The sequence below is a fragment of the Halostella litorea genome, from assembly GCF_004785955.1.
GTDB classification, from domain to species: Archaea; Halobacteriota; Halobacteria; order Halobacteriales; family Natronoarchaeaceae; genus Halostella; species Halostella litorea.
Window position 1 is genome coordinate 55786 of sequence record NZ_SJER01000004.1, and the last position, 224864, is coordinate 280649.

214 protein-coding genes (2 of these 214 only partly in view) are annotated in these 224864 nt (G+C 69.1%); 118 read left to right on the top strand and 96 right to left on the bottom strand.

Features of this window, described 5'->3' with window-relative positions:
- The 9 genes from EYW40_RS13215 to EYW40_RS13255 form a co-directional block, all read left to right on the top strand.
- Positions 1-1057, top strand: the 3' portion of a protein-coding gene (locus EYW40_RS13215) for a hydantoinase/oxoprolinase family protein (RefSeq protein WP_202614540.1). Its footprint begins 956 nt before the window's first position; only the last 1057 of its 2013 coding nucleotides appear in the window; its start codon lies off the left edge, out of view; its stop codon occupies positions 1055-1057.
- The gene (locus EYW40_RS13220; RefSeq protein WP_135822126.1) at positions 1054-2736 is read left to right on the top strand and encodes a hydantoinase B/oxoprolinase family protein; all 1683 of its coding nucleotides are present in this window, start codon (positions 1054-1056) and stop codon (positions 2734-2736) included. Before EYW40_RS13215 ends, EYW40_RS13220 begins: the two co-directional genes overlap by 4 nt.
- Before the next feature lie 225 nt (positions 2737-2961).
- Positions 2962-3780 (top strand): ZIP family metal transporter, encoded by an 819-nt coding sequence (locus EYW40_RS13225; RefSeq protein WP_135822127.1) that lies wholly within the window; start codon positions 2962-2964, stop codon positions 3778-3780.
- A gap of 79 nt (positions 3781-3859) precedes the next feature.
- A complete protein-coding gene (locus EYW40_RS13230) occupies positions 3860-4216 on the top strand; it encodes a helix-turn-helix domain-containing protein (protein ID WP_161973212.1) in 357 nt (118 codons plus the stop codon).
- A gap of 41 nt (positions 4217-4257) precedes the next feature.
- Positions 4258-5046 carry an electron transfer flavoprotein subunit beta/FixA family protein gene (locus EYW40_RS13235; RefSeq protein WP_135822129.1) on the top strand — a complete coding sequence of 263 codons (789 nt, stop codon included), beginning with the start codon at positions 4258-4260 and terminating at the stop codon, positions 5044-5046.
- Positions 5047-6063, top strand: a complete 1017-nt coding sequence (locus tag EYW40_RS13240; RefSeq protein ID WP_135822130.1) for an electron transfer flavoprotein subunit alpha/FixB family protein — start codon at positions 5047-5049, stop codon at positions 6061-6063. It begins immediately after the preceding gene.
- Positions 6060-7463 carry an FAD-dependent oxidoreductase gene (locus EYW40_RS13245; protein WP_135822131.1) on the top strand — a complete coding sequence of 468 codons (1404 nt, stop codon included), beginning with the start codon at positions 6060-6062 and terminating at the stop codon, positions 7461-7463. Before EYW40_RS13240 ends, EYW40_RS13245 begins: the two co-directional genes overlap by 4 nt.
- The gene (locus tag EYW40_RS13250) at positions 7460-7777 is read left to right on the top strand and encodes a ferredoxin family protein (protein WP_135822132.1); all 318 of its coding nucleotides are present in this window, start codon (positions 7460-7462) and stop codon (positions 7775-7777) included. Before EYW40_RS13245 ends, EYW40_RS13250 begins: the two co-directional genes overlap by 4 nt.
- Complete coding sequence (locus EYW40_RS13255) at positions 7770-8414, top strand: GNAT family N-acetyltransferase (protein WP_135822133.1); 645 nt, start codon at positions 7770-7772, stop codon at positions 8412-8414. Before EYW40_RS13250 ends, EYW40_RS13255 begins: the two co-directional genes overlap by 8 nt.
- Before the next feature lie 42 nt (positions 8415-8456).
- Here EYW40_RS13255 and EYW40_RS13260 read toward each other — a convergent pair whose 3' ends face one another.
- On the bottom strand, positions 8457-9086 hold the full coding sequence (locus tag EYW40_RS13260; RefSeq protein WP_135822134.1) for a universal stress protein: 630 nt from the start codon (positions 9084-9086) through the stop codon (positions 8457-8459).
- A gap of 225 nt (positions 9087-9311) precedes the next feature.
- Here EYW40_RS13260 and EYW40_RS13265 point away from each other — a divergent pair, with 225 nt between their 5' ends.
- From EYW40_RS13265 to EYW40_RS13285, 5 genes are all read left to right on the top strand, one after another.
- Positions 9312-10403 (top strand): P-loop NTPase, encoded by a 1092-nt coding sequence (locus tag EYW40_RS13265; RefSeq protein WP_161973213.1) that lies wholly within the window; start codon positions 9312-9314, stop codon positions 10401-10403.
- Between the two features lie 130 nt (positions 10404-10533).
- Positions 10534-11058, top strand: a complete 525-nt coding sequence (locus EYW40_RS13270) for a DoxX family protein (RefSeq protein WP_135822136.1) — start codon at positions 10534-10536, stop codon at positions 11056-11058.
- 14 nt (positions 11059-11072) lie between these two features.
- Positions 11073-11369: a hypothetical protein gene (locus EYW40_RS13275; RefSeq protein ID WP_135822137.1), complete on the top strand. Its 297-nt coding sequence runs from the start codon at positions 11073-11075 to the stop codon at positions 11367-11369.
- A gap of 164 nt (positions 11370-11533) precedes the next feature.
- Positions 11534-12160, top strand: coding sequence for a helix-turn-helix domain-containing protein (locus EYW40_RS13280; protein ID WP_135822138.1), 627 nt, complete (start codon positions 11534-11536; stop codon positions 12158-12160).
- A gap of 56 nt (positions 12161-12216) precedes the next feature.
- Positions 12217-13104, top strand: a complete 888-nt coding sequence (locus tag EYW40_RS13285; protein ID WP_135822139.1) for a universal stress protein — start codon at positions 12217-12219, stop codon at positions 13102-13104.
- Positions 13105-13138: 34 nt separating this feature from the next.
- Here the strand turns inward: EYW40_RS13285 and EYW40_RS13290 are convergent, their stop codons facing one another.
- Positions 13139-13510: a hypothetical protein gene (locus EYW40_RS13290; protein WP_135822140.1), complete on the bottom strand. Its 372-nt coding sequence runs from the start codon at positions 13508-13510 to the stop codon at positions 13139-13141.
- Positions 13511-13657: 147 nt separating this feature from the next.
- Here EYW40_RS13290 and EYW40_RS13295 point away from each other — a divergent pair, with 147 nt between their 5' ends.
- Both EYW40_RS13295 and EYW40_RS13300 read left to right on the top strand, forming a co-directional pair.
- Complete coding sequence (locus EYW40_RS13295) at positions 13658-16123, top strand: DUF5059 domain-containing protein (RefSeq protein WP_135822141.1); 2466 nt, start codon at positions 13658-13660, stop codon at positions 16121-16123.
- A gap of 113 nt (positions 16124-16236) precedes the next feature.
- Complete coding sequence (locus EYW40_RS13300; RefSeq protein WP_135822142.1) at positions 16237-17457, top strand: iron-containing alcohol dehydrogenase family protein; 1221 nt, start codon at positions 16237-16239, stop codon at positions 17455-17457.
- A 33-nt stretch (positions 17458-17490) separates the two neighbouring features.
- Here the strand turns inward: EYW40_RS13300 and arcD are convergent, their stop codons facing one another.
- Positions 17491-18939 (bottom strand): arginine/ornithine antiporter ArcD, encoded by a 1449-nt coding sequence (gene arcD / locus EYW40_RS13305; protein ID WP_135822143.1) that lies wholly within the window; start codon positions 18937-18939, stop codon positions 17491-17493.
- A 160-nt stretch (positions 18940-19099) separates the two neighbouring features.
- Here arcD and EYW40_RS13310 point away from each other — a divergent pair, with 160 nt between their 5' ends.
- Complete coding sequence (locus EYW40_RS13310) at positions 19100-19870, top strand: creatininase family protein (RefSeq protein ID WP_135822144.1); 771 nt, start codon at positions 19100-19102, stop codon at positions 19868-19870.
- 324 nt (positions 19871-20194) lie between these two features.
- Here the strand turns inward: EYW40_RS13310 and EYW40_RS13315 are convergent, their stop codons facing one another.
- The gene (locus EYW40_RS13315) at positions 20195-22147 is read right to left on the bottom strand and encodes an archaea-specific SMC-related protein (protein ID WP_135822145.1); all 1953 of its coding nucleotides are present in this window, start codon (positions 22145-22147) and stop codon (positions 20195-20197) included.
- Between the two features lie 298 nt (positions 22148-22445).
- Here EYW40_RS13315 and EYW40_RS13320 point away from each other — a divergent pair, with 298 nt between their 5' ends.
- The gene (locus tag EYW40_RS13320) at positions 22446-23210 is read left to right on the top strand and encodes an IclR family transcriptional regulator (protein ID WP_135822146.1); all 765 of its coding nucleotides are present in this window, start codon (positions 22446-22448) and stop codon (positions 23208-23210) included.
- Between the two features lie 95 nt (positions 23211-23305).
- On the opposite strand, the gene EYW40_RS13325 is transcribed toward EYW40_RS13320, so the two are convergent.
- Positions 23306-24169 (bottom strand): fumarylacetoacetate hydrolase family protein, encoded by an 864-nt coding sequence (locus EYW40_RS13325; RefSeq protein ID WP_135822147.1) that lies wholly within the window; start codon positions 24167-24169, stop codon positions 23306-23308.
- A 113-nt stretch (positions 24170-24282) separates the two neighbouring features.
- Between EYW40_RS13325 and xacF the strand changes: the two genes are divergently transcribed.
- Positions 24283-25722, top strand: coding sequence for a 2,5-dioxovalerate dehydrogenase (gene xacF, locus EYW40_RS13330; RefSeq protein ID WP_135822148.1), 1440 nt, complete (start codon positions 24283-24285; stop codon positions 25720-25722).
- Positions 25723-25786: 64 nt separating this feature from the next.
- Here xacF and EYW40_RS13335 read toward each other — a convergent pair whose 3' ends face one another.
- Together EYW40_RS13335 and EYW40_RS13340 are read right to left on the bottom strand one after the other, a co-directional pair.
- Positions 25787-26764 (bottom strand): substrate-binding domain-containing protein, encoded by a 978-nt coding sequence (locus EYW40_RS13335; protein WP_135822149.1) that lies wholly within the window; start codon positions 26762-26764, stop codon positions 25787-25789.
- A 72-nt stretch (positions 26765-26836) separates the two neighbouring features.
- The gene (locus EYW40_RS13340; RefSeq protein WP_161973214.1) at positions 26837-27820 is read right to left on the bottom strand and encodes an ABC transporter permease; all 984 of its coding nucleotides are present in this window, start codon (positions 27818-27820) and stop codon (positions 26837-26839) included.
- A gap of 99 nt (positions 27821-27919) precedes the next feature.
- Here EYW40_RS13340 and EYW40_RS13345 point away from each other — a divergent pair, with 99 nt between their 5' ends.
- The 4 genes from EYW40_RS13345 (at position 27920) to EYW40_RS13360 (ending at position 32058) form a co-directional block, all read left to right on the top strand.
- Complete coding sequence (locus tag EYW40_RS13345; RefSeq protein WP_135822151.1) at positions 27920-28699, top strand: ATP-binding cassette domain-containing protein; 780 nt, start codon at positions 27920-27922, stop codon at positions 28697-28699.
- A gap of 69 nt (positions 28700-28768) precedes the next feature.
- Positions 28769-29851 carry a D-xylose 1-dehydrogenase Gfo6 gene (gfo6, locus tag EYW40_RS13350; protein ID WP_135822152.1) on the top strand — a complete coding sequence of 361 codons (1083 nt, stop codon included), beginning with the start codon at positions 28769-28771 and terminating at the stop codon, positions 29849-29851.
- Between the two features lie 88 nt (positions 29852-29939).
- Complete coding sequence (locus tag EYW40_RS13355) at positions 29940-30806, top strand: MBL fold metallo-hydrolase (RefSeq protein ID WP_135822153.1); 867 nt, start codon at positions 29940-29942, stop codon at positions 30804-30806.
- 76 nt (positions 30807-30882) lie between these two features.
- Positions 30883-32058, top strand: a complete 1176-nt coding sequence (locus tag EYW40_RS13360; RefSeq protein ID WP_135822154.1) for a mandelate racemase family protein — start codon at positions 30883-30885, stop codon at positions 32056-32058.
- 485 nt (positions 32059-32543) lie between these two features.
- Here EYW40_RS13360 and EYW40_RS13365 read toward each other — a convergent pair whose 3' ends face one another.
- Positions 32544-33515: a D-2-hydroxyacid dehydrogenase gene (locus tag EYW40_RS13365; RefSeq protein ID WP_135822155.1), complete on the bottom strand. Its 972-nt coding sequence runs from the start codon at positions 33513-33515 to the stop codon at positions 32544-32546.
- A gap of 258 nt (positions 33516-33773) precedes the next feature.
- Positions 33774-35123 (bottom strand): nickel pincer cofactor-dependent isomerase, group 22, encoded by a 1350-nt coding sequence (locus tag EYW40_RS13370; RefSeq protein ID WP_135822156.1) that lies wholly within the window; start codon positions 35121-35123, stop codon positions 33774-33776.
- Between the two features lie 246 nt (positions 35124-35369).
- Here EYW40_RS13370 and EYW40_RS13375 point away from each other — a divergent pair, with 246 nt between their 5' ends.
- Positions 35370-36113, top strand: a complete 744-nt coding sequence (locus tag EYW40_RS13375) for an SDR family NAD(P)-dependent oxidoreductase (protein ID WP_135822157.1) — start codon at positions 35370-35372, stop codon at positions 36111-36113.
- A 9-nt stretch (positions 36114-36122) separates the two neighbouring features.
- On the opposite strand, the gene EYW40_RS13380 is transcribed toward EYW40_RS13375, so the two are convergent.
- Both EYW40_RS13380 and EYW40_RS13385 read right to left on the bottom strand, forming a co-directional pair.
- Positions 36123-36896, bottom strand: a complete 774-nt coding sequence (locus EYW40_RS13380) for an IclR family transcriptional regulator (protein ID WP_135822158.1) — start codon at positions 36894-36896, stop codon at positions 36123-36125.
- Positions 36897-37070: 174 nt separating this feature from the next.
- Positions 37071-38030 (bottom strand): mannonate dehydratase, encoded by a 960-nt coding sequence (locus tag EYW40_RS13385; protein WP_135822159.1) that lies wholly within the window; start codon positions 38028-38030, stop codon positions 37071-37073.
- 159 nt (positions 38031-38189) lie between these two features.
- Between EYW40_RS13385 and EYW40_RS13390 the strand changes: the two genes are divergently transcribed.
- The 12 genes from EYW40_RS13390 to EYW40_RS13445 all read left to right on the top strand — a co-directional run bounded on the left by EYW40_RS13390 (position 38190) and on the right by EYW40_RS13445 (position 50514).
- Entirely contained in the window at positions 38190-38978 is a 789-nt protein-coding gene (locus tag EYW40_RS13390; protein ID WP_135822160.1) for an SDR family NAD(P)-dependent oxidoreductase, read from the top strand.
- 93 nt (positions 38979-39071) lie between these two features.
- Entirely contained in the window at positions 39072-40100 is a 1029-nt protein-coding gene (locus tag EYW40_RS13395) for a TRAP transporter substrate-binding protein (RefSeq protein WP_237560612.1), read from the top strand.
- Positions 40101-40153: 53 nt separating this feature from the next.
- On the top strand, positions 40154-40720 hold the full coding sequence (locus EYW40_RS13400) for a TRAP transporter small permease (protein WP_135822161.1): 567 nt from the start codon (positions 40154-40156) through the stop codon (positions 40718-40720).
- Positions 40713-42017 (top strand): TRAP transporter large permease, encoded by a 1305-nt coding sequence (locus tag EYW40_RS13405; protein ID WP_135822162.1) that lies wholly within the window; start codon positions 40713-40715, stop codon positions 42015-42017. The genes EYW40_RS13400 and EYW40_RS13405 overlap by 8 nt, the downstream gene beginning before the upstream one ends.
- Before the next feature lie 155 nt (positions 42018-42172).
- A complete protein-coding gene (locus tag EYW40_RS13410; RefSeq protein WP_135822163.1) occupies positions 42173-43360 on the top strand; it encodes a UxaA family hydrolase in 1188 nt (395 codons plus the stop codon).
- Positions 43357-43671: a UxaA family hydrolase gene (locus tag EYW40_RS13415; RefSeq protein WP_135822164.1), complete on the top strand. Its 315-nt coding sequence runs from the start codon at positions 43357-43359 to the stop codon at positions 43669-43671. The genes EYW40_RS13410 and EYW40_RS13415 overlap by 4 nt, the downstream gene beginning before the upstream one ends.
- Positions 43671-44807, top strand: coding sequence for a UxaA family hydrolase (locus EYW40_RS13420; RefSeq protein WP_135822165.1), 1137 nt, complete (start codon positions 43671-43673; stop codon positions 44805-44807). Before EYW40_RS13415 ends, EYW40_RS13420 begins: the two co-directional genes overlap by 1 nt.
- 168 nt (positions 44808-44975) lie before the next feature.
- Complete coding sequence (locus EYW40_RS13425) at positions 44976-46001, top strand: NAD(P)-dependent alcohol dehydrogenase (protein WP_135822166.1); 1026 nt, start codon at positions 44976-44978, stop codon at positions 45999-46001.
- 60 nt (positions 46002-46061) lie between these two features.
- Positions 46062-46487: a universal stress protein gene (locus EYW40_RS13430; protein ID WP_135822167.1), complete on the top strand. Its 426-nt coding sequence runs from the start codon at positions 46062-46064 to the stop codon at positions 46485-46487.
- A 102-nt stretch (positions 46488-46589) separates the two neighbouring features.
- Positions 46590-47117: an LUD domain-containing protein gene (locus EYW40_RS13435; RefSeq protein WP_135822168.1), complete on the top strand. Its 528-nt coding sequence runs from the start codon at positions 46590-46592 to the stop codon at positions 47115-47117.
- Positions 47110-49323, top strand: a complete 2214-nt coding sequence (locus EYW40_RS13440; RefSeq protein WP_135822169.1) for an LUD domain-containing protein — start codon at positions 47110-47112, stop codon at positions 49321-49323. Before EYW40_RS13435 ends, EYW40_RS13440 begins: the two co-directional genes overlap by 8 nt.
- Before the next feature lie 96 nt (positions 49324-49419).
- The gene (locus EYW40_RS13445) at positions 49420-50514 is read left to right on the top strand and encodes a mandelate racemase/muconate lactonizing enzyme family protein (protein ID WP_135822170.1); all 1095 of its coding nucleotides are present in this window, start codon (positions 49420-49422) and stop codon (positions 50512-50514) included.
- 261 nt (positions 50515-50775) lie between these two features.
- Here EYW40_RS13445 and EYW40_RS13450 read toward each other — a convergent pair whose 3' ends face one another.
- Positions 50776-51804, bottom strand: coding sequence for a zinc-dependent alcohol dehydrogenase (locus EYW40_RS13450; protein ID WP_135822171.1), 1029 nt, complete (start codon positions 51802-51804; stop codon positions 50776-50778).
- A 122-nt stretch (positions 51805-51926) separates the two neighbouring features.
- Here EYW40_RS13450 and EYW40_RS13455 point away from each other — a divergent pair, with 122 nt between their 5' ends.
- Together EYW40_RS13455 and EYW40_RS13460 are read left to right on the top strand one after the other, a co-directional pair.
- Complete coding sequence (locus EYW40_RS13455; RefSeq protein ID WP_135822172.1) at positions 51927-52658, top strand: fumarylacetoacetate hydrolase family protein; 732 nt, start codon at positions 51927-51929, stop codon at positions 52656-52658.
- The gene (locus EYW40_RS13460) at positions 52655-53752 is read left to right on the top strand and encodes a Gfo/Idh/MocA family protein (RefSeq protein ID WP_135822173.1); all 1098 of its coding nucleotides are present in this window, start codon (positions 52655-52657) and stop codon (positions 53750-53752) included. Before EYW40_RS13455 ends, EYW40_RS13460 begins: the two co-directional genes overlap by 4 nt.
- 129 nt (positions 53753-53881) lie before the next feature.
- On the opposite strand, the gene EYW40_RS13465 is transcribed toward EYW40_RS13460, so the two are convergent.
- Complete coding sequence (locus EYW40_RS13465) at positions 53882-55564, bottom strand: bifunctional metallophosphatase/5'-nucleotidase (protein WP_135822174.1); 1683 nt, start codon at positions 55562-55564, stop codon at positions 53882-53884.
- Between the two features lie 317 nt (positions 55565-55881).
- On the opposite strand from EYW40_RS13465, the gene EYW40_RS13470 reads away from it, so the two are divergent.
- Positions 55882-57189 carry a DUF7405 family protein gene (locus EYW40_RS13470; RefSeq protein ID WP_135822175.1) on the top strand — a complete coding sequence of 436 codons (1308 nt, stop codon included), beginning with the start codon at positions 55882-55884 and terminating at the stop codon, positions 57187-57189.
- Between the two features lie 103 nt (positions 57190-57292).
- The gene (locus EYW40_RS13475; RefSeq protein ID WP_237560613.1) at positions 57293-58459 is read left to right on the top strand and encodes an iron transporter; all 1167 of its coding nucleotides are present in this window, start codon (positions 57293-57295) and stop codon (positions 58457-58459) included.
- Between the two features lie 119 nt (positions 58460-58578).
- Here EYW40_RS13475 and EYW40_RS13480 read toward each other — a convergent pair whose 3' ends face one another.
- Positions 58579-60285, bottom strand: a complete 1707-nt coding sequence (locus EYW40_RS13480; protein WP_135822176.1) for an L-lactate permease — start codon at positions 60283-60285, stop codon at positions 58579-58581.
- A gap of 176 nt (positions 60286-60461) precedes the next feature.
- Between EYW40_RS13480 and EYW40_RS13485 the strand changes: the two genes are divergently transcribed.
- Positions 60462-60968 carry a LutC/YkgG family protein gene (locus EYW40_RS13485; RefSeq protein WP_135822177.1) on the top strand — a complete coding sequence of 169 codons (507 nt, stop codon included), beginning with the start codon at positions 60462-60464 and terminating at the stop codon, positions 60966-60968.
- Positions 60965-63151, top strand: coding sequence for an LUD domain-containing protein (locus EYW40_RS13490; RefSeq protein ID WP_135822178.1), 2187 nt, complete (start codon positions 60965-60967; stop codon positions 63149-63151). Before EYW40_RS13485 ends, EYW40_RS13490 begins: the two co-directional genes overlap by 4 nt.
- Positions 63152-63222: 71 nt before the next feature.
- On the opposite strand, the gene EYW40_RS13495 is transcribed toward EYW40_RS13490, so the two are convergent.
- Positions 63223-64890 (bottom strand): aldehyde ferredoxin oxidoreductase family protein, encoded by a 1668-nt coding sequence (locus EYW40_RS13495; RefSeq protein ID WP_135822179.1) that lies wholly within the window; start codon positions 64888-64890, stop codon positions 63223-63225.
- Positions 64891-65079: 189 nt separating this feature from the next.
- Here EYW40_RS13495 and EYW40_RS13500 point away from each other — a divergent pair, with 189 nt between their 5' ends.
- Positions 65080-65454 (top strand): tautomerase family protein, encoded by a 375-nt coding sequence (locus EYW40_RS13500; protein ID WP_135822180.1) that lies wholly within the window; start codon positions 65080-65082, stop codon positions 65452-65454.
- 86 nt (positions 65455-65540) lie between these two features.
- Positions 65541-66737: an MFS transporter gene (locus tag EYW40_RS13505; RefSeq protein ID WP_135822181.1), complete on the top strand. Its 1197-nt coding sequence runs from the start codon at positions 65541-65543 to the stop codon at positions 66735-66737.
- Positions 66738-66756: 19 nt separating this feature from the next.
- Here the strand turns inward: EYW40_RS13505 and EYW40_RS13510 are convergent, their stop codons facing one another.
- Entirely contained in the window at positions 66757-67413 is a 657-nt protein-coding gene (locus tag EYW40_RS13510) for a lactate utilization protein (RefSeq protein ID WP_135822182.1), read from the bottom strand.
- A 152-nt stretch (positions 67414-67565) separates the two neighbouring features.
- On the opposite strand from EYW40_RS13510, the gene EYW40_RS13515 reads away from it, so the two are divergent.
- The 9 genes from EYW40_RS13515 (at position 67566) to EYW40_RS13555 (ending at position 79174) form a co-directional block, all read left to right on the top strand.
- A complete protein-coding gene (locus tag EYW40_RS13515; RefSeq protein WP_135822183.1) occupies positions 67566-68165 on the top strand; it encodes a hypothetical protein in 600 nt (199 codons plus the stop codon).
- A 177-nt stretch (positions 68166-68342) separates the two neighbouring features.
- The gene (locus EYW40_RS13520; RefSeq protein ID WP_135822184.1) at positions 68343-68792 is read left to right on the top strand and encodes a pyridoxamine 5'-phosphate oxidase family protein; all 450 of its coding nucleotides are present in this window, start codon (positions 68343-68345) and stop codon (positions 68790-68792) included.
- Between the two features lie 562 nt (positions 68793-69354).
- The gene (locus tag EYW40_RS13525) at positions 69355-71400 is read left to right on the top strand and encodes a hydantoinase/oxoprolinase family protein (RefSeq protein WP_135822185.1); all 2046 of its coding nucleotides are present in this window, start codon (positions 69355-69357) and stop codon (positions 71398-71400) included.
- Complete coding sequence (locus EYW40_RS13530) at positions 71397-73205, top strand: hydantoinase B/oxoprolinase family protein (protein WP_135822186.1); 1809 nt, start codon at positions 71397-71399, stop codon at positions 73203-73205. The genes EYW40_RS13525 and EYW40_RS13530 overlap by 4 nt, the downstream gene beginning before the upstream one ends.
- A 139-nt stretch (positions 73206-73344) precedes the next feature.
- Positions 73345-74457 (top strand): M24 family metallopeptidase, encoded by a 1113-nt coding sequence (locus EYW40_RS13535; protein ID WP_135822187.1) that lies wholly within the window; start codon positions 73345-73347, stop codon positions 74455-74457.
- A gap of 146 nt (positions 74458-74603) precedes the next feature.
- Positions 74604-76388 carry a hydantoinase B/oxoprolinase family protein gene (locus EYW40_RS13540; protein WP_135822188.1) on the top strand — a complete coding sequence of 595 codons (1785 nt, stop codon included), beginning with the start codon at positions 74604-74606 and terminating at the stop codon, positions 76386-76388.
- Between the two features lie 115 nt (positions 76389-76503).
- The gene (locus EYW40_RS13545) at positions 76504-76920 is read left to right on the top strand and encodes a cupin domain-containing protein (RefSeq protein ID WP_237560614.1); all 417 of its coding nucleotides are present in this window, start codon (positions 76504-76506) and stop codon (positions 76918-76920) included.
- Complete coding sequence (locus tag EYW40_RS13550; RefSeq protein WP_135822189.1) at positions 76917-78713, top strand: hydantoinase B/oxoprolinase family protein; 1797 nt, start codon at positions 76917-76919, stop codon at positions 78711-78713. The genes EYW40_RS13545 and EYW40_RS13550 overlap by 4 nt, the downstream gene beginning before the upstream one ends.
- The gene (locus EYW40_RS13555; RefSeq protein ID WP_135822190.1) at positions 78713-79174 is read left to right on the top strand and encodes a DUF3830 family protein; all 462 of its coding nucleotides are present in this window, start codon (positions 78713-78715) and stop codon (positions 79172-79174) included. The genes EYW40_RS13550 and EYW40_RS13555 overlap by 1 nt, the downstream gene beginning before the upstream one ends.
- A 74-nt stretch (positions 79175-79248) precedes the next feature.
- Here EYW40_RS13555 and EYW40_RS13560 read toward each other — a convergent pair whose 3' ends face one another.
- From EYW40_RS13560 to EYW40_RS13580, 5 genes are all read right to left on the bottom strand, one after another.
- Positions 79249-81039, bottom strand: coding sequence for a hydantoinase B/oxoprolinase family protein (locus tag EYW40_RS13560; RefSeq protein WP_135822191.1), 1791 nt, complete (start codon positions 81037-81039; stop codon positions 79249-79251).
- A 210-nt stretch (positions 81040-81249) separates the two neighbouring features.
- Complete coding sequence (locus EYW40_RS13565) at positions 81250-82365, bottom strand: ABC transporter ATP-binding protein (RefSeq protein ID WP_135822192.1); 1116 nt, start codon at positions 82363-82365, stop codon at positions 81250-81252.
- A complete protein-coding gene (locus EYW40_RS13570; protein WP_135822193.1) occupies positions 82352-83512 on the bottom strand; it encodes an ABC transporter ATP-binding protein in 1161 nt (386 codons plus the stop codon). Before EYW40_RS13570 ends, EYW40_RS13565 begins: the two co-directional genes overlap by 14 nt.
- Complete coding sequence (locus tag EYW40_RS13575; RefSeq protein ID WP_135822194.1) at positions 83513-84430, bottom strand: ABC transporter permease; 918 nt, start codon at positions 84428-84430, stop codon at positions 83513-83515.
- A complete protein-coding gene (locus tag EYW40_RS13580; RefSeq protein WP_135822195.1) occupies positions 84427-85446 on the bottom strand; it encodes an ABC transporter permease in 1020 nt (339 codons plus the stop codon). The genes EYW40_RS13575 and EYW40_RS13580 overlap by 4 nt, the downstream gene beginning before the upstream one ends.
- Positions 85447-85737: 291 nt before the next feature.
- Between EYW40_RS13580 and EYW40_RS13585 the strand changes: the two genes are divergently transcribed.
- From EYW40_RS13585 to EYW40_RS13595, 3 genes are all read left to right on the top strand, one after another.
- Entirely contained in the window at positions 85738-87339 is a 1602-nt protein-coding gene (locus tag EYW40_RS13585) for an ABC transporter substrate-binding protein (RefSeq protein ID WP_161973215.1), read from the top strand.
- Positions 87340-87554: 215 nt separating this feature from the next.
- Entirely contained in the window at positions 87555-88340 is a 786-nt protein-coding gene (locus EYW40_RS13590; protein ID WP_161973216.1) for an IclR family transcriptional regulator, read from the top strand.
- A gap of 266 nt (positions 88341-88606) precedes the next feature.
- A complete protein-coding gene (locus tag EYW40_RS13595; protein ID WP_135822198.1) occupies positions 88607-90679 on the top strand; it encodes a (Fe-S)-binding protein in 2073 nt (690 codons plus the stop codon).
- Positions 90680-90847: 168 nt separating this feature from the next.
- On the opposite strand, the gene EYW40_RS13600 is transcribed toward EYW40_RS13595, so the two are convergent.
- The 3 genes from EYW40_RS13600 to EYW40_RS13610 form a co-directional block, all read right to left on the bottom strand.
- The gene (locus tag EYW40_RS13600) at positions 90848-91639 is read right to left on the bottom strand and encodes an SDR family oxidoreductase (RefSeq protein ID WP_135822199.1); all 792 of its coding nucleotides are present in this window, start codon (positions 91637-91639) and stop codon (positions 90848-90850) included.
- Positions 91640-91814: 175 nt separating this feature from the next.
- Positions 91815-92975: a pyridoxal phosphate-dependent aminotransferase gene (locus EYW40_RS13605; protein ID WP_135822200.1), complete on the bottom strand. Its 1161-nt coding sequence runs from the start codon at positions 92973-92975 to the stop codon at positions 91815-91817.
- A gap of 92 nt (positions 92976-93067) precedes the next feature.
- Positions 93068-93994: a DUF1152 domain-containing protein gene (locus EYW40_RS13610; protein WP_135822201.1), complete on the bottom strand. Its 927-nt coding sequence runs from the start codon at positions 93992-93994 to the stop codon at positions 93068-93070.
- A gap of 209 nt (positions 93995-94203) precedes the next feature.
- On the opposite strand from EYW40_RS13610, the gene EYW40_RS13615 reads away from it, so the two are divergent.
- The 3 genes from EYW40_RS13615 to EYW40_RS19655 all read left to right on the top strand — a co-directional run bounded on the left by EYW40_RS13615 (position 94204) and on the right by EYW40_RS19655 (position 97961).
- Positions 94204-95787 carry an aldehyde dehydrogenase family protein gene (locus EYW40_RS13615; protein ID WP_135822202.1) on the top strand — a complete coding sequence of 528 codons (1584 nt, stop codon included), beginning with the start codon at positions 94204-94206 and terminating at the stop codon, positions 95785-95787.
- A 324-nt stretch (positions 95788-96111) separates the two neighbouring features.
- Complete coding sequence (locus EYW40_RS13620) at positions 96112-97605, top strand: sodium/proline symporter (RefSeq protein ID WP_135822203.1); 1494 nt, start codon at positions 96112-96114, stop codon at positions 97603-97605.
- A 209-nt stretch (positions 97606-97814) separates the two neighbouring features.
- The gene (locus tag EYW40_RS19655) at positions 97815-97961 is read left to right on the top strand and encodes a hypothetical protein (protein WP_161973217.1); all 147 of its coding nucleotides are present in this window, start codon (positions 97815-97817) and stop codon (positions 97959-97961) included.
- A gap of 218 nt (positions 97962-98179) precedes the next feature.
- Here EYW40_RS19655 and EYW40_RS13625 read toward each other — a convergent pair whose 3' ends face one another.
- Positions 98180-99334, bottom strand: coding sequence for an NAD(P)/FAD-dependent oxidoreductase (locus EYW40_RS13625; RefSeq protein ID WP_135822204.1), 1155 nt, complete (start codon positions 99332-99334; stop codon positions 98180-98182).
- A 272-nt stretch (positions 99335-99606) separates the two neighbouring features.
- Between EYW40_RS13625 and EYW40_RS13630 the strand changes: the two genes are divergently transcribed.
- Complete coding sequence (locus tag EYW40_RS13630; RefSeq protein ID WP_135822205.1) at positions 99607-99951, top strand: cupin domain-containing protein; 345 nt, start codon at positions 99607-99609, stop codon at positions 99949-99951.
- Positions 99952-100075: 124 nt separating this feature from the next.
- Here EYW40_RS13630 and EYW40_RS13635 read toward each other — a convergent pair whose 3' ends face one another.
- Complete coding sequence (locus EYW40_RS13635) at positions 100076-100864, bottom strand: 2-amino-3,7-dideoxy-D-threo-hept-6-ulosonate synthase (protein WP_135822206.1); 789 nt, start codon at positions 100862-100864, stop codon at positions 100076-100078.
- Positions 100865-101053: 189 nt separating this feature from the next.
- On the opposite strand from EYW40_RS13635, the gene EYW40_RS13640 reads away from it, so the two are divergent.
- The 5 genes from EYW40_RS13640 to EYW40_RS13660 all read left to right on the top strand — a co-directional run bounded on the left by EYW40_RS13640 (position 101054) and on the right by EYW40_RS13660 (position 106512).
- On the top strand, positions 101054-101854 hold the full coding sequence (locus tag EYW40_RS13640; protein WP_135822207.1) for an electron transfer flavoprotein subunit beta/FixA family protein: 801 nt from the start codon (positions 101054-101056) through the stop codon (positions 101852-101854).
- A complete protein-coding gene (locus EYW40_RS13645; protein ID WP_135822208.1) occupies positions 101851-102825 on the top strand; it encodes an electron transfer flavoprotein subunit alpha/FixB family protein in 975 nt (324 codons plus the stop codon). The genes EYW40_RS13640 and EYW40_RS13645 overlap by 4 nt, the downstream gene beginning before the upstream one ends.
- Before the next feature lie 414 nt (positions 102826-103239).
- Complete coding sequence (locus EYW40_RS13650) at positions 103240-103515, top strand: MarR family transcriptional regulator (RefSeq protein ID WP_135822209.1); 276 nt, start codon at positions 103240-103242, stop codon at positions 103513-103515.
- A gap of 900 nt (positions 103516-104415) precedes the next feature.
- Positions 104416-105384 (top strand): ornithine cyclodeaminase family protein, encoded by a 969-nt coding sequence (locus EYW40_RS13655; protein WP_135822210.1) that lies wholly within the window; start codon positions 104416-104418, stop codon positions 105382-105384.
- Between the two features lie 99 nt (positions 105385-105483).
- A complete protein-coding gene (locus tag EYW40_RS13660; protein WP_135822211.1) occupies positions 105484-106512 on the top strand; it encodes a proline racemase family protein in 1029 nt (342 codons plus the stop codon).
- Between the two features lie 56 nt (positions 106513-106568).
- Here EYW40_RS13660 and EYW40_RS13665 read toward each other — a convergent pair whose 3' ends face one another.
- Both EYW40_RS13665 and EYW40_RS13670 read right to left on the bottom strand, forming a co-directional pair.
- The gene (locus EYW40_RS13665; protein WP_135822212.1) at positions 106569-108065 is read right to left on the bottom strand and encodes a sodium:solute symporter family transporter; all 1497 of its coding nucleotides are present in this window, start codon (positions 108063-108065) and stop codon (positions 106569-106571) included.
- 69 nt (positions 108066-108134) lie between these two features.
- Complete coding sequence (locus EYW40_RS13670) at positions 108135-108887, bottom strand: IclR family transcriptional regulator (RefSeq protein WP_135822213.1); 753 nt, start codon at positions 108885-108887, stop codon at positions 108135-108137.
- A 461-nt stretch (positions 108888-109348) separates the two neighbouring features.
- Here EYW40_RS13670 and EYW40_RS13675 point away from each other — a divergent pair, with 461 nt between their 5' ends.
- From EYW40_RS13675 to EYW40_RS13690, 4 genes are all read left to right on the top strand, one after another.
- Entirely contained in the window at positions 109349-110182 is an 834-nt protein-coding gene (locus tag EYW40_RS13675) for a proline dehydrogenase family protein (RefSeq protein WP_135822214.1), read from the top strand.
- Positions 110183-110335: 153 nt separating this feature from the next.
- Entirely contained in the window at positions 110336-111871 is a 1536-nt protein-coding gene (locus EYW40_RS13680) for an aldehyde dehydrogenase family protein (protein ID WP_135822215.1), read from the top strand.
- Positions 111872-112086: 215 nt separating this feature from the next.
- A complete protein-coding gene (locus EYW40_RS13685) occupies positions 112087-112287 on the top strand; it encodes a hypothetical protein (protein ID WP_135822216.1) in 201 nt (66 codons plus the stop codon).
- A 730-nt stretch (positions 112288-113017) separates the two neighbouring features.
- The gene (locus tag EYW40_RS13690; RefSeq protein ID WP_135822217.1) at positions 113018-114076 is read left to right on the top strand and encodes a DUF2249 domain-containing protein; all 1059 of its coding nucleotides are present in this window, start codon (positions 113018-113020) and stop codon (positions 114074-114076) included.
- 57 nt (positions 114077-114133) lie between these two features.
- Here EYW40_RS13690 and EYW40_RS13695 read toward each other — a convergent pair whose 3' ends face one another.
- A complete protein-coding gene (locus EYW40_RS13695) occupies positions 114134-114904 on the bottom strand; it encodes an MOSC domain-containing protein (RefSeq protein ID WP_135822218.1) in 771 nt (256 codons plus the stop codon).
- A 163-nt stretch (positions 114905-115067) separates the two neighbouring features.
- Here EYW40_RS13695 and EYW40_RS13700 point away from each other — a divergent pair, with 163 nt between their 5' ends.
- The 3 genes from EYW40_RS13700 (at position 115068) to EYW40_RS13710 (ending at position 116996) form a co-directional block, all read left to right on the top strand.
- Positions 115068-115673: a trimeric intracellular cation channel family protein gene (locus EYW40_RS13700; RefSeq protein WP_202614555.1), complete on the top strand. Its 606-nt coding sequence runs from the start codon at positions 115068-115070 to the stop codon at positions 115671-115673.
- A 56-nt stretch (positions 115674-115729) separates the two neighbouring features.
- Positions 115730-116203: a hypothetical protein gene (locus EYW40_RS13705; protein ID WP_135822220.1), complete on the top strand. Its 474-nt coding sequence runs from the start codon at positions 115730-115732 to the stop codon at positions 116201-116203.
- 88 nt (positions 116204-116291) lie between these two features.
- A complete protein-coding gene (locus tag EYW40_RS13710; protein ID WP_135822221.1) occupies positions 116292-116996 on the top strand; it encodes a helix-turn-helix domain-containing protein in 705 nt (234 codons plus the stop codon).
- Between the two features lie 39 nt (positions 116997-117035).
- On the opposite strand, the gene EYW40_RS13715 is transcribed toward EYW40_RS13710, so the two are convergent.
- On the bottom strand, positions 117036-117422 hold the full coding sequence (locus EYW40_RS13715; RefSeq protein ID WP_135822222.1) for an ArsR/SmtB family transcription factor: 387 nt from the start codon (positions 117420-117422) through the stop codon (positions 117036-117038).
- A gap of 416 nt (positions 117423-117838) precedes the next feature.
- Here EYW40_RS13715 and arsD point away from each other — a divergent pair, with 416 nt between their 5' ends.
- From arsD to hcsS, 4 genes are read left to right on the top strand one after another with little or no spacing between them, the layout of a single operon-like run.
- Complete coding sequence (arsD, locus tag EYW40_RS13720; RefSeq protein ID WP_135822223.1) at positions 117839-118168, top strand: arsenite efflux transporter metallochaperone ArsD; 330 nt, start codon at positions 117839-117841, stop codon at positions 118166-118168.
- Positions 118169-120097 (top strand): arsenical pump-driving ATPase, encoded by a 1929-nt coding sequence (gene arsA, locus EYW40_RS13725; RefSeq protein WP_135822224.1) that lies wholly within the window; start codon positions 118169-118171, stop codon positions 120095-120097.
- Positions 120094-120462: a halo-CC-star protein HcsL gene (hcsL, locus tag EYW40_RS13730; RefSeq protein WP_135822225.1), complete on the top strand. Its 369-nt coding sequence runs from the start codon at positions 120094-120096 to the stop codon at positions 120460-120462. Before arsA ends, hcsL begins: the two co-directional genes overlap by 4 nt.
- Entirely contained in the window at positions 120453-120644 is a 192-nt protein-coding gene (hcsS, locus tag EYW40_RS13735) for a halo-CC-star protein HcsS (RefSeq protein WP_202614541.1), read from the top strand. The genes hcsL and hcsS overlap by 10 nt, the downstream gene beginning before the upstream one ends.
- 63 nt (positions 120645-120707) lie before the next feature.
- On the opposite strand, the gene EYW40_RS13740 is transcribed toward hcsS, so the two are convergent.
- The 3 genes from EYW40_RS13740 to EYW40_RS13750 form a co-directional block, all read right to left on the bottom strand.
- On the bottom strand, positions 120708-121787 hold the full coding sequence (locus tag EYW40_RS13740) for a CNNM domain-containing protein (RefSeq protein WP_135822226.1): 1080 nt from the start codon (positions 121785-121787) through the stop codon (positions 120708-120710).
- Positions 121788-121898: 111 nt separating this feature from the next.
- Entirely contained in the window at positions 121899-122774 is an 876-nt protein-coding gene (locus tag EYW40_RS13745; RefSeq protein WP_135822227.1) for a DUF7551 domain-containing protein, read from the bottom strand.
- A gap of 1 nt (position 122775) precedes the next feature.
- Positions 122776-122961, bottom strand: a complete 186-nt coding sequence (locus tag EYW40_RS13750; RefSeq protein WP_135822228.1) for a hypothetical protein — start codon at positions 122959-122961, stop codon at positions 122776-122778.
- A gap of 249 nt (positions 122962-123210) precedes the next feature.
- On the opposite strand from EYW40_RS13750, the gene EYW40_RS13755 reads away from it, so the two are divergent.
- Entirely contained in the window at positions 123211-124314 is a 1104-nt protein-coding gene (locus EYW40_RS13755) for a HEAT repeat domain-containing protein (RefSeq protein WP_135822229.1), read from the top strand.
- A gap of 152 nt (positions 124315-124466) precedes the next feature.
- The gene (locus EYW40_RS13760) at positions 124467-125381 is read left to right on the top strand and encodes an NAD(P)/FAD-dependent oxidoreductase (RefSeq protein WP_135822230.1); all 915 of its coding nucleotides are present in this window, start codon (positions 124467-124469) and stop codon (positions 125379-125381) included.
- Positions 125382-125406: 25 nt separating this feature from the next.
- Here EYW40_RS13760 and EYW40_RS13765 read toward each other — a convergent pair whose 3' ends face one another.
- Positions 125407-125835, bottom strand: a complete 429-nt coding sequence (locus EYW40_RS13765; RefSeq protein ID WP_135822231.1) for a molybdopterin-dependent oxidoreductase — start codon at positions 125833-125835, stop codon at positions 125407-125409.
- Positions 125836-125968: 133 nt separating this feature from the next.
- Between EYW40_RS13765 and EYW40_RS13770 the strand changes: the two genes are divergently transcribed.
- The gene (locus tag EYW40_RS13770) at positions 125969-126571 is read left to right on the top strand and encodes a class I SAM-dependent methyltransferase (RefSeq protein WP_135822232.1); all 603 of its coding nucleotides are present in this window, start codon (positions 125969-125971) and stop codon (positions 126569-126571) included.
- A gap of 25 nt (positions 126572-126596) precedes the next feature.
- On the opposite strand, the gene EYW40_RS13775 is transcribed toward EYW40_RS13770, so the two are convergent.
- Positions 126597-127073 (bottom strand): dihydrofolate reductase, encoded by a 477-nt coding sequence (locus tag EYW40_RS13775; protein WP_135822233.1) that lies wholly within the window; start codon positions 127071-127073, stop codon positions 126597-126599.
- Positions 127074-127288: 215 nt separating this feature from the next.
- Between EYW40_RS13775 and EYW40_RS13780 the strand changes: the two genes are divergently transcribed.
- The 3 genes from EYW40_RS13780 (at position 127289) to EYW40_RS13790 (ending at position 129884) form a co-directional block, all read left to right on the top strand.
- Positions 127289-127858, top strand: a complete 570-nt coding sequence (locus EYW40_RS13780) for a GNAT family N-acetyltransferase (RefSeq protein ID WP_135822234.1) — start codon at positions 127289-127291, stop codon at positions 127856-127858.
- 96 nt (positions 127859-127954) lie between these two features.
- A complete protein-coding gene (locus tag EYW40_RS13785) occupies positions 127955-128722 on the top strand; it encodes an inositol monophosphatase family protein (protein WP_135822235.1) in 768 nt (255 codons plus the stop codon).
- 124 nt (positions 128723-128846) lie between these two features.
- Entirely contained in the window at positions 128847-129884 is a 1038-nt protein-coding gene (locus EYW40_RS13790; protein ID WP_135822236.1) for a sodium:calcium antiporter, read from the top strand.
- Positions 129885-129943: 59 nt separating this feature from the next.
- Here the strand turns inward: EYW40_RS13790 and EYW40_RS13795 are convergent, their stop codons facing one another.
- Positions 129944-130150 carry a hypothetical protein gene (locus EYW40_RS13795; protein WP_135822237.1) on the bottom strand — a complete coding sequence of 69 codons (207 nt, stop codon included), beginning with the start codon at positions 130148-130150 and terminating at the stop codon, positions 129944-129946.
- Positions 130151-130369: 219 nt separating this feature from the next.
- On the opposite strand from EYW40_RS13795, the gene EYW40_RS13800 reads away from it, so the two are divergent.
- The 4 genes from EYW40_RS13800 to EYW40_RS13815 all read left to right on the top strand — a co-directional run bounded on the left by EYW40_RS13800 (position 130370) and on the right by EYW40_RS13815 (position 132930).
- A complete protein-coding gene (locus tag EYW40_RS13800; protein WP_135822238.1) occupies positions 130370-130804 on the top strand; it encodes a universal stress protein in 435 nt (144 codons plus the stop codon).
- Between the two features lie 162 nt (positions 130805-130966).
- Positions 130967-131359, top strand: a complete 393-nt coding sequence (locus EYW40_RS13805) for a hypothetical protein (RefSeq protein ID WP_135822239.1) — start codon at positions 130967-130969, stop codon at positions 131357-131359.
- Positions 131356-131616, top strand: coding sequence for a HalOD1 output domain-containing protein (locus tag EYW40_RS13810; RefSeq protein WP_161973218.1), 261 nt, complete (start codon positions 131356-131358; stop codon positions 131614-131616). Before EYW40_RS13805 ends, EYW40_RS13810 begins: the two co-directional genes overlap by 4 nt.
- 81 nt (positions 131617-131697) lie before the next feature.
- Entirely contained in the window at positions 131698-132930 is a 1233-nt protein-coding gene (locus EYW40_RS13815) for an MFS transporter (protein WP_237560616.1), read from the top strand.
- A gap of 319 nt (positions 132931-133249) precedes the next feature.
- On the opposite strand, the gene EYW40_RS13820 is transcribed toward EYW40_RS13815, so the two are convergent.
- The gene (locus EYW40_RS13820) at positions 133250-133846 is read right to left on the bottom strand and encodes a GNAT family N-acetyltransferase (protein ID WP_135822241.1); all 597 of its coding nucleotides are present in this window, start codon (positions 133844-133846) and stop codon (positions 133250-133252) included.
- Positions 133847-133950: 104 nt separating this feature from the next.
- Between EYW40_RS13820 and EYW40_RS13825 the strand changes: the two genes are divergently transcribed.
- From EYW40_RS13825 to EYW40_RS13835, 3 genes are all read left to right on the top strand, one after another.
- Positions 133951-134352 carry a universal stress protein gene (locus EYW40_RS13825; protein WP_135822242.1) on the top strand — a complete coding sequence of 134 codons (402 nt, stop codon included), beginning with the start codon at positions 133951-133953 and terminating at the stop codon, positions 134350-134352.
- 116 nt (positions 134353-134468) lie between these two features.
- The gene (locus EYW40_RS13830; RefSeq protein WP_135822243.1) at positions 134469-135356 is read left to right on the top strand and encodes a 3-hydroxyacyl-CoA dehydrogenase family protein; all 888 of its coding nucleotides are present in this window, start codon (positions 134469-134471) and stop codon (positions 135354-135356) included.
- A complete protein-coding gene (locus EYW40_RS13835) occupies positions 135353-136168 on the top strand; it encodes an enoyl-CoA hydratase/isomerase family protein (RefSeq protein ID WP_135822244.1) in 816 nt (271 codons plus the stop codon). The genes EYW40_RS13830 and EYW40_RS13835 overlap by 4 nt, the downstream gene beginning before the upstream one ends.
- Position 136169: 1 nt before the next feature.
- Here the strand turns inward: EYW40_RS13835 and EYW40_RS13840 are convergent, their stop codons facing one another.
- The 10 genes from EYW40_RS13840 to EYW40_RS13885 form a co-directional block, all read right to left on the bottom strand.
- Positions 136170-136634 carry a MaoC family dehydratase gene (locus EYW40_RS13840; protein WP_135822245.1) on the bottom strand — a complete coding sequence of 155 codons (465 nt, stop codon included), beginning with the start codon at positions 136632-136634 and terminating at the stop codon, positions 136170-136172.
- 43 nt (positions 136635-136677) lie between these two features.
- On the bottom strand, positions 136678-137121 hold the full coding sequence (locus tag EYW40_RS13845; protein WP_202614542.1) for a MaoC family dehydratase: 444 nt from the start codon (positions 137119-137121) through the stop codon (positions 136678-136680).
- A gap of 75 nt (positions 137122-137196) precedes the next feature.
- A complete protein-coding gene (locus EYW40_RS13850) occupies positions 137197-137982 on the bottom strand; it encodes an enoyl-CoA hydratase/isomerase family protein (RefSeq protein ID WP_135822246.1) in 786 nt (261 codons plus the stop codon).
- Positions 137975-138790, bottom strand: a complete 816-nt coding sequence (locus EYW40_RS13855; RefSeq protein WP_135822247.1) for an enoyl-CoA hydratase/isomerase family protein — start codon at positions 138788-138790, stop codon at positions 137975-137977. Before EYW40_RS13855 ends, EYW40_RS13850 begins: the two co-directional genes overlap by 8 nt.
- The gene (locus EYW40_RS13860) at positions 138787-139260 is read right to left on the bottom strand and encodes a gamma carbonic anhydrase family protein (protein ID WP_135822417.1); all 474 of its coding nucleotides are present in this window, start codon (positions 139258-139260) and stop codon (positions 138787-138789) included. Before EYW40_RS13860 ends, EYW40_RS13855 begins: the two co-directional genes overlap by 4 nt.
- A 68-nt stretch (positions 139261-139328) precedes the next feature.
- Complete coding sequence (locus EYW40_RS13865; protein ID WP_135822248.1) at positions 139329-140036, bottom strand: ABC transporter ATP-binding protein; 708 nt, start codon at positions 140034-140036, stop codon at positions 139329-139331.
- Between the two features lies 1 nt (position 140037).
- Positions 140038-140790 carry an ABC transporter ATP-binding protein gene (locus EYW40_RS13870; protein WP_135822249.1) on the bottom strand — a complete coding sequence of 251 codons (753 nt, stop codon included), beginning with the start codon at positions 140788-140790 and terminating at the stop codon, positions 140038-140040.
- 61 nt (positions 140791-140851) lie between these two features.
- Positions 140852-141937, bottom strand: coding sequence for a branched-chain amino acid ABC transporter permease (locus EYW40_RS13875; RefSeq protein ID WP_135822250.1), 1086 nt, complete (start codon positions 141935-141937; stop codon positions 140852-140854).
- Positions 141938-142813, bottom strand: a complete 876-nt coding sequence (locus EYW40_RS13880; RefSeq protein ID WP_135822251.1) for a branched-chain amino acid ABC transporter permease — start codon at positions 142811-142813, stop codon at positions 141938-141940.
- Between the two features lie 39 nt (positions 142814-142852).
- Complete coding sequence (locus tag EYW40_RS13885) at positions 142853-144115, bottom strand: ABC transporter substrate-binding protein (RefSeq protein WP_135822252.1); 1263 nt, start codon at positions 144113-144115, stop codon at positions 142853-142855.
- A 114-nt stretch (positions 144116-144229) separates the two neighbouring features.
- Here EYW40_RS13885 and EYW40_RS13890 point away from each other — a divergent pair, with 114 nt between their 5' ends.
- From EYW40_RS13890 to EYW40_RS13900, 3 genes are all read left to right on the top strand, one after another.
- The gene (locus EYW40_RS13890; RefSeq protein WP_135822253.1) at positions 144230-145126 is read left to right on the top strand and encodes a CoA transferase subunit A; all 897 of its coding nucleotides are present in this window, start codon (positions 144230-144232) and stop codon (positions 145124-145126) included.
- Complete coding sequence (locus EYW40_RS13895) at positions 145116-145886, top strand: CoA-transferase subunit beta (RefSeq protein ID WP_135822254.1); 771 nt, start codon at positions 145116-145118, stop codon at positions 145884-145886. Before EYW40_RS13890 ends, EYW40_RS13895 begins: the two co-directional genes overlap by 11 nt.
- Positions 145887-145997: 111 nt before the next feature.
- Entirely contained in the window at positions 145998-147632 is a 1635-nt protein-coding gene (locus EYW40_RS13900; RefSeq protein WP_202614544.1) for an acetate--CoA ligase, read from the top strand.
- 346 nt (positions 147633-147978) lie between these two features.
- Here EYW40_RS13900 and EYW40_RS13905 read toward each other — a convergent pair whose 3' ends face one another.
- The 11 genes from EYW40_RS13905 to EYW40_RS13955 all read right to left on the bottom strand — a co-directional run bounded on the left by EYW40_RS13905 (position 147979) and on the right by EYW40_RS13955 (position 160104).
- A complete protein-coding gene (locus tag EYW40_RS13905) occupies positions 147979-148884 on the bottom strand; it encodes an ABC transporter permease (protein WP_135822256.1) in 906 nt (301 codons plus the stop codon).
- Positions 148881-149867, bottom strand: a complete 987-nt coding sequence (locus EYW40_RS13910) for an ABC transporter permease (RefSeq protein ID WP_135822257.1) — start codon at positions 149865-149867, stop codon at positions 148881-148883. The genes EYW40_RS13905 and EYW40_RS13910 overlap by 4 nt, the downstream gene beginning before the upstream one ends.
- 23 nt (positions 149868-149890) lie before the next feature.
- Positions 149891-151537: an ABC transporter substrate-binding protein gene (locus EYW40_RS13915; protein ID WP_135822258.1), complete on the bottom strand. Its 1647-nt coding sequence runs from the start codon at positions 151535-151537 to the stop codon at positions 149891-149893.
- 96 nt (positions 151538-151633) lie between these two features.
- Complete coding sequence (locus tag EYW40_RS13920; protein ID WP_135822259.1) at positions 151634-152710, bottom strand: magnesium chelatase ATPase subunit I; 1077 nt, start codon at positions 152708-152710, stop codon at positions 151634-151636.
- 30 nt (positions 152711-152740) lie between these two features.
- Positions 152741-154735 carry a VWA domain-containing protein gene (locus EYW40_RS13925; protein WP_202614545.1) on the bottom strand — a complete coding sequence of 665 codons (1995 nt, stop codon included), beginning with the start codon at positions 154733-154735 and terminating at the stop codon, positions 152741-152743.
- Positions 154732-155832, bottom strand: coding sequence for an oligopeptide/dipeptide ABC transporter ATP-binding protein (locus EYW40_RS13930; protein WP_135822260.1), 1101 nt, complete (start codon positions 155830-155832; stop codon positions 154732-154734). The genes EYW40_RS13925 and EYW40_RS13930 overlap by 4 nt, the downstream gene beginning before the upstream one ends.
- Positions 155822-156829, bottom strand: coding sequence for an ABC transporter ATP-binding protein (locus tag EYW40_RS13935; RefSeq protein WP_135822261.1), 1008 nt, complete (start codon positions 156827-156829; stop codon positions 155822-155824). The genes EYW40_RS13930 and EYW40_RS13935 overlap by 11 nt, the downstream gene beginning before the upstream one ends.
- Before the next feature lies 1 nt (position 156830).
- Positions 156831-157232 carry a hypothetical protein gene (locus tag EYW40_RS13940; RefSeq protein ID WP_135822262.1) on the bottom strand — a complete coding sequence of 134 codons (402 nt, stop codon included), beginning with the start codon at positions 157230-157232 and terminating at the stop codon, positions 156831-156833.
- A 6-nt stretch (positions 157233-157238) separates the two neighbouring features.
- Positions 157239-158312 (bottom strand): 2,5-dihydroxypyridine 5,6-dioxygenase NicX family protein, encoded by a 1074-nt coding sequence (locus EYW40_RS13945; RefSeq protein ID WP_161973219.1) that lies wholly within the window; start codon positions 158310-158312, stop codon positions 157239-157241.
- Between the two features lie 101 nt (positions 158313-158413).
- Entirely contained in the window at positions 158414-159547 is a 1134-nt protein-coding gene (locus EYW40_RS13950) for a mandelate racemase/muconate lactonizing enzyme family protein (RefSeq protein ID WP_135822264.1), read from the bottom strand.
- A gap of 11 nt (positions 159548-159558) precedes the next feature.
- A complete protein-coding gene (locus EYW40_RS13955; protein WP_135822265.1) occupies positions 159559-160104 on the bottom strand; it encodes a cupin domain-containing protein in 546 nt (181 codons plus the stop codon).
- Between the two features lie 128 nt (positions 160105-160232).
- On the opposite strand from EYW40_RS13955, the gene EYW40_RS13960 reads away from it, so the two are divergent.
- The gene (locus EYW40_RS13960; RefSeq protein WP_135822266.1) at positions 160233-161000 is read left to right on the top strand and encodes an IclR family transcriptional regulator; all 768 of its coding nucleotides are present in this window, start codon (positions 160233-160235) and stop codon (positions 160998-161000) included.
- Positions 161001-161525: 525 nt separating this feature from the next.
- On the opposite strand, the gene EYW40_RS13965 is transcribed toward EYW40_RS13960, so the two are convergent.
- The 3 genes from EYW40_RS13965 to EYW40_RS13975 all read right to left on the bottom strand — a co-directional run bounded on the left by EYW40_RS13965 (position 161526) and on the right by EYW40_RS13975 (position 163264).
- Entirely contained in the window at positions 161526-161810 is a 285-nt protein-coding gene (locus EYW40_RS13965; protein ID WP_135822267.1) for a 2Fe-2S iron-sulfur cluster-binding protein, read from the bottom strand.
- A 6-nt stretch (positions 161811-161816) separates the two neighbouring features.
- Positions 161817-162311: a GNAT family N-acetyltransferase gene (locus tag EYW40_RS13970; RefSeq protein WP_135822268.1), complete on the bottom strand. Its 495-nt coding sequence runs from the start codon at positions 162309-162311 to the stop codon at positions 161817-161819.
- Between the two features lie 74 nt (positions 162312-162385).
- Positions 162386-163264, bottom strand: a complete 879-nt coding sequence (locus EYW40_RS13975; RefSeq protein WP_135822269.1) for an amidohydrolase family protein — start codon at positions 163262-163264, stop codon at positions 162386-162388.
- A 127-nt stretch (positions 163265-163391) separates the two neighbouring features.
- Between EYW40_RS13975 and EYW40_RS13980 the strand changes: the two genes are divergently transcribed.
- From EYW40_RS13980 to EYW40_RS14000, 6 genes are all read left to right on the top strand, one after another.
- On the top strand, positions 163392-164312 hold the full coding sequence (locus EYW40_RS13980) for a 1,2-phenylacetyl-CoA epoxidase subunit PaaC (protein ID WP_135822270.1): 921 nt from the start codon (positions 163392-163394) through the stop codon (positions 164310-164312).
- A 3-nt stretch (positions 164313-164315) separates the two neighbouring features.
- Positions 164316-164708 carry a metal-sulfur cluster assembly factor gene (locus EYW40_RS13985; RefSeq protein WP_135822271.1) on the top strand — a complete coding sequence of 131 codons (393 nt, stop codon included), beginning with the start codon at positions 164316-164318 and terminating at the stop codon, positions 164706-164708.
- Positions 164705-164926: a phenylacetic acid degradation PaaB family protein gene (locus EYW40_RS13990; RefSeq protein ID WP_135822272.1), complete on the top strand. Its 222-nt coding sequence runs from the start codon at positions 164705-164707 to the stop codon at positions 164924-164926. Before EYW40_RS13985 ends, EYW40_RS13990 begins: the two co-directional genes overlap by 4 nt.
- Positions 164919-165680: a Phenylacetic acid catabolic protein gene (locus EYW40_RS13995; RefSeq protein ID WP_135822273.1), complete on the top strand. Its 762-nt coding sequence runs from the start codon at positions 164919-164921 to the stop codon at positions 165678-165680. The genes EYW40_RS13990 and EYW40_RS13995 overlap by 8 nt, the downstream gene beginning before the upstream one ends.
- Positions 165680-165847, top strand: coding sequence for a PaaD-like zinc ribbon domain-containing protein (locus tag EYW40_RS20035; protein ID WP_202614559.1), 168 nt, complete (start codon positions 165680-165682; stop codon positions 165845-165847). Before EYW40_RS13995 ends, EYW40_RS20035 begins: the two co-directional genes overlap by 1 nt.
- A gap of 117 nt (positions 165848-165964) precedes the next feature.
- On the top strand, positions 165965-166807 hold the full coding sequence (locus tag EYW40_RS14000; RefSeq protein ID WP_135822274.1) for an enoyl-CoA hydratase/isomerase family protein: 843 nt from the start codon (positions 165965-165967) through the stop codon (positions 166805-166807).
- 15 nt (positions 166808-166822) lie between these two features.
- Here EYW40_RS14000 and EYW40_RS14005 read toward each other — a convergent pair whose 3' ends face one another.
- Positions 166823-167977 (bottom strand): acyl-CoA dehydrogenase family protein, encoded by a 1155-nt coding sequence (locus EYW40_RS14005; protein WP_135822275.1) that lies wholly within the window; start codon positions 167975-167977, stop codon positions 166823-166825.
- A 95-nt stretch (positions 167978-168072) separates the two neighbouring features.
- Complete coding sequence (locus EYW40_RS14010) at positions 168073-169524, bottom strand: aldehyde dehydrogenase family protein (RefSeq protein WP_135822276.1); 1452 nt, start codon at positions 169522-169524, stop codon at positions 168073-168075.
- 112 nt (positions 169525-169636) lie between these two features.
- On the opposite strand from EYW40_RS14010, the gene EYW40_RS14015 reads away from it, so the two are divergent.
- Together EYW40_RS14015 and EYW40_RS14020 are read left to right on the top strand one after the other, a co-directional pair.
- The gene (locus EYW40_RS14015) at positions 169637-170806 is read left to right on the top strand and encodes a thiolase domain-containing protein (RefSeq protein WP_135822277.1); all 1170 of its coding nucleotides are present in this window, start codon (positions 169637-169639) and stop codon (positions 170804-170806) included.
- On the top strand, positions 170803-172212 hold the full coding sequence (locus tag EYW40_RS14020; protein WP_135822278.1) for a zinc ribbon domain-containing protein: 1410 nt from the start codon (positions 170803-170805) through the stop codon (positions 172210-172212). Before EYW40_RS14015 ends, EYW40_RS14020 begins: the two co-directional genes overlap by 4 nt.
- Here the strand turns inward: EYW40_RS14020 and EYW40_RS14025 are convergent.
- The 5 genes from EYW40_RS14025 to EYW40_RS14045 form a co-directional block, all read right to left on the bottom strand.
- Positions 172182-173132: an MBL fold metallo-hydrolase gene (locus tag EYW40_RS14025; protein ID WP_135822279.1), complete on the bottom strand. Its 951-nt coding sequence runs from the start codon at positions 173130-173132 to the stop codon at positions 172182-172184. The genes EYW40_RS14020 and EYW40_RS14025 overlap by 31 nt on opposite strands.
- Positions 173129-174514, bottom strand: a complete 1386-nt coding sequence (locus tag EYW40_RS14030) for a UbiD family decarboxylase (protein WP_135822280.1) — start codon at positions 174512-174514, stop codon at positions 173129-173131. The genes EYW40_RS14025 and EYW40_RS14030 overlap by 4 nt, the downstream gene beginning before the upstream one ends.
- Positions 174511-176022 carry a UbiD family decarboxylase gene (locus EYW40_RS14035; RefSeq protein WP_135822281.1) on the bottom strand — a complete coding sequence of 504 codons (1512 nt, stop codon included), beginning with the start codon at positions 176020-176022 and terminating at the stop codon, positions 174511-174513. Before EYW40_RS14035 ends, EYW40_RS14030 begins: the two co-directional genes overlap by 4 nt.
- Positions 176019-176516: a hypothetical protein gene (locus tag EYW40_RS14040; protein ID WP_135822282.1), complete on the bottom strand. Its 498-nt coding sequence runs from the start codon at positions 176514-176516 to the stop codon at positions 176019-176021. Before EYW40_RS14040 ends, EYW40_RS14035 begins: the two co-directional genes overlap by 4 nt.
- A gap of 128 nt (positions 176517-176644) precedes the next feature.
- Entirely contained in the window at positions 176645-178426 is a 1782-nt protein-coding gene (locus EYW40_RS14045; protein ID WP_135822283.1) for an archaea-specific SMC-related protein, read from the bottom strand.
- Positions 178427-178572: 146 nt separating this feature from the next.
- On the opposite strand from EYW40_RS14045, the gene rdfA reads away from it, so the two are divergent.
- Positions 178573-179217: a rod-determining factor RdfA gene (gene rdfA, locus EYW40_RS14050; RefSeq protein WP_135822284.1), complete on the top strand. Its 645-nt coding sequence runs from the start codon at positions 178573-178575 to the stop codon at positions 179215-179217.
- Here the strand turns inward: rdfA and EYW40_RS14055 are convergent.
- From EYW40_RS14055 to EYW40_RS14065, 3 genes are all read right to left on the bottom strand, one after another.
- Entirely contained in the window at positions 179214-179978 is a 765-nt protein-coding gene (locus EYW40_RS14055) for an enoyl-CoA hydratase/isomerase family protein (RefSeq protein WP_135822285.1), read from the bottom strand. The two genes, rdfA and EYW40_RS14055, sit on opposite strands and share 4 nt — an antisense overlap.
- Positions 179979-180406: 428 nt before the next feature.
- Entirely contained in the window at positions 180407-181249 is an 843-nt protein-coding gene (locus tag EYW40_RS14060) for a beta-keto acid cleavage family enzyme (protein ID WP_135822286.1), read from the bottom strand.
- Entirely contained in the window at positions 181246-181452 is a 207-nt protein-coding gene (locus EYW40_RS14065) for a hypothetical protein (protein WP_135822287.1), read from the bottom strand. The genes EYW40_RS14060 and EYW40_RS14065 overlap by 4 nt, the downstream gene beginning before the upstream one ends.
- 79 nt (positions 181453-181531) lie before the next feature.
- On the opposite strand from EYW40_RS14065, the gene EYW40_RS14070 reads away from it, so the two are divergent.
- Both EYW40_RS14070 and EYW40_RS14075 read left to right on the top strand, forming a co-directional pair.
- Complete coding sequence (locus EYW40_RS14070) at positions 181532-182290, top strand: MBL fold metallo-hydrolase (protein WP_135822288.1); 759 nt, start codon at positions 181532-181534, stop codon at positions 182288-182290.
- A gap of 56 nt (positions 182291-182346) precedes the next feature.
- A complete protein-coding gene (locus EYW40_RS14075; RefSeq protein ID WP_135822289.1) occupies positions 182347-183111 on the top strand; it encodes a ThuA domain-containing protein in 765 nt (254 codons plus the stop codon).
- A gap of 104 nt (positions 183112-183215) precedes the next feature.
- On the opposite strand, the gene EYW40_RS14080 is transcribed toward EYW40_RS14075, so the two are convergent.
- Entirely contained in the window at positions 183216-183977 is a 762-nt protein-coding gene (locus tag EYW40_RS14080) for a DICT sensory domain-containing protein (RefSeq protein ID WP_135822290.1), read from the bottom strand.
- A 118-nt stretch (positions 183978-184095) separates the two neighbouring features.
- On the opposite strand from EYW40_RS14080, the gene EYW40_RS14085 reads away from it, so the two are divergent.
- On the top strand, positions 184096-185577 hold the full coding sequence (locus EYW40_RS14085) for an NADH-ubiquinone oxidoreductase-F iron-sulfur binding region domain-containing protein (protein WP_135822291.1): 1482 nt from the start codon (positions 184096-184098) through the stop codon (positions 185575-185577).
- A 105-nt stretch (positions 185578-185682) separates the two neighbouring features.
- On the opposite strand, the gene EYW40_RS14090 is transcribed toward EYW40_RS14085, so the two are convergent.
- The 4 genes from EYW40_RS14090 to EYW40_RS14105 form a co-directional block, all read right to left on the bottom strand.
- Entirely contained in the window at positions 185683-186741 is a 1059-nt protein-coding gene (locus tag EYW40_RS14090; protein WP_135822292.1) for a S66 family peptidase, read from the bottom strand.
- 573 nt (positions 186742-187314) lie between these two features.
- Positions 187315-188631, bottom strand: coding sequence for an orc1/cdc6 family replication initiation protein (locus tag EYW40_RS14095; protein WP_135822293.1), 1317 nt, complete (start codon positions 188629-188631; stop codon positions 187315-187317).
- Between the two features lie 819 nt (positions 188632-189450).
- The gene (locus EYW40_RS14100; protein ID WP_135822294.1) at positions 189451-190155 is read right to left on the bottom strand and encodes a DUF2238 domain-containing protein; all 705 of its coding nucleotides are present in this window, start codon (positions 190153-190155) and stop codon (positions 189451-189453) included.
- A gap of 97 nt (positions 190156-190252) precedes the next feature.
- On the bottom strand, positions 190253-190867 hold the full coding sequence (locus tag EYW40_RS14105; protein ID WP_135822419.1) for a metal-dependent hydrolase: 615 nt from the start codon (positions 190865-190867) through the stop codon (positions 190253-190255).
- A gap of 212 nt (positions 190868-191079) precedes the next feature.
- On the opposite strand from EYW40_RS14105, the gene EYW40_RS14110 reads away from it, so the two are divergent.
- From EYW40_RS14110 to EYW40_RS14125, 4 genes are all read left to right on the top strand, one after another.
- Positions 191080-191499, top strand: a complete 420-nt coding sequence (locus tag EYW40_RS14110; protein ID WP_135822295.1) for a VOC family protein — start codon at positions 191080-191082, stop codon at positions 191497-191499.
- Positions 191500-191607: 108 nt separating this feature from the next.
- The gene (locus tag EYW40_RS14115) at positions 191608-192882 is read left to right on the top strand and encodes a M24 family metallopeptidase (protein WP_202614547.1); all 1275 of its coding nucleotides are present in this window, start codon (positions 191608-191610) and stop codon (positions 192880-192882) included.
- Between the two features lie 147 nt (positions 192883-193029).
- Complete coding sequence (locus EYW40_RS14120) at positions 193030-193773, top strand: EthD domain-containing protein (protein WP_135822296.1); 744 nt, start codon at positions 193030-193032, stop codon at positions 193771-193773.
- 1 nt (position 193774) lies between these two features.
- A complete protein-coding gene (locus tag EYW40_RS14125) occupies positions 193775-194359 on the top strand; it encodes an HD domain-containing protein (protein ID WP_135822297.1) in 585 nt (194 codons plus the stop codon).
- 68 nt (positions 194360-194427) lie between these two features.
- Here EYW40_RS14125 and EYW40_RS14130 read toward each other — a convergent pair whose 3' ends face one another.
- The 3 genes from EYW40_RS14130 to EYW40_RS14140 form a co-directional block, all read right to left on the bottom strand.
- Positions 194428-195213, bottom strand: a complete 786-nt coding sequence (locus EYW40_RS14130) for a class I SAM-dependent methyltransferase (RefSeq protein ID WP_237560617.1) — start codon at positions 195211-195213, stop codon at positions 194428-194430.
- A gap of 94 nt (positions 195214-195307) precedes the next feature.
- Positions 195308-196270 (bottom strand): NAD-dependent epimerase/dehydratase family protein, encoded by a 963-nt coding sequence (locus EYW40_RS14135; protein WP_135822298.1) that lies wholly within the window; start codon positions 196268-196270, stop codon positions 195308-195310.
- Positions 196271-196357: 87 nt separating this feature from the next.
- Positions 196358-198043 carry a thiamine pyrophosphate-binding protein gene (locus tag EYW40_RS14140; RefSeq protein ID WP_135822299.1) on the bottom strand — a complete coding sequence of 562 codons (1686 nt, stop codon included), beginning with the start codon at positions 198041-198043 and terminating at the stop codon, positions 196358-196360.
- A gap of 113 nt (positions 198044-198156) precedes the next feature.
- Between EYW40_RS14140 and EYW40_RS14145 the strand changes: the two genes are divergently transcribed.
- Positions 198157-199161, top strand: a complete 1005-nt coding sequence (locus EYW40_RS14145) for an LLM class flavin-dependent oxidoreductase (protein WP_135822300.1) — start codon at positions 198157-198159, stop codon at positions 199159-199161.
- A 411-nt stretch (positions 199162-199572) separates the two neighbouring features.
- Here the strand turns inward: EYW40_RS14145 and dgoD are convergent, their stop codons facing one another.
- From dgoD to EYW40_RS14165, 4 genes are all read right to left on the bottom strand, one after another.
- Positions 199573-200724, bottom strand: a complete 1152-nt coding sequence (gene dgoD / locus EYW40_RS14150; protein ID WP_135822301.1) for a galactonate dehydratase — start codon at positions 200722-200724, stop codon at positions 199573-199575.
- Positions 200725-200968: 244 nt separating this feature from the next.
- Positions 200969-201727, bottom strand: a complete 759-nt coding sequence (locus EYW40_RS14155) for an IclR family transcriptional regulator (RefSeq protein ID WP_135822302.1) — start codon at positions 201725-201727, stop codon at positions 200969-200971.
- 182 nt (positions 201728-201909) lie between these two features.
- Positions 201910-202878 (bottom strand): alpha-ketoacid dehydrogenase subunit beta, encoded by a 969-nt coding sequence (locus EYW40_RS14160; protein WP_135822303.1) that lies wholly within the window; start codon positions 202876-202878, stop codon positions 201910-201912.
- Between the two features lie 2 nt (positions 202879-202880).
- Positions 202881-204038, bottom strand: coding sequence for a thiamine pyrophosphate-dependent dehydrogenase E1 component subunit alpha (locus EYW40_RS14165; RefSeq protein ID WP_135822304.1), 1158 nt, complete (start codon positions 204036-204038; stop codon positions 202881-202883).
- 204 nt (positions 204039-204242) lie between these two features.
- Here EYW40_RS14165 and EYW40_RS14170 point away from each other — a divergent pair, with 204 nt between their 5' ends.
- Genes EYW40_RS14170 through EYW40_RS14190 form a run of 5 tightly spaced genes read left to right on the top strand, consistent with a single transcriptional unit; the run spans position 204243 to position 210310 of the window.
- A complete protein-coding gene (locus EYW40_RS14170) occupies positions 204243-205493 on the top strand; it encodes an ABC transporter substrate-binding protein (RefSeq protein WP_135822305.1) in 1251 nt (416 codons plus the stop codon).
- Between the two features lie 6 nt (positions 205494-205499).
- Positions 205500-207452, top strand: coding sequence for an ABC transporter permease (locus tag EYW40_RS14175; protein WP_135822306.1), 1953 nt, complete (start codon positions 205500-205502; stop codon positions 207450-207452).
- Complete coding sequence (locus EYW40_RS14180; protein ID WP_135822307.1) at positions 207449-208201, top strand: ABC transporter ATP-binding protein; 753 nt, start codon at positions 207449-207451, stop codon at positions 208199-208201. Before EYW40_RS14175 ends, EYW40_RS14180 begins: the two co-directional genes overlap by 4 nt.
- Positions 208198-208923, top strand: coding sequence for an ABC transporter ATP-binding protein (locus EYW40_RS14185; protein ID WP_135822308.1), 726 nt, complete (start codon positions 208198-208200; stop codon positions 208921-208923). Before EYW40_RS14180 ends, EYW40_RS14185 begins: the two co-directional genes overlap by 4 nt.
- Positions 208924-208927: 4 nt before the next feature.
- On the top strand, positions 208928-210310 hold the full coding sequence (locus tag EYW40_RS14190) for an FAD-binding oxidoreductase (protein ID WP_135822309.1): 1383 nt from the start codon (positions 208928-208930) through the stop codon (positions 210308-210310).
- A 25-nt stretch (positions 210311-210335) separates the two neighbouring features.
- Here EYW40_RS14190 and EYW40_RS14195 read toward each other — a convergent pair whose 3' ends face one another.
- Complete coding sequence (locus EYW40_RS14195) at positions 210336-210974, bottom strand: helix-turn-helix domain-containing protein (protein WP_135822310.1); 639 nt, start codon at positions 210972-210974, stop codon at positions 210336-210338.
- Between the two features lie 159 nt (positions 210975-211133).
- Here EYW40_RS14195 and EYW40_RS14200 point away from each other — a divergent pair, with 159 nt between their 5' ends.
- The gene (locus tag EYW40_RS14200) at positions 211134-211592 is read left to right on the top strand and encodes a MaoC/PaaZ C-terminal domain-containing protein (RefSeq protein WP_135822311.1); all 459 of its coding nucleotides are present in this window, start codon (positions 211134-211136) and stop codon (positions 211590-211592) included.
- Positions 211593-211647: 55 nt separating this feature from the next.
- Here the strand turns inward: EYW40_RS14200 and paaE are convergent, their stop codons facing one another.
- From paaE to paaA, 5 genes are read right to left on the bottom strand one after another with little or no spacing between them, the layout of a single operon-like run.
- Positions 211648-211818, bottom strand: coding sequence for a 1,2-phenylacetyl-CoA epoxidase subunit PaaE (gene paaE / locus EYW40_RS20040; RefSeq protein ID WP_202614548.1), 171 nt, complete (start codon positions 211816-211818; stop codon positions 211648-211650).
- The gene (gene paaD / locus EYW40_RS14205; protein WP_135822312.1) at positions 211815-212249 is read right to left on the bottom strand and encodes a 1,2-phenylacetyl-CoA epoxidase subunit PaaD; all 435 of its coding nucleotides are present in this window, start codon (positions 212247-212249) and stop codon (positions 211815-211817) included. The genes paaE and paaD overlap by 4 nt, the downstream gene beginning before the upstream one ends.
- A 1-nt stretch (position 212250) precedes the next feature.
- Positions 212251-213084 (bottom strand): 1,2-phenylacetyl-CoA epoxidase subunit PaaC, encoded by an 834-nt coding sequence (paaC, locus tag EYW40_RS14210; protein WP_135822313.1) that lies wholly within the window; start codon positions 213082-213084, stop codon positions 212251-212253.
- Entirely contained in the window at positions 213084-213398 is a 315-nt protein-coding gene (paaB, locus tag EYW40_RS14215; protein ID WP_135822314.1) for a 1,2-phenylacetyl-CoA epoxidase subunit PaaB, read from the bottom strand. The genes paaC and paaB overlap by 1 nt, the downstream gene beginning before the upstream one ends.
- Positions 213399-213401: 3 nt before the next feature.
- Entirely contained in the window at positions 213402-214343 is a 942-nt protein-coding gene (gene paaA, locus EYW40_RS14220) for a 1,2-phenylacetyl-CoA epoxidase subunit PaaA (RefSeq protein WP_135822315.1), read from the bottom strand.
- Positions 214344-214498: 155 nt separating this feature from the next.
- Here paaA and EYW40_RS14225 point away from each other — a divergent pair, with 155 nt between their 5' ends.
- The gene (locus tag EYW40_RS14225; RefSeq protein WP_135822316.1) at positions 214499-214897 is read left to right on the top strand and encodes a PaaI family thioesterase; all 399 of its coding nucleotides are present in this window, start codon (positions 214499-214501) and stop codon (positions 214895-214897) included.
- Positions 214898-214939: 42 nt separating this feature from the next.
- Here the strand turns inward: EYW40_RS14225 and paaK are convergent, their stop codons facing one another.
- The 5 genes from paaK to EYW40_RS14250 all read right to left on the bottom strand — a co-directional run bounded on the left by paaK (position 214940) and on the right by EYW40_RS14250 (position 223389).
- A complete protein-coding gene (paaK, locus tag EYW40_RS14230; protein WP_135822317.1) occupies positions 214940-216226 on the bottom strand; it encodes a phenylacetate--CoA ligase PaaK in 1287 nt (428 codons plus the stop codon).
- A gap of 130 nt (positions 216227-216356) precedes the next feature.
- Positions 216357-218891, bottom strand: a complete 2535-nt coding sequence (locus tag EYW40_RS14235; protein ID WP_135822318.1) for an efflux RND transporter permease subunit — start codon at positions 218889-218891, stop codon at positions 216357-216359.
- Between the two features lie 121 nt (positions 218892-219012).
- Entirely contained in the window at positions 219013-220542 is a 1530-nt protein-coding gene (locus tag EYW40_RS14240; protein WP_135822319.1) for a bacterio-opsin activator domain-containing protein, read from the bottom strand.
- Positions 220543-220567: 25 nt separating this feature from the next.
- Entirely contained in the window at positions 220568-221626 is a 1059-nt protein-coding gene (locus tag EYW40_RS14245) for a sensor histidine kinase (protein WP_135822320.1), read from the bottom strand.
- Positions 221627-221769: 143 nt separating this feature from the next.
- Positions 221770-223389 carry an ATP-binding protein gene (locus EYW40_RS14250; protein WP_135822321.1) on the bottom strand — a complete coding sequence of 540 codons (1620 nt, stop codon included), beginning with the start codon at positions 223387-223389 and terminating at the stop codon, positions 221770-221772.
- Between the two features lie 180 nt (positions 223390-223569).
- On the opposite strand from EYW40_RS14250, the gene EYW40_RS14255 reads away from it, so the two are divergent.
- Positions 223570-223983: an ArsR/SmtB family transcription factor gene (locus EYW40_RS14255; protein ID WP_135822322.1), complete on the top strand. Its 414-nt coding sequence runs from the start codon at positions 223570-223572 to the stop codon at positions 223981-223983.
- A gap of 16 nt (positions 223984-223999) precedes the next feature.
- Here the strand turns inward: EYW40_RS14255 and EYW40_RS14260 are convergent, their stop codons facing one another.
- Positions 224000-224581 (bottom strand): response regulator, encoded by a 582-nt coding sequence (locus tag EYW40_RS14260; protein ID WP_135822323.1) that lies wholly within the window; start codon positions 224579-224581, stop codon positions 224000-224002.
- Positions 224582-224658: 77 nt separating this feature from the next.
- Positions 224659-224864: the 3' portion of an ABC transporter substrate-binding protein gene (locus EYW40_RS14265; protein ID WP_135822324.1), read on the bottom strand. Its footprint extends 1153 nt past the window's final position; only the last 206 of its 1359 coding nucleotides appear in the window; the start codon falls outside the window, past its right edge; the stop codon is at positions 224659-224661.

Here is a 224864-nt window from a genome sequence, read left to right on the forward strand (position 1 = left end):
GATGGTCGACGTGCACACGGTCGGCTCCGGCGGCGGGAGCGTCGCGTGGGTCGATTCGGGCGAGGCGCTCCGCGTGGGGCCGGAGTCCGCCGGTGCCGACCCCGGGCCGGCCTGCTACGGCCGGGGCGGCGAGCGCGCCACCGTCACGGACGCCGCCGTCGCCCTCGGCTACGTCGACGAGTCGGCGGCGCTGGGCGGCGAACTCGAACTCGACGCCGCGGCGGCCCACGACGCGCTCGCCGACCTCGCGGACGACACGGGCCTGGACGGCGCGCTGGCGGCCGCACGCGGGGTCTACCGCGTGGCGAACGCGACGATGACGCGGGCGATCCGCGAGGTGACGGTCGAGCGCGGGGTCGACCCCCGCGAGTTCGGGCTGGTCGCCTTCGGCGGTGCAGGGCCGATGCACGCCGCGGCGCTCGCGGCCGAACTCGGCCTCGACCCGGTCGTCGTCCCGCTGCCGAGCGGCGTCCTCTCGGCGTACGGCTTGCTCGACGCCGACGAGGAGCACGACGCGGTCCGCACCCGGCTGGTCCGCCTCGACGACGCCGACCCGGCCGCCGTGGACGAGGTATTCGCGGAGTTGGCCGACGAGGCGCTGGCGGACGTGACGGAGCCGGACGCGGCGGCCGTCGAGCGGACCGCCGACTGCCGCTACGCGGGCCAGAGCTTCGAACTCCCGGTCCGGGTCGACGGCGACTTCGACGCCGCGGCGGTCCGCGAGCGCTTCCGCGCCGCCCACGAACGGGCGTACGGCTACAGCGTCGACGAACCGGTCGAGGCCGTCACGCTCCGGGCGACCGCGCGGGTCGAGCGCGGGGTCGCCGACACCGTCCACGACCCCGAGGACGACGCCCGCCGGGGCACCCGCGAGGCGTGGTTCGACGGCGAGGCCCGTGAAGCCGCCGTCTACGACCGGCGGTCGCTGTCGCCCGGGTCGCGGGTCGACGGCCCCGCGGTCCTCGACGGCCGGGAGAGCACGACGGTCGTGCCGCCGGCGTGGGCCGGCACCGTCCGGCGCGACGGGGCGGTGGTCCTCACGGAGGGGTCACAGTGACCGACCGCGGTCCCGGGGACGACCCGGACGGGGTCGCGGGCGGCGAAGTGGACCCCGTGACGCTGGAGGTGCTGCGGAACCGGCTGGAGGGGATCGCCGAGGAGATGGGGACGGTGCTGGTCCGGGGCGCGTACTCGCCGAACATCAAGGAGCGCAAGGACTGCTCGGCGGCGCTGTTCGACGCGGACGGCCGCATGGTCGCCCAGGCCGAGCACATCCCGGTCCACCTCGGCGCGATGCCGGCGGCCGTCGACGCGGTGCGGGAGCGCGACCCCGCGCCGGGCGACGCGTACGTCCTGAACGACCCCTTCGCCGGCGGCACGCACCTGCCGGACGTGACCATCGTCTCGCCGGTCGCGCCCGAGGGCCGGATCGTCGGCTTCGCGGCGACCCGCGCCCACCACGCGGACGTCGGCGGCTCCGCCCCCGGGAGCATGCCGGCCGGGGCGACGGAGGTGTACCAGGAGGGGATCCGGCTCCCGCCGGTCGCACTCCGGGCGGCCGGCGAGGTGGTCGAGGACGTGCGCGACCTGTTCCTGACGAACGTGCGGAACCCCGAGGAGCGCCGCGCCGACCTCCGGGCCCAGTTGGCGGCCAACGACCGCGGCGAGGAGCGCGTCGGCGAACTGCTGGCCGAACGGGGCCGCGACCGGCTTTCGACCGCGTTCGACGCCGTGATCGACTACTCCCGGGAGCGGGTCGAACGCGAACTGGCCGCGGTCCCGGACGGCACCTACCGCGCCAGCGACGCGATGGAGGGCGACGGCGTGACGGACGGCCCCGCCGGGGACGCCGACGTCCCGGTCGCGGTCGAACTGACCGTCGACGGCTCCGCGGTGACGGTCGACTTCGCGGGCACGGCCGACCAGGTGCCGGGCAACGTCAACGCGCCGCTGGCCGTGACGAAAAGCGCCGTCTACTTCGTCGTCCGGGCGGTGACGGACCCGGAGATACCGCCGAATCACGGCTGTTACGAGCCGATCACCGTCCACGCGCCCGAGGGGTCGCTGCTGAACCCGCGCCCGCCGGCGGCCGTGGTCGGCGGCAACGTCGAGACGAGCCAGCGCGTCGCCGACGTGACGCTGTCGGCGTTCCGCGAGGCGCTGCCCGGCGAACTGCCCGCGGACGGGCAGGGGACGATGAACAACCTCGTCGTCGGGGGCCGCGGCGCGGACGGCTACACCTACTACGAGACGGTCGGCGGCGGCTTCGGCGGGCGGCCCGGCCGCGACGGGATGGACGGCGTGCAGGTCGGGATGACGAACACGCTCAACACGCCCGTCGAATCGATCGAGACGGAGTACCCGCTCCGCGTGGAGCGGTACGCGCTCCGCCCCGACAGCGGCGGCGACGGCGAACACCGCGGCGGCCTCGGGCTGGAACGCGCGGTGACGGTCGAGACGGACGCCGTCGTCTCCCTGCTGACCGAGCGCCGTCGCCGCGCGCCCGCCGGCGTCGCGGACGGCGCGGACGGGGCGACCGGCGAGAACCGCATCGACGGCGACGCGGTCCCGCCGAAGTGCACCCGGGAGGTGTCCGCCGGCACGACCGTCGCGGTGCTGACGCCGGGTGGCGGGGGGTACGGCGACCCCGCGGCCCGCGACCCCGAGGCGCGCCGGCGGGACTGGGCCGACGGCAAGGCGGGCGACGGCCCGGACGCGAACCCGGACGACGGCTAACGGATCGCCGCGACCGCAACCACTTGGGGTCCGGCGGCGCGGCTGACCGGCCGCTCGGGGCTCCGCCGTCCCGACGGGCGAGTGCTGGTCGTTGTCCGCCACGTCGGCGAGCGACGCCATCCGTAGAGCCGGACGGCGGCCGAGACGGCCTGCGCGTGGACAGTTTCAAGGGGGCGGGGTTCGACGGCGGGCGTAACGAATGAACGAGCACGGTCGGTGGGACGGATGGTGATCGAGTCGCTGTTCGGCTCGGACCCGATCGTCAACGGCCTGGTCGGCGGCCTCTTCATCGCGACGCTCAACCTGATCGGGGCGTCGCTGGTGTTCGTCTGGCGGGACCCGTCCGAGCGCGCGCTCGACGGGACGCTCGGCTTCGCCGCGGGCGTAATGCTGGCGGCCAGTTTCACGAGCCTCATCATCCCCGGCATCGAGACGTACTCGGGCGGCGACCCGATACCCACGCTGGTCGGCGTGGCGCTGGGCGCGGTGGTGCTGGACCGGTCCGACGTGCTCGTCCCCCACGCCCACTACCTGCTGTCCGGCCGTCGCCGGCCGGACGCGGCGAACCCGAGCGACTCGCTGCCGGTGGCGGACGAGCGCCTCGCCGGCGTGGTGCTGTTCGTGCTGGCGATCACGATCCACAACATGCCCGAGGGGCTGGCCGTCGGCGTCGGCTTCGGCAGCGGCGACCTCGGCACCGCGATCCCGCTGATGCTTGCGATCGGGATCCAGAACGTGCCCGAGGGGCTTGCGGTGTCGGTCGCCGCGATCAACGCCGGCCTCGACCGGCGCGACTACGCGGTGTTTACCGGGATCCGCGCCGGCGTCGTGGAGATCCCGCTGGCCGTGCTCGGCGCGTACGCGGTCGGGGCCGTCTCGGCCCTGCTGCCCTACGCGATGGGCTTCGCGGCGGGTGCCATGCTGTTCGTCATCAGCGACGAGATAGTGCCCGAGACTCACGCCCGCGGCCACGAGCGCGTCGCCACCGCCGGGACGATAGCGGGCGTGATCGTGATGCTGTACCTCGATATCGCGCTCGGATAGGCCGCCGGCGAGGGGTCGCTTAAAAACGACTGCATTTTGGAGCGGACGGCCCTTCCGAGGTTCCCGCGTACCTGTAACCGTGTCGGCGAGCACCACGCGCGAGGACCGCGCCTCGCGCAACGGCGACGGGCGATCCGACAGCGGGCTTCCGGACCCGGCGACAGTCGTCGAGCTACTGGCCGACGACGACGCCGTGCGGCTCTTCCGGGCGGCGACGAAGCCGAAGCCGGTGTCGACGCTCGCCGAGGAGAGCGAGCTCCCGCTGTCGACGACGTACAGGAAAGTCGAGAAGCTCGAAGCCGCGGGGCTGTTGCGACGGGTGACGCCGTACTCGTCGGGCGGGACGCCCCCCGCGCAGTACGAGCGCTCCGTCGAGGCGGTGTCCGTCACGCTCGACGGCGACCTGACCGTGCGCGTCAGACGGACCGAGGCGTAACGTTCCGATGACCACGCGACCGACATCACCGTGCCACAACGATGCCTGATAGATGGACGGTCGTCGTCGGCGTCAAGCAGGTACCCGACGAGGACGACGTGTCGATAAACCCCGACACGGGCACCCTCGACCGGGCCGACGCCGCGGCGATCCTGAACCGACCGGACCGCAACGCGCTGGAGGCGGCGCTCGAACTGAAAGACGAGGTCGACGCCCGCGTCGTCGCGATGACGATGGGGCCGCCGATGGCGTCGCCGGTGCTGGAGACGGCGGTGGCGATGGGCTGTGACGACGCCGTGCTGGTGACCGACCGGGCGTTCGGCGGCAGCGACACCTGGCCGACGAGCCTCGCGCTCGCGGAGACGGCGAACTACCTCGACGCCGACGTCGTGGTCTGTGGCGAGGAGACGACCGACTCCTCGACGGGGCAGGTGCCGCCCGGGATCGCCGCCCACAACGGCTGGGCGCAACTGACCTACGCCGAGGGGGTCGAGGCGCTGCCCGAGGAGGACCAACTGGCCGCCCGGCGCGACGTCGAGGGCGGCTACGAGCGCGTCGTCGCGGACCTGCCGGTCGTCGTCGCCGTCGCCTACGGGGAGAACGAACCCCGGCCCGCCGGCCTCCACCGGAAGATCTACGCCGAGACGGAGTTCGAACCCGCACAGGTGGACGCCGACGACCTCGGGATCGACGAGGACGCGGTCGGACTCGCCGCCTCGCCGACGCAGGTCGGCGGGATGGAGACGGTCGAGCCGGTCGACCGCGAGCGCGAGCGCGTCGACACGGCGGCCGAACTGACCGAGCGCCTCGCCGAGGAGGGGGTGGTGTAGATGGCGACCGTCGACGTCTCCGAACACGCCGACGTCTGGGTGTTCGTCGAGGAACACGACGGCGACGTGGCGGGCGTCTCCTGGGAACTGCTCGCACAGGGGCGCACCCTCGCAGACGAACTGGGCGAGGACCTGGTCGCGCTGGTGATCGGCGAGGACGTCGCGGACGTCGGGCGCGAGGCCGTCGAGCGCGGGGCCGACCGGGCGCTCGTCGCGGACGACCCCGTCTTCGAGCCGTACCGCGCCGACCCGTACGGCGAGCAGTTCCGCCACCTCGTCGAGCAGCGCAAGCCCGACGTGGTCCTCATCGGCGGGACCCACACCGGCCGGGACTTCGCGGGGCGGGTCGCCGTCCCCGCCCACGCCGGCCTCACCGCCGACTGCACGGAGCTTGGGATCGACGAGGACGGCCACCTGGAGGCGCGCCGCCCGGCGTTCGGCGGGAACGTGCTCGCGACGATCAAGTGCGAGCGCCACCGGCCGCAGATGGCGACCGTCCGGGCCGGCGTGTTCGAGCCCGCCGCCCCCGACCCCGAGCGTGACGGCGAGGTCGAGCGCGTCGACGTCGTCGTCAACGAGGCCGACACGCTGACCGCCGTGCTTGAGCGGTCCGTCGGCGAGACGGTCGACATCACGGCGGCCGACCGGGTCGTCGCCGCGGGCGGCGGCACGGACGGGGAACTGGACCCAGTGCTCGACCTGGCTGACGCGCTCGACGCCGAACTCGCGGCGAGTCGGAAGGCCGTCGACGAGGGCTGGGTCGGCCACGACCGGCAGGTCGGGCAGACCGGCAAGACGGTCCGGCCGGAGCTGTACGTCGCGGTCGGCATCTCCGGGGCGGTCCAGCACGTCGAGGGGATGAACGACAGCGACGTGGTGGTGGCGATAAACGACGACCCGAACGCGCCGATCTTCGACCACGCGGACTACGGCATCGTCGGCGACCTGTTCGAGGTGTGTCCGGCGCTGGCCGACCGGCTCCGGGACGCCGACGACCCACAGGAGGTGATCGCATGACTACTGCTACGGACGACGGGGCGGAAGCGACGGAACCGGACGACGCCGGCCTCGGGACCGACCGGGTCCCGGCGGCCCCGAACTACGACGGCGCGTTCGACGCCGTCGTCGTGGGTGCGGGGTTGGCCGGCAGCGCCGCGGCGATCACGATGGCCCGCGAGGGGCTGGACGTGGCGATGATAGAGCGGGGCACCTCGCCGGGCGCGAAGAACGTGTTCGGCGGCGTGCTGTACACGCCGACGGTCCGGGAACTCGTCGACCTCGACGACGCGCCGCTCGAACGCTACGTCGGCGAGAAGCGCTTCGGGATGCTCTCGCCCGACGACGAGACGGCCGTCACGCTCCGGCCCGGCGAGTGGCGCGAGGAGCCCCACAACGACTCCTACACCGTGCTCCGCGGGGAGTTCGACGAGTGGTTCGCCGAACAGGCCGTCGAGGCCGGGGCGACGCTGGTCACCGAGACGACAGTGACGGACCTGCTCCGGGACGGGACGGGGACCGTCGTCGGCGTCGACACGGACCGCCCGGACGGCGAACTGCGCGCGCCGATGGTCGTCCTCGCGGAGGGCGGGAACTCGCTGGTCGGCGAGCGCGCCGGCCTGAAGGAGACGGCCGACCGCGAGAACGTCGCCGTCGCGGTCAAGGAGGTCCTGGAGTTCCCGGACCGCGAGGACGCGATCCCCGAGCGCTTCCGGCTGGCCGACGACGCCGGCGCGGCCTACCACTACTTCGGGGAGGGGGCGGTCGGCGACGCCTTCGGCGGCGCGTTCATCTACACCAACGACGACACGCTGAGCGTCGGGCTGGCCTACCGGATCGAGGACGCGGTGACGGGCCAGCCGAAGCCCGAGCGGACGCTGAACCGGTTCAAGTCCCACCCCGCCGTCGCGCCGCTGGTCCGGGGCGGGCGCACCGTGGAGTACGCCGCCAAGACGATCCCGGAGGGCGGCGCGGAGGCGATGCCCGACCTCGTCCACGACGGCGCGGTCGTCGTCGGCGACGCCGCCGGCCTCGTGCTCAACAACGGCGTCCACCTCGAGGGGACGAACATGGCCGTCGAGAGCGGCTACCACGCCGGCCGGACGGTCGCGTCGGCGCTGGAGAGCGATCGGACGGACGCCGGGGCGCTGCGGTCCTACCCGCGGAAGCTCGACGAGTCGTTCGTCGTCCGGAACCTGGAGCACTACGAGTGGCTGATGGCGGCGGCCCGCGAGGACAAGGACCTGCTGTTCGGCGAGCTCCCGGAGGCGATCGCCGACGCCGGCGAGGAGTACTTCAGCATCGACCGCAGACCGAAAGCGGACCACGCGGCCGACGCGAAGGAGCGGCTGCTCGGCACCGTCGGCGGCTGGCGCGGTGCCGCGAAGCTGGCCTGGCGCTACCGAAAGGTGATAGCATGAGCACGCAACCCAAGACGCCGGACGTCGACAACTCGACGCTGGAGGACCGCCTGTACACCGTCAAGTACGAGGATCCGGGGGAGTCCCACCTCGACGTGAAGGTCCCGGGGTTCTGTGCGGACCGGTGTGACACCGACGACTGCGTCGAGGTCTGCCCGGCCGACGTCTGGCGGATCGAGGACGGCGACGACGTGCCGACGATCGCCTACGAGAACTGCCTGGAGTGTGGGAGCTGCCGGTTCGCCTGCCCGTACAACAACGTCGACTGGGAGTACCCCGACAACGGGGCCGGCGTCACCTACCACTATGGGTGAGATAGCGCCGCAGGGCGGGACCGAACCCGTCGCGGACGGGGCATCGTGTGACCGCTGGCACCCCACCGACTGCGAGGGGACGGCCCACTGCCCGCCGCGGTGTCCCCGGTTCGTCGACCGGCAGGACGTCGCCTGGCTCGTGCGGCCGTTCGAGCCGGCCGACCGGGAGCCGCTGCTCGACATGTACCGGGAGTTCGATTCGATGGAGCGGGCACAGGGGATCCCCCCGGTCGACGAGGGACGGCTCGAACGCTGGGTCGACCGCCTCGTGGCGGAGGGCTGTAACTTCGTCGCGGTCCGGGACGGCCGGATCGCCGGTCACTCGGTGTACACGCCGACCGAGGAGGACGAACCCGAACTCGCCGTGTTCGTCCACCAGGAGTACCAGGGCCGGGGGCTCGGGACGGAGCTGTGTCGCCACGTCGTCGCCGCCGCCGCGGCCGCCGGCCGCGACGCCCTGGTGCTGGAAGTGCTGCCGAGCAACCGGACGGCGGTCGGCATCTACGAGCGCCTCGGCTTCGAACCGGTCGAGCGGCGCGGCGGCGCGGGCCGGCGCTCCCACGCGATGCGGATGCGCCTGCCGTTCGAGGCGGACGGCCCACACGGGAGCCAGTTCCCGCCAGCGGTCAGGGGCTGAGGGCCGCTGAGTCGCTATTTTTCCGCCGTGGGTCGACCGCCCTCAGTCGACCCGTGCGATCCTGGAGGAGCCGGTCGTGGCGTCGATGTGTACCCGGAAGTCGCCCGACTCGGCGGCGTAGGGGACGATCCAGGCGCTGGTGCCGCGGTACGGCTCGTCGCGGGGTTCGACGGGGTCGTGGCCGGCGTCGGCGATCGCGGCCGCCGCCCGGTCGGTCGCCGCCTCGGGCGTGTCGACCAGCGGCGACTCGTCGACCATCCGGACCGTGATCACCGGGACCGTCGCCTCCCGGACGACGCGCTCGGTCACGCTGCCGAGCAGGATCCGGTCAATGCCCGTGCGGCCGTGCGTGCCCATGACGATGGCATCCGCGTCGGCCTCGACCGCGGCGGCGAGTATCTCGTCGTTCGGCGTCCCGTAGCGCAGTTCCGTCTCGACGTCGACGTCGGCCCGGTCGGCCACCTCGCGCACGGAGTCCAGGGCCCGGTTGCCGCTCGTCTCGACCGCCTCGACGGCCGTGGCGGTTCCCTCGACGGCCTGGTACTCCGCCGTGTCGACGACGAACAGCGCGTGGATCGTCGCGCCGACCTCGTCGGCGACCGCGACCGCGTGCTCGATCGCCCGGTGGCTTCCGTCGCTACCGTCGGTCGGGAGCAGGATTCGGTCGTACATGGGGGTCCACGTTTGGACATACCCGACCCGTCCCCAAAAACGCGGTGTGGATTCCCGCGGGTCGGGAACGTCGCGGCTCCCGCGCCTTCTCACCGGGACCGGGGATCCCCACAATAAAAGGCTGTATTTCCCAGCCACACCATGGAGGCCGTGGCGGAACGATACTCCATACGGAGGACCACCGACCGCACCGGCGCGCTCGACGCCGGACCCACCCCAAGGACCATGACGATACCCGAATCCACCGTCTACGAACGGCTCGACCGGATCGAGGACCCGTCGCTCGACGGATCGATCGTCGACCTCGGGCTCGTGACGGACGTCCGCACCGACCCCACGACTGTCCACGTCCGGACCGCGTTCCGGGCGCCGTACGCCCCGGAGGAGCGGCTGCTGGAGGACCGCATCCGCACCGCGCTCGCCGACCTCGACGCGGAGGTCCGGCTCTACGCCGACGACGCGGGACGGGGCCCGAGCGACCAGCACGCGGCGGCCGTCGGCAACCTCGTCGCAGTGACGGCCGACCGGCGTGGCGTCGGGACGGCCACCGCGACCGGCAACCTCGCGGTGGCGCTGGCCGACCGGGGCGCCCGCGTCGGCATCCTCGACGCCGACGTGGTCGGCCCGAGCGCGGCGCGTGCGGTCGGGGTCCCGGACGCCCCGGTCCACGACGCCGCCGGGACGCTCGTGCCGGCCGAGACGGACGGCGTGAAGGCGCTGAGCGTCGACCGCCTCCACGACGGCGAGCACCCGGTCGGTCGGCGGCCGGCGAGCGGGCGGCTCCTGACGACCCTCGTCCGCGACGTGGAGTGGCGGCCCCTCGACTACCTGTTCGTGTGCCTCCCGCCGGGCGACGTGCCGGCGTCGCTGGCCGCCACGGTCGGCGTCTCGGGCGGCGTCGTGGTGACGGACGGGGCGGACGGCGGCGACGCGGCGCGGGCCGCCTCGGCGTTCGCGGAGCGGGGCGTGCCGACGCTCGGCGTCGTGGAGACGGTCCGGGCCTTCCAGGGGGCCGAGGACGGCCCGGAGGGGCCGGACGACGAGCCGACGGTCGCGACCGACCTGCCGGTTCTGGGGACGGTCCCCGTCGACAGCGGGCTCCGGCCGTCCGAGGGCCCCGCCGCGGCGGGTGACGACGCGGCCGAGACGCGGGCGGCGTTCGCCGCGCTGGCCGACGCGGTCACGGACGCGGTCGGCCGGCGGCAGCGCCGGGAAGTTTTCATGCGGGGCGGGCCGAGCCCGGGGCCCTCCCCGAGTGAGTTCGCCCGGGCGGTCGAGGACGCCGGCCGTCGCTCCGGGCCGACCGGCGTCCGGTGACCGGGCGGTCCGGCGTCCTCGGCGTTCCGTCGGCGGTCGCCCGCCGCCGCGGGTACTTAAAACCCTGTAAACTGGTGGGACGGTGATTCGGGGGTTCGGGCCGTACCTCTAGGTGTGAGGTGAGACAACCATGTCATATCAAGCGGCCAACCCGCTGTCCGAGGAGTTCGAGTTCGAGCTATCGGGGCCGCTCGCGGGATACTGGCTGGCGTTCCTGCGGGTGGTCACCGGGTGGTGGTTCTTCCATTCGGGCGTGACGAAGCTGATAGAGGACGGCCTGGCCTACAGCTACGGCCCGGCGTACCTGCAGGGGATGGAGGGGACGGCGCTCGGTCCCATCCCCGTCTGGATGGGGAACAACCTCGCCTGGTTCATCGAGCCGATGGTGCCGCTCGGCGAGACGCTCATCGGACTCGGGCTGATGGCCGGGGTGCTCGTCCGGCTGGCCTCCATGTTCGGGGTCTTCTTCATGACCCTGTTCTGGGTCGGCAACGCCGAGTTCGGCCACGGGCTGGTCAACAGCGACCTCATGGGCCTGCTGCTGTTCGTGACGATGGCGGTGCTGGCGGCCGGGCGGTACTACGGCCTGGACGCGATCATCGAGCGGCTGAGCCTCGTCGAACGCCATCCGAAACTCAAGTACCTGCTCGGCTAAGGAGGGACACAACAATGAAATCACAGTTCGACACCGTCGACAGGGCGGCGATGGCACTGAGCGGCGGCCTCATGCTGCTCGGCATCGTCGTCCTCGGTATCGTGGAGATACTCGCCGGCGAGCCCTACGGGGCCGCGCCGGTCACCAACGACGCGGGCGAAGTCGTGGCGTCGCCGGCCGTGGACCCGACGCTGCGGACCGGGCTCGTCATCGCCGGCCTCGTGGTCATGCTGCTGTGGGGCGTCTACCGGGTCGCGACGCCGGAGGCCGGCGCCGACGACTCCCGCAGCGTCGAGATGGCGACCGACTGACCGACTGACCGCGCCCGACAGCGGGCGAGTCGCCGCCGAAGCGGCACGGCGGCACGCGACTGATTCCTGATTTTCCGCGCCGTTACCGCCTGTTCGCGCCGATTCCCACGAACGGAGAACAGCAACCGCGTATATTGGATGGGGAGGTTCAACTACTCGATGTGATGATCCAGCACGCCACTGACGCGAGCGAAACCGCGCGGGGGGTCGGGCCGCTGGACGTACAGTTGGCGGTCGACGTCGAGTCCACGTCGGGGTGTCCGCTCCGCGGGCGCGACACCGACGGGGTCAGGCAGTCGATGAACCGGTCGGCCGCCGAGGAGCCCGAGACGTGTCAGGTCGTCGTCGAGGACGGCGGTGGAACGGACTACGAACGCACCGACATCGGCGACACCTGTCCCTGTTCCGTGATGGAGGGCCACGACTGCGTCGCCGAGATCGAGGCGGTGCGGGACGGTCGCCTGCTGTACTCGGTCGTCGTCCCCGACCGCGAGGAACTCCGGGCGGTCGTCGCCGACCTCCGGGAGGACGGCGCGTCGGTCTCGCTGGAGCGGATCCGGACCGACCCGGCCGCCGGGGGACCGAGGGCCGACGGCGTGGCGCTGACCGCGAAACAGCGCGAGGTGCTCTCGCTGGCCATCGAGGCCGGCTACTACGAGCAGCCGCGGGAGGCGTCGCTCTCCGACCTCGCCGACGAACTCGACGTGACGCCCTCCGCGGTGTCCCAGCGGCTGAACGCGGTCGAGCGCAAACTGGTCTGTGAGCGTGCCCGGGACTTCGACCTCCAGTGAGCCGGACGACCCCGATTTAAGGGCAGACGGCGCGAACCGCCATGCACGGTCGACCAATGTACGACACCATTCTCCTCCCGACGGACGGCAGCGACCACGCGGTGCGCGCGGCCGAGCACGGCCTCGCCCTCGCGCGGTGGTTCGACGCGACGGTACACGTCGTAAACGTCATCGACCTGGCACGGGCCGGCGGCCTCTTCAACGCCGGCGGCGTGGGCGAGGAGTTCGTCTCGGAACTCGAAGCGGAGGCGAAGGAGCGGATCGGGACCGTCGAGGCCGTCACCGAGGGGGTCGACGCGGTCGAGACGGCGGTGGTCAGGGGGGCGCCGGCCGAGGCGATCCTCGACTACGCCGACGAGCACGGCGTCGACCTGGTCGCGATGGGCACGCACGGCCGGACGGGCGTGGAGCGGTACGTCGCCGGCAGCGTGACCGAGCGCGTCGTGCGGCTCTCGGACGTGCCCGTGCTGACCGCTCAGGCGCTCGACGGCGGCGGGTTCGAGGGGTACGACGACGTCCTCGTGCCGACCGACGGCAGCCCCCACGCGGAGCGCGCGGCCGAACACGGGATCGCGATAGCGCAGGCGGCGGATGCCCGCGTCCACGCCCTGAACGTCGTCGACTTCGGCAAGGTCGCGGCGACGTCGAACCTCGAAGCCCCCGCCGAACTCCTCGACAGGCTCCGAGATGAAGGGGAGGAGGAAGCCGAGGCGGTCGCACAGCGGGCGCGCGATGCCGGCGTCGACGCCGTCACCGCCGTCGTCGAGGGGACCCCCTCGCGGGACGTGCTGGAGTACGCCGAGGACCGCGGGGTCGACCTGATCGCGATGGGGACGGCCGGGCGAACCGGGCTGAACCGGATCCTGCTCGGCAGCACGGCCGAGCGAACCGTGCGGCGGGCGGCGGTGCCGGTGCTGACCGTCAGCGACCGGTCGGCGGACTGACCGCGCACCCGCTCCGATACGCTCGGCCGGCCCGCTACGGCGTCGCCGCCTCGCGCCGCCGGATCCGCGTCGCGACGGCGGCCCCCGCGAGCCAGCACACCAGAAGCGCCGCGTACAGGACGAAATGCACCGGACTATCGGGCGTCACGAGCGTCTCGATCAGCGCCATGCCGACCACGTACGCGATGCCGCCGCCGAGGGCGAGGCTAGCGGGCGCCGCCCCGGTGCTGGCCGCGACCGCGCCCCCGACTGCGCCCGCGAGCAAGGCGACTGCGGCGAGCGTGGCCGGTTCGCCGACCGCGTCCGCCACCTCGGTCCAGTACACGTGCCCCGGCGGCCACAGGACGTAGCCGGCGGCGAGGGCGACGAGCACGGCGGTGACCACCTCGTTGCCCGTCCGTTCCATGCGGCACCCATCGACCGCCGGACAGTTGTCAGTACCGCCGCGACGTCCCCATGCGGGGGAGGCCGACCCGGGCAGTGAACATCTTCGGTGTTTTAGGTCCGCCGAAAATCCGAAACGCATTTAGTGGTTTAGGCGAGCCTAAATCACATGGAGCGCACGAGACGAACCTGGCTGAAGGGTAGCGGAGCCGTCCTGGCGGGCCTCGCGCTGGCCGGCTGTTCCAGTTCCGACGACGGCTCGGAGTCGACGACGACTGACGGGACGGGGACGTCCGAGTCCGACGACGACGGAACCGAAAGCGAGGGCGTTACCGCCGTCGACGCGGCCGTCGGTGCCGAGTGGAACGCGATGCGGGCGCGGGTGTGGGACGCGCTCGCCCTGGGCCGTGGCGGATACGCCGGGGCGGGCGCAACGGTCGCAGAGGACGTGTTCGCGCGCTTCGAGAACGCCGCCGGCGAGAACAACGCCCACGAGGCGCTCGAAGCCGAAAGCGAGGACGCGTACCACGAGTTCGAGGAGGCGCTCGGCGAACTGCGGACGGAGGGCCTCGAAGCGGGCGACGTCGGGCGCGCAAGCGAGGAAGCCGCCATCGCGACCACGCAACTGGCCGAGGCACAGGGCAGCCGCCTTGACGAGGGGACGGCGCGGGCGTTCGACCTCCAGACGTTCGGCGCGGCGCTCGAGGACGCCGCGGTGCTGGCCGCGACCGGCGCGTTCGACGCCGCCGCGACGGTCGCCGAGGGCGCGGTCGGCCGGTTCGAGGACTCGGCGGCCCACGACGCGCTCGAAAGCGCCGACGGGGACGCCTACGAGCGGTTCGAGAGCGCCGCGTCGGACGCCGTCGCGGCGGCCGGGGACGGCGACGCCGGGGCCGTGCGGTCGAGCGCGGCCGACGCGCGGGCGGCGGCCGTCGACGGGTCGTACGCGCTCGCCTCGTCCGAGGCCGCCGCGGGGGCGGGCCACGTCGCCAGCTTCCAGGCCCGCGGGTGGAACGCCGCGGCGCTAGCCGGGATCGGCGGGCCGTCGACGGCGTTCGCGCACGCGTCGGTGCTGTCGGGCTACCGCGCCCGGGTCCACGACGCCGCCTGGCTGTTCGACCGAGGCCAGCCCGACGCCGCGGCCCGCGTCGTCGAGAACGTGTTCGCGCACTTCGAGGGGGCACGCGCCCACGAGGCGCTCGAATCGGCCGACGAGGAGGCGTATCACGCCTTCGAGGACGAGGGGCTCGACGCCTTCCTCACGGCCGTCGAGAACGGCGACGCCGAGGGGGTCGCGTCCGCCGTGGAGACGGTCGACGGGGCGCTTGTGTCGGGGATCGAGGCGCTCGGGTCCGGCGTCGAGCCGGCGCTGCTCGAGGCGGGCTTTTTCCGGGCCCGGATCGCCGACGCGGTCCAGCGCTACCACCTCGGCGAGGGCGGCGTCGCCGCGGACGTCGCGAGCGGGCTGTTAGAGGCGTTCGAGGCCAACGAGGCGGACTTCCACGAGACCCTCGAAAGTACGGACGAGTCGCTGTACCACGCGTTCGAGGACGAGCACCTGACGGCGCTGATCGACGCGTTCGAACAGGGTGAAGACGCGGCGGTCGAGGAACACGCCGCGGGCGTCGACGAGGCGTTGCTCTCGTTCGAGACGATGGCGGGATCGCAAGCGCAGGTCAGCGGCGTCGAGAGCACCTACGTGGCCGCCCGGGCGTTCGACGCGGACGTGCTGGCGGTCCTCGGCGCGGACGAACGCGCCGAGTCGGCCGTCAGCGGGGCGTTCAGTCACTTCGAGGGCGGCGCGGGCGGCTTCCACGAGGCCCTCGAAGCCGCCGACCGCGACCGCTACGAGTCGTTCGAGGGCGCGCTCTCGTCCGTCGGCGGGGCGACCGCGGCCGACGGCGAGTCGGTCGCGGAGGCGGCCCGAGCGTTCCACAAGGAGGCCGTCGGCGCGACGTACGCCGTGGTGGCCGCGGCCGGCGGTTCGTACGCCGACGCCGCCGCGACGGTCGCACAGGACGCGTTCGCCGACTTCGAGTCCGCGCGGGTCCACGAACTCCTGGAGTCGGCCGACGGGGACGCGTACGAGGGGTTCGAGGCGGCGCTGGAGGAGTATGTCGCCGCGCTGGAGTCCGGGTCGGGCGTCGACGCGGCAGCCGCCGCGTTCGCGGACGCCGCCCTCCGTGCGCAGTTCGCCGTGGCCGGCGCGCCCGACGCCGCGCCGGTGGACGGCTCCGGCGAGGGCGGTGGCGGGACCGAGACGGACCTCAGCGGCGGGCCGAACGTCGTCGAGGGCGTCCCCGACGACGCCGACCACGTCGTCGACATGACCGCCGTCGCCTTCGAGCCGACCGAACTGACGGTCGCGGCGGGCGACACCGTCGCCTGGACCCACGCGGGCGGTGAACCCCACTCGGTGACGGCGGTCGAGGACGACATCCCGGACGACGCAACGTACTGGGCCTCGGGCGGGTTCGAGGGCGAGTCGGCCGCCCGCGACGGCTGGGAGAGCGGCGAGGGCGCGGTGCAGTCCGGCCAGTCGTACGTCCACACGTTCGAGACGACGGGGGAACACGCGTACGTCTGTATCCCGCACGAGGCGGCAGGGATGACCGGAACGGTCGTCGTCGAGTGACTGCGTACGCGACTGACCCAGTAGGAGAGGTCAACCACGCCGGCCGGCGCGCCCGGAGCCGCGGGAGAGGGAGAACCCCGGACGTTACGTAGGCCCCGGCCGAGTGGGAACACATGACGTCGAGACGCCCGAACGGGACCGAGCGCTTCGCGTACGACCCGCCCGCGATACGCTTCGGCCGGGGGAGCGTCGCGGAACTGGCCGACGAACTGGCGGCGCAGGGCGTCGAGCGCGCGCTCGTCGTCTGCGGCGAGACGGTCGGGGACACGCCCGCGGTGATGGACCCGGTGCTGGACGGCCTGGGCGACCGCCTCGGGAGCGTCTTCGCGGAGACGACGCCCGAGAAGCGCCTGCGGACGGCCGTCGACGGCGCGGCGGCGATGCGCGCGGCCGACGCGGACGCCGTGGTGAGCCTCGGCGGCGGGAGCAGCCTCGACACCGCGAAGGCCGTCGCCGTCCTCGCGGCCTCGGACCGCTCGCCCGAGGACGCCGGCCGGGAGTTCGCTGAGCGGGGGACGCTCACGGTGCCCGACGGCGTCCCGCCGGTCGTCGCCGTCCCGACGACGCTCGCGGGCGCGGACCTCTCGCAGGTCGCCGGCCTCACCGCCGCGCCCGCCGGCGGGCTGGTCGACGAGCCGGTCGGTGGCGGCCTCGACGACCCCCAGCTCATGCCCGCCGCGGCGTTCTACGACCCGGAGCTGTTCGCGACGACGCCGTGGTCGGTGCTGTCGGGGTCCGCGATGAACGGCTTCGACAAGGGGATCGAGACGCTGTACGCGCGCAGCGCCGCGGCCGTGACCGACGCGACGGCCGCACGCGGGCTCTCGCTGCTCGCCGACGGGCTGCCGGCGCTCGGTCGGGACCGCGACGACGCCGACGCGCTCGACCGCGTCGTCGAGGGGACGATGCTGGTCCAGTACGGCATCTCGCGGCCCGACGGAACGACGCTGTCGCTGATCCACGCGTTCGGGCACGGGTTGACGGCCCACTCGTCCGTCCAGCAGGGCGCGGCCCACGCCATCGTCGCGCCCCACGCGCTGCGCTACCTGTTCGAGCGCGTCGACGGCCGCCGGCGGCTGCTCGCCGAGGCGCTAGGGGTGGCCCACGAGGATCTGTCCGACCACGCGGTCGCCGAAGCCGTCGTCGACGAGGTGCGGACGGTCCGTGACGCGCTGGACCTGCCGACCCGGCTTCGGTCGGTCGACGACCTCCCGCGGGAGGCGTTCCCGGCGGTCGCGGACGACGTGGTGACGGACGGCTTCGTCGGAAACGCGCCGCCGGGGCTGGACCTGACGCGGGCGGACGTCGAGGCGGTGCTCGACGACGCCTGGTGAAAGCGGTTCCGCGCCGCCGTCGGCCCGGGCGGATCAGTCGTCAGCCGGCGTCGGGTCGCCCTCGCCTGCCGCCCCCTCCTGGAGGACGAAGCCGCGGCCGGCTGCCGCCGAGACGAAAAGCACCAGCGGCGAGAGGAACGCGAAGAAGTAGTACGGCGCGTACTCCAGCGTGGCGACGCCGAAGACGCCGGCCATGTACACCCCGCCCGCGTGCCACGGGATGAGCGCGCCGGTCGGCGTCCCGACGGACTCGATGGCCTTCGAGAGCGACGCGGAGTCGAGGCCGTACTCGTCGTACAGTTCCCGGAGCGTCATCCCGGGGACGACGATGCTCATGTACTGCTGGGCCGAGAAGAGGTTCACCGCGAACGCCGAGACGCCCGTCCCGGCGACAAGCGACCCGCGGCCGCGGACGGCGCCGGCGAGGCGCGCGGCGAGCGTGGCGATGACGCCCGTCGATTCGAGCAGCCCGCCCAGCGCGAGCGCCGCCACGACGACCGAGATGGTCCACGCCGACCCCTCCAGCCCGCCGCTCGCGAGCAGGTCGTCGACGAGTTTCAGCCCCGTCGTCGGCTCGGTGCCGCTCAGGAACACCTGCCAGGCAGCCGTGAACGACCGGCCCTGGACCGCCACGGTCGTCGCGACGCCGGCGAACACGCCCGCGACCAGCGTCGGGAGCGCTGGGTAGCCCGCAAGCGCCAGCCCGAACGTGACGACCAGCGGGAGAAAGACGAGCGCCGAGAGGCCGTACGTGCCCGACAGCGCCGCCCGGATCGACTCGACCTGGCCGGCGGGGATCGCGCCGCCGGCCTGCAGGCCGAGCGCCGCGTACAGCGCGATCGAGAGGCCGAGCGCGACCGCCGTCCCGTTCCGCATCGCGCGGATGTGGTCGTAGAGGTCGGTGTCGGTCACCGCCGCGGCGAGGTTCGTCGTGTCCGAGAGCGGCGACTGCTTGTCGCCGGCGTACGCCCCCGAGAGGATCGCCCCGGCGGTCATCGGCTCGGGGATGCCGAGCCCCGAGCCGATGCCGATGAAGGCCACGCCGAGCGTGCCGGCTGTCGTCCACGACGACCCGATGGAGAAGGCGACGACCGCCGCCAGCAGGGCGGTGACGGGGAGGAACACCTCGGGCGTCAGCGTCCCCAGCCCGTAGTACATCAGCCCGGGGATGGTGCCGGCGCTGATCCACGTCGCGATCAGCGCGTAGATGACGAAGAGGATGAGGATGGCCTCCAGCCCCATCAGCAGGCTCTTCGCGATCCCGTCGTAGAGGTCGTCCCACGTATAGCCCATCCAGTAGCGCCCGACCAGCCCGGTCAGGGCGACGCTCCACAGCAGCGGCCCGTGCGGTGCGAGCTTCAACACGCCCGATCCGATCCCCAGGAAGACCATGACGCCGAGCACCGGCACGATCGCCTGCCGGAGCGGCGGTCGCCGGTCCGCGTCGAAGGCGAACCGCGCCTCGTCGTTCGGTGAGTCCATGGCCCCGGATAATAACCTGAGAGAATTAAACGGCTCGGTTTAATTCGTGTGGTGTATTGCCACACCACGGTAGCCGGGGGCTCGTGACCCGGGATCACCCGCCGCCCCGGTCGCGCCCGACCGCACCCTTCAAGCGGCGGGCGTCCCTGGTGCCGGTAGGATGTACCTCGCCGACGAGGCCTGGCCGGACCTGGAATCGTACTTCGAGTCGGAGTCGCTCGCGCTGGTGCCGCTGGGGTCGACCGAACAGCACGGCCCGCACCTGCCGGAGGGGACCGACCACCTGATCGCCGAGGCGTACGCCCGCGAGGCGGCCGAGCGCACCGGCTACCTCTGTACCCCGACCATCAACGTCGGCGTCAGCCCCCATCACCGCCAGTTCCACGGCACGATGTGGGCCGACGCGCCGGCGTTCCGGGCCTACGTCGAGTCCGTCGCGCGGAACCTCACGTACCACGGGATAGACCGGATCGTGTTCGTCAACGCCCACGGCGGCAACGTCGACCACCTCCGCGAGGTCGGCCGCCGCCTCCGCGACGACGGGACCGCCTACGCCGTCGAGTGGATGTGGGACGAGAGCATCCCGGACCTCGTCGACGAGGCGTTCGACCAGAACGGCCCCCACGGCGGGCCGAAGGAGACGGCGATGATCCAGCACCTCCACCCGGAACTCGTCCACGACGACCGCCTCGCCGACGCGCGGGACGGCGGTATCGCAAGCGTCGAGGACGCCGAGACGGTCAAACACGGCGCGCGGACGTTCTACGACGCCATCGACAACACCAACAACGGCGTCCTCGGCGACCAGACCGACGCCACCGCCGAGAAGGGCGAACAACTGTTCGAGGCCGCCTCGGAACAGCTCGTCGCGCTGGCCGACTGGCTCGCCGACCAGCGGTTCGAGGACCTGCTCCCGCGCGACCACGTCTGACCTCGGGGTTGCGTCGTCGCAGTAGATAATCGTTCTGAGAGCTCTAACCTCCCATAATTGATCTGTCTACTACCATCAGTTCTTACGGGGAACCCGCGTTAACCACCATATTTCACCGGATGAGAGGTTTCAGTCGTTTGTAGTCGGTTTCAGTCGATCGCCAAGTCAATTTGATGAGCATCAAAGATCGCTGTCTGATACTTGGAAATGCGTTGTTTTTAGCCCGTTGAAACGCGCCAAACCAAGAATCTAACTTCGAAACCGCGATCTGAGTACCTCATCGCGAAGTCGGAAAATATCAAAGTCCGATCTATTCTCCGAATTTTATGCTTCCTGTGCGCCGACCTCGGCCACGCGGTGGTGGTCCACGTCCAGCGCCTCGGCGTCCTCGGGCAGGAGCGCGACCACGAAGTAGTCGACGTACGAGGAGAAGTAGTCGACGAGCGCGGCGATCCGGTCCGAGTCGATCGGCTCCAGCGCGTCCATGATCATGAACGGCACCGACTGGTGCATGTCGTGGACGAGGTAGCCCGCGAGGGCGAACACCAGCCCCGTCACCTCGCGCTCGCTCTCGCTGAGGTGGTCGACCGTGTCCTCGTAGGCGACGCCGCTCTCGCTGCTGCGGACGACGTGGAGTTCGAACGCGTTCCGGGACGTCTTCCGGCGACCCTGCCGCACCTCGCGCTCGACGATTTCGATCCAGATGCGCTCGATGTTCTCGTAGTCGAGTATCGACAGCACCTGTTCGATGTGCTCGTTGAACTCCTCGACGGCCTCGGACTCGATCCGGTCGATCCGCGTCCGGAGGTCGACCAGTTCCTCCTGGAGTTCCTCCCGGCGCTCCGCTATCTCGCCCTCCCGTTCGAGTTCGCTTTCGATCTCGACTATCTCCGCCTCGACCTCGTCGCGTTCGTTCTCGAGTTTGCCGAGTTCGTACTCCAGTTCGTTCGCCCGCCGGTGGTGGTCGAGCACCTCCTCGTACGTGTCGGTTTCGAGCTCCTCGACCTCGGCCTCCAGCGCCTCAACCTCGTCCCGGAGCTCCTCCTTGCGGTCGGAGAGCATCTCGAGGGTGTCCTCGGCCGAATCGATCTCGGCCTCGGTGCGCGCGAGGCGGTTGCGGATCTGCTTGCGGTTCTCCCGCCGGCGTTCGTACTCGCGTTTGCGCTCCGTGTACTCGTCCAGTTCCGACTCGACCTCGTCTTTGGCGTCCATCTTCTCCATCCGCAGCGACCGGAGGTCCTCGAGGGTCTCCTCGATCCGGTCGACCGCGACCTCGGAGCCGCAGGTCCAGCAGACGGTGCGTTGCTCGTCCCCGACCAGCTGGTCGGTGAGCGCGCCGGGGGCACCTCCGTCGGTCTCCGTCTCGATGGCCGGATGTGAGCCCTGCCGGGCGTCCTCGGCCATCTTCTCGTTGAAGCGGATCGTGTTCTGGAGCTCGCTGACCTCCGTGTTCAGCGACTGCCGGTCGCGTCGGAGCTCGTCGATGCGGTCCTCGATGGCCTCCAGCTCCGCGTCGGGCACCGCTTCGAGGGAGTCCTCGCGGTCGGCGAGTTCGCTGCGCTCCTCCCGGAGCGACTCCAGGCTCTCGCGTTTCGTCTCGATGTCGAACCGGACCTCCTCGAGCTCCGACCGCACGTCGCTCAGCTCCGACAGCTTCTCCTCGAGCTCGTTTTGCTCCTCGCGGCGGTCCTCGACGGAGGCGTCGACCTCCTCTAAGTCCGCCTTCGCTGTTTCGAGCTCCGAGCGCGTCTCCTCGATGTCCTCCTCGAGGGACTGCTTTCGGCGTTCGAGTTCCGGCAGGCGCTGTTTGAGCTGGTCGAGTTCGTCGAGTTCGTCGTCGAGCCGCGCGCGCTCGTCCTGCACACGATCGATCTCCGCCTGGATCGCCTCGGTGTCGACGGGCCGCATGATCAGTTCGCGCAGGTCCGCGCCGGTCTCGACGGCGCGTCGCGGCTCGTTTGACTTCAGCAGGAACGCGAACAGGTCCGCGAGCGCCGGGTCGTCGAGGTAGCTGTCGCCGTCGGCCACGACGTCGGAGCCGGCCCGGCTGAACGTCCGTTCGTACGTCTCGCCGTCGATGGCGAGTTCCACGGAGCCGGCTTCCGCGTCGCCTTTCAGCGAGACGCTGTCGCTCCCGAGGCCGCCCATGATCGCCTGCAGGAACGAGGTCTTGTTCGAAGCGTTCGGGCCCGCAAGCACCGTCACGCCCGGCGGAATCTCGGCCTCCACGGACTCGATCCCGCCGATGTTCTCGATGTCTATTCGAGCAGGTTCCATACGAGGGCATTGGGATGTTTGGCATTAATACATTTTGGTTCGGGCGACGCACGGGCGATATCTACGGTGGTTTACAGACATATACCTGTAATTCGACGGCTCGCAGTTCCGTTCAGTAGAGACGAACACAGGCGTCGGCACTGGGGGCCGATCCACGGCCGAACCGGGGACGGTTCTGACCGTTCGACGGCGAATCTCGATTCTTCCGGTATCGGTCAGTCCCGATCGCAACCAACCCCAAGGCGTTCAGTAAAGGCGAACGGATAGATACTTGTGACAAACGGCACAGGGTGAGCGTATGGGCTCCGAAGCCGCAAACCCGGTGCGCTCCGTTGAGACGGCGTTCACGGTGCTGGAGACGCTACGCCGCCTCGACGGAGCGGGCGTCACCGCCGTCGCGGAGGAACTGGACATGCCGAAAAGCAGCGTCTACAACCACCTCGAAACGCTCGAACAGGAGGAGTACGTGGTCAAGGAGGGGTCCGAGTACTACGTCGGCCTGCGGTTCCTCGACCTGGGGCGGTACGCCCGCCAGCGCGACGACCTCTACGGGACGGCCCGGCCGGAACTCGGCGCGCTCGCCGACGAGACGGACGAACTCGTCAACCTGCTCGTCGAGGAGCACGGGCAGGGCGTCTACCTCTGTCGGGTGCGGGGCGACCGGGCGGTCAACGTCGCGGCGAGCGCCGGGAACCGCGTCTACCTGCACAGCACCGCCCTCGGGAAGGCCGTGCTGGCGTACATGCCCGAGCGCCGCGTCGACGAGATCATCGCGAACCACGGGATGCCGGCCGAAACCGAGCGGACGACGACCGACCCCGAGGAACTGAAGGCCCAGCTCGCGGAGGTCCGGGAACTGGGCGTCGCGTTCGACCGGGAGGAGCGGATCGACGGCCTCTGCTGTGTCGCGGTGCCTGTCCTCGACGACAAAGACCGACCGATCGCCGCGATCAGCGTCTCCGGCCCCAGGAGCCGCATGAAGGGCGAGCGACTGGTGTCGGAGATCCCGGAACTGCTGGAGAGCGCCGCCAACGTCGTCGAACTGAACCTCACCTACTCCTGACCGCTCCGGAGCGCAGGGGGCGATTTCGTTCGGCAAGAATGAACGCCGGGTCCGGTTCGCGGACCGTTCCTGACGTCGAAAGCGACGTGACCGCGTCAGACCTCGACGACCGGGTTCGAGAGGTCGCCGACACCCTCGATGGTGATGTCCACCTCGTCGTCGGGGCGGAGGGTGAACCCCTCCTCGGGGACGAGCGACGTGCCGGTGAGCAGGACGCCGAGCTCCGGCACGGCGTTGTGGGCGTTCCAGTAGTCGACCAGTTCCTCGCAGGACCGGGCCATCTCGCCGGTCGACGTCTCGTCCTCGTACATCGTCTCGCCGTCGCGGACGATGGACATCGACATCGTCAGGTCGTGGGGGTCGCCCACGGACTCCGCGGAGGCAACGCAGGGGCCGAGCGAGCAACAGCGGTCGTACACCTTCGCCTGCGGGAGGTACAGCGGGTTCTCCCCCTCGATGGAGCGGCTGCTCACGTCGTTGCCGACCGTGTAGCCGACCGTCTCGCCGTCGTAGAGGACGATCCCCAGTTCCGGTTCGGGGACGTTCCACGAGGAGTCGCTGCGGACGCCGATGGCCTCCCCGGGGCCGACCGTCCGGCTCGGGGTCGCCTTGAAGAATATCTCCGGGCGCTCGGCGCCATACACGTCTAGGTACATCTCGGGCATGCCGCTCTCGGCCTCGCGGGCCTCCTCGCTGATCTCGTAGGTGACGCCCGCGGCCCACACCTCCTCGGGCACGACCGGGAGGGCGGCGTCGTCGGGCGCGAACTCGACCGTCGGCGCGTCGGCGGCCAGGTCGGCGGCCAGCGCGTCGACGCCCGCGTCCGCGACGTTCGCGGCCGCTGCGAGGTCGGCGAAGCCGTCCAGGCGCGGTTTCACGGCCGTCAGGTCGTAGGCGTCGTCACCGTCGACGGCGATCAGTCGCTGGTCGTCACCGGGGGCGAGGCGATAGTATCGCATGGGCGAACCGAACACCTTGTCCGCAATAAAACTCCCGTCGCCGGCGACGCGGCCGGGGGTCGGGACGGCCGCGAGGGTAAAGCGTTATGGGCGAACGCGCACAACGTCCGTGTATGCCAACGGAGTACGCGAACTACGTGGACGGCGAGTGGACCGACGCGGAGAGCGGCGAGACGTTCGAGACGTACGACCCGGCGAACCCGGACGAGGTCGTCGCGACGTACCCGCAGTCCGACGCCGAGGACACCGACGCGGCCGTCGCGGCCGCCGTCGCCGCCAGCGAGGAGTGGGGGTCGACGCCCGGTCCCGAGCGCGGCCGGATCCTCTCCCGGACGAGCGCGCTGCTGGCCGACCGCAAGGACGAACTGACGGAACTCCTCGTCCGCGAGGAGGGCAAGACGCGCGCCGAGGCCGGCGGCGAGGTCCAGCGCGCCATCGACATCTTCGACTACTACGGCGCGAAGGCCAGCGACCTGGGCGGCACGGTGAAAAGCTCCAGCGCCCGGAACACCAACCTCTACACGAAAAACGAGCCGCTGGGCGTCGCGGGCCTGATCACGCCGTGGAACTACCCCATCGCCATCCCGGCCTGGAAGATCGCCCCCGCGCTGGCGGCCGGCAACGCGGCGGTCATCAAGCCCGCGACGCTCGCGCCCGGCGTGGTCCACGAGATGGCCACGGCGCTCGACGAGGCGGGGCTGCCCGACGGCGTCCTCAACGTCGTCACCGGCCCCGGGAGCGAGGTCGGCGACGCCATCGCCAGCCACTCTGACGTCGACGCGGTCTCCTTCACCGGCAGCACGGCGGTCGGCAACGGCGTGTACGACACCGCGACCGACGACGGCAAGCGCGTCCAGCTGGAGATGGGCGGCAAGAACCCGACGATCGTCTCCGACAGCGCGGACGTCGAGGAGGCCGCCGACATCGTCGCGTCGGGCGCCTTCGGCGTCACCGGGCAGGCCTGTACCGCCTGCTCCCGCGCCATCGTCTACGAGGACGTGTACGACGAGTTCGTCGAGGCGGTCGTCGAGCGCGCCGAGGCCATCGAGCCCGGCCACGGCCTCGATGAGTCGGACATGGGGCCCCACGTCAGCGAGTCCGAACTTGAGAGCACGCTCGACTACGTCGAGGTCGGCCAGGACGAGGGCGCGACCCTCGAAACCGGCGGCGCGGCGCTCGACCGCGAGGGCTACTTCGTGGAGCCGGCCGTGTTCTCCGACGTGGAGCCGGACTACAGGATCGCACAGGAGGAAGTGTTCGGCCCCCTGCTGTCGGTCATCCCGGTGAGCGGCTACGAGGAGGCAATCGACGTGTCGAACGGCGTCGACTACGGCCTCTCGGCCAGCATCGTCACGGACGACCACACCGAGGCCAACCGCTTCCTCGACGAGGCTGAGGCCGGCGTCGTGAAGGTCAACGAGAAGACGACCGGGCTGGAACTGCACGTCCCCTTCGGCGGGATGAAGGCGTCCTCCAGCGAGACGTACCGCGAGCAGGGCGACGCGGGGCTCGACTTCTACACCATCAGCAAGACGGTGTACGACAACTACTGAAGTAGCGTCCGCTGCCGGCCGTTTTTCGCGGTTTTCGGGAACGATACGGGTAGCGGAGGGACGGTTAGAAGTAGTCGTCGAGGTACTGGCCCGCGTTCTCGGACGTGACCTCGAGCCCCTCTATCTGGTAGTAGTCGTCCAGGTCCTCGCCGTCGGCGGCCTGCAGCCCGTAGTCGACGCTCTTCCGGACCATCTCCTCGGGCAACTGCGCGAGGGTGCCGTAGTGGTCGACGTCCTGTATCTCCTGGACCCAGGCCTCGCTCCCGTCGATCCCCGTGATCGCGATGTCGCCGACGTCCGCGCTCTGGACCGCCTGATGTGCGCCGAGCGCCATCAGGTCGTTGTGCGCGTACACGCCGTCGATGTCGTCGCCGTGGCTGGTGATGAAGTCCTCCATCACGCTCACGGCCTCCTCCGTCGAGAAGTCCGCGCCCTGGCTGTCGAGAAGGTTCAGGTCGTCCGCGGAGTCGACGGCGTTGGACCCGCCTTCGGCCCGGTCGTTAGTGGTGCTGGCCCCCTGGGTACCCTGGAGTTCGACGACGTTGTACTGGTCCTTGTCCGCCAGGTCCGTCATGAACCCGCGACAGAGCTCCATCGAACGCCGGCCGAGCGCCACGTTGTCGGAGGCGACGTAGGTCGCGATGTCGCCCTCGGAGATGTTCCGGTCGATGGTGACGATCGGGATGTCGGCGTCGTTGGCCTGCTGGACGACCGGACTGATCCCCTCCGCGGTGATCGGCGCGACCATGATGAAGTCGACCCCCTGCGAGATCGGCGTTTCGAGGTCGGACACCTGCTGTTCCTGCGAGTTCCCGGCGTCGTAGAACGAGCCGCCGAGGTCGTCGCGCTCGTCGGTGACGGCCTCGAAGGCGTTCTGCATCCGGGCGAAGAACGTGAACTCGAGGGTCGGCACGGAGAGCGCCGTCTGATTCTCGGCGTCGCTGTCGCCGCCGCTGCCGAGGTTGAGACAGCCCGCAACGCCGACGACGCCCGCCGTCGTGGCTCCTTTCAACACAGCCCGCCTGCTGGTGTGGGATGGCATGCGAACAGTAGTTTACGTGGATCTTTTATAATTATGTCGGAAGACCATCCGGGTCCGTCAGAGGGACGGCGGTCAGTCGTCTCCGAGGACGTTTGCGAGGACCGCGACCATCAGCACGACGCCCTGGGCGACGAGTTGCCCCGCGGGGTCGACGCCCATCAGGTTGAGCCCGTTCGACAGCGAGCCGAGGATGAGCACGCCGATGAGCGTCCCGATCATGTTCCCCTTGCCGCCGAACAGGTCGGTGCCGCCGAGGATGACCGCGGCGATCGGCGGCAACAGGAGGTTCGACCCCATGTTCGGCGTCGCGCTCCCGATGCGGCCCATCATCACGATCCCGGCGATGACGGTGAACGTGGCCGACAGCACCAGCACGCCCATCCGGACCATCTTCACGTTGATCCCCATCAGTTCGGCGGCGTCCGCGTCGCCGCCGACCGCGTAGAGGTAGAGTCCGAACCGCGTGTACGAGAGGACGAACTGCGACAGCGCGAGCAGGACGAAGAAGGCGATCACGATGTTCGGGAAGCCGAAGGTGCTACCGCTCCCGAGCCACAGCAGCGCGTCGGGGAGGCCGATGATCGGGCGGTTCGATGAGACAATCTGTCCGAACCCGTCGGCCAGGAACAACATCGCCAGCGTCGTCATGAACGACGGAACGCCGAACCGGCTCGTCACGAAGCCGGAGAGGCCGCCGAGGACGATCGCCGCGGCGAAGGCGGCGAGTATCGCGACCGGGATCGGGACCGCACTTGAGAGCAGCCCGCCGGTTGCGAGCGAGGCGATGAGCAGCCCGGTGAACTCCATCATCTCCGCGATGCTCAGGTCGATCTCCGCACAGAGGATGACGAACGTGCTCCCGATGGCGAGGATGCCGATGATGGACACCTGCCGGAGGAGGTTCAACTGGTTCGGGTACGTGAAGAAGTTCGCCGTGTTGAGCGCGAAAAACAGGTACAGGCCGACGAGGCCGAGTACCGGCCCGTATCGGCCGAGCGTCTGTACCGAGATGTAGTCGGAGATCGAGTTAGGGGTCGACGTAGACTCCGTTGCCATGGTCACCCATGTTAACCAATCGTTCATATATATTCGGGTTACGGCGGCGAAAGTCGGACGACCGTAAGGGTTTACTCGGTCCGTACGAACCGTACGCCCATGTCAACTGACGGCACGGCCGTGGAGATGCGGGACATCCACAAGCAGTTCGGCGAAATAATCGCGCTCGACGGCGTGGACCTCACCCTCCGTGACGGGGAGGTGCTGGGCCTCGTCGGCGACAACGGCGCGGGCAAGTCGACGCTCATCAAGTGCCTCGCGGGTGCCCACGAGCCCACGAGCGGCACGATCCGTATCCGCGGCGAGGAGGTCACCATCGACAGCCCCCGGGCGGCGAAAGACCACGGGATCGAGACGACGTTTCAGGACCTGGCGCTCGCGCCGAACCTCACCGTCGCACAGAACATCTTCCTCGGCCGCGAGAAGATGATCGGCCCGGACCGCGTGTTCGGCCTGCTGAACAAGTCGGCGATGCGCGAACGGGCCGGCGAACTCCTGGAGGACCTGAACATCGACGTCTCCCCCGACCAGACCGTCGGCGGGCTCTCCGGCGGCCAGCGCCAGCTCGTCGCGGTGTCGCGAATGCTGCTCTCCGACCCCGACATCGTCATCATGGACGAGCCGACGAGCGCGCTCTCCGTGGAGGGCGCCGACCGCGTGCTGGAGCTCATCGAGCGTATGCGCGACCGCGGCATCTCCGTGTTGCTCATCTCGCACAACCTGGAGTACCTCCAGCGCGTCGCCGACCGGATCAAGGTGCTCCACCAGGGCCACGACGCGGGCGTGCTCGACGCCGACACCGTCACGCGCGACGAAGTCGTCTCGCGGATGGTCAGCGGCCGGTCCGGCGTCGAGGAGACCGAACAGCAGCCCGCCTGACCCGACGGCCGGCCGTGCCCGTCCCCCGGTAACGCAACGCATATTACGGCCGCCCGAGAGGATCGGCGCATGGAGCTAGAGGCACTCGCCGACGACTTCGACCGACGGGACTGGCAGGAGATCACCGAGACGGACGACCCGGTCCGGTTCGCCATGGTCGGCGTCGGCTGGTGGACCCGCGAGCAGGCGATGCCGGCCGTCGCGAACGCCGACCTCTGCGAGACGACGGTGCTGGTCAGCGGCGACCGCGAGAAGGCCGCCGACGTCGCCGAGGAGTCGCCGACCGTCGAGCACGCGATCACCTACGACGAGTTCCACGACGGCGCGGCGAGCGACGCCTACGACGCCGTCTACGTCGTCACGCCGAACGCGCTCCACCTCCCGTTCGTCGAGACGGCCGCCGAACTCGACAAGGCGATCCTCTGTGAGAAGCCGATGGAGGCGACCATCGAGCGCGCCGAGCGGATGGTCGAGGTCTGCGACGAGCACGACGCGACGCTGATGATCGCCTACCGGATGCACACCGAACCCGCGGTGCGGCGCGCGAAGGACATGATCGACGAGGGGGTCATCGGCGACCCGATATTCGTCAACGGGAACATGACCGAGCCGATCCTCGACCTGGTGCCCGACCCCGACCAGTGGCGGCTCGACGGCGAGCTATCCGGCGGCTGTGCGGTCATGGACATCGGCCTTTACCCGCTGAACACGAGCCGGTTCCTGCTCGGCGAGGACCCCGAGCGCGTCCGCGGGACGGTGGCGTCGGTCCAGGAGGAGTTCGCGGACGTGCCCGACGAGCACGGCGCGTTCCAGCTGGACTTCCCGGGCCACGTGTACGCGGTGTGTACCGCCAGCCAGAACGCCTACATGGCGAGCCACATCTCCGTCATCGGGACCGAGGGCCGCGTCCGGGTCGAACCCGCGTTCTACCCGTGGGACGACCGCGCGCTCACCGTCTCCCGGGGCGGGACGACGTTCGACGTGGACTTCGAGGGGGCCGACCAGATGGAGGAGGAGTTCGAGTACTTCTCCCACTGCCTGCTGGCCGGCGAGGAGCCCTACCCCGACGGCGAGCACGGGCTGGTCGACATCGAGGCGATAAAGGCGGTGTACGAGGCCTCCGAGTCGGGCGAAACCGTCGAACTGGACTGAGCGACGGGACGAACGGCCGGCGCGCCGTCGCGAGCCAGCCGCTCCGCGGCATCAACGTTTTTGGTCCGTCCCGACGAACCGCCGCGACATGATACGTTCAAACTGGGGCGACTGGTTCGTCGACGAGGAAGTCGAAGCGACCGACCCCGGCGACGGCGTGACCGTCTGGTATCTGGGCTGTAACGGCTTCGTCCTCCGGTCGGCGTCGACGACGCTGTACGTCGACCCGTACTTCGGGAACGGCGACCCGCCGAACATCGTCCGGATGATCCCGGTGCCGATGGACCCGGCCGACGCCACCGACTGCGACGGCGTGCTCGTCACCCACGAGCACATCGACCACATGCACCCGCCGTCGTACGGCCCGCTCGTAAACGACTGCGGCGCGGACCTGTACGCGCCCGCCGCCTCCTACGAGTCCCCGGACTACGAGGGCGGCCTCGACGCGCCCGGCGAGCGGCGCAACACCGTCGCCGCGGGTGACGACTTCGAGGTCGGCGACTTCACCGTCCACGTCCGCGGCGCGAACGACCCGGACGCCATCGAGCCGGTGAGCTACGTCGTCGAGCACGACGCCGGGACGTTCTTCCACGGCGGCGACAGCCGGCCGGCCGACGCGTTCGCCGACGTCGCCGCGGAGTTCGACCTCGACGTGGGCGCGCTCGCGTTCGGCTCCGTCGGCGAGATATACAAGTACGACCTCGGCCACGGCGAGCGCACGCGGTGGTACATGGACGAAAACCAGATCATCGAGGCGGCCAACCAGCTCGAACTGGACCGGCTCGTCCCCTCCCACCACGACATGTGGCAGGGCGTCGGCGCGGATCCGAAGGTGCTCCACGAACACGCCGCCTCGTTCGAGTATCCGCGGGTCATCGAGCCGCCCCACATCGGCTGCTCGTTCCGCCTCGGCGAGCACGGTATCCGCCGCATCGGCGCGCTCGACGGCGAGTGAGCCGGCGGCCGGGCGGTCCGCGGCCCCGCCGAAGCGGGTGGATAGCTTTATTAGTCGCTCGGCGGAAGTGGGCGGCATGGCACCGACGATAACGAAGATAGAGAGCCGCGAGTTCGAGTACCCCCTGGAGGACGTGGGGACGGACGAACACGGCTTCAACCTGGTGTACGAGCCCGGGGAGACGACGTACCGAAAGCTGTTCGGCGTGAAGGTCCACACCGACGAGGGGATCACCGGCGAGTACGTGGGCGGGAACTCGCCCGCGGCGGCCCAGTACAACATCATCGCGAAGTACCTGATCGGCAAGAACCCGCTCAAGCGCGAGAAACACTGGTCGGAGATAAAGCGCGCGCTCCGGAAGTACGACCGGATGGGGATCGGCCCGATGGACATCGCGCTGTGGGACTTCGCGGGCAAGTACTACGCCGCGCCGATCCACGAACTGCTGGGCACCTACCGCGAGCGCATCCCGGCGTACGCCTCGACGTACCACGGCGACGAGGTCGGCGGCCTCGACTCGCCGGAAGCGTTCGCCGACTTCGCCGAGGACTGCCGCGACGAGGGGTTCGGCGGGTTCAAGATCCACGGATGGGGCGGCGGCGACGAGTCCCGCGACCTCACCCGCGAGGTGGACGCCGTCCACGCCGTCGGCGAGCGCGTCGGCGACGAGATGGACCTGATGCACGACCCGGCCTGCGAACTGGAGACGTTCGCGGACGCGCTCGAACTCGGCCGCGCGCTCGACGAGCAGGACTTCTTCTGGTACGAGGACCCGTTCCGCGACGGCGGCATCTCCCAGCACGCCCACCGGAAACTGGCGCGGAAGCTCGACACCCCTATCCTCCAGACCGAGCACGTCCGCGGGCTTGAGATCAAGTCGGACTTCGCGGCCAACGAGGCCACCGACTTCCTGCGGGCCGACCCCGAGTACGACGCCGGCATCACCGGCGCGATGAAGGTCGCACACATGGCGGAGGCCTACGGCCTGGACGTGGAGTTCCACGCACCCGGCCCCGCGCAGCGCCACTGCATCGCGGCCTGCCGCAACTCCAACTACTACGAGATGGCGCTGGTCCACCCCCACTGCCAGAACACCCAGCCGCCGGTGTACGAGGGCGGCTACTCCGACATGATGGACGCCGTCGACGACGACGGGACGGTCGAAGTGCCCGACGGCCCCGGCCTCGGCGTCGAGTACGACTGGGACTACATCGAGGACAACACCACCGGGAGCGTCCACACGTACGAATAAGGCGATAACGCGGCACGGCGCGACCGGCGGCGGTCGGCGGTCCGTCGCCGCTCCCCACGACGCCGAACGCTCCGTTCGCGGGGAACCCACAGCCGACGGACCTGTACGGTCGAACTGTATTATCAAATCACGTTACTACGCCTCGAAGGGGTGACTCCGGTCCGTAGTCGCGACACGGTCCCGTGGAGCGGGAATTTCCTCATTTACGGTGGTACAGGCCCAGTTCATGCTGATTACGACGGACCACGCTTCGACCGCCTTTGAGGACGGAATGAGAACTGCGGGCAGCGAACCGCGGTTTCGCTGCCTCGTTTCCTGGCATTGGGGCGCTTAGCAGCATATTCAGGTCGATTTCTGCAGCGGGCGCGGTTCCGGCGTTCAGTCTCCGCGGCCCGACACCTTGGCTGCGACCACACGTTCGGAACCGAACTAGTTCCAACACTCACCAGTTTTTCGATAGTTCTGTTGGCCGCCACGAACGCGATTCACTCCGGCGACCTGACCAGGTTCTCCAGGTCGGACGGCTCCGCACCGTCGTCGAGTCGCCGGACGTTCCCGGCGACGATGTCCGCGAGGCGGTCCCAGTGGGCCGGGCTGTGTCCGGCGTTGTGGGGCGTGATGGTCACGTTCTCGAACCGCCAGAGGGGGTGGTCGTGGGGGAGCGGTTCGGGGTCCGTGACGTCCAGCCCCGCGCCGCCGATGGCGTTCTTCCGGAGGGCCGTCAGGAGCGCGTCCGTGTCGACGATCGGCCCGCGGCCGACGTTGACGAGGTACGCGTCCGGCGGCAGCGTCTCGAACTCCGCCTCGCCGACGAGGCCGCGGGTTGTCTCCGTCAGCGGCGCGGCGACGACCAAGTAGTCGGTGTCGGCCAGCGCGTCGTGGAAGTCGGCGTCGTCGAACCCGATCACCCGGTCGGTCGGGCCGCCCTTCTCGGGCGTGTACCGGACGCCGACCGTGTGGGCGTCGAAGGCGGCGACCCGGTCCGCGACGGCTTTACCGATCGCCCCGAGGCCGACGATGGTGACGGTGCTCCCCTTGATCTCGCGGGCCCGGTAGTGTCGCCACTCGCGGCGCTCCTGTCGCCGTTTGGCCTCTTCAAGCCGTCGGGCGTCCATGAGGACGTAACCGAGCACCTGCTCGGCGATGTTCGGCGCGTGGATCCCCGAGGCGTTCGTCACGGCGGCCCCGTGCCCGGCCAGCGCGTCGAGCGGCAGGTGGTCGTACCCCGCCGCGACGCCGGCGAACAGATCCAGGTTCGGCGCGTCGTCGAGCAGGTCCGCGTCGAAGTGGGTCGAGGTGATGACCCTGGCTTCGGCCGCGAGCGACCGCTCCTCCTGTGGCGTCCTCGCTACCTCGATCCGGTGGTCCGGGAGTCGCTCACGGAGTTCGGCCGCGTAGTCCGCCGCCGGCATCCCGTGGGTCCCCGCTCGAAGGACCAGTACGTCGATGGTGCTCATGCGCGTCCTGATGCTGGACGAGCGGCCACAAATTCCTTTCCCCGCCGGGGATCGACGGGTTCTCACCCCCGGAGTGTCCAACTATCTTGTCCACCGATCGGCCCCTATCTTACAACGCTATGGGTGTAATACAACGTTCGGCGGGCCGAATACTTCGGTATCCGGACCGGAAACCGCCGTTCAGGGACGTTTCGGCGACGGATTCGCGTGACGGAACCGCGCCGACGCCGGCGTCCACGGCGGTCCCGCGCCGTCGGCCTAATCGAGCAGCGGCGGCGCGGCGAACTGCCCGTCGTCGAACTCGATCGGCGACGGCTCCTCGACGACGCGCAGGTCGTCCCGGTCGCGGGCGGCCTCGACCAGCGCGGCCGAGGCGTAGAGCCGGTGGAGGTGCATCGTGTCGGCCGCGCGAAGCACCCGGACGGTGTCCGGGTCGACGACGCCTATCGTCGAAAGCGCGGCGACGAGGCCGGCGCGGTCCGTCTCGACGACCGGCGGGAGCCGCACGCCCCGGATCGTACTCGCCGTGAGCGCGTTGATCAGCGTGGTCGGCGCGTCGAGTTCGGCGGCGATGGACTCGTGGATCACGTCGGCGGAGCCGACGCCCATCGCGTTGCCGTGGGTCGTCTCGGTCAGCCCGCGGGTGTAGATGCGTTTGATGTCGGGCGACTCCGGTGCAGGCTCGTTGATCGCGAACGGCCGCCGCCCGATGACGTTCGTGTCGATGCCCTGCCCGCTGATGTCCTTGCCCTGCCGGTCGAAGACGACGACGTCGAGTTCGTCGAACGGGAGCGTCGGCATGCGGTCGTACGCGTCCTCCAGCAGTTCCGCCTCGCGGTCGAGGAACCCGCTGGGCGGGACGCCCTCGACGACGGCGGTGTCGTCGTGCTGGTCCTCGACGATGGCGACGCCGCCGACGACCGGGAGCGAGTCGAGCAACTGGTCGGTGATCTCGGGGATCATCCGGCGGAACGACCAGTCGACGGCCCACTCGTGGGCGATCTTCGCGCCGCGTTGCTTCCCCATCCCGATGACGAGCATCTTCGAGAGGCCGCTCTCGACGGCCCCGTCGAAGTCCGTGTGGGGCTTGACGCGGTTGATCGGGACGATGGCGTCCGCGGCGGCGGCGTTGGCGTCGGCGACGACCGGGACGTCGCGGTCCGGGGTCCGGCCGACCTCCACGACGTCCATGCTCGACTGGATCTCACAGCCGATGGCGTCCTCGGTCACGCCGAGTTCGTTCAGCATCTCCCGTTGCCCCTCGCCGGTCGCACCGCCGTGGCTGCCCATCGCGGGAAAGACGAAGGGTTCGTAGCCGGCCGCCGAGACGGCGTCGACGACGCCCGAGACGATGGTGGCCAGGTTCGCGATACCGCGGCTCCCGACGCCGAGCGCGACTTCGCCGCCGTCGGGGACGCCCTCGAACGACAGGTCGCGAACCGCCCGGCCCGCCGCCTCCGCCGTCTCCTCAGGCGGGATCGGGTCCGTCTCCCACACCTGTTCGACGACGCCCATCTCCGGCAGGGCGGGGTCGCCGCACGCTTCGAGTATCGTCTCCTCCGGCACCGACAGGTGGCTCGCCGCGCGCTCCGCGTCCTCGGAATCCATACGGGAAGCATCGTCCGGCCGAGTCATAAACGTATCCGTCGGGGCGACCGCTCCGTCGGAGTCACGAGGGTATCAACACGCCGCCTCCGACGCTGGCCGGGAGGGCAGTCACCGGCGACGGCCCGCACGAGCGCAATCGCGCGTCGTTCCGCCGTCCGCCGTTCACTACTGTTGGACGCAGTCGCAGGCGGCCCGACGCCGACGCCACCCGAGGAATTATTCCGTCGGGGGACGCACGGACAGCCGATGTCGGAAGACCTGCACGACAAGACGGCACTCGTCGTCGGAGCGAGCCGCGGGATAGGGAAGGCGATCGCAGAGGAGTACGCCGAGCGCGGGGCAAAGGTTGCGGCGCTGGCCCGGTCAGCCGGGGACCTGGAAGCCCTCGTCGCGTCGCTGCCGACCGATTCGATCGCAGTCGAGTGCGACGTTCAGGACGACGAGAGCGTCGCGGAGGCCGTGTCGACGGCCGAAGACGCACTGGGCCCGGTCGACGTGGCCGTCAACAGCGCGGGGACGATCGCCCGCGGGCGACTCCACGAGGCCGACGAGGCGGACCTGACGCGGGTCGTGGACGTGAACCTCCTCGGCGCGTTGCGCGTCAGCAAACACGTCCTCCCCTCGCTGATGGAGACGGAAGGGACGCTGATCCACGTCTCGTCCGAGGCGGGGTCGGTCGGCGTCCCCGAACTGCCGGCGTACTGTGCGAGCAAGGGCGGCCTCGACGCCGCGATCCGACAGCTAGCGGTCGATTACGGGCCGGACGGGGTGTCGGTGGTCGGTATCGCGCCGGGGACGACGAAGACGTCGATGAACGAGGCCGTGAGGGAGCGGGACCCGTCGTGGGTCGAGGAGCGGGCGGAGGGGATCCCGTCCGGCCGCCTCGGGACGCCGGAGGACATCAGCGCCCTCGCGGCGTTTCTCGCGGCCGACCGGTCGGAGTACCTGACCGGCGAGGTGGTCCACGTCGACGGCGGATCGACCGCGTGAGCGGCCGGTTCAGTAGTGTTTCGTCTTGAGTTCGATCACGTTCGCCGTGTTCTGTAGCTCCGGGACGAACTCGTTTTCGATGCGGTCCTCGTCGAAGTCGTGTTTCGGCCCGGCGACGGAGATGGCGGCGTCGGCGGTCACCCCCTCGCTGCTGACCGGCACGGCGACCGACTTGACGCCGTTGACGCGTTCCTCGTCCTCGGTGGCGTACCCCTGCTCCCGGACGGTCTCTATCTCCGCCTGGAGCGCGTCGCGGTCGACGATGGTGTGTTCCGTCGCCCGCGGGAGGCCGTGCTCGTCGACGATCTCGGTGATCCGCTCGTCGGACTGCTGGGACAGCATCGCCTTGCCGAGCGCGGTCCAGTGCATCCGGGTGTACTCGCCGGTCGGCGCGTTGTTGAAGATGGCACCCATCGGCTCCGTCCGGTACAGCATCACCCGGTAGCCACACTCCTCACAGCCGATGGTCGCGACCTCACCCGTCTTCTGGGCCAGTTCATCGATCTCGGTACGGCCGACCTGGTAGAGACCGTTGTCGTGCCGGACCCGGCCGCCGACCTGCAGGAACCGGAGTCCGAGCCGGTACTCGCCGTCCCGCCGCACGACGTACCCGGCGTCCTCCAGCGACTTGAGGTAGACGTGGACCGTGCTCTTCGGCAGGTCCATGTGGTCGGCCAGTTCGCGGACCCCACAGCCGCCGAGTTCCTTCATCCCCTCGACCACCTCGAAGAGGTTCTCGACCGCCCCGATTCGGTTCGGATCGTTTCCCGGATTCCCGCCCATGCGTATATATCACGTACTCCCCCACAATATCACTTTCTAAAGCCGTCCAACAATAATGGACTAGAAACGACCCGAACAATCATTATGGACTTCCGGCGAGTGCGCTGGTCGGCGCTGGACGGGGAGGTTCGACTCAAGAAGTGAGTCCGTGGAACCGGCGTAGTCGCTGCCGCGCTACGCGGTCTGTTCGAGCAGGCCGCGCATGTATCCGACCGCAAAGAGGCGTCCCTTGGTGTGGTAGCCGGGGTTCGAGTTGTCCTCGCCGACCATCGTCGGGACGTGGTCGGGCCGCATCACCACGTCGTCGTCGACGGCGTCCTGGTAGGCCTCCATCGCCGCGAGCATGTCCGTCGGGCCGTCGTCGTGCCACGTCTCGACGAAGTCGTCGGCGTCGCCGTCCACGTCGCGGAAGTGGACGAAGTTGATCCGGTCGCCGAACCGGCGGATCGTCGCCGGCACGTCGACGCCCATCGCCGCGAAGTTGCCCTGGCAGAACGTGATGCCGTTGTGCTCGCTGTCGTAGGCGTCGAGCACGCGCTGGTACGCCTCGGGGCTGTTGACGATCCGGGGCACGCCACCCAGCGACTCGCGGGGCGGGTCGTCGGGGTGGAGGCCGAGTTTCACGCCGGCCTCCTCCGCGACGGGGGTGACCTCCTGCAGGAAGTACTCCAGGGCCTCCCAGATCTGCTCCCGGGTCGCGTCGATGGCCTGTTCGCCCCCGTTCCGGTGCATCCGGTCGTCGGAGTAGGCGGTCACGAGCGACCCGCCGCGGTCCTCGACGTGGGCCTCGGTCCGCGCCCACCGGATGCCGACCATCCAGTCGTAACAGACCACGGGGATGTCGAGGCGGCCGCAGTCCCGGAGGAACTGCTTGAACTCGGCGATGTCCTCGTCGCGGCCGTCGAGCCCGAGCCTGACGCGGTCCGTCAGGGGGACGCTCCCCTCGATGACGCTGATTTCGAGGCCCGCGTCCTCGTACCAGTTCTTCAGATGCAGCAGGTCGTGATAGCTCCAGTCGGTCTTGTCGTCGCCGATCTCGAGCGTGTGCACCACGGCGCTGTCCACGCCCATCTGCTTGGCGAGCTTCCATCGATCGTCCGGTTGCGGCGGTAGGACTACCGCTAGGTCGACCATAGAGTCACGAATTAGAACCACGAATAAATACCTTTCTTTTGGGCGGATTGCTGCCGGGTCGCCCGACGATACCCGACGACTTAGGGTAGCGTGGAGGCGTACCGCGGGGACAGGGGAAGATAGAAATACCGCGCCGTGCGAGCCCTTGACGGACCACGCATGAGCGACACGTTCGAGGGAGAGGCGGCTATCGTCACGGGCGCATCGAGAGGCATCGGCAGCGGGATCGCGACCGAACTCGCAGAGCGGGGCGCGTCGGTGGTGGTCAACTACCGCTCCTCCGAGGACCGGGCGGAGGCGGTCGTCGACGAGATCAGGGACGACGGCGGCGAGGCCGTCGCCGTGCAGGCCGACGTGAGCGACGAGGACGACGTGGCGGCGATGGTCGAGGCGACCGTCGACCGCTACGGGTCGCTGGACGTGATGGTGAACAACGCGGGCATGACGACGCTCGGCCCGGCCGAGGAGATCGACCTCGACGACTGGCGGCGGGTGATAGACGTCGACCTGACCGGCGTGTTCATCGGCTGCCAGGCCGCGGGACGACAGATGCTGTCCCAGCCCGACGGCGGGTCGATCGTCAACGTCGCGTCGATGATGGGCGAGATGGGCTTTCACATGCGAGCGCCGTACTGCGCGGCGAAGGCCGGCGTCATCAACCTCACCCGGACGCTCGCCGTCGAGTGGGCGACGGAGGACGTCACCGTGAACGCGCTGGCCCCCGGCTTCATCAAGACGGACATCACGGACCAGACCCAGGGGTCGGCGGGCTACACCGACGACGACATCCGCCGGCGCACGCCGATGGCCCGGTACGGCACCGTCCAGGAGATGGCGAACTGCGTCGGCTTCCTCGCGCGGGGCGACACGTACGTCACCGGCGAGGTGCTTCGCGCCGACGGCGGCTGGACCTCCGACGCCTGGCGGTATCACGAGAACCGCGCGTAGACCAGCGAACGACCCGATACCGGTGTCGCGGGCGGAGACATTCGCCCCAGGGGAAAGTTTTTTATCATTAACGCTGAACCAGTATGATGAACCATGTCAGATGGGAATCCGCGGGTCAGTAGACGCTCGTTAGTCAAGGGACTCGGTACAGGCGCGATCGCGGCGACGGCCGGCTGCTCGATGCTCGGCGACCTCGGCGGGGGCGGCGGGGGCGACGGCGTCGAGATGACGATCGCAAGCACCTTCGAACCCGGCCACATCCTCGTGCAGGCCGCGGAGACGTTCAAGGAGGAGATCGAGTCGGAGTCCGACGGCGACGTCTCCGTCGAGATCAGCCCCGGCGGGTCGTACGGCTCCGAGGACGAGATCGGCGAGGTCGTCGCGCAGGGCGGCGTCGAGGCCCACTCCGCGGGCAGCTTCCCGTACTTCCAGTTCGCGCCGGAGTACTGGTTCTTCGGGTGCCCGTTCGTCCTCTCGGGCTACGACCAGTTGCTGTCGGTGCTGGAGAGCGACGAGATGCAGGAGGCCCACGACGCACTCGTCGAGAACGGCGACCAGCGCCCGATCGGCCAGCAGATCTACCGCGGCGCGCGGAACTTCACATCCAACACGCCGATCCAGGGGCCGAGCGACGTCGACGGGCTCAACCTCCGCCTGCCGGAGCTGGACCCGTGGGTGGCCATCTGGGAGGAAGTGGGCGCGTCACCAACGCCGGTCGCGCTGGACGAGCTGTACAGCGCGCTCGAACAGGGGACCGCGGACGCCTCCGAGGGCGGCGCGGAGCAGATCAGCTCGTTCAACCTCTACGAGGTCCAGAGCCACCTGAGCCTCACGGAGCACCTGATCGCCAACGGGAACATCTACATCAACGACACGTTCTACCAGGGCCTCGACGAGACCTACCAGGACATGATCATGGAGGTCGGCCAGTCGGCGACGTCCTCCGCGGCGGAGCAGTCCCAGTCCCGCGAGGAGGAACTCATCCAGGGCCTCGCCGACGAGGGCATGGAGATAGTCGAGGACGTGGACGTCGAGGCGTTCCAGGAGCAGGCGGCACCGGCGGTCGAACAGCTGTTCGAGAACACGTGGGCGTTCGACTGGGAAACCGTCCAGAACATGTGAGCCGGCGGCAGTCGTAAAGGTAACCACCCGAGACACCCACCGTTTCATTTACAATGGAAATCGACCAATCACTCGACCTGAAGCGCGACCGGCTTTTCGATAGGGTCGTCCTGTACAGCGCGACGGCGCTGTTTACGATCACGATCGTTTTGACCACGCTCCAGGTCTTCATTCGGCTGTTGAACCTCCCCACGTTCGGCTTCCTGCACTGGACCGAACCGGCGGCGCGGTTCGTGCTCATCATCGCGACCTACCTGGGTGCCGCCGTCGCCGTCCGGAACAACGAACACATCGCGATCCGGTTCCTGCTCGAACGGCTCACGAACTGGAAACCGTGGCTCGGCTACCTGGTTCAGGTGGTCGGGAAGCTGATCGTCATCGGCTTCCTCTGGATCGCCCTGGAGGGGACGATCATCACGACCGTCGACGACTGGGCGACGTCGATCGGCGGGATCGGCTTCGTCACGTCGGGCCACCTCTACCTCGGGATCGGGATCGGCATCGGGCTGATGCTCATCTACGCGGTGATCGACTTGGTGGGGCTGGCCCGCGAACTCCTGGCGATGCGGACGGCGGACACCGCCAGCGGCCAGATCGAGGAGGGGATGGCCGATGAGTGAACTGCTCATCATCGGGACCCTGTTCCTCGGGACGCTGCTGGTGCTGTACGCGCTCGGCGTCCCGGTCGGGATCGCCATGGGCGCGACCTGCGTCCTGATGATGGTCTCGCCGTACGGGCGCGGCCTCAACTACGGCCTGATCGCCCAGCAGTTGCTGTACGGGCTCAACAGCTTCACGCTGCTTGCGATCCCGTTTTACCTCCTGTTGGGACGGCTGATGAACCGCATCGGGATGACACAGCGGATCTTCGCCCTGGCGAACGCCTTCGTCGGGCAGTTCCGCGGCGGCATCGCCCACGTCAACATCGTCGCCAGCATGATCTTCTCGGGCATGTCCGGCCTCGCCGTCGCCGACGCCGCGGGACTGGGCCGCGTCGAGTACACCGCGATGCGCGACCAGGGGTACGACAAGGACATCTCGCTGGGCGTCACCGGCTCCTCGGCGATCATCGGGCCGATCATCCCGCCGAGCGTGCCGATCATCATCTACGCCGTGCTGGCCGAGGAGTCGATCGGCCAGCTGTTCCTCGGGGGGATCCTCCCGGGGATCCTCATCGGCGTGTTCCTGATGGCGCTCGTCTTCCTGTTCGTCCACCTGCGCGGCTACGAGACGGAGGACTCCTTCGACCTCGGGGAGGCGTGGCGGTGCTTGAAGGAAGCGGTGTTCCCCTTGCTTGCCCCGATCCTCATCATCGGCGGGATCCTCACCGGGACGTTCACCGCGACCGAGGCGGGCGCGATCGCCGTCGTCTACACCGTCCTCCTCGGGATGTTCGTCTACAACGAACTCTCGCTGCGGGGGCTGTTCGAGGAGCTCCAGTACGGGATGGTCGAGACGTTCTCGCTGACGTTCATCGTCGGCGTCGCGTCGCTGTACGGGCTGGTCGCGCTCCAGCTCCAGCTTCCGATCCTGATGGCGGAGTCGATCACGAACTTCTCCAGCGACCCGACGGTCGTGATCTTCCTGCTCGTCGGGCTCCTGCTGGTGGTCGGGACGTTCATGGAGACGATCGCGGCGATCACCATCCTCGTCCCGATCTTCATGCCGATCCTCGACATCGCGGGGATCGACCCGCTCCACTTCGGCATCGTGATGATCCTGACGCTGATGCTGGGCCTGCTGACGCCGCCGTTCGGGGTCATCCTCTTCGTGCTGGAGAAGGTGACCGACGCGAGCTTGGAGGAGGCGATGAAGGCCGTGTTGCCCTACTACGTGCCGATCCTCCTGGTGTTGCTGCTCACCATCCTCGTCCCGGAGATCGTCACGTACCCGGCGACCGAACTGCTGGGCGCCTGACCGGGTAATCGGGTTCCGGTCGCGCCCGTTTTCGCGGCGGTCGTCGTGACCGCCGCCGTCGTCCGACCGCCTAGCCGTTCGGCCCCCGAAACCGACGCGGACGGGACGTTGCGGCGACGGAAACGCTTTTCCCCCGGCGACGTGGAGAGTCGCCCATGCCAACGTTCGAGGGCTACCCGCGGGACAGCGGCCCCGCCGGGGTCCGGAACTACGTCGCAGTGATACCCACGTCGGTCGCCGCGTCCGCGGTCGCCAAAGCGGTCGCGGACCGCGCCGGGGAGCACGTCCGGGCGACGCCCCACCAGATGGGGATCGACCCGCCGGCCGGCGCGCGCGAGCAGATAGAGCGGACGCTGACGGGCGTGGGGCGAAACCCCAACGTCGGCGCGGCGGTCGTCGTCGGCCTCGGTCCCGAGTCCGTCGACGCCGAGTCGATCGCCGACGGGATCGCGGCGGCCGGCCGCCGCGTCGAGACGCTCTCGATCCGCGAGGCCGGCGGGACCGAGGCGGCGCTCGACGCGGGCGTCGACCTGGCCAAGGAGTGCTGGGAGGGGATCGCGGACGCCCGCCGGGAGGAGTGCGACGCGAGCGAACTCGTGTTCGGCGTCGAGTGTGGCGGCTCGGACGCGACCAGCGGGATCGCGGCCAACCCCGCCGTCGGCGCGGCCTGCGACCGGCTGGTGGAAGACGGCGGCACGGCCACGTTCTCCGAGACGCCGGAGTTCATCGGCGCCGAACACATCCTCGCGGAGCGCTGTGCCGACGCGGAGGTCCGCGAGCGGCTCCTAAACCGCGTCGAGCGCCGGGAGTCGATGGCGGAGCTGATGGGCGTCGACCTGCGGGGCGCACAGCCCAGCCCCGGCAACCAGGAGGGCGGGTTGACGACGATAGAGGAGAAGAGCCTCGGAGCCATCTCCAAGGGCGGGACGACGCCGATCCGCGGGATCGTCGACTACGCCGAGCGCCTCCCGGTCGGCGGCGGGCTGGTGCTGATGGACACGCCGGGGTACGACATCGAGAGCGTCGTCGGCAAGGTGGCCGGCGGGGCGCAGGTCGTCGCCTTCACGACCGGCCGCGGGTCGACGACGGGGAACCCGCTCGCGCCGGTGATCAAGGTGACGGGGAACCCGAAGACCGCGGACCGGCTGGCGTCGAACATGGACGTGGACGCCAGCACCGTCATCGACGGCGAGCCGGTCGAGTCGGTCGGCGACCGCGTGTACGACACCCTGCTGCGCGTCGCCAGCGGCGAGCGGACCGCCGCCGAGCAGCGCCGGCTGGAGGAGTTCGCGGTCAACGAGTTGCAGCCGAACGAACTGGCGGAACTGCGGGGGGACGCATGAAAGGCACCGTCCTCGGCGACGTCGGCCTGCACATGGCGGACGCGGACAACGTCGTGACGGCCATCGACGACCTGGAGGCCGGCGCGGAACTGCCGTACGACGGCGAGACGGTCGAAGTCGCGGAGGCCGTCCCGTTCGGCCACAAGATCGCGCTGGTGCCTCTGGAACCGGGCGACGCCGTCGTGAAGTACGGCGAGACGATCGGGGAGGCGGTCGAGCCGATCGCCCCCGGCGAGTGGGTCCACACGCACAACTGCGAGAGCACGCGCGGGCGGGGCGACCGCGCCGCGGAGGACGGGGAGGTGGCCTGATGTCGGCACCCACCGGGCGAGAGGCGGCCGCGCCCCTCGGCGAGCGGTTCGACGCCTACCGGCGCGACGACGGCGGCCTCGGCGTGCGGAACCGCGTGCTGGTCGTCCCGTCGGTGATCTGCTCGCACATCGTCGCCGAGCGGGTCGCCGAGGCGAGCGACCGCGCCGTCTGCGCCCCGCACGACCACGGCTGCGGGCAGGTCGGGGCCGACCACGCACAGACCGAGCGGACGCTGCTGAACCTGGCCCGCAACCCGAACGTCGCGGGGGCGACCGTCGTCGGACTGGGCTGTGAGCACCTCCAGAGCGGGCCGTTCGCCGAGCGAGTCGGCGAGCACGGCGTGCCGGTCCGCGAGACGGCCATCCAGGACGCCGGCGGCACCGACGCGGCGCTCGACGCCGGCGTCGAGGCGACCGAGGAACTGGCCGACGCGGCGGCCGCGGCGGACCGGACGGAGGCGGCGCTCGCGGACCTGACCGTCGGCGTCGTGAGTTCGGACCTGGACCCGACGACCCGCGACGTCGCGGACCCGGTCGTGGGCGAGGCCGTCGACGCGCTGGTCGACGCCGGCGCGCGCGTCGTCGTCGCCGGGACCGAGCGGCTCGCACCGCACCGGGACGCGGCCGCCGGACGTGCGGCGCACGGGGAGGTCGCCGAGGCGATGCGGGCGGCCGGCGACCGCGACGCCGGGCGACCGGGCAACGCCGAGCGGATCGCCCGCCGCGCCGCGGCCGCCGAGTTCGACGAGGTGGTCGGGACGTGGGGGCACAGCGCGGTCGACGAGTTCGTGCCGTACGGCGGGCGGGCGACCGTCGAGGAGGGGCTGGCGCTGGTCGACTCCCCCTCGCGCTTCGAGGAGGCCGCGACGGCGCTCGCGGCGGCCGGCGCGTCCGTCGTCGTCCACGTCACCGCCGACGGGATCACGACGGGCCACCCGGTCGTCCCGGTCGTGAAGGTGACCGGCGACGGGACGACGGCGGAGGCGCTCGGGGGCGACATCGACCTCGACGCCCGCGCCGACGGCCCCGACGAACTGCTGGCGGAGCTTTCGCGCGTCGCCGCGGGCGGCCGGACGGCGAGCGAGGGCCACGGGCTGACGGCGTTCGCGATAAACCGCGTCGGCCCGTCGCTGTGAGGTCGGCGGGTCCCAAAGCATAATACCCGGCCCCGACGAGTGTGCCACGACGATGAACGAGGGACCGAAGCGTTCGGGAGAGCGACGGCAGCCAGAGGACCGGCCCGCCGGCGACGGGCGGTCGGATCGAAGCGACGACCGGAGGCGGGCGCGGCCGGGGTGGGCAGCGTGAGGGCGGCCGAACTCGTCGGTGCGAAGGAGTTCGAACTGCGCGAGCGGGAGCGCCCGACGCCGGGCGAGTCGGAGGTGCTCGTCGAGGTGAGCGACGTGGGCATCTGTGGCTCGGACGTGCACTGGTACGAGCACGGCCGCATGGGCGACCGCGTCGTCGACGAGCCACTGGTGCTGGGCCATGAGAGCGCGGGCACCGTCGTCGAGACGGGGGCGGCCGTCGACGGCCTCGCCGTCGGCGACGCGGTCACCGTCGAACCCGGAGTCCCCTGCGGGGAGTGCGAACACTGCCGCCGCGGCGCGTACAACCTCTGCCCGGACGTGTCGTTCATGGCGACGCCCGGCACGGACGGCGCGTTCCGGGAGTACGTCGCCTGGCCGGCGGAGTACGTGTACGCCCTCCCCGACGCGGTGTCGACCCGGGAGGGCGCACTGTGCGAGCCGCTGAGCGTCGGCATCCACGCCGTCCGCCGCGGGGAGGTCGGCGTTGGCGACGCGGTGCTGGTCATGGGCGCGGGGCCGATAGGGCTGCTCGCGGCCGACGCGGCGCGGGCGGCCGGCGCGACGGACGTCGCGGTGGTCGACGCGGTCGAGTCGAAGCTCGACCGGGCCGTCGAGCGGGGGGCCGACCTCGCGGTCGACAGCCGCGAGACGGAGCCGGCCGCGGCGGTCCGCGAGGCGTTCGGCGCGGGGGCCGACGTCGCCATCGAGGCGACCGGCGCGCCGCCCGCCATCGAGGCGACACTCGACGTGCCGCGGGCCGGCGGCACCGCGGTGCTGGTCGGCCTCGCGCCCGACGCCGAGGTGCCGGTCGACACGTTCGAACTGGTCCGGGGGCAACACGACGTCCGCGGGAGCTACCGCTTCGCGAACACGTATCCGACCGCCGTCTCCCTGCTCGAACGCGGCGCCGTCGACGCCGCGGGGCTCGTGGACTTCGAGGCCCCGCTCGACCGGATCGGCGAGGCGTTCGACCGGGCCGCCGAGCCCGACGCCGTCAAGGGCGTCATCGGCGTCGACTGACCGCCGGCGTCGACCCCCGGAGGGAGAACATTTATATTCGAACGGACACCCCCAATGCATATGGTTATCGTGGCAGCCATCAGCGGCTCCGACGGGTCGAAAGACGTCGCGGCGCAGGCGGACGAGCTCGCGAGGGCGTACGGCGACGAGCTCCACCTCGTCCACGTCATCGAGGAGACCGAGTACACACGCCGGGTCGAGAAGGAGTCCAGCACGCGGGAGACGGACTCCGGCTCCATCGAGGCGACGGCCGCGGCCGAGGCGACCGCGGGGCTCGACGAGGTCATCGGGGACCACGAGGTCGTCGGCCGGGTCGGGAACCCGAGCAAGTCCGTCGTCGGGTACGCCGACGAGGTCGACGCCCGCTACCTCGTCCTCGGCGGGCGGTCGCGGTCGCCCGCCGGGAAGGCGCTGTTCGGCAGCGTCACGCAGTCGATCCTCCTGAACACGGAGCGGCCGGTCGTCACGGTCACGGGAGGGGAGTGACCATTCCCCACCCCACCATGACGGCGCCGCCGCACTCGGCCGGGGCGAACCGTCGCCCGCCGACCGGTCACACCGCGACCGACGAACGACTCCGGAGGAACGATGTCTGAGGGACGAGCGGCCACCGATCCGGTCGCGGAGTTCCGGCAGTCGCTGTCGGACCTCGACACGCCGTCGACGGTCGTCGCCCCCGACGAACTGGGGGCGGCGCTCGAGGACGTGGTCGAGACGCCCGCAGTCGGCGCGGAACTCCCCTTCGACGACCTCTCCCTCGCGGACGCGCCGGTAACGCTCGACCCGTCCCCCGCCCAGTTGCGGGCGGCGGCGTCGGGCGTGACGGGGTCGCGCATGGGGATCGCGTCGCTCGGCACGGTCGCCGTCGAGTCGCGGGCCGAGGGCGACGAGGTCGTCGGGCTGTACCCGTCACAGCACGTGGCCGTGATCAAGGCGAGCGACATCAGGGCGGACCTCGCGGACGCCTTCGACTGGCTCCGGGCCGAGTTCGAGGCCGGCCGGCGGTCGTTCGTCCTCGCGACCGGGCCGAGTTCGACCGGGGACATGGGCGCGCTCGTGCAGGGCGTCCACGGCCCCGAAGCGGTTCACATCGTCATCGTCAGGGACAATGAGTGACTCACAACGACCGGATGCCGACCGCATCCGCACGCTGCTGGCATCGGAGGGCGACGAGATAAAGGAGAACACCCGGCTGTTCAACGCCGGGCGGTACGACGCCGTGAAGGACGTCGGGGAGGACGTCCACGAGCGGAACCGGACCCGGGCGCGGGAGATAAAGGAGGACGCCATCGAGCGCCTCCCGGAGCTCATCCATCAAACGCGAAACGCCGTCGAGGCAAACGGCGGGACGGTGTACGTCGCGGACGACGCCGCCGACGCGAACCGGTACATCGCCGAGGTGGCGGAGGCGAAGGACGCCGGCTCAGTCGTGAAATCGAAGTCGATGACGACCGAGGAGATAGACCTCAACGAGGCCCTCGAGGACGGCGGGCTGGAGGTCTGGGAGACCGACCTCGGGGAGTTCGTCGTCCAGGTCGCCGAGGAGTCGCCGTCCCACATCGTCGGCCCCTCGCTGCACAAGTCCCGCGAGGAGATAACGGAGTTGTTCGAGCGGGAGTTCGACCCCGACGAACCGCTCGACTCCGCCCAGAAGCTGACCGCGTTCGCCCGGGAGTTCCTCGGCGAGCGCATCGACGACGCGGAGGTCGGCATCACGGGCGCGAACTTCGTCATGGCCGAGAGCGGGTCCATCGCGCTCGTGACCAACGAGGGGAACGCCCGCAAGTGCGCGTCGATCCCCGACACGCACGTCGCCGTCGCGGGGATCGAGAAGATCATCCCCTCGGTCGCCGAACTGGAGCCGTTCGCGGAGCTCATCTCGCGGTCGGCCACCGGGCAGGAGATCCCCCAGTACCTGTCGCTGCTGACGCCGCCGGTCGACACGCCGACGGTCGACTTCGACCGGCCGGACGAGCCCGGCTTCGGGGGCGGAGACGGGGAGCGGGACTTCCACCTCGTGCTCATCGACAACGGCCGGCGGGCGATGCGCCAGGACGAAGACCTCCGGGAGACGCTGTACTGCATCCGGTGTGGCGCGTGTGCGAACTCCTGTGCGAACTTCCAGTCGGTCGGCGGCCACGCCTTCGGCGGCGAGACGTACACGGGCGGCATCGCCACCGGTTGGGAGGCCGGGATCGAGGGCAACGACGTCGCCGAGGAGTTCAACGACCTCTGTACCGGCTGTTCGCGCTGCGTGAACGCCTGTCCGGTGAAGATCGACATCCCGTGGATCAACACGGTCGTCCGCGACCGCATCAACCGCGGGAAGGACCCGGGGTTCGACGACCTGCTCGTCGACGGGCTCGTGCCCGACGAGGAGGAGAGCGGCACGCCGCTGCGCAAGCGGTTCTTCGGGAACTTCGAGACCGTCGCCAAACTCGGGAGCGCGACGGCCCCCCTCTCCAACGCCGTCGCCTCGACCGGCATCGCCCGGAAGGCGATGGAGTCGGTACTGGGCGTCGACGCCCGGCGCGACCTGCCGGAGTTCGAGCGCACGACGCTCAAGGACTGGGCCGCGGAGCGCGAGAGCCGCGTCGCGGACCCCGACCGGCGCGTCGCGCTGTACCCGGACGTGTACACGAACTACGTCCAGACCGAGCGCGGCAAGGCCGCCGTCCGCGTGCTGGAGGCGCTGGGCTGTGAGGTGGTCGTCCCCGACGTCGGCGGGTCCGGCCGCGCACCGCTGTCGCAGGGGATGATCGCGACGGCCGAGTCGAAGGCCGAGGACGCCGCGGCGTCGCTGCTCCCGTACGTTGAGGAGGGGTACGACGTGGTCGTCGTCGAGCCGAGCGACCTGGCGATGTTCCGCCGGGAGTACGAGAAGCTGCTCGACGCCGGGACCCAGGAGCGCCTCGACGAGGGGAGCTACGAGGTGCTGGAGTACGTGTTCGGGCTGCTGGAGAACGGCGCGGACGCCGACGCGCTGCCGGCCGGCGACGGGCACGGCGTCGCGTACCACAGCCACTGCCAGCAGCGGACGCTCGGGCTGGAGACGTACACCGAGACGGTGCTCGACCGGCTCGGCTACGACGTGTTGACCTCCGACGTGGAGTGTTGCGGCATGGCCGGCAGCTTCGGCTACAAGTCGGAGTACTACGAGCTGAGCATGGACGTCGGCGAGACGCTCGCCGAGCAGTTCGAGCCGGAGGCCGACGAGCGTACGGTCGTCGCCAGCGGCACCTCCTGCATGGAGCAACTCGACGCGCTCCTGTCGCCGGGGACGCGCCACCCGGTCGAACTCCTCGACCCCGTCCGCCGCTGACGGACGCCGGGCGCTCCTTCCGCCCGCGGACGACGACTGCGACGGCGGCCGGCCGCGTGGGCAAACTGTTTGTACCGGGGCCGCGACAGGCCGTTCATGCACGATGCAGCAACGGCCACCGTGCGGAGCGTCGACACCAGCCTCTACCGCGTGCCGAACGAGGAGGTGCTGGAGGACGCGACCCAGTCGTTCGACACGCTGGAGATAGTGGCGCTGACCGCGAGGTCCGACGCCGGCCACGCCGGCCTCGGGTTCACCTACACCATCGGCCGCGGCGGGGCGGCGACGAAGCGCTTCCTCGACGACGTGCTCGCGCCGCGACTGGAGGGCCAGCCGGTCGCCCCGAAGACCGTGCGGGCGAACCTCCGGGGCGAGACCACGTTCATCGGCCGCGAGGGGATAAGCGAGTTCGCCGTCGCCGCCGCGGACATCGCGCTGTGGGACCTCCTCGGGAAGACCGCGGGGCTGCCGCTGTGCGAACTGCTCGGCGGCGCGCGGGAGCCGGTGCGGATGTACGAGACGGACGGCGGCTGGCTGCAGTACGACGCCGACGCGCTGGTCGAGAACGCCGAGGGGATCGCCGACGCCGGGTTCGCCGGCATGAAGATGAAGGTCGGGTCGTCGCTCGACCGCGACGTCGAGCGCGTCCGGGCCGTCCGGGAGACTCTCCCGGCCGACCTTGACCTGATGCTGGACGCGAACTGCTCGTACTCGGTGCCGGAGGCCCGCGCGCTGGCCGGGCGACTCGACGACGTGGCGATCACCTGGCTGGAGGAGCCGCTGCCAAAGGGCGACTACGCGTCGTACGCCGACCTGCGCAGCCGCGTCGACGTGCCGATAGCCACCGGGGAGAACTTCTACAACGAGACGCAGTTCCGGCAGGTTCTCCGGCGGGACGCCGTCGACTACGTCCAGCCCGACGTCTGCCGCGTCGGCGGGATTACGCCGTGGGTGAACGTCGCCGAGCAGGCGGCCGCGACGGGCGTCCCCGTGTCGCCCCACTACATCGAACCGCTCCACGCGCACCTCGCGTGTGCCTTCGACAACGTGCCCTACATCGAACACCACTCGACGGTGTTGGACGAACTGCTGGCCGACCCCGTCCCGGTCGAGGGCGGGGAGATAACGCCCCCGGACCGGCCCGGCCACGGGATGACCTTCGAGGGCGTCGAGACGTACCGGGCCGACTGACGGCCGCCTGCTTCGGTTGCTCGTCCGTCGGAACCGCTCGTCCATCGATGGTGGACAGTGCGTGTGAAGAAACGTTAGGAACCACTCCGTGAGAAATTACAGTATTAGGATTGTAAACCGAACGCCGTTTCGTCGGTTATACATAAAAGATAGATACATATAGAGCACCCGTGAGGCCGCGAACGGTGGCTTCCGCGGAACAGCACTCGTTCAGTATCGTTGGACACGCTTTCGGACCCGGCGAGCGTGGGCGACGGTCCGTCAGTCGAACGAGAACACCGGTTTACACGTCTCGGAGGCGAGGAACGCCTCGAACGCCGCCGTCGGTTCGTCGGCGTCGAACGACCGGTCGGCCATCGCGGTCGGGTCTATCGACCCGTTGTCCATCAGCCGTATCGCCTGCTCGAAGTTCCGCCAGCGGGACCCGTACGACGTCTCGACCCGGATCTCGCCGCGCACGACCGGCGTCACGTACATCTCGCTGGGTTCCCCGGGGAGGCCGACGACGACCACTTCGCCGCCCTTCCGGACGTGCTCGACGGCCTCCTCCAGGCCGGTGTGGTGGCCGGTCGTGTCGAAGACGACGTCGAACCCGCGGCCGTCGGTGAACGCGTCCATCCGGTCCCCGGCACCCTCCGCGGCAGCGTTGACGGTCGGGAGCCCCAGGTCCTCGACGAGCGGGAGCCGGTACGCCGTGTCCCGCCCGACGCCCGAGACCAGCACGTTCGCGCCCAGCGAGTCCGCGACCATCGCCACGAGCACGCCGATCGGTCCCGGCCCCTCGACGAGGACGTCGTCGCCGGGCGTGACGGAGGACTGCGTGAGCACCGCCCGCGTCGCGACGCTCGTCGGCTCCGTGAGCGCCGCCGCCCGCAGGGGGACGGAGTCGGGCACCCGGTGGACGAACTCCTCGTCGACCGTCGTGTACTCCGCGTACGCCCCGTCCCGGTGCATCCCGGTGATCGAGAAGTCGGCGCACACGTTCGGCTGCCCGTTCCGGCACTGGAAGCAGTCGCCGCAGTCGTGGACCGGTTCCTCGACCACGTGGTCGCCGACCGAGAACCGGGAGACGCCGTCGCCAACCGCGGCGACCGTCCCGGCGTACTCGTGGCCCATGATCCGGGGGATGGCGATCCACTCGTACCCGCCCTCGTAGCCGTAGGCGTGGGCGTCGCTCCCGCAGAGGCCGGCACTGTGGACGTCGATGAGCACCTCGGTTTCGCCCGGCTCCGGCGTCTCGCGTCGCTGTACCTCGACCTCCTTCGGTCCCGTCTGTACGATCGCCTTCATGGTCACTGGTCTCGTCCGTCCCCCGGTTCGGGACCCGGTGCCATGAAGCTACTGCCGGCCGCCGCGGGCGCGACCACCGGGGCATCAGAATGTTTTTCACGGTTGGGAGTGACACCGCACGTATGCGAAAAGTCCGATTCGAAGACCCCGCGGGGAGCGTTCGCAACGGCACCTGGACCGACGACGGGATCGAGTTCGGCGGGCGGACGTACGACCCGGAGGAGGTCGACGTGTTGCCCCCGACCGAGCCGAGCAAGATCGTCTGTGTCGGCCTCAACTACGCCGACCACGCCGAGGAGGAGGGCATGGAACTGCCCGACCGGCCGCTGCTGTTCCTGAAGCCGCCGAACACGGTGTCCGGCCACGGGGACACGATCCCGCTCCCAGAGGGCAAGGAGACCGTCGAGTGGGAGGCCGAACTGGGCGTCGTGATCGGCGAGCAGTGCCGGAACGTCCCCGAGAGCGAGGCGATGGACGTCGTCGAGGGGTTCACCTGCCTCAACGACGTGTCGAACCGCGACGACCAGCGCGTCGAGCAGAACTGGGTCCGCGGGAAGGCGTTCGACAACGCCGCCCCGGTCGGCCCGGTCGTGGCGACGCCCGACGAGGTGCCCGACGACGCCGGCATCGAACTGCGCGTCAACGGCGAGGTCCAGCAGGACTCCGGGCGCGACCAGTTCATCTTCGGCGTCGAGGAACTGATCGCCGAGATCACGACGTACATGACCCTGGAAGCGGGCGACGTGATCTCCACCGGGACGCCGGCGGGCGTCGGCCCGCTCTCCGACGGCGACGTCGTCGAGGTCGAGGTCGAGGGCGTCGGCACCCTCGAAAACGAGTTCGTCCGCCGATGACGTATCGCGCGGGCATCATCGGCACCGGCGGGATCGCCGGCATGGGCATCCTCGGCATGCACGACGAGGAGGCCATCGGGAAGGAGAAGATCCGCGCCAGCCACGCCGGCGGCTACGACGAGGCCGAGGGCGTCGAACTCGTCGCCGTCGCCGACGTCGACGAGGAGAAACTCGACACGTTCGGCGAGGCCTGGGACATCCCGCCCGAAGGCCGGTACGTCGGCCACGAGGCGATGCTGGAGGCGGAGGACCTGGATGTCGTCTCGGTGTGTACGCCGTCGTTCCTGCACCGCGACCACGTGGTCGACACGGTGCGGGCCGCGGCCGACCCGGACGTGGTCTGGTGCGAGAAGCCGATCGCCTCCTCGGTGACCGACGCCGAGGAGATGATCGACGCCTGTGACGACGCCGACGCGGAACTGCTGGTGAACCACTCGTTCCGCTTTACCGACAAGCTCCGCCGGCTCCACGACCTGATGCAGGAGGAGGACCTGCTGGGCGAGGTCCACTCGGTGTCGAGCCAGTTCCGGATGGAACTGCTCCGGAACTCGACGCATCTGCTCGACACGCTCGTCTACCTGCTGGACGCCCGCGCGGACCGGGTGTCCGGCTACATCTCCGGGGAGAACGAGGCGGTCGACTCGCTCGACGCCGACCGGGACGTCGACGACGCCGCCGGCGGCGGCTACGCCCTCATGGACGACGGGACGTTCGCGACGATAGACTGTACCATCCCGCGGGACGACTCGTCGATGACGCTCTCGTTCGTCGGGAGCGAGGGGAAACTGTACATGAACAACGACGACGGCGAGTGGCGCTACTGGTCGCTGGAGGACGGCGAGCACGTCGAGGAGCCGCTGCCCGGCATCGAGGGCGCGTGGACCTGGGACGACGACTACGAGTCGGCGTTCGCCAACGCGGCCGACCACGTCGTCGAACTCCTCGACGGCGATGCGACGAACCGCTCGCCCGGACGGGAGGCCGCCCGATCGCTGGAGATCATCGCCGGGTTCTACATCTCCCACTACACGGGCGGCGACGTGTCGGTCCCGCTGGACCGGCCGCTCCGCGACGTGACGATCACCTCCTGGTAGGTCGGGGAAATCCGCAGTCCTGCGGTCTTCGGGGAAGTGATTTCGCTGTTCTCGCTCGGTCTCGACTGTCGCCGATGAGCCTCAACCGCCTCGAAACGGTGTCTGACCGAGCGCCGCCCGCGACCGTCGCTACTCCGTCGTGATACGGCCCTCGACCTCGGGCGAGATGGTCCCCTCGGCCTCGACCGAGTTCGCGACGATGACCGACAGCAGTTCACCCTCGTTGGCGTCGATGATCCGGGTCGCGTCCTGCAGCATGGTGTACCCGTCGCCGCCCGTCGCGGTGAAGTTGTTCGTCGCCATGGTGTAGGTCGCCTCGGGGTCGAGCGCTTCGCCGCCGACCTGCGCCTCGACGATGCGGTCGCCCTGGTCCGCCTCGGGGTCGTACGTGTAGCTCATCCCGCTGATCTGGAGGAACCCGCCGCCGCTCATCGAGCCCAGTTCGAGGACCTCCAGCAGCGTCTCGCCCGACACCTCGACGGTGACGAGGTTGTTCCCGAACGGGAGGAGGCTGTACACCAGCCGCTTCGTGACGTCGCCCTCGGGGTACCGCGTGTCGGTCCGGATGCCGCCGCCGTTCTGGATCGCGACGTCCGTGTCGCCGCGGGCGCGGAGCGCGTCGGTGATGTAGTTCCCGATGTTGGCCTCCTCCTCGCGGACGACCGACTCCCGCGCGTCGAGCGGGACGGTCGTCTCCCCGATCACGGTGTCCAACTGCTCGCTGAGCTGTTCCTCGTACCCCTGTGCGACCTCCTGGACCTCCGGGTGCGGTTCGACGTCGCCGCTCTCGACCGCTGAGGCGGTCTCGTGTGCCGTCAGGCTGTGGTCGGTCCGCTCGCCGTCCTCGACGGTGAGGGTGAGTTCGCCGACGTACTCGTACTCGTCGCCGACGAACGAAAGCACCGTGTCGTTGACGACCTCGGCCTCCTCGGAGAACGTCGCTGCGTGGTCGCCGACGATGGCGTCGATCCCGTCGACGTTCTCCGCCAGTTCCCGCGCGTTCTCGGCGGCCACGTGGGACATGACGACGACGAGGTCGGCCCCGTCGTCCTGCATGTCGCTCACCGTCTCCGACACCGGGTCGTCGAGGCCCGGAACCTCGGTGGTCTCGCCCATCGACGTGATCGTCGGGGCCGCGACGTTGATGATCCCCGTGAGCCCGACGGTCACGCCGCCGAGTTCGACGAGTTCGTACCGGCTCGCGCCCTGCTCCGCGCCGAACACATCGCCCGCCTCCGTGTCCCGGACGTTCGCGCTGACCCACTGGAACTCGCTGTCCGCGATGCGGTCGCGCGTGACGTCAGGCCCCATGTCGAAGTCGTGGTTCCCGAACGTGTCGAACGCCAGGCCGCCCGCGTTGAACGCGTCGGTGATGTGCTTCCCGTCGAACTGGGCCGACAGGACGGACGAGGCCAGGTCGTCGCCGCTTCCAACTTTGATGGAGTTTTCCGCGCCGTCGGCGATCTGATTCATGAGCTGGAAGTACGTCGCCACGTTGACCTGGCCCTCCAGGTCGCCGTAGCTCCCGTGGACGTGCGTGTCGTGAACGATGGTCACCTCGCCGGAGACGGAGGGCTCCGACGTCGTCTCCTCCTCGGTCATCTCCGTCTCGGTGGAGTCGTCGGTGTCGTCGCCGCTCGGCTCAGTCGTCTCCTCTTCGTCGCCGTCCGACGAGTTACAGCCCGCGACCCCGGCGACGCCCACCGCCGCGGTGGTCGCGATGAACTTCCGCCGGTCGATACTGGGCGACCTCCCGGAGTCGTCGACGTCCTCGGTCCGCCCGTTTTCGTCGTTCGCACCACTATCTGACATGCGAAAACCTATTCGAACATAGGTAATAAAGTCTCGCCTGCAATTCCCGGAAGAACGTTTAAAAATATGTGCGAACGATCGGAATACGTCCCGATGCCGGATTCGCTTCAGGTGCTCAGTTCGATGTTTAAAACACGATTCCTACGGGAGGGAGACGACTCGAGGACGGTCGATCGGCCGGACGCCAGCGGCCAGCGACCGCCGCTCTGCTTAAAAGTAAACTCCCAAGAGTTTATTCCGTCGGCGGGGAAGCCCCCGAACCTGCACTCGAACGGCGACCGGGAACTTATCCCGGATCCGACCGTAAGAGGGCACGAATGACGAACGGCAACGGGGACCTGACCCGGCGGGAGGCGATCCGGATCGCCGTCGCCGTCGGCGGGTCGGCGGGGCTCTCCGCGTGTCTCGGCCTCGAAGACCGGTCCGAAGGCCCGACCGAGGCCGACCGAACCACCGGCCGGCCGACGGACGCCGAACCGGACCCCGAGCCGCCGGCCCGACAGCACGCCTGGCACGAGTTCTCGCCGACCGACGAGCACGGCAACCCGGTGCTGGCCCGCCACCACGTGTTGCTGCTGGCCGACTACGCGGGCGACGGGCCGGTCGACGACGCCGACCGGACGCGGGCGGCGGACGCGTTCCGCGAACTGGAGCGGGCGTACGGCTGGGGGTCGGACGGACTCCTGTTCACCGTCGGCTACTCCCCGGCGTACTTCGACCGGTACGACGCGTCGCTGCACGAGTCGGTGGACCTGCCGCCGCCGGAGGCGCTGGCACCGTTCGAGGACCCGGCGCTCGACACGCCGGACGTCCTCATCCACCTGGCGAGCGATCAGGGTTCGACTGTGATCGAGGCCGAGCAGGCGCTGTTCGGCGAGTCCGTGACGGCGAACGGGACCGAGATGGGCGAAACCGTCGACGGACTGCTCGAACGGGTCGACCGGCGGACGGGGTTCATCGGTGCGGGACTGCCGGCGGCACACGACGACGCCGACGGCGTCCCCGAGGGCGCGGTCCCGGAGGACGCGCCGCTGTTCATGGGGTTCAAATCCGGCTTCGCGAAGAACCAGGCGACGGAGGACGCCGTCACGATATCCGACGGCCCGTTCGCCGGCGGGACGACCCAGCACCTCTCGCTGATTCGCACCGAACTGGACCAGTGGTACACCCAGGACTCCCGGGAGCAACGCGTCGCGAAGATGTTCTCCCCGACGCACGCGGCGGAGGACCTGGTGGAGGGCGTCGGCGAGAACCTCGGCGACTCGTCGCTGGTCGAGGAGACCGGCATCGCCGACCGGGTCGAGGACGACGCGTTCGAGCAGGGTGTCGTCGGGCACACGCAGAAGACGGCGCGGGCCCGGGACGGGGACGGCAACCCGCGGATCCTCCGCCGGGACTTCGCGACGGTCGACGGCGGGCGGACCGGCGTCCACTTCCTCAGCCTCCAGGCGTCCATCGCGGACTTCGTGGAGACGCGGGAGGCGATGAACGGCGAGGACGTCGCGAACGTCGGGGGCGTCGGCACGAGGAACAACAACGGGATCCTGCAGTACATCACGACGACGCGCCGGGGCAACTACCTGGTTCCGCCCCGCGCGAAGCGGGCGTTCCCCGAACCCCGGTGACCACCGCGTAGAACGATCCCGCGTGCGGCGTCCGTCGGCCGGCGGCGGAGTATCGCGCTCCCAACAGTTTATGGTCGCCAGCGCCTAGTACCGACCCACACGAATGCGCAAGGAGTCCACGCGCCGGTCGTTTCTCGCCGCGGGCGGGGTCGCGCTCGCGACGGCCATCGCCGGCTGTGCGTCGGAGGACGACGCCGACCCCGGGACGAACCGGACGACCGAACCCACGTCGTCGACGGCGACGAGCACCCGCACGACGACGGAGACGACCGAGGAGGCGCCGGGGCGTGACCTCCCGAACGTCGCGCGGGACGACCGGGTCGTGTACGTGCCGGCCCACCGGGACGGGATGCGGATGGCCGGCACGGCCGACGCCGGGCCGTACAGGGTGATGATGTCCTACACCCTGCTCCACGACTTCTGGGTGTTGACGGGCCAGGAGGTGAGCTACGTCCGCATCGAGAACGGCCGGGGGATGCATCTCATGGCGAGCGTCTGGGACCCGGAGTACGGGCAGGTGATCCCGCTCGGGAGCCCGCCGGTCGAGGTCCGGGACGCCGCGAGCGGCGACGTCGTGACCGAGAAGTCGCTGTGGCCGATGCTGTCCCAGCAGATGGGGCCGCACTTCGGCGACAACGTCGCGTTCCCGGGCGAGGGCGAGTACGCGGTGCGGCTCACGCTGGACCCCGTCTCGGCGCGCCAGTTGGGCGACTACAGCGGGCGGTTCACCGAGTCCGTCACCGCCGAGTTCGATCTGCCGTTCCGGTACGACATCATGAACAACATCCGCGAGCAGTTCCTGGAGGAGTCCGGACAGCAGGGCGCGCTCGAACCGATGGAGACGATGGGGCGGCCGACCGGAGCGCTGCCCGAACCGGCGGCGCTGCCGGGCCGCCACGGCGGCGTCGTCAGGAGCGGCGACGCGACGTTCGCGGTGCAGGTGCTCGAACCGTCGCCGGCCGGGGTCGACAGTGCCGCCCCGTATCTGGCGGTGTCGGCCCGGACGCCGTACAACCGGTATCCGCTGCCGTTCATGGGCCTCCGCGCGACGGTCACCGACGGGAGCGAGACGCGGTTCCGCGACACCCTCCCCGCCGGCATCCACCCGGAACTGGGCTACCACTACGGCGCGGCGGTTCCCGACATCGCGATGGGCGACGACGTCACCCTGGAGGTCGGCGCGCCGCCGCAGGTCGCCCGGCACCGCGGCTACCAGACGGCGTTCATGGAGTTCGAGGCGATGACGCTCACGCTCGGCGACGGGAAGTGAACCCCTGCTCGGCTCACCTCCCCCTCGCCGGGGACCACGCCTCTGGTGGCAAATACGCCGAAACGACCGCACAAGAGGGCAGTTAGCGGCGGATCGTGAAGCGGGCCGCCGGCCGGGCCTCAGAACAGCCCGGGAACCAGAACGTACGTCAGTAGCATCCCGAACAGCCCGGCGAACACCGCGTAAACCGCCATCGGGACGACAGCCTTTCGCAGCAGGTCGCCCTCGTTTCCGGTGATCCCGACGACGCCGCAGATGGCGGCGACGTTGAGCACGGACACCATGTTCCCGAGGCCGCCGCCGACGTTCTGGAGGCTCACGACGACCACCCGGGAGAGCCCGACCGTCTCGGCGGCGTTGTACTGCAGGACGCTGAAGAGGATGTTCGAGGACGTGTTGCTCCCGGTCATGAACGAGCCGATGGCGCCGATCCACGGGGAGGCGAGGGGCAGTAGCCCGCCGGCGCCCCTCGCGAGCGCCCGGCTGAGCGCTTCCATCATCCCGAGGAGGTCCGCGGTGTTCGTCTGCGACTGGATCATTATCTGCGTCATCGACACGGCGATGACGAGCGTGAGTGCGGCCGGAGCGACCTGCTGGATCGAGCGCCGCCACGCCGCGCCCATCTCCGACGTGTCCATCCGGTGGAGGAAGCCGGTGAGGATGGCGATGGGGATGAACGGCATCGTCCCCGGGAGGTAGAGGTACTGGAGGGTGTAGCCGAGTTCGGTGCCGAGGATCGAGTCGAGGCTGACCGAGAAGCTCTGGATCCAGTCGAGGACGGCGACGCCCGCGACGGTGAGGTCCGGCCACCGCGTGACGAGCAGGGCGAGCGCGACGAGCAGGTACGGCGTCCACGCCATGAGGACGGACATCTCCTTCTGGGGCTCATCGCGGGACACCTCGTCGGGGTCGAGGCCGCCGAGCCACGTGTCGCTCCACGTCGACTCGTCGGGGAAGTCCCACTCGCGCTCGGGGACGAGCACGTCGTTGTTCGCGAGCAGGAGGCCGACCGCGAGCACGACGAACCCGGCGGCGATGTCGGGGAGCGCGGGCCCGACGAACCACGCGATCACAAGCTGGGTGCCGCCCGTCACCGCGCCGAGGAGGAGCGCGAACGGCGCGATGGGGAGCGTGCTACGGACGGCGCCCCCGACGCTACGGTCGCCGTCCCCGAACCAGTAGGTCATGAAGAACACGCCGAGCAGCCCCCAGAAGACGTACGTGAGCCCCGTGACGATGCCGGACCACGCGGAGACCATCGAGAGGAACTCGCCGACGGACATCGACCCGGAAAGCGCGGGTTCGATGACGGCGCCCGTGCCGCCGATGACCGGCGTCCCGGCCGCGCCGAACGGCGGGTTCGGCGCGTTGAAGTAGAGCCCGAACACCGCGGCGGCCAGCGGCGGGAACCCGAGGCCGATGAACAGCGGGGCGGCGAGCGCGCCCGGGGTACCGAAGCCCGCCGCGCCCTCGATGATGGTCATGAAGCCGAGACCGATAAGGAGCACCTGAATCCGCCGGTCCTCCTCGATCTGGCCGAAGTACCACCTGATGGTGGCGATGGCGCCGCTCCCTTCCAAGTAGTTCATCAGGAGGATGGCGCCGAAGACGATGAGGATGATGTCGACGGCCTGCAACGCGCCGTAGACGGCCGATGCCACCAGCCAGTCGGGCTCCATGCTCCAGTACGTGAGTCCGATAGCGGTCGCGAGCAGCCAGCCGACGCCCATCGCGCGGGCCGCCGACCACCGTAGTCCGGCGAGCAACACGAACGCGACGCCGATCGGAACGATACCGACGAACGCAAGTGTAAGTACATCGGCCATATTTCGGCTATGTCTCGACCTGGGTCAACCAGGCATATGTAACTTACTTTTTGGTTGAAATGAACCGTCAAATACCATCCGGGGCGGGGAGCGGTGTCAGTCGGTTCGGGCGGTAATTTTTGGCCCGGAGCAGTAGAGGAAAACACCCATTAGGCCGTGCGGTCAACGTCCACTAAATGTCAACCGAACCACTCGCGTCGTTCGAGTCGTCGCTCGACGAGGTCGGCGTGGAACTCGTTCGGACGACGGCGGACCGGTTCGAATCGGCGCTCGCCCCGCTCGTCAGCACCCCCGCGGTCGGCGCGTCGCTGCCCTTCGAGGACGTCTCGCTGCCGGACGCCGTCGAGACGGACCCCACGGTCGCGGAACTCGACGCAGCGGACACCGGCGTCACCGCCGCCGGCTACGGCATCGCGGACTACGGCTCCGTCGTAATCCAGGGCGGGGCCGACGGCGAGGAGCCGGTGAGCCTCTACGCCGACGAACACGTCGCGGTCGTCGCCGCAAGCGACGTCCTGCCGGACATGGACGCGGCGTTCGACCGACTCGCCGAGGACATCCGTGGCGGGACCGGACAGGCCATCATCGCGACCGGGCCGAGCGCGACGGCGGACATGGGTGCGCTCGTCAAGGGAGCCCACGGTCCGATGGACGTGACCGTCGTACTCGTGGAGGACAGATGAGCGTCGACGACCGCCGGCGGAAGGCCGAACGGATCCGTCACCTCCTCGACACCGAGGGCGACAGCGTTCAGGGGAACACGCAGGTCTTCAACGAGGGCCGGTACGAGTCCACCGCTGACCTGGAGGACTACGAGGCCCTCAAGGACGAGGCCCGCGCGATCAAGGAGGACGCCATCGAACGGCTCCCCGAACTCGTCGACCGGGTCACCGAGGCCGTCGAGGCCAACGGCGGCACCGTGTACGTCGCGGACGACGCCGCCGACGCGAACCGGTACGTCACGGAGGTTGTCGACGGCCGCGACGTCGTGAAATCGAAGTCGATGACCAGCGAGGAGATCGAGGTCAACGGGGCCCTCGAAGCCAGCGGCGCGGACGTCTGGGAGACGGACCTCGCCGAGTTCGTCCTGCAGGTCGCCGACGAGGCCCCCTCACACATCGTCGCCCCGGCCATCCACAAGTCCCGCGAGGAGATCGCTTCACTGTTCAACGAGGTGTTCGATCCCGACGAGCCCCTCGAAACCGCCGAGGAGCTGACGCGGTTCGCCCGCGAGCATCTCGGCGAGCGGATCCTGGACGCCGAGGTCGGCATGACGGGGGCGAACTTCGTCACGGCGGACACCGGCACGCTCGCGCTGGTCACCAGCGAGGGCAACGCCCGCAAGTGCGTGCAGGCGACGGACACCCACGTCGCGGTCGCGGGCGTCGAAAAGCTGGTCCCGAGCGTCGAGGACCTCCAGCCGTTCGTCGAACTCATCGGCCGGTCGGGGACCGGACAGGACATCACCTCCTACGTCTCGCTTTTCACGCCGCCCGGCGACTCGCCGACCTTCGGCGGGGACGGCGACCTCGGCTCCGGCGACGACCGCGAGTTCCACCTCGTGCTCATCGACAACGGCCGGATGGAGATGCGGGAGGACGACGACCTCCGGGAGACGCTGTACTGCATCCGGTGTTCGGCGTGCGCGAACTCGTGTGCGAACTTCCAGCACGTCGGCGGCCACGCCTTCGGCGGCGAGACGTACTCCGGCGGCATCGCCACCGGCTGGGAGGCCGGGGTCCACGGCGAGGACAGCGCCGCGGAGTTCAACGACCTCTGTACGGGGTGCAGTCGGTGCGTGAACCAGTGTCCGGTCAAGATCGACATCCCGTGGATCAACACGGTCGTCCGCGACCGCATCAACCGCGGGAAAAACGGGAACCTCGACTTCCTTGTGGAGGGGCTCACCCCCGACGAGGAACCGGGCGGCCTCGACCTGCAGAAACGCCTGTTCGGGAACTTCGATACGCTCGCGAAGCTCGGGTCGGCGTTCGCGCCGCTCTCGAACTGGGTGGCGCGCTCGTCGGTCGGTCGCACGGTCATGGAGCGAACCGTCGGCGTCGACAGCCGCCGCGAGCTTCCGTCGTTCGAGCGGGAGTCACTCGTCGAGTGGTTCGAGGACCGCGGGCCGCGGGTAAGCCCCGACGAGGCACGCCGTCAGGTCGCGCTGTATCCCGACGCGTACACGAACTACGTGCGCACCGAGCGCGGGAAGGCCGCGGTCCGCGTCCTCGAAGCGCTCGACGTCCGGGTCGACGTGCCGGCCGCCGGCGAGAGCGGCCGCGCACCGTTCTCACAGGGGATGGTGGCAACCGCCCGGTCCAACGCCGAATCCGTCTACGACGCGCTCGCACCCGCCGTCGCGGCGGGCCACGACATCGTCGTCATCGAACCCTCGGATCTGGCGATGTTCCGCCGGGAGTACGAACGGCTCCTCCCCGAGGACGACTACGTCGCGCTACGGGACCACAGCTACGAACTCATGGAGTACGTCTACGGCCTGCTGGAGAACGGCGCGGACGCCGACGCGCTCCCGGACGGCGACGGCCAGGGGGTCGCCTACCACAGTCACTGCCAGCAGCGCACGCTCGGCCTCGAACCCCAGACGGTGGCGGTGCTCGAAGCCCGCGGGTTCGACGTGACGACCTCTGACGTGGAGTGTTGCGGCATGGCCGGCAGCTTCGGCTACAAGTCCGAGTACTACGAGCTCAGCGTGGACGTCGGCGAGTCCCTCGCCGACCAGTTCACGACCGACGAAACCGCGGACCGGACCGTCGTCGCCAGCGGCACGTCGTGTCTCGAACAGCTCGACGCACTGCTCTCGCGTCGGCCCGCACACCCGGTTCGGCTGCTCGACACGCGGTAGCCGGGGTCGGTGCTCACGCGCGGCCGGCCGGGGCGGGGCGGGGCGATGCCGTCGGCCCGACCCGTCGCCCCCTATGCCGACGCCGGCCGCTGGTCCTCGGGGACGACGCCGTCGTCCGTCCAGCCGCGGTGCTCGTAGTATTCGTCGAGCGCGGCCTCTAGCCCCTCTATCTCGTAGGGGAGCGCGTCCTCGCCGCGGTCGTAGCCGCGCTCGTTGTTGAACGCGCGTTCGAGGTCGACGATCCGCCCGCCGACGGCCAGCAGGTCCTCGTAGTCCGCGCCGAACAGCATCTCGTAGCGCTCGGGCGTCATGAAGTCCCGCGAGAACTTGCAGACGACGCCGCTGTCGTTCAGCGCCATCTGGTTTTCCTTCTCGACCAGCGCGGGCGGCTTGCCCTCCAGCCCCGCCGGGTCCATCGCCTGGTCCTTGCCGACGAGGGGGTACTCGTAGGAGTAGAACACGGCGTACATGTGGTCGGCCCCGCGGTTCGCGACCGCGTAGCTCAGCCCCTGGCCGTTGAGCTTCCGGCCGTCGTGGGCGGGGAACTCCATCCCCTTGACCGTCCAGTCCTCGACGCCGAGGTCGTCGTGGACGCGGGCGACCCCCTCCGCGAGGTCGTCGCCGATGCCCTCGCGGTGGGCGATCTTCTCGACCGTCTCGTGGACCAGGTCGGCGTTGCCCCACTCGTCCTCGGCCGCGACGTACGCCGACACCACGTCGCCACAGGAGATGGTGTCGAGGCCGTACTCGTCACAGAGTTCGTTGGACTGCATCACGTCGACGATGTCGTCGACCATCGGGTTGCTGCCGAACGACATCACCGTCTCGAACTCCGGACCCTCGGTCTCGACCCCGCGCTCCTCGTCTTTCGTCGGGAGCTTGCAGGCGAACGCGCAGGCCGAGCAGGTCCCCTTCTTGTACTTCTTCTCCTCGACGCGGTCGCCGTTTATCTTGTCCGCGTCCTCGTAGGACTGGCGCTCGAAGTACTTCGTCGGGAGCGCGTCCATCGCGTTCGCGAGGTCGGTGACGCTGGTCGTCCCCTGCCGCTTCATGATGTGGTCGTCGGTCGCGGCCTCGCGGTGGATGTCCATCGCGGAGGACGGGATGTCGTACTCGTGTGCGGAGTCGCCGTCGAAGCTGACCGCCTTGACGTTTTTCGCGCCGAGGACCGCGCCGAGGCCGCCGCGGCCGAACGCGCGGTTCTCGCTGGTCATGATCGACGCGAATCGGACCCGGTTCTCGCCCGCCGGCCCGACGACGGCGAGGTTGTCGGTGCCGATGTCTCGGTCCGCGGTCAGCGCCTCGTTGGTCTCGCTGACGGTCGCGCCTGCCAGCTCCGGCACCTCCTCGAACTCGACGCCCTCGTCGGTGACGTGGACGGCGAGGAGTTCGTCGCTCTCGCCGGTGATCTCGACGGCCCCGTAGCCCGCATCGGCGAAGTTCCGCGACATGAACCCGCCGGCGTTCGAGGAGATCAGCCGGTCGGTCAGCGGCGAGATCCCCGTGCAGTTCATCCGCCCGGTGAAGCTCATCGTCGACGCCTGCATCGGTCCGGTCGAGAAGTAGAGGGCGTTCTCCGCCCCGAACGGGTCGGCGTTGAACGACAGCCGGTCGTAGGCGAGTTTCGTCCCGACGCCGCGACCGCCGACGAACGACTCCAGCACCCCGTCGATCGATTCCGTTTCGGTCTCCCGCCGACCGACGTCCACCGAGAGCAGCGGCCCTTTCGCGTGTAGCATTGTCACGATCGTTTACCGGCGGGGACCAAAGCGGTTACGGTACGTGTACTCGATTATCGTACACAGTATTTTCAAATCTTGTAGAGCTGTGCGAGCGACGGTGACCGCGGTCAGCGGCGCACACGCGGCGGCCGACGGCATCGACGCGACATCGCCGAACACTATACCGTTCCGCCGGGACGTCGAGGCATGCCGCTGCTTCAGTTCGACACGACCCTCTCGCCGTCGGACGAGGCGAAACGGGCGCTGGCGGATAGCGTGACCGACAGCTACACCGCCGAGATGGCGACTTCGGCCGGCCACGTCGCGGTGACGATCCGCGAGCGGGAACCGGCCGACATGCACCTCGGGCGGGCGGTCGATGGGCCGCTGCTCTTCCTCGACGCCCAGATACGGCGGGGGCGGTCGTTCGACCGCAAGCGCGCGTTCGCGCTCGACGTCTTCGCGTTCGTCGGGGAGCGGTTCGACGTGCCCGACGAGAACATGAAAGCCGTGTTCACCGAACACCCCGGCGAGTCGATGATGGGGGTCGACCGGGTCGGCGGCGAGTGGGACGGGGAGTGACCGGCGGACGGGCGACCGACCGCCCCGGCACGTGTCTCCGACTCCGGGAGAGTAAAGCGGCCGTCGGAGAAACGTCGGGGTAGCCGATGGGTCGGACGTACTGGCGTACGGTCTCGCTCGTGACGCTGTGGCAGGTCGCGGCGAGCGTCTGTTACTACACCGTGTTTGCCGCCACCCCGTTCTTCCGGGACGCCTTCGACCTCTCGCGGTTCACCGTCGGCTTCGTCGTGACCGCGCTCACGCTTGGCTACGCGGTCTGGCTGCTGCCCGTCGGCGCGCTGGTCGACCGGTTCGGTGAGTGGCGTACGCTCGTGGTCGGTCTCGTCGGCCTCTCGGCCGGTGCTCTGATGGTCGCCGGCGCACCCACGTACGCTCTCCTGCTCGCGGCGGCGTTTTTCCTCGGGTCGACGTACGCGACGGCCATCCCCGGGACGAACAAGGCCGTCTACGACAACATCCCCGCGGGACGACAGAACCTCGCGATGGGGATCAAGCAGGTGGGCGTCACGGCCGGCAGCGGGGTCAGTTCGCTGCTCGTGACCGGCCTCGCGGCCGTCCTGTTCTGGCAGGCCGGCTTCCTCGTCGCCGCCGGCCTCGGCCTCGTCGTCGCCGTCGTCTTCGCGCTCGCCTACCGCGGCGTCGGCGACGGCGGCGCCGCGGAGTACCCCGACTTCCGGGCCCTGGCCCGGAACCGGCCGTACCGTGTGCTCGTCGCCGCGGGCTTTTTCCTCGGCGCGGCGCTGTTCACGACGACGGGGTACACCGTCCTCTACGTCTCCGAGTCGGTCGGTACTTCGGTCGCGTTCGGCGGCGTCGTCCTCGCGCTCGTACAGCTATCAGGCAGCGTCGGCCGCCTCGTCGGCGGGTGGCTGAGCGACAACCTGCCGGGCGAGCCTCGGACCAGGATCGGCGCGGTCCTGGTCGTCCAGGCCGTCGCCGGCGCAGCGCTGTTCGCCGTCGTGGGGCGCGCGGGGAGCCCGTGGAGCGCCGCCGTCGCGTTCGCCGCGCTGGGCTTCTTCGTCCTCGGGAACACCGGAGTGTACTACTCCTACATGGCGACGCTGGTGACGGCGGAGGAGATGGGCGGCGCGACCGCCGGCGGCCAGCTAGCGCTGGTCGGCGGCTCCGTCGTCGCCCCGCCGGCCTTCGGTTACCTCGCGGACGCCGTCGGCTACCGGGCGTCGTGGTGGCTGCTCGGGGCCGGCACCGCCGTCGCCGCCGGGCTGCTCGTCTACGGGGTCAGGATCGAACCGCCGGTCGACGAGCCCGCGATGCAGGAGTGAGCCGAAACGCGTCGACCGGTCAGTAGCCGAGTTGCTCGCGGACCAGCACGACGGTCGTGCGGTCGTCCTCGAGTTCCTGCCGGAAGATGAGCTGCTTTGCGATCGCCGACTCCACGCCGTAGGCCTCCTTCGCCCGCTCGTTTTCGAGCGGGTACGCGACGGATTCGAGGCGGTCGAGCGCGTCGGAAAGCGTCGGCACGACCTTGTTCACGCCGCTGACGATGACGACGTTGCTCGCGGCGAACGGGTACGCGCCGATCCGGCTGCCCGAGCGGTCGGCCGCGACGAGTTCGCCCGTCCGAGCGATCGCGTTGATGCCGCCCAGGAAGTAGTCGGCCGTCTGGGACTCGCGACGGGCGGCCTGGCGCTTTGCGTCGTCGTCGATGGACCAGATCTCGTCGGCGAGGCTCTCCCACTCGTGGTCGCCCTCGCTCAGGTACTCGGCGAAGCCGATCTCCTCAAGGGTCGTCGAGTGGCCGTTCATCACCGACGCGCCGGACGGGATCTGCGACTGTACCGCCTCCAGGGCCTCCTCGGCCGAGTCGACGACGACGACGTCGAACCCGTTGTCCCGGAGGTTTTCGGCGGTCGCCTCGACCGTCTCGTCGTCGGGCAGTTCGTCGAGCGATTCGTCGATGTCGGTGTCGGCCGCGTAGTCGGATTTCTGCTGTGACATAGGTGATGTGTCGTACCCAAGTGTTGTCGCGGGACGGGCTTAAGCGCTCCCGGACATCGGTATCAGGTGGTTACACCGGTGTTACTTTGCCCCCGCATCGGCGCAACCACTTTTTTGTGTGACAACTACGATCGGGGCGACGTGAAGACAATATGTCACTAGCTGACGTGCAACGTCCGACGAATCGACGCGAGCGGTACCGGTTCATGACGACGGCAGCGAGCCGACCGTTCGCGGTCGGGGCCGTCGTCGTCCCCTTGATGCTTCCCGTCCTGGGCTATCTCTCGGGCGACATACGGCTCATGTTCACCGTCCACCTCTTCCTCGGCGCGTTCTGGTTCGGAACCGCGGTGCTCGGGGCGGTCGTGCTCGGCCCGGTAATGGGCAGTCTCTCCGAGGAGGCGAACGCGGAGTTCGCCGGGGGGTTCGTCCCGAAGATGAACCTGCTCATGGAACCGGTGTCGGTCGGCGCTATCGGGTCCGGGGTCGGCCTCGCGAGCATGATGCGGCTCTGGGCGAACCCGTCGCCGTCGCTGTGGGCGGCGCTCGCGCTCGCCGTCGCCTTGCTTGTCCTCGGATTCGGCCCTCTCCACGTGTTCACGGCCGGCATGTTCGACGAGATAGCGGCCGACGAGACCGACCACAAGCGACTCGCCTCGTTGAACAAGAAGTACGGAATGTTGAGCCTGGTGGAACTCGTCCTCATGGTCGCCATCGTCGCCACGATGTCCGGCCTCCGCTGGGGGTTCTGAACGGGCCGACGGGCCCGGCGATTTCCCTGCCGGGAGCGTTAGAGCGTTTGCTCTCACTGGTCGCCGAAGACGCCCCCACCGCCCCTGGCCGCCCCGGGTAATTGCCGAGGGAGGACACTATGAAAACATTCTCCCTCGGTGAAGTATTTAAGACCGGTCGGTCCGCAGTCACGGAGTGTGAGAGAACTCTCAGCCGACGAGATAGACGGAGTACTGACTCGGAACGGCGTCGGCGTGCTCGCGCTCATCGACGACGGACAGCCCTACGCCGTCCCGATGTCCTTTGGCTACGACGGGTCCGAGATGATGTTCCCGATGCAGTGGGGGACGGGATACGGCGGCCGAAAGGAGCAGTGCGTCGAGTCGAACTCGAACGTCTGTTTCACGGTTTACGAGCAGGACCCCGACGATCCGGGGGTCTGGCGCAGCGTCGTCATCACCGGCGAACTCCACGAGATAGACGAGGAGAAGACCCAGCAGGCCTACGCCAGTCTCGCGGCGAACGCCGAGTTCGCGCCGGAACTGGGCGTGTGGGGCGTCCCCTTCGACGAAGTCGAACTCCGCCTGTTCGGCCTCTCGCTCGGTGACTGCGTGGGCCGAGAGTTCCCGACTCAAACGTCCACGTAACCCGTCGACCACGGCGAATCCATCGCGCCGAGTGCCGCCGTCACGCCGAATCGTCCGCGCGCTTCCGGACCCCATATATTGCTGGTTCAGTACAATACACACATATCACCGGAATGGGGTTGGAGTGTATAGATATTCGAAATATGTACACAAATACTCCGTGTCGAATAGTAATACACATACTAAATCCCCTTAGTGCACATCTTTGCGCCAGTTCCAGATACATTCCTCGGTGTAATATTGCTATATTAGTTGCAGACTAGATCGAGTTCCAGATCTAAAGGATCACGGTGTCGAAATCGCCTATAACATGCGTAAATCGCCGTTATTTTCAGAATCAACCGTCTTTTCGAATACCCACCCTGCAATATAGTATTGCTTTATATTTACACAATTGGCTGACTTTCGAGCGTCGGCCTCGACTGTCAGACGGTTGGACCTTCAGCGTCGTTCCGACGACGGAAACTGCACCGCACCGAAAGCCGGTCCGCAGACGCGTCCGGCCGAACGCGGTGATTGTTAGGACCCCAATCTATTTGAGCCGAGTTTGTAATTCATACACATGGAGTCGAGAGACCGCCTAGCAGTAGACATCGGTGGAACGTTCGTCGACTCGATCAAGTTCGATCGGGACACGGGCGAGATCGACGTGGAGAAGGCGTCGACGACGCCCGACCGGCCACAGGACGGCGTGCTCAACGCCATCGACAAGGTCGACGCCGACCTGAGCGGGACCGAGGCGTTCGTCCACGGGACGACGCTGGGGCTCAACGCGTTCCTCGAACGGGAGGGCGCACGGACAGGCATCATCACGAACGAGGGCTTCCGCGACGTCTTCGAGATCGGTCGGACGAACGTCGAACGCGAGTCGATGTACGACATCCGCTACGAGAAACCGGAACTCATCGTCCCCCGCCGGCGGCGGATCGGCGTCCCCGGCCGGATCGACGCCGACGGCGAGGTGTCGGAACCGCTCGACGAGGCGGCCCTCCGGGAGGCCGCACGCGAACTGGTCGACGAGCACGACGTCGAATCCATCGCGGTCTGTTTCCTGCACTCGTACCGGAACGGCGAACACGAACGCGAGGCCGGGGAGATCATCAGGGACGAGGTGCCGGAAGTCAGCCTGTCGCTGTCGAGCGAGATCACCGGCGAGTACCGCGAGTACGAGCGCACCAGCACCGCGGTGCTCGACGCCTACATCAACCCGATCTTCGAGTCCTACGTCGACCGGCTGGACGGCGCGCTGCGCGACGACGGCTTCGACGGCTCCTTCTTCATCACGCGCTCGGGCGGGGGGACGCTGACCGCAGAGAACGCCACGACGGCACCGGTCCATACGATCCTCTCAGGGCCGGCCGGCGGCCTCATCGGCGCCTCGCAGGTCGGCTCCGTCACCGACCGCGACAACCTGATCGCGGTCGACATGGGCGGGACCAGCCTCGACACCTGCGTCATCGAGGACGGCGCGCCGGCGGTCGAGTACGACTCCACGCTCGGCCACATGCCGATGATGATCCCGGTGTACGACATCCGGACGATCGGCGCGGGCGGCGGGTCGATCGCCTGGCACGACGGCGAGTTCCTGAAGGTCGGCCCGAAGAGCGCAGGGGCCGACCCGGGGCCGATCTGCTACGGCAACGGCGGCACCGAGCCGACCGTGACCGACGCCGCCGTCGCGCTGGGGTACATGGACCCGTCCCAGTTCCTGGGCGGCGACATGGACCTCAACCAAACGGGCGCGGTCGACGGCATCCGCGAGAAGCTTGCCGACCCCCTCGACATGTCCGTCGACGAGGCGTCCCGCGGCGTCTTCGACGTCACGCTCGCTAACACCGTCGGCGCGATCCGCGAGATCACCGTCGAGAAGGGGCTTGACCCGCGGGACTTCACGATGGTCTCCTACGGCGGCGCGGGGCCGCTGTTCGTCCCGCTGCTGGCCCGCGAGATCGGTGCCAAGGAGGTGCTGATCCCGCACGCCCCGTCGGTGTTCTCCGCCTGGGGCATGCTGATGGCCGACGTCGTCTACGACATGGCCCAGACGTCGATCACCGTCCTCGACGAACTCGACTTCGCCGAGTTCGACGAGGAGTTCGCCGACCTCGAAACCGAGGGGGCCGAGAAGCTCGGCGAGGAAGGGTTCGGCTCCGACGAGCGCACCCTCGAACGCTTCGTGGAGATGCGCTATCTCGGTCAGGAACACACCGTCGAGGTAGACGCGAACGACATCGACGACCTCTCGGAGCTCGGCGAGCGCTTCGAGGAGCGCCACGAGACGCGGTACGGCCACACGATGGACGACCCGCCGGAAGTCGTCCACCTCCGCGTCCGCGCCATCGGCGAGAACGACAAGCCGGCGATCGAGCCCCGGGAGCCGGCCGACGACCCCGCGGTCGAACCGGTCGGCACGCGCGAGGCGTACTGCTTCGCGGAGCGAGAGACGATACCGTTCGACGTGTACGACCGCGAGCAGCTACGCCCCGGCCACGAACTCGACGGCCCGGCGATCATCCAGGAGCCGACGACGACCATCGTCTACCACTCCGACCAGACCGCGGAGATAGACGAGTACGGCCACATCCTCATCAGCGAGAAGGGATCAGAATGAGCAAAACCAGCACGCCCGGCACCGGGGACGCGGTCGACGGCGCGACGGTCGAGGTGATCCGCAACTACCTCACCTCGGCGGCGACCGAGATGCAACGCACCCTCATCCGGACGGCGTACAACACGATCATCTACGAGATCCTCGATTTCGGGATCTCGATGTACGACGCCGACCAGCGGCTGATCGCCGACTCGCCCGGCCTCTCGATGTTCCTCGGGGCGAACGACTACGGCCTCCGCCGGACCATCGAACATCTCGGGGAGGAGAACCTCGACCCGGGCGACGTGGTCCTCTGTAACTACCCCTACTGGAGTTCGACGCACACCCTCGACGTGCTCGTGTTCATGCCGGTGTTCCTCGACGAGGAACTCATCGGCTACACGGCGAGTCGCGCTCACTGGCTGGACCTGGGTGCGAAAGACGAGGGGTACGTCCTCGACTCGACGGACATGCACCAGGAGGGCGTCATCTTCCCCGGAACCAAGGTGTACAAGGGTGGCGAACCCGACGAGGAGATACTCGACATCATCCGGTTCAACTCCCGCATCCCCGACAAGGTACTGGGTGACCTCAACGCCCAGATCGCCGCGTTGCGGACCGGGGCGGACCGGATGCGCGGGCTCCACGAGAAGTACGGAACCGACACCGTCGAGAGCAGCATCGACTCGGTCATCGACCACGGCGAGGAGACGGCCCGCGAGGCCGTCGCTGACCTGCCAGACGGCACCTGGAGCGCGGTCGGCCACGCCGACGGGATCACCTCCGACAAGGACGACCTGATCCGCGTCGAGGCCGAGGTGACGATAGACGGCGAGGAGTTCACGGTCGACCTCTCGGGGTCCTCGGACCAGGTCGACGCGCCGCTGAACGTCCCGCTGGGGATGAGCCAGACGCTGGCGAAACTCGCGTTCAAGAGCATCACGACGCCGAAGGAGGACTCGAACGAGGGGCAGTACGAGCCGCTCACCCTGGAGGTGCCGAAGGGCAACCTGTTCAACCCCGAGTACCCCGCCCCGACGTTCACGCTCTGGACGGCGTTCCTGGCCGTCGACGTCATCTACGAGGCGCTGGCGAAGGCCGTCCCCGAGCGCGTCTCGGCGAGTTCGGGGGGCGACCTCTGTGACATCATGCTCTTCGGCGAGGACCCCGAGACGGGACGCCAGTTCGTCGAGGCGCTCAACGAGGGTGTCGGCTGGGGCGGCAACGACGCCCGCGACGGCCCGAACGCCCTGATGCACATCGCCGAGTCGATGGTGCGGAACATCCCGGTCGAGGTCTTCGAGAACAAGGCCCCCATCGAGTTCGACGAACTGTCCCTGCGGCAGGACTCGGGCGGCCCGGGGAAACACCGCGGCGGCCTCGGCATCCAGCGCGACTACCGCTTCACCCATCCGACCGGCGGCCTCTCGATCGTCCAGAAGACCCAGACGGAGGGCTGGGGGATGGACGGCGGCGAACCCGGCGCGAAGAACGTCGTCGTCCTCGACCTCGACGACGGCTGGGAGGACCGCGTGCAGGTCCTCGTGGACAACGACGAGCTCTACGACGCGGCCGACGACGACCTGAAGTACGCCGGCATGTTTCGGGGCTCGTTCGAACCGGGCGAGACCATCTCGAACCGCTCGGGCGGCGGGGGCGGCTACGGGACCCCGCTGGAGCGCGACCCCGAGGCGGTCCGCGAGGACGTCCTCGACGGCTACGTCTCGCCCGAGGGCGCCCGCGCGGACTACGGCGTCGTCGTCTCCGAGGACGGCGAGATAGACCGCGAGGCGACGGCCGCGCTCCGCGAGGACCGCCGGAGCTGATCCCGCCGACAGGGCACAGTCGGGGCCGGCCACGCGGGCGGCCCGGCCGCACCGACGACTGGACCGACCCGCTGTCGAGGCGAACCGCACGACGACCGACTCACCACCGACGCTCACACCGACACCAACGACACCCATTATGACGACCACGACATTCAAAGACCGACTGCACCGTTGCCAGAACGCGCTCGCGGAGGAGGACGTCGACGCGCTCGTCCTCTTTCCCAGCCCGAACCTCCTCTATCTCACCGGGTTCGACGAGGAGCCCGGCGAGCGCCACCTGCTGGCGTTCGTGACCCCCGACGACTTCGCCATCGTCGCCCCGCAGATGTACGCCGAGCAGATCATCGAGGAGACGTACATCGACGACGTCGACGCCTGGAGCGACGGCGACGACCCGATGGTCGCCGTCCGGACCGTCCTCGACCGCCTCGGCGTCGGCGGCGGGGAGGTCCTCCTCGACGACCGGATGTTCGCGCTCTTCAGCCTCGACGTCCAGAACGCGCTGCCGGACGCGTCGTTCGGGCTGGCGAGCGAGGTGCTCGACGACCTGCGCGTCCGCAAGGAGGAAGTCGAACTCGACGCGCTCCGCGAGGCCGCCCGGATATCCGACGAGGCCTCGGAGGCCGTCCGCGCGATGGGGGCCGAGGCGGTCGGGATGACCGAGGCGGAACTCGCCGAGGAGATCCGGGCCGAGGTCGACGCCCTCGGCGGCGAGGGCCTCCCGTTCGAACCCATCGTCGGGTCGGGACCGAAGGGCGCACAGCCCCACTACCGACACGGCGACCGGACGATCCGGGCGGGCGAGCCGGTCATCCTCGACTTCGGGACGCAGTTCGACGGCTATCCCGGCGACCAGACCCGAACCGTCGTCTTCGACGGCGATCCGCCCGAGGAGTTCGAGGAGATCCACGCCGTCGTCCACGACGCGCTCGACGCCGCGGTCGACGCGGTCGAACCCGGCGTCGCTGCCGAGGAGGTGGACGCCGCGGCGCGCTCCGTCATCGAGGACGCCGGCTACGGCGACCGGTTCCTCCACCGCACGGGCCACGGCATCGGGCTGGAGGTCCACGAGGAGCCCTACATCGTGGCGGGCAACGAGACCCCCCTCGAACCGGGGATGGTCCACAGCATCGAGCCGGGCATCTACCTCGAGGGGAAGTACGGCGCGCGCATCGAGGACATCGTCGTCGTCACGGAGGACGACTGCGAGCGCCTGAACCACAGCCCGCGCACCTGGGAGCCGCTGTAACGGCCCCGACCCGCCATGCAGACAGCCACGCTCGAACCACGCGCGAGCCATCACGTATCGACCCGGACAGCCACGACGCCGTCGACCACGCCGCCCCGGTCGCCGGCGGGCGCTCGCCGGCCGACAGCCGCGAGGGGGCGGTGACGATGGCGGGCGCAGACGAGGTGGACCCGGCGACGGTCGCCGTCATCCGCAACTACCTGAACTCGGCGGCGACGGAGATGCAGCGGACGCTGACGCGGACGGCGTACAACACGATCGTCTACGAGATATTCGACTTCGGGCTCTCGATGTACGACGCCGACCTCCGCCTGCTGGCGGACTCGCCGGGGATATCGCTGTTCCTCGGCGCGAACGACTTCAGCGTGCGCAAGGGCGTCGAGCACGTCGGGCGGGAGAACCTCGACCCCGGCGACGTCGTCGTCCTCAACTACCCCTACTGGAACTCCTCGCACACGCTCGACGTCTGCCTGTTCGCCCCCGTGTTCCGCGACGGGGAACTCATCGGCTACACGGCGAGTCGCGCCCACTGGCTGGACCTGGGCGCGAAAGACGAGGGGTACGTCCTCGACTCGACGGACATGCACCAGGAGGGAATCATCTTCCCAGGGACGAAGGTGTACAAGGGCGGCGAACCCGACGAGGAGATACACGACATCATTCGCTTCAACTCCCGCATCCCGGACAAGGTCATCGGCGACCTCAACGCCCAGATCGCCGCGCTTCGGACCGGGGCGGACCGCCTGTCCGAACTCCACGGGAAGTACGGCTCCGACACCGTCGACGCCGCCCTCGATCGGATCGTCGACCACGGCGAGCGACAGGCGCGGGCGGGGATCGCCGACCTGCCCGACGGCACCTGGAGCGCGGTCGACTACGTCGACAACGACGGCGTCTCCGACGACCCCGTCCGGATCGGCGTCGAGGTGACGGTCGACGGCGACGAGTTCACGGTCGACTTCTCGGACTCATCGGACGCGGTGGCGGGGCCGATCAACGTGCCGCTCGGGCGGACCGAGGCGGTCTGCAAGTTCTGTCTGAAGACGCTGACGACGCCCGAGGAGACGTCGAACGACGGCCACTACCGGCCGGTCGACGTCGTCGCGCCCGAGGGGAACCTGTTCAACGCCCAGTACCCCTCGCCGACGTACACGCTCTGGGCGTCGATCCTCGCGGTCGACGTCGTGTTCAAGGCGCTGGCGAAGGGGATGCCCGAGCGCATCCCGGCCAGCACCGGCGGCGACATCGCCAGCGTCATGCTCTACGGGACGGACCCGGAGACCGGCAACCGGTTCGTGGAGGCGAACAACGAGGGCGTCGGGTGGGGCGCGACGAATGAGCGCGACGGCCCGAACGCCCTGATGCACTACGTCCAGACGATGGTGCGGAACATCCCGGTCGAGGTCTTCGAGAACAAGGCCCCCGTGGAGTTCGACGAACTGTCCCTGCGCCAGGACTCGGGCGGGGCCGGCGAACACCGGGGCGGCCTCGGCATCCGCCGGGATTACCGCCTCACCCACCCGACGGACGTCCTGGCGATCATCAAGAAGACCCGGACCGAGGGCTGGGGGCTGGCGGGCGGCGACCCCGGCGCGAAGAACGTCGTCGTCCTCGACCTCGACGGGAGCGACCCCGACGCCCGCGACCGGGTCCAGGTGATCACCGACAACGGCGACGACTACCCCGACGACGGGAAGGAGTGGGTCGGCATGATGCGCGGCTCGTTCGAGCCGGGCGAGGTGGTGTCGAACCGTTCGGGCGGCGGGGGCGGGTACGGCGACCCGTACGACCGTGACCCCGAAGCTGTCCGCGAGGACGTCCTCGACGGCTACGTCTCCCCCGGGGCCGCCCGCGAGGAATACGGCGTCGTCGTCTCCGAGGACGGCGAGATAGACCGCGAGGCCACCGCGGAGCTACGCGCGGGGCGCTGACTCGGAACGCCATCCGGGCAGCGCCGCTCGACCCCGCAGAAACCTTGATTATCCCGCCGTGTGACTGACTGCACAGCGACGACCCGCACAGCCTCCGGTCGAGTGTCAGCACGGCGTGTCGACGGCGACCGTCGCCGGCGCGGCGACCCGCCTCGACCGCGGCACCGTTCGACCGCGCACCGACGGACCAGACGACACGACCATGACGGACATTCAGCTACACGACCTCGACGCGAACTGGAGCGAGAGCACCGACGACCCACTCACCCTGCACGAGAGCGACGACCCGACCGCCGAGACCGGGACGTTCGTCATCGAACCCGGCGAGCGCGTGCCCGCCGAGGGGACGACGAGCCACGCGGGCGACGAGGTCTCGGTCATCCTCTCGGGGGAACTGGAGGTGGTCACCGAGGAGTCCCGGACGGTCGGGGCGAACACGCTCTCGGTGATCCCGGCGGGGGTGGAACACTACTCGGTGAACCACGGCCCGGAGCCGGTGAGACTGGTCTACACGATCCTCGGGGAGCTATGAGCGGGGCGGGCGACGTCGACCCGGCGACCGTCGAGGTGATCCGCAACTACCTCACGTCGGCGGCGACGGAGATGCAGCGCACGCTCGTCCGGACGGCGTACAACACGATCGTCTACGAGATCCTCGATTTCGGGATCTCGCTGTACGACGCCGACCTGCGGCTGGTCGCGGACTCGCCGGGGCTGGCTATCTTCCTCGGGTCGAACGACGAGGGCATCGAGGCTGGCGTCGAGCACGTCGGGAAGGAGAACCTCAACCCCGGCGACGTGGTCCTCTGTAACTACCCCTACTGGAGTCAGGCCCACACGCTCGACGTCCTCATGTTCTCGCCCATCTTCGTCGACGACGAACTGGAGGGCTTTGCGGCCTGTCGCGCCCACTGGCTGGACCTGGGGGCGAAAGACGAGGGGTACGTCCTCGACTCGACCGATGTCTACCAGGAGGGCGTCGTCTTCCCCGGGACGAAGGTGTACAAGGGCGGCGAACCCGACGAGGAGATCCTCGACATCATCCGCTTCAACTCGCGGATCCCCGACAAGGTGCTGGGCGACCTCAACGCCCAGATCGCCGCGCTGCGGACCGGGACGCGCCGGCTGCAGGAGCTCCACGAGAAGTACGGGAGCGAAACCGTCGACGCGGCCATCGAGGGGCTGTTCGACCACGGTGCGAAGACGGCAAGGGAGGCGGTGGCGGACCTCCCCGACGGCACCTGGTCGGCGACGGGGTACGCCGACGGGATCGACGCGGGCGACGACCTCGTCGAGATCGTCGCGACCGTCACGGTCGACGGCGACGAGTTCACGATCGACCTGACCGACTCGGCGGACCAGCTCGACACGCCGTACAACGACACCGGCGGCGACGCGCTGGGGAAGCTCTGCTTCAAGACGGTGACGACGCCCCACGAGGACTCCAACTACGGCCTTTACGAGCCGCTGTCGGTCGAGACGCGGCCGGGGAGCATCTTCGAGCCGACCGAGCCCGCGCCGACGTTCGTCGGCTGGACGGGCATCCTCGCGGTCGACGTCGTCTACGAGGCGCTGGCGAAAGGGATGCCCGACCGCATCCCGGCGAGTTCCGGCGGGGACCTCTGTAGCATCATGCTGTACGGCGACGACCCCGACACCGGCCGGTCGTTCGTCGAGGCGAACAACGAGGGCGTCGGCTGGGGGGCGACCGACGAGCGGGACGGCCCCAACGCCCTGATGCACGTCACCGAGACGATGGTCCAGAACCTGCCGGTCGAGGTGCTCGAACAGAAGGCCCCGGTCGAGATAGACCGGCTGGCGCTGCGTCAGGACTCCGGCGGCCCCGGAAAGCGCCGCGGCGGCCTCGGCATCCGCCGGGACTACCGCTTTACCCATCCGGCCGGCGCGCTGTCTATCGTCCAGAAGACCCGGACCGAGGGCTGGGGGCTGGCGGGCGGCGAGCCCGGTGCGACGAACGTCGTCGCGCTGGCGACGGACGACGCCGCGGACCGCGTGCAGGTCCTCGTCGACAACGACGACCGATACGACGCGAGCGCGGACGACCTCGGGGGGCCGGACGCGTCGGTGGCCTACGCCGGCATGTTCCGCGGCTCCTTCGAGCCGGGGGAGATGGTGTCGAACCGCTCGGGCGGCGGCGGTGGCTACGGCGACCCGTACGACCGTGATCCCGAAGCTGTCCGCGAGGACATCCTCGACGGCTACGTCTCCGCCGAACAGGCGGCCGACCGCTACGGCGTCGTCGTCACCGACGACGGGGAACTCGACGAGGCGGCGACCGCCGCCCGGCGGTCGGGGGGCGACTGATGGTGACGCCGCCGCCCGACGACGCCCCGAGGCTCGTCCTCACGGTCGCGGGGGGCGAACGCGTCCCGGTGATCCTCCGAGAGGAGCGCGCGCCGCGGACGTGCGAGGCGGTCCGTCAGGTCCTGCCCGTCGAGGAGACGGCCGTCAACTCGCGGTGGTCCGGACGCGAGGTCAACGTCTCCCCCGACATCGACCCGACCGTGCCGCCGGAGAGGCGGGCCGCCCACGTCAGCGTCGGCGACGTCGTCTACTGGCGCGACTGGGCGCTCCCGTCCGACGACGCGCCCGAGGCCATCGGCGTCTACTACGGCCCGGAGACCGCACGCGGGCCGCAGGGGCCGCTGTCGGTCACGCCGTTCGGGCACGTCCCGCCGGCCCACTGGGGGACGCTGGAGGCGGTCGGCGAACGCATCTGGCGGGAGGGCGGCGAGGCGCTGACCCTCCGGTCCGACGGAACGTAGCGGCGCGGTGAAAAGCGGGTTTCGACGGGCGTTTCGCCGGGCCAACCGCGAGTTCGTTCCTTCTGTCGCCCCGCCTACGAGCGGCGGGCCTCGGTCGCGTCCCAGTCTATCTCGCCGTCGTCGGTGACGACGACGCCGTACTCCTCGCGAGCCACGTCCCGGGAGACGTAGCCGTCGACCACGTCCTCGCGGACGGCCCCGGGGTCGCGGTCCGTCGGGTCGCCGACCCCGCCGCCGCCGCCGGTGCGCACCGAGAGCGTCTCGCCGGGTTCGAAGTCGCCGCGCATCATCCCGGCGTACCGCTTGCCGTCGTCCGCGTCGTAGAGGTAGTCGTTGTCGACGAGGACCGAGATGCGCTCCTCGTCCGGGTCGTCGGCGTCGACGACGACGACGTTGCGGGCCCCGGGGCCGCCGCCCTCGTGACCCCAGCCAGGGGAGCGCGAGCGCTGCAGGATCGACAGCGCGCCGGTCGGTTCGGTGAACTCGTAGTCGCGGCGGGTGCCGAGGCCGCCGCGGTGGGTCCCCGTCCCGCCGGAGTCCTCGCGGAGTTCGAGGCGCTGGAGCCTGACGGGGGCCTTGTTCTCAAAGACCTCGACCGGGACGTTCCGCACCATCGTCTCGGAGATGTGCATCAGGGCGTTCTCGCCGTCCTGGGTCCGCGTCGCGCCCCAGCCGACGGCGTCGTTGTTCGCCTCGACGAACATCTCGCCGGTGTCGGGGTGCTCGCCGTAGATCTGAACGCCGACCGGTTCGCCGCCGGACGCGGCCGGCACGCGGTCGGGCATCGCCTTCGCCAGCGCCTTGTAGATGACGTCGATGCCGGTGATGGCCGTCCAGACGGTGAACGTGGGGGCGGGGTACTGGGCGTTGAAGACGTTCCCCTCGGGGGCGATGACCTCCAGCGGCCGGTACTGCCCGCCGTTGGAGTCCTCCTCGGGCGTGGTGACCGTCTTGAAGCAGAGCTTGCAGATCGTCTCGGTCATCCCGCGCGGGATGTTCAGCGGCTCCTCGACCTCGTCGGCCGACCCCGAGAGGTCGACCGTGAACTCGTCGCCGTCGATGGTGACGTCGGCCTGGACCCGGATGCCGTCGTCCGGGTCGCGGCCGACGCCGTCGGCGTAGTCGACGCCCGTCCAGGTGCCGTCCGGGAGGTCGGCGACGGCCTCGCGGGCCGTCTCCTCGCCGTGGTCGATCACGGTGTCTATCGCCTCCTCGACGGCCCCCTCGCCGTACTTCCCGTACAGTTCGCGCAGGCGCTTGTTGCCGGTCTGGAGCGACGAGACCTGCGCGTGGAGGTCGCCGACGACCTTGTCGGGGATGCGGGAGTTGAAGCGGATGATGTCGAGTATCTCCTCGTCGGGGTCGCCGCCCTTGTACACCTTCGTCCCGGGGAAGATGACGCCCTCCTGGTGCATGTCCGTCGAGTCGAGCACGTAGCCGGGGTCTTTCGCGCCCAGGTCCAGCCAGTGCGCGCGGCAGGTGGTGTACCCCACGATCTCGTCCTCGTAGAACACGGGGGACATCAGGCACATGTCGAGGACGTGCGTGCCGCTCCAGTACGGGTAGTTGAGCATGAGGACGTCGCCCGGGTCGAGGTTCTCCTTCCCGACGTAGTCGACCGCCTTCTCGATCGCGCCGTCGTTCGCGCCGAGGAACAGCGCCAGCCCCGGCGAGTCGGCGATGAGGTTGAGGTCGGCGTCGTACATCGAGATCCCGAAATCGAGGATCTCGTAGACGACGGTGTTGTACGCCGTCCGGACGAGGGTGCGTTGCATCTCGGCCGCCGCCGAGGTGAGGTAGTTGCGGATCACTTCGATCGTCGCTGCGTCGAGGTCCGACGACGCCTGTGTGGTGTCGGGTGTCATGGATAGTCGGTCAGCAGCCCACGTCGTCACGCCCGCGGCTGACGCGACGCGCCGGCTGGTGATCCTTGGCAGATACTCGCACTCGCGGATAATCAAATCACTGGTAGTGGCTACTCGTCGGGATACCTCGGGTCCGTACGGGTCGGCCAGTACGTAGAGCGTGAAGAATCGGTCGGCGGGGGCGGTGGATACCGGTCCCGCTCCGGTCGGTCAGTCGTCGACGCCGATGTCGGCCCGCATCCGCTCGCGCTCGGCCTCGTCGGCGTACTCGTCCACCTCCGCCGCCCGCTCGCCGGGGTAGAGCAGGCACTTGACCTGGTGGCCGTCCTCGCGCTCGGTGAGACACGGTTCGACGGCCGAGCAGGCGTCGAACGACTTGTGGCACCGCGGGTGGAACGAACAGCCCGACGGCGGGTCGATCGGGTCCGGCGGCTCCCCCGTCGCTTTCACCGACGTGGGTTTCATCGCGCGCTCCTCGCCCTCGACGACGGGGATCGCGGAGAGCAACTGTTCCGTGTAGGGGTTGAGCGGGTTCCGGAACAGTTGCCGGCTCGAACCGACCTCCATGAACTTCCCGAGGTACATCACGGCGATGCGGTCGGCGATGTTTTTCACCAGGCTCAGGTCGTGGCTGATGACCACGTACGTCAGGTCGAGCCGTTCCTGCAGGTCCTCCAGCAGCGAGATGACCTTCGCCTGCACGCTGACGTCGAGCGCGCTCGTCGGCTCGTCGAGGACGACAAGCTTCGGATTGAGGATGAGCGCGCGGGCGATGGCGACGCGCTGTTTCTGCCCGCCGGAGAGTTCCGTGGGGTAGCGGTGGATGAACTCGGCCGGCAGGTCGACCAGTTCCATCATCTCGACGACGCGCTCCCGGCGCTCGGCCTTGGTGCCGATGTCGTGGACGACCAGGGGGTCCGCGACGATGTTTTTGACGCGCCGCCGCGGGTTCAGCGAGGACGTCGGGTCCTGGTACACGACCTGCAGGTTGCGCCGGATCGGCCGCAGCTTCCGGTTGCTCAGCGAGGAGATGTCCGTCCCGTCGAAGACGATCTGTCCCTCGGTCGGCTTCTGCAGCCGGCTGATGACCTTGCCGAGCGTCGTCTTGCCACAGCCGCTCTCGCCGACGACCGCGAGCGTCTCGCCGGCCGCCACGTCGAAGCTGACGCCGTCGACGGCGCGGACGGGCTCGCTCGACCGGCTCAGGAGGCCGCCGCCGGTGTTGAAGTGCTTCTTGACGCCGGACACCGAGAGCAGGGGCGAGGACCCCTCCGCCCCCGACGCCGGCGTCGCGGCGTCGGTCCCGTCGGTGCTACTCATCGACATCACCTGGCTCGGCCGTCATCGGTTCGGATCCGGTCGCCGTCTCGGGGTCGGTGCTGTCGTCGGCTGGCGTGTCGGTCATCGTCGTGTAGTCGATCTCGTCGCGCGCGATCGCGGTGGCCTCGTCGAGGTCCATCCCCTGCTCGTAGAGGTGGCAGTGGACGTCGTGGCCGTCGATGTCGACCTCCGGGGGCACGTCCTTGTCACACGTGCCCTCGATGGCGGCGGGGCAGCGCGGGTGGAACCGGCACCCCTGGGGCGGTTGCGTGTAGTCGGGGATCGTCCCGGGGATGCCCGAGCGGTCGAAGTCGGTGAGCTTCGGGATGCTCTCGATCAGCCCCCTGGTGTAGGGGTGCAGCGGCGACTCGAACAGCTCCTCCGTCCGGCCGGACTCCACTATCGACCCGGCGTACATCACGTAGATGCGGTCCGCTATCTCGCGGGCGACGCCGAGGTTGTGCGTGATGTACAGCATCGAGAGTTCGCCGTCGAGGAGGCGGTCCTTGAACAGGTCGATGATCTGCTCCTGGACGGTGACGTCGAGCGCCGTCGTCGGCTCGTCGGCGACGAGGAACGACGGCTCGTTGAGCAGCGCCATCGCGATCATCACGCGCTGGCGCATGCCGCCGGACAGCTCCATCGGGTAGCGGTCGAGCACGCCCTCGGGATCCGGGATCTGCAGGCGTTCGAGGAGTTCGCGGCTGCGTTCGCGGATCTCCGCGTCCCCCTCGGCGTCCCGCCCGAGGTAGTTTCTGATGATGTCGAGCCAGGTCGCGTCGCGCTTGCCCTGATAGGTGAGGATGTCGGACATCATGTCGCCGATCGTAAAGACCGGGCTCAGATGCGTCATGGGGTCCTGGAATATCATGCTCATCTCCTCGGCCTGGAGCTCCTCGTGTTCGGCCGGATCCGAGAGCACCTCGGTGCCGCGGAAGCGGACCTCCCCCTCGACGATCTCGCCGGGCGGCCGGGGCAGGGTCCCCATTATCGTGTCGGCGGTGACGCTCTTGCCACAGCCGGTCTCGCCGACGAGCGCGACGGTTTCGCCCTCCTCTATCGTCAGGTCGACGCCGTTCAGGACTCGGTGGCGGCCCTCGTAGGTGTTGAAGTGGACCTGCAGGTCCGAGACGTCGACGATCGGTTCCGTCATCTACTCCACCTCCACGTCGAACATGTCACGTAGCCCGTCCCCGAGGAAGTTAAACCCGAGGACCGACAGGAAGATCGCCAGCCCCGGGAACGTCGAGTACCACCAGCTCGCCGGCAGGTAGATCCGGCCCTGGGCGGTCATCGTGCCCCACTCGGGGGTGGGGGGCTGTGCCCCCAGCCCCAGGAAGCCGAGCCCGGCGCCCACCAGGATGGCGTACCCCATGTCGAGGCTGAACTTCACGCTTATCGGGGCCAGGATGTTGGGGAGGATCTCACGGAAGAGGATGCGGGGGATCGACGCTCCGATGCCGCGTGCCGCCTCGATGTAGGTCTCCTCCTTGACCGACAGCACCTCCCCGTAGGTCAGTCTGGCGTACCACGGCCACCACACCGCCGCGATGGCGATCATGGCGTTCGTGAGCCCCGGTTCGAGCGCGACCACCACCGTCAGCGCCAGCACCAGCGGCGGGACCGCGAGGAAGACGTCGGAGGTCCGCATCGCGATCGTCGCGAACGGCCCCTCCAGATACCCCGCGGCGAGCCCGATCGGCACGCCGATCCCGATGGCGACGCCGGTGACGAACAGGCCCAACTGCAGTGAGAGCCGCGTGCCGAAGATGATCCGTGAGAGGATGTCGCGGCCGGCCTGGTCCGTGCCGAGCAGGTGGTCGGCCGACGGCCCCTCCAGCGAGCGGTCGAAGTTAGTGCTCGCGTCGTCGCCGTGGCCGGCGTGGCCGGGGTACGGCGCGAGCACGGGTGCGAAGATGGCGACGAAGACGAACATGAGGATGATCGACATCCCGACCAGCGACAGCGGGTTCTGCCGGAACCGGTAGGCGATCCGCCGGAGGTCCTCGCCGAGGCGGGCGGCCCTGTCCTGCCAGCCGGCGTCGGCGGCCTCGTCGGTGTCGACGCTCATTGGCCACCCCCGTTGACGCGCACCCGCGGGTCGAGGTAGCCGTAGAGCACGTCGACGACGAAGTTGACGAGCAGGTAGCCCGTGCCGATGACGAGCGTCACGCCGACGATCGCGTTGATGTCGTTACCGAGGATGGCGTCGACGCCGTACCGGGCGAGGCCGGGCCAGCCGAAGACGATCTCGACTAAGAACGCCCCGCCGATGAGGAAGCCGAAGTCGAGGCCGGCGATCGTCAGCGTCGACGTCGACGAGCGCTTGAGGACGTACTTGTAGACCAGCAGCTTCTCCGGGATACTGTGTGTCCTGAGCCCCTCGACGTACTCCTTGTTGTACTCCTCGATGAAGCTCGAACGCGTCATGCGCGTGATGTCAGCCATCGGCCCGAGCGAGAGGGTCAGCGCGGGCAGGAAGAGGTGGTGAAGCGCGCTCGCGAAGGCGGCGGGGTTGAGCGTCACCACCGAGTCGACGAGCAGCAGGCCGGTCACCTCCCTGTAGGGGATGTCCGCGATGCGACCGGTCGCCGGGAACAGGTCGAGCCAGAACGCGAAGACCAGTTGCAACAGGATCGCCGCCCAGAACTGCGGGAGCGAGACGCCGACGAACGAGAGCGTCCGGCTGGCGTTGTCCTGGAACTTGTCCTTGTTCCGGGCCGAGATGATCCCGAGCGGGACGCCGACGAGCATGGCGATCGCCATCGCGGCCACGACGAGTTCGAGCGTCGCGGGGAGGTAGTAGGCGATGTCCGCGGCGACGTCCCGGTTCGTCGTCAGCGAGACCCCCATGTCGCCCCGAAACAGCCCGCTGATGTAGTTGCCGTACTGGACCCAGATGGGTTCGTGCAGCCCCATCTCGCGACGGAGTTGCCTGACGGCTTCCTCGGACGCCCGTGGCCCGAGCGACTGCCGGGCCGGGTTTCCCGGAAGCACCCGCGCCAGGGTGAAGATGAGGACCGACAGCCCGAAGAACACGGGAATGACCGAGAGGAGCCGCTTCAACAGGTAGGTTCTGTACGACATTATCTGCTCGGCTGGGCGTGGAATCGGTGGTCGACGTGCTGTGCTTCGGACAGTGCTACGTCCATGTGAATGGGGAACCCACTTCACATTGTTAAGGGTTTCCCTTCCGGAAGTGTCGTGGTCGGCGTCGACGCCGACGGAAAGTGACGTTCATTTCTCCACCACTAGTATCATAATGTATACGTAGATTTGCGGAGGCATTTACTCCCCATACGATCAATCCCTGCTTCCCCCGTCTACCGAGTGAAATTATGGAGTACAGTTATGTACGATGGTTCATGTTACCATACCATGGCAGATCGCGATGCCAGCCTCAGCCGAAGAGACGTATTAGCCGCGGGTAGTGCCAGCGTGGGAGCCGTCCTCGCCGGATGCATGGGCGGGAGCGCCCCGGGCGACGGTGGGTCGGGCGAGGAGTTCGTCTACCTCACCACGCAACAGCCCAGTTCCATCGACCCCGCCCGTTCGCTCGACGAACTGGAGGCGATATACAACAGCAACGTGTACGAACCGCTCGTCCGGTACAACACCGAGTTCCCGCCGAGCGTCACGGCCGGCGTCGCCGCCGACTGGGAGGTGGCCGACGACGACGTCACGTACACGTTCGACCTCCACGAGGACCTCACGTTCCACAACGGGGACTCCCTCACCGCCGAGGACGTGGTGTACACGGTCGAGCGCCTCCTGTCGATCAACGCGGGGCCGACCTGGATGTGGAGCGGCGTTCTCACGGAGGGCAGCGCGACGGCCGTCGACGAGACGACCGTCGAGATCCAGCTGGAACAGCCGTACGCGCCGTTCCTCAAGACCCTGCCGTGGCTCTGTGTCGTCAACAAGCAGCAGGTCGAGAGCAACGGGGACGGCGAGTACGGCGGCGACTACCTCGAAAACAACGAAGCCGGCAGCGGGCCGTGGATGCTCGAGGAGTACGCCCGCGGGGAGGAGATCAGGCTCTCGCGAAACGACGACTGGTGGGGGGAGTTCGCCGACAACGTCGCCGACACGGTCGTCATAAACACCGGGATGGAGGTTTCGACGATCGTCGGCTCGCTCACCAACGGCGACGGCCACATCACCGACCGGTGGCTCTCCACCGCGAACTACGAGCAGTTCGAGTCGAACGACAACACCAAGCTGAGTTCGACCCAGACGTACAACACGTACTACGTCTACATGAACATGCTCAAGCCCCCGCTCGATGACATCCACGTCAGGCGGGCGATCTCGTACGCGTTCGACTACGGGACGGCGATGGACATCCTCGGGACGGACGACGAGCTTCACGGCCCGATGCCGAGTTCGATGCAGTACTCGACCACCGACGGCGTCACCCAGTACACGCAGGACCTGGACGCCGCCCGGGAGGAACTCGAACAGTCCGAGTACTCCAGCGACGAACTCGAGGTGACCTACGTCTCCCAGCCGGCGATCAGCGCCAACCAGGACATCGGCCTGATGATGGAGGACCAGTTCAGCGACGTCGGGATCACGGTCAACCTCGAGGACGCGCCGTGGACCCGCATCGTCGAGATGGCGTCGGACCCCGAAACCTCGCCGCAGATGTTCCCGCTGTGGGGGCTCGTCAGCTACGACGACCCCAACGCCTACCTCTGGAGCATGTGGCACAGCAGTTCGGTCAACAACTACCTCAACGGGTCGAACTACCAGAAAGACGAGATGGACGCGCTGCTCGAGGAGGGCCGCCGGACGCTCGACGAGGACGCCCGCGCCGAGATCTACAAGCAGGTCCAGCAGATGATCATGGACGACGCGCCGGCGCTCATGGTCGCCAACGACACGACCGAGTTCGGCCTCCACCAGGACACCACCGGGTTCTCCGACAACGGCATCATGGGGTACACCCACCAGTTCCAGAACCTGGGCGTCGAGTAACGACCGCCGCCGTTTGCTCCCCGTTTCACAGTCCCGAACAGTCAGTCCCCAGCGTCGCATAGGGTCGGACGCTCGTTCGCGCTCGAACGCCGGGAGTGGCGACGCCGGAAGCGTGTCGGTCACGCCCCCACCCCCGGCACCGCGGGGGAGACGGCGTTCCAACAATGTACGGGATAACAACGTTTTTAAGACATTGGGGCTTGGAAGACGGTATCATGGCAACGAACGACGCGGGAAACGTGCACAAAACAACCGAACAGGCTATCCACGTTCTCGACGCCATCAGGCGCGGGAACGGCGCGACGATCTCCGACCTTCGCTCCGAGTTCGACCTATCAAGGAGCACGCTATACACACATTTAAATACGCTCACGGACGCCGGCCTCGTCGTCCGGGAGAACGGCCGGTACTGGGTGGGGACGCGGTTCAAGGAGTTCAGCGTCGCGGCGGAGAACCGGAAACCGAGCTACCAGTTGGTGAAAAACGAGATACAGTACCTGGAGGAGGAGTTCGAGGCCGAGACCGAGTTCCTCGTCGAGGAGGCCGGCAGGGTCAACGTCATCTACCACTCGGAGAACATCGACCACAGCCGCGTCCGGCTTCACGCACACAACACGGCGGCGGGGAAGGCCATCCTCGCGGACCTCCCCGACCAGCGCGTCGAGGAGATACTCGACCGCCACGGCCTCCCACAGCAGACGGCGAACACGATCACCGACAGGGACGAACTGTACGACGAACTGGCGACCGTCGCGGAGCGGGGCTACGCGTACAACAACAGCGAATGCTTCGACGGCTACCACGGCATCGGGGCGACCGTAAACGGGATCGACGGCTCCATCCTGGGTGCGATCACGCTCGGCGGCCCGATATACCGGATCCCGGAGAAACGGCTGAAAAACGAACTGGTCGACGCCCTCCGGAACACGATCGACGAGATAGAGGACTCCATCGAGTCGAACCGCGCCATCATCACCTCCGAGCTAGCGAGCGAGAAGTAGCGGCCGCACCCGGATTACAACCATAGCGCTGTAATATTCTTTCCCGCACCCGTCGCCGACACACGGCCGTCCGTACCGCGTTCGATTACGATCATATGAGTGTAATCGGGGGTCCGGCGATCCCCCTGAAGTACGTGTCGTGGTCACACGGATCACCTACATGAAGGTCCGTATATCGAACATGTATATAAGTAATCCGGGGGCAGGCCGCCGAGGCCACCCCGCGAGTCAAAAAGTTTAACAGGTATGTCCGAAGGTAATCAGGCATGAGATATGTGGCCCAAGCGGAGGGTACGGTCACGCGGGAGACGTTCTGGACCATCAGCGGGGTCGGGGAGGTGCTGTTTTACTACCTCGCTGCGGTGGCGGTCCTGGTGTTCCTCTACGGCGTCTACGACCGCGTCGCCCGCTACACCCGCGGCGCGGACGACCCGTTCGACCGACTCGACGACCTGCCCGGAAGAGTGCTGTCGGCGACGAGAACCGTCTTCTCGAACGTCAACCAGTTCGACCGCGACCTCTACGGCGGCCTCATGCACGCGTTCATCTTCTGGGGCTTCCTGACGCTGCTCATCGGCACGACGATTCTGGGCATCGACATGGACATCGCCCGCAAGGTCGGCGAGTCGTTCTGGACCGGCGACTTCTATCTCGCCTACTCCCTGACGATGGACGCCATGGGCCTGCTCTTTGTCGTCGGCATCGGCATGGCCCTCTACCGGCGCTACTGGGTCCGCAACGAACGCCTCTGGGGGAAACACACCGGCCCCGAGGACCATCTGTTCGTCTGGGCGCTGTTCGTCCTCGGCGTCGGCGGCTACCTCACCGAGGGCCTCCGCATCCTCGGCACCGGCTTCCCCGACTTCGAGACGGTGAGTTTCGTCGGCTGGTTCGTCGCCGACGTGTTCGCCCTCGCCGGCATGAGCGAATCGCTGGCCGTCGACCTCTACTGGTGGGCCTGGTGGTCCCATGCCTTGGTCGCGCTGGCCTTCGTCGCCGCCATCCCCTACGCCAAACCCTTCCACATGCTCTCCTCGTACGCCAACGTCGTCGCCCGCGACGACCGGGCCGGCAAGCGCCTGCCCGGCGTCCCCGACGACGCCAGCCCCGAGGAGATCGGCTACACGGGCGTCGAGGACTTCACCTGGAAGGATCGCCTCGACCAGGACGCCTGCACGAAATGCGGCCGCTGCTCGTCGGTCTGTCCTGCGAAAGCTTCGGGCCGCCCGCTCGACCCTCGCGACGTCATCCTCGACCTCAAAGCCTACCGCGAGGCTCTAGGAGCCGGCGACGCCGAAGAGCAACCCATCATCGCCGACGGCGGGACGAGCGTCATCAACAGCGAGACGATGGAGTCCTGCATGGCCTGTATGGCCTGCATGGACGCCTGCCCGGTGGATATCGAACACCTCAAGCAGTTCACGGAGATGAACCGGCGGCTGACCGAGTCCGGCCAGATGGACGCCAACGTCCAGGACGCGATGATGAACGTGTTCCAGAACGGCAACACGTTCGGCGACCCCGAGCGCAAGCGCCCCGACTGGACCGACGACCTCGACTTCGAGGTGCCCGACGCTCGCGACCAGCCCGTCGAGTACGTCTGGTACGTCGGCGACTACCCCAGTTACGACGAGCGCAACCGCCGGATCGCCCGGGCGCTGGCGACCGTCTTCGAACGCGCCGGCGTCGACTACGGCATCCTCTACGAGGACGAACAGACCGCCGGCAACGACGTGCGCCGGGTCGGCGAGGAAGGCCTCTACGAGATGCTCGTCGAGGACAACGCGGCCGCCATTCAGGACTGCGAGTTCGACAGCATCGTCTGTACGGACCCCCACGCGTACAACACGTTCGCGAACGAGTACCCCGAGTTCGACGCCTGTGAGTGGAGCGGCGACGACGTGTTCCACTACACCCAGGTCGTCGCTGACCTGGCCGAACAAGGCGTGCTCGGCCTCGACGGGACGGAACTGGACTACACGGTCACCTACCACGACCCGTGTCACCTCGGGCGGTACAACGACGTGTTCGAGGCACCGCGCGAGTTGGTGCGGGCGACCGGCGCGGACCTGTTCGAGATGCCGCGGAATCGGTCGGACTCGTTCTGTTGCGGCGGTGGCGGGGGCGGCCTCTGGATGGAGGTCGAGGAGGAGACGAAACCGAGCGAGGAGCGCCTGCGCGAGGCCCTGGAGGACACGGACGCGGGCGAGGCGGTTGAGAAGTTCGTGGTGGCGTGTCCGATGTGTGCGACGATGTACGAGGACGGGCGCAAGACCGGCGGCTACGAGGACGACATCGAGGTCATCGGCCTGACCGAACTCCTCGCCGAGGCGCTGTGAGCTAACAGTTCCACTCGTTCGGCGGGGGCCCGTCCGGCGAGTGGGTACGTCGGGTCCGCCGGTTGCGACGGCAGGATCCGCCTGTGGGGCGGAGAAAGCGTGACGCCGTTCCGTCGGGACGGCGAGCCGTCGGCGAAGTGGAGTGTGGGGTTCGGGATCGAAACCGCGTTAGAGGTTCGAACTGCCGTCGCCGCCGTCGATGGGGATCGCCGTGCCGTTCACGTAACTGGAGCGCGGCGAGGAGAGGAACGCCACGACTTCGCCGAGTTCCTGCGGCTGGCCGATCCGACCCATCGGGTTGGCCGAGCCGCGGGCCTCCAGCCCGGACTCGACCGACTCGTACTCGCCGCGTTCGACGCCCTGCTCGACGAGGTTCCGGATGCGGGCTGTCTCGTGGGGGGCCGGCAGGACGGCGTTGGCGCGCACGTCCGGCGCGAGCTCCTTGGACAGGGTCTTCTCCAGGCCGATGACGCTCATCCGCACGGAGTTCGACAGCACGAGCGAGTCGATGGCCTCCTTCACGCTCCGGGAGGTGATGTTGACGATGGTGCCGTAGTCGCTCTCCTGCAGCGGTTCGACCGCCTCGTTGACGAGCCGGACGACGCTCATGACCAGCAGGTCGAACGCCTCGTACCAGTCCTCCTCGGTCGTGTCGAGGAACGGGCCGCTCGGCGGGCCGCCGGCGTTCGTCACCAGGTGGTCCAGCCGGCCGAACTCCTCGAGTGTCCGCTCGACGAGCGTCTCGATGTCGTCGCGTTCGGTCAGGTCGCCGGGGACGCCGACGACCCGCCCGTCGCCGAGTTCGTCCAGTTCCTCGACGGCCTCGTCGAGTCGGTCGGCGTCCCGCCCGTTGACGACGACGTTCGCGTCCTCCCGGGCGAAGACTTCCGCCGACGCCTTGCCGAGTCCGCTGCTTGAGGCCGTGACCAGAGCTACGTTGTCCGCTAGTTCGAGTCCCATTGCACCCGAAACCCTGTCGGCGAGATACATAGTATTAACGTCATGGGGAGGCCGGCCGCGGCGCGGCAAGGGCCGGTGGCAGTCGGCGGGTGGAAGGACGGGACAGGCTACCGACGGGAACCGCGTGGGCCACACGTGACAGCGTCGGGCCGGACGGACCCCAGGCCGGGAGCGGTCACAGCCACTGCTCGATCCGGTCGAAGGCCTCGTCGATCCGCTCGACGGAGTTCGAGTACGCGATCCGCAAGCGGCCCTCGCCGGCGTCGCCGAAGACGCTCCCGGGGACGAGCGCGACGCCGCTCTCGCGGAGCAGGGAGAACACGAACTCGCGGTCGTCGGCGTACCCCTCCGGGAGGGTCGGGAACGCGTAGAACGCGCCGCCCGGGGTCGGGGAGGACATCCCGGGGATCCGGTCGATGCGCTCGCAGACGCGGTCCTTCCGGCGCTCGAACGCCTCGACCATCGGCTCGTGGAGGTCGCTGCCGACGGCCCGCACGCCTGCGTGCTGGGAGATCGACGACGCGCAGGTCGACGTGTACTGCCGGGCGCGGATGATTGGGTCGACGAGGTCGGCCGGGGCCGCGAGGTAGCCGAGCCGCCAGCCGGTCATCGAGTACGCCTTCGAGAACCCGTTTACCGTCACCGTCCGCTCCCGCATCGCGTCCAGCGCGGCGAGGCTGTGGTGTGACTCGTCGCCGTAGAGGATCTTCTCGTATATCTCGTCGGACATGACGAGGAGGTCGTTGTCGACGGCGAAGTCGCGGATCGCCTTCGCCCCGGACTCGTCGAGCACGCCGCCGGTCGGGTTGTTCGGGCTGTTGACGATCAGCAGCTTCGACCGCGGCGATGCGGCCTCCCGGAGCGAGTCGAGGTCGGGCTGGAACCCGGTCGCGGGGTCGAGTTCGTAGGCCACCGGTTCGGCGCCGGCCAGCCGGACGCCGGCGGGGTAGGTCCAGCTCGGGTCCGGGACGAGCACCTCGTCGCCCGCCCCGACGAGCCCCATCAGGGTGACGAACACCGCCTCGGTCGCGCCACAGGTGACCACGATCTCGTCGTCCGCGTCGTAGCGGACGCCGTTTTCCTCCGCGAGCTTCGTTGCCAGCCGGTCCCGGAGCGGCTGGATGCCGTAGTTCGAGGTGTAGTGGACGTCCCCGCGGTCCAGCGCGTCGATCGCGCCCTGCTTGATCGGGGACGGCGTGTCGAAGTCGGGCCGTCCGATCTCGAGGTGGACGATGTCCTGGCCCTGGTCTTCGAGACGGTCGCACTCCTCGAACACTTCCCTGATGCCTGAGAACGGCACGTTCGCCATTCGGTCGGCTCCTGGCTGGTCGAGCATGCGACAGTGGTGTCTCACTCGAACGTTATAAGACTACCCTGTACGGGTCGGCCGCGGGGGATCCGACCGAGCGACGGCGGGGCGCTTCGCGGTCAGTCCCCGTCGGCGACCGACCGTTCGTACGCGAGTTCCGTATCGTACCCCTCCGAACGGAGACGCTCGTCGGCCGCCTCGATGCTGTCGGTGCCCGCGACGACGGACGCCGGGTCCGAGTGGGCCGCGACTGCGGCCGTATCGAGGTAGAACGTCACCGTGCTGGCCGGCGTGAGTTCGACGGTCCGCTTCCCGTCCCGGATCGGGTGGGTGCCGACCTCGCCGCGGCTGACGCGGAGCGGGAGGCGGCTCGCGTCCGTGGGGACCACCTCGACGATCCGTTCGAGTTCGTCGGCCACCGCCGGGGTCACGCCCCACGCGCCCAGGAGCCCGCCGTCGGCGGCGACCGCGCCGACGTTCCGGTGCAGTTCGGGGAGCGTGAGTTCCCCGTCGCTCCCGTAGCCGAACATCCCGACGCAGGTGGGCACGGAGAGCCCGGAGAGGGCCGCCAGCGATACCCCGTCCGCGAGGGGGCTCACCACCCCGGGTTCGGACCCCGACGCGAGGACGTCGCCGCCCGCGTCGACGCCGACGACCAGGTCGACGTTCAGTCGCTCGCAGGCGGCCGCCAGCCCCGCGCGGAACCCCTCCGCGCCGCCGGTCACGTCGAGCAGGGCGACGTCGCGCTCCAGACAGGACGCGACCGACGCCTCCGCGAACGTGACCCCGTCGTGCGTGCGCGTGTCGCCCGACCCGAGGGCAAGCGCCTCGCTCACCCGGTCGACCCCGACCAGTTCGTCGAGCGACCGCGGTCCGGGCTGTGGGTCGACGACCGACCGTTCCCACGCCAGGCCGCCGAGGACCGTCTCGACGCCGTGCCGTTCCAGCAGCCTGACCGTCGGCAGCGTTCCGACCACGTCCCCGCCGCCGCCGATCCCGAAGACGAGCGCCCGCGAGCAGTCCAGGGCCTCCTCGAACGAGTTCATGTCCGGACGCTCGGGCGGGCGGATGTTAAGTGTCCCGTCGCGGCGGCCGACGTTTAAACGCCTGGAATATGCAAACGTACAACACACCGTGGCCCCAGGTGCGGTGTCGGGCGGCGGGGACCGGGCGAACGGACGCGTACGGTCGGCGGACGGGTGCCACGTTTCGGGGAACCCCAATCTATAATACCTCTCCTATACACCGCCAACACGTGCAGCCAAGAGAGTATGATAACGAGCTGACGTACCTCACACATCAACAGTCCGACGATGTAGAGGGCTTCCATCAGGCGTACGAGGAGGCCGTCGAGTCGGTCGAGGCGAGCCTCGGCGAGTCGCACCCGCTCCGGATCGACGGGGAAGCCGTCGAGACGGGCGACAGCTTCACCGTGACGGACCCCGGCGACCAGACCGTCGAGATCGGGGAGTTCGCGGCGGGAGGCGAGCAGGAAGTCGAGGCCGCGGTGAGCGCCGCGAAGGCGGCGTCCCCCGACTGGGAGGCCCTCGACGTCGAGTCGCGCGTCGAGATCTTCCAGGACGCCGCTGACATCATGCGCGACCGGAAGTACGAACTCGCGGCGGCGCTCTCGCTGGAGAACGGGAAGAACCGCACCGAGGCGATGGCCGACGTCGACGAGGCCATCGACTTCCTCGACTTCTACAGCAGCGAGTTCGAGCGGTCGAACGGCTACGAGTTCGACACCGGCGAGCCGACGCCCGGCCAGCACACGACGAACCTGCTGCGCCCGTACGGCGTGTTCGCGGTCATCTCGCCGTTCAACTTCCCGATGGCGCTGTTCGTCGGGATGAGCGCCGGCGCGATGGTGACCGGCAACACCGTCGTCGCAAAGCCGGCGAGCACCACGCCGCTGGTGGCACAGAAGTACGCGTCCATCCTCGAGGAGGCGGGCCTCCCCGACGGCGTCCTCAACGTCGTCATGGGCGGGGGCAGCGACGTCGGCCAGCCGCTCGTTGAACACGAGGACGTCAGCGGGGTCGCGTTCACCGGCTCCCGCGAGGTCGGCCTGCACATCCAGGAGACGTTCATGGAACTGGGCAAACGGGGCCCGGTCATCGCCGAACTCGGCGGCAAGAACCCCGTCATCGTCAGCGACACGGCCGACATCGACGAGGCCGTCGAGGGCGTGAAAAACGGCGCGTTCTCCTTCAGCGGACAGAAGTGTTCGGCCACCTCCCGCGTCTACGTCTACGAGGACGTCATCGACGAGTTCACGGACAAGCTCGTCGCGGAGACGGAGGAACTCACCGCCGGGCCCGCGACGGACCGCGACACGTTCATCTCGCCGCTGATCAACGACAGCGCGCTCGAACACTACCAGGAGATCACCGAGCAGGCCCGGGCCGACGGGTCCGTGCTCACCGGCGGCGAGGTCATCACGGAGGGCGACCTCGCCGACGGCCGGTTCGTCGAGCCGACCGTCGTCACCGACATCCCCCACGAGCACGACCTGGCCCGCGAGGAGCATTTCCTCCCGTTCGTGACGATCCACCCGGTCTCGGACCTGGAAGAGGGGATCGAGAAGTCGAACGACAGCGAGTACGGCCTCTGTGCGGGGCTGTTCTCCACCGACGAGGACGAGATCGACCAGTGGTTCGACGAGGTGGAGTCCGGGATGTGCTACGTCAACCGGAACCAGAGCGCGACCACGGGTGCGCTGGTGCAGGCCCAGCCGTTCGGCGGCTGGAAGTTCTCCGGGACCACCGGCAAGTTCGCCGGCGGCTACTGGTACCTGCAGCAGTTCATGCGCGAGCAGAGCCGTACCCGCGTGGAGTAAGCACCCCCACGCACGGGGCGTACGGCTGACGACCCATAGCGATCGACGGAACCCTCTTTTCGCGGTTCGACCGGTCCATCGACGGCGTCCTCACGGTCGGTTCGGACCGCAGTTACGGCGACTGACGCGCTCCCGGATCCGGAAGTGGATCGGCGGTTCGCTGAAACTTCGCACAGTCGTCGTTCGGGAACGCGGATGGACGTCCGATATTTCCGCGAATAGATTCGACTGTCCCGACACATATGAATACAGACGAGACATGCACATTATTTACCGTTAATTATAATAAATGCCAATCGGAACGGAAGGTCGTGGTTAACACACATGGCAAGCTTTGACAGTGTAGCCGTCGGTCTGGTCGGCTACTTGATACTGGTCGCTGGAATCGGTTATTGGGGGTCGAAACGGGTCGAAAACGAGTCGGACTTCTTCCTCGGCGGGGAGAAGCTCCCGGGCTGGGCGCTGGCGCTCTCGGAGCGGAGTTCCGACATGTCCGGGTGGCTCCTGCTCGGCCTCCCGGGGCTCGCCTGGGCCACCGGCCTCTCCTCGGTCTGGGTGATCGTCGGCGCGGCCGGCGGGGCCATCTTCCAGTGGGTCGTTTACTCGCGCCCGTTCATGGAGGGCCGGAAGGAGACGGGCGCGGTGACGCCGGTCGGCCTGCTAGCCGAGAAGATCCCGGGCGACTCGCCGGTCATCAGAGCGCTGCCGGCGCTGGTCACCTTCGTGTTCTTCATGGGCTACGTCGGGTCGCAGTTCATCGCCGGCGGGACGATATTCCAGGACGTGTTCGGCGTCAGCGCGACGGTCGGCCTGCTGGTCGTCGCCGCCCTCATCATCCTCTACTCGTTCGCCGGCGGCTTCCTGGCGGTCGTCTGGACCGACGCGATGCAGGCGTTGCTGATGGTGTTTACCCTCATCCTCCTGCCGGGCATGCTCCTGGTCCAGGTGCTGACCGACCCCTCCCTCTCGATCATGGGGTCGCTCGAAGCCGCCGGCGACGGGCGCGCATCCTGGTTCGGCGGCGCGACCGGGTCCGCGGCGCTCCTGATCCTGGGGACGAACCTCAGTTGGTTCTTCGCGACGCTCGGGGGCTATCCCCACCTCGACGCGCGGTTGATGGCGGTCCGGAGCGAGTCCGACCGCCGGACGGCGATCGTCGTGTCCACCGTCTGGGGCGTCCTCACCGCCATCGGCGCGGTGCTCCTCGGGCTCCTGGCCCGGACCCTCCACGGTGCGCCGAGCACGCTGGAAGGGAACCGCGAGATGGTCCTCTCGTTCATGGTCACCGAGCACACGCCCGGCTTCCTCAGCGGGATCCTGCTTGCGGGCGCGCTGGCCGCGATGATGTCGACGGCGGACTCGCAGCTGGTCGTCGCGAGTTCGGCGGCCGCACACGACGTCTACAGCAAGATCCTCAACGAGGGCAAGGAGTTCAGCGAGAAGGTCCAGCTCCGGATCTCCCGCATCGGCACGCTCGTCGTCGGGACGGTCGGGCTCGCGGTCGCGTACTTCTCCGAGAGCCTCGTGTACACGCTGGTGAGCTACTCGGCGACTGGCCTGTTCTCCGCGTTCGGCCCGGCGTTTACCCTCCTGTTCTTCTGGGGGGACAACCTCTCCAAACACGGGCTCGTCGCCGCGTTCCTCGCGGGGCCGGCTGTGACGGTCGCGTGGATCACGCTCGGGCTGACGGACATGGTGACCGTGCGTCTGGTCGCCCCGCCCGCCGGCTTCGCCGCCGCGATCATCGCCTCGCTCGTCTGGCCGCGGTCGGAGCAGCCGTCGTCGGAGCCGGACGGGGTGGCCGCGGCGCAGGACTGACCCTCCCTCCCGAGCAGGGCATCCGAGCCGACCCGTTCCCCTGAGCACTGCGGTCTACGGAGGCACCTCCCGTTACGCCCCGTTCCCGGGGTCGCCGAATCGGGCACAGCCGGGCAGCCGTGCGCGTAGCGACGTCCCGGGAGCCGTAGAGATACAGCCCGTACCACCGGTAGCTTTTTGTAATCTAATTGCTTCTTGCCGGGTGTACGATGGAGTTAGATCGACTCGGGGCGAACAGCCCTGCCAGCAAGGAGCCGCTGTTCGACTGTCCGGACTGTGAGACGAAACTCGACCGGGAGAATGGGTTCTTGGCCTGTCCGGAGTGTGGATGGGTGCCAAAGCACGGGTCGGACTGAACCGCACGGAGCGGCCGGACGAGGAGTACAGCGGATACACTGAACGCGGCGAGCACCGCGACGCTAAGCGGTAGCCGGTCGGCACGTGCAGGACCCGCTCGGCCGAACCGATAGCGGCACCGTTCCTCTATTCACAGCGAGCGGAGAGCCATCGGTCGCCGCAAAGCACGCGGTCGCCGACCGGCCTACAGGGAGAGATGGAGTTCGCGACCGCCGTCTCAGTCAATGACCGTCCCCTCTTCGAGCCGTGTTCCCCGTTCGAAGCGGTCGGACGTCAGCGACGAGATGTCGACGAGCGAGGGGGAGCCGTCGACGATGATCTCGGAGACGAGCTGGCCGGCCGCCGGCGACTGCATGAACCCGTGGCCGGAGAACCCGGCGGCGACGACGAAGCCGGGGATCGTCTCCTCGATTATCGGGTGGTGGTCGGGCGTCATCGAGTACAGGCCGGCCCAGCCCTCCTTCACGGCCGTCTCCGGGCCGAAGTTCCCCGCGACGTCCGACAGCCCCTCGATCACCTGCGCGGACCAGTCGAGCGACACCTGCTTCGGGAACCCGTCCGGGCTCATGTCCGGGTCCGCCTCGTCGAAGTGGCCGCCACAGACGACCGCGCCGTTGCGCTCCGGGCGGAAGTGGACGCCGCGGTCCTGGTCGATCGTGAACGGGACGGAGCTGTCGACCGGCGTGTCCGGGTCGGCCACCATCAGCTGTCGGCGCTTCGGCGAGATGGGGAGGTCGACGCCGGCCAGTTTCGCGACCTTCGCCGCCCAGGGCCCCGCGGCGTTGACCATGTAGTCCGCGTCGAGCGTCTCCTCGGCCGTCTCGACGCCGGTGACGCGACCGGTCGCGTCCTTGCGGACGTCGACCGCCTCGGTCTTCGTCCGGATGTCGACGCCCGCCGCGTCCGCCGCCGTCGAGAACCCCTGCAGCGCGAGGTGGGGGTCGGCGAACCCGTCGGCCGGCGAGTACGAGGCCGCCACGAAGTTCTCCGCGTACAGTTCCGGGCAGAGCTCCGCCGCCTCGTCCGGGTCCAGCATCTCGCTGTCGACGCCGACCTCGTTCTGTTTCCTGACGTTCTCCTCGAACCGTTCGGCGGTCTCCTCCTCCCGCGCCAGGAACATGTACCCCGGCCGGCGGTACGCGATGTCGGTGTCGAACTCCTCCTCGAACGTCTCCCAGACCTCCATGCTCTCCATCGAGAGCCTGGCGCTGACGGGCGAGGAGAACTGCGCACGTATCCCGCCGTTGGCGCGGTCGGTGCTTCCGTTACCGAGGTTCCCCTTCTCCAAGAGGGTGACCTCCGCCCCGCTCCGGCCGAGGTAGTACGCGGATGCAATACCTATGATGCCGCCACCAATCACTACGACTTGCACAACCTATATCTAAAACCGTGGGATTAAAAATATTTGCTAGATACCAGCGCTTGCGACGGCCTGATCGGTCGGACCGGCGCCGCGGCCGGCGGAAGCGCTCGCTTAGACGGCCACCGACGGGACCGCCACACGGGGGCGGGATCGGCCGCATAGTGAACAGGGGCCGAACGGGGAGAGGGGGACCGGCGGTGTCGCTCGCCCCGACGTGCCTCCCTGCCCCCGGCGTGCCAAAAGTATTATAGTCGTCGTGGGGCACCCTACAACCGTCGACGATGAAAGCCACTACCATAGAGGACGCGGAAACGTACGAACCGGAGGAGGGCTGGCAGCGGAAGTCGCTGGCGGAGAGCGACCGGTTCTCCTTCGAGTGGTTCGAGAAGCCCCCGGGCCACTCCTCGCCGATGCACGACCACGAGAACGAGCAGGTCTGTGTCGTGCTGAAGGGCGAACTGACCATCTACACGGAGGACGACGAGGTGACGCTCACGGAACACGACGCCGCCCATCTGGAGTCGTGGGAGGAACACCGCGTGGAAAACACCGGCGACGAACTGGCGATCGGGCTCGACGTGTTCGCGCCCGGGCGGAGCTTCGACTTCTGGACCGACAGGGAGTAACCCGTCGTCGGTTCGCCGTGCCCTCGGGGTTACGGGGAGCCGGGTCCAACCGCACTGTGCGGTCGCTGTTCGGGTCCGAGCGACGCGTGTCCGAAACTGAGACGTTCGATTCCCGCCGGGGCCGTTACTCGGCCAGGCCGGCGAGGTCCATGGCTTCCGGGACGTCCGCGTCGTCGTGGACGATGGTGGAGACGCCGCGGGCCATCGCCTCAGGGTCGTCGTGCTGGAACACCGACCGGCCCATGGAGACGCCCGCCGCGCCGGCGTCGACCGCCCCGCGCACGTTCCGGAGCATCTGGCGGTCGGTCTGCGGGTCGCCGCCCGCCATGATGACGGGGATGCCGACCGCGTCCGCGACGGTCCCGTACGACTCCGCGTCGCCCGAGTAGGCGGTCTTCGCGACGTCCGCGCCCATCTCCTCGGCGATCCGCACGGCGTGTGCCAGGTTCTCCGCGTCGTGTTCGTCGACGCCGGGGCCCCGGGCGTACGTCATCGCGAGCACGGGCATCCCGTACTCGTGGGCCGTCTCCGTGACCGACGCCAGGTCCTCCAGTTGGCGGGGCTCGTGGTTGCTCCCGATGTTCAGGTGCATCGAGACGGCGTCCGCGCCGGCGCGGATGGCCTCGCGGACCGTGCCGGTCATCCGCTTGTCGTTCGCGTCCGGCCCCATCGTCGTCGACGCGTTCAGGTGGACGACGTACCCCTTCCCGTTCTTGTTCGAGTGTACGCGGCCGGCCAGTCCTTTCTGTGTCAGTACGCTGTCGGCCCCGCCCCGTGTCACCGCGTCGATCGTCGATTCGATGTCCCTGAGGCCTTTCGTCGCCCCGATCGTGATCCCGTGGTCCATCGGAACGTTGACCATCTTCCCGTCCGTCGAAATGCGCTCCAGTCGTGCGGTCAGACCTGCTGTCATGGATCAATAGCGGTCCAACGGGAACTTAACTCATTTGACTTCGGTAGCCATTACCAACTCGTTCACCGCGAGCGATAGGTTGCCCGGGTTCGCCGGGAGCGCGGGCCGGGGCGTTCGGTCGCCGGCTTCCGATTGTGACGACCGCACGATTCAAGTTGCTATACGAGAGTGGGTGTGATGGAGTAACAGATGAAGGTTCTTGTCACGGTCAAAGAGGTGGCTATCGTCGAGGACGGCTTCGAGATCGCCGGCACGGAAGTCGACGACACCTACCTCGGCTACGACCTCAACGAGTGGGACGACTACGCCGTCGAGGAGGCCGTTCAACTGGCCGAGGCCGGGGACGACGTGGAGGTCGTCGCGGTCACCATCGGCCCCGAGCGCAGCGAGGAGACGATCCGGATGGCGCTGGCGAAGGGCGCGGACCGCGCGGTCCGGGTCTGGGACGACGCCATCGCGGACGTGGAACTGTTAGACGTGGAGACGAAAGCCCGGCTGCTGGGGGCCGTCGTCGAGCAGGAGGAGCCCGACCTCGTGCTGTCGGGCGTCCAGGCCAACGACGACAGCTTCGGCGCGACCGGGGTCGCGCTCGCCGAGACGGTCGGCTTCCAGTGGGCGGCGGTCGTGAACGCGCTCGACACCGGGACGGTCCTGGAGGAGGGCGTCGCCTCGGTTCGCCGCGAACTCGAGGGCGGCGTCGAGGAACTGACCGACGTCGACCTCCCGGCGGTGCTGACGATCCAGACGGGGATCAACGAGCCGCGCTACGCCAGCCTGCGGGGCATTCGACAGGCCCAGTCCAAGGAGATCGACACGCGGACGGTCGCGGACCTGGGGCTGGACGCGAGCGTCGCCGAGTCCAGCCTCGACGTCACCGCGATGTACGAGCCCGAGAGCGAGAGCGACGCGGAGTACTTCGACGGCGACCCCGACGAGCAGGCCGCACAGTTGGCCGACGTCCTCGTCGAGAAAGGGGTGGTCTCAGAATGACCGTCCTCGTCGTCGCCGACCACCGGCGCGGCGAACTCCGGGACGTGTCGTTCGAGCTCCTGACGGCGGGGCGCGAACTCGCTGACGCCGCCGGGGCCGAACTGCACGCGGCCGTCATCTCCGGGGACACGGACGCGTTCGCGGACGAACTGAACCGGGAGGGCGTCGACGCGGTCCACGCCGTCGACCACGGCGAGGAGTTCAACCACGACGTGTACGCGCAGGCAGCGACCGCGCTCGCCGACGACCTGGCGGCGGAGTTCCTCGTCGTGCCCAACAGCGTCAACGGGCTGGACTACGCGCCCGCCGTGGCGACCCGGCTCGACCGGCCGTACGTCTCCGACGCGGTCGGCCTCGACTACGCGGACGGCACGCTCGAAGTCACGCGGGAGATGTACGGCTCGAAGGTCGAGACGACCGTCGCGGTCGACGACGGGCCGTTCGTGGTCTCCGTCCGCGGCGCGGAGTGGCCGCCCGCCGAGGGCACCGGCGACGCCGCCGTCCGCGCGTTCGACGCCGACGTCGACGAGGCCGCCGTCGGCTCGACGGTGCGGGGCTTCGAGGAGGTCGGCGGCGGCGGCGACGTCGACATCGGCGAGGCGGAGTTCCTGGTCTCGATCGGCCGGGGCATCGAGGAGGAGGAGAACCTCGAACTCGTCGAGGAACTCGTCGACGCCACGGACGCGATGCTGTCGTCGTCCCGGCCGATCGTCGACAACGGCTGGCTGCCGAAGAACCGCCAGGTCGGCCAGTCGGGCAAGCAGGTGTCCCCGGACGTCTACCTCGCGATCGGCATCTCCGGTGCCGTCCAGCACGTCGCCGGCATGAAAACCAGCGACACGATCGTCGCCATCAACACCGACCCCAACGCCCCGATCTTCGACATCGCCGACTACGGCATCGTCGGCGACCTCTTCGACGTCGTGCCCGAACTCGTCGAACAGTTCGGCGGCGATCCGCCCGACGTCTGACCGGGCGCTGGCGGTGTGCAGGCGGGATTTTCCGGAGGCCGAGACGGACATTTCAGTCCACAGATCAACGGGACGGGCTCGCCACGCCACGCTCGGCGACGGTCGACGCGTTTTGCACTTACTCACTCGCGATCAGGCGGGTGTGCCGGACCGCGTGCAGCCGCTTGGATCCCCAGCCAAACGGCCTATTAAGGCGTGTAGATATTCCGTTCGTTTAAATAGGTGTCGGGTGTTAGCATGGGGTATCCCGCGGCCGCGAGTCGGAAGTTCTCAGGGACGGTCGCTGGGCCACCGGGCAGTACCGCCCGAGTGGCCCCATGGGCCGGGCGGGATCCGGCCGAGACGACGCCGGATAGGGGCGAATATCGACCCCGGGGAAACCTATTTATGGGATATCGAACATTCCAATGAACGATGGTCGGAGCCCAAAAGCAGTCGATCCAGAGTCCCTTTTCCACGAGGACCGAGTCCACGCTCAGGGACGAAGCGCCCAGCACGAAGTTAGTAGCGTACGCGCTCAAACAGCGGGACGACCTCACGATAGACGGGCTCAGCGAGTGCACCCTGCTCCCGCCCCGAACGATCCGGTACGCGTTACAGAACCTCGAGGAGGCCGAACTCATCGACACCGAACAGTGCCTGACCGACGCCAGGCGGAAGAGCTACCGCTGGAGCGGCACGAACGAGTGAGCCCCGGACGCCGGAGTCGTACGTCTCGCGAGGAACCGCTGAGCCGACGGGTCGGCCACGCTGTGAAAGTCCAGTCGGGGAGCCGCCGCGCACGGTCGTCCTCGGGCACAGCGGCGTTCCCCTCGATCCCGCACCCCATATAAACGTCTGTATATTCAAGACTATGATACACAATGGCACATCCGGGTCGCGGGCCGCGAACTCCCCTGTCCGCCCGCCGAACCGCGCGGCCGGGCGACAGTATGGTGGGTTTAACACGGGCCCGTGCCGCGGATCCGCCTTGGTCCCGCCGCATCGCTGCCCGCGCCTGCGGGAGTGCCGCCGACGGCGTCCATCAACCAAATTACAATCATACTATTGTAAACCCATGTTGTGCGGCCGCTCTTATAGGTTTCAAATATCACGGGACACACGAGGTACTGGTCGCCGTTCTGACGGGTCCTCGACAGGCAGTCGGGTCGTTCTACGCGTCCAATGATGTGCGATCCACACATTACAGACGGACCTTCGGATCCGTGTGTCATGCTCCCGTGTCTTGACATCGCCGGGTCGAGGAGGGAGACTGGCGCTCTGAGGTCCCACCGGTCGCGTCGTCCGTTCTGAACCCACCGCATTCGGTCACTCAGAAGGGATCTTTGCGGACGCAACGGCACCGGGGATCAACTCCATCCAAGTGAGCGGCCAGGCAGTTTCAGTCATCGGTTCACTCGCCATTGGAACGCCGTTACGACGGGTAGAACAGTATAGAAGTGGGGCCTCTTCACTAATCTATCGGCGTTCGATCCGCGACGTTCCTCTCCCGTCACCGTCGACCGCACGCCTCGGAGGACCGCCGCCGAGGAGACGAGTCAGGGACGGCCGCGTAGTAAGCTCTAAGGGAGGGAACGCTGACGTAGCAGTATGGTTCTGGTGCTATCAGGCGAGGACGTCGCCTCCCTCGTCAGTCTCCCCGACGTGGCGGCCGAGGTCGAACGCGCCCAGATCAAACAGGACGCGGGGGCGGCGGAGCGACCGAACCGCCCGCACTACCCGATCGGGCGGGGGCTCGACGGAAACGAACCGCTCGGAACGGGGCTGGCGATGCCCGCCTATATCCACGGGAGCGACCACTTCGCCACGAAACTGGTGAGCGTCCACGAGGGGAACCCGGAAGGGGTGCCGACGCTCCACTCACAGCTTCTCCTGGCCGACGCGCGCACCGGGCTGCCGGTGTCGATCATGGACGCCAACGGCGTCACGAACGCGCGGACGGGCTGTATCGGCGGGCTGGCCGCCCGGTCGCTGGCCGTCAGTCCGGTGGATCTGGCCGTCATCGGCGCGGGCGTCCAGGCGCGGTGGCAGACCCGGGCGGTCGACGCGCTGTGTGACCTGCGGAGCGTCGCCATCTACGCCCCGAGCGAGTCGAAACACGCCGCCGCGGACGACCTCGCGTCGGAGGGGATCCCGGCCAGCGCGGCCGAGTCCGCGGAGTCGGCCGTCCGGGACGCGAACGTGGTGATAACGGCGACGACGAGCACCGAGCCGGTGTTCCCCGCCGAGGCCGTCCGGGAGGGGACGCTGGTCGTCGGTATCGGAGCCTTCCGGCCGGAGATGCAGGAGATCGAACCGGCCGTGTTCGACGCGGCCGCCCGGGTGTTCGCGGACGTTCCGAGCGAGGCGATCGAGACGGGCGACCTCGCCGCGACGTCGCTGACGGCGGACCGGCTCGTTCCGCTGGGCGAGGCGTTCACCGGCGAGACGGGCCGGCGGGCGGACGACGAGGTGCTCGTCGTCGAGAGCGTCGGGAGCGCGGTGTTCGACGCGGCGACCGCCGAACACGTCTACGGCCTGGCCCGTGACCGGGGCGTCGGGACGACGGTCGAACTGTGACGCGCCCGGCGCGGTCGTCCGGGCTCGCGGCCGCGGGACGGTCCCCGACGCGCCGCGTCGGCAAAGGAATATATATCGTCGACCGGAAACCACCGGTCCATGCTGGACCAGCCGCGGATACCCGAGGAGTGGCACCGGATCGAAACGATCGAATCGCACACGGGCGGGGAGCCGCTCCGGATCGTCGTCGATGGCTTTCCGGACCTGGAGGGCGAAACGATCCTCGAACGGCGGCGTCAGCTGCGGGAGTCCCACGACGACCTCCGGACCGCGCTATTGTGGGAGCCGCGCGGGCACGCCGACATGTACGGCGCGGTCCTCACGGAGCCGGTCACCGACGAGGCCGACGTCGGCGTCCTGTTCACGACGAACGAGGGCTACAGTTCGATGTGTGGCCACGGGATCATCGCGCTCGGGACGGCCCTCGTCGAGACCGGGATGCTCCCGGCGAGCCCGCCGACGGCCAACGTCGCCTTCGACACCCCGGCGGGGCTCGTGAGGTCGACGGCCCGACTCGACGGGGAGAGGGTGACGTCGGTCTCCTTCGAGAACGTCCCGTCGTTCGCCCCGCTCCTAGACGCGACCGTCGACGTCCCCGGCCACGGCGCGGTCGAGTTCGACCTCGGGTACGGGGGCGCGTTCTACGCCTACTGCGACGCCGACCAGTTCGGACTGAACCTCTCGCCGGACAACGCCGACGAGATACGCCGGACCGGGATGGCGGTAAAGCGGGCCGTCGCGGACGCGTTCGCCGTCGAACACCCGGTCGAGGACGACCTGAGCTTCCTGTACGGGACCATCTTTCGCGGGCCGGCCGCGGCCCAGGACCGTGACAGCCGGAACGTCTGCGTGTTCGCGGACGGCCAGATCGACCGCTCGCCGACGGGCACCGGCGTGAGCGGCCGGCTCGCCATCCGGCACGAACGCGGCGACCTCGACGCAGGCGACGAGTTCGTCGTCGAAAGCGTCGTCGGGACGGCCTTCCGCGGGACGGTCGCGCGGGAGACGACGTACGGCGGCTACGACGCCGTGGTTCCCGAGATCGCCGGGAGCGCACACGTCACCGGGCGCAGCGAGTTCGTGATCGACCCCGACGACCCCCTCCGGGACGGCTTCTTCCTCAGCTAAGCGGCGGCCGAACACGCGCCGACGCCCCGGTCGGGCCGGGGATGGCCGTGTCCGCGTCAGTCCTGACCCGGAGTGCCCACCGCCGACGGCCGATCGGTCGGCTCCCGGTCCGGCCACAGCAGGGAGGCACCGATCGCGGCGGCGAACCCGATCGGCGGCGCGATGAGCCGGACCGTGATGACCGCGTCCAGCCCGAGGCCGACCCAGAGGATGGTCGCCCCGGGTCCGGCGACGAACGCGGCGACGAGGCCGGCCACGGAAAGGTCCCGCCGCCAGAAGAACACGAGGGTAAACGCCGGGCCGAAGGCGGAGAACAGCCCGGTGCCGGAGTAGCTCACGAGCGTGTACACCAGGTCCGACGTCAGCAACGCGATGGCGAGCCCGATCACGCCGACCGCGAACGTCGCCGCACGTGAGACGCGGAGCTGGGACGCCTCGCTGAACTCCTCGCCTTTCGTCAGGATCTCGTTGTAGACGTCCTGTGCGACCGCGGAGCTGGCGACGACGATCTGCGAGGACGCCGTCGACATCATCGCCGCGAGCGCGCCGGCGAGGAGGACGCCCCCGAGCAGCCCCGGGAGGTGTTCCAGCACCATGAACGGGAGCACCATCTCGCGGTCCGCCTGCACGGCCGCCGGGGCCCCGTTGATGACGCGCGCGAGCAGCCCCAGCAGCACCGCACCGGAGGAGGTGAGGATCCCCCAGACGGTCGCCACGAGGATGGCCGAGCGGCGGTCGGCGTCGTTGCGGACCGCCATGAACCGGGCGTCGAGGTGGGGGTAGCCGCCCAGATACAGGAAGAACCAGCTCAGGCTGGCCCCGAGGAACACGAGGGCGGCGGCGTCGGTCCGGCCGCCGAACCACGTCGCCCGGCTCCCGCCGGACGCGGCGAGGCCGCCCACGAGCGAGGTGGATGGGTCGAGGAAGACGGAGACGAGGAGATACCCCGGGAGCACGACGAGCGTGAACAGCATCAAAAGCGCCTGCATCACGTCGGTCCACACGACCGAGGGGAACCCGCCGGCAAGCGAGTACGCCGTGACGACGACGCCGACGACGACGATACCGACGACGGGGTCGATCCCGAAGGCGTTCTGGAAGATGTTGCCGCCGGCAAGGAACTGCGCCCCGACGTAGCCCATGTAGAACACGAAGGTGACCAGCGCCGGCAGCGCGCGGACGGCCGACGAATCGCCGGGGATCTTCTCCGCGAGGAGCCCGATCGGGGTGATCGCACCGGTCTCCTTCCGGCCCTCCATGAACGGCCGCGCGTAGACGATCCACTGGAAGATGGCCCCGCCGGTCGTGCCGACGAGCACCCAGACGGCGGAGAGGCCGACCGACCACGCCAGCCCCGGCACGCCCAGCAGGAGCCAGCCGGACATCCCGGAGCTTCGCTCCGAGAGCGCCAGCGCCCAGCCCGGAAGCTGGTCGCCGCCGAGGAAGAAGTCCTCGCCGGAGGAGACCAGCTTCGACCCCCAGTGGCCGATCGCGACCACGACGATCAGATAGCCTACCAGCCCGACCACGGTGTTTACGCCTGCTTCTACCACGCTCCGAAAATAAATATAGCAATATAAAAGCGCTGTGATCCGCCGTAACCACCGGAGGCGCGACGCCGGTCAGCCGAGTTCGGCCTCTATCTCGTCGATCGTGTCGAACAGCCGCCCGACGGTGCTTTGCTCGATCTGCTCGTCGGTCAGCCGGTAGGTCGGCCCGTCGACCGCGAGGCCGCCCAGCACGCTCCCGTCGGGCTTCGTTATCTTCGCGCCCACGCTCCGGAGCCCCTCGCGCTGTTCCTCGTCGTTGACCGCGTACCCCTGCTCGGCGATGCGGTCGAGTTCCGCCCGCAGTTCGTCCCGGTCCGTGATCGTCTGCTCCGTCAGCGCCGGGAGCCCCCAGCGGTCGATGATCTCGTCGATGCGCTCGTCCGACATCTCGGCGAGCAACACCTTCCCGTTGGCCGTCGCGTGCATGTGGAGGTACTGGCCGATCTTGAAGTCGGTCATCGCGGAGCCGCCGATGTTGTGGTACACCACGACGAGCCGGCCGTTCTCCTCGGTGGAGAAGGTGATCTCCTCCGGGATTTCGTCGGCGAGGTCGCGGGCCTTCGAGCGCACGACGTCGAACGCGGGCTCCTTGCGCCGCGCGCGCTCGGCGTGGGAGAGAAAGCGCAGGCCGAGCTGGTAGGTCCCGTCCTCCTTCACCACGTAGCCGAGCTTCTCGAGGGTGGCCAGGTGGTAGTACAGCGAGCTTTTCGAGAGGTCGAGCCGCGACCTGAGCTCCGCGAACGTCGCCCCGCCCGCGTCCTCGATGACGTGGACGACTGCAAAGGACGTCTCAGTCGTCGAGAACGTCCGGGTTTCGTCGGTCATTGTCCCACGGCACGCGCCCCGCCCACAAAAGAGTTCGCATCATGTGAACCATGGGCTCCGGCCGTTCATACGTTCCCTACAGCGGCGATATCGTACCTGTTAGCAGGACGAACACGGGATCGCTGGCGTCCGCGGAGACTGCGACCGCGACGGCTACGGCGGCGATCAGCCCGATCTATCCTCGTTTCACAATATACGAACTCGTTCGTCGGACGGCTCCGAATAGCGGACAATAATTACATTCCTAGTTGTGTAATACCACGCCCCGCCCGGGCGCGTCGTGGAGTCTGGCCCGGCGTGGATCCGTCACGGCTACCGGTTCACGGGGCGCAATAGTTCACAATGCTCGAAACGACGGGTTCACGGGTTCTGCGGCCGCAGTACGACGATCGCGTGCGGCTGTCGTTCCCTTATTTGATTGGATAGGATCTTTTTTGTCGATCGAACCGACACTGGCTATCGTGATTCCGCCGATCGCGAACAACTTCGTGGCTGCCGAATCGACGGAGGGGGCGCTGGAGTACGCCGCCGACCTCAACGGCCGGGGCGTCAGTGCCATCCTCAACCTCCTCGGCGAGCACTACGACGAGCGCGGCCCCGCGGCCGAGGACGCCGAGGAGTACCGCCGCCTGACCGCCGAGATAGCCGAGCGCGGGCTCGACGCGTCGATCAGCGTCAAACCCAGCCAGGTCGGACTCGACGTCGGCGACGACGCCTTCGCCGAGAACCTCACCGACATCGTCGGCAACGCCATCGACCACGACGTCTTCGTCTGGGTCGACATGGAGGACCACACGACGACGGACGCGACGCTCGATGCCGTCGTCGAGAACGCCGAACGCGACGGGGCCGAGGTCGGCGTCGCCATCCAGGCGAACCTCAAGCGGACCGGCGACGACCTCGAACGCCTCGCCGCGACCGACGCGACCGTCCGCCTCGTCAAGGGGGCGTACGACGAACCCGCGTCGGTCGCCCACACGGACAAATCGCGGGTGAACGAGGCCTACGAGGAACACCTCGACTACCTCTTCAGCGAGTTCGACCGCGTCGCCGTCGGGAGCCACGACCCACAGATGATCTCGCGCGCCCGACGCCTCCACGAGGAGTACGGCACGCCCTACGAGATACAGATGCTCATGGGGGTGCGCGAGGACGCCCAGTTCGACCTCGCGGCCGAGGACGTGTGCGTCGTCCAGTACGTCCCCTACGGGTCGAAGTGGGCGCAGTACTTCTACCGCCGCGTCATGGAGCGCAAGGAGAACCTCCTCTTTGCCGCCCGCGCGATCCTGCCGTGACGCCGCCGTCCGGCACCGACACTCCTTCCGTCCCCGACAATCGCCCGGGAAACGGCCACGGAACCCGACAACCCCCGCTCAAGTAGTGGAACATCACCCGACCCCGACCATGGAAGGGACGGGGTTCTACTACGTCGGGCGAGACGAGCGCGTATGAGTCAGGGAAGCGGTTCCGAGACGCACCAGCACTACATCGCCGGCAAGTGGACCGACGGCGAGGGCACGGAGACGTTCGAGAGCACTAATCCCGCGACCGGCGAATCCTTGGGCGAGTTCCGCCGGGGCACAGAGGCCGACGTCGACCGGGCGATGGCCGCCGCAGACGACGCCTTCGAGGAGTGGCGCGAACTCTCCCGCATCGACCGCGCCGAGTACCTCTGGGACATCTACCACGAACTCCGCGACCGACACGACGAACTCGGCCAAATCGTCACCAAGGAGTGCGGCAAGGAGATCAGCGAGGGCAAAGCCGACGTCACCGAGGCCTGGCACATGGTCGAGTGGGCCGCCGGCGACGCCCGCCACCCCAAGGGCGACGTCGTCCCCAGCGAGATCCCCGAAAAAGACGCCTACATGCGCCGCAAGCCCCGCGGCGTCGTCGGCTGTATCACCCCCTGGAACTTCCCCGTCGCCATCCCCTTCTGGCACATGGCCGTCTCGCTGGTCGAGGGCAACACCGTCGTCTGGAAGCCCGCCGAGCAAACCCCCTGGTGTGGCCAGGTCATCGCCGAAATGTTCGAGGACGCCGGCATCCCCGACGGCGTGTTCAACATGGTCCAGGGCTTCGGCGACGCCGGCAACGCCATCGTCCAGGACGACCGCACCGACACCGTCCTCTTTACCGGCTCCGCGGAAGTCGGCCACCAGATCGCCGACACCGTCGGCGGCACCCCCGGCAAACTCGCCGCCTGCGAAATGGGCGGCAAAAACGGCATCGTCGTCACCGAACAGGCTGACCTCGACATCGCCGTCCATTCGGCCGTCATGTCCAGCTTCAAAACCACTGGCCAGCGCTGTGTCTCTTCGGAGCGCCTCATCGTCCACACGGACGTCTACGACGAGTTCAAGGAGCGCTTCGTCGAGATCGCCGAACAGGTCGCCGTCGGCGATCCCCTCGACGACGAGACGTTCATGGGACCGGCCATCGAACCCGACCACGTCGAGAAAATTCAGAAGTACAACGACCTCGCACAGCAGGAGGGCGCGAACGTGCTCGTCGACCGCGCGGAACTCGACGACGATGAAATCCCCGAGGGCCACGCCGAGGGCAACTGGGTTGGCCCGTTCGTTTACGAGGTCGACTACGACGAGGACCTGCGCTGCCTGAAGGAGGAGGTGTTCGGCCCCCACGTCGCCCTGGTCGAGTACGAGGGCGACATCGAGCGCGCGGTGGAGATCCACAACGACACGCCGTACGGGCTGGCCGGCGCGGTCATCAGCGAGGACTACCGCCAGATCAACTACTACCGCGACCACGCGGAAGTGGGCCTGGCGTACGGTAACCTGCCCTGTATCGGCGCTGAAGTGCAGCTACCGTTCGGCGGCGTCAAGAAGTCCGGCAACGGCTACCCGAGCGCCCGTGAAGTGATCGAGGCCGTCACCGAGCGCACCGCCTGGACGCTCAACAACTCCACCGACATCGAGATGGCACAGGGTCTCTCTGCTGACATCACTACCCAGGACGACTGAGCGCGACGACCCGACGAGCGGCCGCCGGGGCACCCCTCCCATGGTCGGGTCGGTGTATACTGGCTACCGGGGGTTCGTACTAGGCACGATGGAAGCCGACAGGAACTGTCCGGTCTGCGAGGCGCTGACGCGGGACGTCGCCGGCATCGAACGCTGTACCGAGTGCCACTGGCTGTACCCTCAGGGTGCTGACTGACCGAACCCAGTGGACACCGATGGAGAGACGCGTCCTCGGCCAACTGTACAGGCTCGAACCTCTGGGAATGGAGCAACTCATCGACCGGACCGAAGGGCATCCCTTTCTGGTCGAGGAGTGCTGTATGCGGTTGTTCAGGGACGGCCTCGTCACCACCGACAGCCCCGGCGTCTACCGTCTGACCGCGGAGGGACACCGGCGGTACAGGGACGTCGAGTGACCACAGCGCGGTGTGAAACGACGGACGACGCCTCGGATTGTGGCCGGGATGACAGGACCAACGAGGCTCGGCGTCGAACGCGTTTCGAGAGATAGATAAAATAAAAATAATACATCAATTTCTTATAGCTACGATTCATGACGTGTCGTGTGTCGTATGAAAACGGGTGCAAAAGCCCAACTGACAGCATGCGGACGGATTCGGTCGGTGGGACGAGTAACGGTGATACACTCCGTCGTTCGAAGCGTCCGGAAGCGATCGAACGTCGCCTCCGAACGGATACGAACGTATTAAGCGCTCTCAAGCGCAAATACTATCGTTACACTGGTCATCAGATCCCCGCAACGATGTCGGCGCATCAAGGACCGTCGACGTGGCATCGGGAGAGCGGACCGCCGGCGACGAATCGAGTCCCGGGAGCCAGATCGTGTGAACGAATACATGAAGTACTTGGATACATAACTAGACAGTAGAGATAGCAAATAACACGGATTCTCGATAGGTAAATACGGCGGCCGAACACCGCAAGGGGACATCGCAACAGCCCCTCACGGAAGGAGCGGCGACGTGAGCGCTGTCGGAGGAAAAAGGCGTCACTGCGTCTATCGGGGGAGGGCCTCAAACGACGGCGGGACGAAACCGAGGTCACCGGGTCGTGGCGGGCCGGTTCCGACGACGCCGAAGGCATTCGCAACGGAGTACATATGCCTGCTGGAGAGAGGTACGAACGATGACGGAACTCAGCCTCCTCGGTCGGTCCGCGGACGAGTCCCGACGGGAACTGTACGACGCGCTGACGGACGCGGAGCCCGGCGACGAACTCGCCGTCGAGGCCGACCGGGACGTCGACGCGCACCTGGTCAGATACCAGATCGACCGGGGCCGCGCGCTCGACTGGGAGTACGCGCACCCGGACGCGGAGCCGAGGGAACTCCGGGTGACCAAGGGCGAACCGCTGGCCGAGGGCGAACTCGGAACGATCGACGTGCGGGACCTGAAGCCACAGCGGCGACACGAGGCCCTCCTCGACATCTTCGACGAACTGGAGCCGGACGAGGGGTTCGTCCTCGTCAACGACCACGACCCCAAGCCGCTGTATCACGAACTGAAGTCGATGCACGGCGACGTGGTCGAGTGGGAGTACCGGAACCGCGGGTCGGACGGATGGCGGGTCGCGGTTGTCAAGACCGGCGAGTCCGACGCCGACGACGACGACGTCGTCACGCGGTACGACGTCCGGGAAATCCCCAAGCAGGAGCGGCACCCGACGATCCATCACCGGTACGGGATGATCCCGGAGGGCGGGACGATGGAACTGATCGCCCCGCACGAGCCGAAACCGCTCCGCCGCGAGTTCCGCCAGCAGTACGGCGGCTCGTTCGCCTGGAACGTCGTCGAGAAGGAGCCGGGCCGCTGCCGCGTCCGGATCACGAAGGCGCGCGAGGCGGACGACGGGGCCGCCGACGAACCGGAGCGCGACGCGTCCGACGCACCGTCGGGCGACGGGTCGCTCGAAATCCGCGAGGAACTGGACGTCCGGGACCGTCCCCCGGCACAGCGCCACGAACTGATCTTCGAGTCCTACGCCGACCTCGACGACGGCGAGGGGTTCGTCCTCGTCAACGACCACGACCCCAAGCCGCTGTACCACCAGTTCGAAGCCGAGGCCGGGCCGGAGTTCCGCTGGGAGTACCGACAGAAGGAGCCCGGGGAGTTCAGGGTCGTCATCGGAAAGGCCGAACGCGTGGGGAGCGCGACGTCCGACGAGGGACCGACGACGCCGTTCTGATCGGGTACGGTCGCCCGACACTCCAAGACCGGAGTGGCCGCCGGTCAACGGGAACTATCAGTCGTCGACCGCGACGTCGTCGTCGACGCGCAGGGTTCGCCCGCGGTCGGACTCGGGCACGCGGGCGATTATCATCAGCGAGTAGTGGTGGTCGAACGCGTCGTCGTCGGCCCACTCGGGGAACGTCTCGCGGCGCTTCGCCACGAACCGCTCGCGGAACTCGGGGGTCGGGTCGCCGGTGTCCGGGTCCCGCTGGGGAACGACACAGCGCCCGCACGGCGTGACGCCCTCGAAGCGGACGTCGCCGACCGCGAACCCGGGTGCCGCTTCGCCGACGAACCGGTCCTCCCAGAACGCCGGGACGCCCGAAACCTCGACGTTCGCCCGGAGCCGTCGCCGAGCGCCGTCGACGGTCATGTCCTCGAACCACGACGCGACGGTTTCGAGCGTCGCCGTGCTGACGACCGAGGGTCCCATCCCCCGCCGGTCGACGTACCCGAGCGACGCGTCGCGCCGGAGCGTCAGGTCGGCATCGAAGAAGTCGCCGAACCACTCGGCGGCGCGCTCGCGCTCCGATTCGAGGTCGAACCGGCGGGTCTCGCCGGCCCCCGTTTCGACGCGCAGCGACGCGGACGCCGGGTCGAATTCGGTCGAGAGGTCGTGGACCCGGTCGGTCCGTTTGCCGTTGAGGACGTCCCCCTCGGCGTCGAACAGCGCGAACTCGCGGTCGTGTTCCAGCGTGCCGCCGTCGAGCACTTCGGCCGCGTCGAGGTCGATCCCGTCGAGTCCCTTCACCGGAAAGATCCTGAGTCGCTCCAGGCGGGCCATCGGGTGTATCGACAGGGCGCTCCCCTATAGAGGTTCGTTCGAACGTCGTTCCGGCTCCGGGCAAGCGTTTCCGGCGAACGCGTCCTCAAGACGCCCGCCCGCGTAGGTGGGGGCAGTGCTTCGAGACGTCGTCACGGTGCTTTTCGGCGACCCGTTCGCAGTGATGAACACGGTCGGGCTGGTCGCCTTCGCTCTCGTCGGGTCGGCGAAGGCGATCCGCGAGGAGTTCGACCTGTTCGGCATCGCGGTCGTCGGGCTGGCGATGGCGTTCGCCGGCGGGGCGACGCGGGACCTCCTGGTGAACCGGGTCCCGCTGGCGCTGGAGTCGCCGGTCGAGGTCGGCCTGGGGCTGGTCGGCGTCGGGCTGGCGGTCGCGCTGAGCGCGGCCCTCTCGTCGCCGGACAGCCATCCGATCACGCTCGTCTCGGACGCGGTCGGGCTCGGGGCGTTCGCGACGACCGGCGCTATCGTCGCAACGGGGGCGGGCGTGTCGGCGTTCGGCGTCGTCGCCATCGCCACCATCAACGCGGTCGGCGGCGGTGCCGTCGCGGACATCCTCCTCGACCGCGCCCCGTTCATCCTCTTCGACGACTTCTACGCGAGCTGTGCGGTGTTGGGCGGGTGCGCGTACTGGGCGGCGTTGAGCGTCGGCGCGGCCGGACCGACCGCGGCCGCGGCCTGTGCGGTCGTGACCGTCGGAACGCGGCTGGCGGCGGTGACGTACGGCTGGGACCTCCCCTCGGTGCAGCGCCTCGGGATCGATACCTGAGCGCCCGGAAGCGACCGGCCGAAAGCTTATCCCACCGTTCGAGAAAGGTAGCGACGATGCCCTCCGGGACGGACGAAACCCTCGTCGCAGCCGCTCGGCTCCTCCTCGTCGGGGCCGGCGTCGCGGTCGCCGCCCTGACCGTCGAAGCCCTCGTCACGATGCCGCCGCCACCGCCCGACAGCGATGGGTTCGCGCACGGCATGGCGGCGATCTTCGGCAGCGTGGTCATCGTGCTGTCGCTCGGGGTCGCGGCGGTCGGCGTGGTCCTCCCGACGGTCCTCGGGCGGGACGACAGGCTCGGCTTCGGTCGCCGGCAACGCCTCGCGCTGAAAGGCGCTGCCGTCCTCATCGGCGGCGGCCTCGTCGCGGCGCTGGCCGTCGGTGCCGTCGGCGGGCTGCAGTACGGGATCCTCCTGTGGCTCGGGCTCGTCGTCCTGGCGGTGCTCGTCGTCGGGGCGACGCTGGTCTGGCGGGCGGTCGAGGCCGTGGTCCGGTTCGTCTCTCGCCGGGTCACAGCCGACGCGCCGTGACGAGCGCCCCCATCCCGCGACCGCCGGCGGGCCGGACGCCGGCACGCGAGATCGTTCCTTTATACGGTTCGAGTCGGTACGGCGTCACATGAGTCAGGCAGACGTAGAGACGTGCAACCGCGCGCTGTTACAGGTCTGGCACGGGGACTGCTGGGGGATAGACGCCGCGTCGGAGACGGGCGCGGAGATGCTCATGCACCGCGTCCACCGCGTTTCGGACGGGACCGCGAAGGGGCATTTCACGGTGTTCGACGGCGAGGGCGAGGATATCGAGTCGTTCATAGACGCCGTACGGGGGTCGGAGTACACGGAGTCGGTGAACGTCCTGCCGAGTCAACAGTTGGAGTACGAGTCGCTGTTCGGCGTCCCGTCGGCGGACCTCATCGTCGACTACGACGCCGGCCACAGCGTCGGGGACGCGCTGATCTCGGAGGGGTTCATCAACCACAGCCCGGTCCACGTCCGGGGGACCGGCGAGCGCTGGCCGGTGTTCATCCAGGAGTCCCGGGCGGAGATGGAGACCCGTCTCGACCGGATCCGGGAGCGGGTCGACGCCGAAATCGACGTCGAGCAGGTCATCTCCGGCGACCGACAGCTGAGTCACGGCCCCCTGCCGATCCAGTACAGCCTCTCGCCGAAGCAAAAGGAGGTCGTCGGCTTCGCACGGCAGGCCGGCTACTACGAGTGGCCCCGGGAGACCTCGGTCCGGGAGATGAGTTCGGAGTTCTCCGTGTCGAAGACGACGTTTCTGGAGCACCTCCGCAAGGCCGAGGCCAAGATCATGGACCCGTGAGGCCCGGCGGCTTCGCGGCCCGGCCCGGGGACCCCCGGATCAGAGTTCGCGCGAGCCGTCTAGCGCGACGATGACGGCGCTTGCCCGCGGCGTCGCGCGATATTTGCGCCACTTCCCGTCCTTGCGGCGGGTGACGAGGCCCGCCTCGGTGAGCTTGGACAGCGCGTGGCTGATGGCGCTGTCGCTGACGTCGACGAGCGGGGCGAACTCGCAGACGCACAGTTCCTCGTTGGCGACGTGCAGGAGCCGGAGGATCCTGTAGCGCGTCTCGTTCGCGAACGCGGAGAGGACGTCGACGTCGGATTCGATCGCGGATTCGCCCGCGTCGAGCGATTCGAGTTCCGCGAGCCGCTCCTCGACGTCGGCCTCGCAGCAACTCCCCTGCTCGTCGGTGAGGTAGCGTCGGAGCCGGTCGGTAGATGACATGCGGAACATTTGAACACGTATCTGATTAAACGTTGTGGGACGGGAGCGATGCCGGGTTCAGGACCCGATAGTCGTTTCAACTAGCGCTGTACCATTCATTCGAAGCGGACTTATAGATGAACGCAGCGTAAACTGAGGTTGGCGCTTCCGCCGGGGCGGCGTCCATCAAACAGTCCAGGTAGAACCGGAATATAGCCCATTTTGGCCCGTAAGACGCACTCAGTACACTGCGTCGAATCCACCACGAGGTGTCGCGAAGCCATTCGAGTTGAAGACGTCCGAAATCGTCCTCGGCTGGATCGGTGGGTTTATGGACCTGATTGAAAGAACGTTTAATCGTAATCCGGTAGACGAGCTGCATACGTCGCTGCGGCGGCACCGAGCGATTGAACGATCCGAAAACCAAACCGACCACCATGACTGAACTCACGCTGTACGAGGAAGCGATGTGCTGTTCGACCGGCGTCTGCGGCCCGGACCCCGACGACGAACTCGTCCGGGTCAGCGCCGCGCTCGACCAACTGGAGGAGGAGTTGGACGACGTCGAGATCACCCGCGCGAACATGCAACACGACATCGAGCGGTTCCTGGAGACGGAGCGGGTCTACGACCTCGTCGACGAGGAGGGCCCCTCCGTGCTCCCGATCACCGTCGTCGACGGCGAGATAGTCGCCACCGGGGCGTACCTCTCGTACGACGAACTCGAAGCGACAGTCGCCGGCGACGCCCGGCCACAGGAGGCCTGAATGGCGGGAGCAGCAACCCCCGCCCGCGAGGTCGTCGAACCGACCGGGGAGGAGACGGAGTTCGTCTTCTTCAGCGGCAAGGGCGGGGTCGGCAAGAGCACCGTCAGCTGTGCGACCGCCGCGTGGCTCGCCGACAACGGGTACGAGACGCTGCTGGTGACGACCGACCCCGCGCCGAACCTCTCGGACATCTTCGAGCAGGAGATCGGCCACGAGGTGACCGGGATCCGGAACGTCGAGAACCTCTCGGCGATCGAGATCGACCCGGACGTGGCCGCCGAGGAGTACCGCCGGGAGACGCTCGAACCGATGCGGGAGCTGCTGGACGACGAGCAGCTCGAAACCGTCGAGGAGCAGCTCAACAGCCCCTGCGTCGAGGAGATCGCCGCCTTCGACAACTTCGTCGACTTCATGGACAGTCCGGAGTACGACGTGGTCGTCTTCGACACCGCGCCGACGGGGCACACGATCCGCCTGATGGAGCTGCCGAGCGACTGGAACGCCGAACTCGAGAAGGGCGGCTCGACCTGTATCGGGCCGGCGGCGTCGATGGGCGACAAGAAGGCGGCCTACGAGCGCGCTATCGACACGCTGCAGGACGGGGAGCGGACCGCGTTCGCCTTCGTGGGGAAGCCCGAGGACTCGTCGATAGACGAGATCGAGCGGAGCGCCGCCGACCTGCGCGAGCTCGGCATCGAGCCGCAGCTGCTGGTCGTCAACGGCTACCTGCCGGAGTCGGTGTGTGACGACCCGTTCTTCGGCGGGAAACGCGAGGACGAACGGGCCGTCATCGACCGCGCGAGATCGGCGTTTTCCGACCGGGCGGTCGCGACGTACCCGTTACAGCCCGGCGAGATCGCCGGACTGGACCTCCTCTCGGACGTGAGCGGCGTCATCTACGACGGCGACGAGCCCGCGGTCGACGTCGACGACGGGGCGGCCGCACCGAGCGCGGACGCGACACCCGACGTCGACTCGCTCGCCGACGCCGACGCGGTCGCCGACCAGCTTCGCCCGGCGGACGGGACGCGCTACCTGTTTTTCACCGGGAAGGGCGGCGTCGGCAAGAGCACGGTCGCGTCGACGACGGCGACCGCGCTCGCCGAGCAGGGGTACGAGACGCTGGTCGTCACCACCGACCCGGCCGCCCACCTCGAGGACATCTTCGGCGAGCCGGTCGGACACGAGCCCACGTCCGTCGGGCAACCCGGCCTCGATGCGGCGCGGATCGACCAGGAGCGCGCGCTCGAGGAGTACCGCGAGCAGGTCCTCGACCACGTCACCGAGATGTACGAGGACGGCGACGGGGACGTCGACGTCGACGCCGCGGTCGCCAACGTCGAGGAGGAACTGGAGTCGCCCTGCGCCGAGGAGATGGCCGCGCTCGAGAAGTTCGTGAGCTACTTCGACGAGGACGGGTACGACGTGGTCGTCTTCGACACCGCCCCGACGGGCCACACGCTGCGACTGCTGGAGTTGCCGAGCGACTGGAAGGGCTTCATGGATCTGGGGTCGCTGACGAGGGGCGCGGCGCCAGAGAGCGCCGACAGGTACGACGACGTGATCGAGACGATGCAGGACCCCGCCCGGAGCACGTTCGCCTTCGTGATGTCGCCCGAGTACACGCCGATGATGGAGGCGTATCGGGCCGCCGAGGACCTCCGCGACCAGGTCGGCATCGAGACCTCGCTCGTCGTGGCGAACTACCTCCTGCCGGAGGAGTACGGCGACAACGCCTTCTTCGAGAGCCGGCGCGCACAGCAGCGCCGCTACATAGACGAGATCGCCGACCGGTTCGACGCGCCGATGATGCTCGCGCCGCTCCGGGGCGACGAGCCGGTGGGCCTCGACGACCTCCGGTCGTTCGCCGAGGCGATCGCCGGGCTGGAGTCCCTAGACGAGGAGGCCCCGGAGGTGACCGCGTCGTGAGCGACGCGCAGTCGGTCGACCCGGCCGTCGAGGACGCGCTCGACGCGTTCACCGAGACCCTCAGGGAGTCCGAGACGTACCGGGAGTTCGTCGCCGCCGAGGAGGCCCTCGCGGACGACGCGGAGGCGCTGGCGCTCCTCCGGGAGTACCGGGAGAAACAGCAGCGCGTCCGCCGGTCCGACTTCGACGGCGACCTGATGAGCGAACTCAAGGCCCTCAGGTCGGAGGTCGCGGACAACGAGACGATCCAGCGCCACCAAGCCGCACAGGAGGCGCTCGTCGACCTGCTCCGGCGGACGGACGACGCGGTCAGCGAGCGGATCGGCGAGGACTTCGCCCGGTCGCTCGGGGGTGGGTGCTGTTGAGCGCCGACGCCGACGACGTGCTGGCCGCCGCCGAGTCGCTCGGCGACGCGCTTCGGGCAGCCAAGGCGGAGGAGAGCGCGGAGGCGTTCGAATCGACGGTCCGCGAGTGTAACGAGGCGATCACCGAGGCGACGGGCGTCGAGTACGGCGAGGCCTGCGATGCGGGGAGCGACTGCTGTTAGGCGACGGAGAGACGGTCCGTCCGGGGGCCTCGCGTTTCGCGGCCGAGACGGACGCGTCCCGACTCAGGGGGACGCGCCCGACGGCGTCCCCAGTTCCACGTCGAGGGGGTCCTCGATCTCGCCCATCACGGCTTCGAGCGCGTCGGTCGCGGTGACCAGCCCCACGACCTCGTCGGCGTCGTCGACCACGAGCGCGAGTTCCTGGTGTTCCGCCTGGAAGCGGTCGACGGCGTCGCTGATGGGCGTGTCCTGCCGGACCGTCATCGGCGGGGCCGCCACGTCCTCGAAGGTGGCGTCGCCGCGGCGGAGGTCGTCGATCCGGTTGACGACCGCCGGGACGTAGACGATGCCGCGGAAGTCTTTGAGGCCGTCGCCGACGAGCGGGAACCGCGTATGGGGGCTTTTGCCGATCCGGTCGACGTTCTCCCGGACGGACGCCGTCGTCGAGAGGGAGAGGACGTCCCCGCGGGCGGTCATCACCTCCCGGACGGGCGTGTCGCCGACGGTGAAGGCGTTGAGTATCTCCTCCTTGCGTTCCTCGGTGATGTCCCCGCGGTCGAGCAGGGTGCCGAGCCGGTGGCGGAGGTCGGCGCGCGATTCGACCCGGTCGGTCTCGGTCTCCAGCCACGCGCCGGTCATCTCGATGCCGAAGAGGCGGAGCGTCCACTTCGCGACGCCGTCGCCGAGTACGATCACCGGGTACAGCAGCTTCGCGAACCAGTACAGCGGCGTCGCGCCGTACCGGGCGACGAGCTTCGTCCGTTCGACGCCGAGGTACGTCGGCGTCTGCTCGCCGTGTGTCAGGTGGAGCAGGTTGATGATGACGAACCCGAGGACGCCGCCCGCCCCGACCGACGCGAGGAACGTGTTCCCGAAGAACGGCTCGATCAGCGACGCCACCGCCGGCTCCGCGACGATGCCGACGGCGATGCTCGTCGCGGAGATGCCCACCTGACAGCTCGTGAGGTAGATCTCGAGGTCCTGGGTCATCCCCCAGGCGCGTCGCAGGCCGGGCACGTCGAACTCGGACTCCGGGAACTGACGCACGCGGGTGAGCGCGAACTCGATCGCGACGAAGAAGCCGTTCGCCAGGATGAGCGCCGCCCCGGCGAGCAGCCGAACCGTCAGTTCGATCGTGTCCATATCGGGGGTTCGATCGGGAGCGGTAAAGATGTTGTAAACGAGCCGGTAGGACCGGCCCGGCGGCAGCGGTCCCCGTCGGCGGCCGGCCACGCGTGTCGCGCCGCCCGCCGGTCACTGACGGCCGGCGACGGGGGCGGTCGACAGCCCGACCGGCGTCTCGGGGGCGGTCGCAAGCGTCAGTTCCCAGGTCTCGTCGTCGACCCGAACGGCGTCGGGGACGGCCGGGATCGCCTCCGGCCGCCGCCGCAACAGGTCCACGGTGATCGGCAGCGTCGGGAGGGCGGCGTCGGTCGACGACAGCGCGTAGTCGGTCAGCGACACACACACCGCGTCCCCGTCGGCGTCCGACAGCGAGTAGCTCTCGAAGAACTCGAGGGCCCCGAGCCGGTCGAACGCGGCCGCGACCGGAGTGGCGTCGGCCGGGGACCCCGGGAGCTGTGTCGCCGCCTCGCGGAGGATCTCCGCCTGCGTCGCCGGGGGGAACCGGCCGGCCAGCGTCGCCGCCATCCCCTCGAGGAGGTGGAGACAGAGCCGGTCCCGGCTCGTGACCGCTTCGGCGGCCTCGAAGTACGCGTCCATGACGGCGCGCTCGGCCGCGTCGTGGCCGCCCGCCGACAGCGTCTCGAACACCGCGCCCGCGACGCGGTGGCAGAACTCGATGCGCCCAGAACCGGGCGTGGAGGCCGGCGGGGTCGGCGGAAACGCCCAGTCGCGGCCCGGGTCGGCGGTCGGCGTCCGGGTCACCGCCGGCAGTTCGCAGACGACCGGGTCGTGACACGGGAGTTCGGGGTCGTACCGCCGGAGCGCGGCGCGGTACTGCTCTGCCAGCTGGGCGGCCTCGGCCGCCGTCTCCCGGTCCGGGAACCGCAGGTCGCCGAGGGGGACGATCCGCTCGTTCGTGCGGCCACAGACCACGCCGAAGGGGCCGTCCGCGACGGCCCGGGTTTCGATCCGCGACCGGAGCGCGGTCAGCGTCTGGCCCACCATGTCACCGATCCCGCCTCTCGTCGTTCCCCGGCGGCCGGTTCGCCCCGCCGCGCGGGCCGGAAGGCGGCGCGTCGTCCCCCGCTCCACCGGCGTCGCTCGCGTCCGCGTCGAACAGCCGGAGGTAGACGGCCGCCCAGAGTTCGCCCCGCTTTCGCCGCGACGAGGCGGGGAGGCGGTCGCGGGGCATCTCAGATCGCCCCCGGACGCGCGGGTCGTGGCGTCCCTGGCGCGGCTCCGGCGGGCGACTGTCCCGGTCGGTGGAGGTCGCTGGGCGTCATCAGTTTTTAGGCTAGCCTAAATAAATATAAAGCTTCCCCTGCCCGCCGGGTCCGTGAGGCGATGGAGGACACGGGACCCGACGAATACGCATGTGAGCGTCCGGGGCGCCGCCGCGGGCGACCAACACTTTTCACCCAGTCCGCCGAACCGCCCGACCGTGACCGACGGGAGCGAGGCGGGCGACCCGCCGCCGGCGGCAGCCCTCCGCGACGCCATCGACCGGGAGGCGAGCGCGGAGGTGGAATCGCTGGTTCGGCGGCTGCGGGACGGGAGCGACGACGCGTGGAAGGACCGGCTGCGGGTGCTGCAGTCGGCCGCGGACACGGAGCCGTCGACCGTCGCGCCGGCGCTCCCGCTGTTCGACGCGTTTCTGACGGACGGCGACCGGCCGGTTCGGCTGCGGGCGGTCAAGACGGTCGTCGCGGTCGCGGAGTCCCGCCCGACGGCCGTCGAGCCGCTCGTCGAGGTGCTGACCGAGCGCCTGTACGACGACTTCTACTTCGTGCGGGCCCGCGCCGCGGAGGCCCTGGGGCTGCTCGCCCGGGCCGACCCGTCGGCGGTCGACGCGACGACGGCGCGGGCGCGGTTCCTCGACTGCCTGGGGGACGAGAAGCCGGCGGCCCGCGGGAAGGCCGCGAAGGCCTTCGCGCACCTCGCCGCCGGGGACCCCGACGCGTGCCGGTCCGCCGTCGGGAACTTCGCCGCTCGACTCGACGACGAGAGCCCCGTGGTCCGCTTCTGGCTCGCCACGGCCGTCGCGACCGTCGCGCTCGACCACCCGCAAACGGTGGAGCCGATCGGCGACGACGTCGCGGACCTGCTGGCCGACGGGAACCCGTTCGTCCGCGGCCGCGCCCTCGAGTGCCTGGGCGCGCTCCGCCGGGACGGCTGGCGGCCCGACGGGGCCGTCGACTTCGAACCGCACCTGACCGACGGGAACAGCTTCGTGCAGGCCCGGGCGTGCTGGGCGCTCGCGGGCGACGACGGTCGGGTCGAGGCGCACCGTCCGCGTCTCGAAGAACTAGCGCGGGCGGACGACGACGCCGTCCGGCGGGCGGCAACCACGGCGCTCGACGGCCACGCGCACGGGGCGTCCGGGGCCGGGGTCCAACTGGTCGAGGACTTCCGGGACCCCGCGTACTCGTTCGACGCGGACGTCGAACACCCGGAGCCCCGGGAGAACGCATGTCCGAACTGCGGAACGACGTACCCGCCGGCCGGCCCGCCGGTCTGCCCGACGTGTGACACGCCCGGACGATAGTTTTAGGTTCGCCTAAAATTCGTAGCGCTTATGGTGGGATAGCGCGGCCCACATCACATGGACCGCCGAACCCCCGCTCGTCGGACGGACGTGCGACGCGACCGCGTCGCGGAGACAGCCACTGGCCCGCGCTCGCCGGAGGGAGCCGACGGATGACCGAAGCCGCCGACGCGTTCGACCCCGACGAGACGTGCGACGTCGCCGTCGTCGGGGGCGGCCCGGCCGGCTGTTCCGCGGGCGTGTTCACCGCCCGCTACGGCCTCGACACCCTCGTTCTCGACCGGGGGCGGTCGTCCCTCCAGCAGTGTGCCCACCTGGAGAACTACCTCGGCTTCCCGGGCGGCATCGACATCGACACGTTCTACGACCTGATGCACGCCCACGCGGAGGCGGCCGGCTGCCGCCTCGTCGACGACTTCGTCGACGCCGTGACCCGGACTGCCGACGGGTCGGGGTTCGCCGTGGAGACCCAGGACGGGCGCGCCGTCGAAGCCGAGCGCGTCGTCGCCGCGACCAGGTACGACAGCGAGTACCTCGAACCCCTCGACAAGGGGGAGATGTACGAGACGCACAACCACGGCGGCGAGAAGCACCGGCACTTCGACCGGTCGTACGCCGACCCCGACGGGCGAACGCCGATCGACGGGCTCTACGTCGCCTCGCCCGTCGACGACCGGAACCAGCAGGCCATCACCGCGGCCGGACAGGGGGCACGCGTCGGCCGGCACGTCGTCGGCGACGTCCGCGGGGACCGGGGGTACTGGGACGACGCCGCCGAGCGCGTCGACTGGGTGCGCCGGGAGCGGGCGCGCGACCCGGAATGGGGGACCCGCGACCGGTGGCGGGAGGCGTTCGACGAGCGGATGCCCGACGACCTCGACCTCCCGGCGGAGACCGTCGAGGAACTGCGGGAGGCGGAGGTCGACGACCGGCTGGACGCGTACATCTCCGACGAGGAGATCGAGGCCCGCAGGAAGCGGGCCCACGACCGCATCCTCGACCACCTGGACACGGAGCGGATCCGCGCGTACCTCGACCGGGTCGACGCGGAGTCGGCGGACGGTTGAGGGGCCGTCGGCGTCCGGGGACGGCTCACGCCTCCGGAAACGCCTCGAAGTCCGCCGGGTCGGCGCTCGGCGGCAGGGAGACGGGCACAACTGTCGAGACGCCCTTCACCGTCCGCGCCCCGTCGAGGTCGGGCCCGACGAGCCGCGGACCGTCGGCGTCTATCGGCTCCCCGTCCCGGGCGACCGCCAGCACGCATTCGAGCGCGGCCCGGACGTCGAGGCAGGCGCGGTAGCCGTCGCCGCTGGCGACGACGAGGTGGGTCGTCTCCGGCGGGACGTCCCTCGCCTCCACGAGGGCCGCGACGGGGACGCCGCGCCAGGTTGCGGTCGTCCAGTCCCCCGTCGCACAGCGGATCTCGGCGGGGCGCTCGATGGATTCGAGGCCGTCGAGCGCCAGCGACGCGACGTCGATGGGGGGTGCCGTGCGGTCGGCCGCCGCGATCGGTGAATCCATTGGCCCGTTCGGAACTTGCCGGGAGCGCTCCTTAAATCGACGCGCCGGCTCCCACGCGGCGGGAACGTCGGCCGGCGGGAGCCCCACGCCCCGGGTGCGGCAGACCTTTACGGCCCGGCCACCGCGACCAAACGTGGATTCACACGACGTCCGGCGCGCCTGGGCGGACCGCTCCGGCGAGTACTCGCCGAGGTACTACGCCCACTACGGGCCGGACGAGACGAGCGAGCTGATCCGGTCGACCCTGGAGCGCCGCGTCGGCCGCGACGCGCGCGTGCTGGAGGTCGGCTGCAGCGCCGGCCGGCACCTCGCCGCGCTCGCCGACGCGGGGTTTACCGACCTGACCGGCGTCGACGTCAACGGCGACGCGCTGGACGTGCTCGCCGAGACGTATCCGGATCTGGCGGCGACGGGGACGTTCCACGAGAGTACGATAGAGGAGTACGTCGCGGACGTCAACGACGGCGCGTTCGACGCGACGTTCTCGGTCGAGACGCTCCAGCACATCCACCCGGACGCCGAGTGGGTGTTCGACGAACTGGTCCGGATCACGGACGGCGTCCTCGTCGTCGTGGAAAACGAGAGCGGGGAGGCGGGGACGGTGAACTACGTCGACGAGGACGTGCCGCTGTACTACCGCGACTGGAGCACGGTGTTTTCCGAGCGGGGCCTCGTCGAGGTCGACGCGACCGCGCTCGACCGGGACACCGCACGGGTGTTCCGGACGCCCGACTGACGCCGGCGACTCGGGGGGAGCAGGTCTACCGGTCGGCCGGCCGCCACTCTTCCAGGGTGTACCCCTCGTACGGCGTCTCGTCGACGAGTTCCCAGCGGTCGCGGTCGAACGCGGGGAACGACGCGTCTCCTTCGTACTCGCCGTGAACCCGGCTCAACAGCATGCGGTCGTAATGGGGCAGGAACGCCGCGTAGATGGCGCTCCCGCCCAGCACGTACAGCGTCGAGCACCCGCGGTCGCGGGCAACGTCGAGCGCGGCCGCCGGGCTTCCAGCGTGGGTGACCGCCGGGTCCTCGTACGACCGGTCGCTCCGGCTCAGAACGATCCGGTGCTCGCCGGGCGGGTCGTCGAACATCTCGAACGTCCGCCGGCCCAGCACGACCGTCTCGCCGGCGACCCGCTCCCGGTACCGCCGCACCTCCTCGGGCAGGTCCCACGGGAGGGTCGGCCCGTCGCCGATGACGCCGTTTTCGCCCACCGCCGCAACAGCGATGACTTCCATGCCCCGGCGTTCGCGCTGCGACGAGTAAGTCCCGTCGCTCCGTGACGACGCAGGCACCACCAACGTTTATGACACGGCGAGGGCCATGGGCACGTAGAGCCCACCGATGACCTCTCCCTCCCCCTTCTGAGCCGGCCGGCGTCTCGGTCGCCGCGACCGGGGCCCCGCGGCCGGCCCGGCCCCGCATCGCCCGCGAACAGCGACAGGAGACACGCATGCCAGGACCGACGTTCATCGAGTGCGACCGGATCGAGCTCAGACCGCCCGGGGAGGAGGACATCGAGTTCCTCCTGACGGGCGTGAACCATCCCGAGGTGCGCCGGCACATCGGCGTCTTCCGGACGCCGTACTCCGAGGAGACCTACCGCGAGGAGCTGTGGCCGGTCGACACCGACGCCGACGGCGTCACGCTGCTGCCCGTCCCGACCGCCGGCGAGTTCGCGGACGAGCCGGTCGGGTCGGTACAGCTGTATCCGATCCGGGAGGCCGACGGGTACGCGAACTTCGGCGTCTGGTTCCACCCCGACGCCTGGGGCCGGGGGTACGCCCTGGAGGCGAGCGCCCACCTCCTCGACTACGGCTTCAGCGACCTCCGCCTCCACCGGGTGTCGGCGACGGTACGGGCCGGGAACGACGCCTCCTGCCGGCTCTGCGAGCGGCTCGGCTTCGTCCACGAGGGGACCACCCGCGAGACCGAGTTCGCCGACGGCGAGTACGTCGATGTCGAGCGGTACGGGCTGCTCGTCGACGAGTGGGACGGCCCCGACGCGGTGCTCGAGGGCTGACCGCGCTGCGACCCGTCCGACGGCGGCCGACCACACCGCCGCCCGACGACGCGTCGCTGTCGGAGAACTTTACTGTCGGGCCGCGGAGCGACCCCTATGGACGTGCGCGACACCGCGGTCGAGGCGTGCCGTGCGGGCGGCGAGTACCTCCGCGAGCGGTTCGCCGCCGGGACCACGGACGCGGAGTTCGACGAACACGACGTCAAGGCGGTGGCCGACCGCGAGTCCGAAAAGCGCATGCTGTCGGTCATCCGCGACGCGCATCCCGACCACCACGTGTACGCCGAGGAGTCGGGCGACCACGAGGGGGACGGCGAGTGCTCGTGGATCGTCGACCCGCTCGACGGGACGAACAACTTCACCGCCGGGCTGCCGACGTTCGCGACAGCGGCGGCGGTGCGCCGGGACGGGTCGCCGGCCGCGGCGGCGGTCTACCTCCCGGTGCTCGACGACCTGTACGTCGCCGCGGCCGGCGACGGCGTGCGCTTCAACGGGGCGACGGTGACAGCGACCGGGCGCGATGAACCGGTCGCCCACGCGACCGTCGCGTTCGTCATCGGCCACCGCGTGAAGCGGGAGGCGGCGTGGATGGAGACCGCGACCGGGATCGACGCCGCGCTGACCGACCGCTGCAAGCGCCGCATCGAGACGTGGTCGCCGACAGTCCACTGGGGCCTGCTCGCCCGGGGCCGGATCGACGGGTTCGTCTGTTACCGACCGGACCGCGAGGAGCAGGTGGCCGGGGAACTGCTCGCGCGGGAGGCCGGCTGTGTGGCGCGTGCGGACGGCCCGCTATCGGTCTTCGCCACGGACGGGGCGACGGCGGACGCGCTGTGGGACACCGTCGCGCCGGAGCGGCCATGACCGGAGGTCGCCGTTGCGGGCGCGTTCCGGGGGTCTCGACGGGTCGTTCACCGGACGAACGCCGACCCCGCGCCGCGAGCGGGGATCGATCGTTTCTACTCGGTCCGCGGGCCAGGCACGCACGATGATAGCTGGGGGTATCCTGCCGGACTCGCCGGCCGTGAACGTGCTCGTCATCGGCGTCGCGTCGGCGGCGATCTGGGTCGGGAGCGGCTGGCTGGAGGAGTCGGCCGAGCGCCTGTCGGCGTACTACGGGCTGCCGGCGGTCATACAGGGGTCGCTCGTCGTCGCCGTCGGCTCCAGTTTCCCGGAACTGGCGAGCGTGGTGTTCACGGCGCTCGCCGGCGTCTTCGACATGGGCGTCGGTGCGATCGTCGGCTCGGCGATCTTCAACATCCTCGTGATCCCGGCACTCGCGGGGGTGGCCTCGGATGGTGAGCTGGAGACGAGCCGGACGCTCGTGTACAAGGAGGCGCAGTTCTACATGATAGCGGTCGCGACGCTCGTGGTCACGTTCGCCCTCGCCGTCATCTACCTGCCCGTCGACGGCGGGCCGACGCTGGCGGGCCGCGTCACCCGGCCGCTGGCCGCGATCCCGCTGTTGCTGTACGGGCTGTACCTGTTCATCCAGTGGCAGGACGTCAGCGACCACGAGGCCGACGCGCCCGCGACGGAGCCGAACGTCCCGCGGGAGTGGGGTAAGCTCGCCGCCGGCCTGCTCGTCATCCTGGTCGCCGTCGAACAGCTCGTCGGCGGGGTCGAGTCGCTCGGCGCGACGTTCGGCATCCCCGAGTTCCTAGCGGGCGTGGTCATCGTCGCGGCGGCCACGAGCCTCCCGGACACGCTGGTGAGCGTCCGCACGGCGAGGGCCGACAGGGGGCTGACGAGCCTCGGCAACGTGCTCGGCTCGAACACGTTCGACCTGCTCGTCGCCATCCCGCTCGGCGTGCTCATCGTCGGCACCGTCACGGTCGATTTCGCCGTGGCCGTCCCCATGCTGGGCGTGCTCACGCTCGCGACCGTCGTCCTCTTTGCGTTCCTGCGGACGGATCTCTCCCTGACGGACGGGGAGTCGTACGCGCTCCTCCTGCTGTACGGCCTGTTCGTCGCCTGGGTCGCCGCCGAAGCGGTCGGCGCGACTGGGGTCCTCAAGGGCGGATGAGCGCCCGCACCACCGGGGACGCCGGTCGCACGACGTCGGACCGGTCGTCCCCCCGCGGCTCAGACCTTCTCCAGCATCCCCCCGGCACACTGCGAGCACGTGTCGCTCGGAGGTTCGATCAGCACCGCCCGACACGACGAACACTCGTAGAGGTCGGCCGACCGCGTGGCCCGGCCGGACCGGTCGGCGACCGACGGCACCAGGCTGGCCCCCGTCGACAGTACCCCGTTCCACCGCGACCACACCTTGGATACGATTTCGCGCATACCGAATCGAAACGGATACGGGCGGATGAATCCGCGGCCAAAAGAAATAGGTATCACCGCGCTCGGGGGCGCAGCGACGACCGGGACCGCTCCCATGCCGGTGCGGCCGGGTGAGGGGAACGAATAAACCGCCGCGACGTCACTAGCGGCGCGTGATGGCCCGACCACGCCCGACGCGGTCGCGGGGAACCGACGCGCGGCTCATGCCGGTGGTATTGCGTGGCTGAGACGCTGTTCCGGCGCATACTCGTTCCGATAGCGAACGAGGACGACGCCGCGGCGACCGCCGCCGCGCTCGGCCCGTATCTCGACGGCGCGGCCGCCGAGGTGGTCGCGGTCGCGGTCGTCGAGAAAGCCGGCGGCGCGCCGGACAAGGCCTCGGTGGAGCAACGCGAGCGCCACGCCGAGGCGTCGTTCGACCGCTTCCGGACCGGACTCGGGGACGTCGACGTCGAGACGGAGATCCGGTACGGGACCGACGTCGCCGAAACGATCGTCGACGCCGCCCACGACGTCGGCGCGAGCGCCATCGTCTTCACCCCCCGCGGGGGGAGCCGGTGGATCAAACTCCTGACCGGTGACGTGACGACGAACCTCGTCGCCGACAGCGACCTGCCGGTCGTCGTCCTGCCGGACCCCGGGGACGGGGAATGACGGCGGTTTCACTCTAATAGTCTCACCCGTCCCGTTACCGGCGAGAGCGAACGCTCCGGGACGGCCGCCGTTTTCCGTACTATGGTATGTGGTAACAGTCGGGTAGGTTCGGACGAGGAACCGGTCAGCAGAGTCTAAACCCCGCCGCCCTTCCGGATCGGCATGTCCGTCGACGCCAAGCAGGCCGAGAAACGTGTCATCGAACGATGGGACGAGGTGTTCAGGGCGCTGTCCGCGGAGCCCCGTCGGCAGATGGTTGTCGCGCTGCTGGAGGCCCCGCCGGACCGGGAACTGTCGCTGCCGGAGGCCGCGAACCCGCCGTACCGCCTCATGGACCCCGAGGATCTGTACGTCGAACTCAAACACTCGCACCTCCCGCTGCTGGAGTCGGCGGGGTTCGTCGAATACTCGACCGACCCGCTCCGGGTCGCACGGGGGCCGAACTTCGAGGAGGCCGCGGTCGTGTTCGAGGCCCTCCAGCGGAACGCCGACCGGATCCCGGATCCGCTCGTCCACGGCTGTCAGCGGCTCGAAGAGCGGAGGCAGCGCTCGTGAGCGACCGCGGGCGGGCGGCGGTCGACGTCGCCCGGGCGCTGGCGCGCGTCGAGGGCGTCGCGCCGCACGAACTGGGGTACAGCCTCCAGGAGTACGTTGACGCCGACAGCATCGACCGGCTGGCGGCCATGGAGGACGCCGACTGGACGCTGACGTTCGCGGTGCCCGACCACGAGGTGACGGTCCATAGCGACGGCCGCGTGCTGGTCGACGGCGAACGTAGGGAGCCGGAGGAGACCGGCACGCTCGAACGCTGACCGGCCGCCGCCCCCGCTTCGGCGTCGGCAAACCCCGCTCCGAGCCACAGGTTCATGGGCAGGTCCCGAGAAGGGGGCGACGTGACCGATTCGACGGGCGGGACGGAGACGGCGACGAGCGCCGCGCGGCAGCGAAGCGGCCGGACGCGGTGGGCGCTGGTCGCGGGGGCGAGCCTCGTCTCCGTCGCGCTGGGTGCGTACGAGATATCGCCGGCGAGCGTGACGCCGCTGGTCCGCGAGTCGCTGGGGGTCGGGGACGCCGCCGCGGGGCTCGTCGTCAGCGTGATGTTCGGCACCGCCGTCGTGGCGAGCCTGCCGATCGGGGCGATGCTCGACCGGACCGACTCCCGGCGGGCCGTCGCTGTCGCCGTGCTCGTCCTCTTCGTCGCGGGCGTCTGGGGCTGGATCGCCGGCGAGCGCGGGGCGTTCCTTTCCGTGCTCGGCTCGCGGATCCTCGGCGGCGTGGCGTACGTCGTCGTGTGGAACGCCAGCATCGACATCGTCAGCGAGGCCGTCACCGGCGCTCGCCGCGCCACCGCCGTCGGCGTGTTCACCGCCAGCGGCCCGGTCGGGTTCGCGCTCGGGCAAAGCACCGCGCCGGCCATCGCCGCCCGCTTCGGCTGGCCCGCCATCTTCCTCGCGTTCAACGGCCTCGCGCTCGTCGGCCTCGCCGTGTTCTGGCCCACCAGCCGGGGCCTCGGGGCGGTCGGCGGCGACGCGCCGCCCACCCGCGCCGAGTTCGGCGACGTGCTCCGTGACCGCGCGGTGTGGACGGTCGGCGGCCTCGGCTTCCTGGGCTACTCGCTGTACCTGTTCGTCAACAGCTGGGCGCCGTCCTACCTGACCGACGTGGTCGGGCTGTCGCTGGGCGTCAGCGGCCTGCTGGTCGCCGCCTTCCCCGCGGTGGGCGTGCTGGCACGGGTCTCCAGCGGCCTGCTCTCGGACCGCCTGTTCGGCGGGCGGCGGCGGCCGGTGGTGCTCGCCTCGTTCGTCGTGGCCGCCCCGCTGGTGGCTAGCGTCGTCGCCACCCGCTCGGTGGTCGCGCTGCTCGCCGTGTTGCTCGTCGCCGGCTTCGCCGTGCAGTTGACGCTCGGCCTCTCGTTCGCGTACGTCCGCGAACTCGTCGACCCCCGGGTCGCCGCGACGGCCGTCGCGTTCCAGACGGCGGTCGGCCTCGCGGGCGCGTTCGCCGCCCCCATCGTCGGCGGCGCGGTGATAGAACGTGCGGGCTACACAGCGGCGTTTCTCGCCGCCAGCGCGCTGGGCGTCCTGGGCGTCGTGCTGGCGTGGCGCGCGCCGGAACCGGGGCGGTGAGGGGCCGAATTTATACCTAATCCAGACATTGTGTTATTCTTACGTTAGCCGATCTATACTTCGGGGCGAAGACGGATGGCCCGACGTATTCCGGCCCTAGAGCAACGGAAGGCACTGTTCTGAAGAATAGACGTATTCCACTGACAGAAGACGTTATACGCCTCTATCTGTCCGAAAAACCGTTTATATGACCTCTAAGCCCAGAATCACCATCCCACTGGATCTATGATAAAAGAAAATATATGTCGGGCGATTTCTCTGATTTTCAATTCGAGTGAAACGAGCGAGGTCGAAACCCGTAACGCGACCGGCGGCACCCTCACTCCCGCTCGGCCGGCGGGCGCTGGACCCGCTCGGCGACGGGCTTCTCCAGAGAAAGTTCCATCTCCAGGTCCGAGCGCATCCGCTCGACCACCTCGAAGCCGACGTTCTCGTACACCGTGACGGCGCGGCGGTTCCCCTTGGAGACCTCCAGCGTGAGCGCCTCGTGGTCGCGGTCGTCGGCGTACGCGACGACCTGTTTCATCAGTTCGGTGCCGACGCCGCGGTCCTGGTAGTCCTGGTGGACGAACACCACGAACTTCGGGTCGGCCCGGTCGGCCGGAACGACAGCGACGTGGCCGACGACGCGGTCGCCGTCCAGCGCGACGAGATTCCAGCCGTTTTCCCGGAGGCGGTCGAGCCACGACTCGATCTGGGGTACGGTCGCCGGCGGCAGCCCCATCGTCCGGCTGTACGAGTCGATGTCGTCGTACATGTCGACCGTCGCGCCGCGGTCCGACTCGCGGAACGGGCGGATGACGAGCGGGACCTCCTCGCGGTCGTAGAACCGCGGGCACCGCGGCGGACAGTACGGCGTCCCGCTACACTCCGAGTTGTCCCAGGCCGAGCAGGCCGCGTCGGAACGCCAACTCATACCGAGAGGTTCGGCGGGCGGCCGCCTAAAGCCTTTGACGAACGCGTTCGAGACGCGCCGTGGTCGGTGCTAACCATTATTGTCCATGCGGTCGAAGCTGTCGTATGTACGAGATACTGGCAGCGATAGACGACGACGTCGACGGCGCGCACGCGCAGGTCGACGCCGTCGAGAGCATGGTCGACGCCGCCGACGAGGTGGTCGTCCACCTGCTGCACGTGTTCACGGACAACCCCTCGGGCGCGTCGATCATGCAGGTCGAGGCCGCCCGCGAGGCGTCGGAGCGACTGGAGGAACTGGGCGTCGAGGTCCGCGCGGAGGAGACCAGCGGCGACCCGGCGACGCAGATACTGGAACGCGCCGAGACCGAGAACGTCGACCAGATATGCGTCGGCGGCCGCAAGCGGTCACCGACGGGCAAGGCGCTGTTCGGGAGCGTCACGCAGGACGTGATCCTCGGCACCGACCGGCCGGTGCTCGTCTGTGGCCGTCGGTCCGACTCGTAACGCGGCGTCGCGCCTGCGTCCCGGCCGGCGTGGCGGGAGCCCGCCCGGACCGCCGGGTAGCGCCCGTCACGGGCGGAGCGACAGTATAATGTGAATGGTTGTTCACTGTGCGATCGATGCGCGTTACCGTACTCGGAGCCGGAACGATGGGCCACGGGATCGCACAGGTCGCCGCGACGGCGGGCTACGACGTGACGATCCGGGACATCGACGAGTCGATCCTCGAAGACGGGGTGGCGTCGATCGAATCGAACCTGCAGGGCGGGGTCGAGCGGGAAAAGCTAACGGCCGACGAGAAGGCCGCCGCGCTCGACCGGATCGGGACGACCACGTCGCTGGAGGACGCCGTCGGCGACGCGGAGTTCGTCGTCGAGGCGGTGCCCGAGGACATGGACCTGAAGCAGGGAACGTTCGAGGACGTGGCCGCCGCCGCGCCGGCCGACGCGGTGCTCGCCACGAACACCTCGTCGCTGTCGGTGACTGAGATCGCGAGCGTCCTCGACGACCCCGGGCGGGCGATCGGCCTCCACTTCTTCAACCCGGTCCACATCATGGGGTTGGTCGAGATCGTCGTCGCCGAGGGGACCGACGAGGCGACGCTCGAAACCGCCACCGAGTTCGTCGAGGCGATCGACAAGGAGCCGGTGACAGTGCGGGACTCCGCCGGCTTCGCCTCCTCGCGGCTCGGCGTCGCGCTCGGCGTCGAGGCGGTCCGGATGCTGGAGGAGGGCGTCGCCGGCCCGCGGGACATCGACGCGGCGATGGAACTCGGCTACAACCACCCGATGGGGCCGATAGAATTGGGCGACGTGGTCGGGCTGGACGTGCGCCTCGACATCCTTGAGTACCTCCGCGAGGAGCTTGGCGAGCGGTTCCGCCCGCCGCAGCTACTGAAACAGAAGGTCCGGGCCGGGAAGCTCGGGAAGAAGACCGGCGAGGGGTTCTACGTCTGGGAGGACGGCGAGATCGTCGGCGTCAGCGGCGACTGGGGTGACGGGCAGTGACCGCCACCGAGGACGCGGCGGCCGACTGCGACACGGTGTCGGCGACGGTCGGCGAGCGCGTCGACGGCGTCGCGACCGTGACGCTGTCGCGGCCCGACGCCAGGAACGCGCTCGACGCCGAACTGCGGAGCGACCTCACGGCCGTGCTGGACGCCGTCGAGGACGACGACGCGGTCCGCGTGGTCGTCCTGACCGGCAGCGACGAGGGCGGCGCGTTCGTCGCCGGCGCGGACGTGACCGAACTGCGCGAGCGCGACGCCATCGAGCAGCGGGAGGCGAGCAAGCGGCCCCGCGTGTACGAGCGCGTGGCGAACCTCCCCAAGCCCGTCATCGGCCGGATCAACGGCCACGCGCTGGGCGGCGGCTGCGAACTCGCGCAGGCCTGCGACGTGCGGATCGCCTCGGAGAAGGCGAAGCTCGGCCAGCCCGAGATCAACCTCGGGATCATCCCCGGCGGCGGCGGCACCCAGCGGCTCCCCCGGCTCGTCGGCACGGGGCAGGCGATGCGGCTGGTCCTCTCGGGCGAACTGATCGACGCCGAGGAGGCACGCGACATCGGCCTCGTCGAGGAGGTCCACCCCCACGAAGACCTCGACGACGCCGTCTACGACCTCGCGGCGTCGATGGCCGCCAAGAGCCCCGTCGCCCTGGAGTTCGCCAAGGAGGCCGTGGGGGCCAGCGCCGAGATGGACATCGAGGACGGCATCGAGTACGAGGCCGAACTGTTCGCCCAGCTGTTCGCCACTGAGGACAAAAACGAGGGGATCGACGCGTTCTTCGAGGACCGCGAGCCGGAGTGGCAGGGGAAGTGAGTCAGTCCGGCCCGTCCCGCCGGGCCACCAGTTCGTAGTTCTCCAGGGTCAACACCGTCTCGCCGTCGCCGTTCGTTACGGTGATCGACTCGTGGACGACGCCGCTCGTCGGGTCGCTCTCGGAGGGGCGCGTGTCGAGTATCTCGTTTTCCACCGCGAGTTCGTCGCCCGGCCGCACCGGCGCGTGCCAGCGCACGTCGTCGATGCCGAGGCCGCCCACGACGGCCCGCTGGCTCCGGACGGCGTCGACCAGCAGGCGGACCGACAGCGAGAGGGTGTGGTAGCCGCTGGCGATGAGGCCGTCGAAGCGGCTCTCGGCGGCGGCCTCCGGGTCCGTGTGGAACGGGAGCGGGTCGAATTCCGCGGCGAACTCTCGGATCTCCGCCTCGGTGACGGTCGTCGTGCCGCAGTCAGTGACGGTGCCCGGTTCCACGTCCTCGAAGTAGACGGTCGCGTCGTCGCTCATGTCGGGGGGCTCTCACCCCCGAGCCTTCACCGTTTCGCTCGCGTCACTCCCGGGCGATGATGTTGATGCCGGTCCACCGGAGCACCTCGTCGCCGTCGCCGTTGTGCGCCCGCGTCTGATTGCGGACGTAGCCGCGGTCGTCGCGGCTCCCGGAGGCGGTGGTCTCCATGATCTCGTTTTCGACGGTGAGGACGTCGCCCGGCCGCACCGGCGTCTCCCAGCGCAGTTCGTCGACGCCGATCGCGCCCATGCTCGCCGCCTCGCAGAGGAAGCCGTCGGCGAACAGCCGCATGCAGACGCTGGCGGTGTACCAGCCCGAGGCGATCAGGCCGCCGAAGATGGAGTCGCGGGCCACATCGGGGTCGACGTGGATCGGCTGGGGGTCGTAGCGCTCCGCGAACGCGACCATCTCCTCGCGGGGCACCTCGTAGCTCCCCAGTTCGCGCACCGTGCCTTCCTCGACGTCGTCGAAGTGGATCAGGGACATGCGTCGCCAGTCGAAGGCAGTCGGCATAAAATCGATCGGAACGGCGCGGGAAGGGGCGGACAACGCCCCCGGCCGTCACTCGCCGGTGAACTCGGGGTCGCGGTCCTCGCGGAACGCGTCGACGCCCTCGTCGTGGTCCGCCGTCGAAAGCAGCGTGCTCTGGGCGAGCGACTCCAGCAGCCCGGCGGTCCGCAGGTCGGAGTCGCGGGCCTCGTTGACCACCCGTTTCGCCAGCCCGATGGCCTGTGGCGGCCCGTCGAGCAGGTCGGCGGCGTACTCCCGGGCGGCCGCGTCCGGGTCGTCGGCGACGCGCTCGACCAGCCCGATCTCGCGGGCGCGCTCGCCGTCGACGAGGTCGCCGCTGAAGATCATGTCCTTGGCCCGCCCCGGGCCGACGAGGTGGACGAACCGCGAACAGCCGCCCAGCCCCGGGATGAGGCCGATGTTGTGCTCGGGGAAGCCAAGCGTCGCGTCCGGCGCGGCGATCCGCACGTCGCAGGCCAGCGCGAGTTCGAGGCCGCCGCCGACGCAGGTGCCGTCGATGGCCGCCAGCACCGGCGTCTCGGTCGTCTCGATGCGCTCGAACGCCCGGCCGAGCACGCGCGAGTTCGTCCGGAACTCCGCTGTCGTCCAGTCGCGGGCCGTCTCGAACAGGCCGACGTCCGCGCCGACCGAGAAGACGTCGTCGCCGCCCGCGACGATCCCGACGCGGACATCGTCCTCGTCGAACACCGCGACGGCGTCCGACAGGTCGGCACGCACGTCCTGACTGATCGCGTTGACCGGCGGGTTCGCCAGCCGGACCGTGGCGACGCCGTCGTCGACGGTCACGTCGAGCGTGTCGAACGCGTACTCAGCCATCCTGCCCCCACTCCGGGTCGCGGTCGGTCATGAACGCCTCCAGCCCCTCGGCGAAGACGGCGGAGTCGCTGACCCGTTTGATCGTGTCCCGTTCTTCCTCCAGGTGCTCGTCCAGCCGCCCGGCGTACGTCGAGTCGATCAGTGCCTTCGTCTCCTCGTACACCGTCGTCGGGCCGTCCGCGAGCTTCGCCGCCCACTCCGTCGCGGCGTCGAGGAACTCGTCGTCTGGGCGGTCGACCCGCCGGTTGGCGAGGCCCAGGTCGACGGCCTCCTCGGCGGGGATCGGCTCCGGGTCGAACAGCAGTTCGCGAGCGCGGTACGGGCCGACCGTCTGGGCGAGGAAGAACGGCGTGGCGTTGTCCGGGGTCAGCCCGACGCGGGCGTAGCCGGTGTTCAACACCGCGTCGCGGTGGAGCACGACGAGGTCGCAGGCGAGCGTGAAGCCGAGGCCGCCGCCCGCCGCGACGCCGGACACCGCCGCGATGACGGGCGCGGGAAAGCGGCGGAGCGTCCGGATGAACCGGTTCGACGCGGCGGCGATGGTGTCGACCTTCGCCGCGCGCATCTCCTCGGGCGCGGACTCGACCGACCGCAGGTCCGCGCCGGCGGAGAACTCCGGTTCGCCGTAGAGGACGAGCGACCCCACGTCGCCGGCCAGCGCCTCGACGGCCTCGGCCATCGCCTCGACCTGCGGCGGCGTGAACACGTTCAGCGGCGCGTCGCCCCGCTCCATCACGAGGCGGGCCACGTCGCCGTCCGCGACGAACTCCAGGCGGACGCCCTCGTGGACGCGCTCGGTGCGGGTCATCGCTCCGCCCCACCCCCCACGTCGGCGCGCCCGAGGGGTGCCTCGGCCTCCCGGTACCGCTCCGAGAGCCGAAGGTACTCCTCGCAGTACCACCGGATCTGCTCTTTCCGGTCCTCGCCGATGGGCTTGGTCTCCGGCGGCGACCCGTACGCCATGTGGCCGTCCGGTATCTCCTGACCCTCGCGGACGACGGTGCCCGCCGCGACGATGCAGTCGTCGCCGACGGAGGCCTCCGGCAGGATCGTACTCGACATGCCGATCAGCGTGTCGTCGCCGACGGTGGCGCGGTCGACCACGACGTTGTGGCCGACGGTCACGCCGGAGCCGAGCGTCGCCTCGTGGAGCATCGTGAAGTCCTGGACGTTCGTCTCGCTGCCGACGCTGACGGGACCGTAGTCGCCGCGGACGCAGACGAACGGCCAGACGCTCGCCCGTTCGGCGACGGTCACGTCGCCGACGAGGTACGCCATCTCGGAGACGAACGCCGAGTCGGCCACGGCGGGCCGGTCGCCCTCGAACGGCCGCAGCGGGGGCACGGTCACTTCACCCCCAGGTAGTTCTCCATCGCCTCCCGGTCGCCCAGCAGTTCGCCGGCGGGGGACTCGTGGACGACCTCGCCGGTCTCGAGGACGTACGCTCGGTCGGCCAACCCGAGCGCCATCTCGGCGTTCTGCTCGACCAGGAGGATCGTGACGCCGTCCTCGTTGAGTTCCCGGATCGTGTCGGCCACGTCGTCGACGATCTGGGGTGCCAGCCCCTCGCTCGGCTCGTCGAGCAGGAGCAGGTCCGTCTCGGGGCCGAGCAGCCCCCGCGCGATGGCGAGCATCTGCTGTTCGCCGCCGCTCATCGTGCCGGCCTTCTGGTCCCGGCGCTCGTCGAGGCGGGGGAACCGCTCGTACACGTCCTCGAACCCGCCGTCGCCGCCGGAGTGGGCGGCGAGCCGCAGGTTCTCCTCGACGGTCAGGTCGCCGAACACGCGCCGCTCCTCGGGCACCCACGAGACGCCGCGCCGGCGGACGTCGTGGGGTTCGAGCCCGTGGATCGGCTCGCCGTCCTTCGTGATCTCGCCGGACGTGACCGGCGTCAGGCACATGATGCTTCGCAGCGTCGTCGTCTTGCCGGCCCCGTTTCGGCCGACCAGGGCGACGATCTCGCCGCGGCCGACCGACAGCGAGACGTCGAACAGCACGTGGCTCTCGCCGTAGTGGGTGTCGATGCCGTCCACCGACAGCAGTTCGTCGGCCATCTCACCCACCTCCGAGGTACGCTTTCTGGACGCGTTCGTCCTCCCGTATCTCCGCGGGCGGCCCCCACGCGAGCAGTTCGCCGCCGTTCATCACCGCGACGTGGTCGGATATGTCCATGACGATCTCCATGTCGTGTTCGATGAGGACGATAGTGGTGTCCTCGGCGATCCGCTCTATCAGTTCGACGGTCTCGACGGTCTCCTCCGGGCTCATCCCGGCGGTCGGCTCGTCCATCAGCAGGAGGTCGGGGTCGGCGGCGACCGCGATCCCGATCTCCAGGTGGCGGCGCTGCCCGTACGAGAGGTTCGCCGCCGTCCGGTCGGCGACGTGCCCGAGGCCGATGCGCTCCAGCACGGCCTCCGCGTCGTCCATCGCATCGTCGAGGGTGTTGTAGTGCCGGACGAAGTCCGAGACCCCGAACCCGCTGTAGCGGGCCTGCGTGGCGAGCCGGACGTTCTCCAGCGCGGTCAGGTCGTCGAAGAAGTTCGTGATCTGGAACGACCGGACGATCCCGCGGGAGACGAGTTCGTGGGGCTCCGCGCCGTCGATGCGCTCCCCGCGGAACTCGATGTGTCCGTCCGTCGGCGCGTGCTTGCCGGTAAAGAGGTTGAACAGCGTCGTCTTGCCGGCCCCGTTCGGCCCGATGATCGACGTGATGTCGCCGGCCGGCACCGACAGCGACACGTCGTCGACGGCGGTGAGCGGGCCGAACTTCTTGGTCACCTGGTCGGTGCGCAGGAGCGCGTCGCTCACGGGCGACCACCTCCGTTCGGCGTGCGGGCCGGTCGGCGCGCGGCCGCAGGGCGGGGGCCGCTCATCGTTCCCCCCGCACCTTCCTGACGTACGTCAGGAGCGCGTCCTTGGCGTTTTTCAGCGCGTTCCGCGGGTCGTTCTTCAGGGAGACGACGACCCCGGCGAGGCCCCGCGGGGCGAAGATGACGACCACGACGAACACCCCGCCGAGGATGATCTCCCAGGCGGCGACGCCAGCCAGCATCTCCTCCATGAGGATGACGGCCGTCGCGCCGAGCATCGGTCCCCACAGCGTCCCCATGCCGCCGAGCAGCAGCATGACGACGAGTTCCCCGCTGACCGTCCAGTGGAGCAACTGGGGATGGGCGAGGCTCTGGAACGGGACGTACAGCCCGCCGGCCAGCCCGGCGAAGCCGCCGCTGATGGCGAAGCCGACCACCTTGTAGCGCTGGACGTCGTAGCCGACGAACGCCATGCGCTCCTCGTTCTCGCGGATCCCCTGAAGCGCGCGGCCGAAGGGGGAGTTGGCGAGGCGGACGAGCGCGACGAGCGACAGCGTGACCAGCGCCAGCGCCATGAAGTAGTAGTTGATGCGGTCCGAGAAGTCGACGATCCCGAACAGTTCGTACAGCGCCACGCCGTAAATGCCGTTGTCGCCGCCGGTGACCGACTCCGCGCCGGCGACCATCGCCGGCACGTCGGCGAAGGCGATCACGTAGAACATCTGGGCGAACGCCAGCGTGAGCATGGCGAAGTAGATGCCCCGAGCGCGGACGCTGAACCAGCCGATCACCGCCGCGACGACGACGCCGGTCAGCATCGCCAGCGGCAGGACGACCAGTGCGTTCGGCGTCACCTCGGCGACCAGTATCGCCGCCGCGTAGCCGCCCGCGCCGAACATCGCGGCGTGGCCGAACGACAGCAGGCCTGCGTAGCCGAAGACGAAGTCGAGGCTGAGCGCCAGCAGGGCAAACACCAGTATCTGCACGAGGACGAACAGCCAGAACGGTTCGAGTATCGCCGCGACCGGCCCGAGCAGCGCCAGCAACCCGACGATGGCGACGAGCGCGTAGCGCCCGCCGGTGGTGAGGATCTGGTTGCCGGCCGACCGCTCGGAGCGACCGAAGCGGGCGAAGAGTTCGCGCATCTACGCCGCCTCCGTTGCGCCGAACAGGCCGCTCGGTTTCACGATCAGTACCACCGCCATCAGCGCGAAGATGAACAGGTCGGTCAGCGACGGCGCGATCAGCGCGCCGTAGGCCGTCATCAGGCCGATCAGCAACGCGCCGTAGACGGCCCCCTTGAAGCTCCCGAGGCCGCCGATCACGACGATGACGAACGCCTGGATGATGACGCCGAAGCCCATCCCGGGGTTCACCGAGCGGGACGCGCCGAGCAGGACGCCGGCGACGCCCGCGAGCGCGGCCCCGAACACGACGACGCCGGTGAACACCTTCGACACGTCGACGCCGAGCGCGTCGACCATCTCGGTGTCGTGGGCGCTGGCCCGGATGAGGATCCCGACGTCGCTTTGCGAGATGACCAGCCAGATCGCCCCGATCAGCGCCGTGCTGACCGCGAGGACGAACATCCAGTACACCGGGTAGCTCAGCGAACCGAGCGAGAGCGTCCCGGACAGCGCGTCGGGGGCCGGGATCCGGTAGGACTGGCCGCCCCACACCTCGACGACGATCCCCTCTATCATGATCGCCAGCCCGAACGTGAGCAGGATGTGATAGAGCGGGTTGCGCCCGTACAGCGGGCGGAGCGACAGTATCTCGATCGCCGCGCCGACGGCGGCGACGAGCAGCGGCGCGATAACCAGCGCGGCCCAGAAGCTCCCCAGTTCGGACACCACGACGACGCCGAAGTACGCGCCGAGCATGTACAGCGCGCCGTGGGCGAAGTTGATCACGTCGAGCATGCCGAAGATGAGGGTGAGCCCCGCGGCGACGAGCGCCAGCGTCATGCCTAGCTGGAGTCCGAGCAGCGTCGCCCGGAGCACGGTCGTGACGTCTACCATGGTGGATCGGTGGAAGGGTAGGTTGTTCCGCGAGTCATCTCACAGGCTGCAGCCCCAGGTGGGGATCTCGGGCCGGTCGAGCGTCGTGACGACCTCGTTGTCGACCCCGTCGTCGGTCTCGACGACCTGGCGGACGTCCATGTCCTGGATCGGGTCGTTCGTCTCGGGGTGGAACTGGAACGAGCCCCGCGGGCTGTCGATCTCCATCCCGCTGAGGGAGTCGGCGAGGTCGTCCGGGTCGGTGCCGTCGACGTCCGCGACCGCCGCGTCGATGGCCTGCGCCGAGTCGTACCCCTGGCAGGCGTACACGTTCGGCCGGGTGTCGTGTTCGCCCTGGTAGTTCTCGACGAACGTCTGGTTCCGGTCGGTCTGCTTGGACGGCGTGTAGTGGAGCAGCGAGTACTTGCCAAGCGCCGCCTCGCCCTGCGCCGGGAGGGTGTCCTCCGAGAGGAGGAAGCCGCTCCCGGTCTGGGTCATCTGCTCGTCGAGGCCGAACTCGCTGAACTGGGTGATGTAGTTGACCGCGTCGGCCCCGGCGAAGAAGGAGAACACAGCGTCCGCGCCGCTGTCCTCGATCTCGCCGAGGTAGGGGGAGTAGTCGTCCGAGCCCAGCGGGACGCCGACCTCGCCGACGACCTCGCCGCCGGCCTCCTCGAACGCCTCGCGGAAGAAGTTCTTGGAGTTCTGCCCGAAGGCGTAGTCGGCGTAGGCGAGCACGGCGTTGTCCGCGACGTTGTCGTACACCCACGGCGCGAGCGGGGCGCTGGTCTGCCAGTCGTTGAAGGAGGTCCGGAAGTGGTACTTCAGACAGCCCTCCTGGACGACGCGGTAGTCGCCGGCGTTGGCGTTCAGCCAGATGGCGCTGCCCTCGTTCTGGACGGTCTGCATCATGGCGATGGCGACGGCGCTGGACACCGGCCCGACGAGCACGTCGGCCCCCGCATCGATCAGCATCTCGCGGGTGATGGAGACGCCGCGGTCGGTGTTTGCCTCCGTGTCCCGCTGGACGTACTCGACCTCGCGGCCGCCGATCTGGCCGTCGTTCTGCTCGACGTACATCTCGAACCCGTTGACGATGCTCTCGCCGAGCAGCGAGTACGTGCCCGAGAAGGGGAGCACGTAGCCGACGGTCACCGTGTCGTCGCCGTCGTCGCTGCCGGTGAGGCCGCCCAGACAGCCGCCGAGTGCGGTCGCACCCGCCGTCGCCCCGCCGACGAGGAAGCGACGTCGCGACGACCCTGAGAACCGCGTTCGCCGACCCTGTCCCTGCTTGTTCGCGCCAGTCTCGCTATTGGGAGACATACTCAGTCCGTAGTCGATTCGCTATTTATAATTTTCGACCATGTAGGGACCCGCCCTTTTGGGGGCCGGTCGAGCGGGTAGGTTTATATGACACGATCGTAGACGTAGAATCGCATGACAGCAGATCCGCCAGCGACGCTCCGGGAGGCGGTGTCGCGGATATCGCCGGGCAGTTCCGTCGCCGCGGGGCTCGCGCTCGAACACGCGATCCCCTTCGCCGTCGGCCACGAGTTGATCAGACAGGGGACCGACGACCTCACCCTCGTCGGGCCGATAAGCGACCTGCTTTTCGACCAGCTCGTCGGGGCCGACGCCGTGTCGCGGATCCGCGCGGCGTGGGTCGGCAACGTCAGCGCCGGGACGGGCTACCGGTTCCGCGAGGCCGTCGAGAGCGACGAGATAGCGGTCGAGAACCACTCCAACTTCAGCATCGCGCTCGCGCTGAAGGCCGGCGCGCTCGGCGTGCCGTACCTCCCCACGAAGTCGCTGCTGGGGAGCGACGTGTTCGCGGAGAGCGACCTGTTCCGGCGCGGCGAGGACCCGTTCACCGGCGACGAGGTCGCGCAGGTCCCCGCCATCGAGCCGGACTGGGCGGTCGTCCACGCCCAGCGCGCCAGCCCCGCCGGCGACGTGCACCTGTGGGGCAACACCGGCATCGTCGACCCGGCCGTCGGGGCGGCGGAGAACGTGCTCGTCACCGCCGAGGAGGTCGTGGACAGCGAGACCATAACGAGCGACCCGAGCCGGACCGCGATCACCCGCGAGCAGGTGGCGGCCGTCGTCGAGTGCCCGTTCGGGGCACACCCCTCGCCGGTGACCGGCCACTACAACCGCGACAACGAGTACTTCCTCGACTACCACGACCGGACCGACACGCAGGCGGGCTACGAAGAGTGGGCCGACGAGTGGGTGTACGGCGTCGACGACCGCGAGGAGTACATGGGGAAGGTGGACGCCGACCTCTCTGTCACCGAGCCGACCGTCGCCGCGGAGGTGCGCTATGGCCAGTGAGGAGTACACGCCGCGGGAGCTGATGGTGACGGCGGCCGCCGCGGAGATCGACGACGGCGACACGGCGTTCGTCGGGATGCGCCTGCCGCTCATCGCCTTCCAGGTGGCGGTCAGCACGCACGCGCCGAACTCGATGGCCGTCTACGAAAGCGGCGTCGTCCGGGACAGCCCCGCCGACGGGTTCATCCACACGATGTGCGACCTGCCGAACCTCAACCGCGCCGTCTCGACGACGGGGATGATAGACATCATGAGCCGCCTCCAGCGCGGCGACGTCGACGTCGGCTTCCTCGGCGGCGCGGAGGTCGACCGCTACGGCAACCTCAACACGACGCGGGTGGCCGCCGGCGACCGCGAGATACGGCTCCCGGGGAGCGGCGGGGCCTGCGACATCGCCTGCATGGCCGGGCGGACCGTCCTGTTGATGCCCCACGAGCCGCGCCGGTTCGTCGAGGAGGTCAACTACGTCACCAGCCCGGGCCACGCCGCCGACGGGCGCGGCCGCAAGAACCACCCCGCGCCGGGGGGCGGACCGGACGCCCTGGTCACCTCCAAGGCGACGTTCGGCTTCGCGGACGGCGAACTGTACCTGCGGAGCCTCCACCCCGGCGTCGACGCCGACGAGGTGCTCGGGGACTTCCCGTGGGACGTAAACACCGCGCCCGACGTCGGCGAGGGCGAGGTCGCGACGACGGCGGAGCCGACGGCCGAGGAACTCGACCTGATCCGGACGTTCGACCCCGACGGCTTCTGGACCTGAGCCGCGGCGGGCGTCCGCCGTCGCCCGCGACCGGCCCCCTATCTTTCCGACGATCGATCGGGATAGTAACCGTTAGGTATTTCTTTTAAAACTATGATGAAACAGTCGAGGATGCAGACGAACGTTCCCACCGAGTACCTGCCGGACGAATCGGCCGCGCCGGACTACATCCACGCGGTACCCGAGGCCCACTACCCGAGGGAGATAAACGCCGCCGAACAACTGGTCGACAGGCACGTCCGCGAGGGGCGGGGCGACAACGTCGCCGTCTACTTCGAGGACGAGGAGATCACCTACGCCGAACTGCAGGAGCGAGTCAACCGGATGGGCAACGCCCTCCGGGACGTCGGCGTCGAGGAGGGCGACAGAGTGGTGGTGCGGTTCCCCAACAGGCCGGAGCCGCTCGTCACCTGCCTCGCGGTCCAGAAGATAGGCGCCGTCGCGCTCCCGTCGATGAAGCTCCTGCGGGCGAAGGAGCTCCGCTACATCATCAACAACGCCGAGGCGACGGCGGTCGTGGTGTACGACGACCTGCTCGACGAGGTAAACGAGGCGCTGCCCGACCTGGATACCGTCGAGAACGTCGTCGTCGCCGAGCGCACCGGCGTCGACCACGACCACCACAGCTACGACGACGTGATGGACGCGGCCAGCCCCGAACTCGACGCCGCGGACACCGAGCGCGACGACCTCGCGCTGATGCTGTACACCAGCGGGACGACCGGCCGCCCGAAGGGCGCGGTCCACACGCACCGCCAGATCCTCGCCAGCGCCGACACGTACGCCCGCTACTGCCTCGAACCGTCCGTGGACGATGTGTTCGGCGGCAACCCGCCGCTCCCGTTCGCGTACGGCTACGGCGACCTGGTCACGTTCCCGCTCCGGTTCGGCGCGAGCACGAGCCTCGCGCAGGACGCCGGCCCGGGCGACCTGCTGGAGGCCGTCGACGAGCACGGCATCACGGTCCTCTGTTCGATCCCGACGGCGTTCAACCAGATGCTCTCGGAGTTCCCCGACGGCCCCGAGCAGTACGACGTCTCCTCGCTCCGGGCCGGCGTGAGCGCCGGCGAGCCGCTGACGCCGACGACGTTCGAGTCGTTCAAGGAGGAGTACGGCGTCGAACTGCTCGACGGGATCGGGACGACGGAGATGCTCCACATCTTCGTCAGCCACCGCCACGACGAGGAGATCGACCCGACGGCGACCGGGTTCCCGGTGCCGGGGTACGAGTGCAAGATCGTCGACCCCGACACGGGCGAGGAGTGTGACCGGGGCGAGGCCGGACTGCTCGCGGTCCGCGGGCCGACCGGCATCGAGTACTGGGACCGCCCCGAGAAACAGGAGGACGCCTGCCGGGACGGCTGGTCGTACCCCGGCGACATCTTCGTCCAGCGCGAGGACGGCCGACTGGAGTACAAGTCCCGCGCGGACGACCTCATCATCTCCAGCGGATACAACATCCCCGGCCCGGAGGTCGAGGCCGTCGTGCAGGAACACGAGGCAGCCTCGGAGGTCGCGGTCATCGGCAGCCCCCACGAGGAGCGCGGCGAGATCGTGAAGGCCTTCGTCGTGCTGGCGGACGGGGCAACCGGCGACGACGAACTGGTCGAGGAGATCCAGAACCACGTCAAGAACACGCTCGCGCCGTACAAGTACCCCCGCGAGGTGGAGTTCGTCGACGAACTGCCGCGGACCGAGACGGGGAAGATCCGCCGCACCGAACTGCGCGAACAGGAGCAGTCCTAACGGCCCCTCGTACCTTTTCCGACCGACGACCCCGGTAGCCGCTGGATCCGGGTTCGTCCGCCGCCGTATGGTGTGTATACACACACCGTATACGTCCCCCGAGAGGCGGGACCACGGGCGCGCCGTCGCCGCGCTCGGCACGACGACCCTGGACGCGGCCCCGGTGGACGGCCGTGTTAACACGCCCTTAGTCCGTGTTATTTGAGAGCGTATTCGGTATCGTATTCGGAGAGCGTATACGACGATCGTTGCTGATAGATCTGCTCGATGGAGACTGTGGGAGGACACTCACAGTCGGCGGCGGCGGCCGGGACGAAGGACAGACGCTGCGTGCCGTCCCGGGGGGTCACGCACCCCCCTTCGCGGACACCGTGGCGTTGTCCTCCAGGGTGCGCGCCACCACGTAGAGGCTCCAGATGAACAGCCAGAGGGTGAAACTCGGGACGACCACCCACCACCAGGCGCGGGTCAGTTCGCCCGACCCGAACACCTCGTGGAGCATCAGGCCCCAGCTCACCGTGTCGGGGTCGCCGAGGCCGATGAAGCTCAGACTCGCCTCGAGCAGGATCCCCCACGTGATCGCGAACACGAAGTAGATCAGGATGAGGGGCACGAGGTTCGGGAGCAGGTGGTAGTACATTATCTTCACGTCCGACGACCCCGCCGCCTTCGCGCTCTTGACGAACTCTCGCTCGCGGAGCGACAGGGCCTCAGACCGCGTGACCCGGGCGACCGACCGCCAGAACAGCAAGGCGATCACGGCGGCGATGGTGTACAGCCCGGACCCGAAGATGGCGATCAGGATGATCGCCATCGGGTAGAACGGCAGGCCGTACGCCATGTCGGTCAGGCCCATCAGGACGGTGTCGACCTTCCCGCCGTAGTAGCCCGAGACGAGCCCGATGTTGACGCCGATAGTGACGACCAGCACCGCGGACAGCACGCCGACGGTCAGCGAGGTCCGGAACGAGTGGATCGTCTGGCTCAACACCCCGTACCCGAGGTACGTCGTGCCGAGCGGGAACTCGGCGCTCGGCGGCTCCAGTTGGGCGTACTGGCCGGACGAGGTCTGCAGGTACTCGAACGGCCCCGGTATCGGGAGGTACGGGCCCACGATCCCGATGAGCACGTACACCCCGAGCACCGTGATCGCGAACTTCCCCCAGCGGTCCTCGAACACCGGGTGGAAGAAGTCCCAGGCTATGCGTCGGGCGCGCGACGCCGAATCGGAGTACTTCTTGACGTTGATCATGTTTTCCCGTAGCTGATCCGCGGGTCGAAGTAGCCGTACGCCAGGTCGACGACGAGGTTCGTCAGCAACACGATCACGGCCACCATGAAGAAGGCGGCCTGCGCGACGGGCATGTCCTGTCGCTGTGCCGCGAGCACCAGTTCACGGCCGATGCCCGGCCAGGAGAACACCACCTCGATCAGGATCTGCCCGCCGAAGGCGACGCCGATCATCGGCGTCAGCCACGTCAGCAGCGGCAGCATGCTGTTCCGAGCCGCCCGGCGGCGGACCTGCCGAGGGTGGAGCCCCTTCAGCCGGTGCAACTCGACGTAGTCCTTCTCGCGCTCGCCGATGATGTTGTTCCGCATCAGCATCATCGGGTCGGCGATGTAGTGGAGCAACGCGGTGGTAAACGGCAGCGCCGCGTACTTGTAGAACGTCGGCGACGTGAGCCGCTCGGTGACCGACTGGTCGGCTCCCCCGATCGGCCCCATCCCGCCGGTCGGGAGCCACCCGAGGTTGTACGAGAACACGATCAGGAGGGCCAGCCCGAGGATGAAGTGGGGGATCGCCCGGAGCGAGACCGGGATGTACGTCCCCCAGCGGTCGAGTTTCGTCCCCTTGTTCCAGCCGACGACCGACCCCCAGAAGTACGCGATGACCATGACCAGCGCCAGCGCCGGCAGCATGATCATGAGCGTGTTGACGAGGGCCGGGAAGATCACGTCGGCGACCGGCTCCCGGTAGAAAAACGAGATGCCGAAGTCGCCCTGCAACGCGTTTCGGATGAAGACGACGTACTGCTCGTGGAGCGGCTTGTTCAGCCCGAAGTTCTCCAGCATCGCCTGCCGCGACTCCTCGGTGAGCCGCCCGCTGACGAGCATCGCCGTCGGGTCGCCGGGCATCACCCGGAACAGGACGAAGATCGCCGTCAGCAGGAAAAACAGCATGAAGACGAAGCTGACGAGCCGGCGGACCAGGAATTCGGAAAGCGAGTTCGACATGGGTTAGTGTTCCATCCCGCGGGTCACTCCTCGGGGTAGTACAGGTTGTCGTTGTTGTCGTACTCGTAGCCCGCATCCCGGAGCGTCTGCTTCGCGCCCTCGATGTCGCGCTCGACGTTCTGGAGGTCGGCGGCGAACGAGGACTGGGGGTGAACCAGCGTACCGTCGCCGACGTCGGCCTCGCCGTTGTAGAAGATCTGGATGATCCGGTCCGGGTCGGTCGCCTGCATGAGCGCGTGCCGGAACGCGCGGTCGTCGAACGGGGCGGTCCCCAGGTTGAAGCTCATCTTCATCTGGAGCACGCTCGCCGCGCTGGACTTGGAGATGTAGTCGTTCTCCGCGAGCGCGTCCGTCACGGACGGCGGCGGCGACGACGTGGTCATGTGGATGTTCTGCTCCTCGAAGTCCGCGCGGATCGCCTCCATGCTCGCCCGGTTGACGAAGATGAACTCGTCGTAGGCAGGCGTCTCCCAGTGGTCGTCGTAGGCCTCGTACCGGATCTCCGAGTCGGTGATCTCGGTGATCTGCAGCGGGCCGCTCCCGACCAGTTCGTCGACGTCGGCGTCCCAGTTGACCGGCGTGTCGACCTGGTCGGGGACGCTCTCCCAGATGTGCATCGGGAGGATGTTCATGAACGTCATCGCGCTGTTCAGGAACGCCACGTTCGGCTGGGCGAGGGACACGCGGACCGTCCGGTCGGTCTGCATGGTGGCGTCCTCCACGTCGCTCAGGAACGGGTCGTACTTGGGGAAGGAGTACTCCATCAGGAAGTTGAAGGTGAACTCCAGGTCCTCCGCGGTGACGGGCTCGCCGTCGTGGAACGTCATCCCCTCCCTGAGGGTCATGTCGATCGTCGTGTCGTCTATCTGCTCGTAGTTCTCGACGGCCCAGTTGACCGGGTCGCCGTCCAGCCCCACGCGGCTCGGCGTGTCGTACGCCAGTTTGAGCAGGTACTGGAGGTCGTTCGAGTCGGGGGCCAGCGGGTTCGGGATGGCAATCTCCTGCTGTGCGCCGACGACCAGCGTGTCCGTGTCCCCGACCGGTTCGGCGCTGAGGACGGTCATCGTCCCCGTCGTCCGCGCCCCGATGAACTCCGTGGGCTGGATGTCGAACTGCCCCGTGTTGATCGGCAGCGTCGCCTTCGGCCAGACGTAGATGAGTTCGGGGAGGTCCTCCCGGAGGATCTCCTGCATCTGCCCGATGATCTCCGCCCGCTCCTCCTGGTCGTACGCGGCCCGCTGCTGGCTGAACAGGTCGTCGTACTCCTCGTTTTCGTACCCCGCGATGTTCACCGCCGAGTCGGAGGTGTACGTCGAGAGGAAGTAGTCCGGGTCGACGCGGTCGGGCGACGACCCCCACGGCGTGTGGCTCACGTTCTCGGGCTGGTTCGTGTAGGCCTCGCCGACGAACGTGTTCCACGTGGTCGTGTCGAGTTCGAACTCCACGCCGATCTCGCTCCACTGGTTCGCCGTCTCCCGCGCCACGTCGACGAAGTTCGACAGCTCGCCGACGCGGATCTGCTGGGTGCCGACCTGCTCGCCGTCGGCGCCGCCGCCGCTGTTACAGCCGGCCATCAGGGCCGCGGTCGCCGCAACGCCGCCTTTCAGCATCGTTCGCCGGTTCAGCGCCTGTTCCTCCCTGCCGTACCGCGAGTTGGTTTCGTCTGTCATTGGTGATCGGTATGCGATTGTCTCGCATACGACGCTTCGTACACAATCATTCGTAACATACCATATAGCTTTCGGTGGTCGTACTTCCCGATCATGTCAGTGTTCGGCCCCCTGCGGCGCGTGCTCGGCCAGCGCCGCCGACAGCGCCTCGTCGACGTCGACGGCGTCCTCCTCGAACGGCAACTGCTCGGTCCGGTGGTCCAGCGCGATCCCCGCGACGTCCCGCAGCACCGAGGCCGTCACGGTCGATTCGCCGCGGACGGCCGCGAGCGCCGCGGCAGCGCGCCGGAGCGTGTCGTCCCCGCGGTGCCCGTCGACGTCGAGGCGCACGTTCGTCGCCGCTATGGCGCGGGCGACGTGGTCCGGGATCGTCACGTCGCCCAGTCGGGCGCGGGCGTCGACGATGTCGCGGGTCAGCGCGCGCTGGTCGTCCTCGTACGCCGCGCGGAACGCCGCTGGGTCGGCGTCGAACGCCGCCCGTCGCTCGCTTATCTCGACGCGCTCCTCCACGTCGTCGATGCCCGCCACGTCCACGACCAGCCCGAACCGGTCGAGCAGTTGCGGCCGCAGCGACCCCTCCTCGGGGTTCATCGTGCCGACGAGGACGAACTCGGCGGGGTGGCGGTGGGAGACGCCCTCCCGTTCGACGACGTTCTCGCCCATCGCGGCGGCGTCCAGCAGGGCGTCGACGAGGTGGTCGTCGAGCAGGTTCACCTCGTCGACGTACAGCACGTTCCGGTTGGCCGCCGCCAGCACGCCCGGTTCGAACCGCGCCTCGCCGTCGCCGAGCGCCCGCTCGATGTCGAGCGTCCCGGTGAGGCGGTCCTCGGTCGCGTCCAGCGGCAGGTCGACCACCCGCATCGGCCGCGTCTCCGTCGGGGGGTCGCCGTCCGAGGCGCGCTCCCGGCAGTCCTCGCACATGCGCTGTGGGTCGTCCGGCGGGCAGCCGTACGGACAGTCCGCCACGGCCTCCTGGTCGGGAAGCACGTCCGCGAGCGCGCGGACGGCCGTCGACTTCGCGGTGCCGCGCTCGCCGCGGATCAACACGCCGCCGATCGACGGGTCGACCGCGTTCAGCACCAGCGCGCGCTTCATCTCCGTCTGGTTGACCAGCGCCGTGAACGGGAAGGTCGTCGGGTCGGTACTCCGTTGCTCGGTGTCGGTGTCGGTCATGGTGTGGTGGTTCGGTGGCCGGACGGTGCGTCACGGGGCGACGTAGTCCCCGTCCGGCAGGTCGATCAACGGTACGTACTGCGCGTCCATCGCGTCGGCGAGCGTGCGGTTCCACTCGTACTCCTCGCGCTTGGCCGCGAGCGCCTTCTCCTCGGACCACAGGGAGAACGTCGAGTCGTTCAGCCCGTGGCCGGTGTCGACGTACGCCGTCTCGACGTCGGCCGCGGCGAGCGCGGCCGCGACCCGGAGCGCCTCCCGCTCGGGGTCGGCCCCGTCCTCGTAGGGGACGTTCGCCTTCCCGTCGCTGAAGGTGACGACCAGCGGGTACACGTCCGGGTCGCGCCGGCGCTCCCGCTCGACGAGTTCGTAGGCGGTCGCGAGCCCGTGACACAGCGGCGTGTTGCCGCCGACGCGGAGCTCAGACACCTGCCGCCGGGCGCGGCCGACGTCGCGCGTCGGTTCCACGACGACCCGGGCGTCCTTCCCCCGGAACGCGACGACGGCGACGCGGTCCCGCGTCCGGTAGGCGTCCTCGATCAGCGACAGCACGGCGCGTTTGGTCTCGCGCATCCGCGAGCCGTTCATCACGCTCCCGCTGGCGTCGACGACCAGCACGAGCAGCCCCTCCGCCGTCCGCTCGCGGAGTTTCTCCCGCACGTCCGCGGGGCGGACGTCGATCCCGTCCCCGGCGTCGGACCCGCGTCGCCGCCCCTGCCGGCGCGCCGCGGCCCGCAGGGTGGCGTCGACGGCCACGTCGTCCGGGTCGTCCCGGCGACGGGAGCCGACGTACCGCCCGCTCCGGCCCCGTATCTTCGAGGGGATCCGGCGGCCGTACTCCTCCCGGCGGGTCCGGTCCTTCGCGGGGTCGAGGGCGGTTCGGTCGATCGGGTAGGTCGAACCGACGTCAGCGATGAGGTCGTTCCGGCCGCCGTTGACCGGGACGCGGCCGTCGGAGTCCGCGTCGGCGCTGTCGGCCGTGTCCGCGGGGTCGCCCGGTTCCACGTCGTCGGGGAGGCGGACCGCCTCGCGGTCGCTCCCGGCGTCGCGTTCGGCCGCCGGCCGGCGGTGGGCAAGCGCGAGGCGGCGCGCCTCGGCGAGGTGGCGGTCGGTGACCTCGCCCGCCCCGTCGAGCGCCGCGGCGGCGGCGGCCGTCCGCCGGACTGCGATGTCGCCGCGCAGCCCCGGCACCCGCGCGTCGACGGCGTGTTCGGAGACGGCCGCCGCCGCGTCCGCCGGCAGCGTCACGTCGTCGAGTCGGGCACGGGCGTCCGCGATGTCGCGGGTCAGCGCGCGCTGGTCGTCGGCGTAGTCGTCGCGGAACCCGGCGGGGTCCGCGTCGAACGCCGCCCGCCGCTCGCTTATCTCGACGCGCTCGTCCACGTCGTCGATGCCCGCCACGTCCACGACCAGCCCGAACCGGTCGAGCAACTGCGGTCGCAGTTCCCCCTCCTCGGGGTTCATCGTGCCGACGAGGACGAACTCGGCGGGGTGGCGGTGGGAGACGCCCTCGCGTTCGACGACGTTCTCGCCCATCGCCGCCGCGTCGAGCAGCGAGTCCACGAGGTGGTCGTCGAGCAGGTTCACCTCGTCGACGTACAGCACGTTCCGGTTGGCCGCCGCCAGCACGCCCGGTTCGAACCGCGCCTCGCCGTCGGCCAGCGCGCGTTCGACGTCGAGCGTGCCGACGAGGCGGTCCTCGGTCGCGTCCAGCGGCAGGTCGACCACCCGCATCGGCCGCCGCTCCGTCGGCAGCGACTCGCCCGCGCGACGGCGGCGACGGCAGTCGTCGCACATCCGCCGCGGGTCGTCCGGCGGGCAGCCGTACGGACAGTCCGCGACGGCCTCGTGGTCGGGGAGCACGTCCGCGAGCGCGCGGACCGCCGTCGACTTCGCGGTGCCGCGCTCGCCGCGGACCAGCACGCCACCGATAGACGGGTCGACCGCGTTCAGCACCAGCGCCCGCTTCATCGCCGACTGGTTGACCAGCGCCGTGAACGGGAACGGGCCGCGCATCGGCGCGCTCACTGCGGCCCCGTCTCGGACGGCGGCGGTTCCTCGGTCCGCTGTTCGGGCTCCGGGGCGTCGTCGGACGCCGCGCCGTCGCGGCCGGCCGACGACGCCGCCGCTTCGTCCTCGGTCACGTCGTGATGGAGGTAGCAGGCGACCTTGCGGTCCGTGCCCTCGTCGGTCAGCGCGGGCACCGCCTCCGAGCACTCCGGCATCGCGTCGGGACATCGCGGGTGGAACTGACAGCCCTGGATGTCCCGGTCGTCGTCGTCCTCGGGGGTCGGCAGGAGCACCCGCTCCCGGTCGCCGGAAAGCGTCGGCAGGCTGGCCACGAGCGCCCGGGTGTAGGGGTGTTTCGGGTCGCCGACGATCCGCTGGGCGGGCCCCTGCTCGACCACCTTCCCGAGGTACATCACGGCGATGCGGTCGGCCACCAGCTTCACCACCGAGAGGTTGTGGGTGACGTAGAACATCGCGAAGCCGTGTTCGTCCTGCAGCCTGTCGAGCAGGCGGAGGATCCCGGACTGCAGGGAGACGTCGAGCATCGACAGCGGCTCGTCGGCCACCAGCAGGTCCGGGTCCAGCACGATGGCGCGGGCGATGCAGACGCGCTGGCGCTCGCCCCCGCTCAGCTGGTCCGGGAACAGCTCCATGTAGTCCCCGGCGGGGTTGAGCCCAACGTCGTTCAGCGTCGCCTCGACCTTCGCCTCAAGCTCCTCGTGGATCATGTCCCGGAAGTTCTTGAGCGGCTCCGCGACCGCCTGGAACACCGTCTTGCGTGGGTTGAGCGTCTCGTAGGGGTCCTGAAAGATGATCTGGGCCCGCTCGCGGAACGCCCGCAACTCCTTGTTGGAGTACTCGCAGATGTCCTCGCCGTCGAACACGATCTCCCCCTCGGTGGGGTCCTCCAGCCGGAGCGTCGTCTCGATGAGCGTCGACTTGCCAGACCCGCTCTCGCCGATGACCCCGAGCGTCTCGCCCGGGTCGATCGAGAGGTCCAGGTCGTCGACGGCCTTCACCTGCTCCTCCTGGCCCAGCAGGCGGCGGAGGAACCCTGACTCCGCGGCGTAGTACTTCTTCAGGCCGCGGATGTCGACCAGCGGCTCACCCGACATCGGACCAGCTCACCTCCGTTGCCTCCGCCCGCATGCGGTCCGCCTCCCCGGCCCGATAACACGCGGAGTGGATGCCCGGCCGCTCCTCCCGGAACTCGGGATGGGCGGTTTCGCACTCCTCGACCGCGTACGGACACTTGTTGATGAACCGGCACCCGTCCGGCGGGTGCAGCAGGTTCGGCGGTTGCATCTTCATCGCGATCATCTCGTCGGTCGACGAGTGCAGGTCCGGCAGCGAGTTCTTCAGCCCGATGGTGTAGGGGTGGACGGGCTCGTCGAACAGCTCCTTGCTCGGGCCCTGCTCGGTGATCTTGCCGCCGTACATCTCGATCAGGTACTCCGAAGTCTCCACGAGGTCGGCGATGTCGTGGGAGACGAACAGCGCCGAGACCCCGAACTCGTCGCGGTAGGTCTCGATGTCGTTGAGGATCTTGTCCCGGAGCAACACGTCGAGGCCGGTGGTCGGCTCGTCGGCGATGATGAGTTCGGGCTCGAGGATGAGCGCCATCGCCAGCAGGACGCGCTGGCGCATCCCGCCGGAGAGCTGGTGGGGGTAGCTCCGCAGCCGCGAGGCGCTGATCCCCACGAGGTCGAGCACCTCCTCGGCCCGCTCCACGCAGTCGGCCTTCGACATGTCCCGGTGGGCGCGGATCGTCTCGACGAGCTGGTCCTGGATCGTGTACACCGGATCCAGGCTCCCCATCGCGCTCTGTGGGATGTAGGCGATCTGCTCCCAGCGGATCTCGCGCATCCGCTTTTCGGGGAGGGACGTCAGGTCCTGCCCGTCGAACCTGATCTCGCCGGAGTGGACGACAGCGTTGTCGTCCAGCCCCCCGACGATGGCCTTCGAGAGCGTCGACTTGCCGCAGCCGGACTCGCCGAGCACCCCCACGAGGCTCTCCGGGTCGACGTCGAACGAGACGCCGTCGACGGCGTGGACGTAGCCGTCGCCGACCTCGTAGCGAACCTCCAGGTCGCGGACGGAGAGCAGCGACATGCTACGTTTCCCAATCGAACGTGGCCGGGGTGTTGATCTCCGCGCCGCGGCGGAACGCGCGCAGGAGCCCGTAGTTGTAGCACCTGGCGGCCATCATGCTCGACATGAAGATGTCGCCGTCGTTCAGCGCCTGCAGGGGCGACACCTCGCCGCGCATGATCCGGTGGAGCGACTCGACGTCGCCCTCGACGCGGGTGACCTCGTTGACGAGGTCGGGCGATTCGATCCGGCCGCGCTCGCACTCGATGCCGTCGGGCGACGCGTCCAGAACGAACGGCTCCGCGTCGGACAGGTCGAACACGAACCGGCGGTCGGCGAGCTGTTGTTCGAGCGTCTCGATGCCCTCGTCGTCGTTCGCCAGCGCCTCGAGGAAGCTGACGAGTTCCGTCGTGATGTCACTCATGGGGTCTCACTTCTGTTTGAGCAGTTTGTCGGGGTCGCCGTGCTCGGCGGCGACTTCGCGGATGTCCGGGTCGTCGAGGAAGGTGAGCTTCCCGTCGGCGACGACCGGTTCGCCGTCGATTTCGATCGTCGGGTCCAGCACGAAACCGTCGAGGTGGAGCTCCGTGCCGCCGGTCTCCTCGAAGGGGTACATGCTGAAACAGCGCATGTTGCCGATGGCGATGTGGATGTTGCCGTACCGGCGCTCGGCCTCGTTCGGGATCGGCTTCTGGTCCAGCGGCGCGTCGCGGACCTTCGGGTGGAGCCCGAACATGAACTCCTCGCAGAAGCCGACGTTCGGGACGCCCTCGACGATGTCGCTGAGTTCGTCGGCCGCGCGCCCGCCCTCGATGTTCGTGCAGTAGTTGTCCTCGAACGTCAGCTTGATCGGCTCGTCGCCGACGCCGACGCCGCTGAACGCGTCGTAGTAGACCACGCCGTTCGTCTCCTGCGGCGGGAGGACGCCGGCGATAGCGCCCGGGAACGTCGCGGGGTAGGTGCCGGGTCGTTTCTCGTCGGCGGGGACCGTCCCGAAGTCGCCGCCCCAGTCCTCCGGGTTGTACGTGGCGGTGACGTCGGTGCCCTTGTCGCAGGTGACGCGTATCTCCGAGCCGCCCCGCGTGATCTCTAGGGCCTTCTTCTCTATCTCCAGTACGAGGTCGACGGGGTAGGCCGCGGCCTCCTGTGCGAAGAACTCGGGGTCATGCGGGTTGGCGACGCTGTACATCTCCAGCCCGTGTTCCATGATCGCCTTCTGTGTCCCGCGGTCGTGGCTGGTCGCGAAGGTCATCCGCAGCATCTTGTCGGCGGATTTGAGCGCCTCGTCGATGATCGGCCCGCCGCCCTGGGCCTGGATCGGGTTGAAGTCGATCCAGGTGACGACGACGTTTGCCCCCTGCGATCGGGCCTCGGCGGCGACCTCGTTCACCACGTCCTCGTCGGCGTAGGAGTCGGCGACGACGACGACTTCCTCGCCCTCCGAGACCTCCGCCCAGTTGGCAACGTAGTTTCTAATGCCTAGTGCTCTGTCAGTCGCTCTCATGCGAACTGATAGAATGGAGTATCTGTATTAAACGTTTCCCACAGATCGGTCGCGGGCGGGAACCGGGGGTCGCGACGCCCGAACGCGTCGCCACGCCGCCCTCAATCCGTCCGGTACCGCTCTACCGCGTCCGTGTCGACCGAGACGCCCAGGCCTGGGTCGTCGGGAACCGAAAACGTCGGCCCGTCGGGGTCCCACCGGCCGGGGTCGGCGACCAGCGCCCCGTCGGCGTCGGCGTTCAGGAGGCCGGTCGGGTACGCCCGCTCGGGCGAGGCCAGCGCGAAGTGTGCGGCCGCGGCCGCGCCGACGGTCAGTTCGAGCATCCCGCCGACGTAACACGGGAGGCCGTGGGCGGCCGCGACCGCCGCGACGCGCGTCGCGCCGGCGAGTCCGCCCGCCTTGGCCGGCTTGACGTTTATCGCGTCGACGGCATCCGCGCTCGCCAGCGCCGCGACGTCGGCCGGCGTGTAACAGCCCTCGTCGGCCATGACGGACGGTTCGACGGCCGCTCGCACGCGCCGGAGTCCGGCCCGGTCGTCCTGGGGCACCGGCTGTTCGACGAAGACGATCCCGTCGGCCGCGTCGTTCAGCGAGCGGATCGCCCGGACGGCCTCGCCGGGGTGCCACGTCCCGTTTGCGTCGACGCGGATCCGGGCGTCGGGGCAGGCCTCGCGGACCGCTTCGAGCCGCCGGCGGTCGGCGTCGTGGTCGTCGGCCCCGACCTTCAGCTTGAACGCCGAGAACCCCCGCTCGGCCGCGGCCGCGACCTCCTCGCGGACCGCCTCGGGCGGTTTGATCCCGACCGTGTGGTGCAGCGGGAGCGAGCGGTCGGCCGCGGTCGGCCCGCCGAGCAGTTCGTACACCGGCCGGCCCATCCCCTTGCCGAGGGCGTCGTGCAGCGCCGCGTCGACGCCGGCGACGGCAAAGGGGTGGGACGCGACCGCCGCCTCCAGGTCCGCGGCGACCCGCGCGACGTGGGCCGGGTCGCGGCCCTCGACGACGGGCGCGAACTCGGCCTCGATCACCGACCGCACGGTCGCCTGCGTCCCGCTTTTGGGCCAGTCGGGGTGGGGCGCGACCTCGCCGTAGCCGACGACGCCGGCGTCGGTTTCGGCGCGGACCAGCACGTGGTCAAAGGAGTCCGACCCCGCGGTGGAGTCGTCCGACCCGCCGGTCCGCAGCGCCGTCGCCTTCGGGACGCTCACCGGAACCGCGTCGAGGGAAGTGACCTCCATGGGGAGGCCCGTTACTCGTGGTCGGCCTTCGAGAACGACTCGTCGTCGGTCTCGTGGAACTCGTCGCGCACGTTGTCGAAGTCGACGCCGACGCGGAAGTCCTTCGGGTTCTCGACCTCGTCGGGGACGATCCCCGTGAGCTGTTCGACGCGGGGGACGCGGACGCGCGGGTACGAGCCGATGTGGATGTGCTCCTCGTCGCCGATCACTTCCACGCGGTTTTCCGCGCCGCCGGGCAGGTAGACGACGTCGCCCGGCCCGGCCTCGATCGACTGCTCGTTGCCGTCGTTGTCCTTGTAGTACCAGACGCAGCGGCCCTTGATCGTCGTCAGGATCTGGTACATCTCCGGCGTGTGGGTGTGGAGCGGGAACACGTCCCCGGGCTGTCCGGTGGTCCAGGTGACGTACATGTCGTTCGTCAGCATCACCGAGTGGACCGTCTTCAGGTTGTCCCCCGCGCCCTCGACCAGGTCGGGGGCGTCGGGCGCGTGCACTTTGAACGCCTGTTGCTGCGGCAGGACGGAGTAGTCCTTGTCGGCCACTGGATTGTCGGCCATACGCGGTGGGTTCGCGCAGGAGCACAAAAAACCACGGGTCGGTGACGGGTCGCTGCGGACCAGGCGACGCTCCGGCGCGTTCGGTAATACCGACTAACGTTTATTATAGTACGTACCCATACCCGAGTATGGCACAGAAAGGCACAGGGGGCGGCGTGAAATCCGACGAGACGCTGCTCGGCATCGTCGAGACGGTGCGGGAGCTAAACGGGGCGACGGTGACGGAGCTGGCCGACGAGTTGGGGCTGGCGAAAAGCACCGTCCACAGCCACCTGCAGACGCTGGAGGAGCACGGGTTCATGCGGCGCAGCGACGGCGAGTACGTGATCAGCTACCGGTTCCACGACTACGGGATCTGGGCGCGGAACCAGAGCGACCTGTTCCAGGTCGCCAAGCCCCGACTGAAGGAACTGTCGCGGGAGACCGGCCACAAAGTCTGGTGCGTCGTCGAGCGCCAGGGGAAGGCGGTGTACCTGTACGGGGCGGAGGGGCGCTCTCCGATCCAGACGTACGCACGCGAGGGCGCGACGACCGAACTGCACTTCCTGGCGGCGGGCAAGGCGATCCTGGCCCACCTGCCGGAGGAGGAGCGGAAAGCGATCGTCGGCGACGGCCCGCTCCCGGCGAAGACGGACGACACGACCACGGACCCGGAGGAACTGCTCGCCGAACTCGAAACTGTGCGCGAGCAGGGCGTCGCGTTCAACATCGGCGAGGCGATGGAGGGGCTCAACGCCATCGGGACGCCGATAAAGCGGGTCGGCGACGGTGTCTACGGCGCGATCAGCCTCTCGGGCGCGGCCAATCGGCTGCCGAGGGAGCAACTGGAGTCGGAGTACGCGGAACGGCTGCTCGGGATCGCAAACGAGATCGAGATCAACATCCGGCACCTCTAACGGTCGTTCGCCCTCGTCGAACGAAGGGCTCGTGAACGGAACGATGCCGAGACACTGCTTCCGCACCGCGATCGGCTAGCGACTGCGTCCACGTCCGCCGATACCTCCAGCCTGTACGGCCGCGAGGGGGCCCCTGGCGTCGATCCGGGATCGAACGTTCGTTCGCTGTGAGCGAACTAGTGTGCGAACGACTGCCAGACTGGGGCGACCGATCCCGCCCGAAGCGACGAGGATGGGTTGGACAGTTCGGCCCGTAGTTTTAACACACCCTTAGTACGTGTTAATCCGCGTGTGCGAACCGCCGCGACGACGACGGCTTTGCGTATACGATATCGTATACGCCGTTCGTGGGTCCGGAACGGCGCCATCCCGGCGGGAAACCGCCGCATACAGCGACGAACGGACCCGCCGGTAGCGCGGACGGCGTCTATCGAGCGGAAACCTATGCGTATACGTTAAACGTATACGCTCGGAAGAAGAGTAGCCGGCGATACTGACCGGCCCCGCGAAACGGAATCGACCGGCTTACGGGCTCTCGTCGGTCCGGAGTTCGAGGTTCGAGAGCGGCCTGCCGATGCAGGTCAGCACGTACCCCTCCTCCTTCTCGCTCTCGGAGAGGAACATCCCCTCGGTCTGGTCGACCTCCGAGCCGTCCTCCCGCATGGCACAGCAGACCCCACAGACCCCCATCCGGCACTGGTACGGGAGGTCGATCCCGACCTCCTCGGCCGCTTCGAGGATCGACTTGTCCGCGGGGACCTCGATCGTCTCGTCGCGGTCGACGAGTTCGACGGTGTACGTGTCGGCCATGGCGCTCTACCGGTTCCCCGCGGCCTTTTCGTACACGTGTTCGACGGGCTCGAACCCGAGGTCCTCGTAGAGGGCCGGTGCCTCCTCGTCGCCCTCCAGCACGTCGATCCGGTAGAACTCCACCTCGTGTGGCGGGCCGGCGAACCACTCGTCGGCCTTCTCCAGGAGCGCCTTGCCGACGCCCTCGCCGCGGTGCTCGGCCTCGACGTAGTGCCCGTTGATGTACCCGTGGTCCTGCAGGCGGAAGATCGGATGGTCGCCCATCACCCGCGCCTCCAGTACGCCGACCAGGTCCCCGGTCGACTCCTCCTCGGCGACGACGACCGTCCCGTACTTGGAGTCGACGAGCTGGTTCTCGAAGTAGCTGAGCCAGCGCTCGTCCGCGTCCTCCTTGTGCTGGTACCGGTCGTCGTACTTCGAGAGGTGGTCCGTGAACCCGTGCCAGAGTTCGATCAGGTCCTCGCCGTCGTCGCTGGTCGCGTGTCGCACCTCGTAGGCCATGTACGACCGGTTGCGCCCGACTACCAAAAAAGGTCGTGTCGGTGACGCCCGATCTCCCCCGCCGGTCGCGGTCCTCAGCAGTCGAACAGCGACCGCGCGTTCCCCCGGAGGATGCGGTCGACGGTGTCGGCCGGCAGGTCCAGGTCCCGGACGGCGTCGACGTTCTCCCCGATGTCGGGCACCATCGGCCCGGGCCAGTCGCTCCCGAACAGGACGCGGTCGTCGACGCGCTCTATCTCGGGGAAGTACTCCAGCAGTTTCGACGGCGGGAACGAGGAGATGTCGAGGTAGACGTTGTCGTGCCGGCGCAGGAGGAACCACGCCTCCTCGGTGTACATCGGCCTGCCGCCGTGGGCCATGACGATGTCCAGGTCCGGGAAGTCGACGGCAACGTCGTCGAGGGGCATCGGGTCGGCGTACCGCGACCGCGCGCCCGCGAAGATGCTCGTGCCGGTGTGGACCGTCACCGGCACGCCGGCGTCGGCACAGCGCTCGTACAGCGTCGCGAGCGAGTCGAGCCCCCGCGTGTCCGGGTCGTCCCGGTAGTCGTTGGCGTTGAGTTCCTGGTGGGGCGGGTGGATCTTGATGCCGTCGAGCGACAGGTCGTCTATCGCGCGGTCTATCTCGGCTTCGGGGTCGGCGGCCAGGTTCGGGTCGAAGCCGCCGAACGCCAGCACGCGGTCGGGCGCGGCCGCACGAAACGACGCCGCCCACTCGTTAATGTCGTGGCCGTAGCCGACGACCGGGCTGACGTAGTTGATGATCGCCGCCGTCGCCACGCCCTGCGAGTCGAGGTAGTCGACGAACCGGTCGGGGTTCCGGGCGAGGTCCACCTTCCGGTCGAAGTCGGCGGAGTGCTCCCGGAGCGTCGCCAGCGCGGCGTCGTCCATCCGCCAGAACGGGTTCATGTGGACGTGCACGTCGACGACGTCCGCCGTGGGTGGGGTTGCCATGGGCGACGTTACGCGGACGGCGGCATAAAATCGGCGGCCCGCGGCGCGCGGCCCGCTCGATACGCGGATCGTATACAGAAAACAATTATAATGCTGGCCCGGTAAGGGATTACTGTCCGACCCAACCATGCCTACCGAGAAACAGCTGAAAAAGCAGCTTCAGAACGGGAAGATGATCGAATCGGAGGAGGAGATGACCGAGGGGTACAAGGAAGCCCTCAAGCGCATCCTCCTCGTCTCCGGCGACACCGAGCTGATGAGTGCGCCCGCCTACTACGACCAGTCGCTCAACGCGCCCTCGATCGACGCGCGGGCGTCCTGCATCAGCGTCATCCAGGACGAACTCGGCCACGGTCACATCGCCTACCGCCTGCTCGAGGACCTGGGCGAGGACCGCGAGGAACTCGTCTACGGCCGCGAGCCCCACGAGTTCCGCAACACGTACGGGTTCGACCAGCACATCGAGAACTTCGCCGAACTCGTCACCGCCCACGGCATCTTCGACCGCGCGGGGATGGTGCTGCTCGGCGACATCTACGAGAACACGTCCTACGCGCCCTGGAAGCGCGCGCTGACGAAAGTCGAGAAGGAAGAGCAGTTCCACCTCCGCCACGGCGAGACGTGGATGCGCCGCCTCGCCAACAAGAACGACAAGACCCACGCGAAGCTCCAGGAGGCCGTCGACTGGATGTTCCCCATCGGCGTCGAGTGGTTCGGGATGGAGGACGACAAGAAGCGCAACACCGAGCAGCTCGACTACCGCATCAAGGGCAAGTCCAACGACGAGCTCCGCCAGGACTGGCTCTCGCGGACGCTCCCGCTGATGGACGAACTCGACCTCGACGTGCCCGCCCACTACGACGAGGCGGCCGACGAGTACGTCCTCGAGTACGACCTGCCCATCGCCTTCGACCAGGAGAACAAGGACTGGCGGTTCGAGGAGTCGATCACTTGGTCCGACGTGATGGACCGCTGGCGCTCCCGCGGCCCGGCAAACGAGAAGTACGTGAACCTGATCCAGTCCGGCAAGGTCGACGTCGGGGTCTGAACGATGTCGACGAAGCAATCAGTCGACGGCGCGTCCGGTCCGCCCCGGACCAGCGAGTTCATCGAGGCCCGGCGGGCCGACGCGTCGCCGTTCGAGGAGACGCTGTGGGACGCGCTCGACGGCATCCCGGACCCGCACATCCCGGTCAGCCTGGTCGAGATGGCGATGGTCTACGACGTGACCGCCGAGGACGGCCACGTCGACGTGGAGATGTCGTTCCCCTGCATGGGCTGTCCGGCCTACGACATGATCAAAAACGACGTGCGGAGCTGTCTCCGCGTGATCGACGGCGTCGACGACGTCGACGTGGAAGTCGTCTGGGACCCGGTCTGGTCGAAGGACATGCTCACCGAGGAAGTGCGTGAGAAGATGCACGAATCGGGGATCGGCCTATGACGGGGGAGACGAAGTACGAGGTGTTCGCCCGGCGCAACGAGGGCGACGACACCCTCCACCTGGGCAACGTCAGGGCGAAAAGCGACCGGCTCGCAAAGATGTACGCACACAACACGTACGACGAGGAGGACTGGGACTACCTCGCGGTCGTCCGGGCGGACGACCTGCTGGAGGTCGAACCGCAGGCGATGCGCCACGGGGTGAGCGCCGATGAGTGACTGGCCCGACGCGGCGGTCGACTACGTGCAGGCGATAGCCGACACGAAGCTCGTCATCGGCCACCGGTGTGCCCAGTGGAGCCTCGCCGGGCCGTCGCTGGAGGACGACATCGGCGGCTCCAGCGCGGCCCAGGAGGAGGTCGGCCACGTCCGCCAGCTGTTCCGGAAGCTGGAGGACCAGGGCCGGGACGGCGACTGGCTGCGGGGTGCGCGCGAGCCCGAGGAGTTCAACAACGCCTCCGCGCTCGACCGCATCGACGGCGAGTGGGCAGACTTCGTGGCGACGATAGCGCCCGCGGACCGCGCGGCGTGGTACCTGCTCGACGCCATCGACAGCGACGGGATGGACGGCATGATCACGAAGATCGGCGAGGACGAGTACTTCCACCTGGAGTACCACGACGCCCGGCTGGAGACGCTGGCCGCCGAGCAGCCCGACGAACTGCAGGCCACGCTGGAGGAGACGATCCCGGCCGCGCTCGCGTTCATCGGCCCCGAGTCGTACGACGACGAGTCGGACCCGCTGGTCGAGAGCGGCTTCACGAGCGTCTCCGCGGCCGATGTCCGGGAGCGGTTCGCCGACCACTACCGCGACCTGTTCGCCGACACGGACGTGTCGCTGTCGGGCGTCGACTGGGACGCCCCCGACGCCGACGAGTGGGACGAGACCCGCCGGCGCGTCGGGTCGGGCGGCGTCGACGAGGAGGACCTCGTCCAGATCCGCGGCGAGCGAAACGCCATGTTCGCACGATGATGGCCGACGTGGAAACCCCTTACGTCGAGTGCCCGCACTGTGGCTCCGGGGACGTCGAGCAGGAGTCGAAGTTCGGCAGCGAGATCTCGAAGTCGCAGTACTACTGCAACGGCTGCAACACCGTCTTCGAGCGGATCAAGTACGACGGGAAACAGCCCGACGAGTAGCGCGGACCGCAGGACTTCGATCCGTTCGAGAGCCGCTATCGCGGCCGATCAGCGCCGGATATCACGAATTTTCGTGATGAGAAATTACTTATACCGGGCCGTCAATTGACACCCTGTATGCAATCGTTTAGCGAGCTCGACCTGGAGTATTTCCAGACCGACCTGGAGGACCACATCGGAACCATCCGCCTGGACCGGCCGCCGGCGAACGCGCACAACATCGACGTGTTGCTCGAACTGCAACGCGCCGTCGAGACGGTCCGGTTCGACGAGGACGTCCGCGCGGCGCTGTTTGGCAGCGCCAACGAGAAGTTCTTCTCGACCGGGTTCGACATCCAGGCGCTCCAGAGCGAGTCCGGGAAACAGGTCGGCTACGCGAGCCAGACGAGCAAGGAGATCATCATGAAGATGCGGACGACCGACACCATCTTCATCGCGATGGTCAACGGGCACTGCATGGGCGGCGGCCTGGAGCTCGCGCTCGCCTGTGACTTCCGCTACGCCGGCAACGACGACGACTACAACGTCGGCATGCCGGAGATCCACCTCGGCCTCATCGCCGGCGAGGCCGGGACCCAGCTGCTCCCGCGCTACATCGACCGCTCGACGGCGCTCAAGATGATGATCACCGGCGAGACGATCACGCCGGAGGAGGCCGAGGAGCGGGGCATCTTCGACGAGGTCCACCCACCGGACGAGGTCGAGGACGCCGCCCGCGACTTCGCCGAGCAGATCGCCCACAAGTCCCACATGGCCGTCGGCCACAACAAGCTGGCCGTCAACGAGGGGCTGGAGATGCCGCTGTGGGACGCGCTGTCCCACGAGCGCGAACTCCAGAACCGCCTGCTTGGCTCCGATGTCGCAAAGGAGGGCGTCGACGCCTTCCTCGGCGACCACGACCCGGACTTCCTCGGCGTCGAACTCGGCGACAAGGAACCGGGAGCGCCCGACGAGGAGTAGGACCGCGGGGACGGGTTACAGCCCGAGCGCCTCGCCCGCGACCGTAGTCTTCTGTATCTCCGTCGTCCCGCCGATGATGCTCAGGATCTTCGCGTCCCGGTAGTACCGCTCCAGCGGCAGGTCCGTCCGGTAGCCCTTCCCGCCGTGGACCTGCATCGCGTTCCGCGTGACGAACTCGGCGGCCTCGCTGGCGACGTACTTCGCCTTGCTCGACTGGCGCGTGCTCGCCTCCCCGTCAGCGATGGCCTTCGCGGAGTCGTACACGAGGTGGCGCGCGCCGTCGAGCCGGGCGTCCATGTCCGCGACGAGCACCTGCACCGCCTGGTACTCGCCGACGGCCTGCCCGCCCTGCTCGCGGTCGCCCGCGTAGTCTATCGCCGCGTCGAACGCCGCCCGGGAGATCCCGGTGCCGATGGCGCCGAGGCCGGTCCGGGCCATGTCGATCGTGCCCATGGCGATGCGGAAGCCGTGCCCGACCTCGCCAAGCACCGCCGACTCGTCGACGCGCACGTCCGACAGCGTCGAGTCGCCGGTGACGTGGCCGCGCATCCCCATGTACTCCTTGCGGTCGAACTCGAACCCGTCGGCGTCGTCGACGCCCGGGACGAGGAAGACGCTGACGCCGTGGCCCTCCTCGGGCGCGGGGCGCTTGCGCGCGACGACGAGGTGGAGGTCCGCGACGCCGGCGTTCGTCCCGAACGACTTCTCGCCGGAGAGCAGGTAGCCGTCGTCATCGGCCTCGGCCACCGTCGACAGTTCGCTCGGGGAGCTACCGGCGTCCGGTTCCGTCAGGAGCATCGCGCCGACCGTCTCGCCGCGCGCCATCGGTTCGAGGTACCGCTCCTTCTGTGCCTCAGTGCCGAAGTTGGCGACTGGGAGCGCCGCGAACGTCTGGCCCTGGATCGTCTCCGCGACCGCGCCGGAGGCCTCGGCGATCCGCTCGACCGCGAGGCAGTACGAGAGGAAATCGGACCCCTCGCCGCCGTAGGCCTCCGGCAGGAGGATGCCGAGCAGGCCGCGCTCGCCCGCCTCCTCGATCACCTCCCGGGGGAACTCGTCGGTTCGCTCGATACGCTCGGCTGCCGGTTCGACGACCTCCTCGGCGAACGCCGCGGCCCGCTCCCGGACCTCGCGGTGTTCGTCGGCGAGGGCGCTCTCGATGAGGCTCATACACCCCTACACGCGCGGGGCGCTCCCATAAAGGTTCGCGCGGGTCGGCGCGAGCGACGGGCCGGGGCGCGCGCCCGTCGGCGTCGCCGCGACCGCTACTCCAGGCTGATGTTGACGTTTTTCGTCTGGGTGTACTCCCGGAGCGCCTCGGTCCCCTGCTCGCGGCCGAGGCCGCTCTGCTTGAAGCCGCCAAAGGGTGTCTGGGGCTGGGTCACCGGGTACTCGTTGACCGTCACCATGCCGTAGTCGAGGCGGTCGGCGACGGTGTGGGCGGTGGTCAGGTCCTCGGTCCAGATGCCGGCCATCAGGCCGTACGGCGAGTCGTTGGCGATCTGAATCGCCTCCTCGCAGTCCTCGAAGCTGATCACCGACAGCACCGGCCCGAATATCTCCTCCCGGGCGATGGTCATGTCGTTCGTCACGTCGGTGAACACCGTCGGCTCGACGAAGTAACCCCGCTCCTTGTCGTCGGGGACGCCGCCGCCGCAGGCGACGGTCGCGCCCTCGGCCTTCCCGGTCTCGATGTAGTCGAGCACCTCCTGTTGCTGGCTCTCGCTGACGGTCGGCCCCATCCGGCCGTCGTCGTCGATGCCGCTCCCGAGGGGCGTCGACTCGGCCTGTTCGACGACGCGCTCGACGACCTCGTCGTGGACCGATTCGTGGACGACGAGGCGGGAGCCGGCCCAGCACATCTGGCCGGCGTTCATGAAGATGCCGTAGTGACAGCCCATCGCGGCCTCGTCGAGGTCGGCGTCCGGGAACACCACGTTCGGCCCCTTCCCGCCGAGTTCGAGCGTGACGCCGGTGACGTTCTGCGAGGCGCGCTCCATCACGCCCTTGCCGACCCCGGTGCTCCCGGTGAAGGCGACGTGTTCGACCTCCGGGTGCTCCGCGAGGTGGTTCCCCGCGACGCTCCCGCGGCCGGGGACGACGTTGAGGACGCCGTCGGGGAAGCCGGCCTCGTCGGCGGCGACGGCGTAGTACAGCGCCGAGAGCGGCGTCGTGCTGGAGGGCTTCAGGACGGCGCTGTTTCCACAGGCCAGCGCGGGCGCGAGGCTCCGGCCGGCCAGCTGGAACGGGTAGTTCCACGGGATGATGTGTCCCGTGACGCCGACCGGCTCGCGGACGGTGTAGTTGAGGCGGTCGCCGGGGACGGGCACCTGGTCGCCCTGCACCTTGTCGGTCCACCCGGCGTAGTAGCGGAACGTGTCGATCACCATGTCCACGTCGATGGACGCCTCGAACGGCGTCTTCCCGTTGTCGTGGGACTCGACGGCGATGATCTCGTCCTTCCGGTCCTCGATGGCGTCGGCGAAGGCGTGCAGTTTCGCCCCCCGCTCCCGCGGGTCGAGCGACCGCCACTCGGCGTCGCGGGCGACCGCCGCGTCGGCGGCCGCCACCGCGCGGTCGACGTCGGCCTCGGCGGCCTCCGCCACCTCGGCGTACGGCTCCTCGGTCGCTGGGTCCTCCGTCACGAACGTCTCGCCGCTCTCGGCAGTCGTCCACTCGCCGTCGATATACAGGTCTGTCGGGCCGGTGTAGCTCATACGGCCTGGACTTCAGCCCCGCCGGTGAAAAGTGTAGGGGCGGCGGAACCCCCCGCGTTCGCCGCCGCGGGCCACCTATACACTTTTGGTCCGCGCACGGATACTCGGACCCATGCGAGACGCATACGTAGTCGGGGCCGGACAGTCGGCGTTCGGATCGTTCCCGGAGGAGACGTACCTCACGCTGTTCGACGACGCGTTCGACGCGGCGCTGGACAGCGTCGACGGCGACCTCGGGCCCGACACGATAGACGAGGCGTACCTCGGCACGCTCGGCGTCGGCGGCCGCCAGATCGGCCTCAGCGGGCCGGCGGTGACCGAACACGTCGGCCTCCACGGCGTGCCGACGACCCGGGTCGAGAACGCCTGCGCCGCCAGCGGCTACGCGTTCCGGCAGGCCGTCACGGCGGTCAGGTCCGGCATGGTCGACGTGGCGCTGGCGGGGGGCTACGAGGTGATGACCGACGCGAGTTCCGACCACACGCGCTGGTGGCTCGGCGTCTCCGGCGAGACGGAGTGGGAGCGCACCAGCGGCACGACGTTCGCCGGGGTGTACGCCCAGATGGCGAGCGCGCACATGGACGAGTACGGCACCACCGTCGAGGACCTGAGCCGCGTCGCCGTGAAGAACCACGGCAACGGCGCGCGGAACCCGAAGGCCCACCTGGGCTTCGAGTGCTCGCTCGACGACGCCGTCTCGGCCCCCGCGGTCGCGGACCCGCTCAACCTGTACCACTGCTGTCCGACGACCGACGGCGCGAGCGCCGTCCTGGTGACGAGCGAGGACGTTGCGCGCGAGGCGACCGACACGCCGATCCGCGTGGCCGGCGCGGGCGCGTCCAGCGGGCGCGTCGGCCTGTTCCAGCGCGACTCGCTGACGAGCGTCCCGGCGAGCGTCCGGGCCGGCGAGGACGCCTACGAGGAGGCGGGGATCGGCCCCGACGACCTGGACTTCGCGGAGGTCCACGACTGCTTCGCCATCGCCGAGTTGCTCGCCTACGAGGACCTGGGCTTCTGCGAGCGCGGCGAGGCCGGGCGGTTGCTCCGCGAGGGCGTCGTCGACCCCGACGGCGAGTTGCCGACGAACACGAGCGGCGGCCTCAAGTCGAAGGGCCACCCCATCGGCGCGACGGGGACGGGCCAGATCGTCGAGGCGTTCAAACAGCTCCGCGGCGAGGCCTACGTGCAGGTCGACGACCCGCGGTACGGGCTGACCCACAACGTCGGCGGCAGCGGCGGCGGTGTGACGGTACACGTCCTCGAACGGGAGGAGGCAGCATGAGGGGGATCGCCGCCGCCGGAGCGTACGTCCCCCGGTTCCGGCTGTCGACCGACGAACTCGCCGACGCGTGGGGGACGAGCCACGCCAGCGGGATCGAGCGCAAGGCCGTCCCCGCCGCCGACGAGGACGCGCTGACGATGGCGGTTTCCGCGGCCGAGCGCGCGCTCTCGGACGCCGATGTCGACCGCGACGAGGTGACGCTGGCCGCCGCCGCCACGACCACGCCGCCGCTGGAGGAGGGCGAGTTCGTTCCGCGCCTCGTCCGGGCGCTTGACCTCCCCCAGAGCGTTGCGACGGCGACGGAGACGGGCCACACCGCCGCGGGCGCGGCGGCGCTCTCGCGGGCGCTGGACGCCGACGGCCCGGCGCTCGTCGTCGCCGCGGACTGCCCGGAGGGCGAACCCGCGGACGCCGACCACCCGCTCGGCGCGGGCGCGGCGGCGTTCGTCGTCTCCGACGACGCCGCGGCCGCAGTCGGCGACGTCGCGTGGCACACCGACGAGACGCCCGGCGTGCGCTTCCGCGAGCGCGGCGACGGCGACGTCGGGGGGCTGGACATCACGACCTACCAACGCGACGCCGTCCGCGGCGCGGTCACCGAGGCCGTCTCGTCGCTGTCGGTCGACCCCGAGGAGGCCGACGCCGCGGCGGTGCACCAGCCCGACGGCCGGTTCCCGTACCGCGCGGCCGGCGACCTCCCGCTGTCGAACGAGGCCGTCGCCGCTGGTACCGTCGTCGACCGCGTGGGCGACGCTGGCGCGGCGACCGTCCCGCTCGGCCTGCTCGCGGCGCTGGACGGCGCGGACGACGGGGAGACGACCGTCGCGGCCGCGTTCGGCGGCGGCACCGCGGCGGCGCTGGCCGTCGAGGGCGGCCTGTCGGTCGCCGGGGTCGCCGACCTCGACGGCGGCACCGACATCGACTACGCGTCGTACCTCCGGGAACGGGGCTACGTCGTCTCCGGCGAGGTGTCGGGCGGCGGCGCGCACGTCAGCCTGCCGAACTGGCGGCGCTCGCTCGACCAGCGCTACCGCCTCGTCGCGGGGCAGTGCCCCGAGTGCGGCGGCGTCACGTTCCCGCCCGAGGGGGCCTGCCAGTCCTGTCACGCCCGCGTCGAGTTCGAGCCGTTCGAGGCGTCGCGGACGGGGACGGTCCGCGCGCTGACGGTCATCGGCCAGGGCGGCGCGCCGCCGGAGTTCGCGGAGTTACAGCAGCGCGACGGCGCGTACGCCGTCGCCATCGTGGCGCTTGAAAGCAAGGAGGGGACCGTGACGCTCCCGGCGCAGATTACCGATGCGGACCCCGAAAACGTCGCCGTCGGCGACGAGGTGGCGGCGACGGTGCGGCGCATCTACGAGCAGGAGGGCGTGCCGCGCTACGGCGTCAAGTTCGAACCGACCGAGTAATCGTCAGGGAGCGCCCGGTACGCGACCGGGTCCTCGGCGCACGGTTCAACTGCCCTGAGGGCGTCCAGCCGTCGGAGGTGAGCCGACGCCTCACCCGCGCCGAACTTGGCGTGGATGCCGTTCATCTCGCCGAACAGGTCCTGAGCGACGGCCCACGGCGTCGCGCCGCCGTCCGCGGGAAGCGCGTCGAGCACCCGGCGCGCCCGCTCGCGGTGGTGTTCCCGGACGTTCTCGGCCGCCTCGCGGACGTTCATCGTCGTCCCGTGGCCCGGTTCGCCGCGCTCGTGGGCGGCCGCGACGCGGTCGACCGAGGCGAGGTAGTCCGCCAGCGGGTCGTCGGTGCGGGTGTCGCTTCCCCCGACGTTCGGCGTGTAGGTGGGGAGCAGCAGGTCCCCGAGCAGGAGCCGACCGTCGTAGAGGAACGAAGCGTGGCCGGCGGTGTGGCCGGGCGTGTGGACCAGTTCGACGCCGGCGACCGAGTCGCCGTCCGACAGCGCGCGGACGTCGTACTCGTCCGGGACGGGCGAGGGGCGGTCGCGCTCGACCAGCCGCGTCCGCACGGCCTCGGGGACGCCCCACCGGCGGAGCGCGGCGGCGTCGCGGTCCAGCCGACGCTCGCGCTCGGCGGCGTAGTCGCCGACCAGCGGCGCGTCCGCGGCGTGCATGGCGAGCGTCGCGTCCGCCGCCCCCGCGAGGCGCGCGGCGAGCCCCGAGTGGTCCGCGTGCCAGTGGGTCACCAGCACGTGCTCGACGTCGCCGAGCGCGAGGCCGGCGTCGTCGATGCCCCCGCGGAGCGCCGTCCAGGCGTCCTCGCCGGGCGGACCGGGGTCGACGACGACGCCCGCGTCCGGCAGGACGTACGCACTGTTGACGCCCTCCGGCGTGCCCGCGCCCACCGCGACCCGGCACACGTCGGTCACTCGTCGCCCTCCCCCAGCAGCGCCCAGCGGTCCAACGCCGACTCCCGGACGTTCTCCGGGAACGACGACTCGAAGGTGACGCGGGGGGCGATGTAGTCCTCGTCCCACCGCGGGTCCCAGATGGCGCTGATGTACAGCCGCGACCCCGTCTCGCCGTCACGGCGGTAGACGGGCGCGGTCGCGGCCGGCGCGTTCGGGTCGCTGAACACCCAGTCGTTCCCGGGGTGGGCCTTCACCCACATGTCGTCCAGCGCCCGGGCCAGGTCCGTCGGCCGGGCGTACTCGTCCAGCACGAGCACCTTGTCGAAGAAGTCGGAGAACGAGAACAGGGCGTTGGCGAGTTGCCAGTCGAAGCCCGCGTACAGTATCTCGCTCGACACGAGACAGAGCCCGAGCCGGCTCTCGACGGGCAGTTGGACCCACGACACCGGCGAGACGCCCCAGTACCCGTTCACCCGCCGGTACAGGGTCGCGGCCTCGACCAGGCTCGCCAGGTGCACGTCGTCGGCCAGCGGCGCGCCCAGCGGGACGAACGGGACGGTCGGGTCCTCGCGCAGCCGGATCCGGTCTGCGTCGACGGCGACCGTCGCGGTTTCCGTGGCCCGCTCCCAGGTCGCCGAGGGGCCGCCCACCGCGTCGTCCGTCGGGCGGGCGACGCCGTCGATCCGTACCTCGGCGGCCGCGGGGACGACGCGGCCGTCCGTCCGGGCTAACGGCACGTCGGCCAGCCCCGCAGCGCGCTCGGGCACGGCCGGGGCCGTGGTGTCCTGTGTCCACCCCTGGAGCGCGGCGATCAGCGTCGCGGCCGAGACGCCGAGCGAGATGCTCGCGGTCCGCTCGCCGTCGCACCAGTCGAGGAAGGGCCGCGGGACGGTGACGCGGAGCAGCGACCCGCGGTGGACCGTCCCGCGGACGGGAGCCCACGACGTCTCCCCGTCGCGCTCGACGGCCATCACGCCCTGCGTCACGGACTGCCGGCCCTCGTCGTCGACCGAGGGGAGGCCGAGCGCGTACAAGTCGTCGCCGGCCTCTTCCTCCGCCGCGGGGTCGACGAACATCGCCCGGTCGAGCGGCGTCGTCTCCCACCGGGCGAGCGCGTCGAGCAGGTCGACGTAGCTCACCGACCGGTCCATCCCCAGGCCGGCGGCGATGCGCCGCCACGGCCGGTGGCTCCGGCTCGATATCTGGTCCGGGCCGGCGTACACGCCGCTCGCGTACGCGACCGACCCCGATGTCTCGGCGAAGCGAAGCGCCGCGCAGTTGTTCCGGAGCGCCTCGCTGGCGACGACTGCCGCCTCGGTGTCCCAGTGGACGCGCTCGTCGACGGCCAGCAGGTCGTCGGCCGCCCGCAGGCCGTCGACGTGTTCCGCAAACGTCGTCACGTGTCGGCCCCCGTCGGGTCGAACCCGGTCAGACGGTCGGGGTCGGCCCCCGCCTCCTTGAGCAGCGTGCGCGCCCAGTACCGCGTGTCGGGGTCGGCCGTCTCGCCCGCCGTGGCGGCCGCTTGCGCGTCGTCGTCGTCCGACCGCGTCGCGTCGATGTACGCCTTCGCGGTCTTGGCCTTCGAGGTGCCCGTCTGGGCGTCGCCCTTCTCGCTCGGCGTCTGGTAGATGTTCAGGGGCACCTTCGGCATCGACTCGACGCCGAACTGGTGGAAGTCCTCGTCGGGGTCGGCATGCAGCGCGAGCGCCTCCAGCACCGCGCGCTGGTCGAGCGGGTCGACGTCGCCGTCGACGAACACGAAGAAGTCGACGTGGAGCATCCCCCACGTCGTGAAGATGAAGTTCGCGAGTTCGTGGAGGTCGCCCGGCGCCGTGGCGTCCGTCGAGACGACGTACACCGTCCGCGGCGTCGACTGCCACGGGACGCAGCGGTCGACGTCGAACCCGCCAGCACGCAGGCCGAGCGTCGCGTCCGGGCCGACACAGCCGATCTCCATCGAACTCGTGGAGTTCTCGGTGTACCCCACGCCGGACCCCTCGACGCAGAAGGGGATGATCGGGCGCTCGCGGTGGGTGATCGCCGTCACCTGGAGCGCCGGCATCGAGCGCCGTGGGCCGTGCATGTAGCCGAAGTAGTCGCCGAACGGCCCCTCGTCCCGCCGGACGTTCGGGACGATTTCGCCCTCGATCACCAGTTCCGCGCTCGCGGGGACCCGGAGGTCGTTCGTCTCGCAGGGGACGAGTTCGACCGGGCCGCCCTTCAGGCCGCCCGCGAACTCCACCTCGCTGCGCCCGGTGGGGATCCACATCACGGAGCTGTACTGCACGGCGGGTTCGGCCCCGACGACGATGGCGACCGGCATCGGCTCGTCGCGGCGCTCATACTTGTAGTAGTAGAGGTTCGGCGTCTGCTCGCCCGCCAGCAGCAGGACGCTCGCCGTCTCGCTGTCGTGGACCATCGCGCGGTGGTAGGAGTAGTCGACCCAGTCCGAGTCGAGGTCGGGCGTCACCAGCGTGTGCAGGTTCGAGTAGCGCCCGCCGTCGCCGGCGTGGATGTACGGCCACGGGTAGTCCAGCAGGTTCACGTCCTCGCCGGTTTCGACGACGTCCTTGCAGGGGGCGTCCGACCGCGACACGGTGACCGGGTCGCGCTGGTCTTTCAGGCGCGCTATCGTCTCGTCGTAGAACTCCCGGCGCGACGTGTCCGGCGGGACGTCCATCCCGACCGCGATCCGGTCCCACGGGCGGCGCTGGGAGCCGCGGTACGGGTCGCCGACGAGCCGCGCGCCCTCGACGGATTCGAACAGCGGGATCCGGTCGTCGTTTTCGTTGGCGAGCATCGTGAGCGCGCTCGCCTCCAGGTTCCACGAGACCGGGTCCTCGACCCGGACGAGCCCGTCGCGGGCCTCCAGCCGCTGGAGGTACTCGCGGAGGCTGTCGACCGTCATGCGTCGTCGCTCCCGCCGGTCAGCTCGCGCTGTTCGCGTTTGACCTTCAGCTCGACGTACTCGTTGACCAGTTCCGGGTGGCGCTCCGAGAGGTGCTCGTACAGTATCTTCCGGCTCGCCTCGGAGACGGAGCCGTACTGGCCGGTCTCCACGAGGTAGCGCAGGAGTGCCTTCACCTCCTCCGAGCGTGTGTTGATGACGTTGGGCCCGTCCGCCGTCGCGTCCATCACCCGCTCCAGGGTCCCCCGGTCGACGCTCCCGGCGTCGATCTCCGTCTCCAGCACCTCGATGTACCACTGCTCCTCGGTGTTCTCGTGTGGCCCCTTGACGACGGTGAGCGGGGCGGGGTCGTCGAGTTCGTCGGCGTCGCGACTGACCCTGGCCCGGGTGCTGAAGATCTCCTTGGTCTCCTTGTCGGTCACCTGGATACTTATCTCGTCGCGCTCGGGGTCCGGGGGGAGGTTGGTTTCGGACGTGACGTATTCGTCGGACATACCCAGTGGTACGTGTTTCCATGTTACCCGAATAAAGTCTTATCGTGTGAGCGGCCAGTTCGACCCGGAAGCAGGACGGGGATCGGGGGGCGACGCGCGTCGCCAGTCGGCGGAACGCGGCCGCGCCGTCAGGGCCGCACCGTCGGGTCCGAGCTGACGACGTCCCACTCCGAGGGCTCGATCACGTTGCCGTCGAACGCGTCGTGTTCGGGGTAGGCGGTGAACACGAGGAACTCGGCCCTGTCGTCGAGGTACTCCACCAGCGTCGAGAGGTTCCCCTCGGTGAGGCCGCCGAGCTGGTCGAGCAGCATGATGGGCACGTTCTGGGCCACCTCGAACGCCTCGTGGCCGGCCAGCGCGGCGACGATGCCGAGCAGTTCGAGTTCGCCCTCCGACAGCGCGTCGACGCTGGCCTCGCGGCCGTCGCGGGCGACGACCAGGTCGAAGTTGCTGGTCAGCCGCGCCGTCTCGAAGCTGGTGTCGAACCGCGCGAGCAGGTCGTCGATCGCGTCGTCGAACGCCTCGCGGGTCCGGCGTTTCAGCTCCGCCTTCCGGTTGCGCAGCGCCGCGATCTCCTCCCCGAGGTCGTCGTGTTCCGCCTCCAGCGTGTCCCGGCGGTCGGCCAGGCCCTCGATCTCCGAGAGCTCCTCGCGCTTCTCCTCGAGTTCGGCCTCCGCCCGCTTGATCTCGCTTTTGATCTCGGTGAGGTCGTCGCTGTGCTCCGCGACCGCCGCCTCGAGGTCGTCGATGCGGTCGTCGAGCTCCGCCTTCCGCTCCCGGGCCGAATCGAGGCTCTCGGCCCGGTCCCCGCGCTTCGCCTCAAGGTCGTCGACGCGGCGCTCCAGGTCGTCGCGGCGCTTCCTGGCCTCCCGGATCTCCTCGCGGCGGCTCTCCAGTTCCGCGACGCGGTCGTCGTACTCCGCGCGCTCGGCTTTGAGCTCCGAGATCCGGTCGCTGAGCTCGTCGAGGCGGTCGCGGACCGTCCCCTCGTCGGTCGACTCGCCGCAGAGCCAGCAGTCGACCTCGTCGCCCATGATCCCCCGGTCCAGGTCGGTGAGCAGCTCCACGCGCCCCTCCTCCAGCACGCGGCGGTTGGCCGAGTACACCGACTGGAGCAGGTCGACGTCGGTCCGGATCGACTCCCGGCGGTCCCGGACCTCGGCGAGTTCGGCGCTCACGTCCTCGTCGGGGACCGTCAGGGCCTCGTACTCCTCGCGGACCTCCGCCAGCTTATCGTCGATGCGCTCGACGGCGTCGGACAGCCGGTCGACGCGCTGTTCGGTCTGGCTCCGTTCGGCGCGCAGGCGGCTCAGCTCCTCGCGGTCGTCGTTCTCGGCCGTCGCGTCCGGTTCGGCGAGGTCGGCGCGTTCGGCCTCCAGCTCCTCGAGTTCGTCGGTCAGCCGCGTCACGTCCTCCTGGACGCCCGGCAGGCGTCGCGCCGCGTCGCGGGCCTCCTCCAGTTCTGCCTCGACGCTCGACCGCTCGGCTTTCAGGTCGGCGATCCGCTCCTCGATGTTCTCGAAGTCGAGCGGGCGCGTCAGCAGTTCCTCCAGGTTCTCGCCGCGGCGGACGGCGTCGCGGACGGCGTTGTCCTCGTCGAGGAAGGCGTACAGGTCGGCCCGGATGCGGTCGTACTCGTCGTCGAGAAACACCTCCCCCTCGCTCACGACGGTGCCGTTCCGCCGCGTCAGTTCGACGGCGTACGACCCGTCGGGCGCGTCGAGTTGAACCCGGCCGGCGTCGGCCCCCTCAGTGAGCGGCGTTCTGGTGCCCATCGCCGTCTCGATGGCCTGGAGGAAGCTCGATTTTCCCTGCCAGTTCGCGGCGCGCACGACGTTGTTCCCCGGGTGTATCGTCGCGTGCCCCTCGCGAATGCCGGCGATGTTCTCCGCAGTGAGGTTCCACGTCATAGCGGATGTTCTCGCCGACCGCGTTAAGGTTTACTACTCGCGGGAGAGAAATTTCCGTCGAGCGGTTTACAGCGGCGGTGTGACAAGGTTTTTGCGTCCGAGGCGGCACGGTTCGAACGACGACCGATGACGTCGGCTGATCCCGCATGAGCTGCAAGATCGATTCGGCGACCCGCGAGTACGACCTCGACGTGCCGCAGGCGGCGTACGACGGCGTCGACGACTACCTCCTGCAGCGCTGGACCGGCGCCGACGGCCGGGCCGCGGAGGGGTACCGCTCGCTGACGGAGTGGTTCAACAAGCGCCTGCTCAAGCGGGTGTACGACGAGCACAACCGCGAGGCGACGGGCGTCAGGCTCGACAGCGAGTACGAGGCGCTGCGCTCCGACGACGACCTCACCCGCCGCGAACTGGCGGACGACCTCCGCGCCGCGGGCATCGACGCGGAGGAGTTGACGTCTGCCATGATCTCCTGGAGCACGATGCGCCACCACCTCAAGGACTGCCTCGACGGGTCGAAAGCGCCCGCGGAGGCCAGTTCCGACTGGGAACTGGAGAGCGTCCGCATCGCCGCCGAGCGGACCGAGGAGAAGGCCGACGAGGCGCTGCGGTCGCTCGTCTCGAAAGGGGAAATCGCCGACGGCGACGCCGCGGAGGTTTCCGTCGACGTCCAGCTAACCTGCCCCGTCTGTCACGTCCGGACGCCGCTGACCGAGGCCGCGGAGCGGGGGTACGTCTGCCGTGAACACGCCGACGCCACGCCGAGCGACCGGGCCGGGACCGACGACTAACCGAAGTCCGGCCGCCGGCCCTCGAGGAACGCCTCGACGCCCTCCTCGTGGGCGTCGGTGTCGTACGCGAGCGTCTGGAAGTGCGCCTCGCGGCGGAGCCCGTCGTCGACCGGCTCGCCCAGGTTCTCGTGGATCGCCTCCTTGGCCAGCGCGATGTTCTCGGTCGGCCGAGCCGCGAGCGTCTCCAGCAGGTCCCCGACGGCGTCGTCCAGTTCGTCGGCCGGCACCGCCTCGTTGACCAGATCCATCTCGGCCGCGGTGGCGGCGTCGATCAGGTCGCCGGTGAACGCCAGTTCCTTCGCCGTCCGGAGGCCGACGAGCCGCGGGAGCGTCACGGTGCCGCCCAGGTCGGGGACGAGGCCGACGTTGATGAACGACGCCCCCAGCCGGGCGTCGTCCGCGGCGACGGCGAAGTCCGCGGCCGCGACGAGCGAGAGGCCCGCGCCGACGGCGTCGCCGTTCACCCTCGCCACGACCGGCACCGGCGCGGAGAGCACCCGCTCGGCCACGCGGCCCAGCGTCTCGCGGACGCGCTCGTACGCCTCGCGGGCGGTCTCGTCGCGCTCGGCCATCGCCTGAATGTCCCCGCCGGCGCTGAACGCGTCCCCTTCTCCGGTGACGACGACAGCGTCCAGTTCGCCCGGGTCGAGGTCCGCGAGGGCGTCGGCCAGGTCGCGGGCGACGGCCGCGGTGAAGGCGTTGCTCGCGTCGGGCCGGTCGAAGGTGATGCGTCTGACCCCGTCCGCGTCGGTGACGTGCATGCCCGTACCTGCGGAAGGCGGATACTTATATGGTCGCCCCCGGGCGGCCGAAGCAAGGTAGATAGCGGAAACAGTCACTAAAGGAGATTAAATTCGAATTATATACTTCTCCGGGATTTAGATTGGAAACGGTCACTACATCGCGAAATTGATCGGAGGCTAGCTGAACGGAATAGTGGAATCAGATCCGGGCTGTATCCCGTTATTTCGAATCAGTTCGGTGTTTCACGGATCACGAGTACATCTCGCCGGATCCGTCCATGCCATCATCTCACCGATCAGCCGAGGTAGGCCCATCTATTATCTGAATTCATATATAAACTGATTCTCTACTGGTAGCTAATATATCCGTCGAGACCCCGTGTCCCTGTCCAGAAGAGCGGAGGCGGGGAGAGTGCTCGACGCCCCGATGCCGGAGCGGTCGACCGTCAGATCCCGAGCACATCGCGCGCCTGCGACGGCGTCGCGACGTCGCGGCCGAGTTCCTCGGCGATGCGGACAACCCGAGAGACCAACTGAGCGTTGCTCTCCGCCAGTTCGCCTTTCCGGTAGTAGACGTTGTCCTCCAGGCCGACACGGACGTGCCCGCCAAGCAGGATCCCGAGCGTCGCGAACGGCAACTGGTGGGGGCCGAATCCGAGGACGTTGAACCGCGCGCCGTCGGGGAGGTTGTCGACGGCGTTCAGCAGGTTGCGCGGCCGCGGCCGGGTGAGCGTCCCGCCGCCGAAGATGAGCGTCGCGTAGACGGGGTCCGCGAGGTCGCGGCGCTCCAGCAGGCCGTGGACCTCGTTCATGTGGCCGTCGTTGAACACCTCCAGTTCGGGCTTTATCCCCCGGTCGCGCATCTCGGCGTGGAGCGAGTCGACCAGCCCGCGCGTGTTCTCGCTCGTCAGGTGGTCGTAGCGGTTCAGCGGGCCCATGTCCAGCGACGCCATCTCCGGCGGCGGATCCGTCCGCAGCGGGAGGTGTCGGTCGGCGTCCGGCGCACCGGTGCCGCCGGTCGAATGCTGGATCACCACGTCGTCGGCGTGGCGTCGCACGGCGTCGTCGATCTCCTGAAATCGCTCGGTGGCGAACGAGCGCTCGCCGTTCGGCCGCCGGGCGTGCAGGTGGACGACCGACGCGCCGGCGTCCTCCGCCGCGGCCGCCGCGCGGCCGATCTCCTCGGGCGTCTCCGGCAGGTTCGGGTTGGCCTCCTTCCCGTGGACGCCGCCGGTGAGCGCCGCGGTGACGACGAGCGGTTCGCCGCCGAGGAAGTCGTCGTAGGTCACTGCGCGTCACCGTCCCCGTCGTCGCCGCCCTCGTGCTCCCGGTAAATCTCGCAGTGGGCCGCGTGGTCGAGGTCGTAGCGGTCGTTGCAGACATCCGCGCGCATCGGCTGGACGAACCGGTCGACGGCGGTGCAGTACGCCCGCTCCGCGTCGAACTGGCGGTCGCCCGAGCCGCGGCGATACTCCAGGTACGGGCAGGTCATGCGTATCGGTCGGCCCGGACCGAGTTAACGTTTGTCGGGGAACCCGCCGCTTTAGTACCGACGCGGCGAACGACGGGCCATGGTACGTCACCGCGGCCTCTCGCTGGACTGGTTCGGCTACGCGACTGCCCGGATAGCCGGCGACGACGGCGTCGTCTACACCGACCCAGGCCGGTACGGCACGCTGACCGGGGAGTGGGCCGAGCGCTACGGCGGCGCGGACCACCCGAGCGGCGGGCCGTACGACGCGGGGGACGGCGACGTGGTGCTCGTGACCCACGACCACCACTACGACGACGACGGGGTCGAGCGCGTGGCGAGCGACGACGCGACGCTCGTCGTGTACGAGGCCGTGTCGGCCGACGCCATCGGGGCAAGCGGCGGCCGGGACGTGCGCGAACCGGAGGCGCTTCCCTACGACGTGGTCCGGGTCGGCTACGGCGACGAGGTGAACGTCGGCGGCGTCGACGTGCGCGTCACGCCGGCGTACAACCGCCCCGACGGCCCGAACGCGAGCGGCGGGGAACCGCTCCACCCGGAGGGCTTTGGCTGCGGGTTCGTCGCGGCCGTCGACGGCGTCCGCTGCTTCTGGCCCGGCGACTCCGACGCGCTGGACGAGCACCGGGACATCGACGCCGACGTGTTCATGCCCTCCATATCGCGGAGTTTCACGATGGACCGCCACGACGCGGCGGATCTGGCCGAGCGGATCGACCCCGGACTCGTGCTCCCGATCCACTACAACACGTTCCCGGATCTGCGGGCCGACTCAGGCGCGTTCACCGCCGACGTGGCGAAGCGGGGCGTACCCGTGGCGCTCGCCGAACGCGACTTCTGAGTCGGCGGGCCGGCCGCGCCCCGAACCTATTTGCGCGGGGTCGGGGAACGTCGAACATGCCGACCCGAGTCACCGTGTGGAACGAGCACCGACACGAGCGCGATCACGAGGCGGTCGCGGAGCTGTACCCGGACGGGATCCACGGCGCGATAGCCGACGCGCTGACCGAGGCGACTGACGACGTGGAGCGGCCGGCGGTCGAGGTGCGGACCGCGACGCTCGACGAACCGGAACACGGCCTCACCGAGGACGTGCTGGCGTCGACGGACGTGCTCACCTGGTGGGGTCACGCCGCCCACGACGAGGTCGCTGACGACGTCGTCGAGCGCGTCCGCGAGCGCGTGCTCGACGGGATGGGCCTGGTCGCGCTCCACTCCGCGCACTACTCGAAGATATTCAAGGCGCTCATGGGCACTTCCTGCTCGCTCAAGTGGCGCGAGGCCGCCGAGACCGAGCGGCTGTGGGTCGTCGAGCCCGGTCACCCGATCGCCGCGGGCGTCGACGAGTGCGTCGAGGTGCCCGAGGCGGAGATGTACGGGGAGCGCTTCGACGTTCCCCAACCCGACGCGCTGGTGTTTACCTCCTGGTTCGAGGGCGGCGAGGTGTTCCGCTCGGGCTGCTGTTACCGCCGGGGCAGCGGCCGGGTGTTCTACTTCCGGCCGGGCCACGAGACGTACCCCGTCTACCACCAGCCGGAAGTGCGGCGGATCCTCCGGAACGCCGTCGCGTGGGCCGCGCCCGGTGAGAGGGGAAGCGTCTCGTTCGGCAACGCCGAGCCGAGAGAAGAGATAGACGAGAGCGACGACCGCAGCGTTCACTGACGCGGAGCGTCTCGGCGTGCGGGGCGTCACGATGTGCGAGGCGTCACGGCGTACGGGGCGTCACGGCGTGGGGGTGGCCCGGATGCCGCGTTCCCGCGTCGCGGTCACAGGTTCCGTTCCAGATACCGGGTTATCCGACTCACCCGCGCGTCGTCGAACGTCCACTCGCCGAGCCACTCGTTCTGACGGACCTGATACGCGACGAGGGCGGCGGAGTCGGCGCTGTCATCGGGGGCGTCGTACACGACGAACCAGCTGTTCCGGAACTCGTCGCCGTAGCCCGCGTGGATCGTGCCGTCGAACGTCTCCGGCGGGATCCAGTCGGGTATCCCGTATACGTGGACGTCGACGTCCGTGTCCGCGAGTCGGTGGTAGACGTTCCGCGTCCCCCGCTCGTCCTCGATGCGCGAGAGCCGCTGGAACGACGATCGGAGGCGGCCGCCGTCGGTGTCGTAGGCCGACTGCTCGATGAACCGGGAGAGCAGGATGAGCGGGAGCTTCTCGGTGTCCGATTCGGGGAACCCGCGCAGCCTGAACGGGGTGTTCTCCAGCCACGATATTACGTCCGGCACCTCGATCTCGCCCAGCGACCGCGCGCCGGTGACGTACAGGTCCGAGTTGACGAACAGGATCGTGTCCTCCAGTTCGCTCAGCGCCGAACTGGCGACGACCTCGCCCCCGCGCAGGAGGATCACCGCGTTCTCGTCGCAGTCCACTATCTCCTCGTCGCTGACGGCGACAGGCTGGCCGTCGAACAGCGACTCGACCATCTCCTGAACGGGTTGGGGACGCGTTCGGTTGACGACCGCGAGCGACCACTCCTCCGGCGGGTCGTCGTCGATGAAGTCGGTGAGGTGGTCGTGCATCCCCTGATCGGGATCAATTACTCGTTCAGCACTGATAAATCCGCGTTCCGCGACGAACGCGGCCGGGCGCTGGGCGCGCTTGCCAACGCTTACGGCGCTGGCACCCCTTCCGGAACGCATGACAGAACCCGAAGCGGACGCCGCGACCACGGTCCGCGTGACCGTCGGCAGCCGCGGCGGCGGCGACGTGGCGCGGGCGGCGAGGGAGGCCGCGCCCGACGGCGTCGCCGTGCGGACGGTCGGGCCGACGGGGCTGACGTGGCAGGAACCGATCCTCGCGGCGACGCGGGACGGCCGAACCGCCGCCTACGGCCGGGTGACGCCCTCGGGCGCGAAGGGGCTGGTCGACGCCCTCGCGGACGGCCTGCTGGAACCGCCCGCGTTCGCCCTCGCGGACGCTCCAGCCGATGAACGCTCGTTCCCGACTCCCGACGACGGGCCGCTCGGCGTCGGCGAGCGACGCGTGCTCGACGCCTGTGGCTGGGTCGACCCCACCGACGGGTCGCCGGTCGGGACCACGGACCCGGCCGAACTGGAAGCGGTCGCCCGGCGGTCGGGGTTTCGAGGCCGCGGACAGGCCGATGACGGCGACGGCCCCGTAGCGGCGGTCTGGGACGCCGTCCGCGAGGCGGAGGGTAATCCGGCGGAAGGTGATTCCGCGGACGATGATCCGGCGGAGGGTAACCCGGTCGTGGTCGTCGACGGAACCGGCGGCGACCCGGACGCCGACGCGGACCGGTTGCTGCTCGAATCCGACCCGGCCGCGGTCGTCGACGCCGCGGTGGCCGTCGCGGACCTCGTCGACGCGTCCGAAGTGGTGGTCGCGGTGGACGAGGAAAATCGTCTCGCACGCGAGCGTGTCGAAGCCGTCGCCGCCGACGCTCCGGGCAGTGCCGCGGCGGTGACGGTGCGCGGGGCGGAGGCGGCCCCGGCGTACGACGACCGACCTGCCGTGGTCCACACCCCGCGGACGCTGGCGGGGGTCCGCGCGCTCGCCGGCGACGCCTCCCCGGGCGACGACGCGGCCGATTCCGCGGACGGCGCGGCCGACTGGCCCGGTGCCGACCACGACCCCGGCACCCGGCTGGTGACGGTGTGTGGCGACGCCGACCGGGCGACCGTCGAACTCCCGACCGACGCGTCCCTATCCGCCGCTCTCGAAGCGGTTGAGGATCCCGGGTTCCAGTTCGCGTGCGTGGGCGGCCGCCTCGGCGGCCTGACCCGCTCGCTCGACGTTGCCGCGGACGCCGACGCGTTGGTGGCGGCCGGGTTAGGCACGAACGGCGTGGTCGAACTGTTCGACGAGACCCGGTGCCCGGTGGCGGCCGCCGGCAAGCGCATCCGCTACGCACGGGAACACGGGTGCGGCCGGTGCGAGGGCTGTCGGGAGACGGTCCCGGAACTCCACGAACGGCTCCGAGCGGTGTACGCCGGGGAGTTCGACCCAACGGAGTTGCGGCGAATCTGTAGCGAACTCGGGGACGGGGACTGCGCGGTGGCGGCCGCCGCCGCTCGCCCCGTCCGAACGGCGGTGGACGGGTTCGAGGCTGCGTTCCGAAGCCACGCCGACGGGGAGTGCCCGACCGGAGAGTGTAACTGAGAAGTGTGAATATCCGGTGTTACTGAGTAGTTATACTCTCTAGTGTAACCGTGTTGGGTCGGAGCGGTATCTGGAGCCTCCGCGTCGAACGGGTAACCGGCGATCTTACTCGAACGTAATCGATTCCGAGCCGGGGTCGACGGAGACGCGTGCCCCCATCGGGAGCGGCGAGACGGGGTTCGTGTGGCCCCAGTCCAGGCCGAGAACCACCGGCGCGTCGGGGTTGTACCGTCCCACCTCGTCCACGATGGCGTCGTACAGGCGCTCCCGGTAGGCCTCGCGTTCCTCCCTGGGTGGCTCCTCCAGGTAGCTCCGGCCCGGCGGCCGGCCGACCAGAACCGCCGCGAAGCGTTCGAGCAGGCCGCGCTCGCCCATGCTCATCAGCGTGCCGCGGACCTCCACCTCGCTCGGGAGCGTCTCGGCGGTTTCGACGGCGAGGACGGCCCCGTCGAGTTCGTCGGCGTCGGGGACGTATCGGTCCGCCGCGAGGTTCCACTTCAGGATCGCCTGGCTCCCGCCCCACAGCCGGCCCGTGACCGACTCCGTCCCGCCGGCCCAGCGCCAGCCGGGGTTCGGCTCGTACGCCGGCGGCGACCCCATCTCCGACGGGTTCGTCCACCAGGTGGTGGGCTCGTCCGTCCACTCCGACGAGGGCTCCAGTTCGCCGATGGAGTCCTCGAAGAACGCGCGCCGGCAGTACCGCTCGGTGTACTCGGGGAGTTCGCCGGGGACGGCCAGTTCGTTCATCAGTTGCGCGCCGTTGTACGACACCACGCCTGCGTTCCAGAACGCGAGCGAGAGGTTCGTGTTGTCGCTCATGCCGTAGAACCGGGTCGGATGTTCGGCCAGCACCTCGGTGTCGACGTGCCGGAGGACCCGCAACTGGTCCGCGCCGCCGATGGTGGCGACGATGCCAGCGATTTCGGGATCGCGGACCGCCGCGTGGAGGTCCGCGGCGCGGGCCCGCGGGTTGGCGGCCAGAAACTCGTCGCCCTGCCGCGCCGTGGGATACACGACCGGCTCCAGGTCGAACGTCGTTCGGAGCCGGTCGAGTCCGAGTTCGAACACGTGCGGGGCCGTCCGCGCGCCGCCGCTGGAGGGCGCGAGCACTGCGACGCGGTCCCCCGGCGACAGCGCCGGCGGGTTCACGAAGTCGTTCGCCATGGTGTCGCCATCACCCGACCGTCACAAGTCAGTTATGGGTCCTTGCCCCTCGTTATCGCGGCTGAGGTCCGTCCTCCGGTGGACACACCTCTATCGATTTGTTGTGGCGGGGGCCGGCCGGCGACCACACCGCTATCGATTTGTAATTGCGAATATCGACCGCTCTCACGTCTCTATCGATTTGTTTCGGCCCTCTCCTGTGGTGGTTTCACACTTCTATCGATTTGTTTCGAGCGGGGAACGGCGTCCCCCGCCTCTATCGATTTGTTAGGTCCGTCGGGCAGTCACGCGGGTGGGATCGGGCGGTACCACACCGCTATCGATTTGTTTCGGTGGTCATTTCCGCAATACGTTCGAGAGTGTGGGGAGTTAAGAATTCGAGTGAGGCGGGCCCGGTTGACAATACAGGCGGGACTGCGAACACCGTTCAGGCGGTAACGCGAACACCACCGAGTCGTCGCTGCCCGGCCCGGAGCGGCGACGGAGACGGCTCTATCGATTTGTTCGGTCGACCGGCGCGTCTACGGGTGTGACACCCCTCTATCGATTTGTTCGGCCGGCGGGGAAGCGGGCCTATTCCCGCAGTTGTGCGTTCACGACAGAGCGGAGTTCGTCCTCGTGGATGTCGTCGAGCCGGGAGTCCTCGCGGAGCGTCTCGATGATCGTCGCCGGGTCCTCGCCGAACGTGAACTCGAGGTAGCTGCCGGAGTTCGGGCCCTGGCTCTTCCGCTCGGACTCGACCAGCGAGTACGTCGTCAGCTCCTTCATCTTGTTGACGTACGTCTCCTGGTAGTACTGCTCCGCGTCCAGCGCCTGCGTGAGGTACTGGTACACCGTGTACCCGTGGGGGCTCTTGGCGGCGTTGTTGCCAGTCTCGGCCGCGACGGCGGCCGTCGCGTACAGGCAGAGCTTCTTCTGCGTCGAAATCCCACGCGTCACCTCCAGCACGCGGTTCTTCTCGACTTTGTCCTGAGCGCTGCGGACGTGTTCCTCCTGAACCTGCGGGGACCCCGCGCGCTCGGCGATCGACCCCGCTGTCCGGACGAGGTCGATGGCCTTCCGGGCGTCGCCGTGCGTCTGTGCGGCGAAGGCCGAGGCGAGGGGCAACACGTCGTCGGAGAGCGCGTCGTCGTGGAACGCGTCGCGCCGGTGTTCGAGTATCTCCCGGAGCTGGTTGGCGTCGTAGTCGTCGAAGTGGACGTCCTCGGGCGTGAACGAACTCAGCGCGCGGGACCCGACGTCCTCCATCATCTTCGTGTCGTTGGAGATCGCCGCCACCGATATCTTGGCCGTTATCTCGTCGGTGCTGCCCGCGCGGGAGAGCTGATAGAGCAGCCGCGAGAACGCCGGCTCATCCTTGTCCCGACGGCCGACGAGCATGTCGAGTTCGTCGAGGACGAAGACGGCGATGTCGTAGTGCTCGTTGACGAGGCGGTAGAGCTCGTTCCACTTCTTCTTCGTCGGGATGCCGTGTTCGGGAACCTCGACGCTCACCCCCGCGTCGTCGGCGACTTTCCGCGCCAGTTCGTACACCGCGGACCCCAGGGTACCGACGTTCTGACAGTTCATCTGGAAGACGCCGAAGTTCGTCTCGCGGTTCTCCGTGAGTTCGACGATGTTCCCGCAGACGGCGTTGATTATCAGCGACTTGCCGGTTCCGGAGGGACCGTAGAGAAACAGGTTCGGCGGCCGCTCGCCGCTTATCGCGACCCGGAGGTGACGGGTGATCTCCGACAACTGTTCGTCCCGACCGACGATCCGGTCCTCGTCGACGATCTTCGTCGGGTCCAGAAGCGTCCGGTCGCGGATGAGCGTCGCCGTCTCCTCCTGCTCCAGGATCATGTCCTTTATCGACCCTGCGTCCCTGGAGTCGTCGCCGGGGTCAGACATACCGATCCCATCCGATTCCCCAGTAAAAAAGGTTCCCCTATCGATTTGATTTACATCGAAATAGCCGTTCTCGGTGGGGAATACGGCCGGAGCAAGTTCGTCCGTCGAAACCCCCGACGATTTGTTTCGTCCACGTCGATGACCCACCCGGATCGTTAGCAGTCGTGTCGATTGCGGATAGCGTCTCACAACTGACGGACGGGGTGAGAACTGATACACGGTGAATGGACGGAGTCAACACACACACACCTCTATCGATTTGTTTCGTGGGGAAGGGTGGGGGAGGGGGTTAGACAGGGTCGTCAACGGGCCGGCAAATGGAAACCTCGTCTGTCGAGGTCGGACTAGCGGGTTCTTGGCTACACTACATCTTATATGTCTATTATCTTATTTCTTCTCACTACTTACTAGACTAGAAGTAGATCTAGAAGACTAGAACGATACACCCCGATATCGATTTGTTCGATCCGGATGCCTGCTACGCTTTTTCTCTCCACACGAGTACTTAAACCCGGGGTCGATCAACAGGCTGGACTCAGTGTTCATACGGCAACGTTTGATAAATCCCACAGTTTCCAACTACTTTCGTTCCCCATACCTGCTATGCACAACATACCCACCCCCACTACACCACCCGAACAAATCGATAGAGGTGTGTGTGTGTCCGACCGACCCCGTCACTGCCTCGAACAGCCCTTCGAACAAATCGATAGAGGGGTGTGAGGGAAGTGAAGGCCGAGTGAGAAGTGCGATCCGAGAGGCGTTTGGGGGAAACGGGAACGCGGCTGGAGGGTTCCACTCCGACGCTCCCACCCGTTCCTACGTCCTCACCTTGGTCCTGAACCCGACGAAAACCGCCATCACGACGGACCCGACGAAGACCGTCCAGACGGCTCCGACCAGCAGCGTCTCAGTCGCGGCCGGGAACCGTTCGGCGCTCCCGACGAAGACGCGGAGGTCGAGCGCTATCACCAGCACCGCGGCAACGACGTCGAACACGAGGTCGAGGGCGGTGTCGCGCCAGCCGTAGTGGACCAACACCGGTTCGACGTCGAACCACTCCCCGACTTCGCGTGCGACCAGTTCGATCAGTTCCCAGAAGACGCCGATGGCGAACGAGAACCCGACTGTCAGCGCCCTGGGGGAGGACAACGGACCCCCGATATCGCCGACGATACCGCCGAGAGTGGGGCGCGTGACCAAGATGCCGGCGTAGACGAGGGCCGCGACGAGTCCGCCGGAAACGGTGTGGGTGAGGTGGTCCCACCACCACACTGATTCGTACAGCCCCAGCATGCCCATCGAGTGGAGGACGCCGGCCGTCGCCAGCCACAGCGGGAGCACGACGGATGGGGTTTGTTCCGGTCCGACGTACGCCCCGGCGACGCTCGGCAACACGGCCAGAACGAAGGCGACCAACGCGTTTACCGCCGCAGCGGCGTTCCGGCGGCGAACAGCCAGAACAAGGAGCAGGAAGACGGCCCCCTGGAGCGCCGGCACCAGCAGAGACGTGAGCGAGACCATTCGTGTTCGATTTCTTCCGGACGCTGGGTTATGGAACTTCCGAGGGCGAAACCCCTATGCGCGAAGTCCCTGCGTGCGAACCCCCCGGCGCACTGCGCTATTCATCCCGATAGCGTGGCGGCACGTAGGGCACCACGTGGTCCGGGAGCCGGGGCGTGACCACGTCGACGAGTCGGTCGGCGACCGTCGGGAGCAGCCGTCGGACGGCGGTGTACACGACGGCGACGGCGACGGCGACCATCACGACCCGGTCGAGCGGAGCCTCAACCGTCAGCAACAGGGGCACCGCGAGCGTCGCCGAGAGGAGGAGGTCGCTCGGCGATCCGTCGTAGCCAACCCAGCGCCGGGGGGCGATCCAGCGCCCGCCGTGGTGGTCGTACACGGCGCGGTCGGAGGTGGCCTCCCAGGGTCGCAACTCAAGCCCGCCACCGAAGACGTCGGTCACGCTGTGGAGGGCCGCCGCCGCGACGAAAAACCCGGCGAAGACCGTCGCTGCGGCCGGAACGACCGCTGCGGCAGCCAGCGTCGGGACCGCGAGGACGGAGTAGTACACCGGGTAGTGGAGCGACTTCCGGTGCCCGGCGTACAGGTCGAGGTCCGGGAACACCCCGCCCAGGAGCCCCGCAACGAGGGCGACCCCCGCGAACTCCGGCGCGACGGGGGTCGCGGACAGCGCGAACGCCATCCCCGCCAGCGCGTGTGTCGGCAGCATCATTGTGTTGGTCCGAAGGAGACACGTTCTAATTAGCGTGTCGGCTGACCGTCGTCTCGTTTCCACTTCACTCTCGTCCCCGACTGCATACTCGTCCTCGACTGCACTCTCCTCCCCGACCGACCGCGCCTCGGATCGACCGCTCGTGTCTGATCCGCCTCCGCTCCCACGGAGACGAAGCACCTATGTCCGCCGCGAGGGGACCCACGACCATGCAGTCCCTCGACGCACACCACTTCGGCGTCACCGTCACCGACCTCGACAGCGCGGTCGAGTTCTACAGCGAGACACTCGGACTCGACGTCCTCTCCCGTTTCACCGTCTCCGGCGAGGCGTTCGCCACCGGTGTCGGCGTCCCGGACGCGACAGGCCGGTTCGCCCACCTCGACGCAGGCGGCGCGCGGGTGGAACTCGTCGAGTACGACCCGTCGGGATCCGATGCGACCGCCGAGTCGGTCAACCAGGCCGGCGCGAAGCACCTCGGCCTGGCGGTCGACGACATCGACCGGTTCTACGACGACCTGCCCGACGGCGTCGACACGCTGAGCGCCCCGCAGACGACCGAGAGCGGGACCCGGATCCTGTTCCTCCGCGACCCGGAGGACAACCTCGTCGAGGTGCTGGAGGGGTAGGGGAGCACCGAGGCGTCCACGACACCCGGTCACCGTGACCGACGGGGGACGGCCGCCCGTCGACGTTCAGGAATATTCATTTGAGTGGCCGCGGTAGGTCGTCCCGAGATGAGCCTCTATCAGCGGGACTTCATGGAGGGAACGCGCGGCACCCAGGCGGTCGACTGGGAGGAGCGGATCGACGTCAAGCGCCTCCGGCGGGAGCGCTACGACCGGGCGCTTGACCGCCTGAAGGACAGCGACCTGGGGAGCATGCTGCTCGTCTCGGACCCCAACATCCGCTACGTCACGGGCCTCGCGATGACCGGCGGGTCGGGCGCGGACCACTACACCCTCCTGACGGAGGACGGCGACGTGGTCCACTGGGATACGGCCGACCACGCGAGCAACCAGCGGTACAACTGCCCCTGGCTGAACGACGTGCGCTACGCCTGCCCGGGGCTGGGCAACGTCCCGCGCGCGTCCGGCCGCGACTCCGCCCGCTCGTTCCTCAAGGAGAAGATGGCCCGGTTGGTCACCGACGCGCTGGAGGAGTACGGCGTCGCCAACGAGCCGATGGGGCTGGACGTCGACAACCGCGGCCTCGTCAACGCGTTCGAGAACGACGGCGTCGAGGTCCGGACGAAGGAGTGCGTCGACCTGATGCACGACGCCCGCAAGACGAAAACGCGCGACGAGATCGAGTGTCTCCGCATGGTCGCGGCGATCTGCGAGGCCGGCTTCCAGGCGATCACCGAGAGCGCGAAACCGGGCAAGCGCGAGTCGGAGGTGTGGGGCGACGCCGTCCGGGAACTGTGGCGTCACGGCGCGATGGCCCAGGGCGGCTACGTCACCTCGGGGCCGAACACCTGGCCGAAACACCAGGCCAACACCACCGACCGCGCGATCCGGCCGGGCGACCTCGTCTACGCCGACTTCTACAACATCGGCTACCTCGGCTACCGCTCGTGTTACTACCGCACGTTCTCCATGGGCGAACCGACGCAGGCCCAGCAGGACGCCTACGAGAAGGCCCGCGACGACCTGTACGACGTGCTCGAACGCATCGAACCGGGCGCGACCACCGACGAGATATGCCGCGGCTTCCCCGACGAGGAGGGCGAGCACATGGACTGGTACGACGCCGACGAGTTCTGGCAGATGACGACGAACCACTGGGCCCACGGCCTCGGGCTCCAGCTGTACGAGCAGCCGCTCATCTGGCGCGGCCTCTCGCCCGAGCATCCCATCGAAATCGAGGAGGGGATGACGATGGCCGTCGAGACGATGCAGCCCGCCGAGCGACAGGGCGTCCGCGTCGAGGAGATGGTCGTCGTCCGCGAGAACGGCGTCGAGATCCTGAGCCAGTGGCCCGTCGAGGAGATCACGCGGATCGACCACTAACCCGGCCGACCCACTGATTTCGTCCGCCCGGACTGCGACGCGACGCCGTCGGTGCCGTAGCGCGCCGCGGCCAGCGCCGTCCGAGTTCTACACCACGCCGCGCGTGTTCCACACGATTTATAATCGCGTACGGCGACGGTTCCGACGATGTACAAGCACGTCGCCCTGCTCGTGCGGCAGGAGGGGATGAGCCACGAGGAGTTCGTGGAGTACTGGCAGGAGAACCACACGCCGATCGCCCGCGAGATCGAGGGGGTCACCCGCTACCAGACCGTACTCCCGACGGACCCCGAGAACGCGGAGTTCGACGGGCTCGCGGAGCTGTACTTCGAGAGCCTCGACGACCTCCATGCCGCGCTCGGCAGCCCGGGGAGCCGCGACTACGACCCGACGAAGGAGGTCGCCGCGGAGGCCCGGGAGGACGTGAACAACTTCCTCGACGTCGAGGAGCGCCCGCGGTTCATCGGCGAGGAGATCGTCCAGAAGGACGAAGTCGACGGCGACACCGACGGCCTGTACAAGCACTCCGCGTTCCTCGTGCGGCAGGAGGGGATGAGCCACGAGGAGTTCGTGGAGCACTGGCAGGAGAACCACACGCCCATCGCCCGGGAGATAGAGGGCGTCGTCCGGTACGCGACGGTGCTCCCGACGGACCCCGAGAACGCGGAGTTCGACGGCGTCGCGGAACTGTACTTCGAGGACCTGGAGGCGCTCTACGACGCGCTCGGCAGTGAGGGGACGCGGGACTACGACCCGGACCGCGGGAAGGCAAAGGAGGCCCGGGAGGACGTGGACAACTTCCTCGCCGTGGAGGAGCGCCCGCGGTTCATCGGCCGCGAGACCGTCCAGAAGCGGGGGACCGACGCGACCGCCCGCGGCGACGACGCCTGACATGCCGGACTACGACGCGCAGGTCCGCGACGCGTTCCCGGAACTCGCCGACATCGAGGACGACGACCTTCGCGAAAAGGTCGTCGAGGCGTGGCGGCTCGGCCTCGAACGCGGCGGCTGGTCCCACGTCGAGGCCATCCCGTACGCCTGGAACATCCATGAGGTCACGAACGTCGAGCACGTCCGCGGCGTGACCCGCATCGCCGCCGACGCGGCCGCCCAGCAGCGCGACTTCCACGGCGCGGACCCCGACCTGGACGTCGTCCGCGCTGCCTGCCTGCTGCACGACGTCGGGAAGTGCTACGAGTACGTCGACCACGTCGACGGGGAACTGGTCGACCCGGACCCGGAGTACGCGACCGATGAAATCCCTCACTCGCTGTCGGGCTACGCGCTCGCCCACGAGGTCGGCTGCCCGCTCGCGGTCCAGCGCGCGATCCCGCATTTCATCGGCGAGATCCCATCCAGAACCCTCGAAGCGGAACTGGTCAAGTCCGCAAACTCCGCGTCGTCGAACGCCATCACGCAGGCCGCGATGGGAATCAGCCTGCAGGAGTGGGTCGACGAGTACTCGCAGACGCAGTAGGTTCGGTCCGACTCACGCGGTCGGAAACGACCCGCAGATCCGCAGGCTCCGAGACGCTGAGTACCGACCTACCGCCGCCCGGAGATGACGGTCACCTCGGTGCGCTGCGGGAACGTCTCCTCGGGACGCTGGGCGAGGCGTTCGCGCAGGGCCGACTCGAACGCGGCCTTCTCCTCCCCGAACCGGTCCGGCGAGCAGTACGACAGCGAGAAGGCGTAACCCACGACTGCGTCGACGGTCCACTCCCGTTCGACCGCGAACGTCGCCGCCTCGACGTCGTCGAACCCGACCGACTCGACGAGTTCGTCCCAGGGGTCTTCGGCGGAGTGGTCGACCGGCCCGGTCCGCTCGGGCAGTTCGTCGAGGTACTCCGCGGCGAGGTCGTATACTGCGTCCTGCCAGCCTTCGGTCCCGCGGGTGAACCACTCCTCGTCGTCGAGGATGGCGACGCCCCCGCCCGGTTCGAGAAGCCCGCGAAGGCGCTCCAGCGTCTCACGTTCGTCCATCCAGTGAAACGAGCGCCCCATCGTGGCGAGCCCGAACCCGCCCAGTTCACCCGAGAGGTCCGCGTCGGACCCGATGACCCACGTCAGGTTCTCTCGACCGGCGGCCTCGGCCCGCCGTTCCGCCTGCCTGAGCATCGCCTCGTTCGGATCCATCCCGACCGCCTCGCCGACGTGCGCGGCGAGGGGCACTGCGATCTGTCCGGCCCCGCAGCCCAGATCGAGGACGCGGGTGTCCCCGTCCAGGTCGAACCGCTCGCGGAGGTACGACAGCGCCGCGTCCCCGTATCCGGGGCGGTGCTTGGCGTAATACTCCTCGGTCCCTCCGAACGGGCCGTCGTCATCGCTCATGGTTGTCTCTCTGTCCCGTTTTCACGGGATCTCGACGTTCCGTTTTCCCGCGTATCGTCGTTCCGCGATTCGAGTAGCTGGGTAGTCCCCGCCCTCACTCCAGCGGCTCCAGTCCGGCCTCCTCCCGCAACACGTTGGCGTACTGCCGGAACCCGGCTTCGAGGTCGTACTCGGGATCGTAGCCGAGGTCCTCCTGTGCGGCCGTCATGTCGAGCCGCTGGGTCCACGGTAGCTCGCCCTCGTCCGAGACCGTCAGGTCCGCGTCGGGCATGAGTTCCCGCATCGTCTCGGCGGCCTCCCGGATCGTCGCCAGTTCGCCGCGGACGTTGTAGACGCGCTGGGAGAGGTCCGCCTCCGGCGCGAGCGCCGCCCGGCGGAACGCCTGCGCCACGTCGGCGACGTGCTGCCAGTCGATCGCCTGGTCGCCGTACTCGACGCTGAACGGCTCGCCGAGGGCGGGCTTCTCGACGATGTTGGCGAGGAACGCCGACCCGCCGGTCTCGCGGTACGGGCCGTACGCGACCGTCGGCCGGAGCGCCACGTCGGAGACGCCGAACTCCTCGCGGTAGACGCGCGCCTGGTGTTCGTTGTACCCCTTGCTCGCGCCGTACAGCGTGTCGGGGTAGACGAGGTCGTCCTCGGTCACCCAGTCATCGTAGTTCTCGGGCGGGGCGTAGATGGCGGCGCTGGAGGCCCACGCGACGCGCTCGACCTGGTCGGAGAGCGTCCGCGCGGCCTCGAACACGTTGTTCGTCCCCTCGACGTTGACCTTCATCGCAGCCCGGGGGTTGTCCTCGGCCGCGTTCGTCAGCAGCGCCGCGAGGTGGACGACGTGGGTCGTCCCCGTCTCGCGGACCGCCCGCACTACGTCGGTCGGATCCGTCACGTCCCCGCGCCGCACCGCCACGTCGTCGGCGACGCCGAGCTTCCCCAGTATCTCCGTGTCCGTCGAGAGGTCGTAGGCGACCACGTCGTGGCCGTGGTCGACGAACTCCTTCGCGACGTAGGAGCCGATGAAGCCGGTACCGCCCGTGACCAGTACGGTCGATGATGACATACGAACCACTGCCCGGCGGAGGGTGAAAAGTGTATCCGTGTCGGATCGAGGGCGGGGAGCCAGCCTCGGGGCGAACCCCACCGCCACCTACTCGTGGAGGCCGCCGACCGAGGCGTAGAACGAGGACTGGAGCGTCTCGGCCATGTCCTGCTCGCGGTCGATCCGCACGTCGACGACGGTCGGGTTGTCCGACGCCGTCGCCTCGTCCAGCGCGTCGCGCAGGTCGGCGGGCGTCGTCGCCCGGAGTCCGTCGGCGCCGAACGCGCGGGCGGCGGCGACGAAGTCCGTGTCGTGGAACTCGACGCCGGCGACGTCGCCGTCCATCTGCCGGACCATCCCGAGGCTGGTGTCGTTGAGGACGACGAACGTCGGGGCGACGCCCTGCTGGACGGCCGTCTCGACGCTGGTCATCGTCATGGCGAAGCCGCCGTCGCCCGCGACCGCTATCACGTCGCCGTCGGTCTCCAGCGCCGCCGACACCGCCGCCGGCGCTGCCCAGCCCATCGCGCCGACGCCGCCGCTGCCGTAGTACGTGCCCGTCGCCGGGGCCTGGAGGTAGTTCAGCAGCCAGAAGCGGTTGTTCCCGGAGTCGGCCGTGACGACGGTGTCCTCGTCGACGACGCGCTCTATCTCCTTCACCGCGCGCTGGGGGAGGATCGGCGAGGCGTCGGAGTCGCATTCGGGGACGTGGAACGACTCCCGCGCGCGCTCGGCGCGTTCTTCCGCCCAGTCGTTGCTCGCCCCGCCGGCCTCGGCCAGCGCGCCCAGGCTCTCGGCGGCGTCGCCGATCAGGCCGACGTCGGCGGGGTACACCCACCCCGCGTTCCGCGAGTCGATGTCCGCGTGCACGATAGTCTGCTCGTCGGGCCGGATGAACTCCGGGGCCTGCCAGTTCGTGTCCATTGGGTTGAGCCGGCAGCCCACCACGAGCAGCGCGTCGGCTTCACTGACGACCTGATTCGCCCCTTCGTGGCCGAACGAGCCGATCACGCCGGCGGCCAGCGGATGCGTCTCCGCGATGGTCGACTTGCCGAGGTAGGAGGTGGCGACGGCGGCGTCGTACGCCTCCGCGACCGCCCGCAGTTCGTCGTACGCGTCCGCCGCGTGGACGCCGTTCCCGGCGACGACGACGGGGCGATCGGCCGCCTCCAGCGCCTCCGCGGCGCGTGCCACGTCCTCCGCGGTCGGCCGGGACTCCCACGTCCGGGTCTGGCGCTCGTCGTCCCACACCGGCGGCAACACGTCGCCGTCGAACTCCTCGGTGACGGCGTCGCCGTCCAGCACGATGGCGGTCGGCCCGGGCCGCCCCGCGACGGCGTGTTTGAACGCCAACTGGAGGCTGCGGACCGTCTCGGTCGGCGACCGCGGGAACCAGTGTTCCTTCGTCACGGCGTCCAGTATCTTCGGCAGTTCGAGGCCGCCGTAGTCGCCCCGGGACTGCTGGTACGGCGCGACCGTGGAGTAGTTCCCCCGCTCCGAGGCCTCGGTGATCGTCACCATCGGCGACGACCCGAGGCGGGCCTCCATCTGGCCGATGGAGCCGAGGCTGCCGATCCACGGCCCCTGCCCGGTGAGCACGCCGGGCGACCCGGTCAACCGGCCGTGCATCTCCGCCATGACGCTGGCTTCGCGCTCGTCTCGGGGTCTGACGACGTCGACCGACGACTCCTGAAGCCCCTCGAACAGTTCGATCGCGCGCCCGCCAGGGTAGCCGAAGACGCGCTCGACGCCGAGGTTCTCCAGCGACTCGACGAGCCTGTCGCTCGTGTCCATGGGGCCGTGTACCCCGGCCCCCCACTTCGGTGTTCCCCCATCGACCGCGGCCCCGGTCGGGGCCGCGGACCGAGACCGCCAAGAACTATAATGGTTCCTCAAGAGCGTCCGGTATGGAGATCGGCACGGGACTGTTCACCTGCCAGCGCCGCCCGGACGACGACCGCCCGACCGGCGACCTGTACGACGAGATGCTCACGCTCGGCGAGGCCATCGACGACGCCGGCCTCGCCAGCGCGTGGGTGTCCGAACATCACTTCATGGAGGACGGCTACCTCTCGGCCCCGATGCCGGCGCTCGGCGCGCTCGCGGCCGCCACCGACGACGTGGAGATAGGCACATGCATCGCGCTCGCGCCGCTGTACGACCCCGTCCGGCTGGCCGAGGACGCGGCCACGGTCGACCTGCTCTCCGGCGGGCGGACGACGCTCGGCCTCGCGATCGGTTCGAACCCCGGCGAGTTCGAGGGCTTTGGCGTCCCGGTCGACGAGCGCGCCGAACGGCTCGCGGACGCCGTCTCCGTCCTCCGGGGGGCGTGGTCCGAGGGGGCCCTCGACTACGACGCCGAGTTCAGCGACGCCGACCCGGACGTGACGGTGACGCCGAAGCCCGAGGGCGACCTCCCGGTCATGCTCGGCGGCGCGGCCAAACCCGCGGTCAGGCGCGCGGCCCGGACGGCCGACGCCTGGTGTGCGCCCTCCGCGCTCTCCGTCGAGGGGGTCCGCAAGCGCAAGGAGGACATCGAGCGCGTCCGCGAGGAGGAGGGCCTCGACGGCGACTTCACCGTGTACGTCCTCCAGCACGGCTTCGTCGGCGACTCGAAGGCGGACGCCTGGGAGCGGATGCGCGACGGCTACCTCTACCTCCAGCGGCGCTACGAGGAGATCTTCTCCGGCGAGTCCGTCGACGAACTGTCCGACGAGCGCGTGGAGGAACTGAAAGAGCAGGCGATCTACGGGACGCCGGACGACGTGATCGACGGGCTGGAACGCTACCGCGACGCGCTCGGCGACGACGTCCACTTCATCCTGCGGACGTACCACCCCGGGATCGGCACCGACGAGATGGTCGAGTGCGTGAACCGCCTCGGCGACGAAGTCGTCCCGCACTTCGAGTGACGCCGCGGCGCCCCGCCGGTTCATCTCCGCCGTCCGCGGTCCGGGACCAAGTTAAAACAAGATTATAATTGGAGTAATTGTACGAACTTTAATCATGATTTCCGGTTGAAACGGTAATCGCAGGTCACGACCCGATACCCGGCCGAAATGGCGTCGAAACCGCCAATTCGGTGTAATCGGTCCGCGGTCGATCGTTCGAAGACCGCTCCGACTCTCACCCGAGGATATCACACAAAATATCGCGCCTCAGTGGTTGGATACCCGGAAACAGATCAACCAGCGCCCGAAATAATACCCTTAGAAACAAATTCGAAATTTCATATCTGCTGAACGAACAGGTCCGCCCGAAGTCGTCGGTGCCGGATGCGGTCCGACGGGGACCGCCGTCCCCGGCCAGTCACCGCGGCACGGTCACCACTCGGCGACGCTCCCGTCGTCGTGGGTCCAGACCGGATTGTGCCAGTCGACGTCCTGCTCGGCGCGCTCGCGGACGTACGCCTCGTCGATGTCGATCCCGAGTCCCGGTTCCTCGGGGAGGTCGATGTAGCCGTCCTCGTAGTCGAACACGTCCGGGTCGGCGAGGTAGTCCAGCACGTCGTTCGTCTCGTTGTAGTGGATGCCGAGGCTCTGCTCCTGGATCAGCGCGTTCGGCGAGCAGGCGTCGACCTGCACGCAGGAGGCCAGCGCGATGGGACCGAGCGGGCAGTGGGGCGCGAGCGCCACGTCGTACGCCTCGGCCATCGCGGCTATCTTCTTGACCTCGGTGATGCCGCCGGCGTGGGACAGATCCGGCTGGATGATGTCGACCGCGCCCGCCTCGAACACCTCCTTGAAGTCCCACCGCGAGTACATCCGCTCGCCCGTCGCGATGGGCACGGTGGTGTGGGCCGCGATGTCCGGGAGCGCCTCGTTGTTCTCGGGCAACACCGGCTCCTCGACGAACATCGGGTCAAACTCCTCGATGGCGGCCGCGATCCGCTTTGCCATCGACTTCGAGACGCGGCCGTGGAAGTCGACGCCGATGTCCACGTCGTCGCCGACCGCCTCCCGGACCTCGCGGACCCTGTTCCGAGCGCCCTCGATGGCCCGGGGGGTGTCGACGTGGCGCAGGTCGGCGGTGGCGTTCATCTTGAGCGCCGTAAAGCCCGCGTCGACGCGCTCGGCGGCGGCCTCGCCGACGTCGGACGGTTCGTCGCCGCCGATCCACGAGTAGATGCGGATGCGGTCGCGGGCCTTGCCGCCGAGCAGTTCGTACACCGGGACGCCGAGGTGTTTGCCCTTGATGTCCCAGAGCGCCTGGTCGATGCCGGCGATGGCCGACATCAGGACGGGGCCGCCCCGATAGAAGCCGCCGCGGTAGAGCCGCTGCCAGTGGTGTTCGATGTCGCGGGGGTCCTCGCCGACCATGTAGCCGTCCATCAGTTCCTCGACGGCCGCTCGCACGGACTTCGAGCGCCCCTCGACGACCGGTTCGCCCCAGCCGACGGTGCCGTCGTCGGTTTCCATCTTCAGGAAGAGCCAGCGCGGCGGGACCTCGAACAGTTCGTAGTCGGTTATTTTCATCCTGTCCTAGGCAGGGTAATCCCGTTATTTATGCCTTGTTTCCTGCGCGCGCGAGGGTCGCGACCGGAATCGTCGGTCAGAAACCGTGGTCGGCCGACCGTGTCGGTGAGACCCCACGGAGGGGCGGGTCACTTCCCCTCCCAGCCCCGATTACGCTACTATGGCTGTAATCGAGACGGGACTATCCGCGCAATATCGGAACTCTGTTCGACATCGTAAAACCGGGCTTCCCCGAAGTCGGCCGTCAGGCGAGCACGAAGTCGAGCTGTATCACGTTCGCCGTGTCCTGGACGGCCTCGCAAAGCTCCTCGCGACGGTCAGGCTCGGTGAACTGGCTGCACGGCCCGGACACGCTTATCGACCCGAGCGGCTCCCCCTCCACCAGCACCGGCGTGGCGATGCAACAGAGCCCCTCGACGCTCTCCTCGTTGTCGAAGGAGACCCCGGAGTCCCGGATTTCGGCCAGTTCCTCGTGGAGCGCCTCCCGGGAGGTGATCGTCTGCGACGTGAACTCGGGGAGGCCGTGCTCGTCCACGATGGCGTCGACCCGCGACTCCGGGAGGTGCGCGAGGATGGCCTTCCCGGTGGCGGTCGCGTGCATCGGGCGCTGCTCGCCGAGGGACATGTACGCCTCGGTCGACCCGCTCGGGTTCGTCGCGTACACGCACGTCCCGCGGCCGCCCTCCTCGATGACGAGGTTCGTCCGCTCGCCGGTGTCGGCGGCCAGCGAGTCCACCTCCGCTTTCCCCTCCCGGTACAGGTCGACGTCATGCTGGACGGACGCGCCGAGGCGGAGGTACTGACAGCTGAGCCGGTATCGCCCGTCCTCCTTCACGAGGTAGCCGGCCTCGCGGAGCGTGTTCAGGTGCGTGTACACGGTGCTTTTCGCGAGGTCGACCTCCGACGCGATGGCGGACACGCCGACCGGCCCCTCCCGTTCGATCGCTTCGACGATATCGTACGAACGTTCGATCGCGCCGATCGTTTTCGGGGAATCACTCATGATCGATCGATACAGGGACTGCGCTGATAGTGTTTTCGCACCGATTGGACGGGCGTCTCACATAGTCGAACGCCCGGTCGACCGGTCGGGACGCCCAACGCAGCGACCCCAGCCGCCACGCGACCGTCGAAACGGCCCGATTCGACCCCGGGTGTGAGCGTGACGGCCCTGACCCGGGGCGTTCAGTAGTCGACCGTCTCCCGGATCGCCTCCTCGATGCGGGGCGGCTGGGGGATGTAGAAGTCCTCCATCGCCAGCAGCGGCACGGGCACGTCGAACCCCGTCACCCGGTTGACCGGCGCTTCGAGGTACATCAGCGCCTCGTCGTTGATGGTGGCGATAAGCTCGCCGGCGAACCCGCCGGTCTTCGGGGCCTCGTGGACGACGACGCACCGGCCCGTCTTCTTGACGGACTCGACGACCGTCTCGCGGTCGAGCGGCGAGATGGAGCGGAGGTCGACCAGTTCCACGTCGACGTCGTCGAGCGCGTCGACGGCCTCCCGGGTCTTGTGCATCATCGCGCCCCAGGCGACCACGGTGACGTCCTCGCCCTCCTCGCGGACGGCCGCTTTCCCGAGCGGTTCGGTGTACGTCCCCTCGGGCACCTCCTCGCGGAACGAACGGTAGACGTGCTTCGGCTCCATGAACAGCACGGGGTCGGGGTCCCGCACCGCGCTGATGAGCATCCCCTTGGCGTCGTGGGGCGTGCTCGGGACCGCGACCTTGAGGCCCGGGATGTGCGCGTACGCCGCCTCCAAGCTCTCGGAGTGGTGTTCGAGCGCGCGGACGCCGGCCCCGTACGGGGTGCGAACGGTCATCGGCGCGGTGAGTTCGCCGCGGGTCCGCCACCGGATCCGGCTGGCGTTGGTGACCAACTGGTCGAACGCCGGCGGGAGGAACCCGGAGAACTGGATCTCGGCGATCGGGCGGTAGCCGTAGGTGGCGAGGCCGACCGCCGCGCCGACGATGCCGATCTCCGAGAGCGGCGTGTCGAGGACGCGATCGCCGCCGTACTCGTCCAGCAGGCCCTCGGTCGCGCGGAACACGCCGCCGGACTGGGCGACGTCCTCCCCGAAGACGAGCGTCCGGTCGTCGTTGCCCATCTCCTCGTGCAATGCGTCGTTTATCGCCTCGACGATGGTGGCCTCCATGGTCACCCCTTGGGCCGCCGTTCGATGTAGTCGTACATGTCGGGGCGACGCTCCAGCAGGTCCTCGAACTCGTCGAACTGGCGGCGCAGCTCCGGGGGCGTCTCCGCGTGGAGGTGTTCGAAGATTTCGGACACCTCGCGCTCCGCGAAGTCGTCGGCGGCGTCGACCGCCTCGTCGAACATCTCGTCGACCTCCTCACGGAGCGCCTCCTCGTCGATATCGTCGTACAGCCCCTCCGCGCGCAGGAACTCGCGGTACCGCTCCAGCGGGTCGCGCTCGGCCCACTCCTCGACCTCCTCGTCGTCGCGGTACCGGTTGGGGTCGTCGCTCGTGGTGTGGGCCGCACGCCGGTACGTGACGGCCTCGACGAGCACCGGGTTGCCGGCGAGCGCCCGATCGCGGGCGGCCGAAACCGCCTCGTACACGGCGAGCACGTCGTTGCCGTCGACGCGGATGCCGTCGATCCCGTAGCCGACCGCCTTCTGGGCGACGGAGTCGGCGGCGGTCTGGCCGTCGAACGACAGCGAGATGGCGTACTGGTTGTTCTGCGTGAAAAACACCGCCGGCGCGTCGATGACGCCCGCGAAGTTGATCCCCTCGTGGAACGCGCCGGTCGACGTCGCGCCGTCGCCGAGGTTGGCGAAGGCGACGGCGTCCGCGCCGTCCAGTTTCATCCCCCACGCGGTGCCCGCGGCGACCGGGATGTGGGACCCGATGGAGATCGCGACGCCGAAGGCGTTCACGCCCTCCATCTTCGAGGCGTCCTCGATCCCGCGCCAGTACAGCAGGAGGTCCCGGAGCGAGAGCCCGTGGATGAGCAGCGTCGCCGCCTCCCGGCCGTACGGGAACACGCGGTCGGCGTCGTCGAGCGCGAAGCCGCTCCCCACGATGCTGGCCTCCTGCCCGCGCCCGGAGGCGTACGTGCCGAGCCGTCCCCGACGCTGGAGTTTGGTCGCGCGCTCGTCGACGACCCGCTGGAGCACCATCCAGCGGTAGAGGTCCCGCAGCGTCTCGTCGTCCACGTCCGGCACCGCGTCCGGATCGTACGTTCCGTCCGGTTCGAGGATCCGGTGGATGCCGACGTCGACGTCCGCCTCCGACAGCGTCTCCACGTCGGCGTCGACGGATCCTGCAGTTAACGGTCGCAAGTCCTCGCTCATTCGGTACTCACGTCTGATCCCGAGAGAACATAACGTTTAACATTTATTGAATGTGGCTGTCATGTGGGGGAGACGGAGACGCATCGCGGTCTCACCCGTCCTGACCGTCCCGACCGGCGTAAGGCGCGGTCCCGTGGAACGTTAGTGGATATTGGTGAGGAATACCCAAAGCTATATGCGGGGTGGCAACACAGTACCGGTAGAATGTCCGAGAACAGCAAGCAGGGGGAGAGTCCATCCACTAGAAGACGCGACGTTCTCCGCGCGACCGCGGGCGTCGGCGCGACGAGCCTCGTCGGCGTAACGGGCTGTCTCACAGGCGGCGGCGACGGCGATTCGATCTCCATCGGCTGGCTCTATCCGCACACCGGGCCATACAGCGGCCTCGCGGCCTACCAGGAGGAGGGCGCGAAGCTGGCGATCGAGCAGCTCAACGACGACGGCGGCATCGACGGCAACGAGATCGAGGCGTTCCACGACGACTCCCAGGCCGACCCCCAGACCGCCCGGCAGGTCGCGCGGCGGTTCGTCGAGGACGAGGGCGTCGACGCGCTGTTTGGCACCATCTCTAGCTCGGCCGGCTCCGCGGTCCAGTCCTACGCCGAGCAGCGCGACATCCCGTTTTTCCCGGACATCGCGGCCGACGAGATCACGATGGACTCGTGTACGCGGAACACGTTCCGCTACGAGACCCGCGCCTCCCAGACCGCGACCGCGGCGGCCGGCTGGGCCGTCGAGAACTTCGGAACCAACGTGTGGGTCCACAACGCGGACTACCTCTGGGGCAACAGCGTCGCGAGCGCCTGGAAGAACCAGGCGCAGGCGGCAAACAGCGACGTGAACATCGTCGGGGAGACGACGAGCGAACTCGGCGCGACCGACTTCTCGTCGTACATCAGCCAGATGGCCGACTCCGACGCCGACTGGGTCGTCACCGGCGTCAACGGCGGCGACGCCGTGCAGTTCCTCAAGCAGGCACAGAGCTCCGGGCTGAAAGACGAGATGACCATCGTCAGCCCGGTCAACTCCTTCCAGTTCATCCGGAAGGCCGCGCCGGAGGCCGCCGTCGGCACGTACGGGGCGATCCGCTACTTCGAGGGGTACGACTCCCCGGAGAACGACTCGTTCGTCTCGGACTACGAGGACCGCTGGGACCAGCCCCCGGACAACTTCGCGCACGTCTCCTGGACGCACATGAACATGTACGCCCAGGCGGTCGAGGAGGCCGGCGGTACCGGGCTGGACGATCTGGTCGACGCCCTGACCAGCATCGAGTACACGTCCCCGATGGGGCCGACGCAGTTCCGGGAGTGCGACCACCAGGCCGTCCGCCCGTACAACGTCGGCGAGATCGTCGAGCCCGACGAGTACGACTGGCCCTCCATCAACGTCATGGAGACGGTGTCCGCCGACGACACCATGCTCCCCTGCGAGGAGACGGGCTGTGACTTCTAGTCCCCGATGACTAGCGCATCCCTGTTCGTCACGCAGCTGCTCAACGGGCTCACGCTGGGGATCCTGTATCTCCTGATCGCGGCGGGGCTGTCCGTCATCTTCGGCATGACGGACATCATCAACTTCGCCCACGGGGCGATGTACATGCTCGGCGCGTACCTGGGCCTCTCCGTGATCGACGTGACGGGGAGCTTCTGGCTCGCGTTGCTGGTCGCGCCGGTGCTCGTCGGCGTGCTGGGCGGCGTGATAGAGCGGCTGACCCTCCACCGGATCTACGACCGCGACCCCCTGTACCACATCATCCTGACGTTCGGGGTGATGCTGATGATCACCGAGGGGGTCGAGTACCTCTGGGGCAGCCAGCCACAGCAGTTCTCGACGCCCGAGATACTCTCCGGGTCGGCCGCGCTCGAACTCGGCTCGATCGCGATCAGCTACCCGGTGTACAAGCTGTTCCTGGTCGCCGCGGGGGCCACCGTCGCGGGGCTGGTCTGGGCGCTGTTCCGCTACACCGAGTTCGGACTCATCGTCCGCGCCGGGGCGCAGAACCCCGACACCGTGCGGCTGCTCGGGATCGACGTGTCGAACTACTTCACGCTCGTATTCGCGCTGGGTGCCGGGCTCGCCGGGGCGGCCGGCGTGCTCGCCGCGCCGTTCCTGAGCGTCTCCCCGACGATGGGGGACTCGATCCTGATCATCGCCTTCATCACCGTCGTCGTCGGCGGTCTGGGGAGCTTCCGCGGCTCCGCCATCGCCGCCATCCTCATCGGGCTGGTGGAGTCGCTGGGGAACGTGTTCGTCCCCCAGCTCACCGGCTTCTCCGTGTACCTGCTGATGATCCTCGTGTTGCTCCTGCGGCCGCAGGGGCTGCTCGGGGAGTACAAGGTGCGCGACGCCTCGACGAAGGTGTCGTTCGACGAGGTGATCCCGCCGATCCGGCTCACGTCGCTGCCCGTGCTCGCGACGCTCGGCGTGCTGGCCCTCGTGCCGTTCGGGATCGACGTCATCTACACCCAGTACTACGTCGGCCTGCTCTCGCTCATCTTCATCTGGGCGCTGCTGGCGCTGAGCCTCGACATCGTCATGGGCTACATGGGCCTGCTGTCGTTCGGCCACGCGGCGTTCTGGGGGATCGGCGCGTACGTCACCGTGTACGCCACGGTGAACTACGTCGACCAGTTCCTGTTCGCGCTGGTCCTGGCGGCGCTCGCCTGCGGCGTCGTCGCCTGGGGCATCGGCGCGCTGTCGATCCGGCTCACGGGCGTCTACTTCGCCATGATCACGCTGGCGTTCGCGGAACTGTTCCACCAGGTCGCCGTCACCTGGTCGGAGGTGACCGGCGGCGTCAACGGCCTGCTCATGCCGATCCCCTCGATGTTCGGGATCGACCTGGGCGACACGACGGCGTTTTACTACCTCACGCTGGTCGTGATGGTGCTGACGTACGCGGCGGCGGTCAGGGTGCTGGACTCGCCGTTCGGCCGCGTGGTCAAGGCGATCCGCGAGAGCGAGCGCCGGACCGCGTCGCTGGGCTACGACACGAACAAGTTCAAGCGCCGGGCCTTCGCGTTCTCCGGGATCGTCGGCGGCCTCGCCGGCGGGCTGTTCGCCGGCTACAACTGGTTCGTCAGCCCCGAGGCGCTCCACTGGACCGTCTCGGGCGACGCCGTCGTCGCCATGATGCTCGGCGGCATGGGCACCCTGTTCGGCCCGATGATCGGCGCGGGCGTGTTCATCGGGATCAGCGAGGGAGCGTCGGCGTACGTCGACAACTGGCGGTTCTTCCTGGGGCTGTTCCTGGTGCTCATCGTCATGTTCGCCCCGCGGGGAATCGCCAGCCTGCCGCGGGTGGTCGCCGGCTCGCGGTTGGGCGGCCGGCTGCCGTCGTTCGGCGACCGCGAGGACCCGGACGTGGCGGGCTACGAGGGTGCGGCGGCACAGGAGGGTGAGAAGGAATGACGATACTCGAAACCGACGACCTGACGAAGAAGTTCGGGAGCCTCGTGGCGGTCGACGACGTGAGCCTCTCCGTGTCGGCCGGCGAGGTCCGGTCGATCATCGGGCCGAACGGCGCGGGGAAGTCGACGCTGTTCGACCTCATCACGGGGATCCAGCAGCCGACGTCTGGCACCATCACGTTCGACGGCACGGACGTCACGGGGATGGCGTCCCACGAGATCGCACAGCGCGGAATGTCCCGGTCGTTCCAGATCACGGACGTGTTCGGCGGCCTCACCGCGCTGGAGAACGTCCAGGTGGCGGCGCAGGTCGACGACTCGCGCCGGAGTTCGATGTGGCGCGACGCCGACGGCCTGACGGACGTCCACGACACGGCGATGGGCGTCCTCGAGGACATCGGGCTCGCCGACCGGCCGCACCAGCGCGCGTCCGACTTCGCGTACGGCGACCGCCGCAAATTGGAGATCGGGCTGGCCGTCGCCAACGACCCCGAACTGCTCCTGCTGGACGAGCCCACGGCTGGCATGGGGTCGGACGACACGACCGCGACCGTCGAGATGGTCCAGCGCCTCGCCGAGGAACGCGAGTTCACGGTGATGCTCATCGAACACGACCTGGAGATCGTGATGAACGTCTCGGACCGCATCACCGTCCTGCAGGACGGGCAGGTGATCGCCGAGGGGTCCCCGACGACGATACAGGGCGACTCGGCCGTCCAGGAGGCGTATCTGGGGGGTGTTTCGGCGTGAGCGACCCCCTGCTCTCGCTCGACGACGTCCACGCCGCCTACGGCGAGAGCCACATCCTCAGGGGCGTCTCGATGGACGTCGCCGAGGGCGAAGTCGTCTCGCTGGTCGGCCGCAACGGCGCGGGGAAGACGACGACGCTCCGGAGCATCGTCGGCGTCCTCGAACCGTTCGAGGGGACGGTCACGTTCGACGGCGAGGACGTGACGGCCCTGCCCGAGCACGCGCGCGTGAGCAAGGGGATCCAGTACGTGCCCGAGGACCGCCAGGCGTTCCCCGACCTGACCGTCGAGGAGAACCTGCGGATGGGCGCCTTGCGGGCCGACGGCGACGGGATCTACACCATCGACGAGGTGTACGACGTGTTCCCGCGGCTCCGCGAGCGCCGGGGGCAGTCGGGCTCCCACCTGAGCGGCGGCGAACAGCAGATGCTCGTCATCGCCCGCGCGCTGGTCGGCCGGACGAAACTCCTCCTGCTGGACGAACCGACGGAGGGGCTGGCCCCACAGATCGTCGAGGACGTGCTCGACGTCATCGACCGGATCCGGGAGGCGGGCGTCACCATCCTGCTCGTCGAGCAGAACGTCCACGCCGCGATGGCGACTGCGGACCGCCACTACGTCATCGACAAGGGCGGGATCGTCTTCGAGGGCGACACGGACGCGCTCGAAGCCAACCGGGAGATCCAGGAGCGCCACCTGGGCGTCGGCGCGGGTGGGGGGTGACCCGATGAGCTTCGAGTTCCTGGCCGAGACCGGGATCCCGGAGGACCGCATCGCCACGCACGAGCAGTCGCTGTCGGACCACAGCAGCGACTGGGGGACGCCCGAGGGCGAGGGGTCGCCCCCGGACGTCGTCGTCTGGCCCGAGACCACCGAGGAGGTGTCGGCGGTGCTCGCGGCGGCCAACGAGCGCGGCATTCCCGTGACGCCGTACGCCGCCGGGACCAGTCTGGAGGGCCACGCGGTGCCCCTCGAGGGCGGCATCAGCCTGGACATGACGAAGATGGACCGGGTGCTCGACGTGCGGCCGGAGGACTTCCAGCTTGACGTCCAGCCGGGCGCGCTCGGGTCGGCGGTCGACGAGGCCGCGGGCGACCACGGCCTCTTCTTCCCGCCGCTGCCCTCGTCGGGGAAGATTTCGACGATCGGCGGGATGATCGCCAACGACGCAAGCGGGATGCAGACCGTGAAGTACGGCGAGATCCACGACTGGGTGCTCCGGCTGGAGGCCGTCCTCGCCGACGGAACGGTGATAGAGACCGGCAGCAAGGCGGCCAAGACCTCCGCCGGGTACAACCTGATGGATCTGCTCGTCGGGAGCGAGGGGACGCTGGCGGTGGTCACGGAGGCGACGCTCGAACTGGCGGGCATCCCCGAGCAGGTCCGGGGCGGCCGGATAATCTTCGACAGCCGGACGGACGCGTCGGCGGCCATCTCCGACGTCGTGCAGTGGGGCGTCGACGTGGCGAAGATCGAACTGATCGACGAACTGAGCGCGTCGATGGCGAACCGCTACCTCGACGCCGACCTGCCCGACGCGCCGATGGCGTTCGTCGAGTTCCACCGGAACCACGACGTCGAGACGGAGATCGAGTTCTGCCGCTCCATCGTCGCCGAGTACGACCCCGTCGACGTTGACATCGGACAGTCCGGCCGCGAGATGGCCGAGATGTGGGAGGTCCGCGAGGAGATGGCGACGGCGCTGAAACAGTACGACGCGGACCTGGAGATGCTCACCTCGGGCGACGTCACCGTCCCGATAAGCAAGTACGCGGACCTCGTCGAGTTCATCTCGACGCTGGAGGCGGAACACGACCTGGAGATCCCCTCCTTCGGACACGCCGGGGACGGGAACATCCACTACACGGTGATGGTCCGGAAGGGCGACGACGAGCACCGGGCGCTCGGCGAGCGCGTCGACGAGGAGATCGTGCGCCACGCCATCGACCTGGGCGGCACGTCGACCGGGGAACACGGCGTCGGCATGGGGAAACGGAAGTACCTGCCCGACGAGTACTCCGAGGGCACCGTCGACGCGATGCGGCGGGTCAAGGCGGCCCTCGACCCCAACGGCATCCTCAATCCGGGCAAGGTGTTCCCGTCGGAGTAGCGGCGCGGTCCCCGCTCCCCGGCGCTTACGTGAACAGATCCTCGAACAGCGACGCCTGCGCCCGGCGGAGCCGTTCGAGGAACGCGGACTTGCTGATCCCGATGGCCGCGGCCACCTCGCCGGCGTCGGCCTCGCGCGGGACCGAGAAGTAGCCCATCCGCACCGCGACCTGGATGCTCTCCAGTTGCGCCGGCGTGAGGTCCCAGCGCCGGGCGACCGGTTCGTCGTCCTCCGTCCGGAGCGGGTAGACGCGTTCGAGGTGGACGCCGACCGTCTCCCCGGCCCGCTCCATCACCCCCTTGAGCACGTCGTGGCCGACGACGGCCCCGGTGAGCAGCGCCTCGCCGGGCCGGTACTGGATCGACTCCACGAGCAGCCCCTCGCTGATCAGTTCGTGGACCACGCAGGGCTCCTTCGAGAGACAGCGGAAGTTGTCCCGGTCGTCCGTCCGGGAGCGGTGGAGATAGCGGATCCGGTCGTCGGCGTCGAGCCACGCCGCCAGCCGGTCGTCCGCCGTCGCGCTGAACTGCAGGAGGACGTAGCCGTCGCCGCGCAACTGGGGCGGCTGGGCGGTGACGACCGTGCCGGTCTCCCGGGTCGCCTCGGCGAGCGGGCAGTCGTCGCCCTCGACCCGGAACTCCACCATCAGGCACTCCTCGATCATCCTACCGGGTAGTGGGCGGCGGCGAACTTAAAACGTCGATATGTGGCGGGTCGCGTTTATCCCGCCGGTCTCCGTAATTCATCGGCCGCCGCAGGCGCTCTCGGCGCATCTCAGGGGGCTTGAGAAAGGTATTTGTACAACGATAGTGATAAAACGATCGTGCCATACAGCTACGAACCCCATCACTTCGAGGACTTCGAGGTAGGCGAGGAGTTCCGGAGCGTCGGCCGGACGGTCACGGAGACCGACTTCGTCAACCACTCGATGTTCACCGGGGACTGGACGGAGCTCCACACGAACAAGGAGTACGCGGAGGACGGGAACTTCGGCGAGCGCGTCGCCCACGGGCCGATGACGTTCTCGCTCGCCACCGGGCTGGTGTACCGCTGTGGCTTCCTCGAACGGACGGTGCTCGCGTTCCTGGGGATGAACTACATGGACATCCCGAACCCGGTGTTCGTCGACGACACCGTCCAGCTGGAGATGGAGGTGACGGAGGCCCGCGAGATATCCAGCCGCGACGACTCGGGGCTGGTGATCATCGACTCGACGATGACCAACCAGGATGACGAGGTCGTCTTCGAGGGCGACATGAAGTTCCTCATCCAGAAGGAGTAACCCCGCTTCGGCCCAGTCGCCGAGCGGATCGCCGCCGAGACGACCGGCGACCGGCCTACTCGAACTTCTCGAAGGGCTGCTCGCAGTCGTTGCAGTAGTGCATCGACCGGCACAGCGACGGCCCCTTCGGGTGGTCGCGCTCGGTGTTCTCCGAACCGCAGTACGGGCATTCGGCGGGCGCGTGCTCGCCCTCGGTCTGTACCGACGGGTCGTTGCCCCAGCTCATACGCTCAGCCCGAACTCCCGCAGGTCATCCCGGCCCTGTTCGGTGACCATCTCCAGCGTCCACTCGGGGCTCCACACCAGTTGCAGGTCGGCGTCGTCGACGCCGTCGACCGCCGCGACGGTGTCCGTGACCTCCTCGGTCAGCATGTCCCGGGCCGGACAGCCCGTGTACGTCAGCGTCATCAGCACCGTCACGTCGACGCCGTCGTCGCCCTCGGTCACGTCGACGCCGTAGATGAGCCCCAGGTCGACGATGCTGACCGGCATCTCCGGGTCCTCGACCCCGTAGAGGGCGTCCCACACGTCGGCTTCGACGCCCTCCGCGCCCTCGCCGGTCGCCGGCAGGTCCTCAACGCTCCCGCCCTCGCGGTACTCCGTGTACTGGCAGGGGGTCGCGTCCGCGTCGCCGTCCGTCGGGAGTTCGCTGCTCATCTCAGGCGGGGTCCTCCATCAGCTTCGTGGCCTCCTGCCGGCCGAGTTCGTGGTAGGTGCTCGTGAACTCGTCGTGCAGGGGCGGCCAGTGCTCGGTGTGGGACCCGTCCCGGCCCACCTCTCCGGGCAGTTCGTCGCGGGTGATCTCCCCGTCGGCGGCTATCGGTACGTCGAGCCCGTAGCCCTCCAGCTTCGGGACGACGGTCGAGAGCCACGTCTCGCCCATCTCCTCGAGGGATTCGGTCCGGTAGCCCTCCGCGACGATCCGCGACTCGACGTCGGGGTCGGTCGGCTCGAACAGCGTGAGCGCGTACGGGAACAGCCGGTCGACCGCCTCCTGCAGCCGACGGCGGCCGTCGTCGTCCGCCGCGAGCCGTTCGAGCCAGTTCTCGGCGTGTTCCATGTGGAACTCCTCCTCGCCCTGGATCTTCCCGACGCGGTCGGCGATCGGGGCGTACGACGACTCCGCGAGCGCGTCGAGCCGGAGGTCCTCCGCGACGTCGTACAGGTACGTCCGGACGACGGCGTCGGCCCAGTCGCCCTCCTCGAAGGGCAGTTCCGTCAGCGTGCTGTGGCGGAACGCGTCGGCGTCGCGCTCGTACAGCAGGCTCGGCTCGTCGTAGTCGAACCGCCCCAGCAGGTCGTACCAGAGCCGCGCGTGGCCGAGTTCGTCCTGCGCGATGTTCGACAGCGCGAGGTCGGACTCCAGCGTCGGCGCGCGCACCTGCCACTCGGTGTAGCGCTCCGCGGCGACGAACTCGTCGTCGGCGAGGCGGAAGAGCAGGTGTTCGACCGCTTCGCGCTGCTCGTCGTCGAGTTCCTCCTCGGCGGCCATCAGCTCTCACCCCGCTGGCGCTCGGCCTCGGCCTGCTCGTTCGTCGACTCCTCGACCTCCTCGGCGGGCGGCTGCACGTCGTAGGCGGTCGCCCACCGGTAGGACTTGTCCGTCGTGCCGCCGAAATGCGCGTCCTCGGTGTCGACCTCGGCGACTTCGGGCTGCGGGACGACCCAGAGGCTGTTGGTCGGCTTCCGGCGGCCGTGCTGGATCTCCGCGAACAGCTTTGCCATCTCGCGGTCCGGCGCGTGGACGTTCCCGCAGTGGGTGTGGTACTGTCCCGCCTTCTCCTGTCGGAACACTTCCCAGATCATGGTTCAGTCTGCCGCCGCGGCGGTGTTGCCGGCGGTCGGTCCGTCGTCGCTCTCGATGGCCTCCCGGACCCACTCGACGGCCTGCCGGGCGTTGCCCCGGCCCTCGATCTGGCCGACGCCGGGCTCGTAGTCGTTCTTGGCGATGGTGAAAAACTCCTCCCAGTCCAGGTCGTCCTCCTCGACCTCGAACGTGCCGTCGTCGTTCTCGCGGATGCGCGGCTCGTCGGGGATCTCCAGGCCGTACTTCCGGGCCTTCGGGAGGTACTGGTTGAGGAAGGCGTTGCGCAGTTCGTCGTTGGTCATCGTCTTCAGGCCGACGTCCGCGGCGAAGTCGTGGTGGGTGGACTTGTCGTCGGTCGGGCCGAAGAACTGGATGATCCGGGGCCACCACTCGTCGAACGCGTCCTGGAGCATCTCCTGTTCCTTCTTCGAGCCGGTCGCGAGCTCCCGCATGATGGACTCGCCGTGCTTGACGTGGAACCCCTCCTCGAAGCAGATCTTGTCCATGGCGTGGGCGTAGGGCTCCCAGCTGGAGCGCTTGAGCGTCGCCTGCCGGCGCATCGCCGCGCCGTCGACGAAGAAGGCGATCATCGGCACCTCGGCCCACGACTCCATTGGGTAGTGGAAGCAGTTGAGGAACTTCCCGTCGCCGTTTGCGAGGTCCGAGAGCATCTCCTCGCGGGTCTTGACGCCCAGCGACTCGGCGGCCCGGTACAGCATCTGCCCGTGGCCGATCTCGTCTTGCACCTTCGCGCTGAAGGCGAGTTTGCGGTCGAGGCTCGGGGCCTTGCGGATGAACGGGCGCTCCAGGTACGCGCCCATGATCTCGCTGTTGGCGTGGAACTCCAGCATCCGGGTGGCGGCCTCGCGGTACTCTCGGGGCAGGTCGTCGCTGGGGCTGAACTCCCGCGGCCCCGCGCGTTCTTTCACTGCTTCGATGTTCATGGTCTATACGGACAAACACTCCCGACGAGCATAGGAGTTAACCGCCACATGGGCGGGTTTTATATACTGCTCCCGATGACGTTCGCCGGCCGACGGCGCGGGCCGGCCCCGCGGCGAACCGTAGCTATTTGGCCCCGACCGCCGATGTCGGCGGTATGTCGGACGACCCCGTACGGACGCGCATCGAGAGCGACCCCTACTGCGAGGCGCTCGGGATCGAACTGGCCGAACTGGGCGACGGCACCGCCCGGACGGAACTGACCGTCGGCGAGGACCACCGCAACTTCCACGGCACGCTCCATGGCGGCGCGATATACTCGCTGGCGGACGCGGCGTTCGCCGCGGCGTCGAACAGCCGCGGCGAGACGGCGTTCGCGCTGGAGACGAACATCTCCTACCTGGACATGGTCGACGTCGGGACGACGCTCGTCGCGGAGGCGACCGAAACCCACGCCGGCGGCCGGACGGCGGAGTACGCCGTCGAGGTGAGCGCGGGCGACGACAGGATCGCGACGTTCCGGGGCCGGGTGTACAGGCCGGACGGCGGGGAGTGAGAGATCACGGCGCCGGCGGGCCGCCGACCGGGTAGGGCCGACTTAGCGGTGGTCGTAGACGCGCTTTACCTTCCCGACCTCGGTCCGTTCGATCGAGCCGTACTCGACGAGGTCCAACTCGTCGGGGGTGAACACGAGGACGTTCTTCAGCCGCTCCAGGATCTCGTCGTGCAGCGCGTCCGCGTCGCCGGTGAAGCCCTCCGCGAGTTCGACGGTGATCTCGATGCGGTCGAGGTTGTCCTCCTGGTAGAGGTCGATGCGGTACTGCGGTTCGACGCCCTCGAACTCCAGGACGACGTCCTCGATTTCGCTGGGGTAGACGTTCGCGCCGCGGACGATGAGCAGGTCGTCCGCCCGGCCGGTGACGTTGTCCATCCGGACCATCGTCCGCCCGCAGTCGCACTCCTCGTAGTTCAGCGTCGTCAGGTCCCCGGTGCGGTAGCGCAGGACCGGCAGCGCGTCCTTCGACAGCGTCGTCAGGACGAGTTCGCCCTCCTCGCCCTCGGGCAGGGGTTCGCCGGTCGAGGGGTCGACCACCTCGGGGTAGAAGTGGTCCTCGAAGATGTGGAGGCCGTCCTGTACCTCGTGGCACTCGTTGGAGACGCCCGGGCCGATGATCTCCGAGAGGCCGTAGATGTCGATGCCGTTGACGCCGAGCCGTTCCTCGATCGCCTCCCGCATGGGGTCGGTGCAGGGCTCCGCGCCGAACATCACCGTCGACAGCGGGAGTTCCTCCAGGTCGATGCCCATCTCCTCGGCCGTCTCGTCGAGGTAGAGGGCGTAGGAGGGCGTACAGGCGATCACGTCGCTTTCGAGGTCCTGCAGCAACTCGATCTGGCGCTGGGTCTGCCCGCCGCCGATGGGGATCACCGTCGCGCCGAGTTCCTCGATGCCCTGGTGTAAGCCCTGGCCGCCGGTGAACAGCCCGTAGCCGTAGGCGTTCTGGACGGTGTCGCCCGGCTCGACGCCGCCGGCGGCGAGACAGCGCGCGACGACCTCCTTCCACACGTCGAGGTCGTCGTCGGTGTAGGCGACGATCTTCGGCTTCCCGGTCGTGCCCGACGAGGCGTGGATCCGCCGGACCTCGTCGTGGTCGACCGCGAACATGCCGTCCGGGTACGTGTCCCGGAAGTCCTCCTTCGTCGTGAACGGGAGGTCGGTGATGTCCTCGACGCCCCGGAACTCGTCCGGCGTGATCCCTCGTTCCTCGAGCAGTTCACGGTAGAACGGTACCTCCTCGTAGGCGGTTTCGACGGTCTCCTGCAGCCGCTCGTCCTGTAGCTCCCGAAGCTCCGACCTGGGGGCCGTCTCGACCTCGTTGTAGATCATCCTCGTCCGATCCCTCCGTGGTTCTCATAAAAAATTATTCGGGTCGCGTCGCGGGGACACAGCCGAGCGGCGTGTGCCCTCCGACGGCGACCCGTCCGGGACGGCGAGGGCGGCCACCGCAGGGCCGCGGTCAGTCGCTCGACGCCGTCTCCTCGACCTCGGCGTCGACGGCGACCGTCCCGACGCCGTACCGGGTCCACAGCACCAGCAGGCTCGGCAGCACCAGCAGGCTCACCAGGAACGACGTGACGAGCGCGATGACGACGATGCCGCCGAAGCTCTCCAGTAGCGGGTTCGGGACGAGCGCGATCGCCGCCAACGCGCCGGCGGAGGTGAGGGTGCTGCCGAGGAGCGCGCCCCCGGTGCCCGTCACCGCCGCGCGCAGCGCCTCGGTCGAGGACCTGCCCGCGGCCAGTTCGTCGGCGAAGCGGTCGCCGACGTGGATGTTGTAGTCGACACCCAGCCCGATGACCAGGCTCATCAGCAGCGCCGTCAGGATGGTAAGCGGGATCGACAGCAGGTACATCCCGCCGATGACGAGCCCGACGACCAACACGATGGGCACGGCGACGACCGTGCCCAGCGTCGCGCTCCCGTGCATGTACCGGAACGCGGCGGTCAGGGCGACCGCGATCGCAAGCAGCGCGACGGCCATCGTCAGGACGATCCCGCCCACGATCTCACCGAGTACGGCGGCGTTGATGGCGAGCGACCCCGCGGGGGTCGCCGTGCGCACCCCGTCCTCGGCCATCGCGGCGGCCCCGTCCTCCAGTTTCGGGGCCGCCGAACTGGCGTCGGCGTACGACGCGTCCAGCGACAGCCTCACGAGGACGGAGCGGTACTCGCCGCCCCGCCGCTCGACGACGCGCTCGGCGGCGTCGGCGTCCGCGGCGTAGAAGGCGTCGTACACGGCCGAGAGGTTCCGGTCGGGGACGCCGTTCCCGTCGGTGTCGGCCCGTTCGAGGACGGCGGCGAACGTCTCGTTCTCGGCGGCGACGCGGCGCATCTCGGTCGTCGGCGAGCGCTCGCCCCGGACGCCGCTCTCGGTGACGAGCAGCCCCGTCTCGTCGATCCGGCCGACGCCGGCGTCGATGTCTTCGAGCGTGTCGGGGTCGGTCACGTTCCCCTCGACCAGTATCCGCGACTGTATCGCGTCGTCGGAGCTCGCGGGCTGGTACACCTGCTCGACGTGCTGTTGCTGTTCGGCCACGTCGCTTGGCTCCCAGCCGAGCGGGTCGGGGAGTTGCTGTTTCCACTCGGCGACCTCGCCGGTGGACTGCTGGAAGCTCTCCTCCTCCAGGCCGGTCCACGCGAGGCCGCCGGCGGCGGCGATCAGGACGGAGAGCACGAGGACGGCCGGGGCGGCCCGCTTCGCGAGCGTCACGCAACTCCCCAGGGCGGGGCGGAGGTAGGTGCCGTGCCCGAGCGGCGTCTTCCGCCGGTCGAGCCCGAACCGTTCGAGCAGACCGTCGACGCTGATCTTCAGGGCCGGCACGACGGTGACGAAGATGAGCAGCGCCGAGACGACCCCGAGCGTGATGCTTATCCCCAGGTCGCGGATCACCGGGAGCGGGTTCACGAGGTTCGCCAGGAACCCGATCGAGGCGGTCACCGTCACGAGGATGAGCGCCGTGGAGACGAGGCGGACGCCCCGGCCCATCGGCTCGCGGATCCCCTCTTCGGGGCCGCGTTGCTCCCGGTAGCGGTTGAACACGTGGAAGCCGAAGTCGATGCTCAGCCCGGAGATGAGCACCACCGGGACGATGCTGATCGTGCCGGCGCTGACGCCGAGCCAGCCGAGCAGCCCGAACATCCACAGCACCGACAGCGCGACGCCGGTCATCCCGACGGCGACGTCGACGAGGTCACGGTACCCGAACGCGAGCACGGTCAGCACCACGAGCAACGCGACCGGGAGCACGAGTTCGACCATCTCGCCGAAGAAGTGGTCGTTGGCCTCGGCGTACGCGTCGGCGTTCAGCACGAAGATGCCGTCGTCGGAGCGCGCCTCCGCGGTCTCGTACAGCGCCGTGTCGGCGTCGCTCAGCGTCTCCTCGTCGGCGTTCGCGTCGAGGACGACCAGTATCCGCCGGTCGGTCGAACTGGCGGCGTCGCCGTGGCCGGCCGGGAGGAACCGCGCCGCGGCCGGGTTCCCGGCGACCACCTGCTCGACGTGGGTCTCGACCTGCGCGGCGCTTGCGTTCTCCAGCGCCGCGACCTGCTCGTCGAGCGTCGCGTTCGCGTCGCCCGCCGCCCGGGCGGCCACGAGGTTCTCGATGCCCCGAACGCCGTCGCCGTGGAGGGCGGCGCGCACGTCGGCGTTCCCGGTTATCTCCTGTTGGTACCGCAACCCGGCGAGCAGCGACGACTTCGAGAGGGCGTTGCCGTCCTCGGTCCGGACGTAGACGGACCGGACGGTCCTGTTCGACCGTTCCGCGGAGCCGTTTCCGTAGTTGGCGTCGATGTACTGGGCCTTTTCGACGGACTCCAGGTGCTGGAAGTCCTCGGCCGACCCGCCGGCCTGGCTCGTCGTGTCGAGCTGGGGGATGCCCGCGACGACGAGCCCCGTCAGGAGCACCATCACGAGCAGCGTGGCCCGGTTGTGCTCCGTGACGGCATCGACCGCCTGCCGCAGTTTCGAGCGTAACATCGTGTGTACCGGCACGGCCCGCCTCCCCCTTAGTTCGGATGCTAGCTATTCGGGGGTGCGTTCCGCCGGGGGCTAGCTATACTGATTCGCGGCTGTCGCCGGTGTCGTGGGGACGGTCGACCCCGGCCGGCGGGTGTCACTCGCGCTCGCCGGCGAGGAACTCCCCGAGCAGCTTCGCCTGGCCCGCACGGAGGTGGTGGAGCAGCGTCGGCGCGGTGATGTCGAGCGCCTCCGCGACCTCGGCGGCGCTGCTGCCCCGCGGCGACTCGAAATAGTCGGCGTAGTACGCCGTCCGGAGCGCGTTCTCCTGCCGGTCGGTCAGCCGCTCGCTCAGCGCGTCCCTGAACTCCCGTGCGGTCGCGACCTCGCGCTCCCGCTCGCGCTTCGCGGTCACCGTCGCGTCGTGGGTCCGGGTGACCGTCTCGGCGATCCGCCGCACGTCCTCGTCGGGCGGGAGTTCGACGGCGACCTCCCCCTCCCCGTCCGCGAACGTCGCGGACTCGACGGTGACGCCCAGCGAGGCCAGCCGCCCCAGAAGCGTCTCCGCCGGGAGCGCCAGTTCGAGCCGGCCGGCGTCGCCACGCTCGTCGATGACCCGGGCCGACCGGACGTCGCTCCGGTCGGCGACCGCGTCCGCGACCGCCCGCGGGCCGGCATCGCGCACGGCGAGGTAACAGCGGACTCCCTCCGTCCCCGGGACGACGCCGTCGACCGACAGTTCGGCGTCGCCCGCCGCGGCGACGAGCGGGTCGTCCCCGCCGGTCACGGACAGCGTCAGCTCCACGACGGTGTCGGCGCGCAGCAGGTTCCGGTTCCGCGCCGCGTTCACCGCGAACCCGGCCATCTCCCCGAGCGTGCCGAAGCTCTCGCGCTCCCGCTCGGAGAAGGCGTCCCGGTCGGTCGTGTAGACGGCGACGACGCCGTACACGCTCGCCCCGTAGGAAAGCGGGATCGCAAGCAGCGACTGGAGGCCGTCGGCGAAGGCGGCGCGCCGCACGGGCTCGGGCACCGACTCGTCGGCACCGACCGGCTGGACGACCGTCGGCTCGCCCGACTCCATCGCCCGCCGCTCGGGCACGTCGTCGCCCCGGTCGAGCGAGGCCTCGACGCGGTCGAGCGTCCGCCCCGTCTCGCCGGCGCTCGCGCGCACCACGACATCGTCGCTCCCGAGTTCGCGCTCGCCGACCCACGCGAACTCGTAGATGTCCGTCTCGCCCAGGCGCTCGCAGATGGTCTCCGCGATCGCCTCGCGGTCGGACGCCTCGACGAGTTCCGCCAGCACGTCGGCGATGAGCCGGTTGATGATCGTCACCCGCTCTAGGTCGGCGTCGCGCTCGGCCAGCCGTCGCTCCGTCCGGTAGCGGTCGGTCACGTCGCGCAGGTACAGCGCGACCCGGTCCCCGAGCGGCACTATCGTCACCGCGAGCCACGTCTCCAGTTCCGGGTAGTACTCCTCGACTGCCGTCTCCGCCTCCGGCGGCGCGTCGAACGCCCGCGGCACGGCGGCCTCGACGGAGTCGGGGAACACCGCCCCGATGGGCTCGCCGGCGGCACCCGCCCCGTCGACGGCGAGCAGGTCGGCCGCGGCGTCGTTGACGGCGCGCACGGTGCCGTCGGGGTCGACCTCCACCATCCCGACGGGCGCGCGCTCGAAGCGGTCGTCCATGGGTACGCGTCAGCCGGCGGAACAATCAGTCCTCCGGGTCGGCCTCGCCGGCCGGTTCGACGCCGCGGAACTCGACCCGCGTGCCGCCGCCGGCGGGCGACACAAGTTGCCGGGTCCAGCCGTGCAGGTCCGCGATCCGCGCGACGATCGCCAGCCCGAGTCCGGCACCGTGCTCGTCCGTGCTGTACCCCGGTTCGAACGCCCGCTCCCGCCGGTCGGCGGGGATCCCGACGCCGTCGTCGGCGACGTAGAACCCGTCGGCGTCGTCGAGCGGCCCGACGGCGACGGTGACGGATCCGTCCGCGGCCCCGTGCTCCGCGGTGTCCTGACGAGCCTGTGAGTCGGGGCCCGTCGAGCCGTGCTCGACGGCGTTCCGGAACAGGTTCTCGAAGAGGCGGCTCACCCGGTCCGGGTCGGCGACGGTCGTCGGCAGCGGCCCGTCGACGCGCAGCGCCGCCTCCCCCGTGTCGACGGTGTCCCAGGCCCGCTCCGCGACGGTCCCGAGGTCGACGGTCTGGTCCGGTTCCACCACGGTCTCCCCCCGCGCGAGAGTGAGCACGTCCTCGATGATGCGCTCCATGCGGTCGTGGGCCTGCTCGACGTAGTCGAAATGCTCAGGCTCGTCGTGTTCGCGCCCGGCCCGGAGGCGGGTCCTCGCCACGTCGAGCGGGTTCCTGAGGTCGTGGCTGACGACGCTGGCGACGTGGTCGACGCCGAGCGCTCCCGCGTCGTCCCCGAGAGCGTCGGCCTCCACCAGCAGGAGGAACCCCTGCTCGTCGCCCTCGGGCGGGATCGCCCGGACGTGATACGTGCGGCCGTCCGCCGCGTCGCCGTCGGCGACCCCGAGCCGCAGGTCCCCGCCCTCGGCGAGTACGCGGTCGACGTCGCCGGCCTCGACCGCGAGCCCCAGCGACGCGAGGCAGTCCGCGACGGGCGTGCCCGCTGCGACGACGCCGAACTCCCGCTCGAAGGCGTCGTCGACCGCGCGGACCGTCGGCGTTCCGTCGGCCGTGTCGTACCGACACACCGGCCCCGGATAGCGTCCGGCGGGGATCGCCCACGGGTCGCCGGGTTCGTCCGTCATCCCTCCCGACTCACCCCCTTCCCGCCGACGGTGTCCGCGCCGGGGCCGCCCCGGTCCCGCTCGCCGTCCTGCCCGGTCATGCGTCACGCTTCGGGCTCCCCCGCCTTAGTATCGGAGTCTAGCTATACAGACCCCCGTCCGCCTCACTCGCTTCGGTCGGGCACGGTCAACCGGACCGTCGTTCCGCCGGACGTGTCGAACGAGAGCGTCCCGTTGAGCTTCCGCACGCTCCACTTGAGCAGCCACAGGCCGAGCCCGGTGCCGTGCTGGAGCGGGGTCTCCGTCTCGGCGTCGAGCGAGTCGAGTTCCGAGTCGGGGATCCCCGGCCCGTCGTCCGCGACGGTTATCACGTACCCCGAATCCGACCTCTCGACCGTCGCGGTCACCGACTCGGCGGCGTGTTCGACGGCGTTCTCGACCGCGCTCCGGACCGCCAGACGGAGGGCCTCCCAGTCGGTGACCAGCGGCGCGCGCTCCGGGACGTCGACTATGACCCGGTCGTCGCCGGTTGCGGCCGCGAGCTCCCGGACGACCGCCGACAGGTCCGCCTCGCTGTACCGGGTGGGTCGGGAGACGAGCTGGTCGATCTCCCGCGCCTTCGCGCTGAGCGTGGCCAGTTCGTCGGCAGACTCGCGGATCTCGGCGGCGTACCCGTCACTGCTCTCGGCCTCGATGGCCTCCGCGTTCCCCTTGATGGCGTCGACCCGGTTCCGGAGGTTGTGCCGGAGGACGCGGTTCAACACCTCCAGGCGCTGCTTCCGGAGCTCCCGCTCGGTCACGTCGCGCAGGCTGAGCAGGGAGCCGAGCTGTCGGCCGTGCTGGTCGGTGAACGCCGTCACCTGCGGGTCGAACCGACGGTTCCCGACGGCCGTCGCCAGTTCGACCGTGTCGGTCTCCCGCAGTTCGTCGACCGTCCGGCCGACAAGCGACGCGAACGAGCCGCCGAGCGGGTCGGTCGGGTCGACGCCCAGCCGTTCGGCGGCCGTCTCGTTTATCTTGATCACCCGTCCCTCGCGGTCGACCACGACGACGAGGTCGTCGGTCTCGCGGGGGATCGCCCGCTCCCCCAGGGCCCCGGCCGCCGGCGTCGACTGGAACATCCCGAACCGGACCACCGACAGCGTGAGGCAGACCGCGGGCACCGCGAACGCGAGCGCGTAGACGGCGAAGATGGTCGCGTCCGAGGTCCGGCCGACCATGGTGCCGATCGAGTTTATCAGCACCAGCGGGGCCGTCCCCGCGAGGGTGAGGCTGACGCCCTGCCACGTCGACAGGTGCCCGAACTCGTACGACGTCCGCAGGAGCAGGTAGCTGCCCACGGCGACGAGCGCGAACACGTACAGCAGCGAAAACGTCGCGAGGAGCTGGGTGAGGACCGTCGGGTGGCCGGACGACTGAATCGCGATGAGCCCGACGATGCCGACGACCGGGACCGAGATTAGCCCGGCGGTTCGCAGCCGAAACGCCGTGACCCGTCCGGTGTACCGGAGGGAGAACAGTATCCACGGCACCATCGAGACCACCCACCCCGTGAGCGCCACGCTCCGCCACAGCGGCATCCTCGCCTCCGGCACCTCCGTTCCGCCGGCGAGCGCGACGGCCCCGCTGGCGACGGCCGTCAACCCCAGCACCGCGGCGACCGTGGCGAACCCGTTCGCCCCCGGTTCGTCCCAGCGTCGATAGCAGTGGCCCCCCAGCCAGCACAGCACGGTCCCGGCCAGTAGCGCGACGCCGACCAGTCCGTTCTCCAGGGAGACCGCCATTGCTACACACGTCAGCGACCAGGCACAATACAGCAACGGTTCGCGGTCGCGTTCGGCCCGGGAACGCAGGCTGCGGACGGGGGTCCGGGGCTGCGCGGTCCACGTAGCTAGCCATCCCGAGCGGTCCGGTCCGAATAGCTAGCCCCCGTATCCAGGGGGATCGGGGTGGTTCGACGCCGTATGACGACGCCACAGCCCGTCACGAACGACCGCTCCGACGCCACCACAGGGAGGCGGCGACCGGCTGGTTCCGCCCCGACGGCTTCTGCGGACGAACTGCTCGAACTGCTCGGGGACGACCACGCCCGGCGGGTGCTTCGGGCGGTCGCTGACCGCCCCCGGACCGGGCGGGAACTGGTGGCCGCGCTCGACGCCTCGAAGTCGACCGTCTACCGCCGGCTCGAACGGCTGGAGGCCGCCGGCCTCGCGGAATCGACCCTGACGATCGACCCCGACGGCAATCACCGCAAGCGGTTCCACGCCGTCGACGCGGTGCTCGAATTCGACCTCAGCCCGGGCGGCCTGAGCGTCTCGGTTGGAACCGGGGCGGGGAGCGACGTGCGGGCGAACCGGGTGGTCCACGCGGACGACTGACCGGCCGCCCCGCGGATCACCTGCTCTCGCGGCTAACGGAGTCGAACCGTTCGAACAGGGCGGCCGGGTCGTCGAGCAGGCGACGGGCACGCCGCTCCAGCCGCTCGGCCCGCGTCGTGGCGTCCCGATACCCCTCATGGTCCTCCAGACGTTCGGCCGGGAGTTCCGCCTCGATGACGCGGCGCTTCGCCTCGAGGCTGAAGTACTCCCCGAGGGTCTCGTACCCCAGCGTAGTGCACTGCTGCTCGACGGCCGTCCGGACGTCCTCACGCTCGACCGGCTTGCAGAGGTAGTCGTCGAACGGCATGTCCAGCACGTCGAACCCCGGGTCGATGGCGGTCACCATGATGACCCGGCCGTCGAACCCGCGGTCGTCGAGCGCGTCGAGCACGTCGTCGCCCGACAGCCCCGGCATGTGCCGGTCGAGGAGGACCACGTCGACGTCGCCCTCGGCGACGGCCGAGAGGGCGGGCTCGCCGCCGTACACGGTGTCGACGGCACAGAGGCCCCGCAGGCGGAGGGCGTAGGCGTCGGCCACCTGCTTCTCGTCGTCCACGACGAGCGCCCGCGGCAGCGGTTCGTCCGTGCGGTCTCCCATCGTTACGTGGAACACGATCCCGGAGTGACAAAACGTGATTGGTGTGGCGGCGGGCGGGAGCTTCGTACCCTCGCAGATCACGCGTCCCCGACGGCCGCCTCGAGCGCATCGGTCGCCGCGTCGACGTCGACGGATTCGCCGCTCACCAGCCAGTCGTCGACGGCTCCGAGCAACGCCTCTACCGTCCCCGGCGCGAGCGTGAGTTCCACGGCCGGGAGGCGCTCGTCGGCGTCCCGATACGCCAGCGCGACGGCCGACAGCGGCGGGTCGAACCGCTCGGGCG

Bases quoted from the DNA above. Each gene is read 5' to 3' on its own strand.
- EYW40_RS13740 (WP_135822226.1), bottom strand. From the start codon at position 121,787: ATGGACACGATCGAACTGACGGTTCGGCTGCTCGCCGGGGCGGCGCTC.
- EYW40_RS19655 (WP_161973217.1), top strand. From the start codon at position 97,815: ATGGAGTTAGATCGACTCGGGGCGAACAGCCCTGCCAGCAAGGAGCCG.
- EYW40_RS13365 (WP_135822155.1), bottom strand. From the start codon at position 33,515: ATGAGCACCATCGACGTACTGGTCCTTCGAGCGGGGACCCACGGGATG.
- EYW40_RS13260 (WP_135822134.1), bottom strand. From the start codon at position 9,086: ATGTACGACCGAATCCTGCTCCCGACCGACGGTAGCGACGGAAGCCAC.
- EYW40_RS13245 (WP_135822131.1), top strand. From the start codon at position 6,060: ATGACTACTGCTACGGACGACGGGGCGGAAGCGACGGAACCGGACGAC.
- EYW40_RS13385 (WP_135822159.1), bottom strand. From the start codon at position 38,030: ATGGTCGACCTAGCGGTAGTCCTACCGCCGCAACCGGACGATCGATGG.
- EYW40_RS13485 (WP_135822177.1), top strand. From the start codon at position 60,462: ATGTCAACCGAACCACTCGCGTCGTTCGAGTCGTCGCTCGACGAGGTC.
- EYW40_RS13780 (WP_135822234.1), top strand. From the start codon at position 127,289: ATGCCAGGACCGACGTTCATCGAGTGCGACCGGATCGAGCTCAGACCG.
- EYW40_RS14085 (WP_135822291.1), top strand. From the start codon at position 184,096: ATGACAGAACCCGAAGCGGACGCCGCGACCACGGTCCGCGTGACCGTC.
- EYW40_RS13595 (WP_135822198.1), top strand. From the start codon at position 88,607: ATGAGATATGTGGCCCAAGCGGAGGGTACGGTCACGCGGGAGACGTTC.
- EYW40_RS13975 (WP_135822269.1), bottom strand. From the start codon at position 163,264: ATGGCAACCCCACCCACGGCGGACGTCGTCGACGTGCACGTCCACATG.
- EYW40_RS13660 (WP_135822211.1), top strand. From the start codon at position 105,484: ATGCTGGACCAGCCGCGGATACCCGAGGAGTGGCACCGGATCGAAACG.
- EYW40_RS13435 (WP_135822168.1), top strand. From the start codon at position 46,590: ATGTCTGAGGGACGAGCGGCCACCGATCCGGTCGCGGAGTTCCGGCAG.
- EYW40_RS13890 (WP_135822253.1), top strand. From the start codon at position 144,230: ATGACAGCAGATCCGCCAGCGACGCTCCGGGAGGCGGTGTCGCGGATA.
- arsA (WP_135822224.1), top strand. From the start codon at position 118,169: ATGGCGGGAGCAGCAACCCCCGCCCGCGAGGTCGTCGAACCGACCGGG.
- paaC (WP_135822313.1), bottom strand. From the start codon at position 213,084: ATGGCCGCCGAGGAGGAACTCGACGACGAGCAGCGCGAAGCGGTCGAA.
- EYW40_RS13480 (WP_135822176.1), bottom strand. From the start codon at position 60,285: ATGGCCGATGTACTTACACTTGCGTTCGTCGGTATCGTTCCGATCGGC.
- EYW40_RS14125 (WP_135822297.1), top strand. From the start codon at position 193,775: ATGCCGGACTACGACGCGCAGGTCCGCGACGCGTTCCCGGAACTCGCC.
- EYW40_RS13270 (WP_135822136.1), top strand. From the start codon at position 10,534: ATGTCATATCAAGCGGCCAACCCGCTGTCCGAGGAGTTCGAGTTCGAG.
- EYW40_RS13985 (WP_135822271.1), top strand. From the start codon at position 164,316: ATGTCGACGAAGCAATCAGTCGACGGCGCGTCCGGTCCGCCCCGGACC.
- EYW40_RS13845 (WP_202614542.1), bottom strand. From the start codon at position 137,121: ATGTCCCTGATCCACTTCGACGACGTCGAGGAAGGCACGGTGCGCGAA.
- EYW40_RS14020 (WP_135822278.1), top strand. From the start codon at position 170,803: ATGAGGGGGATCGCCGCCGCCGGAGCGTACGTCCCCCGGTTCCGGCTG.
- EYW40_RS13635 (WP_135822206.1), bottom strand. From the start codon at position 100,864: ATGACAGCAGGTCTGACCGCACGACTGGAGCGCATTTCGACGGACGGG.
- EYW40_RS13295 (WP_135822141.1), top strand. From the start codon at position 13,658: ATGGAGCGCACGAGACGAACCTGGCTGAAGGGTAGCGGAGCCGTCCTG.
- EYW40_RS14095 (WP_135822293.1), bottom strand. From the start codon at position 188,631: ATGTCTGACCCCGGCGACGACTCCAGGGACGCAGGGTCGATAAAGGAC.
- EYW40_RS13765 (WP_135822231.1), bottom strand. From the start codon at position 125,835: ATGGATTCACCGATCGCGGCGGCCGACCGCACGGCACCCCCCATCGAC.
- EYW40_RS13555 (WP_135822190.1), top strand. From the start codon at position 78,713: ATGGTGACGCCGCCGCCCGACGACGCCCCGAGGCTCGTCCTCACGGTC.
- EYW40_RS14115 (WP_202614547.1), top strand. From the start codon at position 191,608: ATGAGCCTCTATCAGCGGGACTTCATGGAGGGAACGCGCGGCACCCAG.
- EYW40_RS14100 (WP_135822294.1), bottom strand. From the start codon at position 190,155: ATGGTCTCGCTCACGTCTCTGCTGGTGCCGGCGCTCCAGGGGGCCGTC.
- EYW40_RS14120 (WP_135822296.1), top strand. From the start codon at position 193,030: ATGTACAAGCACGTCGCCCTGCTCGTGCGGCAGGAGGGGATGAGCCAC.
- EYW40_RS13600 (WP_135822199.1), bottom strand. From the start codon at position 91,639: ATGGGACTCGAACTAGCGGACAACGTAGCTCTGGTCACGGCCTCAAGC.
- EYW40_RS13960 (WP_135822266.1), top strand. From the start codon at position 160,233: ATGGCACAGAAAGGCACAGGGGGCGGCGTGAAATCCGACGAGACGCTG.
- EYW40_RS13650 (WP_135822209.1), top strand. From the start codon at position 103,240: ATGGTCGGAGCCCAAAAGCAGTCGATCCAGAGTCCCTTTTCCACGAGG.
- EYW40_RS13955 (WP_135822265.1), bottom strand. From the start codon at position 160,104: ATGGCCGACAATCCAGTGGCCGACAAGGACTACTCCGTCCTGCCGCAG.
- EYW40_RS13940 (WP_135822262.1), bottom strand. From the start codon at position 157,232: ATGAGTGACATCACGACGGAACTCGTCAGCTTCCTCGAGGCGCTGGCG.
- paaB (WP_135822314.1), bottom strand. From the start codon at position 213,398: ATGATCTGGGAAGTGTTCCGACAGGAGAAGGCGGGACAGTACCACACC.
- EYW40_RS13705 (WP_135822220.1), top strand. From the start codon at position 115,730: ATGCCCTCCGGGACGGACGAAACCCTCGTCGCAGCCGCTCGGCTCCTC.
- EYW40_RS13325 (WP_135822147.1), bottom strand. From the start codon at position 24,169: ATGCGATACTATCGCCTCGCCCCCGGTGACGACCAGCGACTGATCGCC.
- EYW40_RS13315 (WP_135822145.1), bottom strand. From the start codon at position 22,147: ATGGAACCTGCTCGAATAGACATCGAGAACATCGGCGGGATCGAGTCC.
- EYW40_RS14065 (WP_135822287.1), bottom strand. From the start codon at position 181,452: ATGACCTGCCCGTACCTGGAGTATCGCCGCGGCTCGGGCGACCGCCAG.
- EYW40_RS14250 (WP_135822321.1), bottom strand. From the start codon at position 223,389: ATGGCGGTCTCCCTGGAGAACGGACTGGTCGGCGTCGCGCTACTGGCC.
- EYW40_RS13785 (WP_135822235.1), top strand. From the start codon at position 127,955: ATGGACGTGCGCGACACCGCGGTCGAGGCGTGCCGTGCGGGCGGCGAG.
- EYW40_RS13490 (WP_135822178.1), top strand. From the start codon at position 60,965: ATGAGCGTCGACGACCGCCGGCGGAAGGCCGAACGGATCCGTCACCTC.
- EYW40_RS13460 (WP_135822173.1), top strand. From the start codon at position 52,655: ATGACGTATCGCGCGGGCATCATCGGCACCGGCGGGATCGCCGGCATG.
- arcD (WP_135822143.1), bottom strand. From the start codon at position 18,939: ATGGACTCACCGAACGACGAGGCGCGGTTCGCCTTCGACGCGGACCGG.
- EYW40_RS13265 (WP_161973213.1), top strand. From the start codon at position 9,312: ATGACGATACCCGAATCCACCGTCTACGAACGGCTCGACCGGATCGAG.
- EYW40_RS13475 (WP_237560613.1), top strand. From the start codon at position 57,293: ATGCGCAAGGAGTCCACGCGCCGGTCGTTTCTCGCCGCGGGCGGGGTC.
- EYW40_RS13655 (WP_135822210.1), top strand. From the start codon at position 104,416: ATGGTTCTGGTGCTATCAGGCGAGGACGTCGCCTCCCTCGTCAGTCTC.
- EYW40_RS14190 (WP_135822309.1), top strand. From the start codon at position 208,928: ATGAGCTTCGAGTTCCTGGCCGAGACCGGGATCCCGGAGGACCGCATC.
- EYW40_RS13790 (WP_135822236.1), top strand. From the start codon at position 128,847: ATGATAGCTGGGGGTATCCTGCCGGACTCGCCGGCCGTGAACGTGCTC.
- EYW40_RS13670 (WP_135822213.1), bottom strand. From the start codon at position 108,887: ATGACCGACGAAACCCGGACGTTCTCGACGACTGAGACGTCCTTTGCA.
- EYW40_RS13525 (WP_135822185.1), top strand. From the start codon at position 69,355: ATGGAGTCGAGAGACCGCCTAGCAGTAGACATCGGTGGAACGTTCGTC.
- EYW40_RS14225 (WP_135822316.1), top strand. From the start codon at position 214,499: ATGTCGGACGACCCCGTACGGACGCGCATCGAGAGCGACCCCTACTGC.
- EYW40_RS14105 (WP_135822419.1), bottom strand. From the start codon at position 190,867: ATGCTGCCGACACACGCGCTGGCGGGGATGGCGTTCGCGCTGTCCGCG.
- EYW40_RS13535 (WP_135822187.1), top strand. From the start codon at position 73,345: ATGACGACCACGACATTCAAAGACCGACTGCACCGTTGCCAGAACGCG.
- EYW40_RS14000 (WP_135822274.1), top strand. From the start codon at position 165,965: ATGCAATCGTTTAGCGAGCTCGACCTGGAGTATTTCCAGACCGACCTG.
- EYW40_RS13590 (WP_161973216.1), top strand. From the start codon at position 87,555: ATGGCAACGAACGACGCGGGAAACGTGCACAAAACAACCGAACAGGCT.
- EYW40_RS13585 (WP_161973215.1), top strand. From the start codon at position 85,738: ATGGCAGATCGCGATGCCAGCCTCAGCCGAAGAGACGTATTAGCCGCG.
- EYW40_RS13885 (WP_135822252.1), bottom strand. From the start codon at position 144,115: ATGTCTCCCAATAGCGAGACTGGCGCGAACAAGCAGGGACAGGGTCGG.
- EYW40_RS14055 (WP_135822285.1), bottom strand. From the start codon at position 179,978: ATGCACGTCACCGACGCGGACGGGGTCAGACGCATCACCTTCGACCGG.
- EYW40_RS13395 (WP_237560612.1), top strand. From the start codon at position 39,072: ATGTCAGATGGGAATCCGCGGGTCAGTAGACGCTCGTTAGTCAAGGGA.
- EYW40_RS13685 (WP_135822216.1), top strand. From the start codon at position 112,087: ATGGAGAGACGCGTCCTCGGCCAACTGTACAGGCTCGAACCTCTGGGA.
- EYW40_RS14180 (WP_135822307.1), top strand. From the start codon at position 207,449: ATGACGATACTCGAAACCGACGACCTGACGAAGAAGTTCGGGAGCCTC.
- EYW40_RS13345 (WP_135822151.1), top strand. From the start codon at position 27,920: ATGTCAACTGACGGCACGGCCGTGGAGATGCGGGACATCCACAAGCAG.
- EYW40_RS13970 (WP_135822268.1), bottom strand. From the start codon at position 162,311: ATGGCCTACGAGGTGCGACACGCGACCAGCGACGACGGCGAGGACCTG.
- EYW40_RS13715 (WP_135822222.1), bottom strand. From the start codon at position 117,422: ATGTCATCTACCGACCGGCTCCGACGCTACCTCACCGACGAGCAGGGG.
- EYW40_RS13995 (WP_135822273.1), top strand. From the start codon at position 164,919: ATGAGTGACTGGCCCGACGCGGCGGTCGACTACGTGCAGGCGATAGCC.
- paaE (WP_202614548.1), bottom strand. From the start codon at position 211,818: ATGAGCTGGGGCAACGACCCGTCGGTACAGACCGAGGGCGAGCACGCG.
- EYW40_RS13255 (WP_135822133.1), top strand. From the start codon at position 7,770: ATGGGTGAGATAGCGCCGCAGGGCGGGACCGAACCCGTCGCGGACGGG.
- gfo6 (WP_135822152.1), top strand. From the start codon at position 28,769: ATGGAGCTAGAGGCACTCGCCGACGACTTCGACCGACGGGACTGGCAG.
- EYW40_RS13990 (WP_135822272.1), top strand. From the start codon at position 164,705: ATGACGGGGGAGACGAAGTACGAGGTGTTCGCCCGGCGCAACGAGGGC.
- EYW40_RS13760 (WP_135822230.1), top strand. From the start codon at position 124,467: ATGACCGAAGCCGCCGACGCGTTCGACCCCGACGAGACGTGCGACGTC.
- EYW40_RS13900 (WP_202614544.1), top strand. From the start codon at position 145,998: ATGCAGACGAACGTTCCCACCGAGTACCTGCCGGACGAATCGGCCGCG.
- arsD (WP_135822223.1), top strand. From the start codon at position 117,839: ATGACTGAACTCACGCTGTACGAGGAAGCGATGTGCTGTTCGACCGGC.
- EYW40_RS13855 (WP_135822247.1), bottom strand. From the start codon at position 138,790: ATGACCCGCACCGAGCGCGTCCACGAGGGCGTCCGCCTGGAGTTCGTC.
- EYW40_RS13750 (WP_135822228.1), bottom strand. From the start codon at position 122,961: ATGCCCCGCGACCGCCTCCCCGCCTCGTCGCGGCGAAAGCGGGGCGAA.
- EYW40_RS13570 (WP_135822193.1), bottom strand. From the start codon at position 83,512: ATGACGGAACCGATCGTCGACGTCTCGGACCTGCAGGTCCACTTCAAC.
- EYW40_RS13250 (WP_135822132.1), top strand. From the start codon at position 7,460: ATGAGCACGCAACCCAAGACGCCGGACGTCGACAACTCGACGCTGGAG.
- EYW40_RS13860 (WP_135822417.1), bottom strand. From the start codon at position 139,260: ATGGCGTACCTCGTCGGCGACGTGACCGTCGCCGAACGGGCGAGCGTC.
- EYW40_RS13390 (WP_135822160.1), top strand. From the start codon at position 38,190: ATGAGCGACACGTTCGAGGGAGAGGCGGCTATCGTCACGGGCGCATCG.
- paaK (WP_135822317.1), bottom strand. From the start codon at position 216,226: ATGATCTACAACGAGGTCGAGACGGCCCCCAGGTCGGAGCTTCGGGAG.
- EYW40_RS13465 (WP_135822174.1), bottom strand. From the start codon at position 55,564: ATGTCAGATAGTGGTGCGAACGACGAAAACGGGCGGACCGAGGACGTC.
- EYW40_RS13410 (WP_135822163.1), top strand. From the start codon at position 42,173: ATGCCAACGTTCGAGGGCTACCCGCGGGACAGCGGCCCCGCCGGGGTC.
- EYW40_RS13290 (WP_135822140.1), bottom strand. From the start codon at position 13,510: ATGGAACGGACGGGCAACGAGGTGGTCACCGCCGTGCTCGTCGCCCTC.
- EYW40_RS14070 (WP_135822288.1), top strand. From the start codon at position 181,532: ATGGTACGTCACCGCGGCCTCTCGCTGGACTGGTTCGGCTACGCGACT.
- EYW40_RS13360 (WP_135822154.1), top strand. From the start codon at position 30,883: ATGGCACCGACGATAACGAAGATAGAGAGCCGCGAGTTCGAGTACCCC.
- EYW40_RS13560 (WP_135822191.1), bottom strand. From the start codon at position 81,039: ATGACACCCGACACCACACAGGCGTCGTCGGACCTCGACGCAGCGACG.
- EYW40_RS13565 (WP_135822192.1), bottom strand. From the start codon at position 82,365: ATGTCGATGAGTAGCACCGACGGGACCGACGCCGCGACGCCGGCGTCG.
- EYW40_RS13710 (WP_135822221.1), top strand. From the start codon at position 116,292: ATGAGTCAGGCAGACGTAGAGACGTGCAACCGCGCGCTGTTACAGGTC.
- xacF (WP_135822148.1), top strand. From the start codon at position 24,283: ATGCCAACGGAGTACGCGAACTACGTGGACGGCGAGTGGACCGACGCG.
- EYW40_RS14130 (WP_237560617.1), bottom strand. From the start codon at position 195,213: ATGAGCGATGACGACGGCCCGTTCGGAGGGACCGAGGAGTATTACGCC.
- EYW40_RS14165 (WP_135822304.1), bottom strand. From the start codon at position 204,038: ATGAGCGAGGACTTGCGACCGTTAACTGCAGGATCCGTCGACGCCGAC.
- EYW40_RS13420 (WP_135822165.1), top strand. From the start codon at position 43,671: ATGTCGGCACCCACCGGGCGAGAGGCGGCCGCGCCCCTCGGCGAGCGG.
- EYW40_RS13610 (WP_135822201.1), bottom strand. From the start codon at position 93,994: ATGAACTCGTTCGAGGAGGCCCTGGACTGCTCGCGGGCGCTCGTCTTC.
- EYW40_RS13680 (WP_135822215.1), top strand. From the start codon at position 110,336: ATGAGTCAGGGAAGCGGTTCCGAGACGCACCAGCACTACATCGCCGGC.
- paaA (WP_135822315.1), bottom strand. From the start codon at position 214,343: ATGAACATCGAAGCAGTGAAAGAACGCGCGGGGCCGCGGGAGTTCAGC.
- EYW40_RS14260 (WP_135822323.1), bottom strand. From the start codon at position 224,581: ATGGGAGACCGCACGGACGAACCGCTGCCGCGGGCGCTCGTCGTGGAC.
- EYW40_RS13690 (WP_135822217.1), top strand. From the start codon at position 113,018: ATGACGGAACTCAGCCTCCTCGGTCGGTCCGCGGACGAGTCCCGACGG.
- EYW40_RS14005 (WP_135822275.1), bottom strand. From the start codon at position 167,977: ATGAGCCTCATCGAGAGCGCCCTCGCCGACGAACACCGCGAGGTCCGG.
- EYW40_RS13280 (WP_135822138.1), top strand. From the start codon at position 11,534: ATGATCCAGCACGCCACTGACGCGAGCGAAACCGCGCGGGGGGTCGGG.
- EYW40_RS13405 (WP_135822162.1), top strand. From the start codon at position 40,713: ATGAGTGAACTGCTCATCATCGGGACCCTGTTCCTCGGGACGCTGCTG.
- EYW40_RS13695 (WP_135822218.1), bottom strand. From the start codon at position 114,904: ATGGCCCGCCTGGAGCGACTCAGGATCTTTCCGGTGAAGGGACTCGAC.
- dgoD (WP_135822301.1), bottom strand. From the start codon at position 200,724: ATGAAAATAACCGACTACGAACTGTTCGAGGTCCCGCCGCGCTGGCTC.
- EYW40_RS13530 (WP_135822186.1), top strand. From the start codon at position 71,397: ATGAGCAAAACCAGCACGCCCGGCACCGGGGACGCGGTCGACGGCGCG.
- EYW40_RS14040 (WP_135822282.1), bottom strand. From the start codon at position 176,516: ATGTCCGACGAATACGTCACGTCCGAAACCAACCTCCCCCCGGACCCC.
- EYW40_RS13340 (WP_161973214.1), bottom strand. From the start codon at position 27,820: ATGGCAACGGAGTCTACGTCGACCCCTAACTCGATCTCCGACTACATC.
- EYW40_RS13445 (WP_135822170.1), top strand. From the start codon at position 49,420: ATGCACGATGCAGCAACGGCCACCGTGCGGAGCGTCGACACCAGCCTC.
- EYW40_RS13825 (WP_135822242.1), top strand. From the start codon at position 133,951: ATGTACGAGATACTGGCAGCGATAGACGACGACGTCGACGGCGCGCAC.
- EYW40_RS13965 (WP_135822267.1), bottom strand. From the start codon at position 161,810: ATGGCCGACACGTACACCGTCGAACTCGTCGACCGCGACGAGACGATC.
- EYW40_RS13455 (WP_135822172.1), top strand. From the start codon at position 51,927: ATGCGAAAAGTCCGATTCGAAGACCCCGCGGGGAGCGTTCGCAACGGC.
- EYW40_RS13805 (WP_135822239.1), top strand. From the start codon at position 130,967: ATGTCCGTCGACGCCAAGCAGGCCGAGAAACGTGTCATCGAACGATGG.
- EYW40_RS13620 (WP_135822203.1), top strand. From the start codon at position 96,112: ATGGCAAGCTTTGACAGTGTAGCCGTCGGTCTGGTCGGCTACTTGATA.
- EYW40_RS14255 (WP_135822322.1), top strand. From the start codon at position 223,570: ATGACGACGCCACAGCCCGTCACGAACGACCGCTCCGACGCCACCACA.
- EYW40_RS13945 (WP_161973219.1), bottom strand. From the start codon at position 158,312: ATGAGAGCGACTGACAGAGCACTAGGCATTAGAAACTACGTTGCCAAC.
- EYW40_RS13850 (WP_135822246.1), bottom strand. From the start codon at position 137,982: ATGGCTGAGTACGCGTTCGACACGCTCGACGTGACCGTCGACGACGGC.
- EYW40_RS14195 (WP_135822310.1), bottom strand. From the start codon at position 210,974: ATGATCGAGGAGTGCCTGATGGTGGAGTTCCGGGTCGAGGGCGACGAC.
- EYW40_RS13235 (WP_135822129.1), top strand. From the start codon at position 4,258: ATGCCTGATAGATGGACGGTCGTCGTCGGCGTCAAGCAGGTACCCGAC.
- EYW40_RS14155 (WP_135822302.1), bottom strand. From the start codon at position 201,727: ATGAGTGATTCCCCGAAAACGATCGGCGCGATCGAACGTTCGTACGAT.
- EYW40_RS13540 (WP_135822188.1), top strand. From the start codon at position 74,604: ATGGCGGGCGCAGACGAGGTGGACCCGGCGACGGTCGCCGTCATCCGC.
- EYW40_RS13645 (WP_135822208.1), top strand. From the start codon at position 101,851: ATGACCGTCCTCGTCGTCGCCGACCACCGGCGCGGCGAACTCCGGGAC.
- EYW40_RS14245 (WP_135822320.1), bottom strand. From the start codon at position 221,626: ATGACGGACGAACCCGGCGACCCGTGGGCGATCCCCGCCGGACGCTAT.
- EYW40_RS14045 (WP_135822283.1), bottom strand. From the start codon at position 178,426: ATGACGTGGAACCTCACTGCGGAGAACATCGCCGGCATTCGCGAGGGG.
- EYW40_RS13510 (WP_135822182.1), bottom strand. From the start codon at position 67,413: ATGTCACAGCAGAAATCCGACTACGCGGCCGACACCGACATCGACGAA.
- rdfA (WP_135822284.1), top strand. From the start codon at position 178,573: ATGAGCTGCAAGATCGATTCGGCGACCCGCGAGTACGACCTCGACGTG.
- EYW40_RS13795 (WP_135822237.1), bottom strand. From the start codon at position 130,150: ATGCGCGAAATCGTATCCAAGGTGTGGTCGCGGTGGAACGGGGTACTG.
- EYW40_RS14010 (WP_135822276.1), bottom strand. From the start codon at position 169,524: ATGAGCTACACCGGCCCGACAGACCTGTATATCGACGGCGAGTGGACG.
- EYW40_RS13930 (WP_135822260.1), bottom strand. From the start codon at position 155,832: ATGTCGGGTGAGCCGCTGGTCGACATCCGCGGCCTGAAGAAGTACTAC.
- EYW40_RS13820 (WP_135822241.1), bottom strand. From the start codon at position 133,846: ATGAGTTGGCGTTCCGACGCGGCCTGCTCGGCCTGGGACAACTCGGAG.
- EYW40_RS13865 (WP_135822248.1), bottom strand. From the start codon at position 140,036: ATGGCCGACGAACTGCTGTCGGTGGACGGCATCGACACCCACTACGGC.
- EYW40_RS13630 (WP_135822205.1), top strand. From the start codon at position 99,607: ATGAAAGCCACTACCATAGAGGACGCGGAAACGTACGAACCGGAGGAG.
- EYW40_RS13640 (WP_135822207.1), top strand. From the start codon at position 101,054: ATGAAGGTTCTTGTCACGGTCAAAGAGGTGGCTATCGTCGAGGACGGC.
- EYW40_RS13300 (WP_135822142.1), top strand. From the start codon at position 16,237: ATGACGTCGAGACGCCCGAACGGGACCGAGCGCTTCGCGTACGACCCG.
- EYW40_RS13310 (WP_135822144.1), top strand. From the start codon at position 19,100: ATGTACCTCGCCGACGAGGCCTGGCCGGACCTGGAATCGTACTTCGAG.
- EYW40_RS13830 (WP_135822243.1), top strand. From the start codon at position 134,469: ATGCGCGTTACCGTACTCGGAGCCGGAACGATGGGCCACGGGATCGCA.
- EYW40_RS13380 (WP_135822158.1), bottom strand. From the start codon at position 36,896: ATGGGCGGGAATCCGGGAAACGATCCGAACCGAATCGGGGCGGTCGAG.
- EYW40_RS13515 (WP_135822183.1), top strand. From the start codon at position 67,566: ATGTCACTAGCTGACGTGCAACGTCCGACGAATCGACGCGAGCGGTAC.
- EYW40_RS14240 (WP_135822319.1), bottom strand. From the start codon at position 220,542: ATGGACGACCGCTTCGAGCGCGCGCCCGTCGGGATGGTGGAGGTCGAC.
- EYW40_RS13920 (WP_135822259.1), bottom strand. From the start codon at position 152,710: ATGACCGACACCGACACCGAGCAACGGAGTACCGACCCGACGACCTTC.
- EYW40_RS13375 (WP_135822157.1), top strand. From the start codon at position 35,370: ATGTCGGAAGACCTGCACGACAAGACGGCACTCGTCGTCGGAGCGAGC.
- EYW40_RS13505 (WP_135822181.1), top strand. From the start codon at position 65,541: ATGGGTCGGACGTACTGGCGTACGGTCTCGCTCGTGACGCTGTGGCAG.
- EYW40_RS13370 (WP_135822156.1), bottom strand. From the start codon at position 35,123: ATGGATTCCGAGGACGCGGAGCGCGCGGCGAGCCACCTGTCGGTGCCG.
- EYW40_RS14080 (WP_135822290.1), bottom strand. From the start codon at position 183,977: ATGCACGACCACCTCACCGACTTCATCGACGACGACCCGCCGGAGGAG.
- EYW40_RS13980 (WP_135822270.1), top strand. From the start codon at position 163,392: ATGCCTACCGAGAAACAGCTGAAAAAGCAGCTTCAGAACGGGAAGATG.
- EYW40_RS13575 (WP_135822194.1), bottom strand. From the start codon at position 84,430: ATGAGCGTCGACACCGACGAGGCCGCCGACGCCGGCTGGCAGGACAGG.
- EYW40_RS13915 (WP_135822258.1), bottom strand. From the start codon at position 151,537: ATGACAGACGAAACCAACTCGCGGTACGGCAGGGAGGAACAGGCGCTG.
- EYW40_RS13910 (WP_135822257.1), bottom strand. From the start codon at position 149,867: ATGTCGAACTCGCTTTCCGAATTCCTGGTCCGCCGGCTCGTCAGCTTC.
- EYW40_RS13285 (WP_135822139.1), top strand. From the start codon at position 12,217: ATGTACGACACCATTCTCCTCCCGACGGACGGCAGCGACCACGCGGTG.
- EYW40_RS13415 (WP_135822164.1), top strand. From the start codon at position 43,357: ATGAAAGGCACCGTCCTCGGCGACGTCGGCCTGCACATGGCGGACGCG.
- EYW40_RS13240 (WP_135822130.1), top strand. From the start codon at position 5,047: ATGGCGACCGTCGACGTCTCCGAACACGCCGACGTCTGGGTGTTCGTC.
- EYW40_RS14145 (WP_135822300.1), top strand. From the start codon at position 198,157: ATGGAGATCGGCACGGGACTGTTCACCTGCCAGCGCCGCCCGGACGAC.
- EYW40_RS13700 (WP_202614555.1), top strand. From the start codon at position 115,068: ATGAACACGGTCGGGCTGGTCGCCTTCGCTCTCGTCGGGTCGGCGAAG.
- EYW40_RS14035 (WP_135822281.1), bottom strand. From the start codon at position 176,022: ATGACGGTCGACAGCCTCCGCGAGTACCTCCAGCGGCTGGAGGCCCGC.
- EYW40_RS13745 (WP_135822227.1), bottom strand. From the start codon at position 122,774: ATGGTGGGCCAGACGCTGACCGCGCTCCGGTCGCGGATCGAAACCCGG.
- EYW40_RS13430 (WP_135822167.1), top strand. From the start codon at position 46,062: ATGGTTATCGTGGCAGCCATCAGCGGCTCCGACGGGTCGAAAGACGTC.
- EYW40_RS13895 (WP_135822254.1), top strand. From the start codon at position 145,116: ATGGCCAGTGAGGAGTACACGCCGCGGGAGCTGATGGTGACGGCGGCC.
- EYW40_RS13580 (WP_135822195.1), bottom strand. From the start codon at position 85,446: ATGTCGTACAGAACCTACCTGTTGAAGCGGCTCCTCTCGGTCATTCCC.
- EYW40_RS13400 (WP_135822161.1), top strand. From the start codon at position 40,154: ATGGAAATCGACCAATCACTCGACCTGAAGCGCGACCGGCTTTTCGAT.
- EYW40_RS14170 (WP_135822305.1), top strand. From the start codon at position 204,243: ATGTCCGAGAACAGCAAGCAGGGGGAGAGTCCATCCACTAGAAGACGC.
- EYW40_RS14135 (WP_135822298.1), bottom strand. From the start codon at position 196,270: ATGTCATCATCGACCGTACTGGTCACGGGCGGTACCGGCTTCATCGGC.
- EYW40_RS13275 (WP_135822137.1), top strand. From the start codon at position 11,073: ATGAAATCACAGTTCGACACCGTCGACAGGGCGGCGATGGCACTGAGC.
- EYW40_RS13905 (WP_135822256.1), bottom strand. From the start codon at position 148,884: ATGATCAACGTCAAGAAGTACTCCGATTCGGCGTCGCGCGCCCGACGC.
- EYW40_RS13440 (WP_135822169.1), top strand. From the start codon at position 47,110: ATGAGTGACTCACAACGACCGGATGCCGACCGCATCCGCACGCTGCTG.
- EYW40_RS13225 (WP_135822127.1), top strand. From the start codon at position 2,962: ATGGTGATCGAGTCGCTGTTCGGCTCGGACCCGATCGTCAACGGCCTG.
- EYW40_RS13355 (WP_135822153.1), top strand. From the start codon at position 29,940: ATGATACGTTCAAACTGGGGCGACTGGTTCGTCGACGAGGAAGTCGAA.
- EYW40_RS13775 (WP_135822233.1), bottom strand. From the start codon at position 127,073: ATGGAAGTCATCGCTGTTGCGGCGGTGGGCGAAAACGGCGTCATCGGC.
- EYW40_RS13935 (WP_135822261.1), bottom strand. From the start codon at position 156,829: ATGTCGCTGCTCTCCGTCCGCGACCTGGAGGTTCGCTACGAGGTCGGC.
- EYW40_RS14160 (WP_135822303.1), bottom strand. From the start codon at position 202,878: ATGGAGGCCACCATCGTCGAGGCGATAAACGACGCATTGCACGAGGAG.
- EYW40_RS14075 (WP_135822289.1), top strand. From the start codon at position 182,347: ATGCCGACCCGAGTCACCGTGTGGAACGAGCACCGACACGAGCGCGAT.
- EYW40_RS13605 (WP_135822200.1), bottom strand. From the start codon at position 92,975: ATGCTCGACCAGCCAGGAGCCGACCGAATGGCGAACGTGCCGTTCTCA.
- EYW40_RS13880 (WP_135822251.1), bottom strand. From the start codon at position 142,813: ATGGTAGACGTCACGACCGTGCTCCGGGCGACGCTGCTCGGACTCCAG.
- paaD (WP_135822312.1), bottom strand. From the start codon at position 212,249: ATGAGCAGCGAACTCCCGACGGACGGCGACGCGGACGCGACCCCCTGC.
- EYW40_RS13450 (WP_135822171.1), bottom strand. From the start codon at position 51,804: ATGAAGGCGATCGTACAGACGGGACCGAAGGAGGTCGAGGTACAGCGA.
- EYW40_RS13335 (WP_135822149.1), bottom strand. From the start codon at position 26,764: ATGCCATCCCACACCAGCAGGCGGGCTGTGTTGAAAGGAGCCACGACG.
- EYW40_RS13950 (WP_135822264.1), bottom strand. From the start codon at position 159,547: ATGGAGGTCACTTCCCTCGACGCGGTTCCGGTGAGCGTCCCGAAGGCG.
- EYW40_RS14110 (WP_135822295.1), top strand. From the start codon at position 191,080: ATGCAGTCCCTCGACGCACACCACTTCGGCGTCACCGTCACCGACCTC.
- EYW40_RS13320 (WP_135822146.1), top strand. From the start codon at position 22,446: ATGGGCTCCGAAGCCGCAAACCCGGTGCGCTCCGTTGAGACGGCGTTC.
- EYW40_RS13840 (WP_135822245.1), bottom strand. From the start codon at position 136,634: ATGAGCGACGACGCGACCGTCTACTTCGAGGACGTGGAACCGGGCACC.
- EYW40_RS20035 (WP_202614559.1), top strand. From the start codon at position 165,680: ATGGCCGACGTGGAAACCCCTTACGTCGAGTGCCCGCACTGTGGCTCC.
- EYW40_RS14140 (WP_135822299.1), bottom strand. From the start codon at position 198,043: ATGGACACGAGCGACAGGCTCGTCGAGTCGCTGGAGAACCTCGGCGTC.
- EYW40_RS13495 (WP_135822179.1), bottom strand. From the start codon at position 64,890: ATGCTACACGCGAAAGGGCCGCTGCTCTCGGTGGACGTCGGTCGGCGG.
- EYW40_RS14015 (WP_135822277.1), top strand. From the start codon at position 169,637: ATGCGAGACGCATACGTAGTCGGGGCCGGACAGTCGGCGTTCGGATCG.
- EYW40_RS14175 (WP_135822306.1), top strand. From the start codon at position 205,500: ATGACTAGCGCATCCCTGTTCGTCACGCAGCTGCTCAACGGGCTCACG.
- EYW40_RS13550 (WP_135822189.1), top strand. From the start codon at position 76,917: ATGAGCGGGGCGGGCGACGTCGACCCGGCGACCGTCGAGGTGATCCGC.
- EYW40_RS13500 (WP_135822180.1), top strand. From the start codon at position 65,080: ATGCCGCTGCTTCAGTTCGACACGACCCTCTCGCCGTCGGACGAGGCG.
- EYW40_RS13470 (WP_135822175.1), top strand. From the start codon at position 55,882: ATGACGAACGGCAACGGGGACCTGACCCGGCGGGAGGCGATCCGGATC.
- EYW40_RS14090 (WP_135822292.1), bottom strand. From the start codon at position 186,741: ATGGCGAACGACTTCGTGAACCCGCCGGCGCTGTCGCCGGGGGACCGC.
- EYW40_RS13875 (WP_135822250.1), bottom strand. From the start codon at position 141,937: ATGCGCGAACTCTTCGCCCGCTTCGGTCGCTCCGAGCGGTCGGCCGGC.